211 protein-coding genes, 4 tRNA genes, 1 rRNA gene, 4 pseudogenes and 1 riboswitch (1 of these 221 cut by a window edge) are annotated in these 230,686 nt (G+C 41.6%); of the genes and pseudogenes, 135 read left to right on the forward strand and 85 right to left on the reverse strand.

Annotation, left to right across the window (positions count from 1 at the left end; genetic code table 11):
* The 5 genes from rrf to DYI81_RS01680 form a co-directional block, all read left to right on the forward strand.
* Positions 1-110: ribosomal RNA gene (gene rrf / locus DYI81_RS01660) — 5S ribosomal RNA — on the forward strand; the annotation flags it as partial.
* 390 nt (positions 111-500) lie between these two features.
* Complete coding sequence (locus DYI81_RS01665) at positions 501-1,865, forward strand: MFS transporter (protein ID WP_106984108.1); 1,365 nt, start codon at positions 501-503, stop codon at positions 1,863-1,865.
* 314 nt (positions 1,866-2,179) lie between these two features.
* Positions 2,180-3,520, forward strand: a complete 1,341-nt coding sequence (locus DYI81_RS01670) for an aromatic acid/H+ symport family MFS transporter (protein ID WP_117006525.1) — start codon at positions 2,180-2,182, stop codon at positions 3,518-3,520.
* Positions 3,521-3,615: 95 nt separating this feature from the next.
* The gene (locus DYI81_RS01675; protein ID WP_117006526.1) at positions 3,616-4,467 is read left to right on the forward strand and encodes an FRG domain-containing protein; all 852 of its coding nucleotides are present in this window, start codon (positions 3,616-3,618) and stop codon (positions 4,465-4,467) included.
* Positions 4,468-4,495: 28 nt separating this feature from the next.
* The gene (locus DYI81_RS01680; protein ID WP_117006527.1) at positions 4,496-4,807 is read left to right on the forward strand and encodes an ankyrin repeat domain-containing protein; all 312 of its coding nucleotides are present in this window, start codon (positions 4,496-4,498) and stop codon (positions 4,805-4,807) included.
* A 265-nt stretch (positions 4,808-5,072) separates the two neighbouring features.
* Here DYI81_RS01680 and DYI81_RS01685 read toward each other — a convergent pair whose 3' ends face one another.
* Entirely contained in the window at positions 5,073-6,113 is a 1,041-nt protein-coding gene (locus DYI81_RS01685) for a TauD/TfdA family dioxygenase (RefSeq protein ID WP_106984112.1), read from the reverse strand.
* 825 nt (positions 6,114-6,938) lie between these two features.
* On the opposite strand from DYI81_RS01685, the gene DYI81_RS01690 reads away from it, so the two are divergent.
* Entirely contained in the window at positions 6,939-7,334 is a 396-nt protein-coding gene (locus tag DYI81_RS01690; RefSeq protein WP_117006528.1) for a tautomerase family protein, read from the forward strand.
* 256 nt (positions 7,335-7,590) lie between these two features.
* Here the strand turns inward: DYI81_RS01690 and DYI81_RS01695 are convergent, their stop codons facing one another.
* From DYI81_RS01695 to ribF, 5 genes are all read right to left on the reverse strand, one after another.
* Positions 7,591-8,133 (reverse strand): NAD(P)H-dependent oxidoreductase, encoded by a 543-nt coding sequence (locus DYI81_RS01695; protein WP_117006529.1) that lies wholly within the window; start codon positions 8,131-8,133, stop codon positions 7,591-7,593.
* A 114-nt stretch (positions 8,134-8,247) separates the two neighbouring features.
* Positions 8,248-8,730 carry a peptidylprolyl isomerase gene (locus DYI81_RS01700; RefSeq protein ID WP_117006530.1) on the reverse strand — a complete coding sequence of 161 codons (483 nt, stop codon included), beginning with the start codon at positions 8,728-8,730 and terminating at the stop codon, positions 8,248-8,250.
* Positions 8,723-9,265, reverse strand: a complete 543-nt coding sequence (lspA, locus tag DYI81_RS01705) for a signal peptidase II (RefSeq protein ID WP_106984116.1) — start codon at positions 9,263-9,265, stop codon at positions 8,723-8,725. Before lspA ends, DYI81_RS01700 begins: the two co-directional genes overlap by 8 nt.
* The gene (ileS, locus tag DYI81_RS01710; RefSeq protein WP_117006531.1) at positions 9,258-12,104 is read right to left on the reverse strand and encodes an isoleucine--tRNA ligase; all 2,847 of its coding nucleotides are present in this window, start codon (positions 12,102-12,104) and stop codon (positions 9,258-9,260) included. The genes lspA and ileS overlap by 8 nt, the downstream gene beginning before the upstream one ends.
* Positions 12,105-12,169: 65 nt before the next feature.
* On the reverse strand, positions 12,170-13,171 hold the full coding sequence (gene ribF, locus DYI81_RS01715; RefSeq protein ID WP_106984118.1) for a riboflavin biosynthesis protein RibF: 1,002 nt from the start codon (positions 13,169-13,171) through the stop codon (positions 12,170-12,172).
* A gap of 206 nt (positions 13,172-13,377) precedes the next feature.
* Here ribF and DYI81_RS01720 point away from each other — a divergent pair, with 206 nt between their 5' ends.
* The 3 genes from DYI81_RS01720 (at position 13,378) to DYI81_RS01730 (ending at position 16,598) form a co-directional block, all read left to right on the forward strand.
* The gene (locus DYI81_RS01720) at positions 13,378-14,529 is read left to right on the forward strand and encodes a TDT family transporter (protein ID WP_106984119.1); all 1,152 of its coding nucleotides are present in this window, start codon (positions 13,378-13,380) and stop codon (positions 14,527-14,529) included.
* A gap of 307 nt (positions 14,530-14,836) precedes the next feature.
* A complete protein-coding gene (locus DYI81_RS01725) occupies positions 14,837-15,913 on the forward strand; it encodes an aromatic ring-hydroxylating dioxygenase subunit alpha (protein ID WP_117006532.1) in 1,077 nt (358 codons plus the stop codon).
* 115 nt (positions 15,914-16,028) lie between these two features.
* A complete protein-coding gene (locus DYI81_RS01730; RefSeq protein WP_106984121.1) occupies positions 16,029-16,598 on the forward strand; it encodes a 5'-nucleosidase in 570 nt (189 codons plus the stop codon).
* A 71-nt stretch (positions 16,599-16,669) separates the two neighbouring features.
* Here DYI81_RS01730 and DYI81_RS01735 read toward each other — a convergent pair whose 3' ends face one another.
* From DYI81_RS01735 to ubiG, 13 genes and pseudogenes are all read right to left on the reverse strand, one after another.
* Positions 16,670-17,284, reverse strand: a complete 615-nt coding sequence (locus tag DYI81_RS01735; RefSeq protein WP_106984293.1) for a TetR/AcrR family transcriptional regulator — start codon at positions 17,282-17,284, stop codon at positions 16,670-16,672.
* A gap of 345 nt (positions 17,285-17,629) precedes the next feature.
* On the reverse strand, positions 17,630-18,448 hold the full coding sequence (locus tag DYI81_RS01740; RefSeq protein ID WP_106984122.1) for an ABC transporter ATP-binding protein: 819 nt from the start codon (positions 18,446-18,448) through the stop codon (positions 17,630-17,632).
* A gap of 15 nt (positions 18,449-18,463) precedes the next feature.
* The gene (gene ssuC, locus DYI81_RS01745; protein WP_117006533.1) at positions 18,464-19,279 is read right to left on the reverse strand and encodes an aliphatic sulfonate ABC transporter permease SsuC; all 816 of its coding nucleotides are present in this window, start codon (positions 19,277-19,279) and stop codon (positions 18,464-18,466) included.
* A 1-nt stretch (position 19,280) separates the two neighbouring features.
* On the reverse strand, positions 19,281-20,450 hold the full coding sequence (gene ssuD / locus DYI81_RS01750) for an FMNH2-dependent alkanesulfonate monooxygenase (protein WP_117006534.1): 1,170 nt from the start codon (positions 20,448-20,450) through the stop codon (positions 19,281-19,283).
* Positions 20,451-20,554: 104 nt separating this feature from the next.
* A complete protein-coding gene (locus tag DYI81_RS01755) occupies positions 20,555-21,517 on the reverse strand; it encodes a sulfonate ABC transporter substrate-binding protein (protein ID WP_106984125.1) in 963 nt (320 codons plus the stop codon).
* Between the two features lie 331 nt (positions 21,518-21,848).
* Positions 21,849-23,195: an amino-acid N-acetyltransferase gene (gene argA / locus DYI81_RS01760; RefSeq protein WP_106984126.1), complete on the reverse strand. Its 1,347-nt coding sequence runs from the start codon at positions 23,193-23,195 to the stop codon at positions 21,849-21,851.
* A 146-nt stretch (positions 23,196-23,341) separates the two neighbouring features.
* Positions 23,342-23,739, reverse strand: a pseudogene (locus tag DYI81_RS01765) (RcnB family protein).
* 224 nt (positions 23,740-23,963) lie between these two features.
* The gene (locus DYI81_RS01770; protein WP_117006535.1) at positions 23,964-24,368 is read right to left on the reverse strand and encodes an RcnB family protein; all 405 of its coding nucleotides are present in this window, start codon (positions 24,366-24,368) and stop codon (positions 23,964-23,966) included.
* Between the two features lie 264 nt (positions 24,369-24,632).
* Positions 24,633-24,788 carry a hypothetical protein gene (locus DYI81_RS17900; protein WP_167514216.1) on the reverse strand — a complete coding sequence of 52 codons (156 nt, stop codon included), beginning with the start codon at positions 24,786-24,788 and terminating at the stop codon, positions 24,633-24,635.
* Between the two features lie 271 nt (positions 24,789-25,059).
* Complete coding sequence (locus tag DYI81_RS01775) at positions 25,060-25,479, reverse strand: hypothetical protein (RefSeq protein WP_106984129.1); 420 nt, start codon at positions 25,477-25,479, stop codon at positions 25,060-25,062.
* A 161-nt stretch (positions 25,480-25,640) separates the two neighbouring features.
* The gene (locus tag DYI81_RS01780) at positions 25,641-26,390 is read right to left on the reverse strand and encodes a YciK family oxidoreductase (RefSeq protein ID WP_117006536.1); all 750 of its coding nucleotides are present in this window, start codon (positions 26,388-26,390) and stop codon (positions 25,641-25,643) included.
* Positions 26,391-26,435: 45 nt separating this feature from the next.
* Positions 26,436-27,134 (reverse strand): HAD-IA family hydrolase, encoded by a 699-nt coding sequence (locus tag DYI81_RS01785; RefSeq protein ID WP_117006537.1) that lies wholly within the window; start codon positions 27,132-27,134, stop codon positions 26,436-26,438.
* Positions 27,131-27,847, reverse strand: coding sequence for a bifunctional 2-polyprenyl-6-hydroxyphenol methylase/3-demethylubiquinol 3-O-methyltransferase UbiG (gene ubiG / locus DYI81_RS01790; protein WP_117006538.1), 717 nt, complete (start codon positions 27,845-27,847; stop codon positions 27,131-27,133). Before ubiG ends, DYI81_RS01785 begins: the two co-directional genes overlap by 4 nt.
* A 181-nt stretch (positions 27,848-28,028) precedes the next feature.
* Between ubiG and DYI81_RS01795 the strand changes: the two genes are divergently transcribed.
* On the forward strand, positions 28,029-28,646 hold the full coding sequence (locus DYI81_RS01795; protein WP_117006539.1) for a thiol:disulfide interchange protein DsbA/DsbL: 618 nt from the start codon (positions 28,029-28,031) through the stop codon (positions 28,644-28,646).
* 59 nt (positions 28,647-28,705) lie between these two features.
* Here DYI81_RS01795 and DYI81_RS01800 read toward each other — a convergent pair whose 3' ends face one another.
* Positions 28,706-29,359: a TetR family transcriptional regulator gene (locus tag DYI81_RS01800; RefSeq protein WP_117006540.1), complete on the reverse strand. Its 654-nt coding sequence runs from the start codon at positions 29,357-29,359 to the stop codon at positions 28,706-28,708.
* 211 nt (positions 29,360-29,570) lie between these two features.
* Between DYI81_RS01800 and rph the strand changes: the two genes are divergently transcribed.
* The 3 genes from rph (at position 29,571) to DYI81_RS01810 (ending at position 32,782) form a co-directional block, all read left to right on the forward strand.
* Complete coding sequence (gene rph, locus DYI81_RS01805) at positions 29,571-30,287, forward strand: ribonuclease PH (RefSeq protein WP_106984135.1); 717 nt, start codon at positions 29,571-29,573, stop codon at positions 30,285-30,287.
* Positions 30,288-30,415: 128 nt separating this feature from the next.
* The gene (locus DYI81_RS18210) at positions 30,416-30,547 is read left to right on the forward strand and encodes a hypothetical protein (RefSeq protein ID WP_264766849.1); all 132 of its coding nucleotides are present in this window, start codon (positions 30,416-30,418) and stop codon (positions 30,545-30,547) included.
* 21 nt (positions 30,548-30,568) lie between these two features.
* Positions 30,569-32,782: a phospholipase C, phosphocholine-specific gene (locus DYI81_RS01810; RefSeq protein ID WP_117006541.1), complete on the forward strand. Its 2,214-nt coding sequence runs from the start codon at positions 30,569-30,571 to the stop codon at positions 32,780-32,782.
* A 58-nt stretch (positions 32,783-32,840) separates the two neighbouring features.
* Here the strand turns inward: DYI81_RS01810 and nadC are convergent, their stop codons facing one another.
* Positions 32,841-33,686, reverse strand: a complete 846-nt coding sequence (gene nadC / locus DYI81_RS01815; RefSeq protein WP_106984137.1) for a carboxylating nicotinate-nucleotide diphosphorylase — start codon at positions 33,684-33,686, stop codon at positions 32,841-32,843.
* Positions 33,687-33,871: 185 nt separating this feature from the next.
* Between nadC and ampD the strand changes: the two genes are divergently transcribed.
* Complete coding sequence (gene ampD / locus DYI81_RS01820) at positions 33,872-34,444, forward strand: 1,6-anhydro-N-acetylmuramyl-L-alanine amidase AmpD (RefSeq protein WP_106984138.1); 573 nt, start codon at positions 33,872-33,874, stop codon at positions 34,442-34,444.
* Positions 34,445-34,521: 77 nt separating this feature from the next.
* Positions 34,522-36,072: a murein biosynthesis integral membrane protein MurJ gene (gene murJ, locus DYI81_RS01825; RefSeq protein WP_171356294.1), complete on the forward strand. Its 1,551-nt coding sequence runs from the start codon at positions 34,522-34,524 to the stop codon at positions 36,070-36,072.
* Between the two features lie 108 nt (positions 36,073-36,180).
* Here murJ and DYI81_RS01830 read toward each other — a convergent pair whose 3' ends face one another.
* Positions 36,181-36,339: a DUF1328 domain-containing protein gene (locus DYI81_RS01830; RefSeq protein ID WP_005006601.1), complete on the reverse strand. Its 159-nt coding sequence runs from the start codon at positions 36,337-36,339 to the stop codon at positions 36,181-36,183.
* Positions 36,340-36,533: 194 nt separating this feature from the next.
* Here DYI81_RS01830 and DYI81_RS01835 point away from each other — a divergent pair, with 194 nt between their 5' ends.
* On the forward strand, positions 36,534-36,986 hold the full coding sequence (locus DYI81_RS01835; RefSeq protein WP_106984294.1) for a YcgN family cysteine cluster protein: 453 nt from the start codon (positions 36,534-36,536) through the stop codon (positions 36,984-36,986).
* On the opposite strand, the gene DYI81_RS01840 is transcribed toward DYI81_RS01835, so the two are convergent.
* Together DYI81_RS01840 and DYI81_RS01845 are read right to left on the reverse strand one after the other, a co-directional pair.
* Positions 36,983-37,447 (reverse strand): DUF523 domain-containing protein, encoded by a 465-nt coding sequence (locus DYI81_RS01840; protein ID WP_106984295.1) that lies wholly within the window; start codon positions 37,445-37,447, stop codon positions 36,983-36,985. The two genes, DYI81_RS01835 and DYI81_RS01840, sit on opposite strands and share 4 nt — an antisense overlap.
* Before the next feature lie 69 nt (positions 37,448-37,516).
* On the reverse strand, positions 37,517-39,649 hold the full coding sequence (locus DYI81_RS01845) for an EAL domain-containing protein (RefSeq protein WP_117006542.1): 2,133 nt from the start codon (positions 39,647-39,649) through the stop codon (positions 37,517-37,519).
* A gap of 274 nt (positions 39,650-39,923) precedes the next feature.
* Between DYI81_RS01845 and DYI81_RS01850 the strand changes: the two genes are divergently transcribed.
* Entirely contained in the window at positions 39,924-41,198 is a 1,275-nt protein-coding gene (locus DYI81_RS01850) for a replication-associated recombination protein A (RefSeq protein ID WP_117006543.1), read from the forward strand.
* A 416-nt stretch (positions 41,199-41,614) separates the two neighbouring features.
* Here DYI81_RS01850 and purC read toward each other — a convergent pair whose 3' ends face one another.
* The 3 genes from purC to dapA are packed head-to-tail and all read right to left on the reverse strand — an operon-like array spanning position 41,615 to position 43,891.
* Positions 41,615-42,334: a phosphoribosylaminoimidazolesuccinocarboxamide synthase gene (gene purC / locus DYI81_RS01855; protein ID WP_106984142.1), complete on the reverse strand. Its 720-nt coding sequence runs from the start codon at positions 42,332-42,334 to the stop codon at positions 41,615-41,617.
* A 37-nt stretch (positions 42,335-42,371) separates the two neighbouring features.
* Positions 42,372-42,977, reverse strand: coding sequence for a lipoprotein-34 precursor (NlpB) (locus DYI81_RS01860; RefSeq protein ID WP_106984143.1), 606 nt, complete (start codon positions 42,975-42,977; stop codon positions 42,372-42,374).
* Positions 42,978-42,991: 14 nt separating this feature from the next.
* Complete coding sequence (gene dapA / locus DYI81_RS01865) at positions 42,992-43,891, reverse strand: 4-hydroxy-tetrahydrodipicolinate synthase (RefSeq protein ID WP_106984144.1); 900 nt, start codon at positions 43,889-43,891, stop codon at positions 42,992-42,994.
* A gap of 728 nt (positions 43,892-44,619) precedes the next feature.
* Between dapA and mhpT the strand changes: the two genes are divergently transcribed.
* From mhpT to DYI81_RS01885, 4 genes are all read left to right on the forward strand, one after another.
* The gene (gene mhpT / locus DYI81_RS01870) at positions 44,620-45,825 is read left to right on the forward strand and encodes a 3-(3-hydroxy-phenyl)propionate transporter MhpT (protein ID WP_117006544.1); all 1,206 of its coding nucleotides are present in this window, start codon (positions 44,620-44,622) and stop codon (positions 45,823-45,825) included.
* Between the two features lie 151 nt (positions 45,826-45,976).
* On the forward strand, positions 45,977-46,387 hold the full coding sequence (locus DYI81_RS01875) for a hypothetical protein (protein WP_117006545.1): 411 nt from the start codon (positions 45,977-45,979) through the stop codon (positions 46,385-46,387).
* A 51-nt stretch (positions 46,388-46,438) separates the two neighbouring features.
* Positions 46,439-47,074, forward strand: coding sequence for a bifunctional nicotinamidase/pyrazinamidase (pncA, locus tag DYI81_RS01880; RefSeq protein WP_117006546.1), 636 nt, complete (start codon positions 46,439-46,441; stop codon positions 47,072-47,074).
* Positions 47,075-47,194: 120 nt separating this feature from the next.
* Positions 47,195-48,163 (forward strand): bile acid:sodium symporter family protein, encoded by a 969-nt coding sequence (locus tag DYI81_RS01885; RefSeq protein WP_117006547.1) that lies wholly within the window; start codon positions 47,195-47,197, stop codon positions 48,161-48,163.
* A gap of 67 nt (positions 48,164-48,230) precedes the next feature.
* Here the strand turns inward: DYI81_RS01885 and DYI81_RS01890 are convergent, their stop codons facing one another.
* Positions 48,231-49,481: a hypothetical protein gene (locus DYI81_RS01890; RefSeq protein ID WP_117006548.1), complete on the reverse strand. Its 1,251-nt coding sequence runs from the start codon at positions 49,479-49,481 to the stop codon at positions 48,231-48,233.
* Positions 49,482-49,558: 77 nt separating this feature from the next.
* On the opposite strand from DYI81_RS01890, the gene serB reads away from it, so the two are divergent.
* The 3 genes from serB (at position 49,559) to DYI81_RS01905 (ending at position 52,148) form a co-directional block, all read left to right on the forward strand.
* Positions 49,559-50,779: a phosphoserine phosphatase SerB gene (gene serB / locus DYI81_RS01895; protein WP_117006549.1), complete on the forward strand. Its 1,221-nt coding sequence runs from the start codon at positions 49,559-49,561 to the stop codon at positions 50,777-50,779.
* Between the two features lie 405 nt (positions 50,780-51,184).
* Complete coding sequence (aciT, locus tag DYI81_RS01900) at positions 51,185-51,517, forward strand: AciT family ciprofloxacin tolerance protein (RefSeq protein WP_106984151.1); 333 nt, start codon at positions 51,185-51,187, stop codon at positions 51,515-51,517.
* 151 nt (positions 51,518-51,668) lie between these two features.
* Positions 51,669-52,148, forward strand: a complete 480-nt coding sequence (locus tag DYI81_RS01905; RefSeq protein WP_117006550.1) for an SCP-2 sterol transfer family protein — start codon at positions 51,669-51,671, stop codon at positions 52,146-52,148.
* Between the two features lie 91 nt (positions 52,149-52,239).
* Here the strand turns inward: DYI81_RS01905 and dtd are convergent, their stop codons facing one another.
* Positions 52,240-52,680 (reverse strand): D-aminoacyl-tRNA deacylase, encoded by a 441-nt coding sequence (dtd, locus tag DYI81_RS01910; RefSeq protein ID WP_106984153.1) that lies wholly within the window; start codon positions 52,678-52,680, stop codon positions 52,240-52,242.
* Between the two features lie 230 nt (positions 52,681-52,910).
* Between dtd and DYI81_RS01915 the strand changes: the two genes are divergently transcribed.
* The 5 genes from DYI81_RS01915 (at position 52,911) to asd (ending at position 58,334) form a co-directional block, all read left to right on the forward strand.
* Positions 52,911-54,428, forward strand: coding sequence for a catalase (locus DYI81_RS01915; RefSeq protein ID WP_117006551.1), 1,518 nt, complete (start codon positions 52,911-52,913; stop codon positions 54,426-54,428).
* A gap of 210 nt (positions 54,429-54,638) precedes the next feature.
* Positions 54,639-55,169, forward strand: a complete 531-nt coding sequence (locus tag DYI81_RS01920) for an ankyrin repeat domain-containing protein (RefSeq protein WP_117006552.1) — start codon at positions 54,639-54,641, stop codon at positions 55,167-55,169.
* Positions 55,170-55,272: 103 nt separating this feature from the next.
* Positions 55,273-56,478: a nicotinate phosphoribosyltransferase gene (pncB, locus tag DYI81_RS01925; RefSeq protein ID WP_106984156.1), complete on the forward strand. Its 1,206-nt coding sequence runs from the start codon at positions 55,273-55,275 to the stop codon at positions 56,476-56,478.
* 165 nt (positions 56,479-56,643) lie between these two features.
* A complete protein-coding gene (locus tag DYI81_RS01930; protein ID WP_106984157.1) occupies positions 56,644-57,486 on the forward strand; it encodes a sulfurtransferase in 843 nt (280 codons plus the stop codon).
* Entirely contained in the window at positions 57,483-58,334 is an 852-nt protein-coding gene (asd, locus tag DYI81_RS01935) for an archaetidylserine decarboxylase (RefSeq protein WP_117006553.1), read from the forward strand. Before DYI81_RS01930 ends, asd begins: the two co-directional genes overlap by 4 nt.
* A gap of 132 nt (positions 58,335-58,466) precedes the next feature.
* On the opposite strand, the gene DYI81_RS01940 is transcribed toward asd, so the two are convergent.
* The 6 genes from DYI81_RS01940 to DYI81_RS01965 form a co-directional block, all read right to left on the reverse strand.
* Positions 58,467-59,066, reverse strand: a complete 600-nt coding sequence (locus DYI81_RS01940) for an SPOR domain-containing protein (RefSeq protein WP_117006554.1) — start codon at positions 59,064-59,066, stop codon at positions 58,467-58,469.
* 251 nt (positions 59,067-59,317) lie between these two features.
* Entirely contained in the window at positions 59,318-61,108 is a 1,791-nt protein-coding gene (gene argS / locus DYI81_RS01945; protein ID WP_117006643.1) for an arginine--tRNA ligase, read from the reverse strand.
* Between the two features lie 221 nt (positions 61,109-61,329).
* Complete coding sequence (locus tag DYI81_RS01950) at positions 61,330-61,854, reverse strand: hypothetical protein (protein WP_228198907.1); 525 nt, start codon at positions 61,852-61,854, stop codon at positions 61,330-61,332.
* Between the two features lie 234 nt (positions 61,855-62,088).
* Positions 62,089-63,393 carry a DUF445 domain-containing protein gene (locus DYI81_RS01955; RefSeq protein ID WP_117006556.1) on the reverse strand — a complete coding sequence of 435 codons (1,305 nt, stop codon included), beginning with the start codon at positions 63,391-63,393 and terminating at the stop codon, positions 62,089-62,091.
* A gap of 21 nt (positions 63,394-63,414) precedes the next feature.
* Entirely contained in the window at positions 63,415-63,978 is a 564-nt protein-coding gene (locus DYI81_RS01960; RefSeq protein WP_106984162.1) for a hypothetical protein, read from the reverse strand.
* A gap of 48 nt (positions 63,979-64,026) precedes the next feature.
* Entirely contained in the window at positions 64,027-64,566 is a 540-nt protein-coding gene (locus DYI81_RS01965; protein WP_117006557.1) for a DUF924 family protein, read from the reverse strand.
* Between the two features lie 211 nt (positions 64,567-64,777).
* Between DYI81_RS01965 and gshA the strand changes: the two genes are divergently transcribed.
* Both gshA and DYI81_RS01975 read left to right on the forward strand, forming a co-directional pair.
* Positions 64,778-66,355 (forward strand): glutamate--cysteine ligase, encoded by a 1,578-nt coding sequence (gene gshA, locus DYI81_RS01970; protein WP_117006558.1) that lies wholly within the window; start codon positions 64,778-64,780, stop codon positions 66,353-66,355.
* Between the two features lie 19 nt (positions 66,356-66,374).
* Complete coding sequence (locus DYI81_RS01975; RefSeq protein ID WP_117006559.1) at positions 66,375-66,872, forward strand: disulfide bond formation protein B; 498 nt, start codon at positions 66,375-66,377, stop codon at positions 66,870-66,872.
* Positions 66,873-66,964: 92 nt separating this feature from the next.
* Here DYI81_RS01975 and DYI81_RS01980 read toward each other — a convergent pair whose 3' ends face one another.
* Positions 66,965-68,296, reverse strand: a complete 1,332-nt coding sequence (locus DYI81_RS01980; protein ID WP_117006560.1) for an alpha/beta hydrolase — start codon at positions 68,294-68,296, stop codon at positions 66,965-66,967.
* 248 nt (positions 68,297-68,544) lie between these two features.
* Here DYI81_RS01980 and DYI81_RS01985 point away from each other — a divergent pair, with 248 nt between their 5' ends.
* The 8 genes from DYI81_RS01985 (at position 68,545) to DYI81_RS02020 (ending at position 77,783) form a co-directional block, all read left to right on the forward strand.
* Entirely contained in the window at positions 68,545-69,132 is a 588-nt protein-coding gene (locus DYI81_RS01985) for a YqiA/YcfP family alpha/beta fold hydrolase (protein WP_117006561.1), read from the forward strand.
* 14 nt (positions 69,133-69,146) lie between these two features.
* Positions 69,147-71,027 (forward strand): DNA topoisomerase IV subunit B, encoded by a 1,881-nt coding sequence (parE, locus tag DYI81_RS01990; RefSeq protein ID WP_106984168.1) that lies wholly within the window; start codon positions 69,147-69,149, stop codon positions 71,025-71,027.
* 397 nt (positions 71,028-71,424) lie between these two features.
* Positions 71,425-72,708 carry an urea ABC transporter substrate-binding protein gene (urtA, locus tag DYI81_RS01995; protein WP_171356297.1) on the forward strand — a complete coding sequence of 428 codons (1,284 nt, stop codon included), beginning with the start codon at positions 71,425-71,427 and terminating at the stop codon, positions 72,706-72,708.
* 103 nt (positions 72,709-72,811) lie between these two features.
* Positions 72,812-74,449, forward strand: coding sequence for an urea ABC transporter permease subunit UrtB (gene urtB, locus DYI81_RS02000; RefSeq protein WP_117006563.1), 1,638 nt, complete (start codon positions 72,812-72,814; stop codon positions 74,447-74,449).
* 4 nt (positions 74,450-74,453) lie between these two features.
* Entirely contained in the window at positions 74,454-75,527 is a 1,074-nt protein-coding gene (urtC, locus tag DYI81_RS02005) for an urea ABC transporter permease subunit UrtC (protein WP_106984171.1), read from the forward strand.
* Positions 75,524-76,342 carry an urea ABC transporter ATP-binding protein UrtD gene (urtD, locus tag DYI81_RS02010; RefSeq protein ID WP_106984172.1) on the forward strand — a complete coding sequence of 273 codons (819 nt, stop codon included), beginning with the start codon at positions 75,524-75,526 and terminating at the stop codon, positions 76,340-76,342. The genes urtC and urtD overlap by 4 nt, the downstream gene beginning before the upstream one ends.
* 10 nt (positions 76,343-76,352) lie before the next feature.
* Complete coding sequence (urtE, locus tag DYI81_RS02015; RefSeq protein ID WP_117006564.1) at positions 76,353-77,051, forward strand: urea ABC transporter ATP-binding subunit UrtE; 699 nt, start codon at positions 76,353-76,355, stop codon at positions 77,049-77,051.
* Between the two features lie 246 nt (positions 77,052-77,297).
* Positions 77,298-77,783: a DUF1877 family protein gene (locus tag DYI81_RS02020; protein ID WP_106984174.1), complete on the forward strand. Its 486-nt coding sequence runs from the start codon at positions 77,298-77,300 to the stop codon at positions 77,781-77,783.
* Positions 77,784-77,838: 55 nt separating this feature from the next.
* Here the strand turns inward: DYI81_RS02020 and DYI81_RS02025 are convergent, their stop codons facing one another.
* Together DYI81_RS02025 and DYI81_RS02030 are read right to left on the reverse strand one after the other, a co-directional pair.
* The gene (locus tag DYI81_RS02025; RefSeq protein ID WP_106984175.1) at positions 77,839-78,339 is read right to left on the reverse strand and encodes a GNAT family N-acetyltransferase; all 501 of its coding nucleotides are present in this window, start codon (positions 78,337-78,339) and stop codon (positions 77,839-77,841) included.
* Positions 78,340-78,445: 106 nt separating this feature from the next.
* Positions 78,446-79,192, reverse strand: coding sequence for an outer membrane protein OmpK (locus tag DYI81_RS02030; RefSeq protein ID WP_106984176.1), 747 nt, complete (start codon positions 79,190-79,192; stop codon positions 78,446-78,448).
* 503 nt (positions 79,193-79,695) lie between these two features.
* Here DYI81_RS02030 and DYI81_RS02035 point away from each other — a divergent pair.
* The 5 genes from DYI81_RS02035 (at position 79,696) to DYI81_RS02055 (ending at position 84,096) form a co-directional block, all read left to right on the forward strand.
* On the forward strand, positions 79,696-80,067 hold the full coding sequence (locus DYI81_RS02035; RefSeq protein ID WP_106984177.1) for an HPF/RaiA family ribosome-associated protein: 372 nt from the start codon (positions 79,696-79,698) through the stop codon (positions 80,065-80,067).
* A 162-nt stretch (positions 80,068-80,229) separates the two neighbouring features.
* Positions 80,230-80,772, forward strand: a complete 543-nt coding sequence (locus tag DYI81_RS02040) for an ankyrin repeat domain-containing protein (RefSeq protein WP_117006565.1) — start codon at positions 80,230-80,232, stop codon at positions 80,770-80,772.
* A gap of 91 nt (positions 80,773-80,863) precedes the next feature.
* Positions 80,864-81,574: a transporter gene (locus DYI81_RS02045; protein WP_240627332.1), complete on the forward strand. Its 711-nt coding sequence runs from the start codon at positions 80,864-80,866 to the stop codon at positions 81,572-81,574.
* A 48-nt stretch (positions 81,575-81,622) separates the two neighbouring features.
* Positions 81,623-83,440 (forward strand): protein-disulfide reductase DsbD, encoded by a 1,818-nt coding sequence (gene dsbD / locus DYI81_RS02050; RefSeq protein WP_117006567.1) that lies wholly within the window; start codon positions 81,623-81,625, stop codon positions 83,438-83,440.
* Between the two features lie 11 nt (positions 83,441-83,451).
* Positions 83,452-84,096: a glutathione S-transferase family protein gene (locus DYI81_RS02055; RefSeq protein ID WP_106984181.1), complete on the forward strand. Its 645-nt coding sequence runs from the start codon at positions 83,452-83,454 to the stop codon at positions 84,094-84,096.
* On the opposite strand, the gene DYI81_RS02060 is transcribed toward DYI81_RS02055, so the two are convergent.
* Entirely contained in the window at positions 84,093-85,295 is a 1,203-nt protein-coding gene (locus DYI81_RS02060) for a GGDEF domain-containing protein (protein ID WP_117006568.1), read from the reverse strand. The two genes, DYI81_RS02055 and DYI81_RS02060, sit on opposite strands and share 4 nt — an antisense overlap.
* A gap of 261 nt (positions 85,296-85,556) precedes the next feature.
* Between DYI81_RS02060 and DYI81_RS02065 the strand changes: the two genes are divergently transcribed.
* Positions 85,557-86,126: an NAD(P)H-dependent oxidoreductase gene (locus DYI81_RS02065; protein WP_106984183.1), complete on the forward strand. Its 570-nt coding sequence runs from the start codon at positions 85,557-85,559 to the stop codon at positions 86,124-86,126.
* A 176-nt stretch (positions 86,127-86,302) separates the two neighbouring features.
* On the opposite strand, the gene DYI81_RS02070 is transcribed toward DYI81_RS02065, so the two are convergent.
* A complete protein-coding gene (locus DYI81_RS02070) occupies positions 86,303-87,214 on the reverse strand; it encodes an alpha/beta hydrolase (protein ID WP_106984184.1) in 912 nt (303 codons plus the stop codon).
* A 157-nt stretch (positions 87,215-87,371) separates the two neighbouring features.
* Between DYI81_RS02070 and DYI81_RS02075 the strand changes: the two genes are divergently transcribed.
* Positions 87,372-87,809: a DUF2147 domain-containing protein gene (locus DYI81_RS02075; protein ID WP_106984185.1), complete on the forward strand. Its 438-nt coding sequence runs from the start codon at positions 87,372-87,374 to the stop codon at positions 87,807-87,809.
* 79 nt (positions 87,810-87,888) lie between these two features.
* On the opposite strand, the gene DYI81_RS02080 is transcribed toward DYI81_RS02075, so the two are convergent.
* Together DYI81_RS02080 and DYI81_RS02085 are read right to left on the reverse strand one after the other, a co-directional pair.
* A complete protein-coding gene (locus tag DYI81_RS02080) occupies positions 87,889-88,236 on the reverse strand; it encodes a Spx/MgsR family RNA polymerase-binding regulatory protein (RefSeq protein WP_106984186.1) in 348 nt (115 codons plus the stop codon).
* Between the two features lie 514 nt (positions 88,237-88,750).
* Positions 88,751-89,569 carry an exodeoxyribonuclease III gene (locus DYI81_RS02085; protein WP_106984187.1) on the reverse strand — a complete coding sequence of 273 codons (819 nt, stop codon included), beginning with the start codon at positions 89,567-89,569 and terminating at the stop codon, positions 88,751-88,753.
* A gap of 40 nt (positions 89,570-89,609) precedes the next feature.
* Here DYI81_RS02085 and pyrE point away from each other — a divergent pair, with 40 nt between their 5' ends.
* Together pyrE and DYI81_RS02095 are read left to right on the forward strand one after the other, a co-directional pair.
* Positions 89,610-90,260: an orotate phosphoribosyltransferase gene (pyrE, locus tag DYI81_RS02090; protein WP_106984188.1), complete on the forward strand. Its 651-nt coding sequence runs from the start codon at positions 89,610-89,612 to the stop codon at positions 90,258-90,260.
* A gap of 297 nt (positions 90,261-90,557) precedes the next feature.
* Complete coding sequence (locus tag DYI81_RS02095; protein ID WP_130125645.1) at positions 90,558-90,971, forward strand: hypothetical protein; 414 nt, start codon at positions 90,558-90,560, stop codon at positions 90,969-90,971.
* Between the two features lie 139 nt (positions 90,972-91,110).
* Here the strand turns inward: DYI81_RS02095 and DYI81_RS02100 are convergent, their stop codons facing one another.
* Entirely contained in the window at positions 91,111-91,320 is a 210-nt protein-coding gene (locus tag DYI81_RS02100) for a cold-shock protein (RefSeq protein WP_106984297.1), read from the reverse strand.
* Between the two features lie 633 nt (positions 91,321-91,953).
* Here DYI81_RS02100 and gshB point away from each other — a divergent pair.
* The 8 genes from gshB (at position 91,954) to lpxC (ending at position 101,353) form a co-directional block, all read left to right on the forward strand.
* Positions 91,954-92,904, forward strand: a complete 951-nt coding sequence (gene gshB, locus DYI81_RS02105; protein ID WP_106984298.1) for a glutathione synthase — start codon at positions 91,954-91,956, stop codon at positions 92,902-92,904.
* Between the two features lie 345 nt (positions 92,905-93,249).
* Positions 93,250-94,347: an undecaprenyldiphospho-muramoylpentapeptide beta-N-acetylglucosaminyltransferase gene (murG, locus tag DYI81_RS02110; protein WP_106984191.1), complete on the forward strand. Its 1,098-nt coding sequence runs from the start codon at positions 93,250-93,252 to the stop codon at positions 94,345-94,347.
* A 12-nt stretch (positions 94,348-94,359) separates the two neighbouring features.
* Positions 94,360-95,808, forward strand: a complete 1,449-nt coding sequence (gene murC, locus DYI81_RS02115) for a UDP-N-acetylmuramate--L-alanine ligase (protein ID WP_106984192.1) — start codon at positions 94,360-94,362, stop codon at positions 95,806-95,808.
* Between the two features lie 56 nt (positions 95,809-95,864).
* Entirely contained in the window at positions 95,865-96,794 is a 930-nt protein-coding gene (locus DYI81_RS02120) for a D-alanine--D-alanine ligase (protein ID WP_117006569.1), read from the forward strand.
* Between the two features lie 3 nt (positions 96,795-96,797).
* Positions 96,798-97,652, forward strand: coding sequence for a cell division protein FtsQ/DivIB (locus DYI81_RS02125; RefSeq protein ID WP_117006570.1), 855 nt, complete (start codon positions 96,798-96,800; stop codon positions 97,650-97,652).
* Positions 97,653-97,720: 68 nt separating this feature from the next.
* Positions 97,721-98,983 carry a cell division protein FtsA gene (gene ftsA / locus DYI81_RS02130; protein ID WP_106984195.1) on the forward strand — a complete coding sequence of 421 codons (1,263 nt, stop codon included), beginning with the start codon at positions 97,721-97,723 and terminating at the stop codon, positions 98,981-98,983.
* Positions 98,984-99,141: 158 nt separating this feature from the next.
* The gene (gene ftsZ, locus DYI81_RS02135) at positions 99,142-100,326 is read left to right on the forward strand and encodes a cell division protein FtsZ (protein WP_106984196.1); all 1,185 of its coding nucleotides are present in this window, start codon (positions 99,142-99,144) and stop codon (positions 100,324-100,326) included.
* A 124-nt stretch (positions 100,327-100,450) separates the two neighbouring features.
* Complete coding sequence (gene lpxC, locus DYI81_RS02140; RefSeq protein WP_117006571.1) at positions 100,451-101,353, forward strand: UDP-3-O-acyl-N-acetylglucosamine deacetylase; 903 nt, start codon at positions 100,451-100,453, stop codon at positions 101,351-101,353.
* A 97-nt stretch (positions 101,354-101,450) separates the two neighbouring features.
* Here lpxC and DYI81_RS02145 read toward each other — a convergent pair whose 3' ends face one another.
* Positions 101,451-101,891, reverse strand: coding sequence for a DciA family protein (locus tag DYI81_RS02145; protein WP_117006572.1), 441 nt, complete (start codon positions 101,889-101,891; stop codon positions 101,451-101,453).
* Between the two features lie 106 nt (positions 101,892-101,997).
* Here DYI81_RS02145 and DYI81_RS02150 point away from each other — a divergent pair, with 106 nt between their 5' ends.
* The 10 genes from DYI81_RS02150 to recJ all read left to right on the forward strand — a co-directional run bounded on the left by DYI81_RS02150 (position 101,998) and on the right by recJ (position 115,595).
* A complete protein-coding gene (locus DYI81_RS02150) occupies positions 101,998-102,693 on the forward strand; it encodes a M23 family metallopeptidase (RefSeq protein ID WP_117006573.1) in 696 nt (231 codons plus the stop codon).
* Positions 102,694-103,013: 320 nt separating this feature from the next.
* Entirely contained in the window at positions 103,014-105,713 is a 2,700-nt protein-coding gene (gene aceE / locus DYI81_RS02155; RefSeq protein WP_106984199.1) for a pyruvate dehydrogenase (acetyl-transferring), homodimeric type, read from the forward strand.
* A 2-nt stretch (positions 105,714-105,715) separates the two neighbouring features.
* Complete coding sequence (locus DYI81_RS02160) at positions 105,716-107,671, forward strand: 2-oxo acid dehydrogenase subunit E2 (RefSeq protein ID WP_106984200.1); 1,956 nt, start codon at positions 105,716-105,718, stop codon at positions 107,669-107,671.
* Between the two features lie 158 nt (positions 107,672-107,829).
* A riboswitch (yybP-ykoY riboswitch) is annotated at positions 107,830-107,969 on the forward strand.
* A gap of 75 nt (positions 107,970-108,044) precedes the next feature.
* The gene (locus tag DYI81_RS02165) at positions 108,045-108,623 is read left to right on the forward strand and encodes a TMEM165/GDT1 family protein (RefSeq protein ID WP_117006574.1); all 579 of its coding nucleotides are present in this window, start codon (positions 108,045-108,047) and stop codon (positions 108,621-108,623) included.
* Between the two features lie 193 nt (positions 108,624-108,816).
* The gene (locus tag DYI81_RS02170) at positions 108,817-109,614 is read left to right on the forward strand and encodes an MBL fold metallo-hydrolase (protein WP_106984202.1); all 798 of its coding nucleotides are present in this window, start codon (positions 108,817-108,819) and stop codon (positions 109,612-109,614) included.
* 99 nt (positions 109,615-109,713) lie between these two features.
* Positions 109,714-110,070 carry a YkgJ family cysteine cluster protein gene (locus tag DYI81_RS02175; protein ID WP_106984203.1) on the forward strand — a complete coding sequence of 119 codons (357 nt, stop codon included), beginning with the start codon at positions 109,714-109,716 and terminating at the stop codon, positions 110,068-110,070.
* A gap of 229 nt (positions 110,071-110,299) precedes the next feature.
* Positions 110,300-111,766 carry an IMP dehydrogenase gene (gene guaB / locus DYI81_RS02180; RefSeq protein WP_106984204.1) on the forward strand — a complete coding sequence of 489 codons (1,467 nt, stop codon included), beginning with the start codon at positions 110,300-110,302 and terminating at the stop codon, positions 111,764-111,766.
* A gap of 123 nt (positions 111,767-111,889) precedes the next feature.
* Positions 111,890-113,221, forward strand: coding sequence for a phosphoglucosamine mutase (gene glmM / locus DYI81_RS02185; RefSeq protein ID WP_106984205.1), 1,332 nt, complete (start codon positions 111,890-111,892; stop codon positions 113,219-113,221).
* A 14-nt stretch (positions 113,222-113,235) separates the two neighbouring features.
* A complete protein-coding gene (pdxH, locus tag DYI81_RS02190; RefSeq protein ID WP_117006575.1) occupies positions 113,236-113,892 on the forward strand; it encodes a pyridoxamine 5'-phosphate oxidase in 657 nt (218 codons plus the stop codon).
* Complete coding sequence (gene recJ / locus DYI81_RS02195) at positions 113,892-115,595, forward strand: single-stranded-DNA-specific exonuclease RecJ (RefSeq protein WP_117006576.1); 1,704 nt, start codon at positions 113,892-113,894, stop codon at positions 115,593-115,595. Before pdxH ends, recJ begins: the two co-directional genes overlap by 1 nt.
* Positions 115,596-115,683: 88 nt before the next feature.
* Here the strand turns inward: recJ and DYI81_RS02200 are convergent, their stop codons facing one another.
* Together DYI81_RS02200 and DYI81_RS02205 are read right to left on the reverse strand one after the other, a co-directional pair.
* Entirely contained in the window at positions 115,684-116,469 is a 786-nt protein-coding gene (locus DYI81_RS02200; protein ID WP_106984208.1) for a putative porin, read from the reverse strand.
* Positions 116,470-116,793: 324 nt separating this feature from the next.
* On the reverse strand, positions 116,794-117,594 hold the full coding sequence (locus DYI81_RS02205; protein WP_117006577.1) for a putative porin: 801 nt from the start codon (positions 117,592-117,594) through the stop codon (positions 116,794-116,796).
* A 183-nt stretch (positions 117,595-117,777) separates the two neighbouring features.
* Here DYI81_RS02205 and prfB point away from each other — a divergent pair.
* The 5 genes from prfB (at position 117,778) to DYI81_RS02230 (ending at position 122,778) form a co-directional block, all read left to right on the forward strand.
* Positions 117,778-118,873, forward strand: a protein-coding gene (gene prfB, locus DYI81_RS02210; RefSeq protein ID WP_106984210.1) for a peptide chain release factor 2 whose coding sequence is annotated in 2 segments (ribosomal slippage) — positions 117,778-117,849 and positions 117,851-118,873 — 1,095 coding nt in all. Because the reading frame shifts where the segments join, the coding sequence is not laid out codon by codon here.
* A gap of 155 nt (positions 118,874-119,028) precedes the next feature.
* Complete coding sequence (locus DYI81_RS02215) at positions 119,029-119,328, forward strand: helix-turn-helix transcriptional regulator (RefSeq protein WP_106984211.1); 300 nt, start codon at positions 119,029-119,031, stop codon at positions 119,326-119,328.
* 43 nt (positions 119,329-119,371) lie between these two features.
* The gene (locus DYI81_RS02220) at positions 119,372-120,460 is read left to right on the forward strand and encodes an alkene reductase (protein ID WP_117006578.1); all 1,089 of its coding nucleotides are present in this window, start codon (positions 119,372-119,374) and stop codon (positions 120,458-120,460) included.
* Positions 120,461-120,564: 104 nt separating this feature from the next.
* Positions 120,565-121,845 (forward strand): 3-deoxy-D-manno-octulosonic acid transferase, encoded by a 1,281-nt coding sequence (locus DYI81_RS02225; protein WP_117006579.1) that lies wholly within the window; start codon positions 120,565-120,567, stop codon positions 121,843-121,845.
* A gap of 222 nt (positions 121,846-122,067) precedes the next feature.
* On the forward strand, positions 122,068-122,778 hold the full coding sequence (locus DYI81_RS02230) for a 16S rRNA (uracil(1498)-N(3))-methyltransferase (RefSeq protein ID WP_117006580.1): 711 nt from the start codon (positions 122,068-122,070) through the stop codon (positions 122,776-122,778).
* On the opposite strand, the gene DYI81_RS02235 is transcribed toward DYI81_RS02230, so the two are convergent.
* Complete coding sequence (locus DYI81_RS02235) at positions 122,764-123,729, reverse strand: mechanosensitive ion channel family protein (protein WP_117006581.1); 966 nt, start codon at positions 123,727-123,729, stop codon at positions 122,764-122,766. The two genes, DYI81_RS02230 and DYI81_RS02235, sit on opposite strands and share 15 nt — an antisense overlap.
* A 109-nt stretch (positions 123,730-123,838) precedes the next feature.
* Entirely contained in the window at positions 123,839-124,420 is a 582-nt protein-coding gene (locus DYI81_RS02240; protein WP_117006582.1) for a DUF805 domain-containing protein, read from the reverse strand.
* Between the two features lie 324 nt (positions 124,421-124,744).
* On the opposite strand from DYI81_RS02240, the gene acs reads away from it, so the two are divergent.
* Both acs and DYI81_RS02250 read left to right on the forward strand, forming a co-directional pair.
* On the forward strand, positions 124,745-126,688 hold the full coding sequence (acs, locus tag DYI81_RS02245) for an acetate--CoA ligase (RefSeq protein WP_117006583.1): 1,944 nt from the start codon (positions 124,745-124,747) through the stop codon (positions 126,686-126,688).
* 199 nt (positions 126,689-126,887) lie between these two features.
* On the forward strand, positions 126,888-128,066 hold the full coding sequence (locus tag DYI81_RS02250; RefSeq protein ID WP_117006584.1) for an acyl-CoA dehydrogenase family protein: 1,179 nt from the start codon (positions 126,888-126,890) through the stop codon (positions 128,064-128,066).
* A gap of 76 nt (positions 128,067-128,142) precedes the next feature.
* On the opposite strand, the gene DYI81_RS02255 is transcribed toward DYI81_RS02250, so the two are convergent.
* Positions 128,143-128,757 carry a riboflavin synthase subunit alpha gene (locus DYI81_RS02255; RefSeq protein ID WP_117006585.1) on the reverse strand — a complete coding sequence of 205 codons (615 nt, stop codon included), beginning with the start codon at positions 128,755-128,757 and terminating at the stop codon, positions 128,143-128,145.
* A 157-nt stretch (positions 128,758-128,914) separates the two neighbouring features.
* On the opposite strand from DYI81_RS02255, the gene DYI81_RS02260 reads away from it, so the two are divergent.
* Positions 128,915-129,115 (forward strand): hypothetical protein, encoded by a 201-nt coding sequence (locus DYI81_RS02260; protein ID WP_106984220.1) that lies wholly within the window; start codon positions 128,915-128,917, stop codon positions 129,113-129,115.
* Positions 129,116-129,207: 92 nt separating this feature from the next.
* Here DYI81_RS02260 and sfnG read toward each other — a convergent pair whose 3' ends face one another.
* Together sfnG and msuE are read right to left on the reverse strand one after the other, a co-directional pair.
* Complete coding sequence (gene sfnG / locus DYI81_RS02265) at positions 129,208-130,317, reverse strand: dimethylsulfone monooxygenase SfnG (protein ID WP_117006586.1); 1,110 nt, start codon at positions 130,315-130,317, stop codon at positions 129,208-129,210.
* 27 nt (positions 130,318-130,344) lie between these two features.
* Positions 130,345-131,076: an FMN reductase gene (gene msuE, locus DYI81_RS02270; protein WP_106984222.1), complete on the reverse strand. Its 732-nt coding sequence runs from the start codon at positions 131,074-131,076 to the stop codon at positions 130,345-130,347.
* 375 nt (positions 131,077-131,451) lie between these two features.
* Here msuE and DYI81_RS02275 point away from each other — a divergent pair, with 375 nt between their 5' ends.
* On the forward strand, positions 131,452-132,102 hold the full coding sequence (locus DYI81_RS02275; RefSeq protein ID WP_106984223.1) for a response regulator transcription factor: 651 nt from the start codon (positions 131,452-131,454) through the stop codon (positions 132,100-132,102).
* A gap of 133 nt (positions 132,103-132,235) precedes the next feature.
* Here the strand turns inward: DYI81_RS02275 and DYI81_RS02280 are convergent, their stop codons facing one another.
* Positions 132,236-133,003, reverse strand: a complete 768-nt coding sequence (locus DYI81_RS02280; RefSeq protein ID WP_117006587.1) for a hypothetical protein — start codon at positions 133,001-133,003, stop codon at positions 132,236-132,238.
* A gap of 400 nt (positions 133,004-133,403) precedes the next feature.
* Positions 133,404-136,901, reverse strand: coding sequence for a PAS domain-containing hybrid sensor histidine kinase/response regulator (locus tag DYI81_RS02285; RefSeq protein ID WP_117006588.1), 3,498 nt, complete (start codon positions 136,899-136,901; stop codon positions 133,404-133,406).
* A gap of 183 nt (positions 136,902-137,084) precedes the next feature.
* On the opposite strand from DYI81_RS02285, the gene DYI81_RS02290 reads away from it, so the two are divergent.
* The 3 genes from DYI81_RS02290 to DYI81_RS02300 all read left to right on the forward strand — a co-directional run bounded on the left by DYI81_RS02290 (position 137,085) and on the right by DYI81_RS02300 (position 140,060).
* A complete protein-coding gene (locus DYI81_RS02290) occupies positions 137,085-137,417 on the forward strand; it encodes a DUF485 domain-containing protein (RefSeq protein WP_106984226.1) in 333 nt (110 codons plus the stop codon).
* A gap of 1 nt (position 137,418) precedes the next feature.
* On the forward strand, positions 137,419-139,134 hold the full coding sequence (locus tag DYI81_RS02295; protein WP_117006589.1) for a cation acetate symporter: 1,716 nt from the start codon (positions 137,419-137,421) through the stop codon (positions 139,132-139,134).
* A 218-nt stretch (positions 139,135-139,352) separates the two neighbouring features.
* On the forward strand, positions 139,353-140,060 hold the full coding sequence (locus DYI81_RS02300) for an ion channel (protein ID WP_117006590.1): 708 nt from the start codon (positions 139,353-139,355) through the stop codon (positions 140,058-140,060).
* Between the two features lie 48 nt (positions 140,061-140,108).
* On the opposite strand, the gene omp33-36 is transcribed toward DYI81_RS02300, so the two are convergent.
* Positions 140,109-140,987, reverse strand: a complete 879-nt coding sequence (gene omp33-36, locus DYI81_RS02305) for a porin Omp33-36 (protein ID WP_117006591.1) — start codon at positions 140,985-140,987, stop codon at positions 140,109-140,111.
* Between the two features lie 1,070 nt (positions 140,988-142,057).
* Between omp33-36 and DYI81_RS02310 the strand changes: the two genes are divergently transcribed.
* On the forward strand, positions 142,058-143,755 hold the full coding sequence (locus tag DYI81_RS02310) for a GGDEF domain-containing protein (protein WP_240627326.1): 1,698 nt from the start codon (positions 142,058-142,060) through the stop codon (positions 143,753-143,755).
* Between the two features lie 415 nt (positions 143,756-144,170).
* Here DYI81_RS02310 and DYI81_RS02315 read toward each other — a convergent pair whose 3' ends face one another.
* Positions 144,171-144,734, reverse strand: a complete 564-nt coding sequence (locus DYI81_RS02315) for a hypothetical protein (RefSeq protein WP_117006592.1) — start codon at positions 144,732-144,734, stop codon at positions 144,171-144,173.
* 87 nt (positions 144,735-144,821) lie between these two features.
* A complete protein-coding gene (gene uvrA / locus DYI81_RS02320; protein WP_117006593.1) occupies positions 144,822-147,653 on the reverse strand; it encodes an excinuclease ABC subunit UvrA in 2,832 nt (943 codons plus the stop codon).
* A gap of 212 nt (positions 147,654-147,865) precedes the next feature.
* On the opposite strand from uvrA, the gene DYI81_RS02325 reads away from it, so the two are divergent.
* Positions 147,866-148,222, forward strand: a complete 357-nt coding sequence (locus DYI81_RS02325) for a DUF1304 domain-containing protein (RefSeq protein ID WP_106984302.1) — start codon at positions 147,866-147,868, stop codon at positions 148,220-148,222.
* Positions 148,223-148,301: 79 nt separating this feature from the next.
* On the opposite strand, the gene DYI81_RS02330 is transcribed toward DYI81_RS02325, so the two are convergent.
* Positions 148,302-148,676, reverse strand: a complete 375-nt coding sequence (locus tag DYI81_RS02330) for a hypothetical protein (protein WP_106984232.1) — start codon at positions 148,674-148,676, stop codon at positions 148,302-148,304.
* Between the two features lie 195 nt (positions 148,677-148,871).
* Here DYI81_RS02330 and DYI81_RS02335 point away from each other — a divergent pair, with 195 nt between their 5' ends.
* Positions 148,872-149,219, forward strand: coding sequence for a GlpM family protein (locus DYI81_RS02335; protein ID WP_106984233.1), 348 nt, complete (start codon positions 148,872-148,874; stop codon positions 149,217-149,219).
* 66 nt (positions 149,220-149,285) lie between these two features.
* Here the strand turns inward: DYI81_RS02335 and tenA are convergent, their stop codons facing one another.
* On the reverse strand, positions 149,286-149,960 hold the full coding sequence (gene tenA / locus DYI81_RS02340) for a thiaminase II (protein WP_117006594.1): 675 nt from the start codon (positions 149,958-149,960) through the stop codon (positions 149,286-149,288).
* A 283-nt stretch (positions 149,961-150,243) separates the two neighbouring features.
* Between tenA and DYI81_RS02345 the strand changes: the two genes are divergently transcribed.
* From DYI81_RS02345 to ssb, 3 genes are all read left to right on the forward strand, one after another.
* On the forward strand, positions 150,244-151,329 hold the full coding sequence (locus DYI81_RS02345; protein WP_106984235.1) for a DUF475 domain-containing protein: 1,086 nt from the start codon (positions 150,244-150,246) through the stop codon (positions 151,327-151,329).
* A gap of 148 nt (positions 151,330-151,477) precedes the next feature.
* Positions 151,478-152,842 carry an MFS transporter gene (locus tag DYI81_RS02350; RefSeq protein WP_106984303.1) on the forward strand — a complete coding sequence of 455 codons (1,365 nt, stop codon included), beginning with the start codon at positions 151,478-151,480 and terminating at the stop codon, positions 152,840-152,842.
* Positions 152,843-152,893: 51 nt separating this feature from the next.
* Positions 152,894-153,493 (forward strand): single-stranded DNA-binding protein, encoded by a 600-nt coding sequence (ssb, locus tag DYI81_RS02355; protein WP_117006595.1) that lies wholly within the window; start codon positions 152,894-152,896, stop codon positions 153,491-153,493.
* Positions 153,494-153,558: 65 nt separating this feature from the next.
* Here ssb and DYI81_RS02360 read toward each other — a convergent pair whose 3' ends face one another.
* Positions 153,559-154,023, reverse strand: a complete 465-nt coding sequence (locus tag DYI81_RS02360) for a hotdog fold domain-containing protein (RefSeq protein ID WP_117006596.1) — start codon at positions 154,021-154,023, stop codon at positions 153,559-153,561.
* Positions 154,024-154,158: 135 nt separating this feature from the next.
* Between DYI81_RS02360 and DYI81_RS02365 the strand changes: the two genes are divergently transcribed.
* Together DYI81_RS02365 and ahpC are read left to right on the forward strand one after the other, a co-directional pair.
* Positions 154,159-154,782: a TetR/AcrR family transcriptional regulator gene (locus DYI81_RS02365; protein ID WP_117006645.1), complete on the forward strand. Its 624-nt coding sequence runs from the start codon at positions 154,159-154,161 to the stop codon at positions 154,780-154,782.
* Between the two features lie 159 nt (positions 154,783-154,941).
* Entirely contained in the window at positions 154,942-155,505 is a 564-nt protein-coding gene (gene ahpC, locus DYI81_RS02370; protein WP_106984238.1) for an alkyl hydroperoxide reductase subunit C, read from the forward strand.
* Positions 155,506-155,565: 60 nt separating this feature from the next.
* Here the strand turns inward: ahpC and DYI81_RS02375 are convergent, their stop codons facing one another.
* Positions 155,566-156,489, reverse strand: a complete 924-nt coding sequence (locus DYI81_RS02375) for a LysR substrate-binding domain-containing protein (protein ID WP_106984239.1) — start codon at positions 156,487-156,489, stop codon at positions 155,566-155,568.
* 142 nt (positions 156,490-156,631) lie between these two features.
* Entirely contained in the window at positions 156,632-157,255 is a 624-nt protein-coding gene (gene ycaC / locus DYI81_RS02380) for an isochorismate family cysteine hydrolase YcaC (RefSeq protein WP_117006597.1), read from the reverse strand.
* Positions 157,256-157,570: 315 nt separating this feature from the next.
* Here ycaC and DYI81_RS02385 point away from each other — a divergent pair, with 315 nt between their 5' ends.
* From DYI81_RS02385 to DYI81_RS02395, 3 genes are all read left to right on the forward strand, one after another.
* Positions 157,571-158,446 carry a pirin family protein gene (locus DYI81_RS02385; protein ID WP_117006598.1) on the forward strand — a complete coding sequence of 292 codons (876 nt, stop codon included), beginning with the start codon at positions 157,571-157,573 and terminating at the stop codon, positions 158,444-158,446.
* Between the two features lie 435 nt (positions 158,447-158,881).
* Complete coding sequence (locus DYI81_RS02390) at positions 158,882-160,180, forward strand: FAD-dependent oxidoreductase (protein WP_205669734.1); 1,299 nt, start codon at positions 158,882-158,884, stop codon at positions 160,178-160,180.
* 4 nt (positions 160,181-160,184) lie between these two features.
* A complete protein-coding gene (locus DYI81_RS02395) occupies positions 160,185-161,036 on the forward strand; it encodes a class I SAM-dependent methyltransferase (RefSeq protein WP_117006600.1) in 852 nt (283 codons plus the stop codon).
* Between the two features lie 130 nt (positions 161,037-161,166).
* Here the strand turns inward: DYI81_RS02395 and DYI81_RS02400 are convergent.
* Positions 161,167-161,242: transfer RNA gene (locus DYI81_RS02400), tRNA-Thr, on the reverse strand.
* A 133-nt stretch (positions 161,243-161,375) separates the two neighbouring features.
* Entirely contained in the window at positions 161,376-161,606 is a 231-nt protein-coding gene (locus DYI81_RS02405) for a hypothetical protein (protein WP_106984244.1), read from the reverse strand.
* Between the two features lie 537 nt (positions 161,607-162,143).
* Here DYI81_RS02405 and DYI81_RS02410 point away from each other — a divergent pair.
* Positions 162,144-162,641 (forward strand): annotated as a pseudogene (locus DYI81_RS02410) (site-specific integrase); the annotation flags it as partial.
* Here DYI81_RS02410 and DYI81_RS02415 read toward each other — a convergent pair.
* Entirely contained in the window at positions 162,635-163,558 is a 924-nt protein-coding gene (locus DYI81_RS02415) for a hypothetical protein (protein WP_117006601.1), read from the reverse strand. The pseudogene DYI81_RS02410 and the gene DYI81_RS02415 sit on opposite strands and share 7 nt — an antisense overlap.
* Positions 163,559-163,926: 368 nt before the next feature.
* On the opposite strand from DYI81_RS02415, the gene DYI81_RS02420 reads away from it, so the two are divergent.
* From DYI81_RS02420 to DYI81_RS02490, 14 genes are all read left to right on the forward strand, one after another.
* Positions 163,927-164,835, forward strand: a complete 909-nt coding sequence (locus tag DYI81_RS02420; protein ID WP_117006602.1) for an inovirus-type Gp2 protein — start codon at positions 163,927-163,929, stop codon at positions 164,833-164,835.
* A gap of 105 nt (positions 164,836-164,940) precedes the next feature.
* A complete protein-coding gene (locus tag DYI81_RS02425) occupies positions 164,941-165,219 on the forward strand; it encodes a hypothetical protein (RefSeq protein ID WP_117006646.1) in 279 nt (92 codons plus the stop codon).
* A gap of 22 nt (positions 165,220-165,241) precedes the next feature.
* Positions 165,242-166,273, forward strand: coding sequence for a DUF932 domain-containing protein (locus DYI81_RS02430; protein ID WP_117006603.1), 1,032 nt, complete (start codon positions 165,242-165,244; stop codon positions 166,271-166,273).
* Between the two features lie 174 nt (positions 166,274-166,447).
* Positions 166,448-167,506 (forward strand): lambda-exonuclease family protein, encoded by a 1,059-nt coding sequence (locus DYI81_RS02435; RefSeq protein ID WP_117006604.1) that lies wholly within the window; start codon positions 166,448-166,450, stop codon positions 167,504-167,506.
* A gap of 195 nt (positions 167,507-167,701) precedes the next feature.
* Complete coding sequence (locus DYI81_RS02445; RefSeq protein ID WP_117006606.1) at positions 167,702-168,586, forward strand: hydrolase or metal-binding protein; 885 nt, start codon at positions 167,702-167,704, stop codon at positions 168,584-168,586.
* A gap of 79 nt (positions 168,587-168,665) precedes the next feature.
* Positions 168,666-168,896, forward strand: coding sequence for an AlpA family phage regulatory protein (locus DYI81_RS02450; protein WP_117006607.1), 231 nt, complete (start codon positions 168,666-168,668; stop codon positions 168,894-168,896).
* 368 nt (positions 168,897-169,264) lie between these two features.
* Positions 169,265-170,773 carry a hypothetical protein gene (locus DYI81_RS02455; protein WP_227556774.1) on the forward strand — a complete coding sequence of 503 codons (1,509 nt, stop codon included), beginning with the start codon at positions 169,265-169,267 and terminating at the stop codon, positions 170,771-170,773.
* Positions 170,764-172,824, forward strand: coding sequence for a hypothetical protein (locus DYI81_RS02460; RefSeq protein ID WP_240627328.1), 2,061 nt, complete (start codon positions 170,764-170,766; stop codon positions 172,822-172,824). Before DYI81_RS02455 ends, DYI81_RS02460 begins: the two co-directional genes overlap by 10 nt.
* Before the next feature lie 12 nt (positions 172,825-172,836).
* On the forward strand, positions 172,837-173,529 hold the full coding sequence (locus DYI81_RS02465; RefSeq protein WP_117006609.1) for a hypothetical protein: 693 nt from the start codon (positions 172,837-172,839) through the stop codon (positions 173,527-173,529).
* A 437-nt stretch (positions 173,530-173,966) separates the two neighbouring features.
* The gene (locus DYI81_RS02470; protein ID WP_171356295.1) at positions 173,967-175,142 is read left to right on the forward strand and encodes a Fic family protein; all 1,176 of its coding nucleotides are present in this window, start codon (positions 173,967-173,969) and stop codon (positions 175,140-175,142) included.
* 151 nt (positions 175,143-175,293) lie between these two features.
* Positions 175,294-177,579, forward strand: coding sequence for a class I SAM-dependent DNA methyltransferase (locus tag DYI81_RS02475; protein WP_117006611.1), 2,286 nt, complete (start codon positions 175,294-175,296; stop codon positions 177,577-177,579).
* Positions 177,579-178,928: a restriction endonuclease subunit S gene (locus tag DYI81_RS02480; protein ID WP_117006612.1), complete on the forward strand. Its 1,350-nt coding sequence runs from the start codon at positions 177,579-177,581 to the stop codon at positions 178,926-178,928. The genes DYI81_RS02475 and DYI81_RS02480 overlap by 1 nt, the downstream gene beginning before the upstream one ends.
* Complete coding sequence (locus tag DYI81_RS02485; protein WP_117006613.1) at positions 178,925-182,191, forward strand: DEAD/DEAH box helicase family protein; 3,267 nt, start codon at positions 178,925-178,927, stop codon at positions 182,189-182,191. Before DYI81_RS02480 ends, DYI81_RS02485 begins: the two co-directional genes overlap by 4 nt.
* An 85-nt stretch (positions 182,192-182,276) precedes the next feature.
* Positions 182,277-183,617 carry a hypothetical protein gene (locus DYI81_RS02490; RefSeq protein ID WP_117006614.1) on the forward strand — a complete coding sequence of 447 codons (1,341 nt, stop codon included), beginning with the start codon at positions 182,277-182,279 and terminating at the stop codon, positions 183,615-183,617.
* Between the two features lie 223 nt (positions 183,618-183,840).
* On the opposite strand, the gene DYI81_RS02495 is transcribed toward DYI81_RS02490, so the two are convergent.
* Together DYI81_RS02495 and DYI81_RS02500 are read right to left on the reverse strand one after the other, a co-directional pair.
* On the reverse strand, positions 183,841-185,037 hold the full coding sequence (locus DYI81_RS02495; protein ID WP_117006648.1) for an integrase arm-type DNA-binding domain-containing protein: 1,197 nt from the start codon (positions 185,035-185,037) through the stop codon (positions 183,841-183,843).
* Between the two features lie 180 nt (positions 185,038-185,217).
* Positions 185,218-185,308: transfer RNA gene (locus DYI81_RS02500), tRNA-Ser, on the reverse strand.
* A 125-nt stretch (positions 185,309-185,433) separates the two neighbouring features.
* Between DYI81_RS02500 and DYI81_RS02505 the strand changes: the two genes are divergently transcribed.
* A complete protein-coding gene (locus tag DYI81_RS02505; protein WP_117006615.1) occupies positions 185,434-187,314 on the forward strand; it encodes a potassium transporter Kup in 1,881 nt (626 codons plus the stop codon).
* A gap of 61 nt (positions 187,315-187,375) precedes the next feature.
* Here the strand turns inward: DYI81_RS02505 and DYI81_RS02510 are convergent, their stop codons facing one another.
* A complete protein-coding gene (locus DYI81_RS02510) occupies positions 187,376-187,843 on the reverse strand; it encodes a hypothetical protein (protein ID WP_240627334.1) in 468 nt (155 codons plus the stop codon).
* Between the two features lie 261 nt (positions 187,844-188,104).
* Between DYI81_RS02510 and DYI81_RS02515 the strand changes: the two genes are divergently transcribed.
* Entirely contained in the window at positions 188,105-189,208 is a 1,104-nt protein-coding gene (locus DYI81_RS02515) for a DNA/RNA non-specific endonuclease (RefSeq protein WP_117006617.1), read from the forward strand.
* 83 nt (positions 189,209-189,291) lie between these two features.
* On the forward strand, positions 189,292-189,537 hold the full coding sequence (locus DYI81_RS02520) for a hypothetical protein (RefSeq protein ID WP_106984248.1): 246 nt from the start codon (positions 189,292-189,294) through the stop codon (positions 189,535-189,537).
* A gap of 75 nt (positions 189,538-189,612) precedes the next feature.
* Here the strand turns inward: DYI81_RS02520 and aqpZ are convergent.
* Together aqpZ and DYI81_RS02530 are read right to left on the reverse strand one after the other, a co-directional pair.
* Positions 189,613-190,309, reverse strand: a pseudogene (gene aqpZ / locus DYI81_RS02525) (aquaporin Z).
* A gap of 119 nt (positions 190,310-190,428) precedes the next feature.
* On the reverse strand, positions 190,429-191,427 hold the full coding sequence (locus tag DYI81_RS02530; protein ID WP_106984249.1) for an AraC family transcriptional regulator: 999 nt from the start codon (positions 191,425-191,427) through the stop codon (positions 190,429-190,431).
* Between the two features lie 107 nt (positions 191,428-191,534).
* Between DYI81_RS02530 and DYI81_RS02535 the strand changes: the two genes are divergently transcribed.
* Positions 191,535-192,152, forward strand: coding sequence for a sterol desaturase family protein (locus tag DYI81_RS02535; RefSeq protein WP_117006618.1), 618 nt, complete (start codon positions 191,535-191,537; stop codon positions 192,150-192,152).
* A gap of 215 nt (positions 192,153-192,367) precedes the next feature.
* Here the strand turns inward: DYI81_RS02535 and DYI81_RS18010 are convergent, their stop codons facing one another.
* Entirely contained in the window at positions 192,368-192,748 is a 381-nt protein-coding gene (locus DYI81_RS18010; protein ID WP_205669735.1) for a hypothetical protein, read from the reverse strand.
* A gap of 143 nt (positions 192,749-192,891) precedes the next feature.
* Entirely contained in the window at positions 192,892-193,653 is a 762-nt protein-coding gene (gene hisF / locus DYI81_RS02545; RefSeq protein ID WP_320158835.1) for an imidazole glycerol phosphate synthase subunit HisF, read from the reverse strand.
* Positions 193,654-193,763: 110 nt separating this feature from the next.
* Here hisF and DYI81_RS02550 point away from each other — a divergent pair, with 110 nt between their 5' ends.
* From DYI81_RS02550 to DYI81_RS02560, 3 genes are read left to right on the forward strand one after another with little or no spacing between them, the layout of a single operon-like run.
* Positions 193,764-194,714 (forward strand): homoserine kinase, encoded by a 951-nt coding sequence (locus tag DYI81_RS02550; protein WP_117006619.1) that lies wholly within the window; start codon positions 193,764-193,766, stop codon positions 194,712-194,714.
* A 22-nt stretch (positions 194,715-194,736) separates the two neighbouring features.
* The gene (locus tag DYI81_RS02555; protein WP_106984254.1) at positions 194,737-195,357 is read left to right on the forward strand and encodes a DUF1294 domain-containing protein; all 621 of its coding nucleotides are present in this window, start codon (positions 194,737-194,739) and stop codon (positions 195,355-195,357) included.
* A gap of 30 nt (positions 195,358-195,387) precedes the next feature.
* Complete coding sequence (locus DYI81_RS02560; protein ID WP_106984255.1) at positions 195,388-195,780, forward strand: hypothetical protein; 393 nt, start codon at positions 195,388-195,390, stop codon at positions 195,778-195,780.
* A gap of 361 nt (positions 195,781-196,141) precedes the next feature.
* Here DYI81_RS02560 and DYI81_RS02565 read toward each other — a convergent pair whose 3' ends face one another.
* Positions 196,142-196,501 (reverse strand): helix-turn-helix domain-containing protein, encoded by a 360-nt coding sequence (locus tag DYI81_RS02565; protein WP_106984256.1) that lies wholly within the window; start codon positions 196,499-196,501, stop codon positions 196,142-196,144.
* A gap of 98 nt (positions 196,502-196,599) precedes the next feature.
* Between DYI81_RS02565 and DYI81_RS02570 the strand changes: the two are divergent.
* Positions 196,600-197,931: pseudogene (locus DYI81_RS02570) on the forward strand (APC family permease).
* A gap of 56 nt (positions 197,932-197,987) precedes the next feature.
* Complete coding sequence (locus DYI81_RS02575) at positions 197,988-199,397, forward strand: FAD-dependent oxidoreductase (protein WP_117006620.1); 1,410 nt, start codon at positions 197,988-197,990, stop codon at positions 199,395-199,397.
* 67 nt (positions 199,398-199,464) lie between these two features.
* Here DYI81_RS02575 and DYI81_RS02580 read toward each other — a convergent pair whose 3' ends face one another.
* The 6 genes from DYI81_RS02580 to hisB all read right to left on the reverse strand — a co-directional run bounded on the left by DYI81_RS02580 (position 199,465) and on the right by hisB (position 204,762).
* On the reverse strand, positions 199,465-200,379 hold the full coding sequence (locus DYI81_RS02580) for a DMT family transporter (protein WP_117006621.1): 915 nt from the start codon (positions 200,377-200,379) through the stop codon (positions 199,465-199,467).
* A gap of 76 nt (positions 200,380-200,455) precedes the next feature.
* Entirely contained in the window at positions 200,456-201,178 is a 723-nt protein-coding gene (gene hisA / locus DYI81_RS02585) for a 1-(5-phosphoribosyl)-5-[(5-phosphoribosylamino)methylideneamino]imidazole-4-carboxamide isomerase (RefSeq protein WP_106984260.1), read from the reverse strand.
* A 69-nt stretch (positions 201,179-201,247) separates the two neighbouring features.
* Entirely contained in the window at positions 201,248-201,925 is a 678-nt protein-coding gene (locus DYI81_RS02590) for a 3'-5' exonuclease (RefSeq protein ID WP_117006622.1), read from the reverse strand.
* A 183-nt stretch (positions 201,926-202,108) separates the two neighbouring features.
* On the reverse strand, positions 202,109-203,107 hold the full coding sequence (locus DYI81_RS02595; protein ID WP_106984262.1) for a hypothetical protein: 999 nt from the start codon (positions 203,105-203,107) through the stop codon (positions 202,109-202,111).
* A gap of 444 nt (positions 203,108-203,551) precedes the next feature.
* On the reverse strand, positions 203,552-204,169 hold the full coding sequence (gene hisH / locus DYI81_RS02600) for an imidazole glycerol phosphate synthase subunit HisH (RefSeq protein WP_106984263.1): 618 nt from the start codon (positions 204,167-204,169) through the stop codon (positions 203,552-203,554).
* On the reverse strand, positions 204,169-204,762 hold the full coding sequence (gene hisB, locus DYI81_RS02605; RefSeq protein WP_106984264.1) for an imidazoleglycerol-phosphate dehydratase HisB: 594 nt from the start codon (positions 204,760-204,762) through the stop codon (positions 204,169-204,171). Before hisB ends, hisH begins: the two co-directional genes overlap by 1 nt.
* 91 nt (positions 204,763-204,853) lie before the next feature.
* Between hisB and DYI81_RS02610 the strand changes: the two genes are divergently transcribed.
* From DYI81_RS02610 to DYI81_RS02635, 6 genes are all read left to right on the forward strand, one after another.
* Complete coding sequence (locus tag DYI81_RS02610) at positions 204,854-205,231, forward strand: GNAT family N-acetyltransferase (RefSeq protein WP_106984265.1); 378 nt, start codon at positions 204,854-204,856, stop codon at positions 205,229-205,231.
* A gap of 283 nt (positions 205,232-205,514) precedes the next feature.
* Positions 205,515-205,590: transfer RNA gene (locus DYI81_RS02615), tRNA-Phe, on the forward strand.
* A gap of 134 nt (positions 205,591-205,724) precedes the next feature.
* A tRNA-Phe gene (locus tag DYI81_RS02620) sits at positions 205,725-205,800 on the forward strand.
* Positions 205,801-206,087: 287 nt separating this feature from the next.
* The gene (locus DYI81_RS02625; RefSeq protein ID WP_117006623.1) at positions 206,088-206,816 is read left to right on the forward strand and encodes a class I SAM-dependent methyltransferase; all 729 of its coding nucleotides are present in this window, start codon (positions 206,088-206,090) and stop codon (positions 206,814-206,816) included.
* Between the two features lie 274 nt (positions 206,817-207,090).
* Entirely contained in the window at positions 207,091-207,582 is a 492-nt protein-coding gene (locus tag DYI81_RS02630; RefSeq protein WP_171356296.1) for a hypothetical protein, read from the forward strand.
* A 425-nt stretch (positions 207,583-208,007) separates the two neighbouring features.
* Positions 208,008-208,757, forward strand: coding sequence for a hypothetical protein (locus tag DYI81_RS02635; protein ID WP_117006624.1), 750 nt, complete (start codon positions 208,008-208,010; stop codon positions 208,755-208,757).
* Positions 208,758-208,894: 137 nt separating this feature from the next.
* Here DYI81_RS02635 and DYI81_RS02640 read toward each other — a convergent pair whose 3' ends face one another.
* Entirely contained in the window at positions 208,895-209,464 is a 570-nt protein-coding gene (locus DYI81_RS02640) for a hypothetical protein (RefSeq protein WP_117006625.1), read from the reverse strand.
* 395 nt (positions 209,465-209,859) lie between these two features.
* On the opposite strand from DYI81_RS02640, the gene DYI81_RS02645 reads away from it, so the two are divergent.
* The 3 genes from DYI81_RS02645 (at position 209,860) to DYI81_RS02655 (ending at position 211,031) form a co-directional block, all read left to right on the forward strand.
* Complete coding sequence (locus DYI81_RS02645) at positions 209,860-210,060, forward strand: dodecin family protein (protein WP_106984307.1); 201 nt, start codon at positions 209,860-209,862, stop codon at positions 210,058-210,060.
* Between the two features lie 207 nt (positions 210,061-210,267).
* Positions 210,268-210,732 carry a hypothetical protein gene (locus DYI81_RS02650; protein ID WP_106984268.1) on the forward strand — a complete coding sequence of 155 codons (465 nt, stop codon included), beginning with the start codon at positions 210,268-210,270 and terminating at the stop codon, positions 210,730-210,732.
* Positions 210,723-211,031: a hypothetical protein gene (locus DYI81_RS02655; RefSeq protein WP_106984269.1), complete on the forward strand. Its 309-nt coding sequence runs from the start codon at positions 210,723-210,725 to the stop codon at positions 211,029-211,031. Before DYI81_RS02650 ends, DYI81_RS02655 begins: the two co-directional genes overlap by 10 nt.
* A gap of 41 nt (positions 211,032-211,072) precedes the next feature.
* Here the strand turns inward: DYI81_RS02655 and DYI81_RS02660 are convergent, their stop codons facing one another.
* From DYI81_RS02660 to fadB, 3 genes are all read right to left on the reverse strand, one after another.
* Positions 211,073-211,954 carry a viperin family antiviral radical SAM protein gene (locus DYI81_RS02660; protein WP_117006626.1) on the reverse strand — a complete coding sequence of 294 codons (882 nt, stop codon included), beginning with the start codon at positions 211,952-211,954 and terminating at the stop codon, positions 211,073-211,075.
* A gap of 139 nt (positions 211,955-212,093) precedes the next feature.
* Entirely contained in the window at positions 212,094-213,266 is a 1,173-nt protein-coding gene (gene fadA / locus DYI81_RS02665) for an acetyl-CoA C-acyltransferase FadA (RefSeq protein WP_106984271.1), read from the reverse strand.
* A gap of 12 nt (positions 213,267-213,278) precedes the next feature.
* Positions 213,279-215,432, reverse strand: coding sequence for a fatty acid oxidation complex subunit alpha FadB (gene fadB / locus DYI81_RS02670; RefSeq protein WP_117006627.1), 2,154 nt, complete (start codon positions 215,430-215,432; stop codon positions 213,279-213,281).
* Positions 215,433-215,915: 483 nt separating this feature from the next.
* Here fadB and DYI81_RS02675 point away from each other — a divergent pair, with 483 nt between their 5' ends.
* Positions 215,916-216,335, forward strand: a complete 420-nt coding sequence (locus tag DYI81_RS02675; RefSeq protein ID WP_106984273.1) for a PH domain-containing protein — start codon at positions 215,916-215,918, stop codon at positions 216,333-216,335.
* On the opposite strand, the gene DYI81_RS02680 is transcribed toward DYI81_RS02675, so the two are convergent.
* The gene (locus DYI81_RS02680) at positions 216,322-217,413 is read right to left on the reverse strand and encodes an AAA family ATPase (protein WP_117006628.1); all 1,092 of its coding nucleotides are present in this window, start codon (positions 217,411-217,413) and stop codon (positions 216,322-216,324) included. The genes DYI81_RS02675 and DYI81_RS02680 overlap by 14 nt on opposite strands.
* Positions 217,414-217,632: 219 nt before the next feature.
* On the opposite strand from DYI81_RS02680, the gene uvrC reads away from it, so the two are divergent.
* From uvrC to pgsA, 3 genes are all read left to right on the forward strand, one after another.
* Complete coding sequence (gene uvrC, locus DYI81_RS02685) at positions 217,633-219,438, forward strand: excinuclease ABC subunit UvrC (RefSeq protein WP_117006629.1); 1,806 nt, start codon at positions 217,633-217,635, stop codon at positions 219,436-219,438.
* A gap of 144 nt (positions 219,439-219,582) precedes the next feature.
* Positions 219,583-220,377, forward strand: a complete 795-nt coding sequence (locus DYI81_RS02690) for a thioesterase family protein (RefSeq protein WP_117006630.1) — start codon at positions 219,583-219,585, stop codon at positions 220,375-220,377.
* Positions 220,378-220,489: 112 nt separating this feature from the next.
* Positions 220,490-221,077, forward strand: a complete 588-nt coding sequence (pgsA, locus tag DYI81_RS02695; RefSeq protein WP_106984277.1) for a CDP-diacylglycerol--glycerol-3-phosphate 3-phosphatidyltransferase — start codon at positions 220,490-220,492, stop codon at positions 221,075-221,077.
* 636 nt (positions 221,078-221,713) lie between these two features.
* On the opposite strand, the gene DYI81_RS02700 is transcribed toward pgsA, so the two are convergent.
* Both DYI81_RS02700 and argH read right to left on the reverse strand, forming a co-directional pair.
* Complete coding sequence (locus tag DYI81_RS02700) at positions 221,714-221,983, reverse strand: oxidative damage protection protein (RefSeq protein ID WP_117006631.1); 270 nt, start codon at positions 221,981-221,983, stop codon at positions 221,714-221,716.
* 29 nt (positions 221,984-222,012) lie between these two features.
* Entirely contained in the window at positions 222,013-223,443 is a 1,431-nt protein-coding gene (argH, locus tag DYI81_RS02705) for an argininosuccinate lyase (protein ID WP_117006632.1), read from the reverse strand.
* Between argH and DYI81_RS02710 the strand changes: the two genes are divergently transcribed.
* From DYI81_RS02710 to gspN, 9 genes are all read left to right on the forward strand, one after another.
* Positions 223,434-224,585 carry a histidine kinase gene (locus DYI81_RS02710; RefSeq protein WP_117006633.1) on the forward strand — a complete coding sequence of 384 codons (1,152 nt, stop codon included), beginning with the start codon at positions 223,434-223,436 and terminating at the stop codon, positions 224,583-224,585. The genes argH and DYI81_RS02710 overlap by 10 nt on opposite strands.
* Positions 224,586-224,641: 56 nt before the next feature.
* Complete coding sequence (locus DYI81_RS02715; protein ID WP_117006634.1) at positions 224,642-225,382, forward strand: LytTR family DNA-binding domain-containing protein; 741 nt, start codon at positions 224,642-224,644, stop codon at positions 225,380-225,382.
* 94 nt (positions 225,383-225,476) lie between these two features.
* The gene (hemC, locus tag DYI81_RS02720; protein ID WP_117006635.1) at positions 225,477-226,394 is read left to right on the forward strand and encodes a hydroxymethylbilane synthase; all 918 of its coding nucleotides are present in this window, start codon (positions 225,477-225,479) and stop codon (positions 226,392-226,394) included.
* 21 nt (positions 226,395-226,415) lie between these two features.
* Entirely contained in the window at positions 226,416-227,195 is a 780-nt protein-coding gene (locus DYI81_RS02725) for a uroporphyrinogen-III synthase (protein ID WP_117006636.1), read from the forward strand.
* Entirely contained in the window at positions 227,192-228,025 is an 834-nt protein-coding gene (locus DYI81_RS02730; RefSeq protein ID WP_117006637.1) for a hypothetical protein, read from the forward strand. The genes DYI81_RS02725 and DYI81_RS02730 overlap by 4 nt, the downstream gene beginning before the upstream one ends.
* Positions 228,026-228,031: 6 nt before the next feature.
* Positions 228,032-229,225 carry a heme biosynthesis protein HemY gene (locus DYI81_RS02735; protein WP_117006638.1) on the forward strand — a complete coding sequence of 398 codons (1,194 nt, stop codon included), beginning with the start codon at positions 228,032-228,034 and terminating at the stop codon, positions 229,223-229,225.
* A gap of 13 nt (positions 229,226-229,238) precedes the next feature.
* On the forward strand, positions 229,239-229,667 hold the full coding sequence (locus DYI81_RS02740; RefSeq protein WP_117006639.1) for a thioesterase family protein: 429 nt from the start codon (positions 229,239-229,241) through the stop codon (positions 229,665-229,667).
* Between the two features lie 115 nt (positions 229,668-229,782).
* Complete coding sequence (locus tag DYI81_RS02745) at positions 229,783-230,127, forward strand: H-NS histone family protein (RefSeq protein WP_228198932.1); 345 nt, start codon at positions 229,783-229,785, stop codon at positions 230,125-230,127.
* A gap of 185 nt (positions 230,128-230,312) precedes the next feature.
* On the forward strand, positions 230,313-230,686 hold the 5' portion of the coding sequence (gene gspN / locus DYI81_RS02750; protein ID WP_106984287.1) for a type II secretion system protein N. The gene runs 370 nt beyond the window's last position; 374 of the gene's 744 nt are visible here — the first part of the coding sequence; it begins with the start codon at positions 230,313-230,315; its stop codon lies off the right edge, out of view.

The following is a 230,686-nucleotide window of genomic DNA, read 5'->3' on the forward strand; positions in this document are numbered from 1 at the left end:
CGACAATAGCAAGAGTGAACCACCTGATCCCTTCCCGAACTCAGAAGTGAAACCTCTTAGCGCTGATGGTAGTGTGGGGTTACCCATGTGAGAGTAAGTCATCGCCAGCTCATTATTCGAAACACCCCCAACTAAATCGTTGGGGGTGTTTTTTTATGCATAAAAAATATTTTAAATAAGGCTAAAGCTTATTTAGAAACAGGTTTGAATTCGTGACTTTCAATAAAAAAGAATAAATAGGATAAAAAATAAGCGTATTTAGCATAAATCATTAAAAAATATAAGATCAAAATTGCTCAAATTTTCCATTCTAAGCATAAATAACTGTACCTATAGGTGCAGTTATTTGTCTATTTTTTAGACTTTTGTCGTGTGTCTCGTCAAATATCGCTGTGCTCAAATAATGCTCTTGTATTGGGCTGAGCTAAATCTGTAAAACAATAAAAGCTTCCCGATGTGATCACTACAACAATGATATGTAATCTCACAGGAGGTGAGCTATGGCAACGAATGCAATAAATGTGAATCAAGTGATTGATCAGGCTAAATTTACACCTTTTCATTTTAAGGTGGTGTTTTGGTGTCTATTGATTATTTTATTTGATGGCTATGACTTAGCCATTAATGGTGTGGCACTTCCTCTACTGATGCAACAATGGTCATTAACGGCTGTGCAAGCAGGGATGTTGGCCAGTACTGCGTTAGCGGGCATGATGTTTGGTGCCATGCTGTTTGGTACCTTGGCCGACAAAATAGGCCGTAAAAAAGTCATTATGATTTGTGTGGTACTGTTTAGTGGCTTTACCTTTGCTGGCGGTTTTGCATCAAATCCGACCGAATTTGGTCTACTACGTTTTTTAGCGGGCTTAGGAATTGGTGGTGTATTGCCTAATTTAGTAGCCTTAACTTCGGAATATGCGCCACAACGTTTACGTGCGACCTTAGTAACAACCATGTTTAGTGGTTATGCTGTGGGTGGTGTGATGGCTGCTTTATTTGGCGCATGGTTTACCCCAAGCTACGGCTGGCAAATCATGTTCTTTATTGCTGGTGTACCGCTGTTGTTTTTACCTTTTGTTTGGAAGTTCTTGCCTGAATCATTAACCTTTTTGGTGAAAGCACAAAAAGATCAGCAAGCATGCCAAATTTTACAGCGTTTAGATGCTGAGGTTGATTTACCAAAACAGGTGAAACTCGTTCTGAGCGAAGCAAAAGTGTCAGAGCCTGCTTTTGTTAGCAGCTTGTTTAAACAAGGGCGTTCAAGCAATACTTTGCTGTTCTGGTTAGCTTTTTTTATGTGTTTATTAACACTGTATGCTTTAGGCAGTTGGTTACCAAAGCTGATGATGGCTGCGGGCTATTCGATGAGCAGTAGCTTAATGTTCTTATTAGCCATGAATATAGGCGCAGTCATTGGTACTGTTGGCGGTGGTATTTTGGCTGATAAGTTTCACATGAAACCCGTGATTATTAGCTTATGTTTGGCAGGCGCAGTTGCATTATCTTTATTAGGATTTAAGTCTCCACAGCCCGTTATTTATTTATTGGTGGCTGTTGCTGGTGCATCTGCAATTGGTTCACAAATCTTGCTGTATAGCTATGTAGCACAGTTTTATCCAGTGACTGTACGCTCAACAGGTATTGGCTGGGCTTCTGCTGTGGGCCGTACAGGTGCGATTGTGGGCCCAATTTTAATTGGTATGCTGTTGGGTATGGAATTGCCTCACCAAATCAACTTTATGGCAGTAGGTTTACCCGTCATTATTGTTGCGATTGCTGTGGCATTCATTAGCACTAAAACGTCGAAGGAAGAAGTGGATGCAGAAGTCAAATTGCAGAAACGTTTGAGCAGTGTGAAAGCCTAGTTGAATTTTGGCTTAAAGTATCTCTAAAAAAGCCTTCATCTTTGATGAAGGCTTTTTCTTTGGCGATGTAAAAATAATCAAATTTGAATTAAAAGTATTTAAATAGTTTAAAAATCACTCAAGAAAATGAATTTAAGTCACTGAAAATGTGATTGATTAGACTAATGTTGAATTTTTATGGTGGTATAAATTATGTGAATATTAGGCAAAACTACTTTAGTAAATGGCTTCAGCTTTGTTCTAAAAAACAAAATTTTAAACTGAAGGGCGCTAGTTAAAGTGCAATGCAAATAAAGATTTACAGGAGGTGAGTAATGTCAAAAGCAGTGAATGTGAATGATATTATTGATCACGCAAAATTTTCCAAATTCCATTTTAAAGTTTTAGCTTGGTGTTTGCTTATTATCTTATTTGATGGCTATGATCTAGCGATTAATGGTGTTGTTTTACCCTTGCTTATGGAAGAGTGGGGCTTAAGTGCAATGCAGGCAGGTATGCTTGCGAGTACAGCACTTGCAGGGATGATGTTTGGTGCCATGCTATTTGGTTCCTTGGCCGATAAAATTGGCCGTAAAAAAGTCATTATGATCTGTATTGTTTTATTCAGTGGTTTAACCTTTGCTGGTGGCTTTGCTTCAAACCCGACAGAATTTGCTATTTTGCGTTTCTTGGCGGGTTTAGGCATTGGTGGTGTAATGCCTAACCTTGTGGCTTTAACCTCTGAATACGCCCCACAGAAGATGCGTAGCACCTTGGTTACAGGTATGTTTAGTGGCTATGCGGTCGGTGGTGTTATGGCTGCTTTATTGGGTGCATGGTTTACCCCAAGTTTTGGCTGGGAAATCATGTTCTTTATTGCTGGCATTCCGCTGTTTTTACTGCCTGTGATTTGGAAATTTTTACCAGAATCTTTAACGTTTATTGTGCAAAAGAACCGTCAAGACGAAGCTCGTACTATTGTGCGTCAATTGGCTCCACAAGTATCTGTGCAAGAAACAACAACTTTTGAATTGCATCAAGTTGATACGCCTGAATCTGCAAGCGTGATGAGTTTGTTCCGTCGTGGCCGTGCAACAAATACAATTTTGTTCTGGATCGCGTTTTTCACTTGCTTACTCACCATGTATGCATTGAGCAGTTGGTTACCAAAATTGATGATGGCGGCAGGCTATTCGATGGATAACAGCCTCATGTTTATGATGGTTATGAACGTTGGTGCAGTTGTTGGAATCGTGGGCGGTGGTATTTTGGCGGACCGTTTCCATTTGAAACCAGTATTGATGTGCTTGGGTCTAATGGGTGCGATTGTGATGAGCTTAATGGGCTTCCAATCGAATATGGTTCTGCTTTACATCTTGGTATTCTTGGCTGGTGCGGCGTCTATTGGTTCGCAAATGTTGCTATACAGCTATGTAGCGCAGTTCTATCCATTGGCAGTACGTTCGACGGGTATTGGCTGGGCATCTGCGATTGGCCGTATGGGTGCGATTATTGGTCCTATCCTCATTGGTGGCTTATTAGGGATGAGCCTTCCTGCACACTTTAACTTTATTGCAGTGGGTTTACCTGTATTGATCTGTGCGATTGCAGTTGCATTGATTATGCAAGATACAGATTCTGACAAGATTGAAGTGGCGCAGCCAGCAAAAGCTTAAGCTGTGATTCTTTAAAAAGAAAAGCCTCCGTAAGGGGGCTTTTCTTTAATTTTTAGTTATATTTGTGAATATAAAATAAAATTGAAAGTAGAACAATGCTTGCAAAATTAGGTCTTCAAAATGTTGAAATTATAGAATCAAATACTCAATTTGATATTTTACATGTAAAGGATTCTCATAATTTAATTAAAGCTGCAGGATATTTAAAGTTTACTCATTCATCGACTGATAAAAGTGAGGGTATTTATTTCAGAGGTGAAAGAAAAATTTATGAGAGCCTTTCACCGACGTTATTCCGATCTCTTAAAAATCAGAATGCTAAACAAAGGAAAACATCACTTTTAAATAATGCCTTAAAAGAATTTAGTAATAAATGTCCAATATTTGCAAAATTTGGGCAATATGCGCATGAGCCATTATTACAGCATTATGGCATTTCTACATCGTGGGTAGATGTAGTTGATAACATTTGGATAGCACTTTGGTTTGCTTGCCATCAAGCTAAATCTGCAGGTGAAAATAGTGAATATTTACATTTTGAAAAAAGAACACCAAAACCTAATGAATATGCATATATTTTGTTAATCGGAGCTGATATAGATAAGAGACACAGTGAAAAACCAGGTTGGTTCCACGGAGAGAATACAGAATTAATCGATCTCAGAATGGCAACTCCTTCTGTTTTTCTAAGGCCTCATGCACAACATGGATTACTTTTTAGATGTAGAGGAATTAATCATCAAAGACCTCATGATTATAGACAGCAGGTCAGAGGGATTATCAGGGTTGATTTAAATGATGCCTTGGATTGGCTAGGACAAGGTAAGATAGTAGGAACACATGCTTTATTTCCTCCAGCTTATTATGATATTGGTTATAGAATTCTTTTAGAGTGTGGAGCTAAATATGATAATGATCTGTGTAGTATTGCTTTAATTGGTTCTTAAAATTCTCAAATTTTCATGGTAATTAGTTATGAAACTTAACTCATTCTCCCCAATCCCTGAAGACGATGACGAACTTCACCTACCAGAATTAGTGTATTGGGCATCTTTAGGTGATGTAGCAGAAGTCGAAAAACGTTTAGCCAATGGTGTAGATGTAAACCAAGCAGATGAAGAAGGCTACAGCGCACTACAAGCAGCCGCAGAAAACGGCTATTTAGATGTGGTTCAGCTCTTGGTCAGCAAAGGTGCGGATGTACAGCATAAAGCGCCTTATACGGCTTTAGAGCTTGCAGAAATGGCAGAGCAGAGTGAAATCGTAAACTACTTGAAAAGCCTATAAAAAAATCACGATCGCGCAGATACGAAAAAGCCCCATCTTCCTGATAGGGCTTTTCGATATTTCGTAAGTTTAGATATGACTCCTGTCGTATCTCACGTCCTGGTGTACAAACCTTTTATTCTTGTTGTTAAGTTTGGAAACTTCCTGTTTCCTGATAACTATAGATTATGATGAATGAGCACTATTGCCTAGAGGCAGAATTCTGCAAGCGATGTAAGCTGTAGCGTACACGAACGGATGAAGAATCATCACTGAGGCCATGTCACTAAGCTGCATAATGATCATCTGCATTAAACACATTGGCCTGAATCTGAATGAGCTTACGGTTACCTTGTTCGCCATTCATACGCCAGTGTGCAATTTTCACATTATCAACCAGTGCAACATCACCTTTATGCCATTCTAATAACAAAGCATCCTTATACATGGCATTGAAAAACTGTTGCTTTTCTTCATCCGTCCATTCAATTTTGTCGCCTTGTTGGTTGTAAATTTCCCATGTGAGTTGCATGCCATCTGCTGTGGAATCAATTTCAATCTCTCCACGGTTATCAAAGCAGTTTTGTGCGGCTTGATGTGCAAAAGGATTGGTATTGTTGGCAAATGCCCACGGTTGTAAGGCCAGTTTTTTGGTATCTGGATGGTGAATCACTAAAGGTGAGCGCTGTAGGGTCAGTTTGGCTTTTTTGTCCTTACGCATTTCAATGCTAAACGGACTTTTTTGTAATAACAGCCGATCCAATACACTCAGTTTGCGAGCAGAGACATAAGAAAAATGATTCCAAGCACCAAGGTATTTTTCTTGTAAGGTTTTTGGGAGTTTATTCCAAATCAGTTCTAAATTATTAAAGCCAGTTTCGGCCAAATAAGTCGAAGGCTCCTGACAAAAAAGAGCGATATAACGTGAACGCTCTGAACGTACACCACCTTCAACATGCGGGCCTTGTACTGAATTTTCGACAGGGCCAAGTTGTACCGTATTACGGTCGATATAGCGACGATAATCGCCAGCACCTAAAATGCTTTCACTGTATTTACGCATCCATGACGCTGCCCAACCTGGCATATTGGGATTAAATGCATTCCAAGGTTGAAGTTGAAAATATTGCTCAATCAGCATTTGAAACTGTTCAGGTTGCTCAATTTGATAGCCTCGAAAGACTAAAATGCCGTAATCATGCAGTTGTTGCATCAGTTCATTACGGTGTGAGCCAATATATTGTGCCAAGGCCATACTGGAGTTATTTTCAGTTGTTGCTGAAAATACTTTGGTGTATTCGTTTAAAAAGTGCTGCTGAGGCTGCATAGCTGATTCTCTCATTTCATTTTTTTTATAGTTGCTGCCTGATCCTTTGGCAGTTCTTATACGCGAGCAAATCATAGCGCAAGTTGCGTAAAGAATATGCAAATTATATGTAGAGTTTTACTGAAACGCTTTAACTTTTGTGAAGCAGTTTTATATTTACGACCAAATGCAAGGCGAGAGGATGGCGGTTAAAAATTTAGCTACCCGAAATGAAAAAAGCCTCAACATTGCTGTTGAGGCTTTTCTAATCTATTACTCGGGCTATTGCCTGATTCTTATTACTGTGTCTATTTTTTCTTTTATGTTATGCGCTTAAGCATATTTTTTTATGTTGAGCAGTCCTGCTGTATTGTTTTTGCTTTTATTTTTTCCAAACTTCCTGTTTGGTATGAACTTAATATAATTGTGTTTCCTTAGGTAAAGAAGACGCTAAATTCTGCATCTCGTGTAAGTCATAGCGTACAAAGCCACAAGCTCTTTAAACAAGTCAGCTAAATGGATACAGCATAAAATCAGAGCTAGGGCAAAATGCAAAATATGTATGCCTTGATGAGGAAGATAAAAAAAGCCCCAACATCCTGTCGGGGCTTTTTTTGATTCGTTGCAAAGGTATGTTTCCTTTCATACCATTCAGCATCCTGCTGTTGTGACATTTTTTTATTTTTCTTATCAGACATCCTGTCTGGCTATGAACTTAATATAGTTTGAAAGATGAAACTGAGATAGCTGTTAATTTCTGCAAATGGTGTAGGAAAATGCTTACAGCGATATCGCAAAGAAATATTCATAATGTTTGGCTGATAACAAGAGCAAAGAATAAGTTTTATGCCGATCATTCAAATTGATATTCGTACCCAGTATAACGACGTGCAAGAACAAGCATTATTAAATACGGTTTTGGATGCCGTACAGCAAAGTTTTCAGCTTCCTCAAACAGATCGTAATATTCGCTTGTGTGTACATGCGCCACATCGTTTTCAAGTGTTTGATGGCTTAGCACAGCCCGCGCTGTTTACACAGATTAGTATTGATTGTTTTGCTGGACGCTCTTTAACGGCAAAGCGCCGTTTGTATCAAAGTTTAGTACAGAATTTAATCACATTCGGTATTCCTGCTGACCATATTTTAATTTTGCTTCGAGAAAGCTCATTACAGAATTGGGGGATTCGTGGCGGTCAAGCAGCATGTGATATTGATTTGGGTTTTCAATTGGATGTGTAAAGTCGTTGAACGTAAAGTTGAATGACACTATATAGAACGAAAAAAGCCTCAACATCCTGTTGAGGCTTTTTCGGATTCATTCTAGCGATATAACTCCTGTCGTACCGTACGCTTCCTGCGTCTGTCCTGCTTATCATTATTGTTTTAGGCTTTGGAGACTTCCTGTCTCTCTATGAATCCTATATTAGTCGGCTTATGAATAAGTGAAAAGTGGTCAATTTCCGCAGTTATTGTAAGCAAAAGCTTACAAGGTGGTTTATGCGCTGACGTATTGCACCAATTTATCAAAAGCTGCTTTCAGTGCTTTGTCATCAAACTCATTGCCTTCAAATGTTTCTGCGCGGTTGCGAGCAAAAATATCACGGATTTCAACCACGGCATTGGTGTCTACCAGTCCAAGCTGCGTTGCTACCTGACGGATTTGATCAATTGAACGTGAACCGTTGCTCCCACCATAGCTGACGTAGGCAGCTGGTTTTGCATTCCATTCTTTGCCTAAATAATCTAAGGCATTTTTGAGTGCTGGGCTGTAGCCGTGGTTGTATTCGGGGCTAATGAAAATAAATGCATCGCCTTTGGCAATTTGTGCAGCCCATTCTTGTTGTTTGGGCTGATCATAAATACCCGTCATCGGCGGGTTGGCACCAGCAAAAAATGGCAGATCCCATGCTTTTAGATCAACAATTTCGGTTTGAACCGTGCTGAATTCATAGCTGTTGATTTGTGATTGGATCCATGCTGCAACTTTAATTGCTGTACGGCCTTCACGTACGCTACCCACAATAATTTGAATATTCATAAGTTTCTCAAGTGCTATTTTCTGTTTAAATTAATCTATGGTGATTGGGCTGTATAGTATTGATCTGTAAATAATAAAAAAGCACCCGAAGGTGCTTTTTATGACTTGCGTCACTTACATAATTTTAATGCCTTGCTGGCCAGCAGGCGTTACTTTAAAAATTTCTACTTCAAAAGTAATGTTTTTACCTGCCAATGGGTGGTTAAAGTCGACTTCTGTAATGTCTTCACCCACTGTTTTTACCACGCCGTATAGGCTTTGTTTGGCTTTGTCTTCAAACTCGATCATGTGACCTTCAGTTGGACGCTGTTCAAATTTTACAGTGTCAAACTTTTGTACATTTTCAGGGTTCCAAGGGCCAAACGCATCCTCTGGTGGCAAGCTTACAGTGCGGCGGTCGCCAGCACGTAAACCAAATAATGCTTTTTCAAAACCAGGTAATAAACTGCCATCACCCATCACTAAGCTCACAGGTTCAGCACGGCTACGGGTGTTATCAATTTCTACGCCATTTTCAATCGCGACAGAAAAGTGAAGATCGACTTTAGCGCCGTTTTCAATACGAATTTCTTCGTTAGGATGAATCAAATCAGTCATTTTTTTGCGCTTCCGCACGTTGAATACGCTGCTTCTCAAGGAAGAAGGTATCAATCAACAATAAGATGGTACCCAGCGTAATGGCACTATCTGCAAGATTAAATGCAGGGAAGTGGCTGTTGTTGTAATACACGTGAATAAAGTCGACCACATAACCTAAAGATACGCGGTCGATTAAATTACCAATTGCGCCACCTAAAATAAGGGCAATCGCAATGGGTAAAATTTTCACGGTTTTTGGCATACGCATCAGCCAAAATACAAAAATAACAGACACTAAACCTGCAAGTGAGGTAAAGAAGTAACGTTGCCATCCACCGGCATCGGACAAGAAACTAAAAGCAGCGCCATAGTTATGTAGTAATGTCCAATTTAAAAAGGGTAGGACTGGGACAGGGTCTGCATAATTCAGACTCGTGCTGGCAATCCATTTGGTCCATTGATCCAAAAGAATGGCAACAATGGATAAGCCTACCCACACTAAATTGTGTGGATAGAATTGAAATAAACCCTTTTTTTGTTGTGGATTAGGCATATTTTCTCTCTTCGCCTTGACCTGTAGGAAGGTTAATAATACAACGAGAACAAAGACCTGGATGTTCGTGATGTGTATTCACATCGGGTAGAACATGCCAGCAACGCGCGCATTTTTCACCGTCAGCTGCTGATACGTTTACACGTAAACCTTCAAGGTCAGATTCGTTGCCTTGCGCTGCATCAAATGCATTTACAACCACTTGAGATGTGATGAGGACAAAACGTAGCTCATCACCTAGACGGTCAAGTACAGTTTTGAGTTCTTCAGATGTCCAAAGCTCTACTTTGGCAGATAAGTTAGAACCTACTGCTTTTGCATTACGTGCTGCTTCAATGTGTTTATTTACTGCAGATTTTACAGCAATGAGCGTTTGCCATTCTGCTTCAGAAACAAGGTTAGCGGCTGATGCAGTTGGAATGTCATACCATTCAGCAGTGAAGACATATTTCTCAGATTGCTCTGGAATTAAAGGCCATGCTTCTTGCGCGGTAAAGCTTAAGATTGGTGACATCCAGCGAACAAATGCTTGTACCAAGTGATACAACGCAGTTTGTGCAGAATGACGTGCTGCAGAGTCTGCTTTAGTGGTGTATTGACGGTCTTTGATGATGTCTAAGTAGAAACCACCCAAGTCGTTAATACAGAAGTTGGTCAACGCATTCGTTACGATATGGAAGTTCATATCTTCGTATGCTTGTTGAATGGTTTTTTGAACATCGCTTGCACGTTGCAAGATGTATTGATCAAGCGCGATCAATTGATCTACAGGCAATGCATCCGTCGATGGTTTGAAACCATTCAAGTTGGCAAGCAAGAAACGTAAAGTGTTACGAATACGACGGTAACCATCAGATGCACGGCTAAAGATTTCTTTACCCGCAGTCATTTCATAACGGTAATCTGCAGATGCGATCCAGAAACGTAGACCATCAGCACCCATATCTTTAATGATGTCTTGTGGTGTGATCACGTTACCGATTGATTTTGACATCTTACGGCCTTTCTCATCGACCACGAAACCGTGCGTCAATAAGCCTTTGTAAGGTGCGCGTTCATTGATTGCAATCGATGTTAACAATGAAGATTGGAACCAACCGCGGTGTTGATCTGAGCCTTCAAGGTATAAGTCTGCTGGATCTTGCAGTTCTTCACGTTCACGAAGCACTGCAAAGTGTGTTGTTCCAGAGTCGAACCATACATCTAAAGTGTCACGTACAGCATTGTACTGCTCTGCATCTGCACCGATAAATTCTGCTGCGTCACGGTTATACCAACCATCAATCCCTTCTTGCTCGATCAGTTTTGCAACTTCTTCAATCAATTCAGGTGTGCGTGGGTGTAATTCGTTAGTATCTTTGTGTACGAAGAATGGAATTGGCACGCCCCATGTACGTTGACGTGAGATACACCAGTCTGGACGACCTTCGATCATCGCTTCAATACGGTTTTTACCCCAATCCGGTACAAAGCCAATGTCATTTTCAATCGCATTGAGTGCTTTGGCACGTAAACCTTGTGCATCCATGCTAATGAACCATTGTGGTGTCGCACGGAAGATAATTGGAGTTTTGTGGCGCCAGCAATGCGGGTAGCTATGCTTAATCACCACATGCGCCCAAAGCTTAGTCGCTTCAGTTAAAGCAGCAATAATTTTTGGATTGGCTTTATAGATGTGCTCACCAGCAAACAGTGGAGATGTTGGTAAATACACACCATTACCGCCAACTGGATTTTCAACTTTTAAGTTGTACTGTAAGCCAACTTTATAGTCGTCTACACCATGGCCGGGTGCTGTATGTACTGCACCTGTACCGCTACCGTCTGTGACGTGCTCGCCCAAGATGACTGGGACTTGGCGTTCAGCAATTAACGGATGTTGTAGTACTAAGTTTTCAAGTTTAGCGCCAACAAATTCAGCAATCACTTCAAATGCTGTAAAGCCATAACGCTGTGTTGCAGACTCAACCAATGATTTTGCAAGAATGAAGTTTTGTGGTGCTTTGTCTTCGCCAGTTGCTTTCACCAATTGGTATTCAAGCTCAGCATGCAGTGCAACCGCTTGGTTGGCAGGCATGGTCCAAGGCGTAGTGGTCCAAATCACGATGTCTGTACGATCCGCGATTTGTACGCCTAAACGTGCCGATAAATCTGCTAAATCAACAACAGTGAAACCAACGTCAATTGCGTCAGATTTTTTATCTTCATATTCAACTTCAGCTTCAGCCAAAGACGAACCACAGTCCAAACACCAGTTGACTGGTTTAAGACCCGGCTCAATATGACCCGCTTTGGCAATGGCGCCAAGTGAACGCACAATGTCGGCTTCTTGTTTGAAGTTCATGGTGAGGTAAGGGTTGTCCCAATCACCAAACACGCCCATACGCACAAAGTCTTTCTTTTGTAATTCGACTTGAGTGTAAGCATATTCACGGCAGGCTTTACGGAAAGTAGAGGCATCTACTTTCACGCCAACTTTACCCACTTTTTCTTCTACTTTGAGTTCAATTGGAAGGCCGTGGCAGTCCCACCCTGGTACGTATGGTGCATCAAAGCCATCCATCACACGGCTTTTGATGATGATGTCTTTTAAAACCTTGTTAACGGCATGACCCAAATGAATTTGACCATTTGCGTATGGAGGGCCGTCATGAAGCACATATTTTTTCTTGCCAATACGCGATGCACGAATCTGCTGATAAATGTCATCGGCATACCACTCTTCTAACCATTTCGCTTCACGTACTGCGAGATTTGCTTTCATTGCAAATTCAGTACCTGGGAGGTTTAGCGTGGCTTTGTAATCCACTGCATTTTCAGGAGTTTGCTTATCGCTCATGCAAGTTGTCATCCAATTTCATCCGTCTAGGACGGACACGTTTTATCAATAAAAATTAAGTCGAATTAGAATGGAAATGTTGGGGTATTTTGTCGAAACTCAAGGAGTTTTTCGACATCATCATCAATTCCAGCTTTTAGGGCTTCAAGCGACGGATAGTCCTTTTCACCATGTAAATAGTTGAGGAACGTTACCCGCATTAACAGGCCATACAGATTAGCAGAAACATTCGGAAAATGTACTTCTAAACGCCACTCTGGATGAACATGTTTAATGGCAGGACGTGTACCGACATGACCCGCACCGAATAGGGCAGTGGGTTCATAGCCCGCAATGCCAAGTTGCTCAGGGTTGTCCTGTTGCACTTTGGCACGTAGGGACTCAGTTTCACACAGAACTTCTACACCATAAATGCCATTTAGGCAGGGTTTATGACGGTTGAGCCTTACGTTAATGGTCGGAAAATTAATGGTACGACCAATTTGATCGCCGTATTGCACACGACCGGTGATGCTATAAGGACGACCGAGTAATTTTGCTGCATGGGCTAAGTCGCCAGCTTGCAGAGTTTGCCGAACGAGGGTTGAACTAACACGTTCACCATTGACTTCAACATTTTGTAAATCGGTCACATGAAAACCGCGTTGGCGTAAAAATTCACTATTGCCTTGACGGTTTTTACCGAAGTGATGATCTTCACCTAAGACTAAACTTTGCGTATTGAGTTTGTATTTTAAAATGTCGCAAAAAGCGTCAGCGCTGAGGTTGCGGAAGTCATTATCAAATTTTGCCACCACAATATAGTCTACGCCGAGCGCTGTTAAATATTCGACTTTTTCACGTAGCGAAGAAATGCGGGGTGGTGCTTCATAAGATTTAAAGAATTCAAGCGGTTGTGGCTCAAAAATCATCACTGCAGTTTTTAAATTTTGTTGTTCTGCAATCTCTTTAAGTTGGCTGAGCATCGCCTGATGCCCCAAATGTACCCCATCAAAATTGCCGATCGTTAAGGCCGTTTGAGGAAATTCTAAGTTGGGCGCTAAAGCATTCAGACGGAGCAGCTGCATGGGCGAATCAAATCGTTGAAAATGTTTGTGGGCTATATATTGCCATATTCTTCAGCATTCGTCTTGTTGTTGTGTTTTTACGCAAAAGAAATCCGCAGTTTAAGTTTATATATAAGAAAAATTGATTCATTTAATAAATATTAATCAATTTTTCTTATTTATGGAGTTGGTTAAGATAAGACCAGCTTCTAGATGAGGACAACAATATGCAAAACACGGTGCTTTTACAGACACGGCTTGAGACGATGATCCGTCAGTTCACTCCGAACTGGTTTACGGTGTGTATGGGGACGGGCGTGGTTGCACTGATTGTATCAGAGTTTCCTATCTTTCAAGCATTCACATGGTCATTCGGCGCGATGCTTTGGCATTTGAATATGCTGCTCTTTGTGTTGTTTAGTGCTTTATATGTGTTGCGTTGGCTGTATTACCCTGTCGAAGCCAAACAAATTTTTAAGCATCCCATGATGTGTTTGTTTTTGGGAGCTATCCCGATGGCGCTGGCGACCATTTTAAATGGCTTTTTAAAATATGGTCAGCCAATTTATGGCGAAAGCGCCTTGGTTTGGGCCGAGCTACTTTGGTATGTCGATGTGGTCTTGGCTGTAGCAATTGCTTGGCTGGTCCCTTTTGTGATGTACCAACGACAACAACACGAACTCAAAAGCATGACTGCAGTTTGGCTACTGCCGATTGTGGCCTGTGAGGTTGCAGCCACAAGTGGAGGCTTATTACTGGGTCATCTTGTTGTGACGGAGCATGCTGTTGGTATCTTGCTAGCCAGTTATGTGCTGTTGGGAATGTCTGTACTGCCAGCTTTTGCGATTTTAACTATCCTCATGCTCCGTTTGGCGCTACATCAGTTACCTGCCAAAGAATTAGCCATTAGTAATTGGTTGGCTTTGGGGCCAATTGGTACAGGTGCTTTTGCACTGTTGGTACTGGGTGCTCAGGCGCCTAGCGTATTGGCCAGTATTGGACTCGCACATGTAGGGCAGATCCTACATGGTGCAGGTATTGTGGGTAGTTTAATATTATTGGGCTTTGGCCTGTGGTGGTTGGGCTTGGCGATATTGACCACATTACATCACAGACGTGTGTTGCCATTTAATTTGGGTTGGTGGGCCTTAACTTTTCCGTTGGGGGTGTATAGCTTTGCGATCTTAAATCTAGCTGAGCAACTACAAATGGCATGGATTTATGGCTTTGCTTATGGTTTGAGTACGGCTTTGCTCGTGCTGTGGTTATGGGTGGCTGGCAAAACCGCACACGGTTTTTACCACGGGCATTTATTTTTTTCACCGTGTTTAAAAAGCTATTTGGAGGCAAAGCAACAGTGCGCTAAAAAAGCCGTGTAATGGGGTGAGGCTTGATTGAATGCGTATGCAGACCCGTGGTGAGCATGTTCATGGATGACAGCATACGCTGAGGATTGCTCGATAAACAAAGTGATTCACCATACTGCATATACGGGATACATCACATTGCACAGTTTGCCACTTGACCATACTGATACGATTTATCTGTACGATGCTATTTTGCAAAAAAATTAAACTGTTAGAATATGCCCCTGAGATGGGCATATTCTGTGTACTCAATCAATTAAAACAACACGCAATAAAAATTAAATAGATAAAAATTCTATATGGAAATCAGGATTTTAAAATGTGCGAAAAAACTCAATTTTGGGATCAAGCCAAGGGTTTATTGGAAGAGTGGTACGTTGCTTGTACTGCGAAAGAATTAAAAAAAGATCAACCTTTACAAACCACCATTTACGGTAAAAATTTTGTGGTGTTTCGTCAAAAGAATGGGCAGGCAGCTGTTCTACTCGATCAATGTGTGCATCGCGGTGTTCCTCTTTCCGCAGGCAAAATGACCAATGGTTGTGTAACGTGTCCTTATCATGGCTGGTCCTATCAAGGCGATGGTCAGGTGGCGCATATTCCCAGTGTGAATGGCAAATTTTTTCCAGAGAAACCTCATGCGTTTAAACAGCGGAGTTATGAGGTCTGTGAGCAAGATGGATTGATCTGGGTCTATTTAGGCGATAAAGCGCCTGAAGCACGCCCTGAAGTATTTAAACTGCCTTTTTATGATGCACCAGGTTGGCAAAGTTATTATATGGTGGGCAAATATGATGGTGAGATGGGCACTGTCGCACAAAACATTATGGATGTTACCCACACGATATTTGTGCATGAAGGCTGGTTTCGCTCTGAGTCGGGCAAAGCGGTAGATGCCACGATTGAGGTGAGTCCACGTAAGGTGGTGGTGGAATATCATGACCATGAGGCGGATGTAGGCATGATGCCATGGTTGACCAATCCACATGGTGCACAGCAGGTTCATCGCGATAGCTTTATTGCACCCAATATTACCTTGGTGGAATATCACTGGGGGGAGCCTTCAGGCATGGTCTTTAACAGCCTGATTACGCCTGTTGGACCTTATGAATCACGGGTATATACCTGTGTAAGCTATAAATTTCCAATTCCACGTGTGTTGGCAAAAGCGATTCAACCTGCGGTGAACGTGTACACGTGGGTGGTGAATAACCAAGACATTAAAATTTTGGCGGCATGCCGTAAAGGTTTGGAAAGTATGCCGATGACGCATTCACATAGTGTACGTGGTGATATGGCGCATATCGCATTGGAAAAGATTTTAGAATCCTTACGTCATGATCAGTCTTTAACCCCATCTATTTTGGGCAAGCGTCCTATGCAGTTTCAAATTTAAGATAGCAAAGGGGGAAGTGCATTGCTGACCCCAAGCAAGGTGTTTCACACGAAGGTCTTTATGGTTTTGTGCCAATCTATGTTATATCGGTAGCCATGAATATGAGGAATGGCACATGAAACAAGATTTAGCCCTAATGATGGCCTTAGCCAATGAGTCTAAAGGTTTGTTTGAGTCTGCGGGAATTGATGTTCACTATAGTGGCATTGGTAAAGTCAACGCAGCATTTAAAGCCTATGAAGTAATTCAAAAAACAGGTTGCAAAACCTTGCTGAACTTAGGGACGGCTGGGAGCTCCCATTTTGATGCACATGCATTGGTTGAGGTTACACAGTTTGTGCAACGTGATATGGATGTGTCGCCATTGGGCTTTGCAGTAGGGGTTACGCCACTAGATGATGAGTATCCTGCGGGGATTGAGCTGGTACCTTATTTTGATCATCTTGCACAAGGAATTTGCGGTACTGGCGACAGCTTTGAAACTGGGCTGCCGAAAGTACCGTGTAATTTAGTGGACATGGAAGGCTACGCAATCGCAAAAGTATGTAAAAAACTGGGCGTTCGCTTAATCTCGGTAAAATATATTACCGATGGTGCAAATGACACAGCACATCTGGATTGGGAAGAAAACTTATTGTTAGGCGCGCAAAAATTATTATCGTTATATCAAAGTTTAAAAGTATAAAAAATAAGGTTGGCGGCCATATCGAGTTATGGCCGAATGCCAATCATTGCCACGAAAGACAATAGAGAGAATTAATTACGAGGTAATACACCATAGAGCATCATGTGCACCGTGTGTTGGATCACACGTTGGTTCATGCTACGGTTACGCAAGGTTTTGCCTGTCACCATTTCAATTTGCGTAGCAAAGTCAGCATAGTTCTGTGTAACAGCCCAGATATTCAAAATCAAAATTTCAGGATCAATATCCTTTGAAATTTTGCCTTGTTCTTGCCAGTTACTAATCACTTTAGCTTTACGTTTTACCAGCTTCTTTAAAGGTCCTTTGAGGATATCAAGAATATGTGGCGCACCTTGAATCACTTCAAGCGCAAATAAACGAGACGCTTTAGGCTGCGTACGCGATACTTCAATTTTTTGCATCAAATAATTGGTAATCGCTTCAGCAGGTTCTAAATCTGCTTCTAAAGTTTGCAAAGGCGCTAACCATTTTTGTAACACTGTGGTTAACACTTCGACATAAAGCGCTTCTTTATTTTCATAGTAATAGAAAATATTCGATTTATGCATTTCTGCAATTTGCGCGATTTCATCCAGACTGGCCCCATTGAAACCATATAGGGAAAATACGTCCAGTGCAGCGCTAAGCAACTGGTTACGTTTTTGAGTACTCTTTTTTTGTTCCATTAGCATTTTAACAATGAAAAGGGGGATCGGGGATTGTACGGCAAATCAGCAGCCTTGTGCACAACCAAACTTTGTAATTTTATGAATAATGGCGATTTATTTTATAGATCGATGATTAAATTATCCTGACAGCCCCACTAAAATCAAATAAAAAATAGTATGCATAAATAAAAAAATGATTATTTTTATTCATTAATGTTATGGAAGTTGTTGATTTTAAGTTGGGGCACCTATTCATGCACCTTTTAGGTGCTTTATACCGCATATAAATCGACGATTTAATCGATATATATGCCCCACACTCATCACTTGCTACATGATGAGTATGAGACAAATTAAAAATATTTAAGTCGCGAGCACAGCATTGAGCACCTGTTGTTCAAGTGTGCTAAAAGCCAGATTTTTTTGTCGTGGACGGGGCAGATCGACCTGAAATTGTGAGGCAATATGGCCCTTATCGAGCAGAATAATACGATCTGCAAGTTGTACCGCTTCGCTCACATCATGGGTTACCAAGATGGCCGTAAAGCCTTGCTCGGTCCAGAGTTTTTCAATCAGATTTTGCATGTCTAAGCGGGTTAATGCATCTAAAGCGCCGAGTGGCTCATCTAACAGTAAGATTCGCGGTTGGTGAGATAATGCGCGTGCAAGCGCCGTTCTTTGACGCTGTCCACCTGAAAGTTGGGACGGCCATAATGAGGCTTTTTCTTTCAGGCCGACTTTTTCTAGCATGGCTGAGGCATTGGCATGTCGCTCTTTTTCTAAACCGAGCTGTACGTTTTGTTCAATGCTTCGCCAAGGCAAAAGTCGTGGATCTTGGAACATCACACGAATGTCATCGGAGGTAATACCTTCACGAATATGACGCGCAGATTTAAATTTGATTTCACCGTAGCTTGGTTTTTCTAAATCGGCAATTAAGCGAAGTAGGGTACTTTTACCACAGCCACTACGGCCCACAATGGCAAGGAATTCACCGGGCTGAATATGCAGGTCGAGGTCTTCGAGTACTTTTACACTGCCATAGAACTTATGCAGTTGCTCAATGTGAATTTCGGCACCAAGCACAGCATTGGGGTTAATGTCGTTGGTGTGCGTGTTTGAGCTTGATGTATTTGCATTTGAGGTATCTTGGGCATGGCGGCCAATACTTAAATCAGTCATGTCATGTGTCCTTTTTTATTTTTGATAGCCAGCGTGCCAGCGGAGGAGATAACGCTCTAAAGCCACGGCTAAAACGTCAGCTAATTTACCCAGTAGGGCATACAGTAAAATCCCTACCAACACGATATCGGTTTGTAAAAACTCACGTGCGTTCATGGTCATATAACCAATACCTGCTTGTGCAGAAATGGTTTCGGCTACAATTAACAGCACCCACACCAAACCTAAGGAAAAACGCAGTCCGACCAAAATTGAAGGCATTGCACCCGGCAAAATAATGTCTTTATAGAGCTGCCAGCGCGTGAGGCCATAGCTTTTGCCCATCTCAATGAGCTGGGGGTCGACAGAACGAATACCATGATAGGTATTAATATAAATAGGGAAAAATACCCCGATCGCCACTAAAAATAGCTTGGCACTTTCATCAATACCAAACCATAAAATCACCAATGGAATGAGTGCAAGCGCTGGAATGTTACGGATCATTTGAATGGTGGTGTCGAGCAAGTTTGAAGCGACTTTAGATGAGCCATTGAGCAGGCCTAGTAATAAGCCCAAACCACCACCGACCAATAAGCCTAAAAGTGCACGGCCCGCACTGACTTGCACGTGTTTCCATAGTTCACCACTTAAAAGCAAGCTCCAAAATGCACTAACAACGGCGCTTGGTGCAGGTAAAATACGGCTTTGTAATAGGCCTGTGACTGAGGCAACTTGCCACAGTAAAATTAAGGCAATTGGAAGGAGCCAAGGCAGCAAACGCTGCCCGAGCAGTGTTCCACGTGAAACCTTCTTTTCTGCGAAGGCTTCGACCGAAACAGATTTAGACATTTTAAGCTGGCTCCTGAATCGGCTTTTTATTTTCATCTGGGGTGTAATTGTTCGCGACAATTTCGCCAAATGGGCCAGTCAGATTGGGCTGTGTCAGTTTCTGTTGGGTTTCGAGTGGCAGTAATGGGAACACCAATTCTGCAAAACGAATCGATTCTTCTAAATGCGGGTAGCCCGAGAAAATAAAGGTATTAATACCGAGGTCTGCATATTCTTGAATACGTGCAGCTACTGTTTCAGGATCACCCACTAAAGCTGTACCCGCGCCGCCACGGACTAGACCTACACCAGCCCAAAGGTTAGGGGATACTTCGAGTTTAGTACGGTCACCGTTGTGCAGTTCGGCCATACGGCGTTGTCCGATTGAATCCATGCTTTTGAATTTGGCTTGCGCTGCTTGAATGGTTGCATCATCAACATATTGGATGAGCTCTTCAGCCGCTTGCCATGCTTCAGCATTGGTTTCACGAACAATCACGTGTAAACGAATACCGTAGTTCAGTTCACGACCTTTGGCCTCTGCGCGGGCTTTGACCACGGCAATTTTCTCTTTCACTGCAACAGGTGGTTCACCCCAAGTGAGATAGGTGTCGACTTGTGATGCCGCTAACTCAATTGCATCATCTGAAGAGCCACCAAACCAAAGCGGTGGATACGGTTGTTGTACAGGTGGATATAAAAGTTTGGCATCATCTACGCTTAAGCGTTCACCATGGAAGGTATAGCTTTCACCGGTATGTGAGCGGGTTAAAATTTCACGCCAAATGGTGGTGTATTCGTTTGCAGTTTTGTAGCGAGTCGCATGGTCTTCATATACACCATCACCTTTGAGTTCTTGCTCGTCACCACCTGTAACTAAGTTAAGCAATACACGGCCACCCGATAAACGGTCAAATGTTGCTGCCATACGTGCAGCTAAAGCAGGTGTGGTCACCCCAGGGCGAAGTGCAACAAGGAACTTTAATTTTTTGGTTGCATCAATCAAGCTGGCTGCTGTTAACCATGGATCTTCACATGAACGGCCTGTTGGAATCAGTACGCCTTCGTAGCCAAGGTTGTCTACAGCCACCGCAATTTGTTTCATATAAGCATGATCAACAACACGAGCACCTTTGCTGGTACCGAGGTAGCGACTGTCACCATGTGTCGGGATAAACCAAAAAATTTTCATATCTGTTCCTTAATTTTGAATGTGCTCGGTCATCCAACAGGCTGCATCTGGTTCTGATTTGGTCGATGTCAGTCCTGCGGGAAATAAAATGAAAGTGAAAAAACTTATTTAATAATGGCAGCGTCAATATTGAGTTTGTTTGGAATGAGCTTTTGCGCATAGAAGGCATCTGCAACACGTTGTTGCTCGCTAATTACCGCAGGGCTAATGGGTTGCACGCCAAAACCCATCCGTGAAATCGAACTTTTTAAAATGTTAAAATCGAGGCTAGTTGGCTTTTCGAGTAACTTGGCCGCTTCATCTTGATGGCTCGCTACCCACTGTGTAGACAGGTTCAATTCTTTCACCACGGCTTGAATCACTTTTGGATTGGCTTCAGCAAATTTACGGTCAGCCAAATAAAACTGATGGTTGCTCACGAGGTTTTCACCTGTGGCCAAAACGCGCGCGCCAATTTGTTGTTCAGCTGCAGCAAAGAACGGATCCCAAATCACCCAAGCATCGACTGCACCTTTTTCAAAGGCTGCACGTGCATCGGAAGGGGGTAAATAAATGACATTGATGTCATTCAGTGTTAAATGATTGGCTTCTAAAACTTTCAACAATAAATAATGAACATTTGAGCCTTTGTTTAAGGCAACGCGTTTGCCTTTTAAGTCAGCAATGCTGTTGATGGCAGAATCTTTAGGCACCAGTAAGGCTTCTGCTTTGGGTGCAGCAGGTTGGTTGGCCACATAGACTAAATTTGAGTTGGCTGCTTGTGCAAAAATTGGCGGGGCTTCACCTGCTTCGCCTAACACAACGCTACCGACATTTAAGCCTTCTAATAGCTGTGGCCCAGCCGGGAATTCCACCCATTTCACCTGAACGCCTTGCGCTTCTAGCGCTTTTTCTAAATTGCCGCGTTCTTTGACAATCGGCAAAATGCCATATTTTTGAAAGCCGATATTTAAAGTAATGGTCTCTTGGGCTTGATCTTTAGAGCAACCCGTCAGCATCATGACAGCAACAGTCGCAGCAGAAAGAGCGAGTGATTTTGTCCAAAATTGAGAAGGGATGATGCGCATGGCAGGTTGCTCCTGAACCTAAAATAAGAACGACATGGAATGCACATACGCTAATGAATTTTCTTTTTCGGAAAAAATAAAAAAACTTAAAGTTCTAATGAAGAAAAAAGATAAATAAAAAACAGCAAACCTTATGCAAATTTATGCTGAATAAAATAATGAGAGATATGCTGTTTAATGATTTTAATTTATTGAAATTTAATACTTATTTTTTAATATACGATCTATGCATAAGTTTATCTCTTTATGCGCATAAGTCCAAAGCATGGACTGCGCAAATTTAGAGATAAACTTAGTCAAAATTGAGCTAAGCAGGGCGCTCTAAACCTACTTAAAGGGTTTTGATACAGACCAAGGAGTTACGCTGGTAGTTGTATAAAGCCTGACGTGCATTCGGGAGATCATCGACACTGGCAGATGCAAAGCCTTGCTCGATAAACCAGTGTGCCGTACGTGTGGTTAAAATAAACAATTGCTCGATTCCCAAAGCTTTGGCTTTTTCTTCTAAATAATGCAGGATTTGACTGCCACGATTCGATTTACGGTAGCTCGGATGTACAGCAACACAGGCAATTTCAGCCGAACGCAATTCGCCTTCAGCGGTAGGAATTGGGTAAAGCGCTGCACAGGCTAAAATCGTACCATCGCGTTCAATTACGGCAAATTGTTCGATTTCATTTTCTAAACGTTCACGCGAGCGATAGACCAAAATCCCTTCTTCTTCTAACGGACGAAGTAGATTAATTAAACCACCGACATCTTGAATATTCGCCGTGCGGACTTCTTCATAATGTGCATCAGTAATCATGGTGCCAGAACCATCACGCGTGAAGAGTTCTTCTAGCATGGCACCATCGGTTGCATACGAAATTAAATGCACCCGATGTACGCCTTGTAGCGAGGCTGTTTTTGCACCATGCAAATGTAAGAAAATGTCGGGATTGGCATCTTGGTATTGTAAAAGGTGTTCTTCTAGTTGGTGTGGTAAGACTTCTCGAATTAATTGGCCATGTTCATCCATGAGGCCTGCTGATTGGCCAAGGAAAATCAATTTATCTGCTTTTAAGCTAATTGCAGTTTTGGTTGCCACTTCTTCCGCCAACAAATTAAATACTTCACCTGTAGTGGAATAGCCCGTTGGCCCAAGCAAGATAATATTTTGACTGAGTAAATGGCGCTGAATGGCATCAGTGTCGATACTACGCACTTCACCAGACAACTGAAAATCAACACCATCCCGAATACCATAAGGCTTTGCAGTAACTAAATTGCCCGATACCACATCAATACGTGCGCCGTACATCGGTGAGTTGGCCAATCCCATCGAGAGCAACGCTTCAATTTGTAAACGAATAGAACCTGATGCATTCATCACTGCGCTTAAAGACTCACGTGTGGTCACGCGACGATGATGATGAAATGGCGTTGTGAGTCCGCTGGCTTTGAGGTTCTGATTAATTTGCGGGCGTGCGCCGTAAACCAAAATTAAACGAATACCTAAAGAATGCAACAGGGCAATGTCATGAATAATGTGTTGAAAATTCGCATGTAAGACGGCTTCACCATCAAACATGATGACAAAGGTTTTGCCACGGTGGGCATTAATATAGGGTGCAGAATGCCGAAACCAATGCACGTATTGTAAAGTTGTGCTTTGAGAAACGTCCATTGAAGTCATGTGCAGGCCTATGCCGAGATTACGGTTTATTGATTCTAATCAAAAAAACCATGGAGAGAAAAGGGAAAGCCTCTGTGCAGACAAAAAAACACCCGTATAAGTTGAATTATACAGGTGCGAAAGGGATATTCACCGAGGCTTAGGAATTAGCCAATGATTCGGATGATTCGGTCGTTACGTTCGTTGATGAGTACATATGTTAGAACCCATTCACTTTGTACCATTGTTGGTAGCGCCCAGTGTTGGGTAATTTACGTGCTTCACGGTCACTCACTTTATAGCGTGTTGACTGAAACGCGCGTGGTAAGGTTTGACCACTACGCCATTCACGGCTTGGGTTTACACGTTGTTGATTCCACTGATTGTTGTTATTCCATTGTTGTGGATGTTTGTTGTCCCAACGTGAATCATGGGGTTGAACATGGCTTGGCGGTGGTGGTGGATTACCACGACGGTCATCAAAACGATGATCAGGCGCTGCCATTGCCGATGTTGCGATTAAACCTGAAAGTGCAAGGGTCGCAAAAGAGATCAGTTTTTTCATTTCATTCACCTAAATTGCTGTAATGCTGTTCTGTTTCGATAACTTTAAATTACCGACAAAGTTCAGAGAAAGCGTGAGGGATATAGAGTGGAATTGTGAAATGTATGAAGAAAAATAGCAGATTGCGTGCAGGTGAATGCTCTATCAATTGCTTAAGCTACTGGCAGGCAAAAGTGCTGGCATAAAAAAAGCCCAAACAATGTTGGGCTATGCAGTGTAAGGGGCTAAAGACCTAAAATACGCATAATGCTGTTGGTCTCTGAGTTGACTAAAATGTAGTCATTGTTAATTTTGTACCATTGTTGATTACGATCTGGTCTTGGTAAGTTTTGGTCTCGATAATCGACTTTATAACCATTACCACGATAATGTTGTGGAAGCACATAACCTGCTTGCCATTTATGTTGTTGTAAGCGTTTTACACCACGTTCTTCACGCATACGACGCATCTCCATGCGTTCACCATCATTATCTTCACGGAATTCGCGATTTTTTTTCGCTTGCCCGCGGTTGAAGTCACGTGGCTGATCATAACCATCGCGTTGGTTAAAATGAGGACCAGCAATCGAAATGCTGCTTGCTGTCAAAGCACTGAAAGATATTGCTAATGCAGTCAAAATCTTTTTCATGTTAAGTCCTCATCTAAATGATTCATAATGTATGGGATTACTCTACGCAAAAAATGCAGAGAAACTGTGAAGATAGTGCGATAATTCTTTAAATAAAGCAGAGATAATAAGGATATTATGCGTTAAAAATGCAGATCTATAAATGATCAAATCTGTTTATGGTGACGAAAGTAAATTGTGGATTGAATATAGTGGGATGTTTTTATTCAATCCTATTTTGGCAACTGAGTAAATGAAATCGTATGAGCACATGAAGATTTGTCTTTAGTTCCACTGCTCACTTAGGCCAGACAATGAATATACCGCTTCAGCGACCGCTTCTGCTGAACTTGCATGATCCAGTGCCATAATTAGAGTTGTAGACAATTGTAGTTGTTCAATTGAACGAATAATTTCAGTTTTACGTTGTTGATCGGCCATGATCTATCTCCAGAGTGTTGAGACTACAAAATCAATGCAGTCAGCATAGAGAAGATCTGTTTATTTTAAAAACCGAATAAAATTATAAAAATAATTTAAAAATACGATTGATGGCATAAAGTCATCAATTGAGGATTTGTACAGAATGAATATTAAACTGCCCCGTTAGCGTAAATCACACAAGGCACACGGGGTTGCCTTGTGATCGTGCGATCTATGGGTGTAAACCTATGGCCTAGGGCCTAAGCAAAGCCTAATCCGAAATATAGGCTTAGTAAGCAAATTGAAGGTCAGTGTAGTCGGTCAGCGATTTTTGTAAATGTGCTTGTATAAATTCACGTACATCTTGCTCAGTCATTGGAGCACCTTGCTTGGTAATCACGTGTTCAACAGGCGGTTGGCCTTCTGCAGTAATACGATAAACAAAACTTTTTGCAGTCTCATAGCGGTCATTTTGTTTCACAATACATAGCACGTACTGATAACGATGTTCGAAGTTTAAGTCAGTATGTGAAAATACAAACTGCTCAAATAGCTTCACATTTTGGCCATTTTCTAAGGCTTTGAGATCATCCAAAATACTTGGATCGAACTTCATACCATATTTTTCAGAAATCGCTTTGCCATCAATCAATAGATTGAGCATGCCATCTTCGGTTGGCGTTACAGTAATATTGCTAAAGTCAGACATGTCGGACACTCATTGCTTAAAACGTTTGGCATAAGTATCCGTATATTGTCTGGAATTACAAGCCAATGTGGCATGAATGTACTCAGCATAAAAAAATGTATGTGCCGTAAAAAAGGAGGCCAAAGCCTCCTTTTATTTAATGCATTGATACCGTTATGCGTTTAGGCATCTTGTGCATCTATACTGGCACCATTGAGGGATAAGCTATCATCGCCCATCAAATATAAATAGGCCGGCATAATTTGCTCGGGTGTCGGTAAGATTTTTGGATCTTCATCTGGATAGGCTTTTGCGCGCATCGCAGTACGTGTTGCACCGGGATTGATACAGTTGAAGCGAATATTAGGGTGCTGATTTTCTTTGGCAAACAAAGTGCTTACAGCCTCAATGGCAATTTTAGACACAGAATATGCACCCCAGTTTTCACGCGCTTCACGGCCTACACCTGAACTGGCAAACACCACAGAGGCATGTTCTGATTTTTGCAATAGAGGTAATAATTCTTGCGTGAGTACGAAAGGCGCACGTAAGTTTACGGCCATCACATCATCCCACACATCGGCAGGATAATGTGCTAAGGGTATACGCTCGCCCAAAATGCCTGCATTATGCAAAATACCATCTAAACGGCCAAATTGGCGCTCAAGTGTATCAACCAATAACTCATAATCACGCGGAGAAGCACTCGACAATTGAAGCGGTAAAATTGCAGGTTGTGGTGCGCCCAATCCTTCAATTTCATCGTAAATTACTTCAAGTTTGTTCAGTGTACGGCCATGCAAAACCACTGTTGCGCCATGAAGGGCATAAGTGATTGCAGCTGCACGACCGATACCATCGCCCGCACCTGTAATTAGGATAATGCGATCTTTGAGTAGATCGGGGCGAGGTTGATATTCTGAATATTTCATTGTCTATCTCCTCGTTTTATTGTGTTTTTTCAGTCTTTATTTTGGCTAGGTTTGAGCAGGGTAGATGCTATTTGTACCTATGACGTGCTGACGAATGACATCGTGTAATTCTACAACAGTATTCACTATACAATCTGCATGCCAGGCTGTTAAGTCATCTTTATATTGAAGGGGTAAATAGCCATAGGCTGCTAAAATGGTGTGCATACCTGCACTGCGCCCAGCATCAATATCACGTGGATGGTCGCCCACATAAATACAGTCTTTGGCGTCAATTTGGATCTGATCAGCAGCCAAATACATTGGCTCTGGATCTGGTTTGGTTTTACTCACATCTTCAGGGCAGACCAGCACAGAACAGCGCGCTGTCAAATTCAGTGCTTGCAATAAAGACTCGCTCAGCCAGCGGGGTTTATTGGTCACAATACCCCAAGGAATCTGATGCTGTTCAAGTTCGGCTAACAGCGCTTGCATGCCTGTAAATAAGTCGGTATCGACCGCAATATCGGCGCCGTATCGGTCCAAAAAGTCTTGGCGATGCGCCAAAAAGATCGGATCGTCTACATCGAGTTCAGGATAAACCAATTTAACCATCGCACGTGCGCCTTCCGACACTTGCGTACGGATCAGGTCTGCATCGACGACAGGACAGCCTTTTTCGCGACACATGTCTTGCAAAATACGAATAAAGTCGGCTGCAGTGTCGATCAGTGTCCCATCTAAATCAAACAGTACCGCTTTCATTGTGCGCCTTCATTCACGGTATGAACCATGTAGTTGACGTCTACATTGGGTGCGAGCCAGTAGCGTTTGGTCAGCGGGTTGTAATGTAGCCCGGTCATATTTTTGAGCTTTAAATGAGCGCCACGAATGTCATGTGCTAATTCTGAAGGCTTAATAAATTTGTGATAATCGTGAGTCCCTTTGGCCAGCATACGTAGCACATATTCGGCACCAATAATGGCAAATAAATATGATTTAGGGTTACGGTTAATGGTCGAGAAAAACACATGACCACCTGGCTTAACTAACTTTTTACAGGCTGCAATAATGGAAGCTGGATCTGGCACATGTTCGAGCATTTCCATACATGTCACCACATCATATTGGCCAGCGTGTTCTTCGGCCAATTGCTCTACGGGTACTTGACGGTACTCGATATTGTCGACGCCTTCTTGTTCTGCATGTAGGCGTGCAACATTGAGCGGTGCAAGGCCCATATCAATACCCAAGACTTGAGCGCCACGACGTGCCATGCTTTCTGCCAAAATGCCACCGCCACAGCCGACATCAAGGACTTTTTTACCTGTGATGCCACCCGAATGCTCATCAATCCAATTTAAACGGAGTGGATTAATCATGTGTAATGGACGGAATTCAGAGTTCTGGTCCCACCAGATGGCAGCGAATGCTTCAAACTTAGCAATTTCTTGTGGATCAACATTCAACTGCGACATGGGTTCACCTCAGGCAAGGGTTATATTTTAAAATAAAGTCAGAGGCTTATTAGTGTAGCGCTTATTCTAAAAAAAGCGATAAAAGCGCTAAAAAAGTTCACAGAATGGAAACGAAATTTGCATAAATGATTTATAGTGATCGCATAAGCTAATCATAATGAGTTAGAGGACTATAATCTCAATGAAAAAATTCCTTTTCGGCAGTTTGGTCGCTGCTGTTTTTGCCGTTTCTGGTAGCGCGATGGCCGCTGACTTTGTTGCAGGAAAAGACTATACAGTGCTCGCAAACCCTGTACAAGTTGAGGTTCCGGGGAAAATTGAAGTTCGTGAATTCTTTTGGTATGGCTGCCTACACTGTTTTAAACTTGAACCGTACATGCAAACGTGGTTAAAAAACATGCCTAAAGATGTACGTTTTGTACGTACGCCGGCAGCCATGAATCCAGTATGGGAACAAGGTGCGCGCGCATATTATGTTTCGGAAGCACTTGGGGTACGCCAAAAAACACATTTAATGTTGTTCCATGCGATTCATGAAGGCCAAAAACCAATTTTAGAAAAAGCTGCTTTTGCCAAATACTTTACGCAGTTTGGTATTCCAGAAGCTAAATTTAATAGCACTTACGATTCTTTCCCAATCGCATCTAAAATTGCGCAAGCTCAAGATCTTGCAAAACGTTATCAATTGACAGGTGTACCTGCGGTAACGGTGAATGGTAAATACGTCATTCAAGGTGAAGATGGAAAAGTCACTCAAGTGTTAAATTACTTAATTGAAAAAGAACGTTCAGGCAAATAAGCCGACCTTAAATAAAAACCCGCAAGTTGCGGGTTTTTTTTATGCTTAAAGATCGCGTGTTAGACCGATGGCTGATTGCGATCCCAATGCAAAATACCGCGGAAGAGCAGTTGAACTTGAGTAATTGCACTGAGCTTGAGGTGTTCTTGTTGTGCGCCAAGTTCTGCAGCGGCCACAGAGCGTTGTAAGTCCATCCAGTTCATGGCCCAATTAAAGGCTAAGCTCATCAAAATTTGTGACAAGACCTGTAAATCATGCTGTAGATGAATATGATTCAGCGTTTGGGTACGCCCCAAATCTGCGCTTAAATCGGCAGTTAAATATTGAATCTCACGTTGGATGGCATAACGCAAACGTGCAGAACCGCCCCAGCGTTCTGCAATAAAAAAGATCCAAGGCTCAGGGTGCTGTTGAATATGTTGAAACAGTAAATGGATACAGTTTTGAATGCGTGTGTCGGGCTGATGTTGAAAGACTTGCCCCATTTGATATTGCATCTGTTTGAGCTGTAAGGCGGTTTGATCCACCAGTTCTAAACCCAGCTCATCCATATCACTAAAGTGCCGATAAAACGCGGTCGGCACTAAGTTGGCGGCTTTGGCAATTTCACGTAGGCTCATACTGCTAAAGGCACGTCCTTGGCCACTTAATGCTAAGGCTGCATCTAAAAGTGCTTGTCGACTTTGTTGTTTACGTTCATCGCGTATCGACATGTTGTGTTCCGAAAATCCTTTGTTTGCAGTCTAGCAAAAATTGTATGCAGCACCTAGAGATGATCTGGCATGGAAAATAGCGCATGGAGAAAGTACGCAAATACGGCTTGAATTCATGCATTTTGTAAAAGGCTGAGTGTGGTGGTCAAACTCGAAGCGGGCTTCTGCTATACTGAAGCGCATTGTAATTTAGTAAAATGAAGGACCCTTTATGCGTATCGACCAGCGAGCATTAGATCAATTACGTGATGTCAAAATTACCCGTAACTACACACGTTATGCCGAAGGTTCGGTATTGGTTGAATTTGGTCATACAAAAGTCTTGTGTACTGCCAGTATTGATCATTCAGTGCCACGTTTCTTAAAAGGTCAAGGTCAAGGTTGGGTAACAGCAGAATATGGTATGTTGCCACGTTCGACACATACACGTTCTGATCGTGAAGCAGCACGTGGTAAACAAAGTGGTCGTACGCAAGAAATTCAACGCTTAATTGGCCGTAGCTTACGTGCCATGGTGGATTTGAAAAAACTGGGTGAAAACACCATTACGATCGACTGTGATGTGATTCAAGCTGATGGTGGTACGCGTACTGCATCAATTACAGGTGCTGCGGTTGCATTGATTGATGCCATGAATGTATTGCTTGAAAAGAAAAAAATTAAGCATGATCCGCTAAAAGGTTTAGTGGCTGCGATTTCAGTGGGTATGTATCAAGACGAAGCTTTGCTTGATCTTTGCTATGAAGAAGACTCAAACTGCCAAACAGATTTAAACGTGGTGATGACGCAAGCAGGCGAATTCATTGAAATTCAAGGCACAGCAGAAGACAAACCATTTACACGTGCGCAGTGTAACGAAATGCTTGAATTGGCTGAAAAAGGCATTCAAGAATTGATTAAAAAGCAACAAGAGGCATTGGGTTGGTAAGACCTGATTGGCCAGACTAAACGCACCTTAGGGGTGCGTTTTTTTTCATCTGCTTGACATCAAAGCATCATGTTTTGGTCATGCCCATGCGTTATTCCTATGAGGGTATTTACAGATAGGAAATGCAAATGCGTGTTTTTTTTGTCGGGCTCATGATGAGTTCAGTCTTGCTTTTAAGTGCATGTAAAGACGATCAGGCGCAAGGTGATGCGCAAGCACCAACCCCTGAACCCAATTGTAAAATGCATTGTGCACCTTAAGAATAACAACAGGAAATAGGTATGAACCGTCGTGATTTTTTAGTTCAGTCGTCTAAAACACTTTTGGGGGCGACTGCTTTAGCGAGCTTGCCACTGAGTATTCAAAAAGCCTTGGCCATAGATGCCAAAGTTGAAACGGGCACGATTCAAGATATTAAGCATGTGATTATTTTGACGCAGGAAAATCGCTCCTTCGATAATTATTTCGGCATGCTCAAAGGCGTACGTGGATTTGGTGATCGATTTGCGATTCCTTTAAGCGAAGGGCGAAAAGTTTGGGCACAGTACGATAAAAATAAAACAGTCTATTTCCCTTATCATTTAGACAGCAGACTAGGCAATGCGCAGCGGGTGAGTGGCACGCCACATTCATGGAAAGATGGTCAAGCGGCTTGGGACTGTGGCCGTATGGGCAATTGGGTGGAGCATAAAAAGCCACAATCGATGGGCTATTTTAAAAAGGCAGAAGTTGAATTTCAGTATGCATTGGCAGATGCGTTTACACTTTGCGATGCTTATCACTGTGCGATGCATGCCGGGACCAACCCCAACCGTCAGTTTATTTGGACAGGAAGCAATGGACCAACAGGGGCTGGAGTCGCCAGCGTAGTCAATGAGTTTGATGAAATTGGTAGCTCGGCAGTTGGCTATGATTGGATGACCTATCCAGAGCGTTTACAGCAAGCAGGGGTGAGCTGGAAAATTTATCAAAATATGCCCGATAATTTTACCGATAATCCCTTGGCAGGCTTTAAGCAATACCGAGCAGCCAATGAACGTTCAGGGCAACCTGTGAGCCATGCATTAGCGGTTTGCCCTGCTTATGATGAAGCTATTGATGCAAAAGAGCCTTTATATAAAGGCATTGCCAACACGATGCCCAATGACGGTGGCTTATTGGGGCAATTTAAGCAGGATTTGTTGCAAAATAAATTACCGCAAGTGAGCTGGATTGTTGCACCCGCCACCTATAGTGAGCATCCTGGTCCATCGAGTCCAGTGCAAGGTGCTTGGTATATTCAGGAGCTTCTGAATGCACTGACCGATCATCCAGAGCTTTGGAGCCAAACTGCACTTTTGGTCAATTTTGATGAAAATGATGGCTTCTTCGATCATGTGCCATCACCTTCAGCACCTTCGCGTGAGATTAATGCACAAGGCGATATTTTAAAAGTACACGGTAAAACGACTTTATCGGATCAAGCACTTTCCTATGAATATTTTAATCATCCTGCGGTGGCAGGTTCGGTCAGCCAACCACGCCCTGAATTTGTAAATGGGCAAAATAGCAATTTTTGGCATGGGGTGTATGGTCCAGGCGTTCGTGTACCAATGTATGTGATTTCACCTTGGAGTCGTGGCGGATGGGTCAATTCACAAGTATTTGATCATACTTCGATTATTCAATTTTTAGAGCAACGCTTTGGTGTACACGAGCCCAATATTAGCCCTTATCGACGTGCCGTCTGTGGCGATTTAAGTTCAGCTTTTGATTTTAAAACGCCAAATACGCAAGTATTGCCCACTTTAGACGGCAGTCGAACCAAGGCACAGGCCGATATGATTCGTAGCAATCAAGAAAAACTCAGCCAAGTTCAGGTGCCAAGCCAGCAAGCAAAACCGATGCAGGACACGGGGGTACGCCCATCGCGTGCTTTGCCTTATATTTTGCATTGCAGTGCCAAGTTAAATGAGGCGAGCAATCAAGTGAAGTTACTGTTTTCCAATACGGGCGCACAGGCGGGTGTTTTCCATGTGTATAACCAGCTCGATTTAAATGCTGTACCACGTCGTTATATGGTTGAAGCGGGTAAGCAATTGGATGATGACTGGATACTACAAGATGGAAAATATGATCTGTGGGTGCTCGGCCCTAATGGTTTTCATCGTAGTTTTAAGGGCGATATTCGAGATAAAAACCAACAGGCAGTTTTGCCTGAAATTCGGGTGTGCATGGAAGAATGTGCAGCGCGCATATTTTTGAAAGTCCGCCAAGATGGCACACAAAGTGCAGAGCTCACGGTAAAAGCCAATGCGTATTTAGATGGCAAAACATGGACTATAAAAACCACTTCAGGCAGTGAAACTGAATTGGTGCTAGACATGAGTAGCGTGCATGGTTGGTATGACTTTAGTGTCAGCTTGGGTGCCTCATCAAGTTTTGAACGTCGTTTTGCAGGACGTGTTGAAACAGGTGAACATGGCTATTCAGACCCATTTATGGGTGCTGTTTAAGTACAAGATTTCCCATAAAAAAGCGCAGTCGATGCTGCGCTTTTTTATACCGTGTTGCCTAGGCATTAAAACGCATAGATAAATCTACAGCGGTGACATCCTTAGTGAGAACGCCCATAGAGATATAATCGACACCTGTGGTTGCAACTTCACGTAAATTTGCAATGGTAATATTACCTGATGCTTCTAATTTGCAACGTCCTGCCACATGCTTCACAGCATCAATCATTTGTTGTTGGCTAAAGTTATCCAACATCACAATGTCTGCTTTGGCTTCAAGGGCTTGGTTAAGCTCATCCCAAGTTTCAACTTCAACTTCTACAGCTTTGCCTGGTGCAATACTATGTGCTTTGGCAATGGCTTGTGCAATACCACCCGCTGCCATAATGTGGTTTTCTTTAATTAAAAAGGCATCAAATAACCCTAAACGATGGTTTTGACCGCCACCCACTGCTACGGCATATTTTTGTGCAATACGTAGGCCGGGTAAGGTTTTACGCGTATCCAAAAGTTTGGTGTGTAAGCCTTCAAGTTGTTGCACGTACTGAGCAGTTTTGGTGGCAACAGCAGACAAGGTCTGTACAAAGTTTAAGGCAGGGCGTTCTACGGTTAACAAGCTCCGTGCAGAACCGGCTAATTTTAAAAAGGCTTCATTGGCTTCGACACGATCACCGTCATTTTTGAGCCATGTGATTTGTACATTCGGATCATAAGCTTGAATAAGTGCATTGACCCAAGGCTGGCCTGCAAGAATCATGCTTTCACGGCTAATGATGGTTGCGGTTGCTTGTTCTTCCTCAGGGGTGAGTAGCGCGGTAATGTCACCTTCGCCAATATCTTCATGCAGCGCCTGCTGAATATTGATTTGAATAGTTTGTTCAAGCAAGGTTTGAGATATGCTCATAGAAGTTCCGTCTCTTTTTACCCGAGGAAATTTTGCGCGTTATATTAGCATTGTTCATTAAAAAATGAGCGATATTTCCGAAGGGGGATCATCACCTTGAATTGAGATTTTAGATTGAAAGTTTTAGCATGGCTTCAGGTAGTGTGTTGCATACTGCATGACATCAGATGAATTAGGATTGATTTATGCCAAGAGAGGCAAATTTTCGGGTCTGTGAGGGCCAATTGTTGGGGGCACGCCAAGTGCCATCACCTAATTATAATCAGCGCCCTGAACAGACCGAGATTCAGTTGCTCGTGGTCCATAACATTAGCTTGCCTCCGTCGCAATTTGGCGGTGGCTATATCGAGCAGTTTTTTCAAAATCAATTGGATTGGTCAGTACATCCGTATTTTCAAACTATTGAAGGGATGCAGGTTTCGGCGCATCTTTTGATTTTACGCAGTGGTGAAGTACTGCAATTTGTCAATTTTAATGATCGGGCATGGCATGCAGGTCGTTCGAGTTATTTGGGCAAAAAAGAATGTAACGATTATTCCATAGGCATTGAGCTTGAAGGCAGTGATGATTTGGCGTTTACAGCTGATCAGTATCAAGCACTGACCGAAGTCACCGCGTGTTTACAAGAGGCTTATCCTAAGCTTCAACAGCACTTGGCAGGGCATTCAGATATTGCACCGGGACGTAAAACCGATCCAGGGCCGTTTTTTGACTGGGCATTGTTTAGAAAACAATTACATCATTTTAAAAACAAATAAATAACCAAACTAGCGCTAATTTAACCAATGAAATGTTGGCCTAAGTTTCATTACAATAGCGCCAATTTAAAAATTAGGTGAAGACGATGGCACTTTGGCGGTCAACCGTTATAGTCAGCGCAATGACCATGTTGTCACGGGTATTGGGTTTAGTCCGAGATATTGTGCTACTCAATGTATTTGGTGCAGGGAAGGACTTTGACACCTTTGTAGTGGCATTTCGTATTCCGAACTTTTTTCGGCGTTTATTTGCCGAAGGGGCATTTTCCCAAGCCTTTATTCCTGTACTGACCGAATATAAAACCAGTCGTACACATGCCGAAGTACAAATTCTGATTAGTCGGGTATTTGGCTGTTTGGCAACTTTTATGAGTGCGCTGACGTTTGTCGCAATGATTGCCGCACCTGCAATTTTATATATTTATGCACCAGGCTTTCATAATGATCCTGAAAAGTTTGCCTTGGCTACGGAGATGTTTCGCTTAACGATTCCGTATTTACTGTTTATGTCCTTAACGGCTTTTGCCAGCAGTATTTTAAACAGTTATGGCTCATTTTTTTCACCCGCATTTTCGCCTGTATTGCTTAACTTAGCGATGATTGCTGGGGCATGGTGGCTTACGCCGTATATGGCAGAGCCGATTATGGCCTTGGGTTGGGCGGTATTTATTGCAGGTATTTTACAGTTAGTGATTCAGATTCCAGAGCTGTGGAAGAAAAAATTACTCATTCCACCTAAAGTTGATTTTAAACACGAAGGTGTAGATCGCATCATGAAATTGATGTTACCTGCACTCTTTGGTGTATCGGTCACACAAATTAACCTCTTGCTCAATACCATTTGGGCATCGTTCATGCAAGATGGCTCAGTATCATGGTTATATAGTGCAGAACGTATGACCGAGTTACCTTTGGGCTTAATTGGGGTGGCGATTGGTACAGTCATTTTACCGTCGTTGTCAGCACGTCATGCTGAGCAAGATCAAGCCAAATTCCGTGGCATGATTGATTGGGCGGCCAAAGTGATTATTTTGGTGGGTATCCCTGCCAGTATTGCTTTGTTCATGCTGTCTACGCCAATTATTCAAGCCTTATTCCAACGTGGTGCATTTAGTTTAGAAGACACACAAATGACCGCTTTGGCACTGCAATGTATGAGTGCTGGGGTAATTTCATTTATGCTGATTAAGGTTTTTGCACCAGGTTTTTATGCACAACAAGACACCAAAACACCTGTACGTGTTGGCTTGATGGCGGTTGCAGCCAATGCGATTTTAAACGTGGTATTTATTGGCTTCTTTAAACTGATTGACTGGCATGCAGAGCACATGGCTTTGGCTTTAGCATCTTCTGGTTCGGCATTGGTCAATGCAGGGATGTTGTATTTCTATCTGCATAAACGCAATATTTTCCGTTTTGGTGCGCATTGGAAAAAGCTTGCAGTGCAATTTGCAGTGGCCAATATCGTGATGATTGGTGCCCTATGGTATGCCTTAACCTGGTACAACGGCGAAGTATCACAATGGATACGTGTTGCAGAAGTCATTGGTCTATGCGTTGTTGGGGTTGTTGCTTACCTGATTGCTTTAATCGCGATGGGTTTTAGACCGCGTCATTTAAAACCCTAATGCAGTATAGGTGTGGATATAACCTAGATATTGGATCTAAAAAAACAGCACATGAGGTGCTGTTTTTTTTGTGCTATAGACATGACATTTGAGAATTTAACGTAGCTTTTAGACTTTGCCTCGAGAGAGAAAGCCTACAATGGCTAGAATCACTGCGATTACCAATAAAATCACAGCAAAGTCTTTAGAAAGACCAGCAACACCACCAAATCCTAATAAACTGGCAATGAGTGCAATCACAGCAAATATAATCGCCCAACGGAACATTGTTATTCTCCAAGTGTTTTTCTTTTCATATTCAGTATAGTGTGATGCAGTTCAAGCTAATGTTGATCTTTCGTTGGCAATATGTTGATTAAGTTTTAATCTATTTGTGCGGGTGTATGACCCAATGGGATCCGCAAAGTTTGTGGATGTACTGGTATACTGATTCAGCTTTTTTAGACTGATATGACACGATGATGACGGAAACCTTACGCCCTCAATTTTGGAAGAACTACACGCTTGCAGAGTTAAATTCTGCTGAGTGGGAAGCCTTATGTGATGGTTGTGGTTTATGTTGTCTGATCAAGCTCGAAGATGATGAAACTCAGGAAGTGGCTTATACCAACGTTGCTTGCCAGTTATTGGACTGTAAAACTGGTCAATGCTCGGATTATGTCCATCGAAAAGACTCGGTGCCTGATTGTATTCAACTCACACCCGCACAAGTTGATACCATTCGCTGGTTGCCTTCAAGCTGCGCATATAAGCGAGTGCAAGAAGGTAAAAAATTGCCTTCATGGCATTATTTAATTTCGGGTAGTCGCCAAACGGTGATGACCGTAAAGAAAACAGCCGCGGGTCGTTGCATTAGTGAATTAGATGTCGACCCAGAAGAGATTGAAGAATACATCGTGCGCTGGGTGCGTTAAGCTTCTGGCCACGCGCTGATAAAATCATGTTCTGAGCATACCTGAATACCTTCTTGCTGGAGTAAGGTCGCAGTGAGACCCATACCCGTGATGAGTTGCCCAGTAAACTGTCCATCATAAATCCAATGTCGCCCGCAGGATGGGCTTTTCTCTTTAAGAATTGCCACGCTAACATGGTGTTTCTGAGCCAATCTGAGTGTCTGATAAGCACCGTTTAAAAATGCTTGTGTGACATCTAAACCAGTATTGTCGAGAATGTGCGCACGCGATTGGAGCACATCGAGTGCTGTACCACCATGAATTTCTGCGGGTGCACGCGGACATGCCAAACCACCTAACATTTCAGGGCAGGCTATGATAGCTTGGCCTGAGTCTACAAGTTGCTGCAGTATAGGATAGGTATAGCTTTTTGCATCGTAGCGAACAGTCTGCCCAACGAGGCAAGCACTAATCAAATACATTGCTGAATGGAGCTCATGATGTTGTAAAAATAAAGCATGACTAAAATCAAAGCACAAACAAGAAGGGTATTAGCGTACCTCTAACAGTGCGCTAATATGTTCAAAGCTCATTGGGCGATAAAAATAAAAGCCTTGGCCTTTTTGGCATTCACAATCTTTGAGTACATTGAGTTGCTCTGTATTTTCAATTCCTTCAACCAAAATATCCATAGAAATACTCGAGCCTAGCTGTGTAATGGCTTTGACGATTGCAAGTGCCGAGGAGTCTTTGGTCATACGTTCTACAAAGTTACGATCAATTTTAATACAGTCAATTGGGTAGTCGCTGAGGCGTGTCAGTGATGAATGTCCTGTACCAAAATCGTCTAAAGAAATACTCAAGCCTTCTTTTTTCAGCAGATGCAAAGCACGAATCACATAATGAGAACCTCGTTCAGACAAACTTTGCTCGGTAATTTCAACTTCTACTTTATCATGCGGAATTTTGTACTTTTGTAGGCGCTGAAGCATTTTCTCTGCATAGTCGTCTCGTAAAAATTCGACGGGTGCTGCATTAATTGAAATCGGTAAGAGTTCTAAGCCTTGATCCTGCCATTCATTCATATCTTGGAAGATTTTATTTTGCATGGTTTCGCTAATGCGCGAAGCCAAGTCATAATCTTGGAAAGCAGCATAAATATGTGAAGGCAGTTGTAGTACACCGTGTTGATCTTTCCAACGGAGTAGGGCCTCAAAGCCAATCACACGACTATCTTGGAGCTGAACTTTGGGTTGGTAGAAAGGCTCAATTTGATCATTTTTAATGATACTACGTGCCAAAGTGAGCTGGCGTGTAGTGGCTTCAAGTGCTTTAAACATGTCTAGATTAAACATGCGTATGCCACCGCGTCCGCTAATTTTTAAATCATTCAGCGCAATATCGGCACATTTCATTAAGTTTGATGAACTCTGCGCATCACGGGGATAGATCGAACAACCGATACTCATACCACCATTAATAAATTGCCCTGTGTAGCTAATGGGCATATCCAGTTGTAACCAAGCTTGGTGAGCCACATCCATCAGCTGTTGCTCATCGACAAGCTCGGGTACCAAGATTGCAAACTCATCACCACCAAGGCGTGAAACAATAATATCTTCAGAAAAACAGCTTTTAAAACGTTGGCCAAGGGTGTGTAATAAATGATCGCCTGCAACATGACCGAGCGTATCGTTAACGTGCTTAAAATAGTCGAGGTCAATCAGCATTAGGCCAATTTGATGATCATAATTGAGCGCATATTGCAGGTGCTTTTTAAAAATTCGAGTAAAGGCACGACGGTTAAATAAGCTAGTCAGCTCATCATGTTCTATGATTTGTTGTAAGCGACTTTCGGCTGCTTTTTGTTGGGTCACATCACTTGACACACATAAAATACTTTCAGTTACCCCATTTTCGTCCACAATGGGCGTCAAAATATTGTCCCAAAACTGGTGCGTTTGTCCGTCAAGGGTACTCTTGCTTGCAAATCGGGTATTTTTGCCTTGGCAGGCTTGAGCTAAGGCTGCTGAACCTGCTTTGCGAATGTCTTCAGGTAATAAATTTAACCAAGGCATCCCAAATTTTTTTTCAGTAACCGATACGCCTAAAGCCAAACATCCTGAACGATTCATGTGTGTTAAGTTGCCATCGGGTGCCAAAATTTTAATGCAATCGATACTGGCATTGAGCATTTTATTTTGTGCTGATACTTGATGGCTTAGCGCTTGTTGTTTTTCATAACTGTCATGAATGTCGATAAAACTGACTGAACATTCAAATAATGAGTTGGGTGCTTGTGGAAATTCGATGTGAACGGCACACATGCGATAGCCAAGTTGATGATGTTTAAGGCGACATTCTTTTTTAAAATTTTGTTTGGTTTGTTGTGCTTTTTGCCATAGAACAATGAAATGTTCGAAGTCTTCTGGATGAATATAGTTTAACCATTTTTCTGGTAGATGTTGGTTCAGGTCGACATCGATAAACTGGCAAAGTTTACTGTTGCTAAAAGCAGGACCTTGAGCAGTTTGTAGCCAAAGTGGCAACGGTATATTATTGGCAAATTGTTGTAACATGACATCATCGGCAACACTGCGCTGTGCTTTATTTAAAGTTGTTCTAAGCTCAGTATCATACTGAGCGTGTGGCACGGCTGGTTTGTTCTTCGATGATGATTTCATGGGGTCACCAATGTGGCTATGGCGGCAGAAGCAATCCTTGTTTCTGTACGTGTTATCCTTCCAAGCATAGCTTGAAGCATTGCTTTCAGGAAGTGTTTTACAAACAACTAATCATATTTATTTTAAACTTTCCACAAAATTCAGACCATCCAACAATTAGCCGATGAATACCCAAAAAACTTCTATAAACGGCACAGAATATTCCTGCTTAAATTAAAAAAGCTAGTGTTAGAATAGAGCCCGATGTATTTTTAAGCAGCCGTGAATTTAGACAATGTCAGACAGCAATATTCCGCTTCCAGAACGAATTAGACCCCGCGACCTTTCTGAGATTACTGGGCAGGATCACCTGCTGGGAGAGGAAGCGCCATTGCGTCAGATGATTGATCAAGGGCATTTACCCTCTATTATATTTTGGGGGCCACCTGGTGTTGGTAAAACCACAATTGCCTTGCTATTGGCTCAAGCTGTTGATCGGCCTTTTGTGAGTTTATCGGCTTTAAATACGGGTGTTAAAGAGCTACGTGAAGTGATTGCAGACAGCGGTGATTTACTCACGCCTGTGGTGTTTATTGATGAGATTCATCGTTTTAATAAGTCTCAGCAAGATGCATTATTAAATGCAGTTGAAAAAGGCAAAATCACTTTAATTGGTGCGACCACGGAGAATCCATCTTTTGAAGTGAATAGCGCACTACTATCCCGCTGTCAGGTCTATACCTTAAATGCTTTAGATGAAGCTTCTATACAAAAATTATTAAAGCATGCAATTGAGCAAGATCAATTTTTAAAAGACCGTTATATTCAAATAGAAGAATATGAAGCTTTGATCCAATTTGCTGCTGGAGATGCTCGAAAGGCACTCAATTTGTTGGATTTAGTGGCCAGCACGTTTGAAGCAGATTTAGAAAATATTATTACGAATGCAGTCGTAGTGAAAGTTGCACAGCAAAATATTGCCCGTTATGACAAATCTGGTGAGCAACATTATGACTTAGTGTCTGCCATGATTAAATCGATTCGTGGCAGTGACCCAGATGCAGCTTTGTACTGGCTGGCACGTATGCTCAAAGGCGGTGAAGATCCTGTATTTTTAGCACGCCGTATGCTGATTGCAGCATCCGAAGATATTGGTAATTCGAATCCGAATGCCTTATTGCTGGCGGGTGAATGCTTCCGTTCGGTACAAGCGATTGGCATGCCTGAAGCACGCATTATATTGGGCCAATGCGTTGTATATTTAGCCACCAGTGCAAAAAGCAACAGTACCTATTTAGCGATTAACAAAGCCATGGATTTGGCCGAGAAAACTGCGAATTTGCCTGTGCCTTTACATTTACGTAATGCACCTACCAAATTGATGAAAGAACAAGGCTACGGTGCCGACTATTTATACCCACACAATTATCCAGAGCATTTTGTTCGTCAAGATTACCTTCCACCTGAATTAAAAGGCACGAAGTTGTATGAGTCGGCACGTAATAAGCGTGAGGTTGAGGGGGAGCGTTTGCAACAACGCCGTTGGCAGGAACAACAACAGCAACAATAAAGTACAAAGCGAGCATGTCTGGACAAAAAAAAGCCCAGTATCTTGGGGGAGAACTGGGCCGAAAAAGAAAGCTTTTGTGTCAGACATCTATGCAGACAATAACAAATTTGGTCGACAGCACAGATATGATTGGTTTGAGATCACTCTGGCTGTCTAATCTGTTTTGTATGATAAGAGGCTTTGCCTTGTTTGTAAAAACGGGCATTTTTATAAGTTTGATTTGTTTTTTTAGATTAAGTTAAAAGTATTTGAATTTATTATTAAAAATATAACTAAAAATTTTACGACTGGTAAAATATTATTTATGACTCTGTTATTTCTCTTCAAGAAACTGTCTGCGCCATAGTGAAGTACTCAGGCGATAAAAACAAAAAACCGAGCAAGGCTCGGTTTTTTGTGTGAAGTTTCAGAATCAATTAGATGTCTGAAAGGTCGATGCCAATACGTGCAGCAACTTCTTCGTATGCTTCAACAACACCGCCTAGGCCTTGACGGAAACGGTCTTTGTCGAGTTTTTTCTTGGTGTCTTTGTCCCATAGACGGCAACCATCTGGAGAGAATTCATCACCCAGTACGATACGGTCATGGAAAACACCAAATTCAAGTTTGAAATCAACAAGAAGCATGTTACCTGTAGCAAAAAGTTCTTTCAGTACGTCATTTACTTTGTATGTAAGGTCTTTCATTTGAGCCAATTGCTCAGCAGTCGCCCAACCCAAAGAAATAGCTTGCGATTCATTTACCATTGGATCGCCAAGTGCATCGTCTTTAAAGAAAAGTTCGAATGTTGGTGGAACCAATTCTTTACCTTCTTCAACACCTAAACGACGGCATAAAGAACCAGCTGCATAGTTACGTACTACACATTCCACAGGAATCATGTGTAATTTTTTTACTAAAACTTCAGTTGGAGAAAGAAGTTTCTCAAAGTGAGTTTCAATACCAGCGGCTGCCAATTTTTCCATGATAAAGGCGTTAAAACGGTTGTTCACCTTACCTTTACGATCTAGTTGTTCGATTTTCTCGCCATTGAATGCAGAGGCATCGTCACGGAAGACTAGGATGAGGTGATCTGCACTGTCTGTTTCATAAACAGATTTCGCTTTACCAGTATAGAGCAAGGTTTGTTTTAACATGGAGGGAACCTTTTTCAAAAAAAATGCCTAGAAATGTCTAGGCTGGCCAATTTTGGTAAATCTGAGCTAACAATTCTGCAGCGACTTCTTTATCTGCAAAAGTGTTATCGGCATTGAATACAGCTAGGTTATTGCTAGTACCCACAGAAGAAAGTCTTAACACATACGTTTTTTGGTCGACTTTAACAGTTACTTCATAACGGTTTTTACTTTGACCAACGATGGTGTGATTGAGGCTACTGAGGGTGGCAAGTGTGTACTGCCAAATTGTAGCAGAATTTCCATCAATTTTGAGTAAAGGATTTTGATTTCCATCACTTAAAAGCTGAGGATGTCCTAGCATAGCTGTGCTATTTGAGTCGTCTGCAGAGGATTGTTCCTGAGCTGCATCTGGGCGTGGTAAAGCAAAACGGTTGCCACGTTTGTTTTCAAGTTTTGGTGCATGCTCAATTGCAAGCGCGTCAACCGTTGGAGCAGGGTACAATGGCGCCACAGGTCGCACCATTGAACCTTCAGGATATTTTAACGGTTCTAAAGTTGTGGTTTCTTTATAATCTAAGGTGCCATTTTTAAAGGCCAAAGAACTACAACCTGCTAAACTGAATACTGAAAGTGCAAGGGTGAGACCTAAACGTAATTGCATAATTTTACTGCTCTTTATTTGATTACGCCCGCTTGATTAAGTGCTTCGTGTAGCGGTGCGCGGTATTGTTCTGCAAGCGGTGTCAACGGCAGGCGGATACCTGTGCTGATTAAGCCCATATCATGAAGTGCCCATTTCACAGGAATTGGGTTAGATTCACAAAATAAAATATTGTGTAGATTTGCAACTGTTGCATTAATTTCAGTAGCTTTAGCATGATCACCGGCAAGAGCTGCTGCACATACGTTGCTCATTGCTTTTGGTGCAACATTGGCAGTAACAGAGATATTGCCTTTTGCGCCATGTTCCATCAGTTGATATGCCGTAGCATCGTCACCTGAATAAACAGTCATGCTTTTGCCTTCAAGGCCTTTGATTAATTCAATACCACGTGGCACATCACCTGTTGCATCTTTAATGCCCACAATTTGTGGAATGTCAGCTAAACGAATAACCGTGTCATTGAGCATATCGACACCAGTACGACCTGGTACGTTATACAAAATCATGGGTAAATCAGCAGCTTCAGCAATGGCTTTGTAGTGTTGGAACAGGCCTTCTTGAGTTGGCTTATTATAATAAGGCGTTACGAGTAGCGCGGCGTCTGCACCAAGTTCTTTTGCTTCTTTGGTCAGTTCAATCGCTTCGTGGGTTGAGTTTGCACCCGTACCAGCAATAATTGGAATACGTTTGTTGGCAACACGAATGATTTCTTTGATCACTTGTGTGTGTTCTGCCATGCTTAAAGTCGATGCTTCGCCTGTCGTACCTACAGCAACAATACTGTTTGTGCCTTCTTGGATATGCCACTCAACGAGCTTTTCGAGTCCCTTCCAATCTACGCTGCCATCTTCGAACATTGGGGTGACGATTGCGACAATTGAGCCTTGGATCGGCTGTGCTTGCTGAGTCATTTTTAAAACAATCCTATTTTTCTATCCAAACGACTAAATTGAGTATGAATTTGGACAGGTTCGTATTTTTGATAGACAGCAAATCAATCCGTTTGCATGGAATTGGGTAATGCTTATGCAAATTATGACTGATCATGCGTCTAAGAACAATATGCTTTAGTCAAAGCGGTAAAAAACTTTATACAAAGCTTAATTAAAACAATCAAGCACTTGCTTTTAACAAATGAGATTGGTTTTTACGGTTATGGCTATACTGTATAGATAAACAACAAAATATAGGCTAAAAAGCGCCAAAATCTATGGTTAAAATAGAATGAGATTAGCTTAAGAGCGTGTCTAGTGTGCTATTCCGTCTATTTTGATCAGAATTTAAGATAAAAAAAAGATGAACATAGACTTGAAAGTTATAGAAAATTGCGATGTATTTGTTGCAAATGATCTTTAAAAATTATGTTAATAATCTGTTTTAAATATAATGATTTTTTTTGTTACATACCAAACCGTAAAGAATAGTAGTTGATCTATCTGTTGAAATGTCACATTTAATGAATCAGAGTGAAATCTATTTATCGCTTTTAAGACTTTATATCTACCTGCTTAACTAAAAGAAAAATCAACAAATATAAGCCCTATTCGCCTTTGGACTAACACTTATTGTCAGTATGTTCATTTAAGTTGCTCATAGATGATGCATTTTTTTGAACACTGATGGACACAAGGATTCTCCAATGGAAAAGTCAGATAATAAACATGCTATTGTCACGGTAGCGATCTGTTTTCTAATTGCCGTAATCGAAGGCTTAGATATTCAGGCAGCTGGTATTGCAGCTGCTGGTATTCGTGAAAGTTTCGGTCTAGATAGTTCGCAACTGGGGGTGTTTTTTAGTGCAGGGATTTTAGGCTTACTGCCTGGTGCACTAGTTGGTGGTCGAATTGCGGATCGGATTGGTCGTAAAACGGTATTAATTTGGTCGGTTGCCATTTTTGCAGTTTTCACATTATGTACAGTATGGGTGAATAGTTTTAATTCATTACTTGCAGTACGTTTCTTGGCTGGTGCAGGACTTGGTGCTGCTATGCCAATCTTAATTACATTGGCTTCTGAAGCGGTAACACCTGCAAACCGTGGTCGTGCTGTAGGTCTAATGTACTGCGGTATGCCTGTTGGTGCTGCAATTTTATCGTTGGTGGCAAGTACTGAGTTTGGTTCAAACTGGAAAAACATTTTCTATTTAGGTGGCTTGTTACCGATCATCGTGATTCCAATCATGATGCTATTGCTTCCTGAGTCTAAAGAATATTTAAAAGCAAAAGAGCAAACTGCGACTGCAAGCACTGAAGCTGCACCACAAGGTTCATTCAAAGACCTATTTAATTCTGAAAACTTATTGCGTACGGTCTTCCTTTGGACGAGCTATTTCTTCACATTGATGGTGGTTTACATCATGTTAAGTTGGTTACCGTCGTTGTTCCAAGAATTAGGCTTTACACGTAAAGAAGGCGCAACAGCACAGTTCTACTTCATGGTGAGTGCAACTGTAGGTACGGTGGTGTTGGGTGTATTGACGGATCGTTGGAAAAAAACCTTCGTAATCTTGTTGATGTATGGCGGTATTTTAGCAGGCCTATTGGCATTGAATGCAGCAGGTTCATTAACGCAAATGTATTTAGCTTCTGCATTGGTTGGTGCATTTGTGATTGGTTGCCAAGGTGTACTTTATGCATTTGGTGGGATTGTTTACCCAACAACTGTACGTGGTACAGGTATTGGTGTTGCATCGGCAGTGGGTCGTGTAGGAGCAATGCTTGGGCCCGCAATTGCTGGTGCATTGTTAACTGCTGGCTTTGGTGCTGCAGGTGTAATTTCAGCAGCCATTCCATGTATTATTATTTCTGCGATCGTGATGTTATTACTAACACGTCGTCTGGCTTAATCGCCAATAAAAGTAAAAAAGCCCGTCATCGACGGGCTTTTTTATTGTGGGATATAAATGTTTTGATGTTTAAATATTTGCTGAAATTTTAAGTTAGACTGCTGATTTATATGTGATAATAAAATGAAATAAAAAAGAATACGGGGGCCAAATGAGTCAAAATCATTGGATGGCACAATTTAAAGTTGATGGTCAGCTTTTTACACTTTCATTTAAGCAAAATGAATTTAATCTTACGCTCAAGCGTGATGTTAAAAAGATGAATTTCGCTCGAAGCAGAGGTATGAATGCTTGGCTGGCTTTTGCTGATGACCCTGTACAAGATGATGTTAATATGGGGATTAATGCCTTTGAAGTCATGCGTTTGGCGCGTGAGCATATTGTAAATTTTGTCTATAAATATCAACCTTTGTATTTTTGTTTTCATGCCTCCACTGAACGTAAATCCAAAATTTATCCACGTTTTGCGCGGTCTTTACAACAGGATTTGCCGAGATATAACTTGAATTCGCTAGGCGGGTCATTTTATTTTTATCGTCAAGACGAAATACTACAACCGTGAACCGAATGCGCCCAAGCGCAGATTGAATTGAATGAAAATGGATTGAGTGATATGCAAAAGAATTGTGCCTTAATTGTGGTCGATGTTCAGAATGGATTTACACCAGGTGGCAACCTTGCTGTGGCAAATGCAGATCAGATTATTCCTGCAATTAATCAATTGGCGCAATATTTTGAAAATGTAGTATTAACGCAAGATTGGCATCCGGCGAATCATATTTCATTTGCGGCCAATCATGAGGGTGCGAAGCCCTATGACATCATTAAATTGGCCTATGGCCCACAAGTGCTTTGGCCTACACATTGCGTCCAAGGCACACATGATGCTGCTTTACATCCAGACTTGTCTATTCCACATGCCCAATTGGTGATTCGTAAAGGAATGCATAGCAACATTGATAGTTATTCTGCATTTATGGAAGCTGATCATCAAACCTCAACAGGACTTGCTGGTTATTTAAAAGAACGTGGGATTGATAGCGTTTTTATTGTGGGTATTGCTACAGATTTTTGTGTGGCGTGGACAGCAATGGATGCAAGTCGTTTAGGTTTTCGTACCTTTGTGGTGGCAGATGCATGCAAGGGGATTGATCTACAAGGGTCATTGCAGCAGGCATGGCAGGACATGCTATCTAATGGTGTGAAACGGATTTATATGAAAGACATAAAAGCAATAACAGAGGCATAAAGCAGAAATAGAAATATTATGAATATGTAGGCATTTTATACTTTTTAGTCCAAAGGTGAATTGTGACGTGCTAGCGACTTATGGCAGGGTATAAGCATGTACATTGAGATGGGCAGAGTTATGTCAGGATTCTTGCGCTTTACACAATTGATTCAAAAAACGTTCGCATTATGGGTAATATTCTTTGCAGGGATTGCGCTTTTAGCACCTGAAATGTTTGTGTGGCTCAAAGCCTATATTCCATGGTTGCTGGGTATTGTTATGCTGGGTATGGGCATGACAATGACCTTAGATGATTTTAAAGGGGTATTGCAAAGTCCTAAAGCGGTCTTCATAGGAGTCGTTGCACAGTTTTTTGTGATGCCGGGATTGGCATTTGTATTATGTAAATTGATGAATTTGCCTTCTGAGATTGCCATTGGTGTGATCCTGGTTGGGTGTTGTCCAGGTGGGACAGCTTCAAATGTCATCACTTATATGGCCAAAGGCAATACTGCGCTTTCAGTTGCATGTACTTCGGTATCTACTTTACTCGCTCCGTTATTAACACCCGCTATTTTCTATTTATTGGCTAGCCAGTGGATTGAAATTAATGCAGGCTCAATGTTCATCTCTATTTTACAAGTTGTGTTATTCCCAATAGTTTTGGGCTTAATTATTCGTACATTGTTAAAGTCTAAGGCTGAATCATATATTCAGGTGATGCCCTTGGTTTCTGTCGTGGCCATTGTGGCTATTGTGGCAGCCATTATGGCGGGCAGTAAAATACAAATTTTAGAATCTGGCTTGCTCATTCTAGGTGTAGTTGCCCTACATAATGGTTTGGGGTATTTACTTGGTTTTTGGGTGAGTCGCTTCTTTAAGCTACCTTATGCAGATGCCAAGGCTGTAGCAATTGAAGTGGGCATGCAAAACTCAGGTTTGGGTGTAGCCTTAGCAGCAACGCATTTTGCAGCATCGCCTTTAACAGCATTACCAAGCGCAATTTTTAGTTTATGGCACAATATTTCAGGTCCTGCACTGGCAACCTATTGGGCGTCAAAAGCACAGTCTGAAGCTATTCCAAAGACAAGCCATGAACCCAATTGATGAGAACAAATGCATATAAAAAAGCCTGAATGTGTTCAGGCTTTTTTTATAGTAAACAGGGCAGTGTTTAAGAGGCTTTAGACTGCTTTGATTTTAAGATTTCAGTACGGAAAGACTGCGCCAATTCAGCGGCATCAGCATCCATTCCATTAATCATAAAGGCATGTCGAGTCAGTACATTGGTTGGGTTTGGCAAACTTACCAATTGGAAATGATCCGAAATTTCTTTAAGTAAGTGGTTAGGTACCTGCACGGCACTTTCTTTGGCAGAGAGTTGCTGTACCAGACGCTCTGCAGCTTGGACTGAGCTGAGTTGCATCGCCTCTACAGCACTTGAAATCGCGCTACGCGTTTGTAAAACAAAACGACGTTCTTCACGGTAGCGTTTATAGAGCACATCTGAAAGCAATTGGAATACTGCGCTAATCATGGTTAAACACTGTAAGCCATTTGGCGTGTCTGCTGAGATGCTAATAATTGCACCCTGATCATCAAATTTATGCACAGTACAAATGTCTGAGCTATTTAATTTATAGTGCTGTACGCAGAGTTCAGTAGCTTTATTTAAAAACAACTGACATAAATTAAAATACGGCCCAGACACTGTTTTATTGACAGTATCGAGCAATTGTTTTGGGTCATAGTATTGAATATTGAGCGCTAGGCTACTGCTGTCAATAACGACGGGTTTATGTTCTTTTTTCGCTTTGTTTTGCGCATTTTGCTGTGCTTGTGCTATTGCAACCGCGGCAGCATGTTTCTCTTGCTCTAGTGCTTGGGTCAAGCTTTGAATTTCGTGTTTTAAGCGTGATTCATTATTAATGCGTGCCAAATATTCGGTACGACTTGGGCGAGCAATACCACGGTAAGCTAACCACAATAAGCCATGAATAATGAGTGAAACCAAAATTGCCAGCCACTGGGTGCGTAAGATTTCACCTATGCTCGGCTGAATTAGTGTAATTTCAACTGTACCGACTTTTTTCTCATTTAGTAGTGCATCACGTACAAAGACTTCGCCTTCACGGGTTTTGGTTTGACCACCCGTTGCAAGGACTTGCTTTGCCGAATTTAAAATTCGAATAGACGCCACGCTAGGATTGGTCGCGTAACGATCGGCAAGTAATGCCAATGATACGGTATTGGCGGGTTCCATTTCCGAAATACTGTCGGTGACCAATTGGCTGGTCATCAGTTGACCTTGGCTGGCACGGTTTTCGTTCAGCTGATGTGTGGTCGCCAATACCAGTAAAAAGGTATGAAAAGCGAAACTTACTATTAGTAGGCTAGCAAATAGCCCTTGTCTAGGCGCATTCAACGTAAACTTCCAAGGCAAAACTGTTTATTTTCGATTATGATTCTAACAATAGTTGTAGCTCAGACCCGAGTCAATTCATGCGAGAAATCATCCTTATTTCATTTCTGGGGCCAGACCAGCCTAATCAATTTACACGATTAATGCAGGCCCTGTCCGTTCATTCCTTACAAATCTTAGATGTAGGTCAAGCCGTCATACATAACCAACTGACTTTAGGTATTGTTGTTTCGTCAGATGACCAAACTGCTACAGCATTAGCCATGAAGGAAATTCTGATTTTAGCACATGAAATTGGCTTAACAGTTCGTTTTAAACCAATCTCTGCTGCAGATTATGATCAATGGGTAAGTGAAGGTGGCCGTACACGTTATATCGTGACTGCTTTAGCGCCAGAGTTGACGCCATCGCATTTACAGGCTGTAACAAAAATTGTGTCGAGCCAAGGCTTCAATATTGAAACTGTGACGCGTTTATCTGGTCGTCCGCAGCTTGATGGAGGCAGTATTGGGCCTAAACGTGCCTGCGTACAATTTGGTTTAAGTGGCCAAATGTTAGATGCACAAGCCATGCGTGCAGCCTGCTTGAGCTTATCTGCAGAGCTGAGCGTAGACGTTGCAGTACAAGAAGACAATGCGTACCGTCGTAACCGCCGTTTGGTGTGTTTTGATATGGATTCGACGCTGATTGAGCAAGAAGTCATTGACGAGCTGGCAAAAGAAGCAGGTGTTGGTCAGCAAGTTGCAGAGATTACTGAACGTGCGATGCAAGGTGAATTGGACTTCCAAGAAAGCTTCCGTGCCCGTGTTGCTTTGCTCAAAGGTATGGATGCATCCGTGCTGGCGAGTATTGCTGAGCGCTTAACGGTCACTGAAGGTGCAGAACGCCTAATTTCAACATTGAAATCATTGGGCTACCGCACCGCGATTTTATCGGGTGGCTTCCAGTACTTTGCAGAATATTTACAGGCGAAACTCGGTATTGATGAAGTTCATGCCAATATTTTAGATGTACAAGATGGCGTAGTAACGGGTGAAGTCAAAGGTCATATTGTTGACGGCGCACGTAAAGCATTCTTGTTGACGCAAATTGCTGAAGAAATGGGCATTTCCTTAGAACAAGCGATTGCCGTGGGCGATGGTGCAAATGACTTACCAATGCTCTCGATTGCAGGTCTAGGTGTCGCATTCCGTGCTAAACCATTGGTACGTCAAAATGCCAATCAAGCGATTTCAAGTGTAGGACTTGACGGCGTGTTATATCTTTTAGGTGTACATGATAAAGATTTAAATCGTGCCTAATATGTGACCGTTGTATGAAAAACGCAGTCAAATGACTGCGTTTTTTTATGGATTTCAGTCTAGAGGCGACCAACGGTAAATATAAAATTGTTGATAAAAACAACGATTAACATGATCTGAAAAATAAATTTTTCACTGCAAAAAAGCAGGTTTTTTTTTGTAATGACACGCCAAGCGAGGCATGGTCTTTGTTCTAAGAAAACTCAAAAATAAAAAAATGTAATGACAAAATAATGTTGCGACAATGTGTGTCGTTTAGGCCGAAGACAAGACTTTTTTTATCAAAAAAACTGCGCATAATGCATGCATAGAGTTTGAAGTTGATACATTCCATTGATTGATTACACGGTAATTTTAAATGAAACCTAGCCATAGCAATGGTTTCATTAAATGACGGAGGTTTATATGGTAACAGCGAATTTTGCCACCATTCTAGGCATGAGCTTAGTCGCGGCTGCTGTCATTGCTGTTTTCTTCTCGCCGTATCGTCGCTGGTTAAACTATATGCTGGCTGGGATGCTGGTATGGGGCATGGTTGAAGTCATTCGTTTTGGCACACAAGCTGTATTTGAGCTCACCATGATTTCCAGCTACTTTGTGGCATTAATGACGACGATGACGGTATTTATTCTGATGCTATTGCTTGAAGACCGCCGTGCGGAGCGTGCGTCAGCAAAACGTCAATATATCGAACATACACCTGTCTATGAGGATGATCAGCAGTATTCAAGTCGCTGATAGTCAATTTTTAAGGTGAAAAAAGGCATGTTTCATACATGCCTTTTTTATGTCGAGCACAAATTTAAACTGTAAAGGCATGCTTTTAAAAAACGAAGTTATGTTAGGATGAGGCAGTCAATTTTCCAACAATTACAATAGGCTTAAAGTCATGAAATTATCATCAATTCCTGTCGTAAAATTACCACTGGTTGATGTCAGCACGGATCCGCTGGATTTACTGGTTGCTGGTTTAGCATTGCGCATGAAGCAACTTGCACGCACCAGCCCTAAATTTATTGAGTTGGTTCATGAGCGTCAATTTCGTATCCAAATTGGTACAGACTTAGGTGTAGCACGTCAAATTATTGTAAATAATGGCCACATTGATACTGTTGCGGGTGATGCTGAAAAAGCAGATTTTATTTTGCAATTTGCAGACAGCGAACAAGGTGTAAAAACCTTGATGAAAGGTGACCCGACTGCATTTATGACGGGCATGCAAAATGGCAGTATTAAAATGGAAGGTGACTTTGGGCTTTTGGTTTGGTTTAACCAAGTCGCGAAGTTAATTCCACCGAAATTGCCAAAACCGGTGAAAGAAAAAATCAAAATTGCCCGTGCATTTATTAAAGAAAAAACAGGTAAGTAAGATGTACTCCTTTTTCCCCTCCTTTTTTAAAGGAGGGGCTAGGGGAGGATTTAAAAAGCCCTCTTTGGAGGGCTTTTTTATCGTTCAGGATTTATTCGATTTCTAAATTGAACGTCACTGGGCCGTCATTGACCAAATGCACTTTCATGTCGGCGCCAAAAATCCCTGTTTGCACATTTTCAAACTGTGACTTTGCATAGTTTACAAGTTCTTCGTACAGCGCTTTGGCTTCGCTTGGTGGCATGGCTGGGCCAAAGTCTGGGCGTAAGCCTTTTTGCGTTTGAGCCATTAAGGTGAATTGCGAGACCAAGAGTAAGCCACCACCTGCTTGGCTGATATTCCAGCCCATTTTGCCTTGTTCATCATCAAAAAAACGATATTTCAAGATCTTATCAATCAGTTTTTTGCCTTTGACCAAATCATCCTCTTTGCCAATGCCTAAAAAAACTAAAATGCCGTGCTGAATTTCACCTGTAGTTTCGCCATCCACGACTACTTTAGCTTCTAGAACACGTTGTAATAAGGCGCGCATTTGGGACTATTTTCCATCAAATCAAATCAGAACAAATTGTAGCAAAAATGCATTTAAAATGGAGTTTTTGATTAAATTTAAAGCATTAAGTTGTTGAAAAATATTAGATAAAAAAATAATCAATCTAACAAAGCGATTAAAATTATAAAAATAATCTGTTTTAACAATTTAAAGAAAATAGGTATCTTCTCTCGTGCAGGAAAGGTATTAATTTTAGTGAGATGAAGACGATGTTTAAGCGTTCTTTACTGGTTGCTATGTTAGCAACTGCAACAGCGGCGACTCAAGCAGCGCCATTAACAAAAGACAATGGTGCACCAGTAGGCGATAACCAAAACTCGATTACTGCGGGTCCAAATGGTTCAGTTCTACTTCAAGACGTACAATTGGTTCAAAAATTACAACGTTTTGGTCGTGAGCGTATTCCTGAGCGTGTAGTGCATGCACGTGGTACAGGTGCTTATGGTGAGTTTGTTGCAACTAAAGATTTATCTGATCTAACAATTGCTTCATTATTCAAAGCGGGTACTAAAACTCCAGTATTCTTACGCTTCTCTACTGTAATTCACGGTAAACATTCTCCAGAAACTTTACGTGAACCGCACGGTTTCGCGATCAAGTTCTACACGCAAGAAGGTAACTGGGATTTAGTGGGTAACCAATCTCCAGTATTCTTCATCCGTGATGCAATCAAATTCCCTGACTTCATTCACGCAATGAAGCCAAGCCCAATTGACAACATGCAAGACGCAAACCGCGTATTTGACTTCTTGTCTAGCCAGCCTTGGGCAACCAACATGATCACTCATGTATATGGTAAAGAAGGTGTTCCGACGAGCTACCGCGAACAAGACGGTTTTGGCGTACATGCATTCAAACTTTATAACGATAAAGGCGAATACAAATACGTGAAATTCAACTTCCGTTCTAAACAAGGCGTGAAGGGTCTTAACGTTAAAGAAGCGAGTGAGTTACAAGGTAAAGACTTCAACCACTTAACGAACGATCTTTACAAGAACATCAACGCAGGTAACTTCCCTAAATGGGATCTTTACATCCAAGTTATGGATCCTAAAGACCTAAACAGCTTCGAGTTCGATCCACTAGATCCAACTAAAATCTGGCCGACGAACCTCGTTCCAGAAACTAAAGTCGGTACGTTAACGCTGAACCGTATGCCGAAGAACTTCTTCCAAGAAACAGAACAAGTTGCATTGGCTCCAGGTAACCTCGTACCAGGTATCGAGCCATCTGAAGACCGTCTATTACAAGGTCGTATCTTCTCTTACTCAGATACTCAAATGTACCGTTTAGGTGCGAACCACCAGCAAATTCCTGTAAACCGTCCAGTTGTGAATGTAAACAACAACAACCAAGATGGCTACATGAACGTTGGCGGTACTTCATCTAACGTGAACTATGAACCAAGCCGTATTGAACCAAAACCAGCAACTGCGAAAGCACGTGCAGTTCAAACGCCTTTAACTGGTACTGTTCAACAAGTGGGTACCAAAGAGCAAAACTTCAAGCAAGCGGGTGAGCTTTACCGTTCATACACTGCGAAAGAAAAAGACGATTTAATCATGAACTTGGCTGCGGATCTTGGCAACGTGAAAGATTCAGAAACTAAGCACATCATGTTGTCTTACTTCTACAAAGCAGATGCGGACTACGGTACACGTATGACTAAAGCGGTTAATGGCAACATTGCAACTGTTAAAGCAAAAGCTGCGCAGTTAAAAGACTAAGCAATCGCTTATAGATGAAAGACGTATTTCGATGCGTCAATCAGATCGGTGACTAGGGTAAAGACGAAAGTCACCACCGAAAAGTCCTGTAAAACTCAAACCCTTTCCTGCAACCCTAGGGGAGTTTTACAGGCACTCTTTTTTTGCTTCACATTTCATTTTCAACGTTTTTAGAAACGTGAACACATTCGATTTTTGTTGGAGTTCATCATGGGCATTATGCAACGTACACTTTTAGCCAGTCTTCTCGCGTTTGGTGCCGCATTCGCAAACGTGGCAATCGCGGAAGAAATCTCCCCCGCTAAAACTGCTGCCAATGTTCAGATGAACTCACAACAAGAATTGATCGATCTGTTTTTTGCCGCGGCCAAAACGGGTAATCAAGAGGTGATCAACGAGTTTTTAAAACATGGATTTCCAGTAGACGTGCGTAATGCCTCAGGCTTTACCCCGTTGATGATGGCGACTTATTATGGTCATCAAGACATCGTAACGACAATGCTAAACCATGGTGCTGACCGCTGTGCGCGTGACAATAAAGGCAATACAGCATTAATGGGTGCTTTGTTTAAAATGGAATTTTCCATTGCAAAACAATTGCGTCAGGTCGATTGTGATGCAAATGCCAAGCAGACAGGTCAAAAAACCACAGCTGAATTTGCCAAAGTTATTGGGCAAGAAAAACAGTTGCAAAAAATCATTCAAGCACAAGAAAAATCAGCAGTCCTTGCTCAGAAATAAGCAGGTCTGTAACTGAGCTATTTCATTGGCTGTGTATAAAACTAGCAATATCGCATTTGAAAGTGTGCTTTAATGCAAGAAGTACAGCGAATTTAAATCCGATATGGCTCCAATCATACAATCCTTGCTTGATACAGATTTATATAAATTCACCATGTTACAGGTGGTGTTACATAAATTTCCTCAGACGCACAGCGTTTATCATTTCCGTTGCCGTAATTTGCAAGACACGGTTTATCCGCTCGTAGACATTTTAGATGACCTCAATGAACAGCTGGACCATCTGTGTACGCTTCAGTTTAAAGAAGATGAGTTGCTGTATTTACGCAGCCTACGTTTTCTAAAAAGTGACTTTGTAGATTATCTCGAGTTATTTCAGCTTAAACGCCGTTTTATTAAGGCTGGGATTGATAGCGAAGGCCGTTTGGACATTTGGGTAGAAGGCCCTATGGTTCAGGCTATGATGTTTGAGATTTTTGTACTCGCATTGGTCAATGAATTGTATTTCCGTCGCATTCGTTCTGACGAAGTATTACTCGAAGGGCAGCGCCGTTTAGACGCAAAAGTTGAGCTTCTGAAGCATTATACTGAAGTACAAGGTTCAGATGAGCCACCATTCTTGGTGTCTGATTTTGGTACGCGTCGCCGTTATAGCTTTGCATGGCAAAAGCATGTCATTCAAGCGTTTAATCAAGCGGCTCCTGAAATTTTCCGTGGTACAAGTAATGTGCTGATTGCCAAAGAATTGGGGCTCACTCCGATTGGCACCATGGCACATGAGTTTTTACAAGCTTTCCAAGCTTTAGATGTTCGTCTGCGTAATTTCCAAAAGTCTGCACTTGAAACTTGGGTACAAGAATACCGAGGTGATTTGGGCATTGCTTTGACCGATGTGGTGGGTATGGACGCATTTCTAAAAGACTTCGATCTATACTTTGCCAAATTGTTTGATGGTTTACGCCATGACAGTGGTGACCCCTATGAATGGGGTGATAAAGCCTATGCACACTATAAAAAGTTGAAAATTGACAGCAAAACTAAAATGCTGACATTTAGTGATGGCTTAGATTTAGAAAAAGCGTGGAGCTTACACAATTACTTTAAAGACCGCTTTCAAGTGAGCTTTGGGATTGGCACCAATTTAACCAATGATATGGGGCAAACGCCGTTAAATATTGTGTTGAAATTGGTGGAGTGTAATGGTCAATCAGTCGCAAAAATTTCAGACAGTCCGGGTAAAACCATGACGGATAACGACACCTTCTTGGCATATTTACGTCAGGTGTTTGAAATCCCTGAAAGTGCTTAAGCACAATGTAAAAACCGTCTTGCAACCCAAGACGGTTTTTTTTGGATGTGAATTTTTACCAAGGGTTTATCTAAAATTTTGCTAAGGGTCTTTTAAAAACAGCATATTTTTGAAAATAAGCTGTGCTAAGATCAGTTAAATTTGACCCATAATAGCTACGAAAAAATGAGCACTTTGGATTTTGGCCTGCTGATAGAAGCAGAAGATTTGGTCCCACATTTGGGCAATGACAAACTCAGAATTGTCGATTTGAGCCGAACATCGGTGTATGAGCAACTGCATATTCCTCATGCCATTCACCTGAAACCGAAACTTTTAGTGCGCCAAGAAGAACAAGCCATGGGGCTATTGCCTGAAGCAGAAGGTTTGCAAGCGCTGATTGAGTTCTTAAATATTTCCCCAGAGCATCATGTTGTGGCATACGATGATGAAGGTGGCGCATGGGCAGGACGGTTGATTTGGAACTTACACTGTATTGGGTTTGAAAATACCAGCCTTTTGAACGGTGGCATCCATGCATGGTTGGGTGCAGGCTTACCAACGAGCGCAGAAGTACCACAATTTGAGCCCGTTGAGCAATTTGTGACGATTCAGTCAAATGCCCAAAAAGATGTACAAATTGATTATGCAGAATTAAAACAAAGCGTTGAAAATCAATCAATTCAAGTTTGGGACTGCCGTACAGAAGATGAATATACCGGACTGCGCTTAGCGGCTAGACGTGGCGGGCATATTCCAAGCGCACGCCATTTCGAGTGGAGTACTGCCCTTAACCGTGAAAATCATTTAAAATTGCATCCTTTATCGCGCACCCAGCAGCGTTTAGAACAACTCGGTTTTCAATTAAATGAACCAGTGGTGGTGTATTGCCAGTCACATCATCGCTCAGGATTGGCCTATATTTTAGGGCGGTTATTGGGTTGGAATATTCGAGCGTATGACGGGGCGTGGAGTGAGTGGGGCAACCGCCTCGATAGTCCAATCGCTACAGGGGAGTTGCCATCTTGAGCATTACATCGCGTTTAAAACAACAAATTTTCATTCAAGCTCAGCGTGTGGTGCCACAACATCGTTTGTCACGTGTGGTGGGTAAAGTTGCAGCCAGCGAAAATCCAATCATTAAAAATGCGGTGATTATAGCGTTCAAGGCACAATATGGCATTGATATGTCGATTGCAGAGCAAAGCAATGCTTTGAAATTTAAATCATTTAATGAATTTTTTACCCGTTCTTTAAAAGATGGTGTACGTGAAATTGATCAGGATGCAAGCAGCATTGTTTCACCTGCGGATGGTGCGATTTCACAATTGGGTAAAATTGAAAATGGTGATATTTTTCAAGCCAAAGGCCAAAAATTTACCGTTGAAAATTTGATTGCCGATCCACAATTGGCAGAGCCATTTAAAAATGGTCAATTTGCTACAGTCTACCTGTCACCGAAAGATTATCACCGTGTGCACATGCCATTTGCCGGTACATTAACTGAAACATTGTATGTGCCAGGTGAATTATTTTCTGTGAACCAAACCACAGCAGAGAATATTCCTGGTTTGTTTGCACGTAATGAACGTATGGTGTGTTTGTTTGATACGGAATTAGGCCGTATGGCAGTGGTGCTGGTAGGTGCGATGATTGTGGCGGGGATCGAAACCGTTGCGACTGGTAAAGTAAAACCAACGGGCCGTATTGAATTAAACCAGCACGATTTAAAACTTGAAAAAGGAGCTGAGCTCGGGCGTTTCTATTTGGGCTCAACTGCGGTGGTTTTATTTGAACAAGATAAAATGGCATGGGATGCTGCATTTTCCGCAAATTCAGCAGTGGTCATGGGTGAAGCTTTAGGGCATACCATTTAAGGAATTCTCTCCTTTTAGGAAAAGCTTTTGAGCTAAGCTGATTTATTCAAAAAAAGAATCTCTTCTAACTTCCCTTTATTAAAGGGAGGAATAAAAAAAGCACCTTAAGGTGCTTTTTTTATTGGATTCAAATTAGCGTTTTACAACAATTGAATCGATGCCACTGTGTTGTAAGGTTTGCTGTGCAATGACGGCTGCATCTTGTGAGTCATAAGGTCCAGAGACTACGCGGTACCAAACTTTCCCATTTTCTGTAGTCTGTACAACATCGGCAGATAAACCATTCAGAATAATTTCTGCACGACGTGCATCGGCTTGATCTGGGTCATCATAACTACGCACTTGTAGAATGTAATTTGGTGCCGCTGCTGCTGGACTTTCTACAAGGCCAGGTTCTGGGTTGGCTTGTTCCGCTTTTTGCTCAGGTGCTTCTACAATCACCACAGTGCCTTGATTCTTGCTTTCAGGAATCGCTTGCTCAGGAATAGGAGTAACTTGTTGCTGAGGTAATAGGTCGTAAAAACGATAGTCTTTGTTGGTTTCTTCTTGGGTTTGTTCTGCAGTGGCTTGCGCACGTGGTTTAACCGGTTGCCAAGGTTTCCAAAGCATCAATGCAACCACAAAGCTTAACACGATCAAAATCGCCACTAAGGTTCCCAGCCATGCTGGAATCAGTGGTTTTTTAGGTTTATTCGGTCGCTCTGATACACCACGTTGCGTTTTTCCAAACACGAGGAAACCTCATTCATTTTAATTGTGACGAAGCACTTTGGGAGAGTCCCAAAATATTGTTCTTGATTATTATATATTACATTACTGTCATCTGTATTTTGTTTAATTTTCACAAATTAAGCAAATGACAAATTTAAAAATATAAGGCTTATGGTAAAAAAGCCAGACGCATGATGCATCTGGCTTTTTAGGTTTGGTCAGCTCAGAAAATGTAAGACTGATCTGCCAATGGTAAATTACCCGAGTTTTGCTTACATGCTTTCTGGTGCCGATACACCGAGTAACTCAAGACCATTGCGAAGGACTTGACGTACATTCACAGACAGTAATAAACGTGCTTGGGTCAATTCAGCATCATCACCAAGGACTTTATTTTCGTTGTACCAACCGTGGAATAAAGCAGCCAATTCTTTTAAGTAGTTACCAATTTGATGTGGTTCGTATGCATTGGCAGCACGAACTAAAATCTCTGGGTAAGCTGCAAGTTTTGCAAGAATTTCAGTTTCAGTTTCTAATTCAAGTTTGCTTGCTAAACCACGTGCAACGCTTGCATCGAAGTTCACTTGCATAGATTGAGCTTTTTCTAACATACGGCAGATACGCGCGTGTGCATATTGAATGTAATACACAGCATTGTCTTTGCTTTGTGAAACCGCTAAATCTAAGTCGAAGTCAATGTGTTGCTCAGACTTGCGCATTACGTAGTAGAAACGTGCAGCGTCATTACCAACTTCCTTACGAAGGTCACGTAACGTCACGAATTGGCCTGAACGAGATGACATTTGTACCATCTCGCCACCACGCCATAAGCTGACGAACTGAACAAGAAGCACGGTTAACTTTTTAGAGTCATAGCCCATTGCATCAATGGCCGCTTTCACACGTGCGATATAACCGTGGTGATCTGAACCCCAAATATCGATGATGTCTGTATAGCCACGTTGTAATTTGTTTAAGTGATAGGCGATATCTGATGCGAAGTAGGTAGTTTGACCATTGCGACGTTTCACTACGCGGTCTTTTTCATCACCAAATGCGGTTGATTTGAACCAAATGTTACCTTCTTTTTCGTAAAGGAAACCACGTTGGTCCAGCACTTGAAGTGCTTCTGTAATTTTATCTGTCAGTGTTTCTTCGCTAAACCATTGGTTAAAGTGAACACCAAACTCGCCAAGGTCATCTTTAATATCGTCAAGAATCGCGTTTAAGGCCGCTTGAAGGAATACACGGTAGCCTTCGCCAAGCAAAGTTTGCGAATTAAAAATTAAGCCATCAATGTGTTTTTCTTTGTCGCCTGAAAGTACAGCTTTATTGCCATCAGCATCAAGTTCGGCAGCGAATTGAACATCTTCAGGCACGTCTTTGTAGACATCTGCGACTGGGCGTACATAAGCTTCGCCGTCTTGATCAATAATGCTTTGAGCGATTTCTTTAACGTAATCACCTTGATATGCATTTTTAGGGAATACCAAAGTTTGACCTGTAAGCTCTAAGTAGCGCAGGTAAGTAGAGGTTGCCAGGATGTCCATTTGACGGCCGGCATCATTCACATAGTATTCACGGTCAACGGTTGCGCCTGTTGCTTCAAGAAGATTTGCAACGGTCATACCATAAGCTGCACCACGACCATGACCCACGTGTAGGCTAGATGTCGGGTTAGCAGAAACAAATTCTACTTGAATTTTTTTTGCTGCATTGGCTTGGGTACGGCCAAATTCATTTTGTTGTGCTTGAATTTGATCCAGTACGGCAAAACGCTGGTCTGCATTTAAGAAGAAGTTAATAAAACCAGGGCCTGCGATTTCTGCTTTGCTGATATCTGCAACTTCAGGCAGGGCAGCAAGAATTTTTTCGGCTAAATCACGTGGCTTCATACCAGCAGCTTTAGAAGCAATCATTGCGATGTTCGAAGCGAAGTCACCATGGCTTCGGTCTTTAGTACGCGTGAGGTTGCCATTGTTATTAAAGTCAGTTGGGAGTACGCCTTCAGCTTGAAGGGCGTGTACTGCATGTTCGAGAGCTGCTTGGATTGCCGTATTCATATTCAGTCGAAAATTAAATGTCGCAGAAAAACAATAAATATAGCAAATTTCGCTGTCTTTAGGTGAACCCATTTGTAGTGAATAAATAATATTCGATGAAATAAGCTCAGGGTCATCGGCATGTGAAATGGTTGCACCTGCCTGAGGGAGCCGTGATATTTGCCAGTGATCAGCGTGTTTGAAAAGGCTGAGCTTGTGCTGTGCTCAGCCATGCTCGGGGCTTAAGATGTTTTACAATTCACTGGTTTTTCCAGTAATTCGGCATGTGTATTTTGGAAACTATATAGCTTTGAAGCATTAAAAATCTTAATCACTTTGGCTTGTTTGAGTGCTGTTTTAAAGCTCTCGAGCTGCTTGCTTTGATAGGTTTGGAAAGGGTTGCCGAAGTTTTTATTGTCGAGCAAAAATTGAATTTGCCCAGCACTGTCATCATAGGCTTTAAGAATGATTTGACCATTGGCATTGCTCAGGCTAAAGCTTGGGCGTTGAGTCTCAATTTTACAGTTGAGCGCCAAGGATAAGACGTGGTTATTTGTGGCTTTGTTTTGCAGTTCTGCCGTGCCCAATTGCGGGTTTTCTAAATATACCCATTCATTTTTAGGCATATTGGCCAGTAGGTGTTCGAGTTTTTCTTGCGATGCTTTGGCCAAGTCTAAAATGCTTTGTGCATCGAGTTCTGGACTTTTTTCTTGACCGAACATGCCCATGACGCTGTCGGTGACTTTAGTACTGGTTTTGGAAATCATTTGACAACCCGAAAGGGCAACAAGGCTCAAGCCAAAAATAAGGCAGATTGATTGTGTTTTTTTTATCATTTTTGATTATGGTGTTACGGTTTAAAATTGTTCGCTTAGCTTAGCGTGCTCCATTACTTTGTCAATCTATGCGCCGTCGGTTTTATGTGATGGATCGTACAGGTGGCGTTGCATCCCTGATACATGGGGCCATCATGCGCAGACATCATGATGGCCATTGTATGCTTAGAGTAGGTATTCAACCACTGCGCGGATAATCCCTAAAATCAAGCCAATAAATGCACCCACCACCACACCATTGACACGAATCATGTGCAGGTCGCCACCGACTTCATTTTCAATTTTGTCGATCATTTCACGTGAATCCCACTCATGAATGCGGGCGCTAATAAACAGAATCACTTTTTCGCTGTATTGGTCGGAAAGGTCGACTGCAATGTCACTCATTTTGTCATTTAACAATTGGCGCACGGCAATATTAGAGATCATATTTTCTCCGACTTGCTGAATTGCCACACGTAAATTTTGTGCAATACCTGAATCTGTTTTTTGCAAATCAGCTTTAATTGCATCGCATAAAATCACCACAGCACCGCTCAAGAAGTTCAGCACTTGTGGACTGTCTAAAAGTGCATCTTTGGTTTGGTTGAGGCGTAGGCTCGCACTGCTTTGATTATTGGCTAAGGCCAGCATGAGGCTTTGGGCACTGTCTTCTATTTTTTGTCGCCATGGATGTTCTGGATCTGCCAGCATAGATTCGACTTTTTCGAGTAAGGAATCAATGGTACGTTGTTGCACATCAATACCAATCCAGCTGGCACCTTTGGCCAGTTTCCAAACGCCTAACTCTTTAAATAACTGACGACTTAAATCTCGTGCTTGTTCAGGGTGCTGTAGCATCCATTCATGGGCTAAATCTAAGCCTCGTTGTAATACATCTTGGTGAAAATCATTGTCTAAGACCGCGCGAAGCATTTCACTGGCTAAGTGGTTAATTTGGGTGTTTTTAACCCATTGCACACTGTTGTTTTGAATAAAACGGCCAATTTGATCTTGCCCAACAAAGTCAAAAAATTTAGGTACGGTTTGTTGAATGAGCTCGGTGACTTTTTGATTATTTTCAGGATTGGCCAACCATTTGCCCATGGCTAAGGATAAATCTGTATTGGCGAGGCTACGTTGCACAATTTGCGGGGAGAGAAAATTTTCTTGTACAAAGCGTCCCATAGATTCTGCAATACGGGCTTTATTGCGTGGAATAATTTCAGTGTGGTCGCGTAAAAATTTAGGAATTGGCATTTTGCCAAAAGGATTACGAAACAACACTGTAATAGCATACCAGTCTGCCAGACCACCCACCACGCCTGCTTCTGCCGAAAGCATTAAAATATGAATGAGCCAAACATAATCGGGCAGTAATTTGGCGCTAATCATTAAAGCCAACCAAATTAGCACGGCAACAACTAAGGCAATGCCCGCGAATCGTTTACTGCGTTGCAAATTGGGTGAGGCTTGAGTCGCTTCAGACATAGGGCGGTCTAGGCTCCGTAATTATTTTGGCTGGGGTGGTGTGGCTGCCGGTGGCACTAAAGGTTCACCTGTCGCACTTAAACCATATTTTGCACCCAACGATTGTAAGATTAAGCTGGCATCAAAGGCATCGTGTGGTGCCGCTTTATTATTTTTAAAGCATTCAATGGTGTAGCTCACTTGTACTGGGTCTAAGCTAACCACTTGAGGCATATCATAAAATGGGTCGGGCCAAAAAGCAGGATGGCGGCGGTAAAAACCCGATGGAGGGTACATTGGACTCGCGTACACCACTGCTTTTCGAGGAGGCTGTTGACTGCGGTTACTTGGGTCATCACTGACTTTAAATAATTGAAAGCCATTTTGTAAGGTGGCTTGAGCGGCTTTCACCAAGGTAATTTCTTCAGCTGTGCCATAGCTCATATTGGGTGTTGCTTGAAAGCTAATACGATAGGTCTGAGCATTCAGTGGCGTGGCACTAAACTGTCCCAATTCTGCAAAGCTTAAGGGTTTTGATGGGGTGGTTGCACAGCCTGATAGACTCAAGGCTGTGGCCAGTGCAAGTGATAAATACCATGTTTTCATGTTGGGGAGCCTAAATGAAAAATAAAAAATGGCCTTCGAGGAGGACGGTTAAAAACTTGAATGAGGTTGGCTTAAAAACTCAATTTCGGTTGCCGTTGAAGGACGATTCAATACGCTATTCCGGTGTGGATAACGTCCAAAACGATCAATAATCACTTTATGCTGTTGGGCAAAATCTAAATTGATGGGATTGGCCAAGTGCTCAAATAAGGCAAGGGATTGTGCTTGAATCAATTTAGATTCGCTGTGCATATACGGTAAATACAAAAATGCGCGTTGTTCAGTGGGTAACTGTTGGTCTAAGCCCTGTTGCACGGCTTCTTGTGCCAAACTCAAGGCCATTGCATCGTGAGCAAAAGCTTGTGCAGACTGACGATATAAATTACGAGAAAATTGATCTAAGACGATAATTTCAGCCAAACGGCCAGAGGCATGCTGGCGCCATGTCCAAAGTTCGGACTGCGTGGCTTGAAGATGAACATTTTTAAAGTTTTTTTCAATAATGACATCAAACTCATCGCTTTTTGCAAACCAATGCGGTTGGGTCTCTGCACTAAACCAAAAATCTAAAATATCTTGATAATTCATCAGTTTTAATCAGCTTTCGTATTTGTTTGTTAATAAAATCACAAATCTCAAATGTCTTATAGTGCAACTTTGTGATAAAAAAACAATCAAAAATAAAGTCTAGCTTTGCCTCAAAAGCCAGCAGACTGTAACGTGCCACCTAAAAATCAAGTTATACTGCGCTAAATAAATGATTTTCTTTTAGTCGTTCTTCCCTTTAAGCGAGATTGCAATGAGTCAGCCCGAATCGACCTCTCAAAATATTTTACCAAATTGGGTGGACTCTACGCATATACACGGCATGTTACGTGGCATTGAACGTGAAAGTTTACGTATGCAGAGCAATGGTTTTTTATCTCAAGCAGATCATCCCAAAGCACTGGGTTCGGCATTAACACATCCGCATATTACGACCGATTACTCCGAAGCATTGATGGAGTTTATTACACCACCCTTAAGTAGCATTGGTGAAACACTCAATTATTTAAAAGATATTCATGCCGTTGTGCATCAACAATTAGAACATGATGAAAAACTATGGCCTTTATCGATGCCGTGTATGCTTGATGATGCGGAAGAAAGTATTCGTCTTGCACAGTATGGCACCTCAAATGTGGGCCGTTTTAAAACCTTATATCGTTATGGTTTAGGCGTGCGTTACGGTCGCCGTATGCAGACCATTTCAGGGGTTCATTATAATTTATCTTTCCCTGATCATTTGTTTGAAGCCTTACAGGCAAATGAAACAGACGACGCTCTAAAAGCATTGAGCTTGCAAGATTATCGTAGTCATCGTTACTTTGGTTTGATTCGTAACTTTATCCGTTTAACACCTTTGGTGATGTTTTTGGTCGGTGCCAGCCCATCTGTATGCCAATGCTTTATGACAGGGCGAGAGCATCACTTATTGCCATTGTTAAAAGGTACGCTATTTTTACCGTATGCCACGGCTTTACGTATGGGGCGTTTCGGCTATCAAAATTCAGCACAAAAACAATTGGGCATTCACTATAACAATTTGACAGGCTATTTGGATGGTCTGCAAAAAGCAGTCAAAACGCCGTATGCACCATTTACCCGTTTGGGCTTAGATGATGAAGCGGGCACGCCAATTCAAATTAATGACCACGTGCTACAAATTGAAAATGAATACTACAGCTTAGTGCGCCCAAAACAGGTGCCAAAAGCAGGTGAAACACCATCGGAAGCATTACTCAACCGTGGTGTAGGCTATGTGGAATTACGCGCAGTGGACGTTAACCCCTATAGCCCAATTGGCATTGATGAAAATACAGCGGGCTTCTTGGAAATCTTGGCATTACATTGCTTATTAAGCGACAGCCCAGATTTGCTTGATGCAGAGCAAGAAGTAATAGAACAAAACCAAGCAGAAGTGGTTAACCGCGGCCGTGCACCCAATGCAACGATTTTGGAGCAAGGGCAGGCTTATCCAATTGAAGATTGGTGTCGTCGTTATTTAAACAAAATGCAATCCATCGCTGCTTTAATGGACCAAAGTTACAGTACACCACTGTATAGCCAAGCTTTGAACGTTATGCTGTCACGGGTAGACGAAGTCGATGAAACTTTGTCTGCAAAAATGATTGAAGATACAATTGAGCAAGGTGGTACATGGGGCTTTGGTAGCTTTATGGCACAACAGCATGCGAGTATGTATGAGCAACATCAGTTGAGTCCTGAGCGTAAGGCTTATTTTGCAGAAGTGGCAACACAGTCCTTACAAACACTCGCAGTATTAGAGCAAGAAACAGCACCTAATTTCGAACAGTATCTTGCGAATTTTAGATAAATAAAATAGAGGGAACCCCATGCAGTGGAGTTATCGCCTGATCAGTGGCTTATTATTTGTAGCCAGTGTGATTGGCATGAGTTTTGCGCTGTATCTGGAACATGTGCAAGGGCTTGAACCTTGTCCATTATGTGTATTTCAACGGATTGGCCTAATTGGTCTTGGGCTGATTTCGTTGTTGGCATGTTTACATAATCCTGCCTCAAATGTTATGAAACGCATCTATGCCTTCTTGGCTAGCGTATCTATTTTGTGGTCTGTGGGTGTGGCAGCACGGCATGTCTGGCTACAAAATTTACCGCCAGATAAAGTGCCAAGTTGTGGGCCTGGATTGGATTATTGGGTTGAAACACTGCCTTTAAAATCTGTGTTTCAGCAGGTATTAACGGGTTCTGGCGAATGTGCCAAAGTGGATTGGACCTTCTTAGGACAGTCTTTACCTGTTTGGTCTGGGATATTTTTTGCAGTGCTGGCCGTGGTGAGCCTTTGGCAATTATGTCGTAGGTATCCTGCTTAACATAACCAAATTTGCATGACGCCGAGCATGCACATCGACATGAAAAAGCCAGCATCAAGCTGGCTTTTTTGTGGCAAAAATATCTTATTTATTTAAGTGAGCGCGATGCCTTCCATGCTCGCCAAGTCCATCATATATTCATGAATTTGATCATAAGCTTGATCTTCTACACTTGGGTAGAACCAGCGAGCGACTTGTTCTGCAACATGCGAGTGATATTGAATTTCAAAGTGATTTAGACCATAGAAAATGGCTTTATGTGCATCTGGTACTTTTAGTTGATAGCGACTATTGGGGTGTTCGCCCAAGGCACTTTTTACACTGACCAAATAATCACCAATGACTTTTAAAGTCCGATTTTTACGGTGCTCAAACTCAATGGTTCCGGCCACAAGATAGGTATTAATATGTGAAGGAATCGGTGCAGGTTTACGATTGTCGTCCATCATCCCAATACGTACATCATTGTGTTCCCAATCATCATCACGGACGCTTCCATAGCGTAAATCTAGAATTCCATTACTCCGAATATTCACCACATGGCCGACAATTTTTCCAAGAGGTAAATGCCCAAGCTTATCTTGCATTGCAAAGCCAAAACGTTCTAATACTGCACCGTGGTGTGGAGAGCCCAGACAGACCAAGTTTTCAACGCGGTGAATCCAGTGGTGCATATTTTGTTTGCCATAAAAGAGGGCACTACGAGACACCAATCCGCCCATACTGTGGCCAATCAAATCAATGCTGGTAATATTGGGATTATGTTGTAACAGATCTTCTAAGGTATTGGATAGACTGCGCCCATTGGCAGAAATGCGACGGCCTGTATTGTAGTTCAGGTACAACATGGTGTTGTGATCACGTTGCGCCAAGAGTTTTTCGCCGATGCCACCAAATTTATGATTTGACCAAGACAAATGGTGCATACATAGGCCATGTACAAATAAGGTCACACGGCCACTGAGTTCGCCTTTTTGTAAGCTACCATAATGGTCATACACAGCCATAGGCAGTGCCATAGGGTTTTGATATTTGAGTAAATAATCACCCAGTACGCCATTTAACGCACCGACCAAAATATGCAGACTCGGGGTTAATGGTTTGTCATGTAGTTTAGGGAAACGCTCAATCACGCCACGTAAAATAGGTGCCAATAAATAGTTTCCGTAGTTAAAAAAGCTTTCATAGGTCAATTGATACAGCTTTTTGACATAGGGAATTTTATGGATGCTTTTCGACTTTTGCTCGCTCATCCCAAAAATACTAATTAAAAGCTCTCGTTGAATATTTTGGATGAGGTCATGCACGACATCACTAAAACGCATCGTTACCAGCTGTGCCAAGCCTTCGAGGACATCGGCTTGGCTGGGTGGTGTGCGGTCCCATTTACAATAGGTTTCGTGTAGTGGTGTTAAACTCGGCATCTGCGTCATATCCTGTGTCGTTTTATGCGCCGTATATTCGGGCTTTCTTTTATCTAAGCTTCACGGTATAAGTCTTATTGTTTAAGGCTAGTGCCTTATTATGAATAATATTTAAAATACCGATGATCGTGTTTCGGCAGCGGATTTATTGTCTAACAAAATGCAGAAACTCACTTTTTAAAATGAGACCTGCATCTCATTTATAAACTTTATTTTGATTAATTTGTATATAATTTTGTGAACAAGCGATGAACATCATTTATTTACACGGCTTTCAAAGCAGTTCAAATTCAATTAAAGGTCAACAATTAAAGCAGTACTGCGCACAATATCGCCCGAACGATGTAGTGCATTTGCCTGATTTAAATATGCATCCGCAGCATGCTTTAGATCTACTGTCTACACAGATTAGGAATTTGCCAGATGTGGTCTTGGTCGGAAGTAGTCTGGGGGGCTTTTATGCGACGCAATTGGTCGCGAAGCATGGTATTCCTGCTGTACTGATTAATCCAGCAATGCGACCATGGCATTTGTTTAGAACTTTATTTGCAACAACTACATTACCCTATGCCGTTACGGCAGATTGGTCCTTGGATGAAGCACAGCTTGATCACTTAGAACACATTTCTGTACCATTTGTGCAAGATGCGAGCAAAATTTTAGTGCTATTACAGCAAGGCGATGAAGTTTTGGATTATCGTGAAGCACAGCGTTATTATAGTGAAGCCTCGCAAGGTGCAATGCTGATGATCGATTGTCATGGCAGTCATGCTATGGACGATTTCGCAGACAAAATACCGGCAGTGCTACAGTTTTTATCGGACAGCATAAAATAAGGAAACCTTACAACGTGTCTCAATATACGGCCCAATCTCTTGAAGTTTTATCTGGTTTAGATCCGGTGCGCCGTCGCCCGGGCATGTATACCGACACAAGTCGTCCAAACCATTTGGCGCAAGAAGTGATTGATAATGCTGTCGATGAAGCACTTGCAGGTCATGCCAATAAAATTACCGTGATTGTTTATAAAGATGGCTCTTTGTCTGTAGAGGACAATGGCCGCGGTATGCCAGTTGATATTCATCCAGAATATGGCCAATCTGGTATTGAGATTATTTTAACCAAACTCCATGCCGGCGGTAAGTTCAGCACAGACAACTATCAATTTTCTGGTGGTTTGCATGGGGTAGGTATTTCGGTGGTGAATGCGCTTTCAACCCGTGTTGAAGTGGAAGTACAGCGCCAAGGCAACCTCTATAAAATGGCCTTTGAGCAAGGCGAAGCGGTTGCACCTTTAGAAGTTTTGGAAGGTAAATGTGCCAAACGTGCAACAGGCACACGGGTACATTTCTGGCCTGAAGCTAAGTATTTTGATTCACCAAAATTTGCTTTAAAAGCCCTAAAACATAATTTAAAAGCCAAAGCGGTGTTAGCTGCGGGCTTAGAAATTAATTATGTTGACCAAATTAACGATGAAAAAATCACTTGGCAGTTTGAAAATGGTCTTGTTGACTATTTGATGGATGAACTGCAAGACCGTGAGATTATTCCAGCGCCAGCTTTTGTCGCAACAGGTGATGCCGAACGTGCCAGTGCCGAATTTGCCATTTGTTGGAATGTTGAAGGTGGCGAGTCGATTCAAGAATCGTATGTGAACTTGATTCCAACGGCGCAGGGCGGTACGCATGTGAACGGTTTGCGTTCAGGTGTAGCAGATGCAATGCGCGAGTTCTGTGAACTACGCAATTTATTGCCTCGTAATCTGAAATTATCTGCGGAAGATGTTTGGGATGGCGTGAACTATATTTTGTCGCTGAAATTCCAGGAACCGCAGTTTTCTGGACAAACCAAAGAACGTTTGTCGAGTCGTGAAGCATCTGGCATTGTGCAGAATATTGCCAAAGATGCATTTGCATTGTGGCTGAATCAAAATTCAGAGATTGCAATGCAGTTGGCTGAAATGGCGATTTCGAAAGCAGGCCGTCGTTTAAAAGCTGCCAAAAAAGTTGAGCGTAAAAAGATTGTGGCTGGCCCAACCTTGCCGGGTAAATTGTCTGACTGTGTCGGGCATACACTAGAAGAATCTGAACTGTTTATTGTGGAAGGTGACTCTGCGGGTGGTTCTGCTAAGCAAGCGCGGGATAAAAATTTCCAAGCGATCATGCCAATTCGCGGAAAAATTTTAAATACGTGGGAAGTTTCTTCAGATGAAGTGCTAGCTTCTCAAGAAGTGCATAATATTGCAATTGCGATTGGTGTAGACCCAGGCTCAGATGACTTGTCTGAACTGCGCTATGGCAAAATTTGCATTTTGGCCGATGCCGATTCCGACGGCTTACACATTGCGACCCTACTGTGTGCTTTATTCGTGAAGCATTTTCCAACCTTGGTGGAAGAAGGGCATTTATTTGTTGCTATGCCACCGTTGTATCGTATTGATGATAACAAAGACGTGCATTATGCCTTGGATGATGCAGAGCTAGATGGCATTTTGAAAAAATGCAAAACTAAAAATCCGCAAATCACTCGCTTTAAAGGCTTAGGTGAAATGAACGCGAGTCAATTACGTGAAACGACACTTGATCCAAATACCCGTCGTTTGGTGCAATTAGATTTAGATGATAGCCAGTTTACGGCAGGTCTTTTGGATAAGCTTCTTGCGAAAAAACGTGCCTCTGATCGTAAAGATTGGTTAGAGCAAAAAGGCAACTTAGCTGAGTTGACCGTATAATTTAATTTTGTATTTGGCTCAAGTACTGACTGAGTGCGACTTGAGCCAACTATGTAAAAAAGCCCGCAGATGCGGGCTTTTTTATGTCTAAGCAGTACATAAAATGCGCTGTAGTTGTGCAGCTTTAAAAATGTGATTGTGCACTTTGAGCCATCTTGGAATTTTTTAGTTGTCATGTTGGATACAAGTTTGTATGCAAAAAAATGAGATATTGAGGAAGATGAAACTATCAAAACATAAATTGAATGAGTTTTAATAAATTGAAAAATAATAATAAATTGAATATTGGCTTTAATGTTTTATACATGATTTTGTTGGTTGGCATAGAACTTGAATAACAGCACTTAGCAATAACACATGCGCAGAGCGCGAAAATTATTTGGAGAGTGCGTAGATGTTGGAACAAAAATTATTTTCAAAATCATTATTGGCACTTGCCATGTTGGGCACATTAACTTTAACAGGTTGCTCAAAACCAGCAGAAGAAAAAACACAAGTTGCCAACTCAGAACCGAAAGCAGCAGCAAGTAGTGGCGATACCATTAAGGTCGGAATTTTACATTCACTGTCTGGCACGATGGCGATTTCAGAAACGTCGTTAAAAGACACTGCGCTGATGGCCATTAATGAAATTAATGCCAATGGCGGTGTGATGGGCAAAAAACTTGAGCCTGTGGTGGTTGACCCTGCCTCGAACTGGCCTTTATTTGCAGAAAAAGCTCGCCAGTTAATTACGCAAGATAAAGTTGCAGTAATTTTTGGCTGTTGGACATCCGTTTCGCGTAAATCTGTGTTGCCTGTGGTGGAAGAGCTGAATGGCTTATTGTTTTATCCGGTCCAATATGAAGGCCAAGAGCAATCAAAAAATATTTTCTATACAGGTGCTGCACCTAACCAACAAGCCATTCCTGCTGTGGAATACTTGATGAGCGAAGAGGGCGGTAAAGCGGAGCGTTTTGTTTTACTTGGAACAGACTATGTTTACCCGCGCACCACCAATAAAATTTTGCGTGCATTTTTAAAGTCTAAAGGTGTGGCCGATGCAGACATTATGGAAGAGTACACGCCATTTGGTCATAGCAACTACCAAACTATTGTAGGCAACGTGAAGAAGTTTGCAGCCGGCAAAAAAACGGCTGTGATTTCGACCATTAATGGCGACTCTAATGTGCCGTTTTACCGTGAGCTAGGTAACCAAGGTATTAAAGCTTCGGATATTCCAGTCATGGCATTCTCTGTGGGAGAAGAAGAATTACGTGGCATAGACACTAAGCCTTTGGTTGGGCATTTAGCCGCGTGGAACTATTTCATGTCAGTAAAAAATCCGAAGAACTCGGAATTCATTGGCAAGATGAAGCAGTATGCGGTGGAATATAAACTGCCAAATGCTGACAAAATGGTCACCAACGATCCAATGGAAGCGACTTATGTCGGCATCAATATGTGGAAGCAAGCCGTAGAAAAAGCGGGCACGACCGATGTAGATAAAGTCCGTGAGGCAATGGCGGGTCAAAGCTTTGATGCACCATCGGGCTATAAGCTCGAAATGGATGCCAAAAATCATCACTTACATAAGCCTGTCATGATTGGCCAAATCCGTGCAGACGGACAATTTGATGTGGTCTACAAAACAGCAAAAACAATTCCTGCGGAGCCATGGAGCCCGTACATTCCAAAATAAAAGCACAACTTGCCTGCCATGCCAGTGGCGGGCTTTTCTAAAATTCTAAAGTTCACATCATGCATTTGACCTGCATGCGATCTATAAAAAAGGGGGGACGTTGATGTTCACTCGCCTACATTTTTTCGCTCTGTTTTTAATCATGAGCCAGTGCTTGTGGCTCAATCTAGCCCATGCCGAATCTTCCGCATCAACCACACTTGCTTCGGCGCAGACCCTTGCTCAGGGTGATGCCATTCAACAATTTGTCAGTGCTGACTTTGCCACACGACGTGCATTGTTAAATCGCTGGCCTGCCAGTATTGAATTGCTAGATCAATTGGCAACCTATGTTGAAAATGATCAGCTATATCGAGATGGCGCAGGACAGACCTATATTTTAGAAGGGCAAGATCAACTGCGCCGTTATGCAGATCAAACGCTTGTGAGCACATGGCCCGCAGATATCTCACAAGTCACTTTGGTCAATACTTTAAGAAAAGCATTAAGTTTTGCGCAAGCACAAAAAAAATTAAGCTCTACCGATGCTACTCAGCGTTTAGAAGCGATTGATATTTTAGAAAATAACTTATCTGAATTAGATGTAAAGCAAATTAATCAGCTGTATTTGGCCGAAAAAAATAACAGTGTGAAAGCACGCCTTGCACAGTTAAAGGCGCGTTTGGATTATCAAAGTCCAGATGTGTTGACGAAAATCCAAGCCGCTAAAGTATTACAAGATTCAAATCGTCCAGATGTATTGGCAATGGTGACAACCGAGCTTGAACAACCCGATTTACATGCAGAATTAAAAGCAACGTTAACGAGCGCCCAAAGCAAGATTAAAACCCGAATTCAGGCCAGTGAATGGACGGGGCATGTGTTTTCAGGATTGAGTACTGCCAGCATTTTATTATTGGCAGCTTTAGGTCTCGCCATTACTTACGGTTTATTGGGTGTCATTAATATGGCCCATGGTGAGCTGATTATGATTGGCGCGTATACCACTTATGTGGTGCAAAGCCTGTTTAAAACCTATTTAGGAAGCTGGATTGATTGGTACTTAATTGCGGCCATTCCAGCGGCCTTTATGGTGAGTGCACTGATAGGCATGCTCATTGAGCGTACGGTGATTCGTCCGCTTTACGGTCGTCAGTTAGAAACCTTATTGGCGACTTTTGGGGTCAGTCTGATTTTAATGCAACTGGTGCGTATGATTTTTGGCGCACAAAACGTCGAAGTCTCCAATATTTCATGGCTGTCTGGTGGCATTGCGATGACGCCAAGCTTGATCTTGCCCTATAACCGTATTGCCATTATTGCCTTCACGATCGTTATTCTTTTAGTGCTGGTTTATGTGCTGAATAAAACCCGTTTTGGTCTCTTTGTTCGTGCCGTGACGCAAAACCGTCAAATGGCACGTGCAGTGGGTATTCGTTCAAGCCGTATCGACATGATGGCCTTTGGCTTAGGTTCTGGTTTAGCAGGGCTTGCAGGCTGTGCCTTGGCCCAAGTCGGCAATGTCGGGCCTGACCTCGGGCAAAACTACATTATCGATGCCTTCTTGGTGGTGGTTGTTGGCGGGGTGGGTCAAGTGTGGGGTGCAGTATTGGCCGCGCTTGGTTTAGGAGTGAGTGGCACTGTGCTGGAAATTGGCATGGGTGCAGTACTCGCAAAAATTTTACTGTTGGTGCTTGTGATTTTGTTTATTCAAAAACGTCCACAAGGTTTATTTGCCATCAAAGGACGATTTGTGGAGTAAGCCGATGAAAATCACATCTTTAGTTTCAGATAAACCCACCAGTGCAATCGCGATTAGTGTGTGCTTTGCCATATTACTGATCTTGCCATGGTTACATCTGCTTCCTGCAGATTCAGCGCTGTATTTATCCTCTTATTGGGTCACGTTGATTGGCAAAATTATGTGCTTAGCACTGGTGGCTTTGGCATTGGATTTGGTCTGGGGCTATGCGGGTATTTTAAGTCTGGGTCATGGTCTGTACTTTGCGCTTGGTGGATATGCCTTTGGTATGTACCTGATGCGGGAATCCGCAGGCGATGGCTTACCCGACTTTATGCGCTTTTTAAGCTGGACCGAGTTGCCATGGTATTGGATAGGTACCCAGCATTTATGGTGGGCTTTACTTTTGGTGGTACTGGTTCCTGGACTGGTGGCTTTTATTTTTGGATTCTTTGCTTTCCGTTCAAAAATTAAAGGCGTGTACTTCTCAATTATTACTCAAGCCATGACCTTTGCGGCAGCGCTGTTGTTTTTCCGTAATGAAACAGGCTTTGGGGGCAATAATGGTTTTACGGGCTTTAAAACTCTTTTAGGGATGGACATTAGCTCGGCAGCTATGCGGGCCAGTCTCTGCTTTATCACAGCCTTGGTGTTGTTGCTGTGTTTTGTTGGTTTACGTCATTTAATGAATCAACCCTACGGACGTGTCTTGGGTGCAATCCGTGACAGCGAAAACCGCTTGCAATATTTAGGCTATCGCACCCTTTGGTACAAGCTTTCCGCATGGGTGCTTTCTGCAGTTATCGCTGGGATTGCGGGTGCTTTGTATGTGCCACAGGCTGGCATTATTAACCCCAGTGAAATGAACCCTGTGAACTCGATTGAAATGGCCGTATGGGTGGCAGCCGGTGGTCGGGGTACGCTGATTGGTCCGATTTTAGGCGCGGGCTTAATCAATGGTCTCAAGACCTATTTTACCGTGGCCTATCCAGAAGCATGGCTCTTGGTGCTCGGTGCATTATTTATTGTGGTCACGATATTTCTACCCAAAGGGGTCATTGGGCTGTTTGATCGTTTTAAAAAGGAGCGTGGTGAATGAGTGATGTAATGCAACCACATGGGGGGCACGCCTCGGAGGGTTATGGTCGCCCCAAAGCCGAAGGTGCAGATTTCAGTCATGGTATTGCGCTGTACTTAGAAAATGTCAGTGTTTGGTTTGATGCCTTCCGCGCTTTAAATGATTTGTCTTTGTATATTCAAGAAGGCGAACTCCGTTGCATTATTGGGCCAAATGGTGCAGGTAAAACGACACTGATGGATGTGATCACAGGCAAAACGCGTCCAACCGAAGGCACAGCGCACTTTGGGCAAACCTATGATTTAGCCAAAATGAGTACAGAAGAAATTGCAGAAGCAGGGATTGGGCGTAAGTTTCAAAAGCCAACCGTATTTGAAAATTTCACCGTCATGGAAAACTTACTGTTGGCTGCCCCCAAAGATAAACGTGTGAAAAAGAGTTTCTTTAGCAAACTTGCGCCTGATGCACAGCTGGCTTTGGAGGAATCTTTGGCACAAATTCGCTTACAAGAATTTGTAAACAAACCTGCAGGTTTGTTGTCACATGGTCAAAAGCAATGGCTGGAGATTGGCATGTTATTGATGCAACGCCCCAAACTGATTTTGCTGGATGAACCTGTAGCAGGCATGACCGATGCGGAAACAGAGCGTACAGCTGAACTGTGCTTAGAACTGAAAAAGAACCATACCCTGATCGTGGTTGAACATGACATGAGCTTTATTGACACCATTAGTGAAAAAGTCACCGTGTTGGCACAGGGCGCTATTTTGGCAGAAGGTACATTGGCAGAGGTTCAAGCCAATGAAGATGTAATAGAAAAATATTTAGGACGTTAAGGAGACCGAGATGCTAGAAGTCAAAGACGTCAATCAATTTTATGGTGGCAGTCATATATTACGTGATGTGTCCTTTACAGCGCCTATCGGTGAATGCTCTGTGGTGCTTGGGCGTAATGGTGTGGGTAAAACTACACTACTCAAATGTTTAATGGGGATTCTTCCAATTAAGTCAGGTCAGATCTTATTGGATGGCAAAGACATTTCCAAATTAAGCCCCGAACAGCGGGTGAGAGTAGGCTTGGCCTATGTCCCGCAAGGGCGAGACATTTTCTCGACGCTCACAGTCGAAGAAAACATCTTGATTGGCATGGCCAAGTTTAAGGGGGCAAAAACCCGTAAAGTTCCTGAGCATTTGTATGAAATATTTCCCATCTTAGACGAAATGAAGCACCGTCGAGGTGGTGATTTATCAGGTGGACAGCAACAACAATTGGCGATTGCGCGTGCTTTGGCATCAGAACCAAGAGTACTGATTTTAGATGAACCTACTGAAGGCATTCAGCCCTCGATTATTAAAGATATTGGCCGTGTGATTCGTAAACTGGCCGATGGCGGAGAGATGTCCATTGTTTTAGTTGAGCAATTTTATGACTTTGCTGAAGAGCTTGCCGATGGTTATACCGTTATGGCACGTGGGCAGGTGGTGGCACAAGGCGTGGGGAGTGAAATGTCTGAAAAAGGCATTCGTGATTTGGTGGCAATTTAATGTTTTAAAGAGCCTTCTCCTTTGGGGGGAGGCGATGAGTTTGAGCTCTATTTTTAAAGACTTGGTTGTTCGTTACTCAAAAGCTAAGCAAATCATTCTTGATATTTTAGAAACTCACTATTCACTAGAAAAATACTTTTAATCAATGATTTTAAAAAAAATAAATTGGCTTAGATACAAAAAGTGTGAACATTTTTTATCCAGAAAAGTTAAGCTCAGAGAAATACATAAAAAGAAGATAACGAGATGCAAGCAATTTTACTTTTGGTCCATCCGAATGATTTAGAGCGCTTAATACTACAAGCGACTACGCCCCAAGATGTTTTAGATTCTGATTTAATCAAGCAATATGTTTGGTTGGGGAGTGCGTGGGATAGCTTAAACAAAATCTTGAATGCTGAAAATGCACCAAATCAATCATTAGCGTATGTGATTGAGGCGGAGCATCCTTTGTCGGAACGTAATATTGGTCGCGCAGTCCATTACAACACGGTGGTACGCGTTGCAGAAATTCATCAGGTATTGCAAACGATTCATGTCGATGCTGTAAAAACACATTATCAGTATCTGGTGACGCAAACCACGCAACAAGCCATTGATCAAGAATTAAACTTAGCTGAATTAAAATTGATTTATTTACAACTGCAAGATTTTTACCGTGAAGCAACACGACAAAATTTGGCCATAATGAGTGTGATTGTTGATGCGATTCATCCACAAAAGCTCATTTAGTCGCGTTCAGCACGCAACTTTTGTTCAGTGGCATTCTAAACTTTGAGTCGTGGCGTTAAATGTTAAGTTGCATTAAAACTAAGTCGCGCCATTGGCCAAACTTTTGTCCGACCTGAGGCATGTAGCCAGTTTGTACAAAGCCCAGCTGTTGGTGTAAAGCAATGGACGCTAGATTGTCATGATCAATACCTGCAACCATGACATGGACTTGATGTGCTTTTGCATGTGCAATTAAGTGTTGCATGAGACGTTTACCCAAGCCTTGGCGGGCATACTGCGGATGAATATAAACGGAGTGTTCTACAGTGTGTCGGTAACCAGCAAAATTACGGAACATCGCATAATCAGCATAGCCTGCGATCTGTTGAGTTTCACTATGTTCAATCACAACAAAGGGATCTTGTTTTTCTTCAAAAGTGAGTAGCTTTTTTTTGAAATCTTCAACGCTATAGATTTGATCATTCCACGTGGCACAGCCAGTTGTCACTTCATGATTATAAATAGCCACGATTTCAGCTAAGTCAGTCTCTTGAACTGCACGTATAATAAAAGCCATAATCTATACAGATGATAAAGATAACGATATTGAATGCTTCAAACATAAAAAAAGCAAGGCATATTGCCTTGCTTTTCAATCGTGTCAATCGTGCATTTCAACTACATTAGAAGTGGTATTTTACCAAAGCACTCACGTTATTTTCGTTGTTGTCTTTCACAGCGTATTTGTTATTCCATACAGAGTGCTCGATACCAAGGTATAAGCGTGTATCTGGAGAAATGTGTTTACCAGCATTCCATTTCCACTGTGTAGTCCAGTTTAATTCGCTTGCATGGCCATTTTTCTCAGCAGTTGACCAATCTAGGAAACCATCAACAAGGAAATCTTCAGAGCCTAATTTGAACGGTACGCCGTAAACAAGCGTTAATTGGTAGTCATCAGGTGTGTTGCCATCGTTGTTTGCACGATACAAGTTCACTTGAGCATATTGGAAATAAGGAATCGCTAAATCGACACCTACACCATATAAGTAGTTGTTAAAATCGCTACCAGGGTAGTTTGCGCTGTTACCTTCCCAAGTACCTGCAAGTAAAACATCTTTAACTGGACCAAGTTCCAATTTTTGACCTGTTACAGCACCAAGGCTTAAACGTGGAGATGCTTCGAAGTAAGTTGCATTACCTGAGTCATTGTGTGTGCGATCAGCAAAAGCAAAAAAGTCACCGTACTTTAACTTTGCAGTATATTCAAAGGTAGCAGTAGATTGCTTGTTGTTGTCACCTGCACCTGGAAATGCATAGTCTTCACCGTATAAGCCAGTGATGCTGAAGTCTTGCCAGATTGGTGCAGCCTGCGCGAAAGCAGCAGCTGAAGCCAAAGTACATGCAGTAACGATTTGTGTAAGTTTCATTTAAAAGTCTCCCCCAAGAAGCAATGAAAGCATACAGATTCTTAAGCAAAAATAAAGCCAAAAATGATCAGACGATCGAATTTAAATTCTATTTGTGGTGTTATTTCACACAATGTTGATATTTATCAAATAATAAAAAAAATCATAGTTCAGATAAAAAAATATGTCAGCTGAAGGCCGAGTTGGCGATTATGGCGTTCAATACAGTGCGGAATAGACAGGAATGAAGCAATTTGTAGTAAAAAGTCTTACATTATGTAAGGAATTTTAAAAAATATAAAAATAGCACTTGCAAAAAATCAATTTAGGCACGATATTCGAAGTATAAGAGCACAGTTCTGCAGACATTCAAAGTGTTCATTATTCAATGTGGAGGAATACGTTCCAAACGAAGTTGAAAAATGAATTTGCTGTTTTAAAACAGCATGTTAAAGCGTGCCGAAATAAATAAGTTTTGCACAATTTTAGAATACTGAAAGACCGAGAAAGTCGAGGATGATATTATGAATATTGAAATCCGTACTGATAAAAACATTCAAAATAGCGATCGTTTAATTACATATATACGTGCAGAACTCAATCAAGAATTTCAACGTCATAGTGAACGAATTACGCATTTTTCGGTGCATTTAAGTGATGAAAATGGGGATAAAGGTGGCGACGACGACATCAAGTGTATGATCGAAGCGCGCCCAGCAGGTTTGAAACCTGTCGTCGTACATCATCGAGCGCATAATGTAGATACTGCAGTTCATGGCGCCATTGATCGACTAAAACGCAGTTTAGAACATCTGTTTGAGAAAAAAGAAAATCCGCGTAGTACACAGCCAGAATTGGCGGATGCAGATGAAGCTGGTGAAGAAGCATTTGATTAAAATGACTTTATGATTAAAAAAGCCCTTCGGGGCTTTTTTTGTGCATATCAAGTTATGCAAATTAACGACAGTGAATAATTTAAATTTGTTTTACATTTAGCTCAAACAAGAGAGCGTTTATTCGGCATAATAGACAAAAATGAATTGAAGTGAGCTTTCTAAATGTTAAATGCCCAACAGCAAGTTTTTGTACAAGCTTTAGAGGAATTAGATCTTGAGCAAGTAAAGCGACTTTTAGCGGAAGGTCTCAATCCAAACTTTATTGACCTTGAAAAAGGCCCTGCAATTTCAGTGTGGTCAGATGGCCTATTTAAATGGTGGGAAACTGTATCTGAAGCGTATGAAGCAGGTCAGCCTTTAGCAGAAGAAGAAAAACAGCAGTTGTTGGTAGTTCATCTTGATATTTTGGAAGCGTTGATTCAAGCGAAGGCAAATGTACACCTTTGGGATGCAGAAGAAATTTATGGCCCGTTATGGGATGCTGCAAGTGCAGCCTGCACACCTGCGGTGCAACGTTTATTGGATGAAAAAGTTAATCCAAATACTAAAGACAGTGACGATTTAACAATTCTGTCTTCAATTAGTGAATTATTTTTTGATTGTGATTTCGATGAAATCAATTGGGATGAAGCATTGGCAGAAGAAAAGCAAACTTTAGAATTATTGCGTAAGCATGGCGCAAAAATGACGAAGGAATTGGCTTAATCTATACCTAATCGGGATAAAGAGACTAGATATGAAAATAATCAAAACATTATCGTTTTTAGCCGTGGCTGTGGGCTGTGCTAGCCATGCAATGGCTGCTGATTTTTCCTTTGACCGCCCTGGTGCGGGCTTTGGTACGGGGATTACACCAGTTGGAAAACTCGCGTGGGAGCAAGGTTTACCTTCGGCAAGCTACAGTGAAGCGCGTGTTGATGGCCAAAAAGTGAAAACTACAACTTTAAATGCCGACATGTTGTTCCGTACTGGTTTAGCTGAAGACTTAGAATTACAGTTAGGTTGGCAGGGGCCAGCTTGGTCTCAAACCAAAGCTGCTGGTCGTCGTATTGAAGAACATGGCTTAGGTGATGTCAGCATTGGTTTGAAAAAAGCCATTGATCTGAATGATGACAAACTCAGTATGGCAGTTTTGGCTGAAGCGATTTTAGCTACAGGCAATGATGAGTTTTCGAATGGTGATGATATTTATAGCCTGAGCTCAGCTGTAGCTTATGATTATAACGATCTGATCAGCACTTCTTTAACCATGCGCTATGAAGTTCAAAATAGCGATTGGGCTGTTTCTGCTGTGCCAACAATTGAATATAAAATTGCAGGCAATTTATCGGGCTTTTCTGAATTTGTCTTCCGTAAAGCAGAAAGTGAAGAGAAAGAATATGCCTTGGGTACAGGTTTAATTTATGCAGTCAATGATCGCCTTCAACTCGATGCCAGTGTTGGTGTGGATTTGAATGGTGCTTACAAAGGTTATCAGTCTGGCTTAGGCGTTTCGTACTTATTTTAAGAGCGTTAACCTGATATCAAAATCTTATAATCAGCAGAGTCCAGTTGCATGAAAATTTTGGCTTATGGGTGCGTAGCCATCGCATTAAGTTTAACTTCAGTGACAGGATCAGCAGCGCCAGCGTTGCTGTCTGCTGAACAAGCTTTTCCGATACAAATCAGTTCTACACAAGACAACGAAGCCGAAATTCGTTGGACCATTCCAGAACATTATTATCTTTATCAGCACAAAATAGAGGTGAAACATGGCCAACAGGCTGTGCCTTTAACATTGCCTCCAGCTCAACAGTTGCATGATGATAACTATGGCAATGTGCAAGTCTATTTTGAGCAGTTACAACTGCATGTACCGACACAAGCTTCTACCGAATATCAAGTGACTTGGCAAGGCTGTGCCCAAGATCGAGTGTGCTATCCACCGCAAAGTATTGACTTTCGTACCGATGAATCAGGGTTGGTTAGTGTTCAAAATCAAAGTGTAGCGCCTAAGCGGATTTTAGATTTAGCTCCGAGTAATGCTTCTATAGCAGAACAGAATCTGGCCACAAACTCGACAGAAGGAGCGCTGGATTCATCATCTACATCCTCCGCTATGCAACTTTCAAACCGTGCTCAAGATCAGCAATGGTCTGATATCTTGGCACAAAGTTCGTGGGGCTATGGCTTAGTGCTGTTTTTTGGCCTCGGATGCCTGTTGGCTTTTACGCCTTGTTCATTGCCTATGCTCCCTATTTTGACCTCATTAATTGTTCGTGATAGCAAGGGTTTAAAGGCTTGGATGATTGCACTGACTTTTGTTTGCAGTATGGCGATGGTCTATGCGGGCTTAGGTTTGATCGCTTCATCAGCTGGATTAAGCTTTCAACGCTGGTTGCAACAGCCTTCGACCTTAATTGCCTTTAGTTTGTTGTTTGTACTGTTTGCGCTCAACCTTTTTGGTTTGTTTGAATTAAAGCTACCCCAAGGCTTAATGAACCGTTTGGATCGTGTGCAATCCATGCAACGTGGTGGTAGTTTGCTGGGCGCTGGTGTGATGGGAATGATTTCCGCGCTATTGGTTGGTCCATGTATGACTGCTCCATTGGCAGGGGCATTGCTGTTTATTTCTCAAACCCAAAGTCAGTGGCAGGGTGCATTGCTCCTGTTTGCGCTTGGTTTTGGGATGGGAACGCCTTTACTCCTTGCGAGTGTACTGGGTTCGCGTATTTTGCCTCAGGCGGGTTTATGGATGAACCAAGTCAAGGTGCTCTTTGCTTTTCTCATGTTGGGTCTGGCCTTGTATTTTGTGCGTCCATTAATGGGCGATGCATGGATGCAATGGCTTTCTTTGGCATTGGGGCTCAGCTTTGTGGCCTATGTGCTATGGCATATTTTTAAGCGCAACAGTCAATTGAAATGGCTCTATATTGTGGTGTTGTGTCTCGCAGTACCCTATTTATTGTATAGCCAATATCAACAAAGCCAGCGCTTTTTAGTGGCAAGCTCGAACCAAGACTTGCAATGGCATCGTGCCCAAACCAGTACTGAATTTGAGCAACTGTTAAAGCAGATTCCAGCAGGCCAAAAAGCAGTGATTGATGTTTATGCCGATTGGTGTGTGGCTTGTCAGCCAATTGAGCATCGGATTTTAAAATCAGAGACTGTTCAGCAGGCATTGGCGCCCTATTATCTGATTAAACTGGATTTGAGCCATTATGATGCAGGCCATCAGGCGCTGTTAAATGAATGGGATATTTTGGGCCCACCGACCTATTTATTTTTAGATCATACACATCAGGAAGTACGAGGCCTACGTTTGACAGGCGCATTTACTGAGGCTGAATTATTGCGTCAGCTCAAGGATTTTGAGGGTGTAGGCAAAAAATAGGGAGAGTCAGCATGCACTTATATATCGGCAATAAAAACCTATCGAGCTGGTCAATGCGGGTATGGTTGGTCTGTACTGCTTTTGATTTGCCTTTTGAAGAAGTACTGGTACGCTTTTCGACGCCAGATCAAGCGGAAAACACATTTGCGCAGACCATGCAAAGCCTCCATTCGAATGGAAAGGTGCCTGCTTTGGTGCATGATGATCATGTCATTTGGGATTCGCTGGCCATTTGTGAATATTTGGCAGAACTATTTCCAGCTAAACATCTTTGGCCTGAAGATCGTATGTTGAGAGCACGTGCGCGTTGCATCAGTGCAGAAATGCACAGCGGTTTTACATCCTTACGCAACCATTGTCCCATGAATATCACTGCAAATTTGGCTCAACAAGGCCAAGTTTTATGGTCATCCTATTCTGATTTACGTCAAGATGTAGCGCGCATTGAGCAGATATGGGCTGAACGTCCACAGCCAGAGGGCTTTTTATGTGGTCATTTTTCAATTGCTGATGCCTTTTATGCACCTGTGGTGAGTCGTTTAATCAGCTATCAATTCGCTGTTCATCCGAGCTCACAGCAGTATATGCATACAATGCTGGCTCATCCTGCAGTGCGCTTATGGATACAGGGGGCTAGGGCGGAAATTGTCGCTTAAAGTGGTGCTGTGGCGGTGTCGGGTTGTGCTTTGAGCGTAAACGTTTTTACTCGGTTACGACCACTGGCTTTGGCTTCATACAGTGCCTTATCGGCTTGACTCAATAACTGTTGTGGGCGCAGTTCTGCATGTGAAATTGCAATGCCAAAGCTGGCGGTCACATGAATCTTTTCACCATCATCGCTGTAAATCTCAAGTGCTTGTATTGCGCTACGACAACGTTCGGCGGCTTGCGTGGCTTGTTCGAGATTAGATTTATGTAAAATTAAAATGAATTCTTCTCCACCAAAACGTCCGACCACATCACTATCACGTAAATGCATATTGAGCACTTCAGCGACACGAACTAAGGTTTCATCACCTTTGTGATGGCCATAATCATCATTAATAAACTTAAAGTGATCGAGGTCTAAAAGTACCAAAGCATAGTTTTGTTCATGCTCTTGCACAATTTGATCGAGACACTGATTGATTTGGCGTCGATTAAATAGATTGGTGAGTGGATCGATTTGGCTCAGCTTTTTAATCAGACGTTCGCGGTAGCGCCACTGACTCAATAAAATCTCAAATAAAACCAAGCATGTAATAAGAATGGGGGCAATGAAAAAGGCCATCGAAATGAGCCAAAAGTCATTGTTAAAATAATAACTTGTGATGTGAAAAACCGGCGAGTAGGGGATATAGCCCCATTGGCTTAAGAACATACATCCCGTTAAATACGCCGTTGCAGGAAGAAACGCACTATATACAATGGCGCGTGGAAACAGAACTAAACCAACAGTCACCAAGCTCACATAGGCTGTCATCGTTGCAGGGCTGAGTACACCTACTACATAGCCATCACGGCATAATGAAACCACAAACAGACCGACTGAAATATAAGGCAGAACGACTTGGGCCCATCGCCGATCTTTCCATGCATAACAGGGATAGATGAGTAACAACATTAGAACTAAAAAAACAACATTAAGGCCCAGTTGAAATTTTAATAAAGGTAAGTCGACCCATTGCCAAAGATTGGGCATGAGTAGGACAGAGACTTTCCAAATGATCCAAGTCACATGAACAGCAGCACCTAAAATCAGCATTAAAATACATTTTTTTAATATATTCCAATTCATGATTGCTTCATTTTCAATCAAGAATTTGGTGATTCTATGCTTGTCTAATACCTCTTGCGGAGGCGAATTTTTATTCATTATTTACAACAGGCCTGTATTCGGTCTATTAAAATTTTTCTTTGAGTTTATGTAGATAGATATACATATTATTAACATAACACATAACTCGTCGAACATCTAATAACCAATTTTTAACCTTTAGTCGAAAGTGAGTGTAAAATTTAGCCGAAATATTTGTTCTATTTTTAAGACATAGTGTCTTAAATTAAAGGATTATTCTATAAACGTTTATGAATTAAACTTGTTTTAATTTAGAACATAATCGTTATAGGTAGCCACGTGAAAGTTTTACATATCGATTCAAGTATTATGGGTGATGCTTCAGTTTCTCGTCAGTTAAGCCAAGCGATCGTAGCGCAGTTAACTCAGAAATATCCGACTGCTCAAGTACAACATTTAGATTTGGCTACGACACCAATTCCACATTTAAGTGCTGATATTTTAATGGGGCAAAATGAAGAACAAAGCGCATTAGGTGAACAACTCGTACAACAATATTTGGATGCAGATATCGTGGTGGTTGGTGCGGCAATGTATAACTTTGGCGTATCGTCGACGTTAAAAGCATGGATTGACCGTATTAGTGTTGCAGGCCGAACATTTAAATACACAGAAAATGGTCCTGTTGGTTTGGCAGGGGATAAAAAAGTGTATATCGCGAGTAGTCGTGGTGGCATCTATGGTGAAAACAGCCCAGTGGACTTCCAAGAAAGTTTGCTTAAAACGGTCTTCACTTTTACAGGTGTTTCTGATGTTGAAGTGATTCGTGCAGAAGGTGTTAATATGGGTGCAGAGCCGAAAGAACAGGCGATGACCAATGCTTTTGAAGCGATTCGTAGCATTTCATAATGTATTGAGGCTGTAAGCTGAACAGATTTCTCTCCCTCGTATTTTATTCTGTTCAGTCTTTGTATTTAAGGTCAGCTGGTGCTGACCTTTTTTATTTTTTAATGCTGTCTGAAGACTATATGTCGCATGTTTTGACGGGGATGCGATCAATTAGACATTGCCGAATTATAGCGATTTTAGTCTTGATCTAAGCGGTGTGCAAAGTCAGATAAATCGCTGATGGCACGGCGTGCTTCGTCAAACCAGGCACTAAACATTTGAAAGTTATGCCACATGCCCGTGTAAATTTTAAATTCAACATCCACTTTGGCTTGCTCGGCTTTTTCTTTAAAGCGCTGTGCATCATCCAGCAAAATTTCTTTCGAACCCACTTGTATATGCACAGGGGGCAGGCCTTTTAAGTCAGCAAAGAAAGGGGAAATACTCGGATCAGAGCGGTCCATCCCTGTCGGAACGTAATATTCAATACCTGCTTCTAAGGCTTCAATAGACAACAGCGCATCATGCTTACGGTTATAACGTAAAGATTCACTGCTGAGCGTAAGATCTAAAAATGGTGACAGCAAAATGAGACCACTGGCTTGTGGTAGCTGCTCTTGGCGTATTCTCAGGGCCAATGCTAAGGCTAAATTGGCGCCACAAGAGTCACCAGACAAAATAATATCTTTGGCTAAAACGCCTTGATCAAGTAATTGACAATAAACATCAAATACGGCATCTAGCGCTTCTGGATGTGGGTGCTCAGGTGCCAGTGGGTAATCCACATGTAACACTTGCATTTGCGTACGTGCTGCAACCTGAGTTAAAAAGGCCCGATGCGTATTCATCGAGCCTAAAAAAAATGCACCACCGTGGATATGAAAAATTAATTGTGTGGAATGTGCTTGGGGTTTGAGTTCTTCAGCACGTAAGCCAGCCAAACGAATTGGACGAACCTTTACGCTTTTATTTTGTGGAATGAGTTTGGTTAATTGTTCTAATGAAAAACGTAAGCTTGAGGCAGGTAAATTGAAGCGACTCGGTGCGCGCAATACTGTTTTCAGAAAGCGCTCCGTGAAGATTTGTTTGGTGATGGGCGAGATTGTCATATTCTTCCTGTATTCTTATCATTTTCTTACTGATGAGGTTATTTACCTCTTTTATTTACAAGGTTACACTAAATAGCTGCAATCAATAGTTGAATATTTGTTGCGGCGCAAAATACTATGTGTAAGCGTCTAAAATCAAATCAGGGAAATCAAAAAAATGAAAAAAATTGCACTTGCATTAGGATTGCTAGGTTTAACCGCTTTGGCTAATGCGGCAGACCCTTTAAATGGTACAACTTGGAAAACCATTGATGACAAAACAAACCAACCTAAAGCGTTGGTGAAGTTTACAGAGCAAAAAAATGGAACATTAACTGCCAGTATCCAAGCGATTTTGACACCAGGTGAAGAAAACGCATGTACTAAATGCGAAGGTCCATATCATAACAAGTCACTTAAAGGCTTGCGTATTGTGAGTGGATTAAAAAATAATGGTGATAACAGCTATGAAAGTGGTTCAATTTTAGATCCGCAATCAGGCAAAACCTATAAATTAAAAGGCCAGTTAGCTGATGGTGGTAAAAAACTAGAGCTTCGTGGCTTTATTGGCGTAGCAGCCTTAGGTCGTAACCAAACGTGGATACGTGCACACTAAGTGTAATCACATATTTAAAGATAAAAAAGCCTGACAATTGTCGGGCTTTTTTAATCTCACAAACTATATACAACGTTGTTTATTTTAAAGCGCGATAGGTAGCTTCATCAAATCCCACAATTAAGCCTTGTTCTGTTTCGAGCACAGGGCGTTTAATCATACTGCTATGTGTGGTCAAAGTAGCAACTAAATTCTCTTGGCTAGCCAAAGCATGTTGCTGTTCTTCTTCAGTTAGCTTTTTCCAAGTTGTGCCTTTTTTATTTAAAATGATGTCGCTACCTTTGGCATCTAACCATGCACTTACATGTGTAGCATCAATGCCTTGCTTTTTATAATCATGAAACTCATAGGCAAGGCCTAATTCATTCAGTAGATCAAAGGCTTTTTTCATGGTGCTACAGTTTTTAATGCCGTAAATTTTAAGCATAGCAAAGGATCCTAAACGAGTTCAAAAATGAGATGGGTAGGGCTAGCTTAACCAATTCTATCTCAAAGAACTATGCTGTCATGAAACTGACTTGCAATCGTCACGTTGCTGACATCTCTAATGATTAAAGTAAGTAAAAAGACAGATAAAAAAAAGAGAGTACTAGAATAAAAAAGTAAAAATAATGTGTGAAATTACAGAATATAAATAGAGTGAAAATAAGAAGAAAAAACAAACGATTTAAAAAGAGAAAACCCGCATTTAATCATCCTGATCATGCGGGTCTCATTTCAACGTCCATTGTCACATCCTTGAAAATAAGTAAAATAAATTACTTATTTTATTTTCTTCCTACGGCGTCCTATCCTTTTGTGTCATCCTGACATGTCCCTGTGCCGTGCGGTAATAATGCGCTGATTCGAGATTGAGATAAATCTGAAAATACGACATGCATTGTGAGAAATTGACACTAATTGAGTGAACGGTTGTTCACTCAAACTTTGTTAATTTTAGCTTAAAGCTGGTAGTCAATAATGACTGGGGCATGGTCACTGAACCATGTTTCTTTATAGACCCATGCATTAATAGTGCGCTCTTTCCAGTCAGGAGAACATGCTTGGTAATCAATCCGCCAACCGACATTCTTGGCACGAGCTTGCCCTCGGTTTGACCACCATGAATACAGCTCGGCTTCTTTGCGGACTTCACGGAAGGTATCGACATAACCTAAGTCATCATAAATATGGTCTAGCCAAGCGCGTTCATGTGGCAAGCAACCAGAAGCTTTTTGGTTGCCCGACCAGTTTTTAATATCAATGCGCTTATGTACGATATTGTAGTCACCGCACACAATCACAGATTTATTTTCATCACGCCATTGTTTCAAGATTTGTTTATATTCATTTAAGAATAAATCTTTACGCGCTTGGGCTTCATCACCGGAAGAACCTGAAGGCAAGTATAAAGAACAGATGTGTGCCGATTGTGCTAAGCCTAAATCAAATTCAGCAGAAATAAAGCGACCTTGTGAATCTGCAAGTTCAAAGCCGAGTCCATTGGTCACGGATACAAATGGATAGCGACTATAAATCGCCGTACCTGCATAGCCTGGGCGCTCGGCTGGGAATAAGTGGGTAAACCAGCCTTCGGGTTTAAATTTATCTGTCCATTGTTCATGCGTAATTCGAGATTCTTGCATACAGATGACATCCGCATCGGATGTTGCCATCCAATCAAAAATCCCTTTTTTCTCTGCCGAACGTAAGCCGTTTACGTTAATTGAAACGACACGCAGAATTTTTTGATCACTTGGATAGCTACACTTTGGTATCATGCTCAGGTTTAACCTCAAACTTAAAAAAATGGAGCACCCTATGACAGCGCAAGCGGCATTTAATCCACAAGCTTTTATCGAACTCGCATTATCACGTGGTGTGCTTAAATTTGGTGAGTTTACTTTAAAATCGGGTCGTGTGAGTCCTTATTTTTTTAATGCAGGTTTGTTGAATGATGGTGAGGCTTTAACAGGCTTGGCTTCAGGCTATGCAGCTAAATTAACCGAATGCGAAAATGTTGAAGTGATTTTTGGCCCAGCATACAAAGGTATTCCATTTGTTGCAGCAACGGCTGTGGCATTGTCTCAAAACCATGGCGTGAGCGTACCTTGGGGTTTTAACCGTAAAGAAGCAAAAGACCATGGTGAAGGTGGTGTATTGGTAGGCGCTTCGGTTGCAGGTAAAAAAGTCTGGATCATTGATGATGTGATCACCGCAGGTACGGCCATTCGTGAAGTGGTAACCATCCTTAAAAATGCTGGCGCGCAAATTGCGGGCGTATTGGTTGCATTAGATCGTCAAGAAAAAGGCCAAGGTGAATTGTCTGCAATTCAAGAAGTCCAAAAAGAACTAGAAATCCCAGTGCATGCTTTAATTACCATGAAAGACTTAATGGATTATTTAGATGCGAAAGGTGAAACGGACGCTTTAGCGAAAATGGAAGATTACCGTGTGAAATACGGCATCTAATCCGACGGAATCAACACGATTAAAAGGAAGCTTTGGCTTCCTTTTTTTATGCTTGTGAAAAAGAGTCAGGGCTAAGATATGGTCTTTAATACGATTAAAAGTTGATCCATAAAAGATTTTAAAATTTATTAATTATAATTAAATATATGAAAATAAATTAAAAATATAAACTTTAGTATTAAATGGGTGATTGTTTTTAACGTTTGGCTTTAAGCTCGGGGCACTTTAAAAACATAAGGAAGTTTGGGGAAAATGAATGTGAAGAAGATGCTGGTCCTAACGTCAGCGATATGCACAATGACTTTAACAGGATGTCAGTCGATGCCTGAAAATGTACAAGCCTTTAACAACACCTTAAATCAAGGCATTAAAAGTTTAAATGAGGCTCTCGCAAGTACGCAACAAACGACGAGTACTACAGCAACGCAATCATCTAAACGTGCTAAATCAGGTTATTTAACTGGTGCGCAGTGCCAAAACTCTTTGGGGAAAACCAAGGCACAAATTGAAAGTATGAGTAATGAAACCTTAACCAACCAACGTGCTTATGCACTGAGTAGTATGGGGGCGACTTATAATTTTTATCTGAGTGATGTATCAAAGCGTAGCGTAGATTTGGCGGGTAAACCGAAGGACTATCCTTCAATTTGTTCTTTAACTTTGGAAAGTAACAAAGCGAGTGCGAAAGTTCTGCACTGGAATATTATTTAGCGTAAAACTGACGGTTGAGCGCGAGCTAGTGTGTAGCTAAGGGCAATTGAGCCTATGCGCAACGCAGGGTTTGACCAAGAGAGAAATAGATTGCCATAAAAAAAGCACCAATCGGTGCTTTTTTTAACGCAGTTCTAAATTAAAGAACAACGATGTTTGTAGCGTTTAAGCCTTTTTGGCCTTCAACAACAACAAAAGAAACTTTTTGACCTTCAGTCAAAGTTTTGAAGCCAGAACCTGTGATTTCACGGAAGTGAGCAAACACGTCAGGGCCACCGTCTTGTTGAATAAAACCAAAACCTTTAGTTTCATTGAACCATTTTACTGTGCCAGTCACTGCATTAGACATAAGAAAACCTATTACAAAATTTTTAATAATGTTAGCCATGAAGCATGGCTTGAAAAGGGGTAACTTGAATAATCACGCCTTTACATCATATTATACCCGATATTCTTTGTGTCTTGCATATAATTGGCAATACGCCAACGGCATACAAGTTAAAAAACCAGTTCAAATCAAAGGCGGTCATAAAAGGATTGGAAATAAAAATCTGAAAAATCGAAAGTTTATCAATTAAACTGGCGGCACTTTAAAGATGTTTACCTAAGCAACACTTTTTTCTCGTTACCAACATCCTACACTAATTCTATGACAGAGTTTGCTTGAGTTGACCAATTTGGCATAAATTTATTCGATTAGTTCAAAAAATAACTCAAATTTCCCAATTAAACTGCTCCCAAAAGATAAATTCAGATCTTTATCCGCGAATGTACTGTTTAAATATAAAGCCTGTAATGAAACTTTTTAAGTCTTAATGATTCGGCTGCGGTGTTTCACCAACGTCCACTGCATCATGAAAAATGATGAATACACAAAGTAAAAGAAAGCAAGAAGGTCTTGGGCTTTAGCGAAATTGAAACTAAAGAAACGATTATTCTCCGTTATACTCGTTGCCAGATTATTTTTAAAAGAGCAGACAGCATGCGCGTACTTGTGGTGATGGATCCCATCGAAAGTGTAAACCTGAAAAAAGATACTTCTATGGCCATGCTTTGGGCGGCGGCACGTCGTGGACATGAATTGGGTTATGCTTTACAGCAAGATTTATATATTGATCAAGGCAAAGCATTTGGTCTGATTGCCCCATTAAAAGTATTTGAAGATTATGAGCACTATTACGAATTAGGTGCACGACAAAAAGAATCTATTGCGGCTTATGACGTCGTTTTAATGCGTAAAGATCCGCCTTTTGATATGAACTTTGTTTATACCACGTATATTTTAGAACAGGCAGAACGTGAAGGTGCGTGGATTATTAACAAACCACAAAGCCTGCGTGACTGTAATGAAAAGTTATTTGCAACGCAGTTTCCTGAGTTACAAGTGCCAACGCTCGTGACATCGCAACAAAGTTTAATCCGTGAATTTATTGCACAGCATCAAGATGTGATTGTAAAACCACTAGATGGCATGGGTGGGATGGGGATTTTCCGTTTAACTGCTGATGGTGCAAATATTGGTTCAACTCTAGAAATGCTGACGCAAATGGGTCAACAACCGATTATGGCGCAGCGTTATATTCCAGAAATCGTGGATGGTGATAAACGTATTTTGATGGTCAATGGTGAGCCAGTACCGTATTGCTTAGCGCGTATTCCTCAAAATGGTGAAACCCGTGGTAATTTGGCCGCTGGTGGCCGTGGTGAAGCACGTCCATTAACTGAACATGACAAAGCGATTGCAGCTAAAGTTGGGCCTTTCTTACGTGAAAAAGGTTTGGTCTTTGTGGGGCTGGATGTGATTGGTGAATACGTGACGGAAATTAACGTGACAAGTCCAACATGCGTACGTGAAATTGATGCGCAGTTTGGTACGTCTATTGCGGATGATCTATTTGATGTGCTTGAAGCAGGTTTAAAACAAAAAGTTTAAGGCATGGGCTCAAAGAATGGCGCTGTAATGACAGCGCCTTTGGGGTTAGAGTGTGATTTAAAGTAGAACAAAGGTTAAAATTAGTGTGATGAATTTATTTAAATCGTTTAAGCAGGGGAGGGGTAGGTTGTAAATATGCGCTTCTATTTGCATAAAAAATGTAAAAGTTTGCCAAAAACGCATGATTAATAATAAAACTAGTTTAAACTCGAATTTCTGTAGAAAAAAACAATGAGTGGCGGCCGTGAAAAAAACTAAATCATCTTTCACCGCAATGCGTTTGTGATTACAATTGTCAACCTATAAACACCTTTTAATCTCTATTATTTAAATTGAAGAATTAACGTGACCGACGCACCGCAAAAACAGCTTAAACATGTCATGATGATGGCCGCAGGTACTGGTGGGCACGTTTTTCCTGCCTTGGCTGTTGCCAAAGAATTACAACAAAAAGGCATACAAGTGTCATGGTTAGCCACCCCGACAGGTATGGAAAACCGTCTGTTAAAAAATCATAATATTCCAATTTATCAAATTGACATTCAGGGTGTACGTGGTAATGGCCTCGTGCGTAAAGTTTTAGCACCGTTTAAAATTTTAAAAGCCACGTTGAGTGCCATGAAATACATGAAGCAATTAAAGGTCGATGCTGTTGCAGGCTTTGGTGGCTATGTTGCGGGGCCTGGTGGCTTAGCAGCACGTATTTTGGGTATTCCTGTCATTATTCATGAGCAAAATGCGATTGCGGGTTTTACCAATACGCAATTGTCGCGTGTGGCCGCAACTGTGTGTCAGGCATTTCCAAATACCTTTCCAGAAAGCACCAAAATTGTGACGACAGGTAATCCTGTACGTAAAGAAATTACCGAAATATTGAATCCATCGTGGCGCTACCAAGAGCGTGAAAAAGCGGGTCAAGCGTTACGGATCTTAATTGTGGGTGGTTCATTGGGTGCAAAAGCACTCAATGAATGTGTGCCTTTGGCTTTACAGAAGTTGAATGTGCCTTTACAGGTCTTTCATCAATGTGGGCAAAATCATGCGGAAGCAACACAAGCGTTGTATGCCAACGCACCTGAAACGCTTCAAGTGGAAGTGTCACCTTTTATTGAAGATATGGCTAAAGCCTATTCTGAAGCCGATTTAATTATTTGCCGTGCGGGTGCTTTAACAGTCACTGAAATTGCCACCGCCGGTTTAGCAGCGGTATTTGTTCCACTTCCTTCGGCCGTGGATGATCACCAGACTGCAAATGCCAAATTCCTAGCGAACATTAATGCTGCGAAAATATGCCCGCAAGCAGACATGACGCCAGAAAGTTTAGCGACACTGCTCCAACCGCTGATGAACCGCCAATTATTGAAAGAAATGGCAGTGAAAGCACGTCAGCAGGCACAGCCAGATGCAGCACAGCATGTGGTTCGTTTAATTCAAGAATTGTAATACGAGTAAAATATGTCTCCATCTACTCCTGCTGAGCAAGCGAAAAAGTTAATTAAAGTTCCTGAGATGCGCCGTATCAAACACATTCATTTTGTGGGTATTGGTGGTGCAGGGATGTGTGGTATTGCAGAAGTATTAAAGAACCAAGGTTACAAAGTATCTGGTTCTGATATTAAGGCATCAAAAACCACTGCGCAGTTAGAAGAAAATGGCATTCAAGTGTATATCGGCCATACTGCTGACAATATTCAAGGTGCCAACGTTATTGTGGTATCCACAGCGATTGATCAAGAAAACCCTGAAATTAAAGCTGCGATAGAAACCCGTACACCTGTTGTACGCCGTGCAGAAATGTTGGGTGAGTTGATGCGTTATCGTCATGGTATTGCGGTTGCGGGTACACATGGTAAAACCACAACAACAAGCCTTGTAACATGTATGTTGGCAGAAGAAAATCTTGATCCAACCTATGTGATTGGTGGTTTGCTCAACCGTACAGGTGTGAACGCAGCTTTAGGTGCAAGTCGTTATATCGTGGCAGAAGCTGACGAATCAGACGCATCATTTTTGCATTTACAACCAATGGCAACAATTGTCACGAATATTGATGCCGATCATATGGATACCTATGGCGGTAGCTTTGATGTACTGAAAGATACTTTCGTACAATTTTTACAAAAGCTCCCGTTCTATGGTTTAGCGGTGGTGTGTGGTGATGATGCCAATATCCGTGAAATCATGCCACGTATTGGTCGCCCATTGGTGACTTATGGTTTTAATGAAGACAATGACATTCGCGCTGTAGATGTTGTGCAAGAAGGCATGCAATCTCACTTTACTGTATTACGTAAAGACCGTGAGCCACTACGTTTAACTATTAATTTACCTGGCTTACACAATATCTTAAATGCCTTGGCAGCCATTGGCATTGCAACAGACGAAGGTGTGTCTGATGCTGCAATTGCACGTGCTTTAGAAAGCTTTAGTGGTGTTGGTCGTCGTTTCCAAGTTCAAGGTCAATTTGAGCTAGAAAATGGTGATGTGAAATTGGTTGATGACTATGGTCACCATCCAAAAGAAGTAGAAGCAACCATTAAGGCGGCTCGTGCAAGTCATCCAGACCGTCGTTTGGTGATGATGTTCCAGCCACACCGTTTTAGTCGTACCCGTGATTGCTTTGATGATTTTGTTGATGTGTTGTCTCAAGTGGATCAACTCTTGCTACTAGAGGTTTATCCAGCGGGCGAAAAACCAATTGTGGGTGCAGACAGTCGCGCATTAGCACGCAGTATTCGTCTACGTGGTGAAGTCGAGCCAATTTTACTGGATCCAGTAGAAGGCAATATCCAAAGTGTGATGAAAAAAGTCCTACAAGCAAATGACTTGTTATTAACACAAGGTGCGGGTAATGTTGGAGCTATCTCAATCGATTTGGCTCAAAATAATTTGTATTTAAAATAATCACTTTGTAGTGATTAGATTTGATCGGCCAGTTATAAAAGTTTAAGGATATAAACGTGTCAAATGCTTCAAAGTTCGGCAAAGTTGCCGTGTTGCTTGGTGGAAAGTCTGCTGAGCGTGAGGTTTCTCTAGATAGCGGTACAGCGGTACTTGAGGCATTATGCCGTTCAGGCGTAAATGCTGAAGCATTTGACCCGCAACAACGTAGTATTACTGAGCTCAAAGGCTTTGATCGTGCATTTATTGTTTTGCATGGTCGTGGTGGTGAGGACGGTCAAATCCAAGGTGCGTTGGAGTGGTTGAATATCCCTTATACAGGTACGGGTGTTCAGGGTTCTGCAATTGGTATGGACAAAGTAAAAACCAAACAGGTTTGGCAAGGTTCAGAACTACCAACAGCGCCGTACCGTATTGTGAGCAAAGATTCGGATTTAAATGAGATTGTAGACAGCATTGGTCTGCCGTTTATTATTAAGCCAGTACATGAAGGCTCAAGTATTGGTATGAGCAAAGTCGAAAAAATCGAAGACTTTGCTGAAGCAATTGCAAAAGCAACCGTACATGATGCTGTGGTAATGGCTGAAAAATGGATTACAGGTCGTGAATTTACCATTGTGATTTTAAATGGTCAGGCTTTACCAATTATTCGTTTGCAGCCTCCTGAAGACGTTGCATTCTATGATTACGAAGCAAAATACAATCGTAATGATGTGCAATATGGTATTCCGTGTGGTTTGACTGCAGATGAAGAAAAAAGTTTACAGGCTTTATGCTTGCGTGCATTCCAAGCAGTGGGTGCAAGTGGCTGGGGTCGCATTGATGCTATGCAAGATGAAGCAGGTAATTTCTGGTTGCTCGAAGTCAATACAGTACCAGGCATGACCAGTCATTCATTGGTTCCTAAAGCAGCACAAGCGATCGGCATTGATTTTGATGCACTGTGTGTGGCAATTTTAGAGCAAACCTTAACTGGTACGGCTCACTAAATTATGGCTCAACTTCCTGCATCCATGCGCCGTAAAAAAGCGGCGGTGACCTCGATTCATGACAAGCCACCGACGCGCAAGGAAAAACTTGCCAATGCGGGTGGTTGGTTGTTGCTATGCGTGGCAATCGTGGTCTTGGCACTTGGGGTGTTGGGCTTATATCGTGTGATGACAGATGCAAAAGTAGCTGAACTGGATGTCGTTGGTACCCGTTCAGATGCTGAGCGTCAGCAGGTGATGCAATACGTATCACCCACAGTCACCGAAAATTATTTTACGTCGGATTTGGAAACAATCCGAGATCGCGCCTTAGAAGTTTCTTGGGTCGATCGTGTTGTAGTGTCACGTGCTTGGCCGAATGCGATTCGAGTACGTGTCATGCCACGACATGCAATTGCACGTTGGGGTACAGGTCGCTTATTGAGTGATAGCGGAGATGTGTTTGTAGAAGTTGCGCCAATTAAAAATCAAAATTTGCCACTACTACACGGACCTGTCAGTCATTCAAAAATGATGATGCGTCGCTACAACGAAATTAACCAATTATTCCTGCCAGTCGGCATTCGTTTAAAAGAACTATATTTAACGGAGCGCATGACTTGGTTTATGCAGTTTGATTCAGGTTTACGAATTATCGTCGATCAGGATCAAACCATGAGTAAGCTGCAACGCTTGAGTCATTTGGCTCATACTGACTTAAAGCCAGTTTGGTCGAATATCTCAGCAATTGACTTGCGCTATCGTAATGGACTTGCAATTCAATGGAAGAATGCAACTGCGCCTAAGATAGTAAATGGTCACTTTCTTGTAACCAGTAGTGACTTAAGCATTGCAGATGGAAGAATAGCAACGCCATAATGAGGCGCTTTGCAAATAGAGGCTTCGTGCCATAAATTAAACCAATACGTGAATGGTAGTAGTAAATAATGAGTGAAGCTGTTCCCTCGGTTGTTGCGATTGACATTGGGACACACAAAGTTTCAGTTTTGATTGGTAAGGTACATGCGCCAGACAATATCCAAGTGATCGGGATGGCGACCGCACGTAACCGAGGCATGAATAAGGGAAAAATTGTCAGTCTCGATAAAGTCATCACCGCAATTAAAAATGCTGTGCAGGAAGCAGAGGATATGGCGGAGTGCCGTGTGCATTCAGCCTGGATTTCTATTCCTAGTGCAGAGATGAAAAGTTTTTATGCTTCAGGTCGTACGCCTGTAGAAAATAGTGAACATACGATTACAACAAGTGAAGTGGTGCGTGCGTTAGAACTCGCCAAAGCCAGCCACCAAACTTCAGATCACTATTTGGTGAGTGCTGTACCTTTAGGATTTGAGCTAGACGACGAGTCAGAATGGGTGCTCAATCCTATTCGTATGTCTGCGCACAGTATGACTGGCCATTATCATTTAATGATGCTGCCGATTAGCACCATGCAGAATTTAGACCGCGCATTAAAAGGTGCCAATATTGGCGTCGAGAAGATGGTGGTCTCTGCTTTAGCAACGGCAGAAGCAAGCTTATTGAAAGATGAGCGTGAATATGGTGTGTGCCTACTCGACATTGGGGCAGGTACAACCAATATTGCGGTTTATCTTGATGGTCGTTTGGCCATGACGCATACCTTGCAACGCGGTGGTGAGCATGTCACGCGTGATATTGCTGCAGTATTACAAACCACGACAGAAGAAGCAGAGCGCATTAAATTGCTCTATGGCTGTGTGGATCTGAAAGTGGTGAAGCCAGAACACATGATTCAGTTCCAAGGGATTGATGGTCCACAAACCATTAGTCGTATTGAGTTAACTGAAATTATTATTGCGCGTTATGACGAAATTTTGGGTCAAGTGCGTCAAGTACTAGAAGGAAATGGTGCCTTACAAGGGTTGTATCATGGTGTTGTATTAACGGGTGATGCAAGTCAAATTGAGGGTATGATTAGTTTCTCTCGTAAAACTTTAGGTGTTTCGGCTCATTTGGGTAATCCGCCTACGCAAGTCAACGCGGATGAACAAAATCAAGCGGCATTGCGTCGTTCACAATATGCCACAGCATCAGGTTTGTTGATGTTTAGCCAAAGTGAAACGCAGGACACGATTGTAGAGCCAGATGATTCAGAAAAACTCACTGTGATGAAGCGTTTCAAACGTGCATGGTCTGGTTTCAATGAAACACTGAAATCAATTTTTTAGTTGAAAAATTTGGGAATATTGTTAAGAAGTTGTACGGATGATCGCTTGTACTTGACAAGCCGAGACAGGGACAGCATTCTTAAAAACAATTTTTATTAAGATCAAGGCAGTATACGGGCTGAAGTGACTGCCATTATAGATTAGGAATTTTATAGGTCATGGCCTCATTTGAATTTTTTGAAGATGATCAAAGCGATAGCAATGGTCAAGCCCGTTTCACTGTATTTGGTGTAGGCGGTGCTGGTGGTAATGCAGTGCAGCACATGCTTGAATCTGATATTCAAGGTGTGAAATTTGTTTGTGCAAATACAGACAAACAAGCATTAGATCGTATGAACGCTCAGTTTAAAATCCAATTGGGTGAGCAAGGTACGCGTGGTTTAGGTGCAGGTGCAAATCCTCAAGTGGGTCAGGCTGCAGCAGAAGAAAGCCGTGAGTTGATTCGTCAGCATTTAGAAGGCACCGATATGGTGTTTGTCACTGCGGGTATGGGTGGCGGTACAGGTACAGGCGCTGCGCCAGTAGTTGCAGAAATTGCCAAAGAAATGGGTATTTTGACTGTAGGTGTAGTAACTACGCCATTTAATTTTGAAGGCAAGCGCCGTCAGCAGTCTGCAGAAAAAGGCATTGAAGCTTTAGAAGCACATGTAGATTCATTAATTATCATTCCGAACCAACGTTTGTTAAAAGTATTCCGTGATATCTCAATGAAAGATGCTTATAAAAAAGCAGATGATGTATTGTTAAACGCGGTGCGCAGTATCTTTGATTTAGTGGTACGTCCGGGCCATATTAACCTTGACTTCGCCGATTTGAAAACTGCGATGAGCACACGTGGTTATGCGATGATGGGTGCAGGTTCTGGTCGTGGCGAAAACCGTGCACGCCAAGCTGCTGAGCAAGCAATTCGTAGTCCATTACTGGATAACGTGACGATCATGAACGCCAAAGGTATCTTGATTAACGTCACTGGTGGTGATGACGTTACTTTCGGTGAAATTGAAGAAATTACCGATGTCGTAAACCAAATTGTTGACCTTGATGAAGGTCAAGTATTCTACGGTACAGTATTTGATCCTGATGCACGTGACGAAATCAGCGTAACAGTGATTGCGACTGGTTTAACACGTAATTCAGCAGATTCTGCCGAACCAACGAAACGTCCAACGACTGTGCAAGCAACACGTCCTGCAACTGCGACTCAAGCTGCTGTAGATGAAGACGATGTTCCTGCAATTCAGCGCCAGCAAGCCGAAGTGGCAAGCCCTGCGCCAGCAGTCTCTAGTCCGCGTCCAACGCCAATGAGCATCCAAGATTATTTGAAAAATCAGCAACGTAAATAATTTATAGTGTTTTGATTTTTAACAAATAAACAAGAAAGGGCAACAGTAATGTTGCCTTTTTTATTTTTTATCAATGGCTAAATATGCTAACGTATAGCGGTTTTGTGTACTGATGAATAAGAGCATGTTGAAACAGCGAACCCTGCAGCGTGTAGTAAAGGCAAGTGGAATCGGTCTGCATAGCGGGCAAAAAGTGATGATTAATTTCGTGCCTCATCATGCAGATGGTGGCATCGTATTTCGTCGTATTGATTTAAATCCACCTGTTGATATTCCTGCAGATGCGATGCTGATTCAAGAAGCATTTATGTGCTCAAACTTAGTTCAAGGTGAGGCCAAAGTCGGCACAGTTGAACATATCATGAGTGCGATTGCGGGTTTAGGGATTGATAACTTGCTCATTGAAGTCTCTGCTTCCGAAGTCCCAATTATGGATGGTAGTGCAGGTCCTTTTATTTATTTATTAATGCAAGGTGGCCTTGCAGAATTAGACGCACCTAAAAAGTTCATCAAAATTCTTAAACCTGTAGAAGCCTTTATTGATGATAAAAAAGCAGTATTTACTCCACATGACGGCTTTCAGTTGAACTTTGAGATCGACTTTGATCACCCAGCCTTTAAAAAAGAGTTCCAAACAGCATCCATTGATTTTTCAACAGAAACATTTGTTTATGAGGTTAGTGAAGCCCGTACTTTTGGTTTTATGAAGGATTTGGATTATCTCAAAGCCAATAATTTGGCCTTGGGTGCAAGTTTAGAAAATGCAATTGGGGTGGACGAAACTGGCGTAGTTAACGAAGAAGGTTTACGTTTTTCGGATGAGTTTGTACGTCATAAAATTTTAGATGCAGTCGGTGATTTATATTTATTAGGTCATCAAATTATTGGTAAATATGATGCATTTAAATCGGGTCATGCGTTGAATAATCAGTTGTTGCGCAATGTTCAAAATGATCCAAGCAGCTATGAAATTGTAACATTTAATGACATAGAAGATTGCCCAATTCAATATGTGACTGTGACTTAAGTCATTGTCTTTAGGTTATTATGTTATAATATAACAACCAATAGTGTGATGTGTGTCGCATAATTAAAAATCTTTGAATGGTACGTGAGCATGGCGGTTACTTTTTATTGCTTGCCAAACGTATCATGGCTTGGCTAAGCTTAGGGTCGCTCACAAAGTCGGCAGCATGGCGAAGTAATTCCTGTGTTTCTGGGTTAAGGGATCTGGAAATTTTTTCAGGGACATGCGGTGTTTGAGAAGGAACTCTTAAACGAACTTGTATCTTGCTTAAATCTTTAAATTCCGCTATTTGTGAAAGCTGACTGATGTATTGGTGCTGAAGATAAGCCAATTGACTAATCAAGGCTTGGTTTTCACCAGTCACAGTAAGCACCCCATTTTGATAACAAACCACTTGCCATTGTTCTGGTTGGGGCAAGACAGGTTGGATGATTTTCGTAAGTTTCTGCCAAGCAGCAACTTGCGTTGAGAGAAACGATAAGTTTCCTGTTTTTATGTGTTTTCTTGTTTGTTGAAAGACGTTGACAGGTTCAGACATACATATTTCCTTCATGGTTATGTCTTAATCTTATGCGCTCCTTTCGGTAGATATCAAGGAAGAGATCACCAAGGAACTCAGTTAAGAACAGTTAAAGAGGTTTTTTATGCATTTGCGACGTATTTTATTGGCTTTTTCTCTGGCAACTTCTGCAGCTTCAGTAGCATTTGCAGATTTGGTTCAGTTAAACGATTCATCCACTGACAGTCTTGAGCAACTCACACGTACTTTGTCTCAAGGTGCATATTCTGACTCGAGTGATATTGACCTACCAGCAGAAACGAAATTAAACGTTCAATTGCGTGAAAAAAGCATCGAATTAAATAACGATACAATTGCAAAGAAATATGGCAATAGCAGTGTCAATAAATCTTCTTACAATTCTATGAGTGCTGGTGGTGCATATTCATGGTTGGTGTCGCATCCATTACCTGATATGAAGCGTGTAAGCTCAGATTTTGGCGGTCGTACTATGGGTGGTCGCGCTGAAAATCATTCTGGTTTAGATTTATCTGCACCAAGTGGTACGCCAATTTATGCTACAGGCCCAGGTATTGTGACCAAATCGGGCTGGGGCACAGGCTATGGTCAGTATGTTGAAATCAACCACGGCAATGGCTATTTAACCCGTTATGCGCATGCATCTCGTTTAGTTGCGCGTGTAGGTGATCGTGTACAAGCGGGTGAGTTAATCGCTAATGTGGGTTGTACAGGACGTTGTACTGGTCCTCACTTGCACTATGAAGTTGTTAAAGATGGTCAGCGTAAGAACCCATCTACATATTTAGCGATGTTGCCATAATTTAGGTCATACACCGTACCAAATAGAAAAACCTCTTTTACAGATACCACTGTTGTCATTTGAATAATATATTCAAAGTGTCACGGTGGTATTTGTTTTTATAGCTGATTAAAGATCACACTATCACTAAAAACAAATAGAAACTGTATGTAAAATGCGCGCAATTGGCTTTTTATTGTGCTTTTGTGTAATAAAACGTCAGTCATTATTTATTTTATAAATAGTGGTCGAAAAGCGTATTCAGCTGCGACCATAACTGCCACCGACCTAAATATGATACATATAAGAACATTACATTAGGCTTATAGAATAGGTGAATTATGGCGTTTTACGGCGATACTGATGCGCAAGAAACCCAGGAATGGCAAGAAGCATTTGACTCAGTTTTACAGCATATGGGCACAGAGCGCGCGGCATTTTTGCTCGAAAAACTGTATCAGCAAGCAATCGCTAAACACGTTCCTATTCAGCGCCTAAATACTCCTTATTTAAATACGATTTCTGTGAAAGAAGAGCCAGCGATGCCAGGCGATCAGGATATGGAGCGCCGTATCCGCGCTTTAATCCGCTGGAATGCATTGGCAATGGTACTTCGCGCGAATAAAACGGGCGATGATTTAGGTGGTCACTTGGCCAGCTTTGCATCTTCTGCAACCTTATATGATGTGGGTTTTAACCACTTCTTCCGTGCCAACAGCGATAGCTTTGGCGGCGACATGATTTATTACCAAGGTCACTGTGCACCAGGTATTTATGCGCGTTCTTTCCTTGAAGGTCGTTTGACTGAAGAACATTTGAATAATTTCCGTCGTGAAGTCGATGGCATTGGCTTACCGTCTTACCCGCATCCATACTTAATGCCTGACTATTGGCAGTTCCCTACCGTATCGATGGGCTTGGGCCCGATCATGTCGATTTATCAAGCGCACATTCAAAAGTACTTGATGAACCGTGGTTTGATTAAAGAAGAAAACCGTAAAGTTTGGGCTTACCTTGGTGATGGCGAGATGGATGAGCCTGAAAGCACGGGTGCTATTTCGCTTGCGGGTCGTGAAAAGCTAGACAACCTGATTTGGGTAGTGAACTGTAACTTACAGCGTCTAGATGGCCCTGTACGTGGTAACGGTAAAATCATTCAAGAGCTTGAGTCTCTATTCCGTGGTGCGGGCTGGCGTGTAATTAAAGTTGTATGGGGTCGTCATTGGGATCCACTGCTTGCAAAAGATGATAGCGGTGCTTTAAAAGCGGTAATGGAAGAAGCGGTTGATGGTGATTATCAACGCTACCAAGTGAAGGGTGGTGCTTATACTCGCGCACATTTCTTTGGTAAATATCCTGAAGCTGAAGAGCTGGTGAAGGGCTTGAGCGATGAAGACATCGATAACCTGAACCGTGGCGGTCATGATCCATACAAAGTATATGCAGCCTATGCAGAAGCAATGAAAGCCAATGGTCAGCCAACGGTTATTCTTGCGAAGACAGTAAAAGGCTACGGCTTGTCTGAAGAAATTGAGGCGGTGAATAAAACGCACCAAATCAAGAAAATGCAGTTGGAATCTTTAAAATACGTTCGTAACCGTTTTAACCTGCCATTTACCGATGAGCAGTTGGACGAAGTGCCGTTCTATCGCCCAAGTGAAAATTCACCTGAATTGAAATATATGAAAGCGCGCCGTGAAGCTTTAGGTGGTTACCTGCCAGCACGTCGTAAAGAAAGCGAACAGCTGGCGATTCCAGAGCTTTCTGTATTTGATGCAGTGTTAAAAGGCTCTGCAGGCAAAGAACAATCGACCACCATGCTGATGGTGCGTTTGATCTCATCGCTATTAAAAGAAAAAGCCATTAAAGACCGTGTCGTTCCGATTGTTCCAGACGAAGCACGTACTTTTGGTTTAGAAGGTATGTTCCGTCAGTTAGGTATTTATGCCGCGCACGGTCAAAAATATACCCCAGAAGACCAAGAACAGTTGATGCATTACCGTGAAGCAAAAGACGGTCACATGCTTCAGGAAGGGATTAACGAAGCAGGTGCAATGAGTGCATGGGCGGCCTTGGCAACCAGTTATTCAACCAATAACTTGCCAATGATTCCAATGTACATGTACTACTCGATGTTCGGCTTCCAGCGAATTGGCGATATTGCATGGGCTGCAGGCGATGCGCAGGCGCAAGGTTTCTTGTTGGGTGCAACAGCGGGCCGTACGACCTTGAATGGTGAAGGTTTACAGCACCAAGATGGTCACTCGCATATTTTAGCCAATACGATTCCAAACTGTATTTCATACGATCCATGTTTCGGTTATGAATTGGCTGTAATTGTGCATGACGGTTTAAAACGCATGTATGTGAATCAAGAGCGTGTGTTCTATTACTTAACGGTGATGAACGAAAACTACGAGCATCCTGCGATTCCTGCAAATGCGGAAGAAGGCATTAAACGCGGTTTGTATTTACTTGAAGATGATGAAAAAGCGACGGTTCAGTTGATGGGCTCTGGTGTGATTCTTCGTGAAGTGATTAAAGCTGCGCAAATTCTACGTGATGAATACCAAATTCATTCAAATGTATGGAGTGCAACGAGCTTTAACGAGCTTGCGCGTGACGGTATGGCGGTTGAAGAATACAACCGCTTGCACCCAATGGCAGAAGCGAAAGAATCTTGGGTGTCTCAACAATTGCGTGGCACCAAAGGTATTGTGGTGTCTGCAACAGATCACATGCGTGCTTACAGCGAACAGATTCGTGCTTACCTGCCGGACAACCGCCCATTTGTAGCGCTGGGTACAGACGGTTATGGCCGTTCGGACACACGTGCAAAATTACGTAGCTACTTTGGCGTAGATGCTGCCCACATTGTGGTTGCAACATTGAAGAAATTGGCTGATGAAGGCGAAGTGGATGCACGCTTGGTGAAAGATGCAATTTCGAGTTTTGAGTTGGATACAGACCGTCCAGTTGCATGGGCGCCGCAAGCGACTCCAGAACTTCATGCTGTTGCTGACTACAAAGAGGAGAACTAAGTATGAAAATTACCACTCCTGATATTGGTGTAGATAAAGCGACAGTTGCTGAAATCTTGGTAAAAGTTGGCGATACCATCAGTGTTGACGAAAGCATTGTGCTTTTGGAATCTGATAAAGCATCAGTTGAAGTGCCTAGCACTTCAGCGGGTGTTGTAAAAAGCATTTTAGTGAATCAAGGCGACCAAGTTGCTGAAGGTGCTGTGCTGATTGAATTAGAAGCTGAAGGTCAAACTGCAGCGCCAGCTGTAGAAGCGCCTCAGGCTGCAGCTGCACCCGCTGCTGAAGTAAAAGCTGAGTCTGTAGCTCCAGTTGCAGCGCCTGCTGCTGCATCACAAACTGTTGATGTACAGGTGCCAGACATTGGCGTTGAAAAAGCCATTGTGGGTGAAATATTGGTTGCTGTAGGCGACACGATTGAAGTTGATCAAAGCATTGTGGTGGTTGAATCAGACAAGGCGACGGTAGAAGTGCCAAGCACAGCTGCAGGCGTGGTTGAGTCAATCAGCATTCAAGTGGGCGACAGCGTGAAAGAAGGCGTGGTGATTCTGCAAGTGAAGTCTGCTTCATCTGTAGCGCCAGCGGCTCAAGCTGCACCGCAACCTGCTGCTACTCCTGCACCTGTTGCAGAGGTTTCAGAAGTTGTGTCTCAAACTGTATCAGCTCCAGCAGGTGACGTAGACGTTGCAGTGCCTGACTTGGGTGTAGATAAAGCGGCAGTTGCTGAAATCTTGGTTGCTGTTGGTGACAAAGTTGAAAAAGACCAAAGCATTATTGTGGTTGAATCGGATAAAGCGACTGTAGAAGTGCCAAGCACGACTGCAGGTGTGATTAAAGCAATTCATGTCGCGCTGGGCCAAAACGTTTCTGAAGGTGTTGCTTTAGTGACAATTGAGGCTGAAGGTCAGGCGGCGCCTGCACCTGTAGTCAAAGTATCTGCTGCTCCACCAGCGCCTGCTAAAACGGAAGCACCTAAAGCGGTTGCACCTGTGGCTCAAGCACCTGTCGCTCAAGGATCAGACAAGCTGACCAAAGAGCAAAATGCTGCCAATGCCAAAGTATATGCAGGCCCAGCTGTTCGTAAACTTGCGCGTGAATTGGGTGTGGTACTTGCAGAAGTCAAAGCATCGGGTCCACATGAACGTTTAATGAAAGAAGACTTGTTTGCTTATGTGAAAACACGTTTAACTGCGCCACAAGCTGCACCAGTGGCAGCAGTCGCTCAGGTATCGGGCTTGCCAAAACTGCCAAGTTTTGATGCCTTTGGTGGGGTGGAAGAGAAAGTATTGACACGGTTACAACAAGTGTCGATTCCACAGTTGTCGTTAAACAACTACATTCCACAAGTGACGCAGTTCGACTTGGCGGATATTACAGAGCTAGAAGCTTGGCGTAATGATCTTAAAGGCAACTTTAAGAAAGACGGCATCAGCCTGACCATTATGGCATTCATTATTAAAGCGGTTGCACACCTGCTCAAAGAAGAGCGTGAGTTTGCAGGCCACTTGGCGGATGACGGTAAATCAGTATTGTTGCGTAATGAAATTCACATGGGTATTGCAGTTGCAACACCGGATGGTTTAACTGTGCCAGTACTGCGTAACCCTGATCAAAAATCGATTAAGCAAATTGCGGTTGAATTGGGTGAGTTGGGTCAAAAAGCGCGTGATAAGAAACTTTCTCCGAAAGACCTTCAAGGTGCAAACTTCACAATTTCGAGCCTAGGCGCAATTGGTGGTACTGCGTTTACACCACTGGTGAACTGGCCTCAAGTGGCAATCTTGGGTATTTCACCTGCAACGATGCAGCCAGTTTGGAATGGTCAAGGTTTTGATCCGAAGTTAATGCTCCCGCTTTCATTGTCATACGACCACCGTGTGATTAATGGTGCAGATGCGGCACGCTTTACCAATAAACTCACCAAGTTGCTTAAAGACATTCGCACCTTGTTAATTTAAAGCATGAATTAAGTCCTTCTACATCGCACTTCTTCGTTGGAAGTAGGGACTGCGAGGGATTGAAAAAGATGAACACACCTTGCTACGGCAGGGTGTTTTTACATAGGTAAATTTAATCGGCAGAAGATTGAAAATTTTCTTTCTACAGCTTAAAATGGACACACTTCATTGGGGAGTAGCCGCTGTTCAGCTTGAACAGGTGATGGTCAACATATTTGCTCTAAAACGGGCATGGTCATCATAGCAAAGAACCAAATGAGCTCCTTGTGGCTTTTCTTTTGTTGGCAAGACCTTTGATTTATCACTCTGCACATTTGGCTAGCAGGAGGGATAGGTCATTGGTATATGTTATTGCTAGCCAGAGAAATGCATCATGTTATCAGCTTTCTTTATTTCCCTCGCTGTCGTTGCTCTGTCTGAGATGGGCGACAAAACACAGCTTCTTGCCTTATTGCTGGCTGCAAAATTCCGAAAACCTATTCCTATTCTGGCTGCCATTTTTTTAGCGACTGTGGTCAACCATGGTGTGTCTGCCATTTTAGGTCAATTGATTACCACCGTATTGAGCCCTACAGTCCTACTTTGGATTGTATCTTTAGGCTTTATTGCCATGGCTGCTTGGATGTTGATTCCAGATGAGTTGGATGATGAGTCTGAAAGCATTAACAAATGGCAAAAATATGGAGTCTTTGGTGCGACCTTTGTCTTGTTCTTCTTGGCAGAAATTGGCGACAAAACCCAAATTGCCACTGTAGCTTTAGCTGCACGTTTTGACAGTATTGGTTGGGTGACTTTGGGTACGACTCTGGGCATTATGTTGGTGAATGCACCTGCCGTATTTATAGGGAATAAACTGGCAGAAAAACTCCCAATCTCTTTAATTCATAAAATTGGTGCGTTGGTGTTCTTGGTGATTGGTGTGGCTGCTTTGGCACAACATTATTTATTTTAAACATAATATATAAAAATAATATTCAATTAAATCCTGAGTTAAAAGCTCAGGATTTTTTGCTTATAAATGTGAACCAATTCACTGATATTTCAGACAATATAGTCTATTTTGCTTGTTGTAACTTTAACTAAATCTCTATATCGTAGACACATATATAAATTCAATTTTTAAAAGAAAATTTTGGGGAATTGGTATGGCTTTTGAACGTACTACATCGCAGGTCTTATTTGATAATGGCATTCATAAATGCATCAGCTTTACCAGTTTGGTTAAAGGTGAAGGTGTACAGGCCAACCAATTCCTGATCATTGATAATGGCCGTGCTGCAGTACTTGATCCAGGGGGTGACTTGACCTATGTCCCCCTGACTATGGAATTAAATAAGTACACACGCTTGACCAATTTGGATTTGGTGATGGCATCGCATCAAGATCCAGACATTATTACCTCAATGCCACGTTGGTTGGTGTATACCGATGCCAAAATTGTGGCATCAAAGCTATGGGCACGTTTCTTACCACACTTAAACTCTTCTTTTATGAGCGATCGTATGAAGGGCAACTGGTTAGATCGTCTAATTGAATTACCAGACCATGGTCAGGTGATTAGCTTGGGCGAAAGTAAGATTATTGCGGTGCCTGCACATTTCCTACATTCGGTGGGTAATTTCCAGTTTTACGATCCAATTGCCAAAATTCTATTTTCTGGCGATATGGGTGCATCGATGGTGGATGATGCATCAAAACCATTAGAAAACTTTGCTGCGCATATTCCAAAAATGAAAGGCTTCCATCAACGCTATATGTGTTCAAACAAAGTGATTCGTTTGTGGGTGCAAATGGTGCGTACTATGGACGTAGAAATGATCGTGCCACAGCATGGCACTCCATTTGTAGGCAAAACACAAATCAATCAATTCTTGGATTGGATTGAAACGCTGGAATGCGGTATCGATTTAATGGATGAAACCGTCTTTACTTGCCCAGAATAATGAACGCGGTATTCAAAGAAAAATATTGAGTTGAAAATCAGCATTTTTTAAAATTTTTCGTCCAAAAATGAATGTTTTAGATGACGAGAATAGTAAAAAATGTTGTCTCAAGTTCCAACACAGGATGCGTGTTTAAGCTGTGGCGCCTGTTGCGCCTTTTTTAGGGTATCGTTTTATTGGGCAGAGGGTTTGAACTTACCTGAGCACTATACAGAGCCAGTGACGGCCGTATATTCATGTATGGTCGGAACCAATCAAAGTTCACCGCGTTGTATCGCTCTAGAAGGTGAAATTGGTCGGCAGGTCAGTTGTGGGGTGTATAACCAGCGTAGTGAATCTTGTAAGGATGTACAGGTTGCAGATGCGCAATGTAATAAAGCACGTCGGGCTTACAATTTAATTCCTTTGGTTGCCCTGGAACCAGCACTTACTGAGCATTTTGATCAAGTGAGTTAAATTAGTGACTACAAGAGTGAAGCAAGGGCTTCACTTTTGTAACATAAAAAATTGAGTGTTTAAAAAGCAAGTGCCTTGAAATAAAGCAAGATAAAATCAATGCTTGAGAGAATAATAAAAAAATTAATGGTCACTTTTGACAAAAAAAATCTGCATTGCTTGAAATAGGCATGAATAAAAAGCAAATTTTTGTTTATAATAGCGCACGGAAATTACCAGTGAGACTGTTATGTTGACCATCGTTCAAGACGCTTTGACTTTTGATGATGTCTTATTACTCCCTGCCTACTCGACTGTCCTCCCAAAAGATGTCTCATTAAAGACACGATTCACTCGCGGCATTAATTTAAACATTCCTCTTGTTTCAGCAGCTATGGATACTGTGACTGAGTCACGTATGGCAATTGCAATGGCGCAAAACGGTGGTATTGGTATTTTGCACAAAAACATGGATATTGCTGCCCAAGCTGCAGAAGTACGCCGTGTGAAAAAATTCGAAGCGGGTATGGTGAAGGATCCTATCACTGTAACGCCAGAAACATCTGTTCGTGACCTTATCTCAATTACACAAGCCAACAACATCAGCGGTGTACCTGTTGTAAAAGATGGCAAAGTTGTAGGTATTGTGACTGGTCGTGATACACGTTTTGTGACGAACTTAGAACAGCCTGTAAGCAACATCATGACCGGTCAAGACCGTTTAGTGACTGTGCGTGAAGGCGAATCTAAAGAAAATATTCAAGCATTGCTTCAAAAACACCGTATTGAAAAAGTATTGGTTGTTGGCGAATACAATGAGCTTAAAGGCCTAATTACGGTAACTGACTTCCGTAAAGCTGAAAGCTATCCAAATAGCTGTAAAGATGACCTCGGTCGTCTGCGTGTCGGCGCTGCAGTTGGTACTGGCGCTGAAACACCAAGCCGTGTTGAAGCATTGGTAGAAGCAGGTGTTGATGCCATTGTTGTTGATACAGCGCATGGTCATTCTGCAGGTGTAATCGAACGCGTACGTTGGGTGAAAACAAACTACCCACAAGTACAAGTCATTGGCGGTAACATTGCAACTGGCGATGCTGCATTGGCTTTACTTGATGCTGGTGCAGATGCGGTTAAAGTTGGTATTGGCCCTGGTTCAATTTGTACAACACGTATTGTGGCTGGTATTGGTATGCCACAAATTTCGGCAATCGACTCTGTTGCAAATGCACTAAAAGATCAAATTCCATTGATCGCGGATGGCGGTATTCGCTTCTCTGGCGACATGGCGAAAGCGATTGGCGCGGGCGCAAGCACGATTATGGTGGGTTCTTTACTTGCAGGTACTGAAGAAGCACCAGGTGAAGTTGAATTCTTCCAAGGTCGTTACTACAAAGCTTACCGTGGCATGGGTTCATTGGGCGCAATGGCAGGCTCTACAGGTTCTGCTGACCGTTACTTCCAAGACGCTAAAGCAGGCGCAGAGAAGTTAGTACCAGAAGGTATTGAAGGTCGCGTACCATACAAAGGCCCTATGGGTAATATTGTGCATCAAATGATGGGTGGTTTACGTTCATCTATGGGTTATACAGGCTCTGCGGTGATTGAAGATCTTCGTCAAAATGCGAAGTTTGTAAAAATTACTTCAGCAGGCATGTCTGAATCTCATGTGCATGATGTAACGATTACGAAAGAAGCGCCGAACTACCGTGTAGGCTAATATTTTAGTCTGAGCAGTAGCGTAAAAAAGCCGTCATTCAACTGACGGTTTTTTTTGTTTTGGTGTAAAGTATTTCGTAATGAAAAGGATGATGCAAATCACCCATTAAGAAGTGAGACATACATGAGCTATTTTGGTACCGATGGTATTCGTGGTAAATTTGGTGTGATGCCAATTACCCCTGAATTTGCATTAAAATTAGGTTTTGCCACTGGTAAAGTCATCAAACGCCATAGTAAAAAAGCCAAACCAGTTGTTGTAATGGGTAAAGACCCGCGACTTTCAGGCTATATTCTAGAGTCTGCTTTACAGTCAGGTTTAAATGCAGCAGGTGTATATGTCCATTTACTGGGTCCATTGCCTACACCTGCAATTGCACATTTGACTCGTGCATTGCATGCAAACTTAGGTATTGTGATTTCAGCTTCACATAACCCGTACTTTGATAATGGAATTAAATTTTTTTCTAGCGAAGGTAAAAAATTACCAGATGCATTACAGGAAGAAATTAATCAAGAATTAGAAAAAGAATTGATTATTGATGATATTGCAAACTTAGGTAAGAGTGTTCGTGTAGACGATGCTCAGGGTCGCTATATTGAATTTTGTAAGTCTTCCTTTCCTTACCATTATGATTTGAATGATCTTACAATCGTTGTGGACTGTGCCAATGGTGCGGCTTATAACGTTGGTCCTGCGGTGTATCGTGAATTGGGTGCCAAAGTCATTGCTATACATAATGAGCCGAATGGTTTAAATATTAATGAAGGCTGTGGCTCTACGCATCCTGAAAGCTTACAACAAGCAGTGGTTCAGTATAAAGCTGATGTAGGTATCGCTTTTGATGGCGATGCAGACCGTGTAATTATGGTAGATCAACATGGTCAGCAAATTACAGGCGATCATATTCTGTATATTCTTGCGACCAAAGCGAAGCATAAACCGGCAGGTATAGTCGGTACTTTAATGTCCAATATGGCGCTTGAACTGGCACTTGAAAAAGCGGGTGTAGAACTACTACGTGCTAAAGTAGGCGATCGCTATGTATTACAAGGTTTAGAAGAAAAAGGTTGGGCGATTGGTGGCGAGCCATCGGGCCATATTTTAACCTTAGACAAGAGCACCACAGGCGATGCCATTATTGCTTCACTGCAAGTTTTAACAGTCATGGTTGAGCAACAAAAAGCTTTAGATGAATTGGTTGCAGATTTTAAACTCCTGCCGAATGTGTTGGTCAATGTGCGTTTAGAGGCTATGTTTGATCCATACTCAGTCCCTGCTTTAGTCACTGAATTTGAAAAAGCAGAAGCGCAATTGAAAGGCCGTGGTCGTTTATTAATTCGTAAATCAGGTACAGAACCTGTGATCCGTGTGATGGTTGAAGGAGATGACTTGGCAGAAGTTACAGCTTTGGCCAATCATTTGGCGGATGCTGTTCGTGCCAATGCTGTCTAATTGGGAGTTGTACTGTGAGTGATGTGATTAAAGACTTAAGTGAGCTTCGTCTGAGTTATCAAAAGGCAGAGTTACATGAGGATCAGGTAAATGCAGATCCACATGAGCAGTTTTTGGCTTGGTTTAATCACGCATTAGAGGCTCAATTACCTGAGCCTTATGCAATGTCTTTGGCAACCTCTAATGCGCAAGGTCGTCCACATGTACGTACGGTCTTGCTACGTGGTGCAACCTTGTTGGGTTATGATTTTTATACCAACTATGACAGCCAAAAAGGCAATGATCTTGCTGAGAACCCGTATGCGGAATTGCTGTTTTATTGGCAAGAGCAAGAGCGTCAAATTCGTGTGAGCGGACGCGTAGTTAAAATTGATGAAACTGAATCAATAGACTACTACCACAAACGCCCACGTGACAGTCAAATTGCTGCGCATATTAGTACACCACAAAGTGGTGTGATTGAAAGTCGTGAAGAGCTTCAAGATCGTTTTCAGCGCTTACATGATCAGGTTGAAAGTCAAACGGTGCTCAATAAGCCAGAATTTTGGGGAGGCTACCGTTTACAGCCAGACCATTATGAGTTTTGGCAAGGGCGACCAAACCGTTTGCATGATCGCTTGAGCTATGAAAAAGTAGATGGTGTTTGGACACTGCAAAGACTGATGCCTTAATGCCTAAGATGTTAATTAAACATAGACCCTTATTGTCACGCCCTGAATCTTTTCAGGGCGTTGCGCCCTTTATTGCCGAAATTTTGGCACGTCGTGGTGTTAGGTCGGAACAAGAATTAGATTTAAAGCTTAAATTTTTACTCGCCCCTGAAATGAAAGGGCTCGAGCAAGCTATTCAGCGCATTGATCAGGCCATAGACCAGCAGCAGAAGATTGTGATTGTTGGGGATTATGATGCGGATGGTGCGACAAGTACGGCACTGATGGTCTTAGTACTTCGTCAAATGGGTGCACAGGTTGAGTATTTAGTCCCAGACCGTTTTAAATATGGTTATGGTCTAACGCCTGCGATTGCTGATTTGGCATTTTGTACTTATACCCCAGATTTACTCATTACGGTCGACAATGGTATTTCCAGTCATACTGGTGTAGCGCAAGCACAGGCGCATGGCATGCAGGTGATTATTACAGATCACCATTTAACCACTAAGCCAACGCCTCATGCAGAAGCAGTGGTCAATCCGAATCAGCTAGGTTGTCCATTTCCAAGTAAAGCCTTAGCAGGTGTTGGGGTGGCTTTTTATGTATTGGCTAATTTGGCGACCCACCGTAAAAAGCTCGGAAAATCCACTGCAGCTGTGGTGCAGTATTTGGATTTGGTCGCTTTAGGGACTTATGCTGATGTCGCAAGTCTTGATTATAACAATCGAATTTTAATTGATGCGGGCTTAAAGCGCATCCAGCAAGGGCAGTGTCGCCCAGGTATTACTGCGTTGTTAGATATTGCTGGGCGTGATCCAGCAAGTCTTAAAGCGCAGGATCTAGGTTTTGTGCTTGGACCACGGATTAATGCGGCTGGCCGTATGGAAACGATGGACATTGGTATTGAATGTCTATTGGCGCAAGATTTAAATCAGGCCTATGCTTTGGCGCAGCAACTGAATCAATTGAATGTTGAGCGCCGTCAAGTTGAAGGTAAAATTAAGCAAGAAGCTCTGGCTGAGCTAGAGACGATTCAACTCGATACACAAGACTTGCCTTCAGCGCTTATTATGTATGAACCCCATTGGCACCAAGGTGTGATTGGGATTGTCGCAGGACGTTTAAAAGAGCAGTTCCATCGACCGAGTATTGTCTTTGCTTCGGATGACGATGGCTTGCATATTAAGGGCTCAGCGCGTTCGATTGAAGGTATTCATATCCGAGATTGTATAGAGCAAATTGCCGAGCAATATCCGCATTTGATCAGTCATTTTGGTGGACATGCTGCTGCTGCAGGCTTAAGTATTTTAAAAGAGCATTTTGAAGAATTTAAGCAATTTTTTGAGGCCTTGATGGCCACACAAGATGAACAGCTATTTCAAGCAGTTTTGTGGACTGATGGTGAGCTTCCTGATTATGCTTTTCATCTTGAAACGGTCGATCTTTTACAAAACTTAAGCCCTTGGGGACAAAAATTTCCTGCACCCATTTTTGATGGGATGTTTAAGGTGGTTGACTATCGCTGGCTGAAAGACACCCATTTAAAACTACGTTTGGCGCTGGCTTCAGGGCAAGTGGTTGATGCGATTGCTTTTAATGCTACGGATAAATATCAGTTTGATCCTATGCAATCCGAGCTTCGTATAGTGTATGAGCTGGATAAAAACACTTTTAATGGCGTGACTAATTTACAGCTCAGAGTTCTGCATTTGGAGCAGTAATGGGGTAGGGCTAAATCACTGTACATTTAATTAAGTACAAAAAAAACCGCTCTTAAGAGCGGTTTTTTTGTGGAGAATCTAATTTGAATTAGAAGCGGTATTTTGCTGCTACGCCAAATGAGTTGTAATCATTTTTACCAGCTTCACCAAAACCAACGCGACCTTCTAGGCTAACTTGTTGATTGATGAATTTACGTGCATTAATGCCTACTTCGCTTTGATCAGTAAGATCATTGTTGTAGTAATCAGCACCTACACTGAATGTTTTGTCGATGAAGTAATCTGCTTTCACATTAAATTCATCTAGGTCACCAAATGACGCGCCAGCTTCTAAGTTGATGTCTTTACCATTGCTTAGTGTTGTTACGTATTTGGCACGAATTGTTGGATCAGCACCGCTGTCATTGTCGTTATCATAACCTTTCACACCCGCAGCAACTAAGAAACCAGGTGCTGGAAGGTAACCCACTTCAGCTGCATAATAAGTGGTGTCAAAGTCACGTTTGCCAAGTGGTGTTTTAACTTCTAAATTATTACGGCTGATGTCACCGCTTAAGTAAAAGTCAGAGTTTGGCACGAAGTATTCAATGCCAGCGCCGTAAGTGTTGTCGTCTACATCACCACGATCTGCAAATGTTGCATGTGCATTAACATTGCTTGCGCGGTCAAGGAACGCAGCTTCTGCAAGTGGTGCGTTACGTGTTTGAACAGGCTTAAAGTAATATTTACCATTTACACCGAATTCGCTACCTGAACTACCATTGTCTGGATCAATATAGGCTGCTGACGCGCCAACTTCTGCTTGGTATGCATGAGCAGTACCTGTAATTGCAACAACTGAAAGTAGTGCTGAAGCAAGTGCTAATTTTTTCATGGATCATACCCCTCTGAAATTTGCCTTAATAAATACATTTTTTGTTACAAGTTTCAGTCTAGAGAAATTTTCAGCCCCGTCAAATTTTAGAAAGTTACAGAAATGTTTCCACGGTAATTTTATGTAAAATATGTTCACTATCTTTTTGAATATTAATGTAAAAAATATAATGTTTAGTTTTATTAAAATTAAGGATTTTTTGTGAATTTCATTGTTTTTGTTTGTTTTTTAATCTTTATTGTTGGGGGTATTAGATGTGTTTAAGAAAAAAGACGCGTCTAAAAACGCGTCTTTTTTATACAATCTTATTGCAAATTTAGAAGATTAGAAGCGTAAAGTTGCATTGATATTGTAGGTGTTTAGATCATCACCAAAACCAATTGTGCCGCCCACAGCAAAGTTTGGATTGATGAAGTATTTGCTACGAATCAGGAAGGTATCTTCATCAGCAGTATTGTTGCCGTAGTCGATAGATTCATAACCCACACCTAGGCTTAGAGCAGGGTTAATGTAGTAATCAGCACCTAAACGAACTTCGTCAATATCCCCAAACTCAGCGCCAGCTTCTAGATTAATCGATTGGCCATTGCTTACTGGTGCTACATATTTTGCTTGGATGGCAAAACGAGTGTCATCAGAATTTGGAAGGTCGGTATTGTAGCCATCAATCCCTGCAGCGAAGAGCAAGTTTGAAATTGGCATATAACCAGCAAGCGCGCGGTAAGTGAAAATATCATAGTCTTTTTTCGGTGGCTTAACTGATTCTTGACCATAACCGAGTTCAGCATTGAGATAAAATTGATCGACAAAGTACTCAATACCAGCTTTGAAAAGGTTGGTTTCATCTTTAGGTGTTTGGCCTAATATTGTATTGAGTTTGGTGAAGTCGTAAGCATAGCCTAAATAAACATTGCTGTTATGGCCTAAGAACGCTGCTTCATTTAAAGGGCCTTTCGCGTTGACATTGTCGAAGTAGAAAGTGCCTTTTAGTTCAAATAAGCCAGAAGTATCTACAGCATTGCTATCATAATCACGGAATGTATAGCCCCCTTCAACTTGGCCATTATAAGCAAAGCTTGTACTTGCTAAACCCATTAAACCCAATGCGATGAATAATTTATTCATTATTTATTATCCTAGTTTTGTATGTAAAAAAAGTGCAGCAAATGCTTCAAAAGCGTGCGTATTGTTTATAAAGTGAGCGCCAAAGTCAATCGATGATTCGCATGACTGGGCTGAAATTGCATAAACGGTCTGTGCTATAATTGTGGGCTATTTAAGCCAAAATTTTGATTTGAGAGAATTCACGTGGAAATTAATCCTTATCTACTCCAGCTAAAAGACTTGAACGAACGTGGTCAAACGCTACGGGGGTATCTTTGACTACGATCTAAAGAAAGAGCGTTTAGAAGAAGTTCTCCGTGAATTAGAAGACCCAGCGATTTGGAATGACCAAAGTCGCGCACAAGCAATGGCCAAAGAAAAAGGCGAGCTTGAAAATGTCATTAATGTGCTTGAAGGTTTGTCTGAGCAATTAGATGACGCACAAGCCATGCTGGATTTGGCAGTTGAAGCTGAAGATGAAAGCTTATTGGTTGATGTACAAGCAGAATTAACCACTGCTGAAGAAGAGCTTGCGAAATTAGAATTCCGTCGTATGTTCAGTAATCCAATGGACCCGAACCCGTGTTATGTCGAAATTCAAGCAGGTTCTGGCGGTACGGAAGCACAAGACTGGGCGTCTATGTTACTGCGTATGTACTTACGTTGGATCGAACGTCACGGCTTTAAAGCAGAAGTGATGGAAGAATCAGACGGTGATGTGGCAGGGATTAAATCTGCAACGATCCGTGTAGAAGGTGAGTATGCATACGGTTGGTTACGTACTGAATCTGGTGTACACCGTCTCGTTCGTAAGTCACCATTTGACTCAGGCAACCGTCGTCATACTTCATTCTCTGCAGTTTTCGTTTCGCCTGAAGTGGATGACAATATCGAAATTGATATTAACCCTGCGGATGTTCGTACAGATACTTACCGTGCATCAGGCGCGGGCGGTCAGCACATTAACAAAACTGACTCTGCGGTACGTTTAACACATGCGCCAACAGGTATTGTGGTGGCCTGTCAGAACCAACGTTCACAGCACGCCAACCGTGACCATGCTTGGAAACAATTACGTGCAAAACTCTATGAATTAGAGATGAAAAAACGTAACGATGCCGCACAAGCTTTAGAAGATACCAAGTCTGATATTGGCTGGGGTAGCCAAATCCGTTCTTACGTTTTAGATGACTCGCGTATTAAAGATTTGCGTACCAGTGTAGAAAGCTCAAATACAGGTGCGGTATTGGATGGCGATTTAGATAAGTTTATTGAAGCTAGCTTGAAGCAAGGGCTTTAATTTAAATTTTATTTAAAAACAAAGCGTTTTCAGTTTATTTACAATATATCTAAAAAAATCGATATTAAAATCGAAAAAATACGATATATTGGTTGTAGAAGCTGAATAACGCTTTGCGCTGCTTTTATTATGAATTCATTCAACCGGTCTGAATCATGGATATCGATTTAATTTTTAAAGCGCTGGCAAACCCAACCCGAAGGCAGATTCTGGAATGGTTAAAATCTCCAGAGCAGTTTTTGTCTGAAGAACAATGTGGCGGTTTTAACCGCGGGGTGTGTGCAGGCAATATTGAAAAACTCGGTAATGTTTCGCAGTCGACTATGTCTAATCATTTGTCGGTACTGCAACAGGCTGGTTTAATCAAAGCAGAAAAATACGGGCAATGGTCGTATTTTTCACGCAATGAAGCGCTTATTCAGCAATATATTGATTACTTACAAAACTCACTTTGATCTCAAAAAAACGATTTCAATATCCGTGGGTGAAGAGGCGACAATGGCTGAATTTAACACTCCTTTAATTCTTGGCGATTTACATCTTAAAAACCGTGTGGTGATGGCGCCTTTGACCCGAAGTCGTGCAACGGCTGACCGTGTGCCAACCGATATGATGGCGCAGTACTATGCGCAACGTGCAAGTGCGGGTTTAATTATTTCCGAAGCGACAGTAATTTCAGAAGAAGCCAATGGTTATTTAAATACCCCAGGGCTATTTAATGATGCACAAGTACAAGGCTGGAAGAAAGTGACTCAGGCCGTGCATGACCAAGGTGGCTTAATCGTGGCCCAGCTTTGGCATGTGGGGCGTGTATCGCATCCTGACTTACTCAATGGCGAAACGCCTGTAGCGCCAAGTGCTGTACAGCAAGCAGGTCATGTCAGTCTACTGCGTCCAAAACGTGAATATGTATTACCACGTGCCTTAGAAATTGCCGAAATTCAAGCGATTGTTGAACAGTTTAAACAAGCGGCCATACGTGCAAAAGAGGCGGGTTTTGACGGTGTGGAACTACATGGTGCTAACGGTTATTTAATTGATCAGTTCTTGCAAACAAAAACCAATCTTCGTACTGATGAATATGGTGGTCCTGTCGAAAACCGTGCACGTTTGTTGCTAGAGATTGTTGATGTACTGATTGAAGTTTGGGGTTCAGGCCGTGTAGGTGTGCATCTAGCGCCGCGTGGTGACGAGCATGATATGGGTGATGATGATCCACGTGAAACCTTTGGTTATGCATTGGAACAGTTAGGTCGGCGCAAGATCGCGTTTTTCTTTACTCGTGAATATTTGGCAAATGACAGTATAAGTGAATATTTAAAACAGCGTTCAGGTGGTGTGCCATACATTGCGAATATGAAATTAAGTCGTGATGATGCGATTGATTTACTTGAAAAATCGAAAGCAGATGCGGTGTCTTTTGGTAAAGCCTATATTGCCAATCCTGATTTGTTTGAACGTTTAGTTCAAAATGCACCTTTAAATGAACTGGTTTTTGACAATATGATTGGTTCGCAAACAGCAGAAGGCTATATTGATTATCTAAGTTTGCAGGATAAATTTGGTGCAGGTCAGGCACACAACTAAATCCGTGAGTTGTTATCGAATCAAATAGATTTGAGTCGCATCGATTAACAAGTTGATGCGGCTCTGTTATATTCTGCGTGACTATCCGCATCAGAGCATTCTATTTGGCTACTCCTTTTTGGTATAACGCAGCGCTTTCCATCATTAAGCCTTTGTATCGTTCACGTATTAAAAAGCGTGCCGACAATGATGCGCAGTATCAGCAAGAATGCCTTGAGCGTTTTGGCCCATTTCAGCCAGTCAAAAATCTGCATGCGATTTGGTTTCATGTGGTGTCGGTAGGTGAAACCAACGCTGCACAACCTTTAATAGAACATTATCTTAAACAAGGACATCCTGTTTTAGTCACCAATACCACGAAAACAGGGCAGGCCCGTGCCAAATCTTTATTTTTAAAAGCGCCATACGAAGCGCTATTTCAAGCGGTTTATTTACCTGCTGACCAAAAGTATTTGGTTAAACATTTTATTGAAAAATATCAGCCTAAACTGTTGGCTTTGGTCGAAACTGAGTTGTGGCCGAATTTGATTGATCAAGCCAAACAGCTACACGTGCCATGCTTATTGATTAATGCACGTTTATCCGAAAAGTCGGCGAAGGGCTACGCTAAAGTACCGAGTTTAACCCGTCCTATGCTACAGGGGCTGGATCAGTTGTTAGCGCAGGATCATGCGGCGCTAGAACGCTTTATAGCCTTGGGTGCAAAAGCTGAAAGCAGTCAGGTGGTGGGAAGCATTAAATTTGATATTCATGCACCACAGCATGCTGTTGAGCAGGCAACACAGTTAAAAGCCGATTGGTCTTTGGTGGGCCGAAAAATTGTGACCATTGCCAGCACACATGCGCCTGAGGAACAGACCCTTTTAACCGCATTAAAACCGTATTTGCAGCGTCATCCCGAACTGCTTTGTATTGTGGTGCCACGTCATCCCGAACGCTTTGATGAGGGTTTTGCAGTCGCACAGACTTTAGAATTGCGCACGCAGCGCCGAAGTCTAGGGCAGGCTATTCTGTCTGACACGCAAGTGTATTTGGCCGATAGTATGGGCGAGCTTTGGCAATGGTTGGCTTTAAGTCAAGCCTGCTTTGTGGGTGGGTCGCTGAATGAACCTGGGGGTGGGCATAATATTTTAGAGCCGATTGCGCTGCAGGTACCGACGGTTTTGGGTAAAAACTATTTTAATTTTCAAACCATTGTAGATGAGTTTGTTGCGGTGAATGCTGTATTGGTTGCGCAGGATGCTGATCAAGCTATTCAACAGTTAACTGAACTGCTTGAAAATGAACAACAGGCGCAGGCTTTAAATACAGCAGCACAGCGGATTATGCAGAAGAATACAGGGTCTTTAGCAAAGCATATTGCGGTAATTGATCAGTATCTTTAAGTATCTGTAGCAGAATCACTGCCAGATTTGATGGTGATTTTGGAACATGCGATTCGTAGGTGTGTTCTACTTTTAAAGGATTAAAAGGAGCAAAAATCCTGTGTATGCCGAAGATACATCCTGTATCTTGGCACACCGGCGACATCCATGTCGCCGTCCTCGATGGCAAATATTTACATTGCCTTTTTTTGTTTTGAACATGCTTTTTTATCTTAGGCTTATATGAATCTCGTCCTTCTCGATCCACGTCAAACCGCATCTGAAATTTGGAGTATTAGCGCCAAACGTCAGTTAGAACACTTACGCACGCATGTAGATGTGCAGGTGGGCGATACCTTAAAAGTAGGGGTTCGTGAAGGTAAGCGCTATTTAACCCAAATAGTGAATGTGTCTGAACAGCAGATTCAGCTTAAAGCCTTACACGAAGAAGCTGTACCTGCCAAATTGCCTGTGACTTTGATTGTGGCATTGCCACGACCTAAAGTACTGCGTCGCTTAATTATGGACAGTGTTACGCTGGGGGTAGAAAAAATTATTTTGCTACACAGTTACCGTGTAGATAAAAGCTATTGGCAAACGCCATTTTTACAGCAGTTAAGTCATTATGTTGATTTAGGCTTGGAGCAAGCTGGCGATACGATTGCCCCGCAAATTGAGCTGCACAAGCGCTTTAAGCCTTTTGTGGAAGATGTACTTCCTACGCTGATTACAGCAGATCGGCCTGCATTTGTTGCTCATCCGTATGTCACAGAAGCGATGCCTGTGGCGATTGATCATCCTTGTACAGTTATTATTGGGCCAGAGGGGGGATTTATCCCTTATGAGGTTGATTTGCTCATAAAAAACGGTTGCCAAGCAGTGAGCTTAGGCAACCGTATTATTCGTACAGAAACGGTTATTCCCTATGTGTTCGGGCGTTTATTTAGTCTCTGATACCGCTTCAGTTTCGCCACGGAAAACTTTCACTTCCTGTACAGGGTAAGGAATTGAAATGCCGTGTTGTGTGAAGGCTTCAATCACTTGTTCTTGAACTTCACTGACAGATGCAGCCGTTGTGGTTTCAGTTGTATCTACCCACCAACGCACATTCAAATTTACCGAAAAGTCAGCCAATGCATTTACATTCACCGCAAAACCAGGTTGGCTTAAAATTGCGGTGTTTTTGTCTAGAATACCTAAAATGACTTTTTTGGCTTTTTGAATATCGTCTTCATAGCCAATGCCCACCACAAACTCACAACGACGACGTTGATAAGCTGTGTTAACGGTTACTGCACTGGTATATACCGTCGCGTTTGGAATCACAATACGACGACCATCTGGTGAGCGTAGGAAGGTTGCACGAATTTGAATATCTTCAACCGTCCCTTCCATGCCAGACACAATAATGTCATCGCCAATTTTGAACGGTTCGCCCAGTAAAATTAAAATACCAGACAGTAAGTTTTGGAAAATATCTTTGAATGCAAAACCGATGGCTACAGAACCAATACCCAGAGCACTCATCAGCTGACCTGGTGTAAAGCCTGGAATGGCAATGACCATGGCAATTAAAAAGCCAATAAAGATAATGGCCGAAGTGCCCACACGGTTTAGTACCAAAACCAAGTTTTGTTTTGTATAAGAACGTTCAGAGAGGGCTTTACGGACAAATAACTTGAACAGTTTTGAGAGTAAATAAAAGATTGTAAATACAAACAATGCAATACAAATATATGGGACACGTTCCCAGAAACCATCGACAAACTTATCGATGGTGCTATAGGCATCATTGTATTTTGCAGTGTGTTGCAACACGGTTTGCGCCGTCTTTTCTGTTGCTTCTTGTAGAAGCTGTGTTGTGTCTTGAGCAACATTACCCAAGCCATTTGTTTGTTCGGCCACGAATATTCCGATTGATAAAAGTTTTCTGTATTTTGCCTTAAATTGAGCAAGAACTTAACTGAAAAATGCAAGGTATTCTGTGTTGTTTTGCTCAAGGTTTGTAGTTGACTTAAAAATATGCAGTGCCTTTTTGAATCACTTCTTGTGGTGTTTCAATTTGACCAGAGCCCATCATAAATGACACCAGACTGCCCGTTGCCAAGATACTTAGCACCGTCAAAATAATCATCAGCCATGCCAGAATTTTTTCCCAGACTGCACTTGGACGCGGCCAGCCATATTGGTTCGGGTGGGTATTACCTGCAGCAAATAAAAGATAAAGAATAAAAAGAACATTTAGCACAGGTATAAAGAACAAGAGCATCCACCAACCTGATTTATTTAGATCATGTAAGCGGCGACTAATCAGCACCATACTAAAATACAGGTAGACCAACAGTAGCAGGGTATAACTCAGCCCTGTAGCACTGGCGAATGTTTGAAGCAGTTGGCTGTCTACATTCAAGCTGGTCAGGTTAATTACACCGGTAAATAAGGTGAGGCCAAAACCAATGAAGAACATCACAATATGAAAGAAGGTATACCAACCAATAAAACTCAGACGTCCAAAGCGACCATTAAACGACAATGGATTGTCTGGTGTAGGCTGAGGATTACGTGAGAAAAATGGTGAAGATTCTTGTGGATTCATGGGCTGTGCCAGTCGTTAGCAATATAAATGAAATTCAGAATTAAGACATGAATATACTGTGAAGATACGAACTCATTCACTAAAAAAAACATGCAATTTCAGCCGTATTATAAAAGTAATTTGACTGCTGAGATATGAAAATCAGATCGAAAATTGTTGAATTTAGCAGCCTGCTTATGGTTTAAATGAAAGTATCAGGCTGCGACCAAAGCATGATTGATCAGTACAAAAAATAAGCGCAATACTGCATAAAGAACCATGAATAACAGCAAAAAAATGGCAGCACATCTCGTGATGAGATGCATAAGAGCAAGGAAGTAAAATATGAAAGAAAGATATCCTGTACCTGAAAGTTTTAAAAAAACCGCTCGTGTCACCGAGGCTGAGTACTTTAAGCGCTATCAACAATCTATTGAGCAACCTGAGGTTTTTTGGGCAGAACAAGCGCAGCGTTTAGACTGGATAAAACCCTTTAGCCAAGTAAAAAATACCAGCTTTGCGCAAGATGATTTTAAAATCGAATGGTTTGCCGATGGTCAATTAAATGTTAGTGCTAATTGCTTGGATCGGCATTTAAAAGAGCATCCGCATAAGCCTGCAATTATTTGGGAAGGCGATCATCCTTCACGGCATAAAATTATTTCTTTTGAAGAATTACATGATGAAACTTGCCGTTTTGCAAATGTGCTAAAAAAACATGGCGTGGGTAAAGGCGATCGCGTGGTGTTATATATGCCAATGGTGCCAGAAGCAGCCATTGCGATGCTGGCATGTACCCGTATCGGTGCAGTGCACTGTGTGGTATTTGGTGGCTTTTCTCCAGATTCGTTGGCCAGCCGTATTGAAGACAGTCAAGCCAAAATGGTCATTACTGCTGACTGTGGTATGCGTGGCGGGAAACCCATTCCTTTAAAAGAAAATGTGGATGAGGCTTTGCGCATTGATGGGACGTCCTCGGTTGAACACGTAATGGTGGTGCACCGTACAGGTAATCCGATTGACATGAAGCCCGAGCGTGATTTGTGGTATCACATGGAAATTATGTCGGTGAATGACATTTGCCCACCAGAGCCAATGAATGCCGAAGATCCGCTCTTTATTTTATATACCTCGGGCTCTACAGGAAAACCCAAAGGGGTGTTGCATACCACAGGTGGCTATTTAACTTATGTAAACACCACTTTCCGTGAAGTCTTTGACCTTAAACAAGACGATGTATTTTGGTGTACGGCTGATGTGGGCTGGATCACAGGGCATTCCTATGTGTTGTATGGTCCATTATCGAATGGTACAACCACAGTCATGTTTGAGGGTGTACCTCAGTACCCAACATGGGCGCGTACAGGGCATTTAATTGATAAGCACAATGTCACGATTTTATATACAGCGCCTACGGCCATTCGTGCCATGATGCGTGAAGGCGATGCCTTTGTACGCGAAAGTGACCGCAGTAGTTTACGTTTACTGGGTTCAGTGGGTGAGCCAATTAACCCTGAAGCTTGGAATTGGTACTACACGGTAGTGGGTGAAAGCCGATGTCCAATTGTGGACACATGGTGGCAGACTGAAACAGGTGGTTTCATGATTACACCTTTGCCGGGTGCAACCGACTTGAAACCCGGTTCAGCAACACGGCCATTCTTTGGTGTACAACCTGCTATTGTGGATGCGGAAGGCAAAGAGCTAGAAGGTGCAGTTGAAGGCAATTTAGTGATTAAGGATTCATGGCCAGGGCAAATGCGTACCATTTGGGGTGATCCTGCACGCTTTATTGAGGCGTATTTTTCAACTTATCCGGGCACCTATTTTACTGGTGATGGTGCACGCCGAGATGAAGATGGATATTACTGGATTACAGGGCGGGTGGATGATGTACTCAATGTCTCAGGGCATCGATTGGGTACAGCAGAAATAGAAAGTGCTTTGGTGGCACATGAATTGGTTGCGGAATCAGCTGTAGTGGGCATGCCTCATGACATTAAAGGGCAAGGGATTTGTGCCTTTGTGACTTTACAGGCGGATGCGACTGAGTCAGAGGAGCTACATAAAGAATTGGTGGCTTGGGTGCGTAAAATATTGGGCCCAATCGCGACACCTGATGCTTTATATTGGGCACCAGCTTTGCCTAAAACCCGTTCGGGAAAAATTATGCGCCGTATCCTTAGAAAAATTGCAGCCAATGAATTAGATAGCTTAGGCGATACTTCGACGCTGGCAGATCCTGCCGTGGTGGATCAGCTAATTGCTGAGGTTCAATCTAAAGGCTAGGCGATAACAGCGAATTTTTGCTTTTGAACTTTAATTCAGAGTTAGTCATGGCAACAAAGGCTGAATGTGGGCGATAAGGAAAATGCTGCCATTATGGTGGCATTTTTAATTTTAGAATAAGTACAGCAGGCATTGATATAAATCAGGCCTAAGTGCTCTGTTAAGCTTGAATAGAACGAGAACATTAGATTTGAATAATATGAATGCTTCAACGCCTTTGTCAGTAGATCCCCTAGAGATTGCACAACAACTTGCTGATGAGTTTGCAAAAACAGCGGCGGCACGTGATAAGCAGGGCGGAAACCCAAAGCATGAGCGTGATTTAATCCGTCAAAGTGGTTTGTTATCGTTGTCTATTCCACGTGAATATGGTGGCCAAGATGCTGGCTGGCACCAGATTTTTAAAACCATACAAACCATTGCTCGTGTTGATAGTTCTTTGGCGCATGTGTATGGCTTTCATCACTTATTGATTGCCACGGTGCAGCTCTTTGCCCAGCCTGAGCAATATGGCGCATGGTTTAAACAAACGGCAGAGCAACATTTGTTTTGGGGCAATACTTTAAACCCTTTAGACCGTCGTACAACCGCGGTAAAAACTGCGCCAGAAGAATACGTCTTTCAGGGCGATAAAAGCTTTTGTTCAGGCTCTATCGATTCCGACATTTTACTCTGCTCGGGTTATAACGATGCAGGAAAATTGTTGATTGGAGTAATTCCAACAGCACGTGAAGGCGTGAGCTTTTTAGGTGATTGGAACAATATGGGCCAGCGCCAAACAGATAGTGGCACAAGCCATTTTGAACAAGTGAAAATTCATGAAAGTGAGTTGTTGTTAAATCCAGGGCCACTCAGTACGCCGTATTCCAGCCTACGTCCACTGATTGCACAGCTGATCTTTGTGCATTTATTTTTGGGTGTAGCAGAAGGTGCATATCAAACGGCAATAGAGACCGTGCAAACGCAAAAGGCATGGTCAAAATCTTTAGCTGAAAATGCGGTGAATGATCCGTATACCCAAAAACACTTTGCTGATTTTTATGTACAGCTCGAAAGTGTACGTTTGTTGGCGTACAAAGCGATTGATCAATTGCAAGCGGCTTGGGATGTAGGTGAAAACTTAACAGCAGCACAGCGTGGTGAAGTGTCTGTTGCCATCGCCACGGCAAAAATTGCAGCCACCAATGCATCGTTAAATATTACCCAGAATATTTTCCAAGTGATGGGCGCACGTGCCACCACAGCCAAGCTGAATTTAGACCGTTTTTGGCGTAATGTACGTACACAAACCTTGCATGATCCCATTGATTATAAATATCAGGAAATTGGTGAGTGGGTACTGACAGGCAAAGTACCCGATCCAAGTTTTTATTCTTAAACGTTGCTATGCAAAAAAGGGCTTCATTGAAGCCCTTTTTTAATTTTGCATTGTAAAAATGAAGTGATACCTAGGTTTATCGACGGTGGATGTTTTCTAAGGTATCGACTAATGTACGCGTGGTTTGATCAATTTCGTAGTTCACAGCATCGCCAGCTTGGACATTTTTCCATGTGGTGAGGCGTAGCGTTTCAGGAATCAAATCAATGGATATTTCTGAGGCTTCACGGTCTACGCGGTTGACGGTGAGGCTACAACCATTGAGGCCAATAAAGCCTTTTAAGAAAAAGTATTTGATATTGCCTTGTGGAATTTCAATATCAATATGCACGGTATCACCTGTACGACTCAGCTGCTTGACAGTAGCCATGCCTTCAATATGTCCATACAGATTATGGCCACCATTTTCAGCTCCCACTTTGGCAGAGCGTTCAATATTGACTTCATCGCCAGTTTTGAGACTTCCTAAAGTCGTTAAGCTAAGCGTTAAATTTGAAACATCAAAATGCACTTGATTGGCAGCTAAATCGATCTGCGTTGCAGTCAGGCATGTCCCATTCAGGGCAACACTGGCACCGATAAAAACATCATGGAAAAAATTGTGATCATTGGAAACGACCAATGTAATAAAGCCATCCCCCTGGCGGATGTCTAGAATTTTTTCTAAGCCTTGAACAATGCCTGTGTACATCTGCAGATTTCCTTTGAGCTGAATGTGTAGCGTTTTAAGTGTAAATGGATTTTGTGGCTTTGGTGTTGAAAATTGTGCGGAAATTTTACGGTTTTAAAATAGGCCAGCACAGTAGGGCGGTATACACTTCGAAAGCCAACTATTTTGGGAGTTGAGGATGAACAAGCTATTTCAGATGTTGTTTTTGAGTTGTACTGCGATGCTCATTTATGGCTGTGCCAGTACTCAGCCTCAAGTGATGCAAGAAAGCCAAGCCTGTATGAACTACCGTGGTATGATGACTGCACCAATGGCACCAGATGCAATGCAAGGCTTAAAACAGGCCTGTGACGATTCAAAACACAGTGCAAATAAATAAAAGTGCGCAATAAAAAATCCTCCAAGCCGAGCCTTGGAGGAACAAATCACAATTGCCAAAATTATAGTCGTTATTAGGGTGTGTTGAGTTTGCTAAGCGACTGAGACCGCCTTTGCTGGAATTTGCTGCTGTGCTTCCAACTCGCGCACCAATGGCAATACTTTTTCACCGAAGTATTCAACTTCTTCAATAAAGTGTAAAAAGCCAGATAAGATTAAATCTACGCCTACACTTTTAATTTCCACAATACGTTCGGCAATTTGTTGTGGAGTACCGATTAAATTGGTACGGAAACCATCGTTGTACTGAACTAAATCTTCAAAAGTTGATTTTGCCCAGTTACCTTCGCCTTCTTGAGTGGCCGCACCTGCCTCACGGGTGGCATCACCAAAGGCATTTACTGCTTCTACATTGGCTTTATCAATGATTTCTTGCAAGACAGCTTTTGCTTCTTCTTCGGTATCGCGGGCAATAATAAAAGCGTTCACACCAATTTTGACTTGATGGTTGTTGGCTTTGGCTTTTTCACGGATATCATCAATTTGTTTTTTCAGCTCTTCAGGGGTGTTGCCATTGGTAAAGTACCAATCTGATACCCGTGAAGCCATATCGCGGGCTGCACGTGAACTACCACCTTGGAAAATTTCAATATGTGGTTTTTGTAGTGGTTTTGGGCTCAAGGTATAGTCTTTAAATTGATAGTACTTGCCATCAAAACTAAAGTTATTTTGTGTCCAAATGCCTTTTAAACTACGAATAAATTCTTCTGAGCGTGCATAGCGCTGATCGTGTTCAGGCCATTCTTCACCAATTGCATCAAACTCGCCACGGAACCAACCACTCACCACATTAATGGCAATACGGCCATTAGTGAGATGATCAATGGTTGCCAGCTGTTTCGCGGCCAGCGCGGGTTTCCATGGACCGGGTAAAATCGCGGCAATCACTTTAAGGCGCTCGGTTTTCGCCAATATGCCATGACTAAAACTCACAGACTCATGCTGATTTTCTGCATTGTAGCCAGCTGTAAAGCGAATTTGCGTTAAAGCATAATCGAAGCCACTTTTTTCAGCGGCTTGCGCTAAGCGCACGTTGTAGTCATAGCTCCAATCGGTGCGTTGTTCAATTTGGCTCACCACTAAGCCACCACTTACATTGGGAACCCAGTATGCAAATGTGATGTTCTGATTATTCTTTGACATGGCATATACCCTCGAATGAGCTCAAGATTAAGCGACGTGTGTCTTTGGTTTTTTATGATGTAAGCGCGCTTCAGCAGCATCTAAACTTGGAACAGCGGCTGAAGGCAGAACTTCGGCTTGTTCAATTTGTTTGTTAATACCTAAGTTCTGATTGGCTTGTTGAGATTTTTCTTTAACGGCTTCAGCACGAAGACCTTTGGCAGGTGCCCACTCAAGTACAGGTAAAGCACGTGCTACGGCTAAGGTAATACGCTCGCGCAGTAATTCGCTATGAATGGTGTATTCAGGTGTGAAGTCGCGATCTGTTGCATACACACCAATTGGCAGTGTCTGTGCTTGGAAGAAGCTAAACAATGGACGTAACTGGTGTTCGAGTACCAAAGCATGACGCTCTGAACCGCCAGATGCTGCCAGCAATACTGGTACATCGACCAATGCAGTTTGTTCTACAAAGTCAAAGAAGTGTTTGAATAATCCTGTAAATGAAGCGCGATAAACTGGTGTACCCACAATCAGCGCATCAGCAGCTTCTACGGCAGCCAAGTCATCTTGCACACGTTGGGGCAATTGATTACGGTAAATTGCGCCACCCAATAATTGGCCAATTTCACTAAATTTAATAAAGTGCACATTGATTGGTGTGGCATCTGCCAGTTCATCTAAAATCGCTTGAACCAAAGCTTCAGTTTTTGAAGGATTATTGAGACCACCTGATACAGCAACAATATTGAGTGGTTTTTGTAGATTTACATTTGACATTTTTTAACCTGAAAATGGGTTAGCTCGGAATAACAATCATTAAGGCCGATCAGGCTAATTTCTGTAAAATAAGGAAAAGACGAAAAGTTATCTGTTTTTGAGATATAAGTTTTTATGGTATTTATAGCCAGATAAATACCTATTAATTAGTTGAAATTTAAATTTATATTTTTAGCGACTAAGTATTTTCATGTGCTTGATAAAATTTATAAAAAAAAAAGATTAGAAATGCAGATTTAGAGAAATTGGAGAAAAGTAGATAAATTCAGGTGAAAAAAAGCATATTCTTTTAAAAATAGTGAGTTCCTGCATATCCTAAATAGAGCTTGTGTGGTTAGAATAGGGCTATTGTGCACAAGATCTCTCACGCTGCTTATGAATATTTTAATCGTTGATGATCACCCATTGTTTCGTCATGCTTTAATTCAGGCTGTTCGTTATAGTCTACCGCAGGCTCAAATTCATGAGACTGCTGCAGTCAATGAATTTTATGAACGTTTAGAAAGTGGCGCAGAGCCAGATCTTGTTTTACTGGATTTAAATTTACCCGGTGCTTCAGGTTTTTCTGCTTTGGTGCATGTCCGTGCACAGTATCCAGCAATTCCAATTATCGTGGTCTCTGCACATGAAGAATCTTCGATTATTCATCGTGCGATTGCACATGGTGCAATGGGTTATATTCCAAAATCAGCGCATCCAAGCCATATTGGTGAAGCAATTCGTCAAGTTTTGGAAGGTGATATTTGGTTACCACCAAACTTGCCAAGTAGTACTGCATTTGACCCGCGTGCGGCAGATGAAACGGCATTAGCGGAACGTATTCAATCCCTGACGCCTCAACAGTTCCGTGTACTGATGATGGTGGCAGAAGGTTTGCTCAATAAACAAATTGCCTATGAGCTCGATGTTTCAGAAGCGACCATTAAAGCGCATGTGACAGCCATTTTCCGTAAATTGGGGGTACAAAATCGTACTCAAGCGGTATTGGCTATTAATGCGTTAAATATTGAAGATAAAAAAATGTAAGGCTGTTTGATGGTGTGAAGCGTGCGCGTACTTTCGCACATGCAGCCAACAAGGCACTGATAAAAAAAGACCTCATCCGAGGTCTTTTTTTATCGCTTTAGTTTGCCATAGCGAGCTATAAATCAGGGCTCGCTTAAACCACATAATTTTGTTTTGGATTTAAGTCGGTACAAAACAGTGGATTTAAGGCACATTGCAGTTCTTCAATTTGTTCATCGGTCACATAGCCCTTACTTTTTAAGTAAGCCGCCACATGGTCATCGCGTAGGCTTAAAAAGGCTGCATCATATACACCCAAGTCTACAAAGAGCGCGGCCGTTTCGAGGCTATTAAAACGATCGAGATAAACATCTTGGCCTTGCATGAGGAAAATATGGTCTTGTTTGGAATTAATATCGACATCTAAATAGCCCGCCAACTCAAAAGGCGAAGTCTTAATAAACAGTAAGTCAGATAATTCATCAAACTGTGTGGTATCTATTTGGTTAAGGCCAGTTTTAACTTTGCCCAGCCATGCTTTAAACACCAATACGGCACCACCACGCAGTAACATACTCCAAATTTGATGATGTACTGCTGTAGGTAAATGTTTTGATTCGGCCTGTAAGCGTGCTAACAGCGCTTGTTCTTGCTCGGCCAAACGATCAAACAAACCTAAACCTTGTGGTTTATAGGCAGCCGGTGTAAATACATCAAAATTAAGTTCTTCAAATACTTGTAGTGCTAGGGGAACAGCACTTTGATACAGCACTTCAAGTGCTTGTACTTGTTCTGGTGCTAAGCTGCTGTGATCAAAAACTTCAGTCCAGCTAATTTCGGGGAGTAGTGCATTGGCACCGTATTGGCGATGAAATTGCTGTGTTTGGGCTAAACCTTGTGCTAGATCTTTGGACATGTCCATAGCGAAATTCCTCTGAATGGGATGAGCCTGATATTAAGCAGAACAGTGAGCAAAAAATGAGGCCGTTGTTTACTTGTGTTTTGAGCTTTTTATTGTTTAAAAAAAATACGACTAAAGTATTAAAAATAACAAAATGTACAAAAAATAATTGCTTAAACAATCACTTAAAAAATTGTAAGTAAGTGTACAACTGTTCACTTAAAATGAAGTTATATTTCGCCATAGGCAAATTGATTTTGATATTTTTGGTCAATTAATCTGTTTGTGTTTGCGTGTTTTTTGAGCTTTTATGCACATTTGTATAAAACTCCAGCCAATCGTCGAGATGATTACATCGTGATAATCAAAAAAGCCTATTTCAGAGGATTGAAATAGGCCTTGATGACGCGAAATTTTCAGCTTAATCAGCGCTGGAAATTTTTAAGCCAGACAGCCAAGAACGTAAAGATGCAGGTTTCAGCGGTTTTTTCAGCAATACAATATTGTGCTCTTTGAGGCGCTGCGGTAATTCTGGATCAGAGTCCGCCGTAATCAGCGCAGTCGGGACATTTTCTTGGCGGTTATTCAAGATAAAGTCGAGTCCGATCTTACCATTATTTAAATGCTGATCGACCAACCAAACTTGGATATTTTCTTGTTCAATCATGGCCAAAGCTTGCTCGGGTTCTGTGGCTTTAAAGACTTGATAACCCCATTTGGTCAGTAAGGTCGACATTCCTTCCAAAATGGTTTCATCGTTGTCTAAGCATAAAATTTTATAGGCTTTGGTACGTAGTGGTACTGCTTGTACAGGGGCAGCCACCACTTTAGGTGCTTCAACCAAAGGTACTTCAATCATAAAGCATGAGCCTTTGCCCAAATCTGAATACACATGCACAGGGTAGTCGAGTAAGCTGGTCATCCGTTGGACAATCGCCAAGCCCAGACCTAAGCCTTGCTCACCCCACGGTGAAGTATGTCCACAGCGCTCAAACTCTTGGAAGAGTTTGATGCGTTGTTCTTCTGCAATCCCAGGGCCAGTGTCCCACACCCCAATACGAATATGCTGTGGCTGAGTGCTCGAACGTAATACGCCGACCACCACGCGCCCACGCGCGGTATAGCGCAGTGCATTACTCACAAAGTTTTGAATAATCCGTCGAATCCATTGTGGGTCTGTGTCAATCCAGAACTGAACATCATGCACTTTAAACTGAATGCCACGCTGCGCTGCGATCGATTTAAACTGTAATTCTAAATCGCTGAGTAAGTCATGCAACGGGTAAGCTTGACGCTTCGGCTGAATCGTACCGCCTTCTAGGCGTGCAATATCAAGTAAAGCCGACAGCATGCTTTCTGCACCGTGTAGGGCGCGATCAAGCTGTTGTAGGGTGCGACGGTCTTCATCATTTTGCACACTTTGCTCTAAGGCCGTACTAAATAAGCGAGCTGCATGCATCGGTTGTAATAAGTCATGGCTGGCAGCTGCAATAAAGCGACTTTTTGACATATTGGCTTTATCGGCCACTTCACGTGCCAATTGTTGTTCAGACAGTGCATCCGCCAATTGTTGAGTACGATCTTGTACACGTGCTTCAAGTACAGCTTCGTTTTCACGGAATGCGGTAATATCAGCAAAAGTCGTCACAAAGCCACCACCTTCAATTGGATTACCGCGCATCTGAATGACACGGCCATCTTTACGAATCCGTTCGAATTCATGCGAACTGCCGACTTGCATCCAATGAATTCGCTTACGGACGTGTTCTTCAATCGAACCAGGACCACATTCTCCGCGCTCGGCGTTATAACGAATCAGGTCTGAAATTGGGCAACCAACATAGACAATATCTTTTGGATAATCAAAAAGCTTGAGATATTGGTTATTCCATGCCACCAAACACATATTTTCATCGACCACGCTCACACCTTGGGTCATGTGGTCAATCATGGTCATGATGAGGTTTTGGTTAAAGCGTTGCCACTGTGAAGCTTGGTCTAAAATATTGGCCACCTGACCTAAAGCTAGACCGTTATTGACCATTGCTGTGGTCAGCAAAGTACGTGCGGAGGCTGCACCAATCGTACCCGCAAGATATTGCTCGGTAAAACGCCACCACATGCCATTGGCACTACTGTTTTCATTGAGGGTGACATTGTTCTGCGTACAGAATTGTTGGAAGGCGCGTAGGGTAGGACCTTCACCGGTAATACGTTTTGCAAGCGTCAATAGATCACCGACTTTTAAGCGTGCAACGTCGTGGTGTAAATAACTAATATCACTTGAAGCATTATGTGACGGCAGTGGCTTGGTTTCGTAATAGAAAAAGCTTTCGGCCTGAATTTGCTCGGCAATGCTTGGACGGAAAATACGAGATACCCAAATATACAACAGGATGTTCAGACCTAAGGCCCAGACCACACCATGCGTAAGTGGGTCAAAAGACTCAAAACCAAGTAATGCTTCAGGACGTAGCCAACTGATACCAAAAGGACCTTCTTGAATAATTTGTTGGCTTAATGCTTCAAAAGGTGCTGGCAAGCTACGTAAAACAGTTGGAAATAATAAGGTATAGGCCCACATGGCAAAGCCAGTGAGAAGCCCTGCATACACACCTTGTTTACTGCCACCACGCCAATATAAGCCACCAATTAGGGCTGGTGCGAACTGCGCAACTGCACTAAAGGCCAACAGACCAAATACAGATAGTTGATCAATATCATTGAAGAAATGGAAGAACAAAAAGCCCAACAGCATCACGGCTAAAATACATACGCGACGGGTAAATTTTAGTACCAGTGGCAAGCGTTTATCGTGACGAGCCAAAATGTTGGTGCGCCAAAGTGCAGGCATAATCAAGTCATTGCTGAGCATGATTGACAAAGCAACAGAGGACACCAACAGCATGCCTGTTGAGGCAGAAAAGCCCCCTAAGAAGGCCAGTAGCGTTAACCAATCTTGACTATAGCTCAGTGGTAAAGACAGTACAGCAACATCTGGAATTGCTAAATACGCAGGAGCTGCATGTAAGGCCCAGCTGGCAATTGGAATAATGGCAATAGTGGTTAAAATCAGATACACGGCAAACCAACGGCGTGCCCCACGAATATGCTTTTCATCACGGAGTTCGACCACGGCCACATGAAACTGACGTGGTAAACAAATAATGGCCAAGGCTGCCAATAAAGTTTGTACCCAAAAACTTTCAGGTACGCCAAACATTTGCACTTCTTTAAACGTAATGCTGATGTCTTGACTAATTTGATGCAAATTTTCGGGCGCTTCAAACATAAAGAAGGCTGCTACAGCCAATAGCGCAAAAAGCTTCACAAATGACTCAAAGGCCACAGCCAGCATGAGGCCACCATGTTGCTCGGTGTTGGCAATTTGTCGTGTGCCAAAGATCATGGCTAAAATGGCCAAAATTCCTGTGAGGAACAGTACCCCATTGGTGGTTGAGGCAATGCCACCTGCAGTCGGTTCTAAAATGACAGCTGCACTGAGAGCAATTGCACGAAGTTGCAATGCCAAATAAGGAATAATCGCAATGACGGCTAAGATGGTGACTAAGGACGCTAAGGGCCCACTTTTACCATAACGCGCTGCTACAAAGTCGGCAATCGATGAAATGGCATGGTGTTGGCGTACACGTCCTAAACGGCGCCAAATGTCATAACCTACCGCAACAAACAGCAGTGGCCCTAAATAAATAGGCAAGAAAATAATGCCTTCACGCACCGCCGCACCCGTTGCACCATAAAAAGTCCATGACGAGCAATACACGCCCAAGGTTAAGCTAAACAGCAACATACGCCCGCGTGTGCTGAGGCGACTGGCATGCTTTTCACCAAAAAAGGCGCAAATAAAAAGTAATGCGATATAAAGGGCGAGCACCCCAATAATGAGCCAACTGTTCATATTGTCTGCAGCAGATAAATCATGGCTTTATCATACCGCATCTGCCCAGCCCCCACCGAAAATGGTCAAAATTTAACGACCAAAGTCTAAATTACAGCAGCCCTAGAAGCTTGTTACTTTGTGCTGGTAATAATTCGAATTAAAAAAAGTTAACACCCAAGGTCGGGTGTCAGGAGTGTAATTATGGATGAAGTTCAGGTTGAACGCATTCTGCAAAATCCAAAATTTAAAGAGATGGTGCGCAGGAAAAGTAATCTTAGTTGGACACTAACGATCATCATGTTAGTGGTTTATGTCGGTTTCATGTTGTTGGTTGGCTACAACAAAGAATTTCTAATGACATCTGTGAGTGGTGGTGTCACCACGATTGGTATGCCATTAGGACTGAGCATTATTGTGTTGTCTTTTGTTTTGTGTGGCGTGTATTCGTACATTGCCAACAACAAACTAGACCAATTAAACGAAGAAGCAATGCGAGAAGTTGAGGCGATTGCGAAGGAAAAAGGACCGCACTAAGATGAAATGGAATTCATTGAAAGCGCAGGCGTTGGCTGTTCCAGCCCTGCTCATGTCGAGTGTTGCTATGGCTGGCCCAGATTTGGGTGAGGCACAGCAACAAGCAACCAACTGGCATGCAATCATCATGTTTGCAATTTTTGTTGGTTTAACGCTCTTCATTACCAAATGGGCAGCCAAGCAAACCACCAATACTGCAGATTTCTATACAGCAGGTGGCGGGATCTCAGGTTTCCAAAATGGTTTAGCGATTGCGGGTGACTATATGTCAGCTGCGTCATTCTTGGGTATTTCGGCAATGGTGTTCAGCTCAGGCTTTGATGGCTTGCTGTACTCATTGGGCTTTATGGTGGGCTGGCCAATTGTATTGTTCTTGGTGGCTGAACGTTTACGTAACTTGGGTAAATTCAACTTATCAGACGTTGTGTCATTTCGCTTAGCTGAAAAACCAGTACGTACCTTGGCAGCAGTGAGTTCACTTGTTGTTGTTGCATTTTATTTAATTGCGCAAATGGTTGGTGCAGGTCAGTTAATCAAACTACTTTTTGGTTTGAACTACAACATTGCGGTGGTGATCGTTGGTCTTCTGATGATGGCTTATGTCATCTTCGGTGGTATGTTGGCAACAACATGGGTTCAAATTATTAAAGCCGTGATGTTATTGTCTGGTGCTACGTTCATGGCATTTATGGTTATGAAAGGCGTGGGCTTTAGCTTCTCTGAAATGTTCACTCAGTCGATCCAAGTATTTTCAAAAGTACATGAGGTTACGCTAGCTGAAGCGTCAAATATTATGGGCCCTGGTAAGTTAGCAGCCAATCCAATTGATGCGATTTCATTAGGCTTAGCACTCATGTTTGGTACAGCTGGTTTACCGCACATTCTTATGCGTTTCTTCACGGTAAAAGACGCGAAAGAAGCACGTAAATCTGTGGTTGTCGCAACAGGCTTTATTGGTTACTTCTACCTATTAACCTTCATCATTGGTTTTGGTGCGATTCTTTATGTATCAAACAACCCACAATTCATTGATGTTGCAAAAATGGCAGTTACTGGCAAGTTAGAACTTGTGGGTGGTAACAACATGGCAGCCGTACACCTTGCAGATGCAGTGGGTGGTGACTTGTTCATGGGCTTTATTTCAGCAGTTGCATTTGCCACAATTCTTGCAGTTGTTGCGGGCTTAACACTGTCAGGTGCGTCAGCAATTTCTCATGACTTGTATGCGAACGTATTCAAAAAAGGTCAAACAACACCTGAATCTGAACTACGCATGTCTAAAATTGCCACTTTAGGTCTAGCAATCTTTGCCATGATTTTGGGTATTTTGTTCGAAAAACAAAACGTTGCATTCATGGTGGGTTTAGCATTCTCTGTAGCTGCCTGTGCAAACTTCCCAGTGCTTGTACTTTCTATGTTCTGGAGAGGCTTAACAACGCGTGGCGCAGTGATTGGCGGCTTGGTGGGTCTAATTACAGCCGTTGTATTGATTATCCTGTCTAAAGCAGTTTGGGTAGATACTTTGGCTATTTCAGAAACTGCGGTGAATCCATTCAATGGTCCAGCAATTTTTGCAATGCCTTTGGCGTTTATCTGCTGCTGGTTGTTCTCTGTAACGGATAACTCAGCACAAGCGCAAGCAGAACGTAAAGCATTTGATGCTCAGTATGTACGTTCACAAACAGGTATGGGTATCTCTGGCGCATCGGATCACTGATTACGCTCAGAGCAACTTAAAAAGCACCGTCAGGTGCTTTTTTTGTGGGTATTGCACAGGTATAAACTTCTAAAAATAACTGTATTGCTCACCTATGACGAGAGTAAGTAGGATTGTTATGCTGAAGATGTTGACAGTATTGTGTCGCAAAATATGCTATGACTAGAAAAAATAAATACGCTAGCCACAATTAAAAACACCGCAGAAGGATTATTCAGATGAAGGCATTTATTGATTTTTGGAAAGGCTTTCGCTTGTTGCCTTCGGCTTGGTTGTTACTCACACAATTTGTGATTTTAATACTCACAGCTTTTGCCCGTGAAAGTTCATCATTTCGCGCTTTATTGTGGGTCATGGGCGTATTGGTGTTATTGATTATTGCCAAAGTCATTCGACAAACTCCAATGTTTACAATTTTAGGGCTGAGTTTTGTCGGATGTGCGGTGCTATTTTCAACCCTAATTATATTTGGGGTAAATGATCCAAATATTCAGATCATTGCTCATGCATTTGAAGCTTGTGCTTACTTGAGTGCGGCTTATGGTGTAGTACGTTATATGTTTTCGGACCGTTACTTAACCAAAGATGAACTCTTTGCAGCGGGTACTGTTTTTACTTTAATTGCATGGGCTTTTGCTTTCTTATATAGCATTTGTCAGTTAATTTATCCCGATAGTTTTATGAACCCAACTAAGCCAGGCTTACAGTCTTGGCTTGATCTCTTATTCTTGAGTTTTAGCTTACAGTCAGCGACAGGTTTGTCTGATTTAATGCCGATGAGCGCGCCAGCACGTGTATTGGCGATGCTACAAATGTTTTGTGGAGTGATGTACTTGACTTTGGTGGTGTCACGCTTAATTGCTTTACATTACATTGCCTATTTACCCAATCAGAAAACAAATAAAAACGATGATGATGCAACATAAAAAAGGACGCTGAAAAGCGTCCTTTTTTGATTCAGATTCTAAAATGAATTAGAAACGGAATTTTGCATTTACGCCAACAGTTTGAGTATCTGTTTTCGCGTTGTTTGTAGCATTAACGTTTACATAGTCAACACCAACAGCAACAGCTGGAGTGATGAAGTAGTTTACGTTCGCGCCCCAAGCTTCTTTATTGTTCACAGCGCCGTTAGCTTGTGCATAAGAAGCACCAACGCTTAGAGCTGGGTTGATGTATAAATCAGTTTTTAGACCATAAGCATTTTTTTCAGCAAATAAAGCGTTAGTTTCGAAACCGATCGCCATGTTAGTGCCGTCAATCGCGCCAACGTATTTAGTACGTGCAGTGATTGCGTCTTGGTCTTTACCAATAGTTTGTTGTTCTTGAGCTGCTTGAGCTACGCCATTCGCAAGAATACCGAATGCATCGTAAGCAACTTGGTTAGGAGCACTTGTATAACCTAAAGCAACTAAGAAGTTAGGCGCAACTACAGCACCAAGTTCTACAGAGAAACGGTCGCCGTGGTCGTCAGCTTTGTGATCTTTGTTGTCAATAATTGTGTTGCTGTAAGATGCGCTAGCATATACAGGAACATATTTAGTTGGAACGTAAGCTTCAGCTTTAGCACCAATTGTGTGAGTGTTTTGGTCAGCAATACCATTTACATCGTATTCGCCGTAGTTATACGCCAAAGATGCATTTGAAGCTTGGTTTAAGAATGCTGCTTCAGCCAATGGACCTTTAGAAGAGTCAACATTTTTGAAATAGTAAGTACCTTGTACAGCACCTGTGAAGTTTTTGCTATTTACAGTGTTGTCGATGTATTCTGATTGACCTTGTACTTCTACTTGGTACGCTTGTGCACCGGTCATGGCTAATAATAAAGCAGAGGCTAAACCGAGTTTTTTCATGAGAATTACCAGTTATGTTACTAATGGATTAAACATTGAGCATTGTATTGTAACAATTTATTAAGTCAATGATCTTAAAAGCAATTAAATTCATGAAAAGTATTTTGTTTGTTTTTTGATCAAAAAGAAGTTTTTCTATAAAATAATGTCAACCAATTAAAAAAATGATTCATAACAATGCACTCAGTGCGCTCTACAGCACATTGATAGAAAAAAAATGCCCAGAAATAAGTCATTTATTAATTGTAAAAAGCGATTAAAATCAAAATAAACTAAGTAAATTTCAATTGTTCAAAAAATAAACCAAATGAAAATAGTGCGTATAAATGAGTAAATAATGTGACTTGGTGTTGTTTAAAATAGTCAAAAAAAACGGAATGGTATAAAAAATAGACACTAGTTGGTAAATAATGTGATGTAATATGCATAATTGTTGCAATTTAGTGTTGTATTTCAATCCTTACTGAATTAATATACTTTACAAGTTCTACAATTATTATCATAATTGAAAGATCGAATACGACATTGTTTATTAAAATGTTGTGATTAGATTCTCCATAAATGATTTATTTTATATGCCCAGCTTTCCCCAAGGTTGGGCTTTTTTTTGTCTTATTTTTCAATTTTAGCTTACGACTCTGCTGTGTGAATACATGATAAAAATGTTTGAAGCAGGCAAGGGGAAAATTATTTTCTGCTTTATATGTGCATCAATATGGTGCATTTTTATGTATTAAAAACCAACTAAACTTTTTAAATGGCAAAAAAAATCCCAGTTTTGAAACAAAACTGGGATTTTTACGCCAAAATTTGCGGGAAAACTAAAAAATCTGCTGAGGAATTAATTAGATTGCCCTAATGCGGTGCATTATGCACTAATTTGTAGCGTGTGTAAATATTTTCTATGCAATGTACATAAAAAACTCTATCTGAATTAAAAAAATCAGGAGTTTATTGCTCAATTGTGGCTTAATTTTTTGGAAACTATGTATTCGATTGCTATAATTGAGTAAAAATACAGCTGTATTTTTCGACACAGCCAGAGCGAAAGTAAATTTAAGGTATGGGTTATGCACGAATTGCGTTCTGAGCATTTAAGCAAACGTTTAAATTTAGCGATGCTCATTATCGTGGTTTCAGTGCTCATGTTGGCATTGCCACTCATTATCCAAAGTTATCAGCGCTATCAAAAAAATGCAGTCGCGCTTTCTGAAATGCAAAGTTTAAAAGCGGTGGCAGAACTCGCCAATTTGATTTCATCTGAGCGTGGCCCAGCCAACAGTGCAATGTCGAGTACAAAAGCAGAATTGCAGACACATCTTTTGGCTTTAAAGACACGACGTGCAGAAGTCGATCTGGCTCTGCAACGGATGTTAGTGACCTTGAAGCAGTCGCAGAATAAGGTCGGAACACACAAAATAGTGTCGCAATTGGTACCAGCATTGAAGAATGGTCGCGATGCTGTGGATGCATATATTGATTTACCTATAGAGCAACGCTCCTCGGTTCAATTGAACCATGCCATTCGTACCATGTTTAGTGTATGGGATGAAAGCTATGATGTTTTGCAGTCACTGGTAGATCATTCCCACGGACAAGAAACAGCCAGTTCACATTATTATCCACTGATTTTATTGCTCGCCGATTTGCGCGATCAGGCAGGTCGATCGGCTTCAAATATTATTGCAGCTGTGGCATTTAATGAAAGTATTCCTGAAGATGATTTGGCCAGTTCATTGCAGACGCAACGCCAAAGTCGGTATTTGTGGAAGTTGATTGATGTGATTCATCCCAATGACACCCAGAACGCTGAATTTACGCGTTTGCATCGGCAAGTCAAAACTCGGTTTTTAGACCAAGGCCTACCTTTGGTCGATGGCCTATTATTTAATAGCTTGCATCATGAGCCTTATACGCTAAGTAGTATTGAACTAACACAGAAAATTGTGGGCCACTTTCGTTCTGTGGTGGAATTACAAAACTACATTTTAGACAGCAGTGTATTACAGGCAGAAGCTGAGTTAAATGCAGCGAGAACTAAATTGTTATACACCTTAGTGTCGGTCTTTTTATGTTTGGCTGCGGTCATTGTTACCATGATTTATGCCAAAAAATGGGTCTTTGCGCCTTTGATACATGCTCGACAGCAACTTTTTGATTTGGCACAAGATCAAGCAGAGCGTGGTAGCGCTTCGGCATCACATTCCGTCAGTTTATTTGATGCCATTTTTCATTTAAAACAGAAATTACAAGAACGTGATGCTTTGGAGTTTCAACTTAAGCACCACGCGTATACAGACTCGTTAACGGGTGTATCAAACCGTTTTGCTTTAATGAAATATGTGGCTTTGATTGAACAAAGTCATCAGAACTTTTCAAATCATTGCATGATTTTGTTTGATGTTGATAAGTTTAAAGCGGTGAATGATCAACATGGCCATGTTGTGGGGGATCGGGTGATTGAAGCAGTCGCTTTGACGATGAAAGATCATATCCGTGCAACAGATATGTTGGTGCGTTACGGTGGTGATGAGTTTTTAATTTTATTGGAACATGTGGATTTGGCTCAGGCTTTGCAGATTGCTGAAAAAGTTCGTTTGGCTGTTTTGGACATTATGCTTCAAGTTGGAAATTCAGCTCAGCCACTGACGGTGTCGGTGAGTGCAGGTGTGGCTACAGGTGAGCAGACATGGGTAGATTTATTAGAAAAAGCGGATGAGGCTTTGTTTCGTGCCAAGGTGAAAGGTCGAAATGTTGTTTCGGATTAAATGTTGTGTTGCTCGGTTTTACTTTTGATTGAGTGTGTTGGTGTTGCGCTAATTAAATTTTAGTGAAGATTCGTTTCAAGTATTAGTTCTAAGCATTCTCGATTTGCATTGGGGATTGAGTTTCCAATGCGTAGGATATTCCTACTCTTGAAAGCACAAAAGTAGACAAAATGCTTGTGTTTGATTGAGAGTGCATCCGTGCTGTCCAAATTGAGTTTTATAAAAAAATAGAATGTCTGCACATCCTTGTTTTACAATGTGATTGCTTTTCCATTTCGTAGAAAGTTCCTACTTTTGAAAGCACAAAAGTAGGCAAAATGCTTTTGTTTGACTGAGGGCACATCCGTGCTGCCCCAGTCAAACGGGCGACATCCATGTCGCTGTCATGTGATTGAATATTGTTACGAGTAAGTGTTTATGTAGAAATGGCTTTGTTTAAGCTGGTATAGAGTAATTTTCTTGTCTCTAAAATGTCAGCTCTAAATTGTGCTGTTGTTTCAATATTGACAGTACCATTTCTAAATAATGTATATGAATTAAACTTTCCAATGAGTTCGCCATAAACCCTTAATTTTTCTTGTTGTTCAATGTATCCATGTAAAAGTAGTAAACCTTCACTTTTACTCAGTAAATTGAAATCTTTAAAAAGTGTATTTCTAAGTGGATCAAGACGCTCAAATATTTTTTCTTGATCTATTTGAATTTTTTTAGCCTCATATTCAAAAATAGCCCACATTTTCAAAACAGTATGAGTGATTTCTTCAATATCAACAGAAATATTGGTCAATAATGTTCTATTAAATTGTAAATTTTCTTTAGTACTTGAAGCCGAGATATTTGCTTTTTGAATAAAGTAAGCGATGGCTCCTGTAATAAGTGCACCTAACCCAATTTTTACTGCTGTATCTAGTATTTCTAATAAAGTCATAAGAAGAAAAAACGGCGAATGAATCACCGTTTTATCATGGAATCTAAACATTTAAAATCCTCCCTTACGGAGCAATACTCCTAACCTTTCTCAAAGGAGAGAATCCCCCTCTTTTTAAAAGAGGGGCTAGGGGAGATTTTATTTAAGCATCGGCTTTAAGAATCTCGCTGTATGTGAAACCTTATTCTTCGCCACTTCTTCAGGCGTGCCTTCAGCCACAATCATACCGCCGCCTGAACCGCCCTCAGGGCCTAAGTCCACAATCCAGTCCGCGGTTTTAATCACATCCAAATTATGCTCAATCACCACAATGGTATTACCTTTATTGCGCAGTTCATGAAGAATGTCTAAGAGCTTGGCAATGTCATGGAAATGCAAACCAGTCGTTGGCTCATCTAGCACGTATAGGGTTTTACCCGTATCACGTTTTGCCAATTCACGCGCCAGTTTTACACGTTGTGCTTCACCGCCTGACAGCGTGGTTGCAGACTGACCCAAACGGATGTAGCCCAAGCCAACCTGATGCAAGGTTTCTAAACGACGGTGAATGACTGGAATTGCATCGAAGAAATGCATTGCATCTTCAACCGTCATATCCAGCACGTCTGAAATGTTTTTACCTTTATAGCCGACTTCCAAAGTTTCACGGTTATAGCGTTTGCCGTGGCAGGCATCGCAAGGCACATACATATCAGGCAAGAAATGCATGGCAACTTTAATCATGCCGTCGCCTTCACAGGCTTCACAGCGACCACCTTTTACGTTAAACGAGAAACGACCTGCCGCATAACCACGTGCTTTGGCTTCTTGGGTTTGTGCGAACAATTCACGAATCGGCGTAAACAAACCTGTATAAGTTGCAGGGTTCGAACGTGGGGTACGGCCAATTGGGCTTTGGTCAATATCCACGACTTTATCTAGGAATTGTAAACCATCAATCGAATCGAATTTTTCAGCAGTTAAAGTCGTTGCACCATTCAACTGTGTTGCCGCCAGCGGTAAAAGGGTACGGTTAATCAGTGTTGATTTACCTGAACCCGATACACCAGTTACACAAGTCATAATGCCTAAAGGAATAGTCAGATCGACATTTTTTAGATTATGACCCGCAGCGCCCATCAGCTTGATTTGCTCTTCAGGTTTTGGTGGTTGTATCCGTGTTTTAGGCACTTCAATTTTGAGTTTGCCTGAAAGGTAATTGCCTGTCAGGGAGTTTTCATTTTTTAGGATTTCATCGTATGTGCCTTCGGCAATCACATGACCGCCATGAATCCCTGCGCCTGGGCCAATATCAATAATATGATCGGCTGCACGAATCGCATCTTCATCATGTTCAACCACTAAAACCGTGTTGCCTAAGTCACGCAGGCGCACCAAAGTTTCTAGCAAACGGTCGTTATCGCGTTGATGTAAACCAATAGAAGGTTCATCCAGCACGTACATCACACCCATCAGGCCCGCACCAATTTGCGAAGCCAAACGAATACGCTGTGCCTCACCGCCAGAAAGGGTTTCTGCCGAGCGAGATAGGCTTAAATAATTCAAACCCACAGAAACGAGGAAGTGCAAACGCTCACGGATTTCTTTAAAAATCTTATCGGCAATTTCACCTTTTGCACCTTCCAAATTTAGGTCTTGATAATAGTTTTCAGCATCGCCAATCGACATTTTAGTGATTTCAGCAATGGTTTTGTCTTTCACGCGTACATGGCGGGAAATTTCATTTAGACGTGAACCACCACAAGCATCACAAGCGGCATTAGACAGATATTGTGCTAAATCTTCACGGACATAGTTACTTTCAGTTTCGCGGTAACGACGTTCCAGATGTGGCAAAATCCCTTCAAACGCTTGAACACGACTGTGCTTACGGCCACGTTCATCGATATAGCTCAGATCAACTTTTTCTTTGCCTGTGCCATACAAAAATTTCTTTTTGGTTTCCGCATCCAGTTCATTCCAAGGCGTATCCAGTGAGAAGCCAAAATGGGCAGCCACTTTTTCAATCATGCTGTAATAGTAAGGACGTTGACGATCCCAACCACGGATTGCCCCTTGGCTGATACTCACTTCATTATTGGGAATCAGTTTGTCAGCACTAAAATGACTACGAGTCCCTAAACCGTCACAAGTCGGGCATGCGCCAAATGGGTTGTTAAATGAAAACAGGCGTGGCTCTAACTCGGCAACAGCACGGTCACATTCAGGGCAAGAGTGTTTGGCTGAAAATACACGATCGTCTTGTTCGCCTTTCATCCAAGACAAAATGGCAATATCACCGCCTAGACGCAGCGCGGTTTCAAAACTTTCGGCAATACGGTTGCCTAAGTCATCACGGACTTTAAAGCGGTCAACCACCACTTCAATGGTGTGTTTTTTCTTTTTATCCAGTTCAGGAATTGGGTCGAGGTCAACAATTTCGCCATCGACACGGGCACGGACAAAACCTTGGCTTTGTAGTTGTTCAAATAAATTCGAATATTCACCTTTACGCTCACGCACCACAGGAGCAAGTAGCATTAACGCTGTGCCTTCTTCTAAGCCTTTAACGGCATCGACCATTTCTGAGACGGTTTGCGCCACCATGGGTAGGTCATGTTCAGGACAGTAGGGCGTGCCGACACGGGCATACAGTAAACGCAAATAGTCGTAAATTTCTGTAATTGTGCCCACTGTTGAGCGTGGGTTGTGGCTGGTCGATTTCTGTTCAATGGCAATCGCAGGGCTTAAGCCTTCAATTGAGTCGACTTCAGGTTTTTCCATTTGCGAAAGGAATTGACGCGCATAAGCCGAAAGAGATTCCACATAACGGCGTTGACCTTCGGCATACAGGGTGTCAAAGGCAAGGGAAGATTTACCAGAACCCGAAAGCCCCGTAATCACCACGAATTTGTCGCGGGGAATATCAAGGTTCACATTTTTTAAATTATGGGTGCGTGCGCCTCGAATTCGGATATGGCTTTGGCTCATGAAATGATCCTAAAAAATTATTTTCAATACAGCTCTATATGATAGCGCATGAAAAATGTTCAAGTGTTATTCAGATGATTTTAAGGGTCAATTTATGTCGTCTTGCATGCAATTTTTCATATTTGGCCCAACTGTTGTATTATAAAACGGCATAGGTGCTATGTAATGCTTCTATTGAATAAAAATAACGTGAATCAAGGAGTGTAAAGATGATACTCGGCCAATTGTGTATCGCATTAGTAGCAATCTTACATATTGGGTTTTTAGTGCTCGAAATGTTCTTATGGGATAAACCCTTGGGCATGAAAGTTTTCGGCAATACGCCACAAAAAGCACAACTGACCAAAGTACTTGCGCAAAATCAGGGTCTGTATAATGGTTTCTTGGCTGCAGGCTTGATTTGGTCAATTTGTGCAACAGACGCTTTTGCCATTTCATTGGCCAATTTCTTTTTGGGCTGTGTCATTGTGGCAGGCGTTTATGGGGCAATAACTGTCAGTAAAAAGATTTTATATGTTCAAGCCTTACCTGCGCTCATTGCATTGTTGGTGGTGAATGTTATGGCTTAAAACTTTCTACGCACCGAAACCTAAAAGGATGCTCATGTCCTATTTAGGCTTCAAATGATTTTAACAATCAGCGCGTAGATTAACAGGCACGTGAGTACGGGCGTTCAAAGATCGATTCGATTTCTTCAAAGGCTTGAGTTCTCGGAAGTTCGTGATGTGTACGTGCATAAAAATTAATTTCGTTTTCTAAGGTATTTAAAAATTGATTGTAGTCGGTTGCAAAATGATGCAAGTCGAGTAAATCCATCCGTTGTGACAAATGACATTGATATTGCTGAATAAACTGCAACATCAGTTTTTGAATATGAACATTAGTAAAATAAATTAAATAGGTGGCGGCAGAACCACAATGGGTACAGCCTTTTTCTAAATACACTTCTTCACTGTTGAGCCAGCAACATTGCAATGTAAAAAATGCGCGGATGGCTTCTGTGCCTAAATTATTTTGGTGCATTTCTTTTGCCTCGCAAGGATAAATGAAAAAATAAATTATTGAATGATAATTATTATCATTTATTTTGCATGATTTGTGACATAAAGTCTAATGCTGATGCATTATTTTTTATGCTAGCTCAAATCAGGCAATATGTTTAAAACTGGGTAACAAGCGTAGACTACGCTTTTTTAATCTTGAACGATGGGATGGGCGATGCTGTCTTTATTTTTGAAATGTGTCATGGGGGCGGGCGTTGTGCTCCTGATTTCTATTCTTTCAAAAAGTAAGGCATTTTATATTGCAGGCTTAGTCCCTCTTTTTCCTACTTTTGCCTTAATTGCACATGTGATTGTCGCGCAAGAGCGGGGCAGTGAGGCTTTAGCTCAAACCGCTTTATTTGGTTTGTGGGCATTGATTCCTTATTTTGTGTATCTGCTGGTGGTGTATGTGTTGGCAACGCGAATGTCCGTACTCTCATGTTTGAGTCTGGCGACGTTATGTTGGATCGTCGTGGCGGCGGGCCTGATTTATGGCTGGAATACTTATATGGCGAATGTGTAGCGGATTGCAAAGTTCGATTATATTGAAGGCAAATGTGAAGCCCACGTTGTGAGCTTCGTATAAGTATTATTCTGCGGTTAAGCCTGGCCATTTGGCTTGTTGGTAGGCACTGTCCCAAAACAGCCATTCTAACTCGGCACCGCGGGTATAGGCCTGATGCATTTTTTCTAAAGTATCGGCATCACAACGACTGGCTACACGGTCAATGGTTGCTAATACATTATTGACGGCTTGGTTAAATTCCTCGCCTGCATAGGTGTCGATCCATGCTTGATAAGGGTTATTCGGCACAGAATGATGCACAATGTTTTTGCCTACTTCAGCATAAATCCAAAAACATGGCAGTAAGGATGCCAATACCACGGGATAGCTTTCAGACCATGCAGTTGCCGTTAAAAATGAGCAATAATGGTGGCAAGCAAGGCTCAGTGGCGTATTGGTAAATTCTTCGGCACTAATGTGAAAATTTTGAAAGAAGCTATTGTGCATATCACGTTCAAATACGATGGCCAATTTGGCAGCTTCGGAAAATTGAATAATATCTTCAGCATCAAAAGCTTTGGCAGCACAGACTGCTAAGGCACGTCCATAGTTCACTAAATAATGTGCATCTTGAATAATATAATGGCAAAAGGCCCCTTGCTCGAGGCGACCCTGTGCAAGTTCTTGGTTAAATGGGTGTGCCAATATTTTTTCATACAGATTGAGATTGCGTTGCCAAAGGGCTTCAGAAAAACGCATGAACATGTCCTATTTAAGCATCGTGTGCCAAGAGTAATCGATAAAGCGCAAAACACGGTTGTTGTTTTGAAAAATAAGCAGGGTGGTCAGTGGTTTTTAAACATAAAAAGGCCATAATAAGCACATTTTATGGTGTTCTTGATTAAAAGCTCACGCAATAGTCAGGTCAAATAAAAGTGAAACACAGCAAAGAACTTAGCGATAAGCAGTAAATAACGAAACCTAAGTTTTTGTTATGACTAACTTTTATATATTCAAATACTTGTTTTAGGTCGATTGAATTATGTGGAAACATTTTGGTTTCTCTATTGTATTTACAATCGTGTGTTTAGCGATTTCTGCATATTGGGGGTTCAACCACGGACCCAATGCAGGCGTACAAGCCATGATTACTGCACTGACCATTACTGCGATTTTGGCAGTGATGGAAGTGTCTTTATCTTTTGATAATGCTGTCGTCAATGCATCCGTCCTACGAGGTTGGGATCATTTTTGGAAAATGATTTTCTTGACGGTGGGTATTGTGATTGCCGTATTTGGTATGCGTTTGGTGTTCCCAATTGTAATTGTGGCAGTGACCGCAGATATGGGCATGCTTGAAGTGGTGAATATGGCGTTAAATGATCCAACGCACTATTCTGAAAAGTTGATGGCACATCATGCTGAAATTGCAGCCTTTGGTGGCGCATTCTTGCTGTTGGTATTTTTAAACTTCTTTTTGGATGAAGGCAAAGATACCCACTGGTTTAAGTGGATTGAACGTCGTTTAGCAAACTTGGCCAATGTTCCTGCAATGTCTGTGTTTATTGCATTGATTGCACTATTGATCATGGCAGCCAATGTGGATGAAAGCAAACGCTTAGTTGTGACGATGGCCGGTATTTGGGGCATCGTGATTTATATTGGCGTGCAAGTTTTAAGTCACTTATTGGGTGGCGAGCCAGAAGTAGATGAAAATGGCAATGCTATTGGTCATGACGCAAATGGTGCACCAACAGGTCTGATTAAAGCCGGCATTGGTGGCTTTATTTACCTTGAAGTTTTAGATGCATCATTTAGCTTTGACGGTGTGATTGGTGCATTTGCGATTACCTCAGATGTAGTCATCATTATGCTTGGTCTTGCCATTGGTGCGATGTTTGTACGTTCAATGACGATTTACTTGGTCGATAAAGGCACCTTGGATGCGTATATTTTCCTTGAACATGGTGCGCATTATGCGATTGGCGCTTTAGCATTCATTATGCTTGCCAGTGGTACAGGTGTACACATTCCAGAAGTGGTTACAGGCTTGATTGGTGTAGCCTTTATTGTTTGGGCGGTGATTGCGTCAATTCAGTACAAAAAGCGTCAGGAACAACTCGGTTAAGTTTGATTTAAGAAAAACCAATACAATGAAAAGGGTGCAGTCATGCGCCCTTTTTTATTGCCTATGAGTCATCAATACATCTGCATTGGTGGCAGGAATGATGTACGATAGTTGCACCAGTTTTCCTTTTAAATTTTCGCTTATTGATATGATGAATGCCTTAGAACGTCGCTCAACCTTTGCCCTAAGCAGTATTTTTGCATTGCGCATGTTGGGTTTGTTCATGATTATCCCCGTATTTTCAGTTGCGGGACAGTCTTATCAATATGCAACGCCTGCGCTGATTGGTTTAGCGGTCGGGGTGTATGGTTTAACCCAAGCGATTTTACAAATTCCATTTAGCTTAATTGCAGACCGCTATAGCCGTAAGCCTTTGGTGGTGATTGGTCTATTGCTTTTTGCTTTAGGTGGTGCTGTAGCGGCCATGTCTGAAACCATTTACGGTGTCATTATTGGTCGTGCGATTGCTGGCGGTGGTGCTGTATCAGCAGTGGTGATGGCGCTTTTGGCGGATGTCACTCGAGAGGAACAACGCACCAAAGCAATGGCGGTCATGGGGATGAGCATTGGCTTATCCTTTGTGGTGGCATTTAGCCTAGGGCCGTGGCTCACCAGCTTGGTGGGAATTTCAGGTCTATTCTGGGTCACAACTGTGATGGGCTTGGCTGCCATTTCTATGCTTTTGCTGGTGCCGAAAGTAACGCGTCATCATCGAAATTTTCAGCAAGGTTATCTCACACAGCTCAAAGAAGTACTCAAAATGCCAGACCTCAACCGTCTGCATGTATCGGTATTTTCCTTGCATTTATTGCTCACTGCGATGTTTATTTATGTGCCATCTCAGCTGATTGATTTTGCAAAAATCCCGTTATCGAGTCATGGTTTGGTGTACTTGCCATTATTGGTTATTAGCCTGTTTTTTGCATTCCCAAGTATTATTTTGGCGGAAAAATATCGCAAAATGCGCGGTATTTTTCTTACCGCCATTGGTGGGATTATTTTAGGCTTATTGGTGCTGATCTTTGGTTTTGAATCCAAATACATCTTGCTTACAGGCTTAGGTTTATTCTTTATCGCCTTTAATGTCATGGAAGCATTGTTACCGTCTTGGCTATCTAAAGCTGCGCCTATTCAGTCTAAAGCCACAGCAATGGGCGTGAATGCCAGCAGTCAGTTTTTGGGTGCTTTCTTTGGAGGCATGCTGGGTGGGCAGTTACTTCAAATGCAAAATACTGCGATGGGTTGGGGCATTTTGTCTGGGATCGCTATTCTTTGGCTATTGATTAGCTTTGGTTTGGCACAGCCACGCTATTTATCTTCAATGGTTTTTCGTTTGCCTGAGGGCAAAGAAACAGATGAATGGACTTCTCAGCTTTTAGCAATTCGTGGTATTGAAGAGGTCGTGGTAATGGCCGACCAGCAAGTAGCGTATGTGAAAGTCGATAAGCAGCTCATAGATGAGTCAGCGCGACAACACTTAACGCAGTTGTTCGGGAAAGAGCTAGCCATTTAAGCATAACTCTTATAAAGTAAATAATAGAAACAAATAGGAAGAATACGTCTGATGCGTGGTGTAAATAAGGTCATTTTAGTTGGTACTTTAGGTCGTGATCCTGAAACCAAAACTTTTCCAAATGGCGGCTCTTTGACTCAGTTCTCAATTGCAACAAGCGACTCGTGGACTGATAAAAATACAGGTGAACGTAAAGAACAAACAGAATGGCACCGTATTGTATTGCACAATCGTTTAGGCGAAATTGCACAGCAATACCTACGCAAAGGTTCAAAAGTTTATATCGAAGGTTCACTACGTACGCGTCAGTGGACAGACCAAAATGGTCAAGAGCGCTACACGACTGAAATTCGTGGCGAACAAATGCAAATGCTAGACAATAACCGTCAGCAAGGCGAACAAGGCCAAGGTTTTGAACAGCCACGTTTTAACAACAATAATGGCGGTCAGCAAGGTGGTTACGGCCAGCAGGGCGGTTATGGTAATGCTAACCAAGGCGGTCAAGGTGGCTATGGTGGTGCTCAGCAAGGTGGTTTTAACAATAACCAATCAAATGGTTATGGTAACAACAACCCAGCTGCATTTGCGCCAAAACCACAAGTGGCGCCTGCAGCTGCACCAGCAGATTTAGATGACGACCTTCCGTTTTAAGTCTGAAAAATCCTTATAAAAAACCGCCTGTAGTAGGCGGTTTTTTTATGTCATTGTACTCGACATTATTTTTTGGCAGAGACCTGCATGGTAATGACAGCACGGAATACAGGCTGTTGTGCTTCATCGGTAATTTCGACATTGACCAAATATTCACTGCTATTTGTCCAGACAAAATTTGCTTGTACTGGGGTCGCAGTGGCAGTTAAATCGGTTTTGGCTTTTTTCAGATATTCGACCGTCATGCCTTTTGGAATCCAGCGGTGTGTGCTGGGTACTGTCGCATCGGTCATGGTCCCACCAGCGAGTTCTGCCATATTGCACATGGCGATGGCATGGACTGTACCCAAATGATTGAGTACGGCACGATGCTTCTTCATTCGGATGATGCAAAGGCTGGGCTGAAGCTGTTCAAACAGCGGTGAAATACTGCTGAAATAAGGTGCTTTCAAACACAGCATTTTAGAAAAAGTCCATTTCCCTGCGGGTTTATTTTCCAGTGCTTTCCATATTTTCAGTGCTTGGCTCATTTGGCTTGTCCTTCATTTGTATTCCTTTACTTTAAAAACAGAATAATATTCTGTAAATGACTTGGATGACGCGCAAGCACTTTCAAATTGCCATAAACCGATTATGATGAGCTTGGGCTATAGATGGGTGCAACGATGTACGAACAAGACTTGCTGGAACGGGTTTACTCAGGAAAAAGAGCGTTACTTAAACGTCAAATTTTGGTGCAAGCATTAGATTGTTTTTTAGAACAAGGCATTGAAACCACTACAATTGAACAGATTTGCGAACGCTCTGGTGCCAGTGTGGGGGCGGTTTATCATCATTTTAAAAACAAAGAAGGGATTGTCCGTGCGCTTTATCTTGCGGCTCTGCAAGATCAAAGTCAGCAACGTATGCATGCTTTACATGATGCGCAAGGGATACAACAAGGTATTGCGGTTTTAATACACAGCTATATTGCTTGGACTGTGCAGCATCCACAGTTCGCACGGTTTTTATATACAGCGCGTAGTAGTTTTAACACAGTGACCCAAACCGATATTGAGCAACAGAATCAGCAACGCAATCAGTATTTATTGCTTTGGATTGACCAGCAATTGGACCGTGTCGTGTTGGAGCATATTCCTTATGAATTGCTATTTTCTTTGGTGATTGGTGCAACGGAGAGCTACTGCCGCGCATGGCTTTCAGGTCGTGTGCAAAGCTCACCGCTACAGTATCAAGAGCAATTGGCGCGTTCGGCATGGGATTCGATCAGACAGTCTGATTTAGGCTGATATCGGAAAATGAGATAATCTTGAAGGTCGTTAGAGAAATAATAAATCGAAATATTCGATTGTTTTTATAAAAAAGAACAGTTTTACCTATTTAGATGTTTTTCGTATTCTAGCTTCAACAGATAAGCACTCCCTGAAATGATTGAAGAGGAATACACAATGAGTTTGATTAATACAGAAGTAAAACCATTTAACGCAACAGCTTACCAAAATGGCCAATTTGTTGAAGTATCTGAGCAAGATATGAAAGGCAAATGGTCTGTGGTTTTCTTCTATCCTGCTGACTTTACATTTGTATGTCCAACAGAATTAGGCGATCTTGCGGATCACTATGCTGAATTCCAAAGCATGGGTGTAGAAATCTACTCAGTATCAACAGATACACATTTCACGCACAAAGCTTGGCATGATTCATCTGAAGAAATCAAAAAAATTCAATATCCAATGGTTGGCGATCCAACATGGACTTTGTCTAAAAACTTCGATGTACTGATTGAAGCTGATGGTCTTGCAGACCGTGGTACGTTTGTCATCGATCCAGACGGCAAAATCCAAATTGTAGAAATTAATGCGGGTGGTATTGGCCGTGATGCATCTGAATTACTTCGTAAAGTAAAAGCTGCTCAATATGTTCACGCTCACCCAGGTGAAGTTTGCCCAGCAAAATGGAAAGAAGGTGAAGCAACACTTGCTCCTTCAATTGACTTAGTAGGTAAAATCTAAGTTTAAAATATAAAAAAGCCGGCATTATTGCCGGTTTTTTTAGTTCTGATAAACACCATTTTAGTTGAGATAGCCTTGGCTTTGAGTGGCTTGACCACGCAAGCCGTCGACCAAGTGTTGAATCAGTTTTTCCATGACTAAACGTTGTCCTTTACGTGATGCATAGACCAGCTGTACCGTCCCGACATTTGAGCACCACTCTGGCAAAATATGGACCAAGCGTCCTTCAGCAATATCTTTTTCAACGGTCAGGTAGGGTAAGTCTGCAATGCCTAAACCATCCAAAACAGAATAATACACACCTGCCAAATCATTGCTTTTGACCCGTGGTTCTAATGGAATAACTAACTCTTCATCGTGTTGCTGATGGTGGAGTGTCCATTGGTAATGGTTTTTTTGTGTGCCCAATACAATACTTGGAAATTCACTGATTTCGGTCGCGAATTGCAAAGTACGTCCTTGTAATAAGGCTGGACTTGCCACAAGGCAGTGCGTGGTTTTAACAACGTCGCGGACCACAATGCTGGAATCTTCATTGGCTTGAAAATTGGTTCTGATGGCCAGATCAATATCATCATGTAAAACATCGACACGGCGACTGGTGAGTTCCATTTCGACTTGTACCATTGGGTATTGCAATAAAAAACTGTTCAGTAGGCTACGGATTTGATAGCGCATCATCACCGACGGACAGCTAATTTTGACTAAGCCCTGAGGTTCACTTTTTTGTTTCAGCAAGACATTGTTGGCGCAGTCGACCTGTTGGATTAGTTTAATGCATTCCTCATACAGTTCTTGGCCTAAAGGTGTGACTTTAAAATGACGGGTAGAACGCTGGATGAGGGTGACATTGTACTGGGCTTCTAAGTCTAAAATCCGACGGCTCAATTTGGATTTGGTAATGTTAGACGCTTCGCTGGCTGCACTGAATCCGCCGTGTTTGACGACAAGATAAAAATAATAGTAATCATCAAATGAATGCATCGTGGCTCCATGGGCAAATGAAATGCAAAATGCATCATGAAAATGAACACGCTTGAATCAAGCGCATGGATAAAATCATAGTATAAGTATTATAGATATAAAAAAAGCGGTCAAAAGACCGCTTTTTTGTCCGCAAAATAAATTATTTTGTGGTGTTTTTCACGTAGCTTTGGATCAAGTTTTTGTAGTCTGGAATGTGCGCCGCAAATAGTGCTCCTAAACCTTCTACGTCATTACGCCAGTCACGGTGTAATTCGCAAGCTGTACCAAACCACGTCATGAGCTGTGCGCCAGCTTGAGACATACGATCCCATGCAGAATCACGTGTCAAATGGTTGAATGTGCCAGAAGCATCGGTCACAACAAATACGTCAAAGTCTTCAGCAAGTGCAGAAAGTGTCGGGAAAGCAACACATACTTCTGTGACTACGCCAGCGATAATCAATTGTTTTTTGCCAGTTGCTTTTACTGCTTTAACGAAATCTTCGTTGTCCCATGCATTAATTTGGCCTGGGCGGGCAATATAAGGCGCATCTGGGAACATTTCTACTAGTTCAGGAACCAGCGGGCCGTTTGGACCGTCTTCAAAACTTGTTGTTAAAATTGTTGGCAGGTTGAAATATTTAGCAGCTGCTGCTAAAGCAAGAACGTTATTTTTGAATTTGTCTGGATCGATATCACGTACTAGAGAAAGTAGACGTGTTTGATGGTCAACTAAAAGAACCGCAGCGTTGTCTTTATCTAAACGAACGTAAGGTTTAGCCATTTTCTATGTCCTTTTTGGTGTTTTGCACAGTGTTGAGGGAATTCAAAGACGTGTGTGGGGATGTATATTTCGGTTTTTATATTAGTTCTATTATTATGACAATGTAAGGGCGGTAGATAGGAAAAATAATCATATAAATAGGATTATTTGTAAAATATGGTAAAAATTCACTAAATAATTCTAGGTAATAAGATAAAGCTTATTAAATTATCTCATTTTTAAGATTATGAATATTGCTATGCATCTATAAAGCGGAGCAGCAAAAGAATAAGATAGCTCCCATGTTCATCCTATCGCATATATAGGAGTTAAAAGATGAAAAAAGTTGTAGGCGTTTATCGCAATCAAAACATGCATTGGGTGGGTGATGGTTTCCCAGTGAAAAACCTGTTTTCTTATGACCGTTTGGGACAGGCAATTAGTCCATTTTTACTGTTGGATTATGCTGCGCCGTATCGTTTTGATCCGACTACTGCTCAACATGGTGTAGGTTCGCATCCGCACCGTGGCTTTGAAACGGTCACTTTAGCCTATCAAGGTGAAGTAACACATAAAGATTCCAGCGGTGGTGGTGGCACAATTCAAGCGGGTGATGTGCAATGGATGACTGCAGCATCGGGTGTGGTGCATGAGGAGTTTCATTCTCCTGCATTTGCTGAGGCGGGTGGTTTATTTGAAATGGTACAACTTTGGATTAATTTACCGGCCAAAGACAAAATGACCGCGCCACGCTATCAAGGTTTAACCGCGGGCGAGATTCCGCGTATTGAGATGGATGAGAGTGCAGGTCATATTCGGGTCATTGCGGGTGAATTTGGTGGTCATCATGGTCCTGCATTAACTTATAGTCCCGTCAATGTATGGGATGGTGAGCTCAAAGCAGAATATGAAACTTTTTTAACTGTTCCTGCTAGCCATAACACGATTTTGGTGGTGTTGAATGGTGAAGTATTGGTCAATGGTACACAAAAAGTGATTGATAGCTCGATTGTGATGTTTGCTAAAGATGGTGAAACAGCGATTCAGTTACAGGCCTATCAAGATACTAAATTTTTGCTTTTAACAGGTGAACCTTTAAATGAGCCTATCCAAGGTTATGGTCCATTTGTGATGAACAGCAAAGAAGAAATCGTGCAGGCATTTGACGATTTCAACCAAGGAAAATTTGGTGAAATTCCGGTTCAGGCCTAAGTTCTGATGACGCGATTACACATAATACTCAAGCATAAAAAAAGCCCCTGAATGAATTCAGGGGCTTTATCGTTTGCGCTGTATTTTCTTTTTTTGTCGTCATCACACGTACTGTTAGAATGATAATATGTGACACAGTTATCGTTTTTGTGTGCTTCGAATGATAGCGAGAACAGGTAGCGAAGTAAAACGAAATTTTAAGAAATGGTTAAACTATATTGTTTTTTTATAAGGTTTTTTATTTTAAATTGCATAAAATTAAGTGAATTCATGAACTTATTTGCTTGATTTTCTAATGTTAAGAAATGTTAACGCGATGTTTGTTTACTTTGATCTGGCATCTGCTGAAAACAACAGAATTTGGCAGTTTTTAATAACTTGTTTTCTGCTGGCATGGGTCATAATTTTATAAAATTTCAAATATGGAATAGAAGATTGGATATCGCAGTCATCGGCAGCGGCATGGCTGGTCTTGCTGCCGCAAGAATTCTGAAAGATGCAGGACATAACATTACAATTTTTGAAGCGCTTCCTGGGCGTGGTATGGATAGTCACAGTACTGAATTTGAAGGTGGCATTATTGATGCACCTTTAAGAGTTATGAATCCGCATCTATGGAAAAATACGCTCAGTCTGGCTGCTCATTTGGGTATTCCTACTTTTCCAGTGCGTACCTATATGGCATGCAGTTGGTTATTTGAAGACAAAACTGAAACATGGTTGACGACTTCGCGCACGCGTATTGGCAATATTCCAATCATTAATAACCGTAAAGGTATTCAGCAGTACGGTTGGCGTTTGGTCAAAGGTATGTTGCAACTGAAAACTGCGCTGAGCAAATTCTTTAAATCGAAGGATCAAGACATTACCTTGGCGGAATTTATTAACCGCAATGATATTGAAGAAGTGTTTTGGCATGGTGCGGTGATGCCTGTGCTGTATACCATTTGTACCTGCAATCCGAAGACCATTGGGGATTGGCCAGCCAAACCTTTATTGATTTTTTTACGCCAATTGACGGATGGTGATGCCTTACTGCGTATTCAGGGGGGCACTTCAGCTTTGGTAACTAAGCTAATCGAAAATATTGAAGTAGTGAGTGGTTCAGCTATTACCAAGGTACAAGAGCAGGGTGAAAAAGTTCTGGTCGAAAATACGCAAGCTCAGCAGATGTTGTTTGATCGTGTGGTGGTGGCAACGCCAACAACTAAAATTGAAGAGTTTTTAGAGCCAACTCAGTTTGCTGAAGATATTGCGTTGTTAAAACAATTTAAGTTTGAGCAAGGTGAATTGGTTATTCATACTGACAGTAGTGTGATGCCACCAAAGCGTAAAGATTGGTCTGTACTCAGTTATATGATGGACCGTAAATTTACCCGTCAGCAGTTTACGGTATGGTTGAATTCGATTGAACCGAGTTTGGTTGGTAAAACGCCAGTGTTCCAAACTTGGCGTCCAGTCACGGATATTGATCCTAAAAAAGTGATTTCAACAGTGACGCTGACACGTGCGGTTGTTGATTCAAAAACAGTCGCATTAAATAAGCAATTGCAACAACGTCACATGACAGCAGCCCGTAAAGTATTTTTCTGTGGCTCATGGTCTTGTGATGGATTGCCAATTTTAGAATCTGCAGTAACCTCAGCTATGCATATTGCAGAAATTTTGGGTGCACCATTGCCGTTTGTAGGCTTAAAACCTAAAGTAGAGGTTGCACCGCAACTCGGCTATTAAATCTATGAAGTGGCTTCACAGCATTAAACAGTATATTCCACGCCATAAATATGCCATTGATGCAAAATTTTTGGGTGATGATGCACTGTTGGCTTGGAGCAATTTAGGCTATTGGCAGGCCGTGGATGATTCTTATCCGCAGGCTTGCCAAGCTCTCGCAGATCGTTTAGCACAGTGCTTAAAACTACAAGCCAATGATCAAGTCTTAGATTTGGGTTGTGGTCAGGGTGCGAGTATTTGGCATTGGCATACGCAGTATCAGGTTGCATCCATCAAAGCGGTTGAGCTACAAGTAGCTTGTGTTCAACGCATTCAAAACCTTTTAAATTCAAAACACATACCCACCTCAAATATTGAAATATTTGCTGATTCCTTTTTGAATTTAAATTCAATCTTTCCAAAAAAATGTTTCGATGTTGTGATGTGCATTGATGCTGCGTATCACAGCAATTTAAATTCATTCTTGTTATCCACGACTTCCGTTTTAAATTCAAAAGGCCGTTTGGGCTTCCATTATTTAATTGTGGATGAGAAATTTTTGAATTTAAATGCGATGCAACAACTACGTTATCGTGCTTTGTTAAAGGCGGCTGATGTTGATATAAGAAAATTACCAACAGCAAATAGCTTGCAAGAAAATTTGAAGCAATTTGAATTTAAAAATGTTCAGATCGAAAATATCAGCATGCAGGTTTTTTCGGGCTTTGCACAGTATGCACATCACGTTTTAAATTCAAATATGACAGCACAAGGTTTAGCGCAGTTTAAAATTCAAATGACAGCAAAATTATGCCGTACTTTATTTGAAGAAGGCTTGGTTCACTATGTACAGGTTAGTGCGAGTAAAGACGTCTAAAAGACGCATAGTGCACATGTTGAAGATGCTTGAAAGTTAGGTTTGCAGTATGTTTTGCGTGGGCAAGAAAGGTGTAAAAATACAAAGCCCAGAAACATCAAAGCCTCACTAAAAAGCGAGGCTAAGATAATGGTGCCGGCACACGGATTCGAACTGTGGACCTACTGATTACAAGTCAGTTGCTCTACCAACTGAGCTATGCCGGCATTATGGGTTGCATTCTACAGATTTTTTTTGAAGCTGCAAGCCAAAAAATAGCCAATCGAATTTTAATTTTAAATATTATGGCCATAACCCAATCAGATCGGGTTATGGCAAGGCATGAAGAGGGATTACGGGCTATTTTTGTCTTAGGATTTTATCGAGGTCTTGGGCACATTCTTCCAGCGTAAAGGCCATATCTAACTGCATTTGAGGCTTAAGTTCGTTGGCCAGTTGTCTCCATTGTTCGATCAGTCTGAGGGCTTTTTGAATTTTATGTTTATTCACATCCTTGGCGATGGTCGGCACATAGCCTCCACGTTTGGCATTTTTCATTTGTTTGGCGTAGTTATTTGCACTGTTATTCATGCTCACTCCAAAAAATAGCAGGGTTTTGGGTACTTGCTTTATGCTGCAGTGTCTTTGTTTCAGCCTAGATAAAATGTTATGGGTTAATTAGCGCCTTGTTTTTTAGTGATGTTTTAAACATAACATAGCTTTTATTGCATGTGTATGAAGCTAAATATGTGCCAAGTTGAGTAATGAGCATTAAAACAGTATTGATAAGCTTGGGCTGGATGATTTGGATGATTTGGATGGTTGAGTGTATTGATTTTACTGGGGATAGCTTTGATTTTTATTGTTCGCTTATTATCAGGCATAAAAAAATCCCTAAATGAAACCATTTAGGGATTTTAAATTCTGGCGAAAGAGGGAGTCATATTTTTGTATTAAGAATATGATAATTAATTAAAATAAAAAATTATATTTTTATTTTACCCCCATTTTTACCCCCAATTAGATCGAGGTGGCGGTGTTCTTTTAAGTTCATGGAACCATAGAACAATTATAAGGTTATTTCACATACATTTTTCAAAATGACATGTTAATAGTAGTCCACTAAATGATTCTCAGATGTACTGTGTCGTTATACTGATAGGTGTTTGTGTTAGTGAGTTACTACAAGCACACTGGGAAGAATTTGATCTGGAATGGCGTAAGTAGGATATTCCTGAGGAGCGTATGAAGAACCGATTGCCACATCGTGTGCCATTGACGGACATGATGATTGAGGAGCTGCAGGCTTTAAGACTTACTTACAATCAGGAACTGCTTTTTCCACATCGTTTGGATAACAAAGAACCTATGCGTAGTGAGTCTATTTTGGCGGTGATCAAGCGTTCAGGCAATGCAGGAAGAATGACCACACATGGTTTTAGATCTCTATTCAGTACAGTCGTAAACGAATCAAATTTATTTAATCCCGATGCCATTGAAAGGCAGCTTGCTCATGTGCCTCAAAATAGAATTCGCTCGGCATATAACCGAGCGCAATATTAGGATGAGCGGGTGAGATTGATGCAGTGGTATGGGGAGCAGGTGAAAAGGTGGATTACTCAGTAATTAGCCTTTCCTTTTTCATTACACATTTCCTTTTTATACGCCTCATTAATTAGTTTCTCTAGAACTTCGGTTTCAGAAATGTTTTTGAAATGTGCTAATTTTTCTAAAAACTTTTTCGATTCTTTCTTTAATGGTAAATGATAACTTTTTTTAGGGTTATCTTTATTTTTCCTTCTAAAAACATTTTGCTGCCAAGCTTTTTTAAGTTTATTTAAATCATTAATATATTTTTCTTCATTATAAATATATAAATCATCAAAATATGCATAAATATATTCTTGATGTAATTCATGGGTATCAATATGAATTTTAGGAAAAACTGAATATCTAAAATTTTTATCAATATAATTTACAGACCATTCAGTAAAATCTTTATTATTAATATATTTTTCTAAATTCTTTCTTTCATTCTTAATCTCTCTATAGTCGGCTATATATTTATTTAATACTAAGTCTATCTCGTCTACTCCCCCTAGTTTTTCTTTATATATAAAAATAATTACTAAGAAAAAAATATATGGATTGTGAATTTGTTTATATGTCCTTGAACCGGTGATTAAGGATATTCTGTGTTCGCTTGAAAATCTGTTAACTAGAAACCAGCATAATCTATGGCTAGTTTTTAATGAGTTAAGATTAGTTTTTAATAAGTACTTCTCCTTTTTATTATTATATTTATCTATAATTAAATTAAGGCTCTCTTCTTTAAATGTTAATAGAGTATTTTTTATATATTCATATAGAAGTTCAAAAGAAGAATATTTGTTGAAAAAATCTAATAAGTAACGCTGCGGGTGATTATCCTCATTATCTAAATTCCAAGCAATCCATACATAATCACACTTATTAAAACCTCTTAAAAAATTATTAATTAAAAAATCTTTCTCATTATGGGAATTTATAGATCTTAGAGCCATTTTTTAAAAGATATCCGTAGTATTTCTTGTAGTATTTATACTAGTATTTAAGCAAGTGTTTTTCAATACTAAAGTTATGGCAGATTCCTATAAATCATAGCCTATACGCATTTTTTACTAGTTATTATTAGAGTTAAGCTTAACTCTAGCTTTTTTGAGACTAGAGCCTGTATGAATTTAAGCGTAGAGCAGGGAGGAAATGTTTTTCATGTGGGGAAGGGATGCTGTACTACAGGAGGAATTTGGACTCCCTAGAGCTTTGGTTATTAATCTAATCGTTTATTAGCTAACACCTGATTGAGAAGTAAAAATTATATATATACTGAATTCCCTATACCTATGTAACTATCACACACATAGGTTTAAAAATGAGAAATTTAATTAATCAGGCACAACTTACACTTGATATTGAGAACTTCTTAAAATGTCTAAAAAAAATAAGTAGGGAATGGGATGGATTCTATTCACAGCTTACTAATCTGTTATTAGGCTTTAATGATATTTATGATCCTGATGATGAATACACAGGTTATCTTAAATTCTTTGTAATTCTGAGATATGACTTGCAGAGAATAGACTCCGATTATTTTGATCTTATGGATGAGCTAAAGATAATTGGGTATAGAGAGATGAGATCATGGTTTTTAGATTTATCTAAGGATTTTGAAAAAGATTATAAGATAATCGAAAAACAGAAAGATGAAAATAAAATTGAAGTGCAGGAATATTGTAATTCAATACTTAATAAATGCAGTCGAGTATTAGTTGCTCGTGTAGACTTGGGTTATTTGCAAGAATATTCTAGTCGAATTAGAGTTGAAGATATTTATAAGGACTTAGATATACTGCTTAATCGTATCCAGAATAAGGATGGCATATTTAAACATGTAGTCGGGTATATATGGGGAGTGGAACAAGGCGGTAAAAGTAAAGGTTTTCACTGTCACTTAGCAATCATCTATGATAATGCCTACCGTGCTGGAAGCGCAGCATATTGGGGGAATGAAATTATTGAGTTATGGAAGGATATTACTAGAGATTTTGGTCAAGGCTATAATTGTTGGAACCGTGAACGTGTAGCGGAACTTCGAAGTAAAGATGAGCTAGGGATCGGTGTGATTCATCGTCGCGATTCAACTCAAGTGGCAAATTTTATTAGAGCAATGCAATACATTGCTGATCATCACAAACGTACTCTTCAATACTTACGTGTTAAGCCAGAAGGACGAAGAGTATTTGGTAAAGGTCAGTTAAGAGCGCAGTATGATAGACGCTAAATGAAAATAATCTCAGATATACATTATCTAGATGAAAACGAGGTTTTAAATACTTTGCAAGGCTTGCCAATCGGTGAGCCTTTGTCATTTCTAGAGGTATATATTATGAGTTTAAATTGTCCTTATTGTTTTTCCGATCAGGTTATTCAAGTGGTTAATCAGCAGGTGAATGGTTCTGATTCTACAGGTCTAGCAGCATCAGCTTCGTTCGCAACGATTGGTGCGTCCATTTCAAAGGGTTTACCTTTGCCTGTATCACCACTGCTTGGCGGGCTTGCAGGTGCAGTCATTGGTGGCCTATTCAGTAGTGTGTTTGATGAGCCTAAAAAGCCGATCACGCTGACCTATTATCACTGCAATCACTGTCAGCAGAATTTTCGTTGAATTAGCATAGGAGATAAGAACGATGGCACATCAAATCGAACAAATCGCCTATGTTGGCGAAACCCCTTGGCATGGTCTCGGTAATCAGCTGAGTCCGAATCAACCACTCGAAGTATGGGCACAGCAAGCAGGGATGGATTGGCGCATCGAATCATCTGATGTCAGTTACATGGCTCAGAATGAACGTGGTCAAAGCATTATCATGCCATTTGAGGAACAGCGTGTACTGTATCGCTCGGATACTCATGCACCGTTATCTGTGGTCAGTCAGCGTTATCAGGAAGTACAACCCAAAGAGATTTTGGAGTTCTATCGTGATCTGACTGAACAATCAGGCTTTGAGTTGGAAACCGCAGGGGTTTTGAAAGGTGGGAAGAAGTTCTGGGCTTTGGCACGTACCGGGCAAAGCACTGCATTAAAGTCTAAGGATGTCAGTAATGGTTATATCTTGCTGGCTACTGCGTGTGACGGCACGTTGGCAACGACGGTACAATTCACAAGTATTAGGGTGGTCTGTAACAACACTTTAGCCATTGCTCTACGTGGACAGAGCAGTAGTGCAGGTGTAGTGAAGGTTCCACATAGTACCAAGTTTGATGCAGAGAAAGTGAAGCAGCAATTGGGTATTTCAGTTCGTGCCTGGGATGAGCACATGTATGAAATGAAACAACTCACACAGCGTAAGGTGAGTCAGCAGGAAGCCAAAGCTTACTTTGATGCCGTGTTTAATAATAGCACCATGTCAATTTCCGATCCTGAAGAAAACATCATTCAATTTTATCGTAATGTCGCGCAGCAAGTTCAGGAGAAAAAGCCTGAACCCAATGGTCGTGCCATGAATAAAGCTTTAGAGATGTTTAATGGACAAGGACGCGGTGCTGACCTGTCATCAGCGAAAGATACAGCTTATGGATTACTTTGTTCGATCACGGAATTTGTGGATCATGAACGACGTGCCATGAGTACCGACCATCGACTGGATTCAGCCTGGTTCGGTGCAGGTGCTGGTCTTAAACAAAGAGGATTGGAGCAAGCACTTGCTTTGATCGCCTGAAATTAACTGACTCACTTATGTCGAATCAAGTCACCCCCAAACAAATGCTAGTCATAGCACTCATGTAACCCCCTCAATTAAAACAGCAAACAAATCGCCATGCCCGACCTCGTGTCGGGTATGGCTTTTTTATGCATTTCTTTTACAGAGATCAGAATTTATAAGGATAATTCCATGAATCAAATTGTATCTATTTCCCATCAGCCTACGACGGTAGGATCAAAGATTGTAGTCAATCCAAGCATCACCACCAAACGCTCAACAGCAGCCAAGCGATTGGTTAATACCAAAGGGATGGAATATCAGGACTGGCTTGAAGTTCGTAGGCAAGGCATTGGCAGCAGTGATGCCGCGACTGCCTGTGGTCTCAATCCCTATATGTCGATGCTGGAACTCTGGTTAATCAAAACCGGACGACAGGCTCAATCCATAGAAGATGAAAGCTCAGGTGTAGCACCGTTGTATTGGGGCAAGCAGCTAGAACCTTTGGTGGCAGAGTTCTATAGCATGCACACCCATAACAAGGTACGACGGATCAATGCAGTACTTCAGCATCCTGATCCCGATAAACACTTTATGTTAGCCAATCTGGATTACAGCGTGGTCGGCAGTGATGAAGTCCAAATTTTGGAATGCAAAACAGCAGGTGAGCATGGAGCAAAATTGTGGCGTGATGGTGTGCCTTTATATGTGCTTTGTCAGGTACAACATCAACTGGCGGTGACTGGTAAACAGGCAGCGCATGTTTGTGTCTTGATCTGTGGGCATGAAACCAAGATCTTCAAAGTGACACGATCAGAATCGGTGATTGAACATATTGTTCAAGCAGAACGATATTTCTGGGAATGCGTGGAAAAGGATACACCACCATCCGTGGATGCAAGTGAATCCGCAGCTAAAGCGATTCAACAACTTTATCCAGCGCATGTACCTTTAACCGTAGAGGATCTCTCGCAAAATGAAAATGCCAATTTGATGTTCGACCAGCTCATCAAAATGAAGGAAGAGATTCAGCATAAGCAGGAACGCTTTGACCAGCTTAAACATGAAATTCAAATGATGATGCAAGACAAGGAAAGGGCGGTCTTTGCTCATGGCTCAGTAGTCTGGAAGAAAGCCAAGGACTCTATCAGCCTCAATACCAAAGCATTGCTTCAGCACCAGCCTGAACTCATCGAGCTTTATCCACTTCAAAAGCAAGGCAGTCGTCGATTTAACATCTATACCGACTAAGCCCTATCTACAGCACCAAATCAAAAATTCACAAAAATCGCTCCCCGCTCTCTACCCTTCGGTAGAGAGCAAATCGGTCGCGATCTCTGTAGCACTTTATCTGGCTCTACATTCTTTGGGTAACTTATTTGGTCCTTGTTCCGACCTACATACATAGACTCAAATTTGTAAGGTAATACATTAAGGAATATCAATATGATTAAAGGTTTAGCAATTACTCCACCAATCCTGGGACGGATCAGTATCGGTCGTATGATCGAAAAGAATGGCAAGCGATTGCCTGAAAAAGATGACCAGTTCACCATTACTTCCCAGATTCAAAGCAAAGAAGGCTGGGTGAAGCATCCACTGGATGATCAGCTTCGAGCGAATACTCCCAATCAAAAGCTACGCTCAATCCCCGTCAGAATGATCTTTAATGATCCTGACTTAAACCTACGTGCTGAATACACTTTGTTTGATCGCCAGACTGGAAGACCTGTTTGCATGGGCAATGGTGAAACCTGTCAACGCTTAACCAATCAAGGCGTGGAGCAACTTCCCTGTCCATCCCCTGATTTATGTCCATTGGCTCAAGGAGGGAACTGCAAGCCTTATGGACGCTTGCATGTGAATTTAGATGACTCGGATGAGTTTGGCACCTTCATCTTTAGAACCACAGGATTTAACAGTATTCGGACTTTGGCTGCACGGCTGAGTTATTACCATGCGGCATCGAATGGTTTGTTATCTTGCCTCCCATTGCAGTTGATATTGCGTGGTAAGAGTACGACACAGAGTTATCGCCAGCCGGTCTATTACGTGGATCTGACTTTAAGAGAAGGGATTAGCTTGAATGAGGCCATTATTCAGGCGAAGCAAATTGATGAACATAGCAAGCAGGCAGGGTTTTATCAGGAAGCTTTGGACTTTACCGCAAGGAAGGGTTTTGCGAATGGAAGGATGGAGGTCGATATGGAGGAAGACTTTGATGTGGTTGAGGAATTTTATCAGCCTGTCGGAGGCCAGCAGATTGAAGAGACTCAGACTGCATTTGATATTCAACAGGGATTGAAAGGATCTGTGACGGCTTTAAATTAAATCAGACAAGGTAAAACCTTACGAGATTGCCGTATCTCATGAGCGAGTTGCTCGAAATCATGAGATAGGAGTAAACATCATGAATGCATTTGTAGGTCAAACTTTCCCGATGAATCAAATCGTTAATATTAAAGAGGTGGTTCAATTTACAAGTATTAGTCGAGCTAAAATCTATGAAATGATCAATGAGAAATCAAAATACTACGATCCTACTTTTCCAAAGCCTGTGCGACTAAGTGAATCTCGTATTGGCTGGTCAGCTTGGGAAGTGCACCAATGGATTGAAGATAAGTTAGAGAGTCGTGAATAAAAAGCGTGGAATTCTGCTAAAAGTTGGATTTGTTATTAAACTTGATATTGAGAGGAGTAGCTATTCTGAATGTAGTTACTCCTTTTTTCTTATTAAATAGTTTGTTAGGTCGAGCCCACGAAAATATGATTTGATCAGTGTAAGCCATTTTGCATTGTATCTAGCTTAAACGTTAGGTCATTAATATGTTCTATTAGATTTCTTATGAATAATTTTTTTGTGAAAAATCAATAAAAAAGTAAAATTGTGTGATGGAGTTAATGTTAAATTTTGTTTATTATTTGTATGTTTTATGTGTGAATAAAAGATCACTGTAAAATCTAATAAAGAAATTATAGATGTAACTAGAAACTTTAATGAAGAGGGAAATGATGAAAAAGGCTTTATTGACACTATTGTGTTTGGGCGTTGTTCAAATGAGTAATGCTGAAATCATTAAAGTGAATGGGGAAGGGGTTGCACCTGTTATTAAAAAAGATTTAAACAGTACACGAAATCAAGCATTTAATAATGCAAAAAAAGATGCTGTGATTACTCTGATTAAACGTATTAATGGCCCTCAAGCCATGAACGAAGCGAATCAATATTTAGATGATATTGTAAAACAAATCGATAGCAGCTACGTGTTAAACCGAGGCAGCAATACCAATAGTAACAATGAGTTAGTTACCCAAGTTAGTCTAGAAATGGATGATCAAGAATTTCGTTCAATTCTCAATGATTTAGGGCTGGCGAAGAAAAGTAGCCGAACGAGTCCAATTATGATTGTAATGGATGAATATTTTGGGGTACCAAAAGATAACTCAAAACCTGTTAAAGAGTTCACATCATATTTTTCTGATCGTAGTTATAGCTATGATGAAGATGCGAGTTACAAAGCTAGCGAAAGTGCCAAAGCCAGTGCTTCAGATTCTTATTCTTCAAAAGGACGTTCAGCTGCTGCATCTGGTTATGCTTATGATAATTACTATGGGGCGGGTGTTGGTGTTTCCGCTCGTTCAGCAAGCCATAATAATTCAGGTAAATCAGCTTCTTCAAGTAGCTACAACGCTAGTGAATCAGCTAAATACAGTCAATCCGAACGACAAAATGATATCCAAAGCTTTGTGAAATATGTGGAATATCAGACTCCAAGTACTAAAGCTGAGCGTGATAATCAAACCTTAAATTCAATTGCGAGTTCTGCTTCACGTTATGATTTGCGGTTGCTCGATTCTGACCGTTTTAGAAGTCAGTATTTGAATGGTCGGAGTATGTCGATTCAGCAACTTATGAGTGATACAGAGCTGAATAAACTGGTAATCGCTGCACGAAAAGAAAAAGCCGATTGGTTTATGGCGGGTAGCTCTTATATTTATGATCGTGGTCGTTCGAGTGCTACTGGGCAATTTGTCTGTGATGGTGCCGTTAGTTTCAAAATTTATTCAGTCGATGATTCAACTTTGATGGGTGGTGAAACTCGTACAGAATCTTCGACAGGTGCGACTACAGATTCTTGTCGTACGAATGTTGCTAAGAAACTTGGCGAATTGGCCGTTAGCCAAGTAGGGCCACAGATTCTGGGTTATGCAAAAAATCGCACTATGTATGGTAAAGAAATTACCATTTTTGTGAAAAGTGTTTCTGGCAATGTTTCTTCTCGTTTAGGGGATGATTTATACATTGCCTTAGATGAAATGGATGGTGCAGAAAATATCGATATTCGCACTCAGGATGGAAAATTGGTCGAAATGACCATGACTTATAAGAGTGAGAAACCTGTTAGTGCAGAATTGGCTAAAGCACTACGTAAAGTAAATCCAACTCTATCAAGTGCTGAGCGTTTACAAGCTGGCAATACGATTACGCTTTGTATTGGTGGTACACAATGCAAATAAAGTTAAAAGCTTTATGTTTAGCTATGCCGATGCTTGTTTCGGCATGGGCAAACGCAAATATTCAAATCTACCCATCGAAAGGAATTTTTGGGCTAGAGCAACCTTGTCGTAATGATCCTAGCAAATACGAAGCGAATGGGTCTTCGATTGTATGTGACTTCAGTCAAGCGATTGACAATGAAAGCATTCGTAAACAAGTTGAGCAACTTTTTGTACAAAGTTTAAAGCAAGGTTTTAATGAACAGATAGTCGATACTATTTCACAAAAAACGAAAAATCGTACTTATATTGCATCACTAGAAGTTTTACGCGCAAGTGAATACATTGTGAGGAAGGATTCTACCGCCGAGATTTTTCTGCCAGTGACCTTAAGTCTCAAACTCACCAATGTGTTATCTGGAGAGGTTATATATAGTGACAGTAAGACCTTGTCACAACCAATTCAGGTACTTGCTACAGAGATTGATTCCAGCGTAACCAAAACAGCAATTAAGCAGAAATTTCAAAGTACTTTGTTGATGCTAACGCAACAAGTGACTCAAGAATTAAAATCAAAACTTAAAGTTTCTGAAACAGAAACTCAAGTGATTGATCAGTGGAAATCTTATCTCGTTTTAGATAAAGGCTTTAAGCAAGGGATTGCTGCACAAGATGAGCTCAGTTCAGCAGATGGTGATTTGATTCGTGTAGTGCATGCTGACAGTGATTATGCTGTGGCTGTACCAGTGTTGATGCAGAGCAGTAGTAAGCACTTTAGTAAAGTTTCAAACAATACACGACAGGCTATGAATAAGCCCAAAGCTTTGGTGGTCGATGTGCTGACTTATCAAGGCGAATCGAAAGATTTAATCGAACAAATTTTTTCTGATGCAGTGGGTGAGCAAGCCTCATTTACTTTAACACCAGTCAATCGGCGTTATAGTGCGATGGCACAAAGTATTAGCGAGCAAACTGGATTAGCGCAAAGTGAAGACATTAACCAACGTGAATTACCTGAATTTTTCATTCGAATAAATGTCATCCCTGTAATTGCTTATCAGCAACAAATTGGAAAAATAACTCAGCAACAGGTTTTTCATAGTGAAGTCTTTGCTGAAATGATTGATCGTTCTGGCCGGGTAATTTACTCCGCGCATGCGACCGATGATATCAAAGATGTGATTTCAGATGGAATGGGATTTTCTCTCGAGGCTCGTAAAGAAGTTGTATTGAAAAATGCACTTTTGAAATTAGGACAACAATTTCAAAAAGGGATTCAATTTACTCGTTCTGATTTAAAAGTCTCTGGTTCAAGTGGTCAGAACATAGTTATTGATGATGCTGGAGAGCGCTTAAGTACAGGAATGAAAGTCCATGTTTATCATTCAGATAAAGCAGCAGGGCGTAATATTTTAATTCCTACATGGGAAGCGACTGTTTTAGAGCGCCAAGGCACGAAAGTTAATGCGCAATTAGATTTTCCAGTGAACAGCATTGATCGTTTACCTGTGCGTTCAGGGGACAGCGTTTTGCTTGATAGCTCTGCCCCAGTGGGAGATTCAAAACAATCTCGTGTCTTATGTTTAGGACTGCATACTGAGCAAGTTGGTGAAATTCCATTTTATGGTTTTGGTCCATTGATTTATCACGCTTTTACCAGTCAATCAAAACGACCATTCTATGCGACAGGTTCAGGCTTTAAAGGACAGACTTTACTAAAAGACTCAGTGATCGCCATGACTGAAAATGCAGGGTTTAAAAAAGATATGAAAGTTAACTTTCATATTCCAACAGATGAATGCTTACAGCCAGTGCTTAAGCTCGAAGTGAAACAAGACAGTATTCGATGTAATGCAGACAAAAGTAATTGTGATGCCACATTAGTTATGGCTAGTGGGGCGCGCAGATTTAACCAAAAAGCTGAAAAAATAGGGGTTTATGGTTTGCAACAAGAAATTGGATTGAAGGGTATTGATTATCAGCATCGTCATGAAATGTATAACATTCAGATGTTTGAGGCTTTACCAAAAATTTTAAATCAAATCGTGCAAAAAGCCGATTCTTCACAATAGGGGTAACAGGGTATGAAAAAAATTGCGATTGTTTTAGCAGTAGCTGCTTCAATAAGTGGATCAGGTGTCTATGCAGGTTTTGGATCGTTGAGTAATCTTTCGTCATCATTATCTGAATCTGTAACTGGCGTATCTTCTTCAAACATGGACCTCAACGGTTTTTTCACGCAGGCTAAAGCAACCAATGCAATGTTTATTCAGAGCCGTACGGCTTTAGCTTCATTGCTTGCAAGTAAGCAGGATTCAGATGAATTAAAAGCAAAACAGAAAAGCTTGAAAACGACCTCTGACTTGAAAGAAAAAGAAGCAATTCAAAAACAGATTGTTGCATTATCAGACAGTGTTTTAGAAGCTTCACAAAAAGATGAGGAAGCAACTGTAGCTAAACTTTCGGCACTGAATGCTGAGCAGAAAAAACATTTATTGAATTCTGCAACTAATTTTGCCATAGCAAGCCTAACTGCTCGCGAATTAGCTGTAGGAGCTAAAAAGGTGAGCACCAGTTTAATTGCAAATCCAAGCAGCCTAACTAATACAGGAATGTCTTTAGTTGATGCTAAAGGTATGGTTGGTGATATCACAGGTATTGCTAAAAACTCAAGTATGGCTTTGGTGGAATACCCGAAACTGTTTAAAAAAGCGGGTATCGAATTTAAAGTCCCAACAAGTTCGTCAGAAAAACCAAAAACTCTTAGTGATATTTAAAAAAGATTGTTTTGGATTAATCGTTAAATTAATTAAAGAGCCTATTGAGTAGGCTCTTTTTTATTTTTATACCCTTGTGAGCTTTCGATTATTAAGCAACAGTTAGCCCTTGCTAAGAGGTTATTAATAAAGCTATTGAACAGTTAAACAAGCATATCCAAGAAGTAAACCAGACAATTGATGACCGCGTTGATCTAAATCGTAATTTATTCTGCTCTTAGTGGGGAATTGTAAAAGAGTAAATAAAGAGCAGCAGTCCATTGATATCCTTTTATTTGTTATATAGAGCTCATCTCAATTATTTTTTATAGCTGCAAAAATAACGGCAAATATTTTTGTTAAAATTATTTATATTTTTGATATATATGAGTTTATATTTTTTTTATTTCGGCATAAGTAACCTATACTAATGCTAGTTGTTTGTGGAGGTCGTTAAAGTGGATATTACCCCTATAGCGCGTGTGTACTCACCTGAGCTTGAAGAGAAATTATTAGAAATAGCTCGTTTAGATGCGCAGTTGGATGCTACTGTGCCTGTCACTATTCGTGAGTCGGTAGAAGGCTTACTTCGAGTAGTGAACTCATATTACAGTAATAAAATCGAAGGTAACCCGACTAAGCCAAGTGAATTGATTGCATTGGTAGACGATTCAACCGAGCATAAATCGAAAGGGCTTTTGGAAATTAAGCGCCATATTGAAGTTCAAGTTAAACTTAATTTTGAGAATAACCCTCGCGAAGATGTTACGACGCAAGATTTTATAAAAGCAATTCATAAAGCTTTCTATGCTGAATGTACACCTGATGAGCTTTTAGTTTCATCCAGCGATAACGCTAAGTTTTATGAAATTGAGCCAGGCGAATATAGGGCTACGGATGTTGTTGTAGGACAGCACAGACCCCCAAAACCAGATTTAGTGCCTACCTACATGAGTTGGTTTGCGAGTGCTTATAAAATTGAATATTTGCATGGCTTAAGTAAGTACTACGCTATGGCCGCATCGCATCATCGCCTTGCTTGGATTCATCCATTTTTAGATGGGAATGGACGAGTAACCCGTTTATTTACTGATTGCTTTATGCGAGCCATTGGTTTGAAAAGTTATGGTTTATGGTCAATGTCTCGGGGTTTTGCTCGATCGAGTGAGCAGTACTATCGTTACCTATCGATTGCTGATAGACCACGACAAGGTGGAGAAGATGGTCGTGGAATCCTATCTGATGCGGGTTTAGTAAGTTTTACTGAATATTTTGTGGATGTCGCAATTGATCAAATGACTTACTTCACCAGTCTTTTAGAGCCTTATAAGCTGGAAGAAAGAATCAATGTTTATTTCCAATTGCGCTTTAATGGTGGCTTGTTTGACAGTAAAGGCAAGCCATTAAAAAAACTGCCATTGGAAGCGAAAGATATTTATAAAACGCTTTTATACAATGGCCCACATACGCGTAAAGAGTTACAAGATAAGTTGCAAGTGAGTGAACGGAAACTAAGGGATATCATCACGGAAATGGCGAAAGATCACCTGATCTTTGCTCCACCTAAACGACCTTTGCAAGTTCGTTTATCACCACATGCTGTTGAGGTTTTATTTCCTTATTTATTTCAATAACTCTAAAGGGCATAATGAATAAACGATCAATAACGTCAGCACGACATGTACTGACGTTATTTTTTTTATCTCTAGAAAATCTATGCTTATTTCAGGCACAATCAAACTAATTTAAAAATGCTATAGCTTTCACGCTTTGGAAATTGCTGGTATGTCGAATAATAATTTTTCTCAAGTTGCAGCCTTCATCTGGTCGGTTGCCGACCTGCTGCGTGGTGACTTCAAACAATCGCAATATGGTCGCATCATTCTGCCATTTACCTTGTTGCGTCGTCTGGAATGTGTACTGGAAGAAAGCAAGGCTGCGGTACTGGCAGAACATGAAAAAGTCTCCAAGCTGAATCTGCCAGAAGAAGCTCAAGAAAAGTTATTGCTGCGTGCCACCAACGGTCTAGCCTTCTTTAACACCTCCCCAATGGATCTCAGCAAAATGGGACAGAGTGACATCAAGGCCAACTTGAGCACCTATGTGCAAAGTTTCTCTAAAGATGCCCGTGAGATTTTTGAATACTTTAACTTCATCGAATTTGTGGGCCTCCTCGATGATGCCAACCTTTTGTATAAAGTCGTGCAAAAGTTTGCCACCACGGATCTGAGTCCAAAGAACGTATCCAACCATGACATGGGTTTGGTGTTTGAAGAACTGATCCGTCGTTTTGCCGAAGGTTCTAATGAAACCGCAGGGGAGCACTTTACCCCGCGTGACATCGTGCGTCTGACCACGGCACTGGTCTTTATGGAAGATGATGACGTCCTGACTAAAGACGGCATTATCCGCACCATTTACGACCCGACTGCGGGGACAGGCGGTTTCCTGTCTTCTGGTATGGAATATCTGCATGAGCTGAACCCGAATGCGGTGATGCGTGCTTTTGGTCAGGAACTCAATCCGGAATCCTACGCCATTTGTAAAGCCGACATGCTGATCAAAGGCCAAGACGTGAGCCGGATTAAACTCGGCAACACGCTGTCGAATGACCAGCTTGCTGTGGATCAGTTTGACTACATGCTGTCGAATCCACCCTTTGGCGTGGACTGGAAAAAGATCGAACAAGACATTAAAGATGAGCATGAACAAAAAGGCTTTGATGGCCGTTTCGGTGCAGGCTTGCCACGTGTGTCCGATGGTTCACTATTATTCCTGATGCACCTAATCAGCAAGATGCGTGATGCCAGTAGTACCGAGAGCGGTAGCCGTATCGGGATTATCCTGAATGGTTCACCGTTGTTTACCGGCAGTGCAGGCAGTGGCGAAAGCGAGATCCGTCGCTATATTTTAGAAGCCGATTTGCTGGAAGCCATTATTGCCTTACCGAACGATATGTTCTACAACACCGGGATTGCCACCTATATCTGGGTACTCAGCAATAAAAAAGCCGCTGAACGTAAAGGCAAGGTACAGCTGATCAATGCCTCAAACCTTAGTACCAAAATGCGTAAGTCGCTGGGTTCAAAACGTAACTATTTGACTGAAACTGAAATTGCCACCATTACCCAAAATTACGGTGACTTTGTGGCGGTAGACACCTTGGCGCAGGATGGCGAAACCGAACAGCAAAAACCATTCGCCAGCAAGATTTTTGACAGCCATGAATTCGGCTACCGTCGCGTAACGATTGAACGTCCATTACGTTTATCGGCACAGATCACGGATAGCGCGATTGCTGCATTACGTTTTGCGCCAAAACCGTTTAATGCCGTGATGCAAAGTATCGATGCGCAATTGGGCACAGCCTTTGGTACAGCGTGGACAGCAGAAACTTATGGTCAGTTGCAGGACGTAGCGCTTGAGGTGCGTGCCCTGATTAAAGCGGAATTCCCTGAGCTAAAAGAAAAAGACATTAAAGAGGTACTGGACAGCAAAATCTGGCTATTCCAGAAAGCCTTGATGGAAAAAGCCCAAGCCTTACAGAATGTGATTGGCACTGAGCAGTTTGATGATTTCAACCAGTTTGATGAAGTGCTGAAAAAAGCCCTCAAGCAAACCGACATCAAGCTGGATGCTAAAGAGAAGAAACAACTGTTAGATGCCATTACCTGGAAGAATCCGGAAGCAGAACCAGTGATAAACAAGGTCGTGAAACAGGCGGAAAACCCACTGTATGGCCAGTTCAGCTATCAAGGCAAAGTGGTGGAGTTTGTACAGGATGGAGATTTGCGTGATGCCGAGAATATCGCACTGAATCCAAAGGTCAGTACCACAGAGCTGATTGAAGAGTATTTTAAACGTGAAGTGCAGCCACATGTGGCCGATGCCTGGATCAATGCCGACAAGCGCGATGAAAAGGATGGCGAGATTGGCATCGTGGGTTATGAAATTCCGTTTAACCGTCATTTTTACGTGTATGAACCGCCACGCGATTTAGCCGAGATTGATGCGGATCTGGATGCGGTCAGTGCCGAGATTATGCAGCTGCTGCAAGAGGTGCATTCATAATGGTGAAGTATCAGAAATACGCGGAGTATAAGGATTCAGGGGTTGAGTGGTTGGAAAATGTTCCAAGAGAATGGGACATTATAAAAATTAAACACTTAAGTACTGTCAAGCGGGGAGCAAGTCCACGACCAATCGATGACCCAAAGTATTTCGATGATAATGGTGAATATGCATGGGTTAGGATTGCAGATGTATCAGCATCGGATATGTATCTTCTAAATACTACACAGACAATGTCCGACCTTGGTAGTTCCTTAAGTGTTAAATTAGAACCTAACCAATTATTCCTCAGTATCGCAGGTACTGTTGGGAAACCATGTATTAATAAAATCAAAGCTTGTATCCACGATGGATTTGTATATTTTCCTGAGTTAAAAATTCCCAATAAATATTTGTTCTATGTCTTTGCAGGCGAACAAGCCTATAAAGGATTAGGTAAAATGGGAACACAATTAAATTTGAATACCGATACGGTAGGTGACATTAAAGTAGCTTTGCCTAAATCCCAAAGTGATATTTATAAAATTATTGAATTCCTCGACCACGAAACTACCAAAATCGATCACCTAATTGAAAAACAACAACAACTGATTGAACTGCTGAAAGAAAAACGCCAAGCGGTAATTAGCCATGCTGTGACCAAAGGGCTTGATCCGAATGTCCCGATGAAAGATTCGGGTGTGGAATGGTTAGGGAAAGTGCCGGAGCATTGGGTAGTAAAAAGTTATCGGCTAGCCTCACGTATATATCGTGGAAAATTTGGTCATCGTCCAAGAAATGATCCAGCCTTTTACGATGGGGATTATCCATTTATTCAGACTGGTGATGTTGCTCGTGCAGGAAAATACATTACTTCTTATTCGCAAACGTTAAATGAAAAGGGTAAAGAAGTTAGTCAGTTATTTCCAAAAGGTACATTGATGATGGCTATCGCTGCAAACATTGGAGATATTGCAATCTTGGGGTTTGAAGCATATGCACCAGATAGTGTAGTGGGCTTTAAACCAAACAATGATATTGATCTTGAGTTTTTACGTTATAGCTTTATAGCGGCTTTGCCAGCATTAGAGCAAACCTCTACTCAAAGTACACAAGCTAATTTAAATGTTGAGCGTATTGGAGCTGTAAAAGGTACTTTCCCTTCACTTCAAGAACAACGTGAAATAGTTGGTTATCTAGATAACTTATTAGAACAGTACCGAAATTTAGTCAAAATTGCAGAAAATGCAATTTCCTTAATGCAAGAACGCCGAACCGCCCTGATCTCAGCCGCAGTCACTGGCAAAATCGACGTTCGCAATTGGCAAGCACCTACTGTTGCTGAGGCAGACACGGAGTTCAGCGCATGAGTCTAGACGCCACCCGTGAAAGTATTTTCCAGAACGACATCATTCAGCAGATGCTGGCTCAGGGCTGGCAACTGGGTACACCACAAGGCTATAACCGTGAAACTGCCTTGTATGAGCAGGACGTACTGGATTTTGTGCAACAAACCCAAGCACAAGACTGGCTGAAGTTTCAGCGCATCTTTCCGCAAGATACCGAACGGCATTTTCTAGAAGCCGTGGTTGCCCAGCTGAAGAAAGCCGACATCAATGCCACCGATGAACAGTCACGTAGCTATGGCACTTTAGGTGTGCTGCGTCACGGAGTGAAAACCCGCAGCGCACGTTTTTTCCTCTGTCAGTTTAAACCAGAACATGCGCTGAATCCCGATACCTTAGCCAATTACAAAAAGAACATCTGCCGCATTGTGCCAGAGTTGGTCTATAGCCCGTATGCTACGGCTGCCGAGTTACAGGACATGGGCAAACAGGCCAAGAAATGGCGTATTGACTTGGTATTGTTCATTAACGGCTTTCCTGTTGCTACTCTGGAACTCAAGTCCGAGTTTAAACAGGCGGTGCAGAATGCCATGTTGCAGTACAAACGCACCCGCTTGCCCAAAGATCCAGAAACCAACAAGCCTGAACCCTTGCTGATGTTTAAGCGTGGCGCATTGGTACACTTTGCCGTGAGTCAATACGAAGTCTATATGGCGACCCAATTGGCTGGAGAAGATACTTTCTTCCTGCCGTTCAACAAGGGTACAGCGGAAGGTGGCGCAGGCAATGATGTGCCAGAAGACCAGAATCAGTACGCTACGGCCTATCTGTGGAAAGAAGTCCTCACGCCGGACAATTTGCTGAATATCATTGGACGTTTTGTCCATCTGCAAATTGAAGAAAAAGAAGACTGGGAAGGCCGTAAGTACAAAAAAGAACTGCTGATCTTCCCACGTTACCACCAGTGGAATGTGGTCACCAAACTGATCAATGTCGCCTTAGAGGAGGGCACTGGACAGAAATATCTGATTCAGCACAGTGCAGGTTCAGGTAAGTCCAACTCGATTGCCTGGACAGCACATCAGCTGTCGACCCTGTACGATCAACACAATCAGAAACTGTTTGATTCGGTGATTGTGGTCACTGACCGTACTATTCTGGATGCCCAGTTACAGGACACCATCTACCAGTTTGAACATGCCGATGGCGTGGTCGGACGCATCAATAATAAAGAAGGCGATGGCTCCAAATCGGAAAAACTGGCCAAGGCACTGGAAACCTCACAGCCGATTATCATTGTGACCATCCAGACTTTCCCCTTTGTGTTGCGTGCGATTGAAAACAGTACCAATCTGAAACAGCGACGTTATGCGGTGATTGCCGATGAAGCGCATTCTTCACAAAGCGGCTCTACGGCACGACAACTCAAAGAAGTGTTGATGCTGGAAGAGCGCGAAGAGGATGCTGAATTGTCTTCGGAAGATATTCTGGATGCCGTGGTGGCTGCACGTAAGGGCAGTAATAACCTCAGTTACTATGCCTTTACCGCGACACCGAAAGACAAAACCCTGCAACTGTTTGGCCGTGTACCCAATCCTGAGCTCCCGCCATCCAAGCAGAACAAGCCAGAAGCTTTCCATGTCTACTCCATGCGTCAAGCCATTGAAGAAGGCTTTATTCTGGATGTGCTGAAAAACTATACCAACTATAAAGTGGTGTATAAGCTCAAACAGAAAATTGAACAAGCCGACAAACAGGTCGATGCCAAAAAAGCCAAGATCAGACTGAATCAGTGGGTGCGCCTGCATGACCACAACATTTCCCAGAAAGTGAAAGTCATTGTCGAGCATTTCAAAAATAACGTGATGGGCTTATTGGGTGGGCAGGCTAAAGCCATGGTGGTGACCAGTTCACGTAAAGAAGCCGTGCGTTACAAGCTGGCCTTTGACAAATACGTGACGGATCAGGGTTACAAGTCTATTCAGGCTATGGTCGCTTTCTCGGGTGAGGTTGAGTTTAATGACAAGGATACCGACAGCAGTGGTTTAGTCGGGCAAACATTTAATGAACGCAACATGAACCCGGGACTAAAAGGACGGGAAATGCGCAAGGCCTTTGATAGCGATGACTATCAGGTGATGCTGGTGGCCAACAAGTTCCAGACTGGCTTTGACCAACCGAAACTGTGTGCCATGTACGTGGACAAGAAACTTGGCGGTGTGGAATGCGTACAGACCTTATCACGCCTGAACCGCACCTATCCGGGCAAAGCGGAATCTGGCACCTTTGTCTTGGATTTCTTTAACGATCCTGAAGACATTCTTGGGGCCTTCCAGCCTTACTACCAAACCGCAGAATTAGCCGATGTCTCCAATCCAGATCAGATCTTTGACCTGTTTGAAAAGCTCAAAGCCACCAAGATCTTCCTCTGGACGGAAGTCGAGCAGTTTGTAGAAGCCTTCTTTACCAAGAACAAATCCAATGCTGCGATCAGTAATATCTGCAAACCGGCGGTTGAACGCTGGCAGAAACGTTATAGTCAGGCCATCGAAGCCTATAACACCACCCGAGATATGCTGGAACGCTGCAAGAAAACCAATGATGCGGTGCTGATTGCCAATGCCGACAATGCCTTTAAAGAGGCCAAGCTTGAAAAAGATAAGCTGGAAATCTTTAAAAAAGACTTGGGAAGTTTTACCCGTTTCTACGAGTTTATGTCACAGATCGTGGACTACGATGACAAAGAACTGGAGAAGCTCAGTCTATATGCGCGTAACCTGCGTCCATTGCTGCGTGAAACCGCAACGAAAGATGATGAGGTGGACTTAAGTAATGTCAGCATGAGCCATTACCGCTTGTCCAAGATCCGTCAGCAAGACATCAAGCTGAAAGGAGATGCCGAAGATGACAAGCTGGAACCGGGCAATGACCTCGGTGCAGCCAAGCCACGTGATAAGAAAGAAGAGTTCCTGTCACAGATCATTGAGCGTCTGAATGATGTCTTTATCACCGATAACCTGACTGATAAAGATATGCTCAACTATGCCTATACGGTACGTGACAAACTGGCGGAAAATGAGATTGTGATGAAGCAGATCGCCAACAATACCCGTGAACAAGCCATGCTGGGTGATTTCCCGAAAGCGATGGATGATGCCATTCTTGGCAGTAGTGCGGCACATCAGGAACAGATGATGCAGTTGCTGTCTGATCCGGCGAAGGCCAGCATATTTGCACGGGTGATCTTTGATATGTTGGCGAATCGTGGGCAGATGACAGTACGTTAAATGTATGAATTGTAAGAGTGTAATTGAAATTCTTATGCTATTTTAAAAATATATTGAATTAATAAAAACGTAATACGGGGGGTATATGGATAACAATCTTCAACCAGTAGTAGCAAATAATGAACTTGCTAACATAGAGTTTAAGGTGGGATCTGAATTAGGGGTAGAAAATCGAAAACCAGTAGATTCAAAAAATTTACCGTTGTTCAATCAATTTTTGCAATTTGTTCCAGATACAATGGCTTTACATGAAGTTAATACAACAAAATATATGCAGGTTGTAGCTAACGGTACTTTAATTAAAGCTAGAGACGGAAATGGTCATTTAGGAATGGTCATGGGTAATGATGGTATAAAATCCCATGCGAGACTATTTGATCCTGACCAGCTAAAAAAAATACTGACCACCAGTGTGGCAATGAGAGCTGTAACTATGGCGGTAGGGCAAGCTCATTTAGCAGAAATTTCTGCGCAGTTAAAGGAAATCAATGCAAAGGTTGCTGAAATTAAGCAATTTTTAGATGATGAACGTTCTAGTAAAGTCGAAGCTATAAATTATTATTTTGATGAGTACTTTTTAACAGCTAATAATGGGTTTGCATTGGACTCTATAAGACGTAGTCAAATAGAGCAAGATGGCAGAGAAATAGAAGCGGTATTGTTGCACTTAACTAAGGAAATTCAACATGCAATTTCTAAAGTGGAAAACTATAAAGATGAATCACTTTTTGGAAGTGATAGTGCTTTTGAAGCATTAAGTAATATGTTGAATAGCAATTTAACAATTTTAGGTAAGTGGTTTGATATCGCACGTGTTAAGGCAAAAGGTATTCAATCTTTGCTATTAAGTAATGAATATGAACTTTTTCATCAGCGAAAATTAAGCTTCTTGGATCAATTAGAAAAATTTAATAGCACAGAGATTTCATCTTTTCGTACGGTTTGGTTGGATCGCATTGCTAAGCTAGATGCTAAATTAAGTAGTGATAAGGAGTTGGCATTTAAAAGAAATCAACTTCGAACAAAATTGAATAGTTATCTTGATTTGATCAGTAATGTGATGACACAAATGAACTTTACTATTCAGAAACTAGATGAAGATGCTAATCAAGTAGATGTACTGTTAGAAGTAACTGATGGAAAAGTCGTTAATGCCTATTTACCCGAACCTGATACTGAAATCATAACTGGATTAAAGAATAATTTTTTAAAAAATTTGGGTAAAGAAGATGAAAGCTTTGAACTTGTTCCTGTATCTTTCAGTGATGATATTCTCTCTGAACAAAAGCTAATGGATGATTTTAAAAAAGAACAACAGGCTGAGGCATTGAAGATGTCAGCCTCTGAAACTGTAGAATCAACTAAAGAGCTGGTGAGTGAAGTGGGTGGAAAAATTGGTAGTATGTTTAAAAAAATTAAGTGGTAATTCCATTAGCTCAAAATAAGTTATAGAGCTTTTTATTAAAAAATAAAAATGAAATAACAAACAGGGGGATAATCCCCTCTGTTTGTTATGCTCTAATCTGTAGGTGAGAAGTGTGCTCATTACTATCAGTAAACGGGAGGTATGGCTACGAAGGCTATATGTACCTATACTGCTAGTTTAATATTTAAATGTAACAAAATATTTCATAGCTGCATGCAAGCATTCACCCAATTTTTAATTTAGGAAAAGGCACAATTTTATCTCTCAAACCATCAATAAAATCTGACCATTCCTGCATCATCTTAGTTCTATATTCTAAATGTTGTGCATGGTTGTAGGCTTGAGAGACGGCATTTCCGACAGTATGTGCTAACTGTATTTCAATTGCATCATGCATATAGCCTTGCTCATGTAGTGTAGTAGATGCAAGTCCACGGAAACCATGACCAGTCATTCTTCCCGTATATCCCATGGTGCGAATCGCACTTAACAGAGCATTGTTGCTCAAAGGCTTAGCTGTACTGTGGTTATAAAAAACAAATTGCTTATTACCAGTAATGGGCTGTAACCCTTCGAGTAATTCAATAGCCTGCCTAGATAAAGGAACAATATGTGGTAACGCCATTTTCATCTTATAAGCTGGAATTCTCCATAAACGATTATCAAAATCAATCTCATTCCATTCCATGTTAATGAGCTCGGCAGTTCTTACAAATGTTAGAGTCATAAACTGTAAAGCTGTCTTAACCAAGATATTGCCGTGATAACGATCCATCCGTTCTAAGAAAGGCGGAAACTCAGAAATATCTAGGCGAGCCATATGTTTTACTTTACGTGGCTTGAGAGCTTCGTGAAGGTGGGGTGTAGGGTCATTCTCAATGAGTCCTTTACGGATCGCATAACGAAAAATACGCCCAGCTAAAGGAATAGAGCGTTTAGCCATCTCCTGAGCACCACGTGCTTCAATTTGCTTAGCACAAGCAAGGACATCTTTTCCTTTAATTTGATCAATAGGTATATTACCTAAAGCAGGGAACAGGTCTTTTTCAAATACAGATAGATCACGTAAATATGTACCTTCTTTAATAACAGTTTTACGATCCTCCATCCACTCCATAGCAAGCGCTTTGAAAAGAATGCTTTCATCGGCTTGTTGTTTCTTTTGCTTTTTCTCTTTATTGGGATTAATCCCATCTTTAAGCTTTAATCGTGCTTCATCTCTAGCACGGCGAGCCTGTGCAAGCGTAGTTTCAGGGTATGTACCAATACTGAAGATATTCTCTTTTCCATTCAAACGAAACTTCATTCGCCAATGCATTCCTCCAGAAGGAGTGACCTCTAGATACATGCCTTTTTCATCAGAGTATTTAGTTTTCTTTTCTGAAGGTTTTATTTTTCTGACTTGAGCATCTGTAAGCATGGCAATAATTCCGCAGAATTGGGGGTATAATTTTAGGGGTAAAATATTATACCCCTAGTTATACCCCCAACTGCATCAAGCTTGCAATAGATCAAGTAGATTGTATGAGACGTAAAAAAAGCTTAAACCCTTTAAATTTAAGCTTTTTTAGACCTTATGGGACTTCATAAGAGTTAAATTTGGCGGTGAAAGAGGGATTCGAACCCTCGAAACGCTATAAACGTTTACACACTTTCCAGGCGTGCTCCTTCAGCCACTCGGACACTTCACCTTATTGCGCGGAGGATAATAGCGAAAAATAATGGGACTGCCAAGCTGAAACAATTGATTTAGAGAAAAACTTTTTCTATGGTGATATGATGCGCGAAAATACTGTCTAAACTGAAGACACATAATATGCAAAGTACTGCACAAAAAGCCGCATTGCCCGCTATTACCCTAGCAGCACTCGGCGTGGTGTTTGGTGATATTGGGACCAGTCCGTTGTATGCACTGCGTCAGTGTTTCCTTACTGCACATTTAGCTATTTCAGAAGCATCCGTGTTAGGTATTCTATCGCTGATTTTCTGGTGCATGATGCTCACCATCAGCTTTAAATACGTCATGATTATTATGCGCGCAGACAATAACGGCGAGGGGGGCATTATGTCTCTTTTGGCCTTAAATCTACGTACCACACTAATCAATGACAATAAAAAGATTTATCTCATTGCTCTAGGTTTTATTGGTGCTTCGCTATTTTTTGGCGACGGGATCATTACACCTGCAATTTCTGTGCTCTCTGCGATTGAAGGCCTCAGCATTGCAACGCCAATGTTCAATCAATGGTTAGTGCCATTGTCCATTGGTATTTTGACAGGGCTGTTTCTGGTTCAAAGACATGGCACAGGAACAATGGGGAAATTCTTTGGACCAATTACCTTGGCATGGTTTCTATCTATTGGGGTGTTTGGACTGTGGAGCGTGATTCAAACGCCACATGTGTTGTTAATGGCCAATCCTTATTGGGCACTTAGCTTTATTTTCCAACAACCTTATGTGGCATTTTTGACCATGGGGGCTGTGATTTTAACTATCACAGGTGGAGAGGCTTTATATGCAGATATGGGGCATTTTGGGCGCTTACCGATCCGCTTAGCGTGGTTTATTGTGGTGTTGCCGTGCTTGCTGTTCAACTATGCAGGCCAAGGTGCATTACTGCTACGTGATGCTGAAGCATTGGCCAATCCATTTTATATGCTGATCCCTGCATGGGCGCTATATCCAATGATTGGGTTGGCGACGGCAGCTGCGGTCATTGCTTCGCAGGCTGTGATCACGGGTGTATTTTCAATGGTGAACCAAGCCATTCAATTACGCTATTTGCCCCGATTAACAGTACGTCATACCTCAGATGTGGAACGTGGCCAAATTTACTTGCCATTTATTAACTGGGCATTGTTTATTTCGGTTCTGATCCTGATTTTACTGTTTGAAAATAGTGCCAATTTAGCCAGCGCTTATGGTGTGGCCGTCACTATGACGATGCTCTGTGGCACGATTCTGATTTCAGTTTTGGCTTATGGTCTATGGCGTTGGCCTGTGTGGAAAGTGGCGCTATTTGCGGTGCCATTTTTGCTGATTGATTTGCTATTTGTCGCGTCAACATCATTAAAAATTCTGTCAGGCGGTTGGGTGCCAATCATGATTGGTGCAGTGCTGTTTACTATTTTGATGACATGGAAAGATGGTCGCGAGTTAGTGTTAAACCGCTTAGCCAAAGATGCCTTGCCAATCGACTTATTTATTAAGAGTATTGGTTTTAGTGACGAAACCAAGTTTGTCCCTGGTGATGCTGTGTTTTTAACAGGAACGCCAAATATTGTGCCTCATGCAATGTTGCACAATATTAAGCATAACAAGGTTCTACATGAGCGTAATGTGATGGTGACTGTGGTCACTCGAGACATTCCTTATGTGACTGAAGCGGAGCGTTTTAAGGTAGAAAAACTGGATGATCGTTTCTATCGTATTTTTATGTACTATGGTTTTAAAGATCAACCTGATATTCCACAGGCCTTAGCACATGCATATACGCAATTAGGTTTTGATTTTGATCTGATGCAAATCAGCTTCTTCATTTCACGCGATCGTATTATTCATACTTTGGGGGAGGGAATGGCGCCGTGGCGAGAAAAACTGTTTATTTCGATGCAACGGAATACCAGTCCAGTCAGTGACTTCTACCAGATTCCAACCAATCGTGTGGTGGAGTTGGGCAGTCAAATTGAAATTTGATATGTAATCAGCAATAAAAAAACCAGAGCAAAGCTCTGGTTTTTTTATTGCCACCTTTATTTTATTGAGCAAAGGCATCTTCATTAATCTGAGGTTGCTCAGGTGATGCTTGCAGGGCTTCGTCTGTTGCTTGAGCATTTGGGGTGGCTTGTACAGGCGTTTCTAGGTTAACTGGTGCATCAGCAGAGGATGAAAGTGTAGCCTGTGCTTCAGCGTTTGGGTCAGGAAGTTCCGCCTGAGCATTGGCTGGATTTAATGGTGCCTCTGCAGTGGGTTCGGCTTGGGTTACGGGTGTGTTTTCAGTCACTGTACTGTCAGCACCTTGCGCAGGTGCTGTCGTAATCGGTTGGATTTTGCCACTTGCAATTAATTCATTTAAGGAGCCAGGTTGGCCATTTACTGTGGTGGTAATTTTGGCTTTAGATAAGCTTTCCAAAGTTTCACCTGGCTGTACAGCAGGTTCGGCAAATACAGATGCACTAGCAAGACCAGCAATCAGGCCAAGGCCTAGAAGTTTAGAATACATAATGACTCCAATAATCGATTCTTCGAATTTTAAGTAGGCTTACCATGTCATAACCAAAGTTCTTTATTCAATGAAACATACTTAATCACGTCAAGACTTGTATGAAACTGATATAGAAGCGCGACAAACTGTTACATCATCTGGTGAATTGTTAGACAATGTTTGCATAAAACTTCATCAATGCTATTGCGATTACATATACAGGCGGACTTACCCTTGTTAAGCTCCAGAAAAATAATCTGTTTTTAAGTAATCGTTGTAGCAATGGCAAAAAAGAAAAGTAGTTCTGGTGGTGTTCTTTCCCAATTATTCAACCAAAATGGGGTGAAAGCGATTTTGGGTGTGGTTGCTGCAGGGAGTTTTGCCATTGCATTTGGACAAGAAAAAATTCAGCAGTTTGTGTCTAATACAGGCTCAGGTTCAAATAGCGCATGCCTAGATCAGTTTTACCGTGATGTGCCCCCTTATTTAATGAAAGACAGCTTGAATAAGCACAGTTATCCATTATGTTTTAATGGTTTTAACGTCATGTATTCAGGGGTGTCTAAAACGCCGTTGTGGGTAGCGGAAGCTTTAACACCTTCTCGTTTAAGTCAAAAAATTCCGCGTGAAGATAGCTTTCATGAAGAAGAGCGCGTAGATCGTGCACACCGCGCGACTTTATCGGATTACAAAGCATCGGGTTATGATCGTGGTCACATGGCACCCAATGCCGATATGCCAAACACAGAATCGCAGTTTGACAGTTTCTCTTTAGCCAACATGGTGCCTCAAGCGCCAAAGAATAACCAAAAGGTTTGGCGTGAATTAGAAGAAGCGACCCGCGCTATTGTGACAAAGCAAAAGCAAGATGTGTATGTCGTTACTGGGCCAGTATTTGCTGCGAAGAAACTAAAAACCATTGGTAATGGGGTGATTGTTCCAACGGCAACCTATAAGGCAATCTACTTACCTAAAACGGGTACGATCGGTGCTTACTATGCACCGAATGACAATTCGCTACAGGTGAAAGTTGTGAGTGTTTGCTATTTAGAAGAACAACTCGGCATTAATTTATTTCCGCAGTTGACTGAAGAGCAAAAGCGCAATACTTACAAACTGCCTTTGACCGCTGCTGGAGTAAAAGCCAACACCCAATTTGCTTATTCACATTGGGATGCAGAAAGCCAATGTGCAGAAGATGTTGCAACTGACAAGCTAAATGCGATGCAAAACCAGTTTAAGTCTGCTGGTGGTTCAAATGTATCTAATACAAATAGTAGTACGGACGCGAACAGCGGTACAGGGCAAAACAGCAGTACACAAGATGCGATCATTAGTCAGCTGATCGAAACATTATTGCAGTATATTTTGCAGTTGTTGAAATAATGTGCTTGCTTTAGGATAAATCAGGGCCATGTCGAAGGCATGGCAATATAACAACGATATGATCAATAAAAAGCGAGATAATCATGTTTAAGCCTTATGAAAATGGCACAGAATCACACGCAATTCATGATCTGACTTTAGAAAATGACCTTGATTGCGTCAATCTTTATGGCAACTTACAATTGACCAAAGATCAAGCAGGGTTAGCTGCGGCTAAAGCTTTGCAAGCAGTGTTAAACGATGTTGTAAAAGCCTTAGAAGCTGAGGTGAATTTACCCGAAAAAATTCAACGTGCAGAGGCGGGTGAAGTCGAAAATCCTTTTTTATAAACGCTGCTAAATTTACACAAAAATGCCCACACTATGACGGGCATTTTTATGGGTATAGTGGGCATTTAGTGTTGCTTAAGGTTCATCTTGTGCGATGCCTCGATAAATGACCGCACCAATGACAGCACCAACAATAGGCGCAATCCAGAACAGCCAAAGTTGGCTGAGTGCGACGGTTTCTGCAAACAGTGCTACACCTGTACTTCGTGCTGGGTTTACCGATGTGTTGGTCACAGGAATACTAATGAGGTGAATAAGGGTGAGCGCTAAACCGATAGCAATGGGTGCAAAACCTGCAGGTGCGCGTTTGTCAGTTGCACCCATAATAATGATTAAGAACATTGCAGTGAGAACAACCTCAATGATCAGTGCAGACATCATCGAATATTTGTTGGGTGAAAGGTCGCCAAAACCATTACTAGCAAATCCACCTGTTCCTGCGAAGTTCGCTTGACCACTGAAAATGGCGTAAAGCACCCATGCAGCCAAGACTGCACCAATCACTTGTACAATGATATAAGGCACTAAGTCCTTGGTATTGAAGCGACCACCTGCCCATAAGCCAATACTCACGGCAGGGTTAAAATGTCCTCCAGAGATATGACCTAGTGCATAAGCCCCGGTTAAAACCGTTAAACCAAAAGCCAGAGAAACGCCTGCAAATCCAATACCGAGTTCAGGGTAGGTAGCGGCAAAAATTGCGCTCCCACAACCACCAAACACCAAACACCAGCCAAAATGTACCGATTAATTCCGCAATATATTTATTCATGTTGTGCTCCAAAGATCCTTTTTTTGTTGTATGACGGCGTGGAGTTTTGCCTGAATTATATTTATCAAAATGTGATTCACTTCACAATAATCAAAAGATAAACGGAGCTTATGTTGTGATTATTGCACCTGTTGACGCCATTGTAGTGGGGTCACATGACGCCACTGTTTAAAGGCACGTTGGAAGGCACTTTGTTCGGAATAACCGAGTAATAGTGCAATTTCATGTAAGCCCAAATGTGGATCTCTTAAGTATTCTTCGGCCAACATACAGCGTACTTGTTGCATACGCTGTTGATAGGTGCTGCCTTGTTGTTGTAAATGGCGTTGTAGTTGGCGCACAGAAATATGCAATTGCTGGGCGATATCTTCAATCTGAAATTGATTTTTTTGTAAGCCTGTTAATATGGCTTGCTGTAAATATTTATCCGTTTGGGTGATATTGGGGAGCTTTTCCAGTAAGGCTTGCGCTTGTTGAATTAAGAGCTGTTGCAGGGTGTCATCACTGTGTGAAAACGGGCGAGACAACTCTTCGATGGGTAAAAGTACTTGTGAACTCGGTTGAGAAAAGCGGACCTTGCAACGGAAAAACTGTTCATATAAGGCCACATGCTTAGGTGCAGGTTGCCTAAAATGTACTTCATGAATGTGCAGATCTTCAAAATTAATAAAATGCTTTAAAAAACCAACCATTAATGCAATCGCGACTTCATCGGTGAGTTGGTTGGACATATTCGGTGGCAACTCTGACCAACAAATGGATAAATACGCGCCTAAGCCTTCGACTTTTAAGGGAGAGCCATCATAAACCAGACGGTGAAAATCATGATAACGATACAGCGCCTCGCCTAAATTGGCACAGGACATGGCGATATAGGCAATAATGCCCAAATGTTTGGGCTGTACGGCATTGGCAATTTCTAGCCCGAGTGCAGGGCGTTGTAATTGTTCATTGAGTAAGTTGAGTAAATCGCGCCAAACCGAATAGTCGAAACGTTCTAGGTTTTGAACTTGAGTCAAGGCGGAAGGAATCTCTAGCTGTTGTTGCTCATAAAACGTATAGAGCAAATGCCCGAGACCACCATACACAGTGCCAGTATAATCTTTAAGGTGCTGCATTTTTTATTCTTGGTTTTGTCGTAATTTGTCAATGATATTTAAAAACATGGTCAATATCTAGCCTTTTTGATTGCTTATAGTGAGATAAAAGATCGGAGGTTGCATATATGTTAAAAGGTTTTCTTGTGGGCCTCGTGGTTGCTAATGGTTTTGAGTGGGTTGCACATAAGTATCTTTTGCATGGCACTCACCGCACAGGCAAGCCACGCTGGAGCCCATCACCAAGCAATATGAAATCGCATTGGGAGCATCATCGTGAAGTACGAAAAACTGCTTTTGAAGATTATGGCTATGTCGAAGGTTTAAAAAATTGGCGTACAAAAAATGAAGTCATGTCTTTGGCAGTTGCTGTAGGTGTATTTGCACCTTTGTTTTATCCTGTATCTAAAGGAATGAGCCTTGCCGTGTTGTATGCTGCAGGTAATTATTACTATATCCATCGCCGTGCACACTTAGAGCCAGATTGGGCGATGAAAAAAATTCCGTGGCACTATGACCACCACATGAACTCAAATCAGGATGCCAATTGGTGTGTGACCAAACCTTGGTTTGATTATCTGTTGGGTACCAGAGTGATCTCATCACCAGATTTACAAGAGAAGAATCCTTTAGGTATTCCCTTGCCAGCGTTACTTTCAAAAGCTTTAAATCAAGCGGTCACACGTTTCTTTCCTGTTCAGCTCGCAGATAAAAAGGCGATCGCTGTTGAAGAGCTACGCTCTTAGGCCGAAAAGACGACGAATGGTGTCTAAAAATATCGTTTTGTCGTGATTGGTCAATAAATTGCTTAAATATTGTCAATATTTCTAAGTTGAGTGTTTTTATAATCCTATTATCGAAAATGTACTGCATTTTAGATTGACGTATATTGAAATTCACTAACCAAGTGCTGTAGTTTTTTCTTGGTTTATAGGAGCCGACAAGGCTCCTTTTTTTATGTTTAATTTAGGGAAGGGTGTAATTCTGTGAGTATGAAGCGTCCATTCCAATCATGAATGTCCTTAGCATAACGAAAACAATAAGAATGACCTGATTGTAAATATTGCAACTGCGGAATGTGTTGGAAGGCGATGGGATCGCCATTAAATTCTAAGAATTCAGAATGTGCGGTTTTGAATTGAAATGCTGTTTCAGATTGCTGTTTACGACTAATATTAAATTGAATTTGTCGAACGAATACGGCGCATGTACTTATTTGTTGTGGTGCATCTAAGGCTTTTTGATAATTTGACTCACGGTACAGGTCTAAGCCAAATAAATACATGTACATAAAACCACAGATCATCACTAGGATGATGATAGATTGTGTGTTTTGGCTCATTTTAAGCCCATAAGCAACGAGGCCAAATAAGATCAAGCTACCGAAGCTTGTAATAAATAATGCGGTGTCTAAGTACATTATGGACAAAAAAAAGAGCATCTATATAGATGCTCTTTTAATCATATTTGTTGCCATGCAGTCAATTAAAGACGCATTTCAATACCTTGTTCTGCAAGATATTTTTTCGCTTCAGGAATGGTATGCTGACCAAAGTGGAAAATAGAGGCTGCCAATACCGCATCTGCACCACCTTGAATAATGCCATCTGCTAAATGTTGTAAATTACCAACACCACCTGATGCAATGGTTGGAATCGTCACGCGGTCGTTGATTTGACGCATGAGGGCAAGGTCATAACCAGCTTTAGTGCCGTCGGCATCCATTGAAGTCACGAGTAATTCACCCGCGCCAAATTCCGCCATTTTAACCGCCCATTCAATGGCATCAATGCCTGTTTCTTTACGGCCACCGTGAGTAAAAATTTCCCATTTATTATCGCCAGTTTTTTTGGCATCAATGGCAACCACAATGCACTGTGCGCCAAAACGCTGCGATGCTTCTTGGACAAATTCTGGGTTATAGATGGCTGCAGAGTTAATTGAAACTTTGTCAGCACCTGCATTGAGTAATAAGCGGATATCTTCCACTTTACGTACACCGCCACCTACAGTCAGTGGTACAAATACAGACTCAGCCATGCGCTCTACGGTACGGTAAGTCGTGTCACGGCCATTTGAGGTGGCAGTAATGTCTAAAAAAGTAATTTCATCTGCGCCTTGTTCGTTATAACGGCGCGCTACTTCTACTGGATCGCCTGCATCACGAATATCAAGGAATTGAACACCCTTTACTACGCGACCATTGTCGACATCGAGGCAAGGAATAATACGTTTAGCAAGCATAATTTTTTCCAAAAATAACAGCCGATTATGAAACTTCGCGACTTAGATGCTACACCTTAATAGTCGGAGCGGTTATTCTATCAAACTTATGTAAGATTTTTTGCAGGTTTTGTATGTCGGTTTATACCACTTTGACTTTAAAGGAAGCTCAGGACTTCGCCACACCTTATGGTTTAAATGTTGTGGACCTGATTCCCATTCAAGGCGGAATTCAAAATACCAACTATTTTATTGTCTGTGAAAATGATCAGCAGTTTGTTTTAACCATTTTTGAAGAAATGGATGAGCAAGGTGCAGGGGAACTTGTACCTGTATTAGAGCATTTGGGACAAGCAGGCTTAGCTGTACCCGTGCCCCTGTCTTATGCGGGGAAAGCCATCCATACGCTAAAAGATAAGCCTGCGCAAATTGCACCGCGTATGCGTGGGGAACATCCCATGCCATCTAAACTTGAGCAAGTGAAACAGATTGCCGTGGCGCAAGCAAAAATGCATGTGGCTTTACAAGGTTTTCCATTAGAGCGCGCATTTTACCGTGACCATGCCTATTGGTTAGGGGTTTCACGTGAGCTTCGTCCAAGCTTAAACGATGCCGATACCATGCTACTCAATAACCTTTTAGGCTTATATGAAGTATTAACTGCAATGTATCCAGAGCGTCCAAAGGGCTTTATTCATTCCGATTTGTTCCGTGATAACACTTTATTTGAAGGCAATGAACTCAAAGGCATTTTGGACTTTTATGAGTTAAATCAAGACGAATTATTGTTTGATATTGCGATTACGCTCAATGACTTTTGTACAGAATACCCAAGTGTTGCGTTGAATGAAGAAAAGGCCATTGCATTTTTAAATGCTTATGAAACGGTGCGCCCTTTAACCTCGGATGAAAAATCTTGTTTGGAGCTGTACTTGGCCATGGCTGCAGGTCGTTTCTGGATGATGCGTTTGCAAGTGGCACAAAAAAATGCCGCTGAAGGCCGTACAGGGGATGATATTTTGCAGAAAAACCCAGCTGAAATGCGCAATATGTTAATTGAGCGTTTAAAGTTTGTAACGACCTAAAGATAGGCTGAAGGGAGTGGTCATGCGTGATCAAGGGCGTTTAGTAGAATGGTTGGATGAGCAAGGCTATGGCTTTATTCAACCCAGTGACAGCAGTAAAGAGCGGGTGTTTTTACATATAAAGGACTTTGCTCGCCCTGGCCCTCGACCTATTGTCGGCTGTGCTTTGGAGTATTTGGTTGTTTTGGATGAGCATGGGCGCTTTCGTGCCCAGCAAGTGACTTACCTTAAAGCCAGTCAAGTACAACAGTCCAAGCCAGCAGTCAAAGACAATGTGATACACATGCCCAAGAATATCTCTGCCATGCAAATACTGTGTGTGCTCTATATTTTGGCCATTGCAGCCTTAAGTATTGCAGGATTACTTAGTGGTATAGCGCTCTTGGCTTTAAGTTTGGTAAATGTAGCAACGTATTGGTTTTATGCGCAGGACAAAGAAGCAGCGCGTTTGGGCAACCGACGTGTGCCTGAACAAAGTTTACATCTATTGGCTTTTTTAGGAGGGTGGCCTGCTGCGTGGTTGGCACAGCAAAAACTGAGACATAAAACACAAAAACAACCCTTTCGCCGTATTTATTTTTGTACTATAGCTTTTAACATTCTTTTGATTTTATGGCTGATTTCACCATTTAATCCATTTTAAAACGAAGTATAAAGACAGAAGAGGGCGTGTATGGAATATTCAGTAGATCAAGATTCGAACCGTACTTTAACCATTGCCTTATATGTGTTGTATATCGTCGCAATTTTTACGGCGGGTATATTGGCATTGGTGGCATTGGTGATTAATTATATCAAGCGTGACAGTGTGCAAGGCTCGATTTTTGAAAGTCACTTTACTTGGCAAATCCGTACTTTTTGGTGGTACCTCATTTGGAACGTGATTGCTTTTGTACCTTTCTTGTTCCTATTTTTCACAGGAAATAATCCCGACTTATTTGCTGGAACCGCTTTAGGCGCTTCAGCATTTTGTATATTTGTGGTTGGGGCATCTTGGGTGTGGATTGTTTATCGTGCTGTGCGTGGCATTATTACAGTGAATGACAATAAGCCGATGTATCAATAAGTCGGGTGAACAATCACAGCGTGTATACAAGGTCTCATTGATATCGTGAGGCCTCTAAAAAGGCAGCTCAGGCTGTCTTTTTTGTACTTATCATTTCAATCTGCGCTACTTTGAAGCCCGTGCCTGCTTCATTATGGTGAAGCTTACCGAATTGAATGTACCTTTTAATATTTTATACTATACATTTTTAATAAAATTAAATTACATTTTTAATAAATTAAACTTACATTTTTTATTAATATTATTTACTTTTTTAATATAAATAATTTACATTTTAATAAATTTAACTTTACATTTATGTACATTTAATTGGATTAATTTAAACCTTAAAAATAGTTTAAATTTTCAGTTCAAAAATGACTTAGGCATAGTAGCGTCCACGGCGTCTGCGCATGCCCAAAAGATGAATCGCCCGCACCAAAACTGCATAAGAAACTGAATAGCCAAAGCGTTGCTCAAAAAGCGGTATTAAATCACTGATGTTTTGAAATTTTACTTCTTTTACAAATACTTGAAATTCATTCCAGTCCTTAATATGGCTTGGTGCCCCACGTTTTTTTCCTATTTTTGGGCGCAGTTCGCCTGTTTCTTCTTCCAGTTTTATCCATGCATCTAGGGTCACTCGAGAGATGTTGAATTCTTTGCAAACCGCCACTTTATAGTCGGTTTTTTTGTACATCTGAATGGCGAGATTTCGCGTTTCAATGGAATACTTTGGCATTTACTGGCTCATTTTTTAAATATTTATAATTATATTATATGGCATAGTTGTTGCAAAAAAATAATTAACTTTAATAAAACGAATAATCAGGTGACATTATGGAAAAAGCGCAAGTTTCTTTCAAAAAAATGTCTTTATGGCAAGTGGTGATCATTGGTGTCGCATATATGACGCCAATGGTTGTATTTGACACTTTTGGCATTGTGTCTGGTATTACCGATGGTCGTGTACCACTGGCTTATATTTTGGCTTTATTTGCCATGCTCCTTACTGCATTTAGTTATGCGCGCTTTAGTAAACATTCGGATAAATCGGGTTCTGCTTATACCTACACGGCAGAATCCTGTGGGCCTTAAACTGGCTTTTTTGTTGGTTGGTGTTCTTTGCTGGATTACATCATGTTGCCTTTGGTTAATGCGCTGTTGGCAGGTATTTATTTAGAAGCGGTCATTCCAAGCGTACCGTATTGGGCGTGGGTGATTTTATTTACCAGCTTGGTCACTTTAATCAACTGCTTTCGTATCAATCTATTGGCCAACTTAAGCATGATCTTTGTCTGTGCACCTGTATTGCTTATGGGCTTCTTTATTTATTTGGTCATTCAAGGGGTAGGGAGTGAGCAAGGTTATGCGCATGTCTTGACGTTCGCACCGCTATTTAATGGTGATACATCAATTTTGCCACTCATCGCAGGGGCTTCAATCCTGTGCTTTAGCTTTTTAGGTTTTGATGCGGTGACCACCATGTCACATGAAACCAAAGATCCGAAACGTACTATTCCGCGTGCGGTTATCCTCACCACGCTTACGGGCGGTGTGATTTTTATTACGGCATCCTGGTTTGTGCAATTGTATTTTCCAACCAATGTCCGTTTTAACAACCCAGATGAAGCGCTGCCTGAGATCGTCCTGTACGTGGGCGGGGCGCTATTCCAATCGGTATTTTTATGCGCCCAAATTATGAATACATTTGCCTCAGGGCTTGCCACGCATGCCAGTGCATCACGCCTGATTCATATTATGGGACGAGACGGCATTTTTCATAAAGGCACATTTGGTCAAGTCCATAGCAAGTTGGGCACGCCACTATATGCAGTCTTGTTGATTGGTTTGATTTCCTTGGCAGCCATTCGTTTAGATTTAGCCACTGTGGTCAGCATGATTAGCTTTGGTGCCCTTATTGCCTTTACAGCCGTGAACTTCTCCGTGTTTATGAAATTTTATGTACGAGATGGTCAACGTCATGGTCTTAAAAATATCTTTCTCAACCTGATTTTACCGCTGCTTTCAGTGGCTACGCTGATGTGCCTTTGGGTGAATTTAGAACACAACGCCTTGGTTTGCGGTGGCATTTGGTTGGCAGTAGGCGTTGTATTGTTCGCTTATAAAAAGTTAAGAAAACAAAATATTGTGATTGGTAGTGCGTATTAAGTGGCCGAAGCCTCTATAGCGATTAAACAGAATTGATAAATAGGAATGTAAATAAAATGAATACAAAGCCAAAATTTGTAGACGATGTTGAATATAAAAACAGTGTCAATGTACAAAGCGGTAAGGAGTGGAATTGGCTCAATCCTGCACGCGGCAGTTTTGATTTTCCAGCCAATTATTATGAAAGCTCATTAGACGCATGGCAGGCTTTTGATGCACTTAATGCAGATATTGAGTGTGATGTGGTGGTGATTGGTGGTGGCTTATTGGGTGCGTCCACGGCACTGCATTTGGCAGAGCAAGGTGTAGATACAGTATTGGTCGAAAAAAACCGTATTGGTAGTGCTGCATCGGGGCGTAACGGCGGGCAATTAACCCCTGGGCTGGCGCGTTGGGAAGCAGGGGAAATGATTGAGCACTTTAGTTATGAAGAGGCTAAACGCTTATGGCACTTCACTTCGACGGAGGCGATGTCTTTAATTGACCAAATTGCGCAGAACTATGATTTAGAGCTACAGCGCAAACATCAGCACATTACCGCAGCTGTACACCCAGGGCATTTGGTGGGTTTAACTGAAGGTGCAGATGCGCGTAAATATTTGGGTGAAGACCATACTCAGATTATGGGCAAGCATGAGCTGTTTGAGCATGTGAAATCGGAAAATTATTATGGCGGTTTACTTGATACCCTCGGCGGGCATATTCATCCTCTGGCTTTAAACCGTGGCCTTGCTTATGGTTTTAGTCAACAAGGTGGCAAAATTTATGAGCAAACCGAAGTGTTATCGGTGGATGAGCGTGAAGATGGGATTTATGTGACGACCACTGGCGGTGTGATTAAAGCACGTAAGAGCGCCGTAATTGGGGTGCATCATGCTTCATTTAAGCTGCTGCAAAGCCATAATCAAACCACCATTCCATTTTATACCTACGTCTGTACTACCGCGCCTTTAGAGCTGGACTTGAGTGAAATCCTGCCGAGTGATGCGCCTGTGTACGATACACAGTTCCAAATTGATTATTATCGCGGGGTATCTAAAAACCGTTTGCTGTTTGGCGGTGAAGGGACGGGTTCTTGCTGGACGCCTGAAAAAACCCATGATTATTTATTGGGCCGAATCAAGCATGTGTTCCCGCAATTGACACAGGTTGAGCTGGATTTTGTTTGGAGTGGCACCACAGATTTAACTATGAATGGCGCAGCCGATAGCCGTAAGTCCGATGGGAAATATCCGATTTATGCCGTGCAAGGCTGGAGCGGTCATGGTGTGGCGCAAACCGTGCGTATAGGCAAAGCCATTGCCGATGATTTTTGTGGCAATGCCGATGACTTTAAAATGCTCACCAGTATTCAGCATCAGGATATTTTGTTTGGTCGCGCACTTGCACCGATGGTGATTCCAATGGCGAAAACCGCTTATGGGCTGGGGGCAATGGTCAATCCGGGTAAGATGGTGTCCTTCTAAATTTAAGTCTTTTTTATGAAGGATATCGCTTAAAAGCACCCTCATTATTGAGGGCGGTTTTTGAGGATTAAGACATCTCATCAGTAATTTTGTCTTTATTTTTCTTTAAAAATTTAGGGCGCCATTCACTCACAATGACGCCAATGACCACCAGCATGCCACCGATTAAAGCCAAGGGTGCTAAGCGCTCGCCTGCAATACGGCCAATCAGTGCAGCCCATACAGGTTCGCCTGCATAAATAATGGCGGCTTGAGATGGCTCAACCATACGCTGTGCCCAGTTCATCACCAATTGAATAACGGCGCTGGCTAAACCGAGTCCACACAGCACAGCGAGCAGGGGCCACTCAAACTGAGGAAGGCTGGTTTCACCATTCAGAGGCGCAATCATAAAACACAATAAAGAGGCAAAAGCCAGTTGTAATACCGTGACGCGCCGTAAATTCACAGTGTTGGCAAAATAGCTGATCAGAATAATTTCAAATGCGATAGCTATGGAGCCTAAAAGCGTGATGATTTGCCCGACATTGAGTCGAATCGCACCAAAGCCATTACCTGTTAAAAGCACCAAGCCAACAAATGCGCAGAGTACGCCTAACCATGTCATAAGGTGTGGACGGTGCTTAAAGCAAAGCCACATAAAAATGGGCACCAGTGGCACATACAGTGCAGTCAAAAAAGCAGATTCACTGCTACTAATACTTTGTAAGCCAATGGTTTGTGTGCCATAGCCGATTGCAATCACCGCGCCAATACAAAAGCCCGCAAATACTTCATGGCGATTTAAGCCTTTGAGGTATTTCCATGACAAGATGCTGACTGCAAGTGTTGCCGCTGCAAAGCGTAGACCGACAAAAATGAGTGGGCTACTAAAATTAAGACCATATTGTACGGTGAGAAAACTCCCGCCCCAAATGATGGTAATGAGGATTAGGGAAATTTGAGGAAGTTTGTTGGCAAAAGCCGAGGGGACTGAGAGCATGACACTTCATTAGCTGGAATCGGAAAAAACAAAAAGAGGTCCGTAGACCTCTTTTAAAACAAAATCAGAGACTTAATTAAGCATCTAAAACTGCTTGAGCTTCACGAAGGTTGAGAGTGCCTTCATAAATTGCACGACCAGTAATCGCACCTAAAATGCCCGGTTGGCCTTTTAAGCCGTGTACATCATCAATATTGGTAACACCACCAGATGCAATCACCGGTAAACCAGAATAGCTTGCGAGATTAACGGTTTGCTCGATGTTTACACCTTGCATCATGCCATCACGTGCAATGTCGGTATACACAATGCTAGATACACCAGCATCCGCAAAGCGTTTCGCAAGTTCAGTCGCCTTAACGTCAGTCACATTTGCCCAACCATCTGTTGCCACCATGCCATTCATTGCATCAATACCCACAATGATGTGGCCTGCAAATTTTTGACATGCTTCTTCAACAAATTCAGGGTTTTGAACAGCTTTAGTCCCAATGATCACATACGATACGCCTGCATCAAGGTAGTGCTCAATGGTTTCGAGTGAGCGAATACCGCCACCAATTTGAATAGGTAAATTCGGTTGAGCTTTTGCAATCGCTTCAACCACAGGCTTATGAATTGGGGTACCTGCGAAAGCACCATTTAAGTCAACCAAATGCAAGCGACGCGCGCCTTCATTTACCCAATGCTGTGCAGTTGCCACTGGATCATCAGAAAATACGGTATCGTCTTCCATACGACCTTGTTTTAAACGGACACATTTGCCATCTTTCAGGTCAATTGCAGGGATGATCAGCATGCTTTCGCTCCTCGCCCAATCTTAAATTGAATACAATGTGCGCCATCTTAACAAAGTATTGGCAAAACGCTAAGCGTCTGATGCTGGATTTATTTTATTCGGTCGAATACGCAGTTTGAGCGAGGTATTGGGGATTTCCTTGGGTAATAGACCTAAACGCAGGAGCTCCTCAAAAACCAGAACAGGCGCGTAGGCATCAGCAGCAGCATAAGCGATTTGCTGGGGAAGTAATTGCTTTCTTGACCAGTTGGACGTACTGATGCTTTTACTTTTAGGGAAATTTACGCGGAACAGGAGCGCCATGGCATTTTTAAGTCCGACAGGATTTTCTAAACCAAAGGCCTTAAAACACTTTGATAACTCAATCACGCTATTGAGTTCTATCCCTTTTTTACGAAATAAATGAGCGTCATTTTTTAGACCAAAACCGACTTTGATTTGATCTCTGTTGGCAAAGATAGGGTTTAAAAACGCTAAAATTTCGGCATTTACCTGAAACAAATATGCGCGTTCCTGCGTGGCCAATTGAATCAAATGTGGGCCAGTTGCCACTTCACCTTTTTGAAAGGTGGGTTTCGATTCTGAGTCAAAGCCCAATAGCGCGGCCTGTGTGAGTTCAGTCTCAATGGCCTGACATTGTTCTTTATTTTGAATCACAACAATGTGTTCGGTTGCTAAGTTTTGAAACAGTGGAAAACCTTGAATTTCTTCTTTATTGGGTAGGGGCGGGTATTTTGATTGATCCATGGTGTGGACACGCAAGTAAGCAAGTATTTGAGCTTAATATTTTTTCAAAGATTAGGCAAAGTGCAGTCATTAGGAGTTGGATTGAATCCGTTCATCATGGAGATGAAATACCAAAAAACCTGCCGATAGAGCAGGTTTTTTTTGTGATTTTAAGTCAGAGACTTAAAGTCGTGGGGGAGAGATTTAGACAAAAGAAGGCAATTGGAATTGATCCAGTAAAGATGGAGCAGTTGTTAAAATCGTACCAGCATCATATAGGCCAGCGGTTACGCCTCCTGCAACAGCACCTACAGCATCTACAGCCAAATTCACCACTGGAATTGGATTGGTTAAATCGGTGATTGGTGCAATGTCATCAAGCAGACTATCGACTGTACCTGAAACCTGTTGAACCAATTCACCAGTAGTGGCAATTGGATTGGTCAGTAAACTGCCAATAAATTGGCCAGCATCTATGCCGCCAATATATTGCCCAGTTTCACCTAATAAGCCTGTTAAGTTAGTACCTGTTTCGCTGACTGCACCGACCACATCACCCAATACTGGAATTTGTGAAGCAAGATCTACCAGTGGATTTAGATCGGCAACTAAATTTGCACCAGAGCCAGCAAGGTCTTGTACAACACCACCCAATGTTCCTGTTGGATTAGATGCAAGATCATTCAGAAGGTCGGTTGGGTTGATATCTGCCACATATTGGCCTGTTTCAGCCACAAAGCCCAAGAGGTTATCTACCGTACCACCAACAGCAGAAACAGCACCTCCTAATACTGGCACTTGACCAAGTACTTCTGTGAGTGGATCGGTTAAGCCAACCACATGGTCAGCTAAGCCTGCAACATCTGTAACTGCATTGCCTGCAATACTGGTCACACCATCAAGCAGGTCAATGACACCGCCTTCAAGGTTACCTGTTTTTAGCGTATGTGCAGTTTGGTGTAATTCATGGGTAACTGAATCTAAAATGTTGGTGGTTGTGTCTAAGACTTTATTGACCGTTGTACCTAATATTGGTACATGGCTTAAAGCGCTCGTGAGTGGAGAGAGAACTACGCCAACTGTATCAATGAGCGCGTCGGCTGTATGTACCACAGCATCTAAAATATAGCCCACAGCTTTGGTGAGACCCTGTAATCCCAGTGTTAAAACGCCACTGATTTTGCCCGAAAATAATTTAAACATTTTGGAATTCTCCGTTTTGCATTTCTTGTATTCGAAAGTATGTGAAGAGGTCTTACTATTTATGTTTAACAGACAAACATAGTGTGAACAAAATATAAAAAATGTAGATAATAGTGATATATGTCACTGTTTATGGTTTTTGTGTTAAAAAACAACCAAATATTGTGACAAAAAAGAATTGTGAGAAAATGTAATTATTTTTGATAAAAAACAGAGTCTTAATCGTATCTACTTGATAAGTGTTGGCTATTTACTGTGTAATTTAAAATGAATAATTAATTAATATATTAAGTGAATATTTGATTTTTTGTTTATCGCTCATGTGGATTTTTTTAATTATAAATATTTGAATTTATATGTTTAAAATAATATTGTCTTAAAACAAAGAACAAAAAAATATAAAAAAAGCCAACGTTTTGTTGGCTTTTTTATTGATAAATGGATTTAGATATTCCATTCCACAAAGTTCTTTAATAATTGTAAACCAGCAGTATGGCTCTTTTCTGGATGGAACTGCGTCGCAAACAAGTTTTCTTGATGGATTGCTGTACAGAATTCTAGGCCATAATCACAAGTTGCAGCTACGAGCGCCGTATCTTTAGGTTCAACATAGAAGCTATGTACGAAGTAGAAACGCGCATCTTGTTCAATGTTATTCCACATTGGATGGCTTGGATCTGCTTGATGAACTTGGTTCCAACCCATGTGCGGTACTTTTAAACCGTCTACATCTGGAAAGCGTTTCACTACACCTTCAAAAATACCCAGTGCATCAGCACCGCCATTTTCTTCAGAGTGCTGCATTAAGGCTTGCATACCCACACAAATTGCCAATACAGGCTTGTTGAAGACGGCATTGCGTACCACTTCATCAATGCCAGCTTCGTGCATGCCTTGCATGCAATCGCGCATGGCACCGACACCAGGGAATACAATTTTATCTGCCTGAGCAATCAGCTTAGGGTCATTGGTCACATCAACTGTTGCGCCTACATGCTCTAGTGCTTTGGCTGCAGAGTGAAGATTTCCCATGCCATAGTCAAGAAGGGCAATACGGGTCATTACAAAGTACCTTTGGTTGAAGCAACAGTATTGGCAGCACGTGGATCAATTTCACATGCCATACGAAGTGCACGTGCAAAAGCTTTAAATGTACTTTCAATTTGGTGATGGCTGTTTTTGCCTTTCAGGTTATCAAGGTGAACAGTCATTAGTGAATGGTTCACAAAACCTTGGAAAAATTCAGAGAATAAATCCACATCAAAGCGACCAATCATGGCACGTGTAAATGGAATATCCATAAATAAACCTGGACGGCCAGACAAATCCACTACTGCACGGCTGAGTGATTCATCAAGTGGTGCATAAAAATGACCATAGCGTTTAAGGCCTTTTTTATCACCCAAAGCTTGTGCGAAAGCTTGACCTAAAGTAATACCGCAATCTTCTACAGTATGATGGTCATCAATTTCAAGGTCGCCATCACAATGAATATCAATGTCAAATAAGCCATGTCGCTTGATTTGATCGATCATATGATCTAAAAATGGAATACCAGTGTTGAGTGTGCCTTGACCTGTACCATCGAGGTTCAAACGAACTCGGATTTTAGTTTCGTTAGTGTTTCTTACCACTTCGCTGATACGATCTGTCATAGACACGTTCCTCAAAAACGTCAAAAATGATGTAAAATTTTCGCCTTAATGACGAAGTCAACGATATTAGATTGCTCAGGAGGGTTTATCAATGCCTATTACCGTACATGCCTATACTTCTTTGGAAAATGATGAAGTACGCAGCCAGCTTGAGCGACTGTATGACACCAGCCCAGAATTTAGTGACGGCGCGGATGCCATTGAGCAATTAGAACAGAGTTTAACCCAGTATACCTTAATCTATACGGCGGAATTCAACACCAAACTGATTGGTGCGATCTGGTGTACGGGACAAGGGGAAAGTAAAACCCTTGAAAATATTGTAGTTCATCCAGCCAACCGGGGTCGCGGTGTGGCAGAAAGGCTGGTGAGTGAAGCATGCCGTATGGAAGAAGAAAAAGGTGTCAAAGTATTTGAACCTGGTTGTGGTGCAATTCATCGTTGCTTGGCGCATTTAGACAAGCTGTAAAGGCTTGAATCAATCATAGTCACATCTTAAGCAGTCTTCGGACTGCTTTTTTATGCCCTATAGATGTTGAGCCCTCTTTAAAAATAAGACCAATGGAGCATAAGCACTTTTGCAGAGTGCTAAGTGCTTATGCTCCATTGCAAAGAAAGAGGGCTAAAAAACTGAGTTTTAAACAAAAAATAATCAATTGATGTAAAATATTGCTGTAAAAGTAAACAAACACACAAAAAAGGCATAGCGGTGCTTGACGGCATGCTGCTTAAATTGTTTAATACGCGACATCGGCGTGATAGCTCAGTAGGTAGAGCAACGGATTGAAAATCCGTGTGTCCCCAGTTCGATCCTGGGTCTCGCCACCATATTCAAAACTTATTTAAAGTTTCAATCCTTGATCCCATCAAGGATTTTTTTTGCCTAAAATTTATTCACTCAGAAAAAATAATCATAATTTTGATTGACTAATATGATCAGATACGGCTTAATACACCGCATCGGCGTGATAGCTCAGTAGGTAGAGCAACGGATTGAAAATCCGTGTGTCCCCAGTTCGATCCTGGGTCTCGCCACCATATTCAAAAAAGCCTCAAACATTGTTTGGGGCTTTTTTTTTGTCTATCATTTTGATTTCTTCTGCCATCCGACCTTCAAAGACGATATTTCATGTTGTTGATACGCGACGAAGACATTCGTGTTTGATGTATATTTTAAAATTTACGTTGTTAGGCTTTTCGCTATTCTGGAATATGTCACCATACTTTAGGCTGTCTAAAGATTGTGCATGATCAGTCACAGGTTAGGGCACCATCGGGCTAAATTTAAGCTATGCATCATCGAGGGATAAGTTGAGAGATAAAAGATGAAGGATTTATTTTCCGAGAATAGTCAGCTGTATCGGCAGGCACGTCCTAGCTATTCTGCTGAAATTATTGAGCATATTATGCAGTATGTGCCTGAGCATGCTTTGGCATGGGATTGTGGTGCGGGTTCGGGGCAGTTTAGTCGTTACTTAGCGCCGTATTTTCAGCAGGTGTTAGCTACTGATTTGAGTGCAGCACAACTGGCACAGGCACCGCAATTGGCCAATGTGCGCTATTTGCAAGCCAGTGCCGAAGCATCTGGCCTCGCTGAGCAAAGCGTGGATTTAGTCACGGTTGCACAGGCGATTCACTGGTTTGATTTTGATACTTTTTATGCAGAAGTAAAACGCGTACTCAAACCGCATGGCTGTTTAGCGGTCATAGGCTATGCGTTGATAGAGGCCTCAAATGAGCGGCTCAACCATCTGATTCAACAGCTTTATAACCGTACCCTTCATGGCTATTGGGATGCAGAACGGCGTTATATAGATGAATGCTATCAAAGTATTCCATTTCCTTTTGCAGAGCAGCCTGCACCCACACTACAGCTCAATTACAATTGGACAGGCCAACAATTGTTGGACTATTTCCAAACTTGGTCGGGTCTAAAGCATTATGTACAGTCAACAGGACTAAATCCTTTGCTAGAGATGGCTGATTTTTTTCAGCAAGCACCTGCACAGCACTATGAGGTTACGTTTCCTGTACTGCTACGGATTGGAAAATAAGACGATGTGCTTTTGATGAGCCCTTTAATTTAGGTGGACATCAATCAAAGGCTGCAATCGCATTTTGTAGCTGTCTGGGGGTTCGCATAGAGACAACCCAATAGATAAAATAAAGTATTGAATTCAAGAATTTTCGCGTTTTGCTTAAGTCGGCTACATTGCTGTAACTGCAGCCGTTTATCTGAGTTTCATAGAAAATAAGATGATTTATTGTACAATTTTAAGATGGTTTGAAGAAATTAAATCTTTGAATTTAAAATTTGAGAATTGTCTTATGAATCTTCCAAAACACTATATTTTAATGACAGGTGCGGTACTAAGCTTATGTACGGCACATGCTTTTGCAGCACCACCAGTGAAAGATGAAGCCAGTGAAACTGTACGTTTGCCAGTATTAACAGTCATGGCTGACCGTGAGTTACGCAATGAAACCGTGGTTGAGCCTGCGCAAGAAGAACCTGCAAAACGTAAAGCACTGCAACAAGAGGTAATGAAGTTGGAGCGTAATATGCAAAACTATGCGGCGGATCCAACAGTGATTCAAAACCTTGATGTGAAGGCACCAGAGCCAGCGCCTAATTTTTCGGGTGTTTCCCTTGTGATGCAGCAACATATTTTAAATATTGCAGAAGGCTTGAAATCATCAGACCCACGCAATGGCCTTTATATTATGCTTCAGCCTTTTGGCATTGACCGTAATGCCACCAATGTACAAATGGGCCGTGAGCAACTCAATTTAGGCATATTAGAGCGGACATTACCTTAAGTTTGCTTGCCAAAAATCTGTAGGCATCAGTCATCAGCTACAAGTGGTGTGCATAAGGTCGCACATCACTTTACTTTAAATGCAAATGGATTGATGACTACATTAGGTGAAATTATTGGGCGAAATTTTAAAATGAATTCAGTGCGTCCATGCTTAAGATGAGTAAGATGCCAATCCAGCATCCTCAATATTAAGTGCCAATAAGGTTTGAATTTAAAACTAAGCAGAGGTCGTTATTTTTAAATGAATTTAAAAGTAAGGTTGTTGATAAAACTTTGAATTTAAAATTAAACTGAAGCAAAACAAAGCGTACATATTTTAAATTCAAAAGCAAAATAAGATAGAACCATCTGATTTATACACATTAAATTAAAGAATTTATTTTAAATTCAAAGTGGCTGAGTTCAGAGTATTCGGAGCTTTTTATGTCACGTATTCCGCTTATTTTAAGCTTTGCTACAGTGCTGATTTTTGGTGGATTGTTTTATCAATATTATGCGCAAAAACAAGATGAGCAAAATTTGCAAGCCTACCAAGCAGTGCTCTTAGATAAAACCGAACAGATTTTAACGGCAGCCCGACAGGTGGATATGCCTATTCAAGTTGATACTTCTGATGCACGCCTTTCGGGTGATTATCAAATTATGGCGAGTTTTGTGCTGAATCAAATGATTGAAACAGCAGAGGCGCGAAATCGTTATATACGCGAGTTAAAAGCCTTAAATTGGGATCATTTTTTAGATATCGACCGCCTGAGCCGAGATAAAAAACAGCAGTATGTAGAAACAGAAAAAATGCTACAACAAGTTTATGCCGTGGTTGATGCTTATGCTGAGCAAACCAAGGAGATGGAGCAACATCGTTTAGAGCAAGCCAAACAATTGGCCGTCAGCAGTCTTCATAGCCATCAACTGGCGCAAAGCTTAAGAGAAAGCCAAATAAATGATGATGCATCTGCGTTATTTTCACTGGAACAGCAAAGTTTAGCCAAAGCAGACCAAATTTTTGCAGTGCTCAAAAATAATCGTTGGGAAAAGAAAAATAAACTGTTTATGTTTTATGAAGATGCGCCGTTAAAGCAATTTAATGCACTGTATAAAGAGATGTTGGCCTTGAATCAGCAAATGAAACAAGTGAGTCATGCCAATCGTGTAGAACTTGAAAATAGTCTATAAGCGGTAGGATCTTGGTGTACTGTCATTCAAATATTACGATGAATAGGGTCAGTCATTTTTCAATGATTGAACTCAAAAAAAAGGATGCTATGAGAGGCATCCTTTTTTGCTCTAACTAAGCAATAAGCAACAATGACTTATTTTTTAAACCAAGAGAAGAAACCTTTTTTCTCTTCAGTTTGTGCTTTTGCTTTTTTCTCTGCGCATTTTTTTGCACATTCTTTTTTCGCTTCAGCTTTTGCTGTTTCTGCTGGTTTTTCTGCAGCATTTTTGATTTCTGTTGCTTTAGCAACAGTTGCTTCTTTAGTTGCAACAGCAGCATTCACTTTTGCATCTTTGTTTGCAACTGCTTGAGCTACCGCAGCTTCTTTTTGCGCTACTGCAGTTTCTTTTGTTGCTGTTGCTGTTGCTTTAGCTACGGCAGCTTCTTTTTTTACAACGGCATTATTAACAGTCGCTTCTTTAGTCGCTACAGCTTTAGCTACGGTTGCATCTTTGGCTGCTACAGTTGTTTTAACAGTTGCGTCTTTAGCTGCAACAACAGACTTAACAGTCGCATCTTTGGCTGCAACAGTATTGGTTTTTACAGCAGTCGCAGTTTTGATTGCATCTGCTTTAGCTGTAGCAAGAAAGCCTTGTTCAGCAGCCATAGCTGATGCAGATGTTGCGATAATTGCTGTAATAAGCGTAGTTTTAATAAAGTTCATGATCATTTCCCAACAAAAAAAGCCTTAAAGGAGCAAAGGCTGTGGAATCTTACGCTTTGTTGAAATGACTTGGGGTATAAGTTTTTATAAGTGTATGAAAAAGATACTAAAATTACAAACGAATAACATTTGAAAGACTGTATATTTATAGTGAGGTATTTTGGCGTGAATTATAAAATTGTTTTGGCTGATGTTGAATGTTATAGAGTAGAAAAATGATTGGTCATAGCGTGTTGAATATGGGCAACGCTTAATTTTGAAATTTGTATAGAAACTAAACATTAAAAAATGTGCATGATCCGTGGCATTCTGATGCAGAATGATTAAGCGGTATTCCGCTCCTTAAAATCAGCGCTTAGGATGAGTACTCCAATAATAAAACGAGTATGGATGACATGAGTATTGCAAAAGTTATAGAAGTGAACTCGAGTAGCACCAAAAGTTTTGAGGATGCGATTCAATCGGGAATTACCAAGGTCTCTGAAACGGTAAAAAATATTCAAGGTGCTTGGATTAATGAGCAAAAGGTTGTGGTGAAGGACAATAAAATTAGCGAGTATCGAGTCAATTTAAAGATTAGTTTTGTGGTGGATTAAAGACATAAAAGGCCCGCGTTAAGCGGGTTTTTTTGTACATGACTTAAAGTCAATGAAGATGAAAAGTAAGTTGATTAGTATTTTTGACCTTTATGAGTAGTCGATTTATTAATCTTTATTTGTGTTTTAAGTGTTATTTATCTTTTTGATTTGTAATGGTAAAGTATTTAAAATGGTTGACTATAATTTATATAAGAAACTGCTTCAATGAGTGAGATAGAAACAAACGGTTATTTAGTCTGTAGCAAATGCAATTCAACAAATAGGGTTGTTGAAATTGGTCGCCAAGGTATTTATAAGTGCGGAACTTGTGGGAATGACTTATTGGTTATTAATAAGGAAAAAAAGGGTTCGAAAATAATACCTCTTTTAGTCATTTCAATTTTTGTCGGAGTTGTAGGTGGGTTAGGTATTAATCAAATACATGAGAAACTCAAGCCTACTGAGATTATTTATTCAGAATTAAATACGAGTTGGTCAGATTGGCAAATTGAAGCTTTTGACAGAAATTGTAAAGCCAATTACTCACAATTAAAGCAAAACTGGTCTTCTGAAAAAATTGCTAAAATATGTACATGCCTTGTGACATATATTGTTGAAAGGACGGATTATCCTAAATCAGGAAGGTTACGTGACGCTATTGTGAATGAGAGCAATAAAGAATGTCGTTAAAAGAAAATCAACAGAATGAACATATATTAAGATTTTTAGATTTATTAGACATGTGCTATGACGGAAAATTAAAGATGTTTAGCGATGAATTTTCTAATGGTGATAATTCTTTTTATGAAAAATTAAAAAAAGAAGTGCAACGTGCAAAAGCTGGTGCAGTTTCATTAAACAAAGAGGATATCTTTAAAAAATATAACTTTTTTTTAGAGTATAAGCTTTGGGAAAAGAATAATACTAATAGGGAAATGAAAATTTTTGATTTAAAGGTAACTAAATTTATTAGGAATAGACATGAGTAAGTAAGAGATTTAAAAAAATCTCTTACTTTTATTACTTGGCTTTATTGAGAAATAGAAGGGATTAAATTGGATCTCTTAGCAAATTTATGAATATTGAATTTAATTTGCTTTATTGCAGCCTCTCCTCCTATTTGTAAAATATTGTGGCTGTAATCGTAACCATGAGATAGTTCATTATTTTGAAAAAAGCGCCCTAGAGGATCAATCATTAAGTAAGAGTGAGTCATTTCATTATTATTTTCTGAAAAAATAATTTTTTTAAACTTGCTGTGTCTATTTATAAACTCATAGAAGTCTTCATTGTTGATGGAGTTTTCTTTGGTTAATATTGGGAGCATTTTAAAAATTTTCCATTTAGTTGGGGAGGCGTTTTTGATAAATAAATTAAAGTCTTCTAGTTTATTTAATTCATTGATAACAGTGTTTATTTTAATTTCTATATTTGGGTTTATTACTCTTATTAGTTGGATGTTTTTTAGAATTTCATTAATATTCATTGGAGTATTTTTTACAACTCTACCTATTTCTTTATTGGTATTTGAATTGAGTGAGTCAATGCTAAATCCAATAGATGAAAATTCATTTCCAATCATTTCTATTAATTCACCATCTAATAAACTACCATTGGTAATAGCTGATAATTCAAAATGATATTTTTTTGCTTCTTTAATTATTTCTAGAATTTTTTTCTTATAAAGAAAAGTTTCTCCACCAACTAAGTTAAGACGTATTCCAGTAAAGTTGGTTCCTTTATTTTGATTTACAATCATTGGTAGTAGCGATATTTCTTTAACTAACTGTATGATTTTTTCATTATTATGAATAATTTCTCTATTCTCATTTTTTTGCCATTTTGCAAAACAATAAAAACATTTGTAGTTACAGGCTTCAGTAATGTGCCAATTAACAACTAAATTTGTCATTTTTCTCTCAGAATTAAGTGTGGTCAGGTGATTCCTTTAATTAATACTAATATTTAATCGGCGCATTTTTGGGGACAAACAAGGGACAAAAAACCCCGCACTAAGCGGGGTTTCTTTTATCTCAGTATTTAACTAAACATTAAACACGTTCGATAATTGTCGCGATACCTTGGCCAAGACCAATACACATCGTCGCAAGACCGATTTGTGTATCTTGTTGTTCCATAACGTTCAACAACGTTGTTGTGATACGCGCACCAGAACAACCCAATGGGTGACCCAATGCAATCGCGCCACCATTTAAGTTAATGATGTCTTGCTTTTCATATACACCCAAGCCTTTCATTACAGAAAGACCTTGAGCAGCAAACGCTTCATTCAACTCGATTGTTTGAATGTCCGCCATGCTTAAGCCAGCACGTTTCAGCGCTTTTTGCGTTGCAGGAACAGGGCCGTAACCCATGATTGCAGCATCACAACCTGCAACCGCCATAGAGCGAATTACAGCACGTGGCTTAAGACCTAAAGCTTGAGCACGTTCAGCAGACATCAATAACATTGCAGAAGCACCATCAGACAATGCTGAAGATGTTGCAGCAGTTACAGAACCGCCTTTCGGGTCAAATACAGGACGTAAAGCTTGGAACGCTTCAAGGTTGGCATCAGGACGAATCACTTCATCGATGTCGCAAAGCTGTTTGAAGCCATTTGCATCGTGACCTTCAACGCCCACGATTTCATTTTTGAAACGGCCTTCTTGTGTTGCAGCCCAAGCACGACGGTGTGATTCAACACCAAACGCATCTTGTTCTTCACGTGTAATGCCGTTCATACGACCTAACATTTCAGCCGTTAAGCCCATCATGTTAGATGCTTTTGCATAGTGCTTAGATGCTTCAGGGTTAATGTCGATACCGTGCATCATGCCCACGTGGCCCATGTGCTCAACACCACCAATGATGAATACATCACCTTGGCCAGTCATAATTTGAGCAGCAGCCGTGTGGATTGCTTGCATAGAAGAACCACAAAGACGGTTAACCGTTTGACCTGCAACAGTGCGTGGTAAATCAGCCAATAACGCAATGTTACGGCCAATGTTCATGCCTTGTTCAAGCGTCTGGTTAACACAGCCCCAGATCACGTCTTCAACTTCGTTAGTATCAAACTGGTTACGAGCAACTAAAGCACGTACAAGTTCAGCAGATAAGCTGTCTGCACGTACATTACGGAACATACCGTTTTTGGTTTTACCCATTGCTGAACGTACACCATCAACGATGACAACGTCACGCGGATTTAAAGTAGCCATTCACGTTGCTCCTTAACCGTAGAATTTTTTGTTGTTAGCAGCCATGTCACGCAACATTTGTGGCGCTTCATAAGCCTTACCAAGGTGAGCATACTTGTCGCAAAGCGCAACATATTCAGCAACACCAGTTTGGTCGATGTAACGTGCTGGGCCACCACGGAATGGAGGGAAACCTACACCCATGATCATCGCCATGTCAGCTTCAGCTGCAGTCGCAACGATGTTGTCTTCTAAGCAACGAACTGTTTCGTTACAGAAAGCAAGCATCATACGGTCAATGATTTCTTGAGCATCAAATTCACGTTTCTCAGCAGTTGCAACAGATGCAACAAGCTCATAAGCCGTTGGATCAACCACTTTGGCTTTTTTGCCTTTACGGTCAAGTTCGTACTTGTAGAAACCAACGTCGTTCTTTTGACCCAAACGTTTTGCTTCGTACATGGTTTGAATTGAACCTTTGAAGTCTGGCTTCATACGGTCAGGGAAGCCTTCAGCCATTACTTCTGCACCGTGAACGCCAGTGTCGATACCAACAACGTCCATCAAGTAAGCAGGGCCCATTGGCCAGCCGAATTTTTCCATCACTTTGTCGATTTGCTGGAAGTCAGCACCATCTTTAAGCAGAAGGTCGAACGCGCCGAAGTAAGGGAACAATACACGGTTTACAAGGAAGCCCGGGCAGTCGTTTACAACGATTGGAGTTTTACCCATTTTTTGAGCAAGAACCACAGTTGTCGCGATTGCCTCGCTTGATGTTTTCTCACCGCGGATCACTTCTACCAATGGCATCATGTGAACTGGGTTAAAGAAGTGCATGCCTACGAAGTTTTCAGGACGTTGTAGGTTTTCAGCCAAGCGAGTGATAGAAATCGTAGATGTGTTAGAAGCAATGATCGTGTTTTCACGAACATTTTTCTCAGTTTCAGCAAGTACGATACCCTTAACTTTCGGGTTTTCCGTTACTGCTTCAATCACGATGTCCACTTCTTTGAATTCGTCATAGCTTAATGTAGGACGAATGCGAGCAAGTGTTTCACCCATTTGCGCAGGTTTCATTTTCTTGCGTTCAACTTGTTTTGTTAACAAGCCATTCGCTTCTTTCATACCTAAAGCAAGTTGTGGGTTACCAATGTCTTTCATGATGATTGGTGTGCCTTTGCTTGCCGCTTGGTAAGCAATACCACCACCCATGATACCAGCGCCAAGTACAGCTGCTTGGTTTACAGGGTGCGCACCTTTTTCATATTTTTTCGATGTTTTCTTCACAACTTGGTCGTTGATGAATAAACCAATCAACGCGCCAGCTTGTGGAGTAACAGCGGCTTTAGCAAAGCCTTGCGCTTCAATTTTTAGCGCTTCATTACGTGGAAGGCTTGCACCTGCTTGTAATGAGTCTAAAAGTAGTTTTGGCGCAGGGTATTGAGCAGGATTGGCTTTTGCAAGTACAGCACCTTTTGCTGTATTGAATGCCATCATTTGCTCAAGCATGTTGAGTTTAACTGGATCAAGTTTTTCTTGACGTTTTGCTTTCCAGTCTACACGGCCAGCAAGTGCTTGCTTCACAAGATCAATTGCAGCGTCTTGTAGTTTGTCCGCAGCCACAACCGCATCTACAGCACCGTCTTTAAGCGCAGCAGCAGGTTTCTTAGGCGCAGCCATTGCCATCCATTCAACCGCGTTGTCGATACCGATTACACGGCTTAAACGAACAGTACCACCAAAACCAGGGTAGATACCAAGTTTGATTTCTGGAAGGCCAACTTGTGCAGCTTCAGACATGACACGGTAGTCACACACGAGGCACATTTCAAAACCGCCACCTAAAGCCATGCCATTAATAGCAGCAACTTTAGGAACGTCTAAATCTTCAAATGCATTGAAAATATCGTGAACAGGCAGTGCCCAGTCCACAATGGCTTGTTCGCCTTGAGCGAAGTTTGCACCAAACTCAGTGATGTCAGCACCAACAATAAATGTTGATTTGCCTGAAGTGACGATTAAACCTTTAACGTCTGCGTTTGCTTTAACAGCGTCAATCGCAGCTTTGAAATCTTCAATCGTTGCGCGGTTAAATTTGTTGACCGACTCACCTTGTAAGTCAAAGCGGAATTCTGCGATTCCGTCCGAAAGCATTTGGACGGTAATGGCATTGCCAGCGTGGATCATGCCTGATCTCCTTTATTTTGGAGGACTTCTAAGTTGATGTTGTGAAGCGTGAGCGCCATTCCTGCGCACATTTCTGCTTCGCCAATCTTACGATAACTATATCCAAAAAGAACATAACAAGTTGTATCAAGCCGTGACGCAAGGGTCATCAAATTTTTTAGTCTTTAAACTTGCATCCCGTGTGTTTAAGGCTTAATTCAGCAGGTCATGATGCGAAGAAACTTTTGTTTCGACTCATATTTTTAGTTTTATCACGCTTATGTATATGAGGAATTAGTCTAATTTTTCAAGAGAATAAACAGTGTCGGTCGAGTCAAAAAGGTCAATTGGCTCATTTTTTGTGATGCTGTCGACAGTGTGGCAAAGAGAATTACATCGCCAGCATAGGGTTTTAAGTTCAGGGCTACACTTAAGTTTCCCATCATTTTGATTTTTTCATTTTGTCTTTTGTATAGAATGCAATAAAGAAGGGGGAATTCAACGATGCAGACACAGACATTTCATTCAAAAGTCGATTGGTGGGTATGGGGCTTTGTTATTGCTATGAGTGGTTTGTTGCTACAGTTACTCCTCAATATGTTGGCCAAAGGCAGTCTGCAACAGAATTGGTTATTTGCTACAGTTTATGCGCTCACGATTGTGGTGTTGTGGTGGCCCTTGTGGAGTACACGTTATCAGCTCCAAGCCAAAGAATTGGTGGTGAAATGCATGTTTTTGACATGGCATATCCCTTTAGAAAGCATACAGCATGTCAAAGACACTGACTTTTCAACAGTTGCACCTGCATTGTCTTTTCAGCGCCTACGTATTGATTATGCTCAAGAGGGCAAGCAAAAATTTATTTTAATCTCGCCACGTAAAATCGCCTTATTTAAAGCCAGTTTGGGGGCTAAGCTTGAATAGATGTTTCTTCTGAGCTACTTGAAGTGTTTTGCTGTGTTGCTATACACAGCACGCCTTGGTGCATATCTAGGGTTAAGTCCATGTGCTCGGGGTGATTTAAAAAATACACTGCCAAAATAGGCTCAAGCTCTGTACGCATTTTACGTCCTAAATGGCGTGCACCATAACGAATGTCATGCCCTTGATAAAAATGCGCTTTGGCTGCATCTGTTAAGTTCACGCGACGTTTTTGATGTTGTAAGCGTAGATTTAATTTTTCCAGTTCAATATCGACCAGTTTGGGTAAAGCATCATCTTGTACAGGTAAATAGTGCAAGCTACGATCAATACGGTTTAAAAATTCTGGATCAAACTTACGTTGCATGACTTTTTCAATGATGGTTTGTGTCGGCACACGTTTGAGGCAAATGTCCTGCATTTTTTTAGGTAAAAAATTCAGCTTATCTAAATATTGCTGTGCGGCTTGAGCACCCACATTACTGGTCATAAAGATCATGCAGTTACGAAAATCAATGGTTTTTGTTCCAGCTGTTAGCGTTAAACGGCCTGTATCCAGTACGTTCATGAGCCCGCGGATCACTTCATTTGAGGCTTTTTCCAATTCATCAAACAGCATAATGCCTGGGCGGGTATGGCTGCCCGCAATGGCAGTTTCATCAAATAGGCTATGGCCTTCTTTAGAGCCGACATAACCCGGAGGCGCACCTGTCAGGGCGGCAGCGTAATGTTCTTGCGCTAAAGTGTTCATATCAATGCGGCAAAAGGCATCTGGGCGGCCGTAAATGGCTTCGGCAATGAGACGAACGGTTTCGGTTTTACCTACACCAGTCGGGCCGAGCATTAAGGTGACTGCTAAAGGACGGTCTGGGCTGGAGAAATCCGCTTTAACCACATGCAGCATTTTTTCAATTTCATTTAATGCGGCATCCTGCCCAATAATGCGTTCGCGCAACTTTTGCATGACCACTTGAGGCTCAAAATGAAAACGCGGTTTGCCAATCAAGCGGTTTTTTTCAGAAGAGCTGTGTGTAGATAGTGTGGGGTGCACAGCATGGAAAACATGATTGGCATTGCTCATTCGGAAGAATCCTTCGGTCAGTCATGCAAGGGAGCATAGCAAATTTCAGTTTTTGCACTGATAGTTTTTAGCAATCAGATAATCGTTAAAATGAAGCTGCTGGCGGTATTCTGCAGGAACGGCGCTAAAAGCAGATTCATTTTCTTCAGCAGGCATGTACTTGAAAAATCCCTCATCAGGCTACATCATCGAAGTATATTTCAAAGTCTAAAGCAGCCTGTGAACGAAAACGCGCGTGAAAATATCGAAACGATTTTAGCCAATATGACCACTTTGCCCGGCGTGTATCGTATGTTGGGTAAAGATGGCGAGTTGCTGTATGTCGGTAAGGCTAAAAATTTAAAAAACCGCGTATCGAGCTACTTTGTCAAAACTATTGAGCACCCGAAAACACAGGCTTTGGTCGCACGGATTTATGATATTGAAACGCTGGTGGTTCGTTCGGAAACCGAGGCGTTATTACTCGAGCAAAATCTGATAAAGCTGCATCGTCCGCCGTATAACATTATGCTGCGTGATGATAAATCCTATGTGTATATTTTTATTTCCAGTGATAAGCCTTACCCGCGTATTGCCTCAGGCCGTGGCAAAGGCAAACATCAAACAGGCAAGTTTTTTGGCCCTTATCCAAGTGCTTATAATGCCCGCGATACGCTGGTGGTATTGCAGAAACTATTTAATGTGCGCCAGTGTGAAAATAGCTATTTTTCACAACGTAAGCGACCTTGTTTGCAATACCAAATTAAACGCTGTTCTGCGCCATGTGTAGGCCTAATTTCCCCTGAAGACTATAAAGAAGACGTCAATAACTCGATTCGTTTCTTGCAAGGTGACACCAAAGAACTGAATCAGGAGCTGATTCAAAAAATGGAAACAGCTGCTGAAGCGCTAGAGTTTGAAAAGGCAGTGTTCTACCGTGACCGTATGGCCTTGCTACGAGATGTGCAGTCGCAGCAAGCGATTTATAAAGTGAAGGGCGAAGCGGATATATTGGCGATTGCCTACCATGCTGGTGTCACTTGCGTGCAGATCATGCATGTGCGCAACGGTAAAATGCTGGGCGGTAAGAGCTATTTCCCCGACATGTTGGGCGGTGATTTGGAGCAAATGCTGTCTGATTTTATGGCCAACTTTTATTTCCAAGTGGCAGATGAAGTGCCAACAGAGTTGATTGTGAGTGTTGAACCTGCCAACCGTAAAGAGTTGGAAGAGGCACTACAACAGCAATTTGAGCAAAAAATTCATATTAAGCACAATGTACGTGAAACCCGAGCTGAATGGCTCGAACTGGCGCAAATGAATGTACAGCATGCGATTAAAGGCAAGCTGGCCAATCATTTTGAGCTCAATGAGCGTTTCCATCAGTTAGAACAGGTGGTAGGGCGTCCGATCGATCGCATCGAATGTTTTGATATTTCTCATACCATGGGGGAGGAGACCGTGGCCTCCTGTGTGGTCTTTGATTCAGGTGGCGCACGTAAGCGCGATTATCGTCAGTTTTCTATAAACGATATTACTGAAGGCGATGACTATGCGGCCATGCGTCAGGCACTGACCCGACGCTATAAAAAAGCCATGTTACCCGATTTACTGTTGATTGATGGGGGTAAAGGGCAATTACACATGGCGATGGAAGTCATGCAGGAGCTTGAGCTCGATGCTTTTATGGTGGGTGTCTCTAAAGGCGAAGGTCGTAAGCCCGGCTTAGAAACCCTGCATTTTACCGATGGCACCAAAATTCAATTGCCCGAAGACCATAAAGCGCTACATTTAATTCAGCAGGTACGTGATGAGGCCCATCGTTTTGCGATTACCAAGCATCGCGCCAAACGCGATAAAAAACGGAGTTCATCGGTACTTGAGGCAATTCCTGGCTTAGGACCAAAACGTCGCCGTGACTTGCTCACGCATTTTGGAGGCATTCAAGGCGTGTTAAAAGCTTCTGAAAATGATCTAAAACTGGTGCCTGGTTTGGGGGATGTGATGGCGCGAACAATTTATAAAATATTGCATGAGGCACTTTAGATTCTGCTGTTTGAATGGCTGAGATAACAAATGAAATGACATAGTCTTGGCCAAAGTGCTCAATGACGCATGGGTCAATGATCATTCACATCAGTTCAAACTTGCATAACTATTACAGACTAAGTGCTTTAGAAAGGATGCCCCATGTCGTTAACGCAAATGTACGCACAAATTGATCAATCTGAATGGGTTGATATACCAGAAGGATGGTTACAGGGACGGACCATTTATGGTGGATTGGTTGCAAGTATACTGATGCATAAAGCCATTGCGACCATTGCAGATGAAAGCAAAGGCTTATTGAGTGCCAGTGTTACTTTTGTGGGGCCAGTGCAATTGGCCAAAGTAAAGTTAAGCGCAGAAATCTTGCGACAAGGCAAGTCGGTGACCACCATTGAAGTGCGTCTATGGCAAGATGACGCCGTACAAACAATTTTGCTTGCGAGTTTTGGCGTGCTACGTGATTCAAGCATAGTCGTTCATCATGAAGAACCTGCGCCAGAGTATCCTGCAGTTGAACAGCTTCAAATTGCACAGCATCATCCGCTGGCACCTGAATGCTTTAAACAAATGCAAATGATTTGGGCAGAAGGGCAATATCCATGTACTGCAAGCCCGAAGCCAGACTTTGGTGGCTGGTTCCGCTTTGATCCTACATTGCATGAAAATCGAGCATTACAAACGGCGGATTTGATGGCTGCGTTTGATATGTGGCCACCTGGTGTGTTGCCAATGTTTAAGACTATGGCGCCAGCCAGCTCACTTACATGGCAATTGACCTGTGTGCATCCATTGCAGTCAAATCTGCATGATTGGTTGAAATATAAAGTCTTTACAGACTATGCTGCACATGGTTATGCCACAGAACAGGCGCAGCTTTGGGACAGTGCTGGCCGTCTGATTGCAATCTCGCGACAGGTGGTGACGGTCTTTGCCTAGTGACACTGTTGGGCATTTCGTATAAAGTGAACGCTATTAATAATGATGGATAAATCCTCAGAAAATTGTGCATTTACATCGTGCATGACGGGGGTAAACACTGGCGGTGTCTATGGCAGCAGGTCGAATCCTGAATATTCCAAATATTTTAACTTTAGCGCGAATTGGGCTAATTCCAGTCTTTCTTGCGGTAGCGTATTGGCCACCAGCAATGGGCGTAGAAGGCCATGATGCAAGTATGTCGCGTCATATTTTGTTGACGGGTATTTTTGTTGTCGCTGCAGTAACCGATTGGTTTGATGGTTATTTGGCGCGTACTTTGAATCAGACATCGGCATTTGGTCGCTTTCTAGATCCTGTTGCAGATAAGTTGATGGTGGCCGCTGCGCTGATTGTTTTGGTGCAATGGCAACCTACGATTTCCATGGCTTTTGCTGCAATTGTGATTATCTCACGCGAAATTACCGTGTCGGCTTTACGTGAGTGGATGGCCGAGTTAGGTGCACGTACCAGTGTGGCTGTATCTACGGTAGGTAAGTATAAAACTGCTTTTCAAATGATTGCGATTACCGTGTTTTTATTAAACTGGCAACCGCTTGAAATGTTGGGTTATGGCTTGTTGTATATGGCTGTGATCTTAACTTTATGGTCGATGTTTATTTATTTGAAAGCTGCATGGCCGTATCTAAAGCAACCGTGATTGAACATAAGATTTAAAAATAAATAAAGCTCCTCAATGAGGGGCTTTTTTGTTTTAGGGCACTCTTGGAGGGATCTGTTTGGATCGTGCATAGTGTAGATTATGCAAATGGTAGATAAAAAAATTCCCAGACTTTGGGGGAAGACTGGGAATAAAAATCGGGGATATTTGTGGTTATAGAAAAAGAGTCTGTCTCTCTATCTTTAAGTGCCATTATAGGCACTCACCTGATAGGAATCATGTGGCTTCTTGTAGTGTAATGTTGAGTTTTATGTGGGTTGTGTATCTGCATGTTTACATTAAATTATTTTGATACAAAGCCGCGTGCTTGAAGTATTTCTGGTACATGAATAATTGTTGTTCATTTTGTTTTTATTTCAGGCTTTATTTTAAGCGTTGGTAGATGAAGTCTTTGATCACTGTGGTATTGGTCTGTGGTAGAGCAATTTAATAAATAAAAAAAAGGAGCCTTTGCGGACTCCTTTTTTGACATTTGAAACTACGCGCTTCGCTTGTCTTACGTAATTTTTAGAGCATTAAAAAAAGAATCCCCAAAATTGGAGATTCTTTTTGAATTAAAGCCTACGCGGACTTCGTCCTTGTCTTGCGTAAAAAAGAAAAGCAGTGCTTTCTTTTTTACTCAGGCTTTAGCCCTTCGGCTTTTTCAAGTGATTCATCATTGCTGAAGAATTTTTCGCGCTGTTCTTCAAGGAACTTTTTCGCATCTGGTTCAAACACATTTAAACGCTTTTCATTGATCAGTGTTGTTTGGTGTTTTAACCATTCGCCCCATGCCTGTTTAGACACGGTGTCAAAAAGTTCTTGGCCTTTTGCACCTGGGAAAGGTGCAAAGTCTAAGCCTTCCATTTCAGCCTGATATTTACGGCAAAAAATTTGTCGAGACATATCAATACTCCAAAGTTTATATAAGGCGATTAAGCGTAAAGTGCTTCTAAACGTGTGTAAGCACGTGCAATAGCAGCTTCAACTTGTGCAGGCGCTGTACCACCAATATGGTTGCGCGCATTCACAGAAGCTTCCAGTGTTAATGCTTTTTCAAATACGTCTGCTTGAATCAAATCTGAGAACTGTTGTAATTGCTCAAGTGTTAATTCAGACAAGTCTTTGCTTTCTTGCACGCCAAGCGCAACCGCTTTACCCACAATTTCATGTGCGTCACGGAATGCTACGCCGTTTTTCACGAGGTAGTCTGCAAGGTCAGTTGCTGTAGAGAAACCACGAAGGGCAGCTTCACGCATGATTTCAATGTTTGGAACCAATGCAGGAATCATGTCGGCAAATGCCATGAGTGAACCACGAACCGTATCGATAGCATCAAATAATGGTTCTTTGTCTTCTTGGTTGTCTTTGTTGTATGCCAAAGGTTGGCCTTTCATCAGCGTTAATAAGCTCATGAGGTCGCCATATACACGGCCAGTTTTACCACGAATGAGTTCAGGTACATCCGGGTTTTTCTTCTGCGGCATGATTGATGAACCTGTGCAGAAGCGGTCTGGAATATTCACAAATTTAAATTGTGCAGATGTCCAAAGGATCATTTCTTCTGACATACGAGATAAATGCATCATGATGAGTGAGGCAGCAGCATTAAATTCAATGCCAAAGTCACGGTCAGATACAGCATCGAGTGAGTTTTCAGCAACAGCTTCAAAGCCTAGAAGCTCAGCTGTATATGCACGGTCGATTGGGTAGGTTGTACCTGCAAGAGCCGCTGAGCCCAATGGCATACGGTTAGTACGTTTACGGCAGTCAATTAAGCGCTCAGAGTCACGTACTAACATTTCAAACCACGCCATTAAGTGGTGACCAAAAGTCACTGGCTGTGCAGTTTGTAAGTGTGTAAAGCCCGGCATAATCGTGTTGGTGTTTTTAGCGGCTAAGCCCAAAATACCTTTTTGCAATTTTTGCAATAATTCTAAAATCGCATCAATTTCATCACGCACATATAAGCGGATGTCTGTTGCCACTTGGTCGTTACGGCTACGACCCGTATGTAATTTTTTGCCTGTGATGCCAATACGCTGAGTCAAACGTGACTCAATGTTCATGTGCACATCTTCTAGATCAATGCGCCACTCGAAGTTGCCAGCTTCAATATCTGCTTTAATTGCAGTTAAGCCCGTGATGATGTCATCACGTTCTTGTTCTGTTAAAACGCCAACTTTTGCAAGCATAGTTGCATGGGCAATAGAGCCTGCAATATCTTGTTTATAAAAGCGTTGGTCAAATTGAACAGATGCTGTAAATTCAGCTACAAAAGCATCGGTTGCTTCAGCGAAACGGCCGCCCCACATACCCGAAGTTTGGGCTTGTGACGGATTAGAGGAATTAGAAGATGTGGTCATGTCGGCTCAATAAGATAAAAAGCGGTAGAACTAAAAAGAGTATAGCAAATTCAACGCCCATTGCCGAAGCTGACCTGCAAACTTTTCGTGAGCGGTCAACAACCACGACCTTAAGTTACTTCGCAACGCGTTTTGGTCGAGGGAAGTATTTACTGGAATTGTTGTGGGCGGGCAATATTTTGGCCTTGGTATTGGCCTTGGCACAGGCCAGAGCTTGGGAGAATTTGAGCTTTACCCATACCATGCAATATGTACTATTTATTAATTGGATTTTATTGGCTTTTGCTGCTTTAACAGAATATTTTGAGGCGAGGTTGTCGCCATTAAAACTACAATTTAAGTTGTTTTTGGGCTTTTTACTGCTACAAGTCTTGGTGTTGTTGACGACCTTGAGTATAAATAGCCTAATCTATTTTGGTGAAAACCTGAGTCTGGCTGGCTTGAGTGCAACGCATGTGTGGGATGGTGTGTTGATGCATTTAAGTTTTGGTGTGCTTTTAGGAACGATTTGTTTTCGTTATATTTATTTAAGAGAACTTTGGGCGCGTAAACAAAACAGTGAGTTGAATGCGCGAATTCAGGCGATGCAAGCGCGTATTCATCCACATTTTTTATTTAATAGTCTGAACAGCGTCATTAGCTTAATTGCGATTGATCCCGATAAAGCTGAACAAATGTTGTTGAATTTATCGCGCTTATTTCGGGCCAGTTTTCAGGAACTCAAATTGGTGAGCCTAAAAGACGAGGTAGAGTTGTGTCAGCGTTATTTGGCCATTGAACAAATTCGCTTAGGTGAGCGTTTGAGTGTGGAATGGAAACTGGTAAATCCAGAAATGTACGATCGCGTACAAATTCCACTGCTAACTTTACAACCTTTAGTGGAAAATAGTATTTTTCATGGAGTTGAAAAAATTCTAACAAAGAGTACGATAAGCATATTGATTGAAATTTCGCAAAATCAAGTCAATATCGTCATTACTAATCCTTTTGTTCAGGATAAAATAAAGTTACGCCAAGGACATGGTATTGCAGTTGAAAATGTACATCAGCGCTTAAAGGCCTATTATGGACCGCAAGTGACATTTCAAACGTATGCGGGAAAAGAAATGTTTACAACCGTTGTACAATATCAATATAAGTAAAAAACAGCACCGCGCACTTATAAAAATAAATAAAGTGAACTGTGTAAGGAGGAGAAATGGACATCCTGATATGTGATGATGAGTCTCTGGCAGTAGAGCGATTATCACGTTTGGTCACACAGATGGGACATCAAGTTGTGGCAACAGCATCGCATGGTCAACAGGCGATTGATTTGGCACAAAGCCTAGAACCTGATGTCATCTTATTAGATATTCAAATGCCTGAAATGGATGGTTTGGTTTGCGCACAACATTTACGTGAGCTGGATCCAATGCCAGCTATTGTATTTTGTACGGCCTATGATCACCATGCACTGGATGCATTTAAATCCAATGCCGAGGGATATTTGCTTAAACCCGTGATGCAACAGGAATTGCAACAAGTTTTAGATCATCTCGTTAAACTCACTCAAGCTCAAATGAGCGGTATAAAACAAAAAGAAAATATGGAAGAACTTAAAATCAGCCGTCATCAGATTGCGGCAAAGACTTATCGTGGTGTGGAATTGGTGCCTGTAGAAAATATTTACTATTTTTTGGCGGATCAAAAATATGTCACGGTAAGACATAAAAATGGCAGTGTTTTGATTGATGAAACATTGAAAGATTTAGAACTCGAATTTGGGGACCAATTCATTAGAATCCATCGTAATGCTTTGGTGTCAGTGAGTTATTTAGATGGCTTAGAAGTAGTAAGTTCGGGGCAATATCAAGTACGCTGTCGTGAACTGGAAGAGCGCTTGGCAGTGAGTCGCCGACATTTACCCAGTTTAAGAGAGCGCATACAAAAACTATAATCTTTAATCGCGTATTTGTGCCTTAAACATATTGCATTTCAATGTAAGACAGTTAAGTTTAGAATGTGTTCATATTGACTGTTATTTGAATGTTATGAAAACCCTGAAGATTGCAACACGACAAAGCCCGCTTGCACTTTGGCAAGCGGAGCACATTAAAGCTCGTCTCGAAGCCCTGCACCAAGGTTTGCAGGTGGAGTTGGTTACATTTGTAACTCAGGGTGACAAAATTTTAGACACACCCTTGGCTAAAATCGGTGGTAAAGGTTTATTTGTTAAAGAACTTGAAGCCGCTTTATTAGATGGTCGTGCAGACCTAGCCGTACATTCCATGAAGGATGTGCCAATGGCATTACCTGAGGGTTTAACGCTGGCAGTAATTTGTGAGCGTGAAGATCCGCTCGATGCTTTTGTTTCAAATACTTATGCAAGCTTTGCAGACTTGCCTCAGGGCGCTAAGGTGGGCACATCAAGCTTGCGCCGTAAATGTCAGATTTTAAAAAGCCGTCCAGACCTCGAAATTATTGATTTACGTGGCAATGTGGGCACACGTTTATCTAAACTTGATGCAGGGTTATATGATGCGATTATTTTGGCCAGCGCAGGTTTAAAACGCCTTGGTTTGGCTGATCGCATTCGTCATAGCTTAGCCGCTGAATTAAGTTTGCCTGCTGTGGGCCAAGGTGCATTGGGCCTAGAATGCCGTGAAGCAGACAGCACAGTATTGGATTATATCTTGCCTTTAATGCATGACGAAACCAATGCCTGCGTACGTGCGGAACGCGCTTTTAATGCCTATTTGGAAGGTGGTTGTCAGGTGCCAATCGCAGGTTATGCGACCTTGCAACAGGATGGATTGCACATTGAAGGGCGTGTCGGTAGTGTTGATGGCTTAACGCTCCTACAAGCAACCCAACAAGGTGCAACGACAGATGCAGAAGCACTAGGTGTGGCCTTAGCCAAAGATTTGCTGGAGCAAGGTGCTGGCGATTTATTGAAAGCCTTGTACTAAACACGTTTTATCCTTCACGCCATGTTGTTTATTAACACTCGACCCGCAGATCGCGCTCAGCAGCTGACGTCAGCATTACAAGCTGAGGGATTGACTGTATTAGAACTTCCTCTGCTAGCACTTGAGGCGATGCCGTGGTCTGAATCACTTGCGACTTTATTTGCCCAAATAAACGAAGTGCAGGTGATTGTTGTGGTGAGTCCAGCAGCGGTGGAATTTGGCATGCAGGCCTTGGCTCAAGCTGGTGGCAAGCCTGAAGATTTACACAATATTCAGTGGATTGCGGTCGGGCAAGCAACAGCACAAGCACTATTGCAATATGGCTTCGAAAGCCAAGTGCCCGAAGTTGAAACCTCGGAAGGCATGCTACGTTTACCTGTGCTACAACGACTTGGTCGAACGGCGCGGATTGCGTTTTGGCGTGGAGAAGGTGGCCGTCAATTTATGATGGATACTTTAGCTACACAAGGGATTCAAGTTCTCAATTTTGTGTTGTATCGACGCTATTGCCCAACCTCTACAGAGCAAAGCTTGCAAGAAAATTTGGTGTTCATTCGTGAGGCTTCGCTTTGTGTATTACTGGTGAGTAGTGAGGCCAGTTGGCGTAATTGGCTACGATTAGCACAGCACTATTCGCTTGGACAGATCTCAATATATTGTTTTGTTCTGGCTGAGCGAGTGACTCATCTGGTCGAGCAATCTTGTCATGAGCATCAATTGGGGTATCAGGTGATACAGCTCGAAGATTTAAAACAGGATACTATTTTAAAACAGCTTCATGCTGTGCAAGGGAATACATGAAGAAACTGTCTATCTTGTTGGTGGTTGTACTGGCATTATGGTTGCTGAAGTTAAGTTATGACGTTTACCTGTTGCAAGGGCAGCAGCAACAGGCGCAACAGCATCAAAGCCAATTAGAACAACGCAATGCCAGCTTAAATGATCAAATGGCGGCATTAAAACGACAAATAGGCGAGCCATTGACCACAAATGTTGCTCCAAGTGCACAAGTCGATCCGATTCCAGTTGAGCAGATGGCGCCAAGCAAGCTCATTGCAATGCAGTTGGATTACATTGAGTTTGCCTTACAGCAACAACAATATACTTTGGCTTTAGATAAGCTGATGAAATTGGATCAGAACTTAGAAAGCTATACTTTGGCACCTGCTTTGAAAATCAGTTTGCATCAGGTGATTGAAAAAGATCGGGGCAATATTGTGCAATTTGTACATGCACGGAATGCACAAAACCAAAAGACGGTGAATCTGCTCCAGCAATTGGATGCGGAATTGGCTAAAGAAATCCAAAAACAACATATTGGTTTGCCAGAACAACAAGATCAGTCATTTTTAAAGCGTTGGATTCAAATTGAATCTGTCGATCGACCAAGTGCGGTTTTAATGCAACGTTCATTGGTTTTAAAAGAAGCCCAATTGCGCTTATTAAATGCACAGCAACTTTTACAGAAAGGGCAATATCAAGCCTTTCAAATTGAGTTGACATCGATTGAAAAGAGTTTAAAACAACTTCCAGATATCAACACCCAGCATTTTATTCAGCGTATACATCAACTAAAACAATCCCCTGTATTTACTGCACCTGTATTAAATACACGAACTTTAATCGGATAAGCCAATATGAAGCAGATCATTTTAGCCTATCTCTTTGTCGGCTTATTATGTACCGCATTATTTAGTTTGTTGAGCTATGGTTATGGTGCTGGCTATGTTTATTTATATTGGCGTGAATGGCAAATACAAACCAATCTGTGGGTTTTAATTTTCTGTTTAATTTTATTAAGCTTTATTGTTCAAATGCTTTGGTTAACCGTAAAACGTTATTTAAGCCGTGAGCAACGTAAAATTGAAACTGTTTTTAGTTTTAATCAATTGCATCCCTATGAGCAATTGGCAGTGGTTTGGTTATTAAATGCAGGTCCTGATCAGCAAAACTTTATTCAACAAGTGTTCAGTCAATCAGGTTTATTAAAAGGGATTATTAGTGCGCGTTTATATTGGATGCGTCAACAATATAACGAAGCCTTAATTGCTTTAAATGAAGCAAATCCGATGGCATTTGAGCTAGCTGAACAACAGCGTATTGAGATTTTTTTGTCAAAGCATGATGGTGAGCAAGCACTCACACATCTGGAATTTTTAAATCAACATGAATTATCCCCTTGGTTAAATAACGTTAAAGAAGCATATGAGCAACGTTTAATTAGCTTGTGGGGGCAGTTTGCTGCGCAGTTTCCGTGGTTATATTTACATTCTACGCGCTACGGACATTTAGATGAAACTGCAAAGCAGGTCTGGTTAAAGCAGTTGTTAAAGGCATTTGATCAAGCCTCCGTTGCTGATTTACAACGTTTGCAACAGCGCTATCTAGATTTAAGCGAACAAATCGAGGTGCGCCCTTATGATATTAAAGTGCTTTGGTTGAAGATTTTAGCGCGTTTACCAGAATTAGGCATGCAGCATCAACAGCTCGCAGAGCACTTGCTTGGAGAGCAATTCAATCAAGAGGTGTTTTATTTGTGGTTTGAGCAACAACTATTGTGTCAAAACCCAGACTATCAGCGGGCTGAGCAGCAAATTTCGCTTTGGGAAAGTCGTTATCCTGCATTGCCTGTATTAAGTTTTGCAAAATGGCATGTGTATATGGCCACAGGGCGTATTCAAGATGCAGAAGCACTGTTGCAGTTATATCCAGATGATGTGTTGATGAGTTATTTAAGAATTAAGTCTTTTTTGCAAGGTCAAGAAGATTTAGTGCAACAGTTAAATCTTATTTTTGAAAATAATGCGAATTTTGTGAAAATTAAAATTTAAAGGAAAATTATAAATGGACTTAATCAAGCATTATCCAATTATTCTCAAGCAAGTTGTTGCATGGGGGGATATGGATGCTTTTGGTCATGTAAATAATACGGTTTATTATCGTTATATGGAAAGCGCGCGAATTCTATATTTTGATGCTTTAGATATATTTTCGACCGATGTATTTACAGTTGTGGCTTCGAGTCAGTGTCAATATTTAAAACCTGTATTTTATCCCGATACATTAAGTGTGGCCACACGTATTGAAGAGCTCCGAAATAGTGCATTAAGAATGAGTTATGTTTTATGGAGTGAAAAGCAACAAGCAGTTATTGCTCAAGGAGAGGCAGTCATTGTTTGTGTAGATAAAATCAATATGAAGAAAACAGCAATTCCAGAGCGCGTACGTTTAAAAATAAAAGAAATAGAATTAAGTGTTTCTAATATCATTTAAATTCGAGGTATATATATTTTGTGAAGATTAGTGAAAACATGTTTTTTATTTTTATTTTTATTGAATATTAATTGTAATATAAATATGATGAGCGTGTTTTACAAAACAAAATAAAATGAAACTCGGAGTTAATGTAATGCCAGACATCAGTAATTTATCTGTAGAAGAATTAAAACGACTACAGGTTGAAGCGGAAGCTTTAATTGCCTCTAAAAAAGATCAAGCAGTTGAAGATGCCTATAATCAAATCCTAGAAATCGCAGAAAATGTAGGTTTAACGATTGAACAAATTTTAGAATTTGGTGTAAGCAAACGTAAAAAAACTGTGCGTAAATCAGTAGAGCCACGTTACCGTAGCAAAGCAAATCCAGAAGACACTTGGACAGGTCGTGGTAAACAACCTCGTTGGTTGGTTGCAGAACTTGAAAAAGGTGCGAAGTTAGAAGATTTTATTATCTAAGTTGACGCAAACTTCGAGGCAATTGGTCATGGCATCGTCATGATTGGACGCTAAGATAAAAAACCAAGCATTTTTGCTTGGTTTTTTTATCCCTATGAATTGGCGTTGTGGAAAAAGTGTGCATAATGTGTCTATAAAGAATGCGAGTTTCATGGAAGAAAAATGATAATTTCAGTTGGGGCAGGATGAGCAAGAAACCAAAGCAAATCAGATGGTTGATCTTTGCTGTCATTAGTTTTTTTATTTTTATCCTGTTGCAAGTACCAGCAGCATGGATTTTTTCAAAATTTTATAAAAATAATCAGACCCTTCATAACGTCAGTGGCAATATTTGGCGTGGGCAGGCAGATTGGAAAAAAGATCAGTTAACAGGGTCAGTCAGTTGGAAAACTCGGCCTTGGGATTTAATTTTACTGCGCTTGGGTGCAAATGTTGAAATTCATAGTGGCAATACCAAGCTTGATGCAGTGCTAGGCTATGGCTTAGGTAAAACGCTACATGTTCAAGATATGAATGGGCAGATTGCGCCAGAAACACTCAAAAGTTTAGCCGATTGGCA

This window comes from Acinetobacter sp. SWAC5, from assembly GCF_003419885.1.
GTDB lineage: Bacteria > Pseudomonadota > Gammaproteobacteria > Pseudomonadales > Moraxellaceae > Acinetobacter > Acinetobacter cumulans.

What these genes read in the sequence shown, in the direction of transcription:
- DYI81_RS01665 (WP_106984108.1), top strand. Translation starts at nt 501, where the DNA reads ATGGCAACGAATGCAATAAATGTGAATCAAGTGATTGATCAGGCTAAA.
- DYI81_RS01670 (WP_117006525.1), top strand. Translation starts at nt 2,180, where the DNA reads ATGTCAAAAGCAGTGAATGTGAATGATATTATTGATCACGCAAAATTT.
- DYI81_RS01675 (WP_117006526.1), top strand. Translation starts at nt 3,616, where the DNA reads ATGCTTGCAAAATTAGGTCTTCAAAATGTTGAAATTATAGAATCAAAT.
- DYI81_RS01680 (WP_117006527.1), top strand. Translation starts at nt 4,496, where the DNA reads ATGAAACTTAACTCATTCTCCCCAATCCCTGAAGACGATGACGAACTT.
- DYI81_RS01685 (WP_106984112.1), bottom strand. Translation starts at nt 6,113, where the DNA reads ATGCAGCCTCAGCAGCACTTTTTAAACGAATACACCAAAGTATTTTCA.
- DYI81_RS01690 (WP_117006528.1), top strand. Translation starts at nt 6,939, where the DNA reads ATGCCGATCATTCAAATTGATATTCGTACCCAGTATAACGACGTGCAA.
- DYI81_RS01695 (WP_117006529.1), bottom strand. Translation starts at nt 8,133, where the DNA reads ATGAATATTCAAATTATTGTGGGTAGCGTACGTGAAGGCCGTACAGCA.
- DYI81_RS01700 (WP_117006530.1), bottom strand. Translation starts at nt 8,730, where the DNA reads ATGACTGATTTGATTCATCCTAACGAAGAAATTCGTATTGAAAACGGC.
- lspA (WP_106984116.1), bottom strand. Translation starts at nt 9,265, where the DNA reads ATGCCTAATCCACAACAAAAAAAGGGTTTATTTCAATTCTATCCACAC.
- ileS (WP_117006531.1), bottom strand. Translation starts at nt 12,104, where the DNA reads ATGAGCGATAAGCAAACTCCTGAAAATGCAGTGGATTACAAAGCCACG.
- ribF (WP_106984118.1), bottom strand. Translation starts at nt 13,171, where the DNA reads ATGCAGCTGCTCCGTCTGAATGCTTTAGCGCCCAACTTAGAATTTCCT.
- DYI81_RS01720 (WP_106984119.1), top strand. Translation starts at nt 13,378, where the DNA reads ATGCAAAACACGGTGCTTTTACAGACACGGCTTGAGACGATGATCCGT.
- DYI81_RS01725 (WP_117006532.1), top strand. Translation starts at nt 14,837, where the DNA reads ATGTGCGAAAAAACTCAATTTTGGGATCAAGCCAAGGGTTTATTGGAA.
- DYI81_RS01730 (WP_106984121.1), top strand. Translation starts at nt 16,029, where the DNA reads ATGAAACAAGATTTAGCCCTAATGATGGCCTTAGCCAATGAGTCTAAA.
- DYI81_RS01735 (WP_106984293.1), bottom strand. Translation starts at nt 17,284, where the DNA reads ATGGAACAAAAAAAGAGTACTCAAAAACGTAACCAGTTGCTTAGCGCT.
- DYI81_RS01740 (WP_106984122.1), bottom strand. Translation starts at nt 18,448, where the DNA reads ATGACTGATTTAAGTATTGGCCGCCATGCCCAAGATACCTCAAATGCA.
- ssuC (WP_117006533.1), bottom strand. Translation starts at nt 19,279, where the DNA reads ATGTCTAAATCTGTTTCGGTCGAAGCCTTCGCAGAAAAGAAGGTTTCA.
- ssuD (WP_117006534.1), bottom strand. Translation starts at nt 20,450, where the DNA reads ATGAAAATTTTTTGGTTTATCCCGACACATGGTGACAGTCGCTACCTC.
- DYI81_RS01755 (WP_106984125.1), bottom strand. Translation starts at nt 21,517, where the DNA reads ATGCGCATCATCCCTTCTCAATTTTGGACAAAATCACTCGCTCTTTCT.
- argA (WP_106984126.1), bottom strand. Translation starts at nt 23,195, where the DNA reads ATGACTTCAATGGACGTTTCTCAAAGCACAACTTTACAATACGTGCAT.
- DYI81_RS01770 (WP_117006535.1), bottom strand. Translation starts at nt 24,368, where the DNA reads ATGAAAAAGATTTTGACTGCATTAGCAATATCTTTCAGTGCTTTGACA.
- DYI81_RS17900 (WP_167514216.1), bottom strand. Translation starts at nt 24,788, where the DNA reads ATGGCCGATCAACAACGTAAAACTGAAATTATTCGTTCAATTGAACAA.
- DYI81_RS01775 (WP_106984129.1), bottom strand. Translation starts at nt 25,479, where the DNA reads ATGTCTGACTTTAGCAATATTACTGTAACGCCAACCGAAGATGGCATG.
- DYI81_RS01780 (WP_117006536.1), bottom strand. Translation starts at nt 26,390, where the DNA reads ATGAAATATTCAGAATATCAACCTCGCCCCGATCTACTCAAAGATCGC.
- DYI81_RS01785 (WP_117006537.1), bottom strand. Translation starts at nt 27,134, where the DNA reads ATGAAAGCGGTACTGTTTGATTTAGATGGGACACTGATCGACACTGCA.
- ubiG (WP_117006538.1), bottom strand. Translation starts at nt 27,847, where the DNA reads ATGTCGCAGTTGAATGTTGATCCACAAGAAATTGCTAAGTTTGAAGCA.
- DYI81_RS01795 (WP_117006539.1), top strand. Translation starts at nt 28,029, where the DNA reads ATGAAAAAATTCCTTTTCGGCAGTTTGGTCGCTGCTGTTTTTGCCGTT.
- DYI81_RS01800 (WP_117006540.1), bottom strand. Translation starts at nt 29,359, where the DNA reads ATGTCGATACGCGATGAACGTAAACAACAAAGTCGACAAGCACTTTTA.
- rph (WP_106984135.1), top strand. Translation starts at nt 29,571, where the DNA reads ATGCGTATCGACCAGCGAGCATTAGATCAATTACGTGATGTCAAAATT.
- DYI81_RS18210 (WP_264766849.1), top strand. Translation starts at nt 30,416, where the DNA reads ATGCGTGTTTTTTTTGTCGGGCTCATGATGAGTTCAGTCTTGCTTTTA.
- DYI81_RS01810 (WP_117006541.1), top strand. Translation starts at nt 30,569, where the DNA reads ATGAACCGTCGTGATTTTTTAGTTCAGTCGTCTAAAACACTTTTGGGG.
- nadC (WP_106984137.1), bottom strand. Translation starts at nt 33,686, where the DNA reads ATGAGCATATCTCAAACCTTGCTTGAACAAACTATTCAAATCAATATT.
- ampD (WP_106984138.1), top strand. Translation starts at nt 33,872, where the DNA reads ATGCCAAGAGAGGCAAATTTTCGGGTCTGTGAGGGCCAATTGTTGGGG.
- DYI81_RS01830 (WP_005006601.1), bottom strand. Translation starts at nt 36,339, where the DNA reads ATGTTCCGTTGGGCGATTATATTTGCTGTGATTGCACTCATTGCCAGT.
- DYI81_RS01835 (WP_106984294.1), top strand. Translation starts at nt 36,534, where the DNA reads ATGACGGAAACCTTACGCCCTCAATTTTGGAAGAACTACACGCTTGCA.
- DYI81_RS01840 (WP_106984295.1), bottom strand. Translation starts at nt 37,447, where the DNA reads ATGTATTTGATTAGTGCTTGCCTCGTTGGGCAGACTGTTCGCTACGAT.
- DYI81_RS01845 (WP_117006542.1), bottom strand. Translation starts at nt 39,649, where the DNA reads ATGAAATCATCATCGAAGAACAAACCAGCCGTGCCACACGCTCAGTAT.
- DYI81_RS01850 (WP_117006543.1), top strand. Translation starts at nt 39,924, where the DNA reads ATGTCAGACAGCAATATTCCGCTTCCAGAACGAATTAGACCCCGCGAC.
- purC (WP_106984142.1), bottom strand. Translation starts at nt 42,334, where the DNA reads ATGTTAAAACAAACCTTGCTCTATACTGGTAAAGCGAAATCTGTTTAT.
- DYI81_RS01860 (WP_106984143.1), bottom strand. Translation starts at nt 42,977, where the DNA reads ATGCAATTACGTTTAGGTCTCACCCTTGCACTTTCAGTATTCAGTTTA.
- dapA (WP_106984144.1), bottom strand. Translation starts at nt 43,891, where the DNA reads ATGACTCAGCAAGCACAGCCGATCCAAGGCTCAATTGTCGCAATCGTC.
- mhpT (WP_117006544.1), top strand. Translation starts at nt 44,620, where the DNA reads ATGGAAAAGTCAGATAATAAACATGCTATTGTCACGGTAGCGATCTGT.
- DYI81_RS01875 (WP_117006545.1), top strand. Translation starts at nt 45,977, where the DNA reads ATGAGTCAAAATCATTGGATGGCACAATTTAAAGTTGATGGTCAGCTT.
- pncA (WP_117006546.1), top strand. Translation starts at nt 46,439, where the DNA reads ATGCAAAAGAATTGTGCCTTAATTGTGGTCGATGTTCAGAATGGATTT.
- DYI81_RS01885 (WP_117006547.1), top strand. Translation starts at nt 47,195, where the DNA reads ATGTCAGGATTCTTGCGCTTTACACAATTGATTCAAAAAACGTTCGCA.
- serB (WP_117006549.1), top strand. Translation starts at nt 49,559, where the DNA reads ATGCGAGAAATCATCCTTATTTCATTTCTGGGGCCAGACCAGCCTAAT.
- aciT (WP_106984151.1), top strand. Translation starts at nt 51,185, where the DNA reads ATGGTAACAGCGAATTTTGCCACCATTCTAGGCATGAGCTTAGTCGCG.
- DYI81_RS01905 (WP_117006550.1), top strand. Translation starts at nt 51,669, where the DNA reads ATGAAATTATCATCAATTCCTGTCGTAAAATTACCACTGGTTGATGTC.
- dtd (WP_106984153.1), bottom strand. Translation starts at nt 52,680, where the DNA reads ATGCGCGCCTTATTACAACGTGTTCTAGAAGCTAAAGTAGTCGTGGAT.
- DYI81_RS01915 (WP_117006551.1), top strand. Translation starts at nt 52,911, where the DNA reads ATGTTTAAGCGTTCTTTACTGGTTGCTATGTTAGCAACTGCAACAGCG.
- DYI81_RS01920 (WP_117006552.1), top strand. Translation starts at nt 54,639, where the DNA reads ATGGGCATTATGCAACGTACACTTTTAGCCAGTCTTCTCGCGTTTGGT.
- pncB (WP_106984156.1), top strand. Translation starts at nt 55,273, where the DNA reads ATGGCTCCAATCATACAATCCTTGCTTGATACAGATTTATATAAATTC.
- DYI81_RS01930 (WP_106984157.1), top strand. Translation starts at nt 56,644, where the DNA reads ATGAGCACTTTGGATTTTGGCCTGCTGATAGAAGCAGAAGATTTGGTC.
- argS (WP_117006643.1), bottom strand. Translation starts at nt 61,108, where the DNA reads ATGAATACGGCAATCCAAGCAGCTCTCGAACATGCAGTACACGCCCTT.
- DYI81_RS01950 (WP_228198907.1), bottom strand. Translation starts at nt 61,854, where the DNA reads ATGATTTCCAAAACCAGTACTAAAGTCACCGACAGCGTCATGGGCATG.
- DYI81_RS01955 (WP_117006556.1), bottom strand. Translation starts at nt 63,393, where the DNA reads ATGTCTGAAGCGACTCAAGCCTCACCCAATTTGCAACGCAGTAAACGA.
- DYI81_RS01960 (WP_106984162.1), bottom strand. Translation starts at nt 63,978, where the DNA reads ATGAAAACATGGTATTTATCACTTGCACTGGCCACAGCCTTGAGTCTA.
- DYI81_RS01965 (WP_117006557.1), bottom strand. Translation starts at nt 64,566, where the DNA reads ATGAATTATCAAGATATTTTAGATTTTTGGTTTAGTGCAGAGACCCAA.
- gshA (WP_117006558.1), top strand. Translation starts at nt 64,778, where the DNA reads ATGAGTCAGCCCGAATCGACCTCTCAAAATATTTTACCAAATTGGGTG.
- DYI81_RS01975 (WP_117006559.1), top strand. Translation starts at nt 66,375, where the DNA reads ATGCAGTGGAGTTATCGCCTGATCAGTGGCTTATTATTTGTAGCCAGT.
- DYI81_RS01980 (WP_117006560.1), bottom strand. Translation starts at nt 68,296, where the DNA reads ATGCCGAGTTTAACACCACTACACGAAACCTATTGTAAATGGGACCGC.
- DYI81_RS01985 (WP_117006561.1), top strand. Translation starts at nt 68,545, where the DNA reads ATGAACATCATTTATTTACACGGCTTTCAAAGCAGTTCAAATTCAATT.
- urtB (WP_117006563.1), top strand. Translation starts at nt 72,812, where the DNA reads ATGTTCACTCGCCTACATTTTTTCGCTCTGTTTTTAATCATGAGCCAG.
- urtC (WP_106984171.1), top strand. Translation starts at nt 74,454, where the DNA reads ATGAAAATCACATCTTTAGTTTCAGATAAACCCACCAGTGCAATCGCG.
- urtD (WP_106984172.1), top strand. Translation starts at nt 75,524, where the DNA reads ATGAGTGATGTAATGCAACCACATGGGGGGCACGCCTCGGAGGGTTAT.
- urtE (WP_117006564.1), top strand. Translation starts at nt 76,353, where the DNA reads ATGCTAGAAGTCAAAGACGTCAATCAATTTTATGGTGGCAGTCATATA.
- DYI81_RS02020 (WP_106984174.1), top strand. Translation starts at nt 77,298, where the DNA reads ATGCAAGCAATTTTACTTTTGGTCCATCCGAATGATTTAGAGCGCTTA.
- DYI81_RS02025 (WP_106984175.1), bottom strand. Translation starts at nt 78,339, where the DNA reads ATGGCTTTTATTATACGTGCAGTTCAAGAGACTGACTTAGCTGAAATC.
- DYI81_RS02030 (WP_106984176.1), bottom strand. Translation starts at nt 79,192, where the DNA reads ATGAAACTTACACAAATCGTTACTGCATGTACTTTGGCTTCAGCTGCT.
- DYI81_RS02035 (WP_106984177.1), top strand. Translation starts at nt 79,696, where the DNA reads ATGAATATTGAAATCCGTACTGATAAAAACATTCAAAATAGCGATCGT.
- DYI81_RS02040 (WP_117006565.1), top strand. Translation starts at nt 80,230, where the DNA reads ATGTTAAATGCCCAACAGCAAGTTTTTGTACAAGCTTTAGAGGAATTA.
- DYI81_RS02045 (WP_240627332.1), top strand. Translation starts at nt 80,864, where the DNA reads ATGGCTGCTGATTTTTCCTTTGACCGCCCTGGTGCGGGCTTTGGTACG.
- dsbD (WP_117006567.1), top strand. Translation starts at nt 81,623, where the DNA reads ATGAAAATTTTGGCTTATGGGTGCGTAGCCATCGCATTAAGTTTAACT.
- DYI81_RS02055 (WP_106984181.1), top strand. Translation starts at nt 83,452, where the DNA reads ATGCACTTATATATCGGCAATAAAAACCTATCGAGCTGGTCAATGCGG.
- DYI81_RS02060 (WP_117006568.1), bottom strand. Translation starts at nt 85,295, where the DNA reads ATGAATAAAAATTCGCCTCCGCAAGAGGTATTAGACAAGCATAGAATC.
- DYI81_RS02070 (WP_106984184.1), bottom strand. Translation starts at nt 87,214, where the DNA reads ATGACAATCTCGCCCATCACCAAACAAATCTTCACGGAGCGCTTTCTG.
- DYI81_RS02075 (WP_106984185.1), top strand. Translation starts at nt 87,372, where the DNA reads ATGAAAAAAATTGCACTTGCATTAGGATTGCTAGGTTTAACCGCTTTG.
- DYI81_RS02080 (WP_106984186.1), bottom strand. Translation starts at nt 88,236, where the DNA reads ATGCTTAAAATTTACGGCATTAAAAACTGTAGCACCATGAAAAAAGCC.
- DYI81_RS02085 (WP_106984187.1), bottom strand. Translation starts at nt 89,569, where the DNA reads ATGATACCAAAGTGTAGCTATCCAAGTGATCAAAAAATTCTGCGTGTC.
- pyrE (WP_106984188.1), top strand. Translation starts at nt 89,610, where the DNA reads ATGACAGCGCAAGCGGCATTTAATCCACAAGCTTTTATCGAACTCGCA.
- DYI81_RS02095 (WP_130125645.1), top strand. Translation starts at nt 90,558, where the DNA reads ATGACTTTAACAGGATGTCAGTCGATGCCTGAAAATGTACAAGCCTTT.
- DYI81_RS02100 (WP_106984297.1), bottom strand. Translation starts at nt 91,320, where the DNA reads ATGTCTAATGCAGTGACTGGCACAGTAAAATGGTTCAATGAAACTAAA.
- gshB (WP_106984298.1), top strand. Translation starts at nt 91,954, where the DNA reads ATGCGCGTACTTGTGGTGATGGATCCCATCGAAAGTGTAAACCTGAAA.
- murC (WP_106984192.1), top strand. Translation starts at nt 94,360, where the DNA reads ATGTCTCCATCTACTCCTGCTGAGCAAGCGAAAAAGTTAATTAAAGTT.
- DYI81_RS02125 (WP_117006570.1), top strand. Translation starts at nt 96,798, where the DNA reads ATGGCTCAACTTCCTGCATCCATGCGCCGTAAAAAAGCGGCGGTGACC.
- ftsA (WP_106984195.1), top strand. Translation starts at nt 97,721, where the DNA reads ATGAGTGAAGCTGTTCCCTCGGTTGTTGCGATTGACATTGGGACACAC.
- ftsZ (WP_106984196.1), top strand. Translation starts at nt 99,142, where the DNA reads ATGGCCTCATTTGAATTTTTTGAAGATGATCAAAGCGATAGCAATGGT.
- lpxC (WP_117006571.1), top strand. Translation starts at nt 100,451, where the DNA reads ATGTTGAAACAGCGAACCCTGCAGCGTGTAGTAAAGGCAAGTGGAATC.
- DYI81_RS02145 (WP_117006572.1), bottom strand. Translation starts at nt 101,891, where the DNA reads ATGTCTGAACCTGTCAACGTCTTTCAACAAACAAGAAAACACATAAAA.
- DYI81_RS02150 (WP_117006573.1), top strand. Translation starts at nt 101,998, where the DNA reads ATGCATTTGCGACGTATTTTATTGGCTTTTTCTCTGGCAACTTCTGCA.
- aceE (WP_106984199.1), top strand. Translation starts at nt 103,014, where the DNA reads ATGGCGTTTTACGGCGATACTGATGCGCAAGAAACCCAGGAATGGCAA.
- DYI81_RS02160 (WP_106984200.1), top strand. Translation starts at nt 105,716, where the DNA reads ATGAAAATTACCACTCCTGATATTGGTGTAGATAAAGCGACAGTTGCT.
- DYI81_RS02165 (WP_117006574.1), top strand. Translation starts at nt 108,045, where the DNA reads ATGTTATCAGCTTTCTTTATTTCCCTCGCTGTCGTTGCTCTGTCTGAG.
- DYI81_RS02170 (WP_106984202.1), top strand. Translation starts at nt 108,817, where the DNA reads ATGGCTTTTGAACGTACTACATCGCAGGTCTTATTTGATAATGGCATT.
- DYI81_RS02175 (WP_106984203.1), top strand. Translation starts at nt 109,714, where the DNA reads ATGTTGTCTCAAGTTCCAACACAGGATGCGTGTTTAAGCTGTGGCGCC.
- guaB (WP_106984204.1), top strand. Translation starts at nt 110,300, where the DNA reads ATGTTGACCATCGTTCAAGACGCTTTGACTTTTGATGATGTCTTATTA.
- glmM (WP_106984205.1), top strand. Translation starts at nt 111,890, where the DNA reads ATGAGCTATTTTGGTACCGATGGTATTCGTGGTAAATTTGGTGTGATG.
- recJ (WP_117006576.1), top strand. Translation starts at nt 113,892, where the DNA reads ATGCCTAAGATGTTAATTAAACATAGACCCTTATTGTCACGCCCTGAA.
- DYI81_RS02200 (WP_106984208.1), bottom strand. Translation starts at nt 116,469, where the DNA reads ATGAAAAAATTAGCACTTGCTTCAGCACTACTTTCAGTTGTTGCAATT.
- DYI81_RS02205 (WP_117006577.1), bottom strand. Translation starts at nt 117,594, where the DNA reads ATGAATAAATTATTCATCGCATTGGGTTTAATGGGTTTAGCAAGTACA.
- DYI81_RS02215 (WP_106984211.1), top strand. Translation starts at nt 119,029, where the DNA reads ATGGATATCGATTTAATTTTTAAAGCGCTGGCAAACCCAACCCGAAGG.
- DYI81_RS02220 (WP_117006578.1), top strand. Translation starts at nt 119,372, where the DNA reads ATGGCTGAATTTAACACTCCTTTAATTCTTGGCGATTTACATCTTAAA.
- DYI81_RS02230 (WP_117006580.1), top strand. Translation starts at nt 122,068, where the DNA reads ATGAATCTCGTCCTTCTCGATCCACGTCAAACCGCATCTGAAATTTGG.
- DYI81_RS02240 (WP_117006582.1), bottom strand. Translation starts at nt 124,420, where the DNA reads ATGAATCCACAAGAATCTTCACCATTTTTCTCACGTAATCCTCAGCCT.
- acs (WP_117006583.1), top strand. Translation starts at nt 124,745, where the DNA reads ATGAAAGAAAGATATCCTGTACCTGAAAGTTTTAAAAAAACCGCTCGT.
- DYI81_RS02250 (WP_117006584.1), top strand. Translation starts at nt 126,888, where the DNA reads ATGAATGCTTCAACGCCTTTGTCAGTAGATCCCCTAGAGATTGCACAA.
- DYI81_RS02255 (WP_117006585.1), bottom strand. Translation starts at nt 128,757, where the DNA reads ATGTACACAGGCATTGTTCAAGGCTTAGAAAAAATTCTAGACATCCGC.
- DYI81_RS02260 (WP_106984220.1), top strand. Translation starts at nt 128,915, where the DNA reads ATGAACAAGCTATTTCAGATGTTGTTTTTGAGTTGTACTGCGATGCTC.
- sfnG (WP_117006586.1), bottom strand. Translation starts at nt 130,317, where the DNA reads ATGTCAAAGAATAATCAGAACATCACATTTGCATACTGGGTTCCCAAT.
- msuE (WP_106984222.1), bottom strand. Translation starts at nt 131,076, where the DNA reads ATGTCAAATGTAAATCTACAAAAACCACTCAATATTGTTGCTGTATCA.
- DYI81_RS02275 (WP_106984223.1), top strand. Translation starts at nt 131,452, where the DNA reads ATGAATATTTTAATCGTTGATGATCACCCATTGTTTCGTCATGCTTTA.
- DYI81_RS02280 (WP_117006587.1), bottom strand. Translation starts at nt 133,003, where the DNA reads ATGGACATGTCCAAAGATCTAGCACAAGGTTTAGCCCAAACACAGCAA.
- DYI81_RS02285 (WP_117006588.1), bottom strand. Translation starts at nt 136,901, where the DNA reads ATGAACAGTTGGCTCATTATTGGGGTGCTCGCCCTTTATATCGCATTA.
- DYI81_RS02290 (WP_106984226.1), top strand. Translation starts at nt 137,085, where the DNA reads ATGGATGAAGTTCAGGTTGAACGCATTCTGCAAAATCCAAAATTTAAA.
- DYI81_RS02295 (WP_117006589.1), top strand. Translation starts at nt 137,419, where the DNA reads ATGAAATGGAATTCATTGAAAGCGCAGGCGTTGGCTGTTCCAGCCCTG.
- DYI81_RS02300 (WP_117006590.1), top strand. Translation starts at nt 139,353, where the DNA reads ATGAAGGCATTTATTGATTTTTGGAAAGGCTTTCGCTTGTTGCCTTCG.
- omp33-36 (WP_117006591.1), bottom strand. Translation starts at nt 140,987, where the DNA reads ATGAAAAAACTCGGTTTAGCCTCTGCTTTATTATTAGCCATGACCGGT.
- DYI81_RS02310 (WP_240627326.1), top strand. Translation starts at nt 142,058, where the DNA reads ATGCACGAATTGCGTTCTGAGCATTTAAGCAAACGTTTAAATTTAGCG.
- DYI81_RS02315 (WP_117006592.1), bottom strand. Translation starts at nt 144,734, where the DNA reads ATGTTTAGATTCCATGATAAAACGGTGATTCATTCGCCGTTTTTTCTT.
- uvrA (WP_117006593.1), bottom strand. Translation starts at nt 147,653, where the DNA reads ATGAGCCAAAGCCATATCCGAATTCGAGGCGCACGCACCCATAATTTA.
- DYI81_RS02330 (WP_106984232.1), bottom strand. Translation starts at nt 148,676, where the DNA reads ATGCACCAAAATAATTTAGGCACAGAAGCCATCCGCGCATTTTTTACA.
- DYI81_RS02335 (WP_106984233.1), top strand. Translation starts at nt 148,872, where the DNA reads ATGCTGTCTTTATTTTTGAAATGTGTCATGGGGGCGGGCGTTGTGCTC.
- tenA (WP_117006594.1), bottom strand. Translation starts at nt 149,960, where the DNA reads ATGCGTTTTTCTGAAGCCCTTTGGCAACGCAATCTCAATCTGTATGAA.
- DYI81_RS02345 (WP_106984235.1), top strand. Translation starts at nt 150,244, where the DNA reads ATGTGGAAACATTTTGGTTTCTCTATTGTATTTACAATCGTGTGTTTA.
- DYI81_RS02350 (WP_106984303.1), top strand. Translation starts at nt 151,478, where the DNA reads ATGATGAATGCCTTAGAACGTCGCTCAACCTTTGCCCTAAGCAGTATT.
- ssb (WP_117006595.1), top strand. Translation starts at nt 152,894, where the DNA reads ATGCGTGGTGTAAATAAGGTCATTTTAGTTGGTACTTTAGGTCGTGAT.
- DYI81_RS02360 (WP_117006596.1), bottom strand. Translation starts at nt 154,023, where the DNA reads ATGAGCCAAGCACTGAAAATATGGAAAGCACTGGAAAATAAACCCGCA.
- DYI81_RS02365 (WP_117006645.1), top strand. Translation starts at nt 154,159, where the DNA reads ATGTACGAACAAGACTTGCTGGAACGGGTTTACTCAGGAAAAAGAGCG.
- ahpC (WP_106984238.1), top strand. Translation starts at nt 154,942, where the DNA reads ATGAGTTTGATTAATACAGAAGTAAAACCATTTAACGCAACAGCTTAC.
- DYI81_RS02375 (WP_106984239.1), bottom strand. Translation starts at nt 156,489, where the DNA reads ATGCATTCATTTGATGATTACTATTATTTTTATCTTGTCGTCAAACAC.
- ycaC (WP_117006597.1), bottom strand. Translation starts at nt 157,255, where the DNA reads ATGGCTAAACCTTACGTTCGTTTAGATAAAGACAACGCTGCGGTTCTT.
- DYI81_RS02385 (WP_117006598.1), top strand. Translation starts at nt 157,571, where the DNA reads ATGAAAAAAGTTGTAGGCGTTTATCGCAATCAAAACATGCATTGGGTG.
- DYI81_RS02395 (WP_117006600.1), top strand. Translation starts at nt 160,185, where the DNA reads ATGAAGTGGCTTCACAGCATTAAACAGTATATTCCACGCCATAAATAT.
- DYI81_RS02405 (WP_106984244.1), bottom strand. Translation starts at nt 161,606, where the DNA reads ATGAATAACAGTGCAAATAACTACGCCAAACAAATGAAAAATGCCAAA.
- DYI81_RS02415 (WP_117006601.1), bottom strand. Translation starts at nt 163,558, where the DNA reads ATGGCTCTAAGATCTATAAATTCCCATAATGAGAAAGATTTTTTAATT.
- DYI81_RS02420 (WP_117006602.1), top strand. Translation starts at nt 163,927, where the DNA reads ATGAGAAATTTAATTAATCAGGCACAACTTACACTTGATATTGAGAAC.
- DYI81_RS02425 (WP_117006646.1), top strand. Translation starts at nt 164,941, where the DNA reads ATGAGTTTAAATTGTCCTTATTGTTTTTCCGATCAGGTTATTCAAGTG.
- DYI81_RS02430 (WP_117006603.1), top strand. Translation starts at nt 165,242, where the DNA reads ATGGCACATCAAATCGAACAAATCGCCTATGTTGGCGAAACCCCTTGG.
- DYI81_RS02435 (WP_117006604.1), top strand. Translation starts at nt 166,448, where the DNA reads ATGAATCAAATTGTATCTATTTCCCATCAGCCTACGACGGTAGGATCA.
- DYI81_RS02445 (WP_117006606.1), top strand. Translation starts at nt 167,702, where the DNA reads ATGATTAAAGGTTTAGCAATTACTCCACCAATCCTGGGACGGATCAGT.
- DYI81_RS02450 (WP_117006607.1), top strand. Translation starts at nt 168,666, where the DNA reads ATGAATGCATTTGTAGGTCAAACTTTCCCGATGAATCAAATCGTTAAT.
- DYI81_RS02455 (WP_227556774.1), top strand. Translation starts at nt 169,265, where the DNA reads ATGATGAAAAAGGCTTTATTGACACTATTGTGTTTGGGCGTTGTTCAA.
- DYI81_RS02460 (WP_240627328.1), top strand. Translation starts at nt 170,764, where the DNA reads ATGCAAATAAAGTTAAAAGCTTTATGTTTAGCTATGCCGATGCTTGTT.
- DYI81_RS02465 (WP_117006609.1), top strand. Translation starts at nt 172,837, where the DNA reads ATGAAAAAAATTGCGATTGTTTTAGCAGTAGCTGCTTCAATAAGTGGA.
- DYI81_RS02475 (WP_117006611.1), top strand. Translation starts at nt 175,294, where the DNA reads ATGTCGAATAATAATTTTTCTCAAGTTGCAGCCTTCATCTGGTCGGTT.
- DYI81_RS02480 (WP_117006612.1), top strand. Translation starts at nt 177,579, where the DNA reads ATGGTGAAGTATCAGAAATACGCGGAGTATAAGGATTCAGGGGTTGAG.
- DYI81_RS02485 (WP_117006613.1), top strand. Translation starts at nt 178,925, where the DNA reads ATGAGTCTAGACGCCACCCGTGAAAGTATTTTCCAGAACGACATCATT.
- DYI81_RS02490 (WP_117006614.1), top strand. Translation starts at nt 182,277, where the DNA reads ATGGATAACAATCTTCAACCAGTAGTAGCAAATAATGAACTTGCTAAC.
- DYI81_RS02495 (WP_117006648.1), bottom strand. Translation starts at nt 185,037, where the DNA reads ATGCTTACAGATGCTCAAGTCAGAAAAATAAAACCTTCAGAAAAGAAA.
- DYI81_RS02505 (WP_117006615.1), top strand. Translation starts at nt 185,434, where the DNA reads ATGCAAAGTACTGCACAAAAAGCCGCATTGCCCGCTATTACCCTAGCA.
- DYI81_RS02515 (WP_117006617.1), top strand. Translation starts at nt 188,105, where the DNA reads ATGGCAAAAAAGAAAAGTAGTTCTGGTGGTGTTCTTTCCCAATTATTC.
- DYI81_RS02520 (WP_106984248.1), top strand. Translation starts at nt 189,292, where the DNA reads ATGTTTAAGCCTTATGAAAATGGCACAGAATCACACGCAATTCATGAT.
- DYI81_RS02530 (WP_106984249.1), bottom strand. Translation starts at nt 191,427, where the DNA reads ATGCAGCACCTTAAAGATTATACTGGCACTGTGTATGGTGGTCTCGGG.
- DYI81_RS02535 (WP_117006618.1), top strand. Translation starts at nt 191,535, where the DNA reads ATGTTAAAAGGTTTTCTTGTGGGCCTCGTGGTTGCTAATGGTTTTGAG.
- DYI81_RS18010 (WP_205669735.1), bottom strand. Translation starts at nt 192,748, where the DNA reads ATGAGCCAAAACACACAATCTATCATCATCCTAGTGATGATCTGTGGT.
- DYI81_RS02550 (WP_117006619.1), top strand. Translation starts at nt 193,764, where the DNA reads ATGTCGGTTTATACCACTTTGACTTTAAAGGAAGCTCAGGACTTCGCC.
- DYI81_RS02555 (WP_106984254.1), top strand. Translation starts at nt 194,737, where the DNA reads ATGCGTGATCAAGGGCGTTTAGTAGAATGGTTGGATGAGCAAGGCTAT.
- DYI81_RS02560 (WP_106984255.1), top strand. Translation starts at nt 195,388, where the DNA reads ATGGAATATTCAGTAGATCAAGATTCGAACCGTACTTTAACCATTGCC.
- DYI81_RS02565 (WP_106984256.1), bottom strand. Translation starts at nt 196,501, where the DNA reads ATGCCAAAGTATTCCATTGAAACGCGAAATCTCGCCATTCAGATGTAC.
- DYI81_RS02575 (WP_117006620.1), top strand. Translation starts at nt 197,988, where the DNA reads ATGAATACAAAGCCAAAATTTGTAGACGATGTTGAATATAAAAACAGT.
- DYI81_RS02580 (WP_117006621.1), bottom strand. Translation starts at nt 200,379, where the DNA reads ATGCTCTCAGTCCCCTCGGCTTTTGCCAACAAACTTCCTCAAATTTCC.
- hisA (WP_106984260.1), bottom strand. Translation starts at nt 201,178, where the DNA reads ATGCTGATCATCCCTGCAATTGACCTGAAAGATGGCAAATGTGTCCGT.
- DYI81_RS02590 (WP_117006622.1), bottom strand. Translation starts at nt 201,925, where the DNA reads ATGGATCAATCAAAATACCCGCCCCTACCCAATAAAGAAGAAATTCAA.
- DYI81_RS02595 (WP_106984262.1), bottom strand. Translation starts at nt 203,107, where the DNA reads ATGTTTAAATTATTTTCGGGCAAAATCAGTGGCGTTTTAACACTGGGA.
- hisH (WP_106984263.1), bottom strand. Translation starts at nt 204,169, where the DNA reads ATGACCCGTATTGCCCTTCTTGACTATGGCATGGGAAATCTTCACTCT.
- hisB (WP_106984264.1), bottom strand. Translation starts at nt 204,762, where the DNA reads ATGACAGATCGTATCAGCGAAGTGGTAAGAAACACTAACGAAACTAAA.
- DYI81_RS02610 (WP_106984265.1), top strand. Translation starts at nt 204,854, where the DNA reads ATGCCTATTACCGTACATGCCTATACTTCTTTGGAAAATGATGAAGTA.
- DYI81_RS02625 (WP_117006623.1), top strand. Translation starts at nt 206,088, where the DNA reads ATGAAGGATTTATTTTCCGAGAATAGTCAGCTGTATCGGCAGGCACGT.
- DYI81_RS02630 (WP_171356296.1), top strand. Translation starts at nt 207,091, where the DNA reads ATGAATCTTCCAAAACACTATATTTTAATGACAGGTGCGGTACTAAGC.
- DYI81_RS02635 (WP_117006624.1), top strand. Translation starts at nt 208,008, where the DNA reads ATGTCACGTATTCCGCTTATTTTAAGCTTTGCTACAGTGCTGATTTTT.
- DYI81_RS02640 (WP_117006625.1), bottom strand. Translation starts at nt 209,464, where the DNA reads ATGAACTTTATTAAAACTACGCTTATTACAGCAATTATCGCAACATCT.
- DYI81_RS02645 (WP_106984307.1), top strand. Translation starts at nt 209,860, where the DNA reads ATGAGTATTGCAAAAGTTATAGAAGTGAACTCGAGTAGCACCAAAAGT.
- DYI81_RS02650 (WP_106984268.1), top strand. Translation starts at nt 210,268, where the DNA reads ATGAGTGAGATAGAAACAAACGGTTATTTAGTCTGTAGCAAATGCAAT.
- DYI81_RS02655 (WP_106984269.1), top strand. Translation starts at nt 210,723, where the DNA reads ATGTCGTTAAAAGAAAATCAACAGAATGAACATATATTAAGATTTTTA.
- DYI81_RS02660 (WP_117006626.1), bottom strand. Translation starts at nt 211,954, where the DNA reads ATGACAAATTTAGTTGTTAATTGGCACATTACTGAAGCCTGTAACTAC.
- fadA (WP_106984271.1), bottom strand. Translation starts at nt 213,266, where the DNA reads ATGGCTACTTTAAATCCGCGTGACGTTGTCATCGTTGATGGTGTACGT.
- fadB (WP_117006627.1), bottom strand. Translation starts at nt 215,432, where the DNA reads ATGATCCACGCTGGCAATGCCATTACCGTCCAAATGCTTTCGGACGGA.
- DYI81_RS02675 (WP_106984273.1), top strand. Translation starts at nt 215,916, where the DNA reads ATGCAGACACAGACATTTCATTCAAAAGTCGATTGGTGGGTATGGGGC.
- DYI81_RS02680 (WP_117006628.1), bottom strand. Translation starts at nt 217,413, where the DNA reads ATGAGCAATGCCAATCATGTTTTCCATGCTGTGCACCCCACACTATCT.
- DYI81_RS02690 (WP_117006630.1), top strand. Translation starts at nt 219,583, where the DNA reads ATGTCGTTAACGCAAATGTACGCACAAATTGATCAATCTGAATGGGTT.
- pgsA (WP_106984277.1), top strand. Translation starts at nt 220,490, where the DNA reads ATGGCAGCAGGTCGAATCCTGAATATTCCAAATATTTTAACTTTAGCG.
- DYI81_RS02700 (WP_117006631.1), bottom strand. Translation starts at nt 221,983, where the DNA reads ATGTCTCGACAAATTTTTTGCCGTAAATATCAGGCTGAAATGGAAGGC.
- DYI81_RS02710 (WP_117006633.1), top strand. Translation starts at nt 223,434, where the DNA reads ATGTGGTCATGTCGGCTCAATAAGATAAAAAGCGGTAGAACTAAAAAG.
- argH (WP_117006632.1), bottom strand. Translation starts at nt 223,443, where the DNA reads ATGACCACATCTTCTAATTCCTCTAATCCGTCACAAGCCCAAACTTCG.
- DYI81_RS02715 (WP_117006634.1), top strand. Translation starts at nt 224,642, where the DNA reads ATGGACATCCTGATATGTGATGATGAGTCTCTGGCAGTAGAGCGATTA.
- hemC (WP_117006635.1), top strand. Translation starts at nt 225,477, where the DNA reads ATGAAAACCCTGAAGATTGCAACACGACAAAGCCCGCTTGCACTTTGG.
- DYI81_RS02725 (WP_117006636.1), top strand. Translation starts at nt 226,416, where the DNA reads ATGTTGTTTATTAACACTCGACCCGCAGATCGCGCTCAGCAGCTGACG.
- DYI81_RS02730 (WP_117006637.1), top strand. Translation starts at nt 227,192, where the DNA reads ATGAAGAAACTGTCTATCTTGTTGGTGGTTGTACTGGCATTATGGTTG.
- DYI81_RS02735 (WP_117006638.1), top strand. Translation starts at nt 228,032, where the DNA reads ATGAAGCAGATCATTTTAGCCTATCTCTTTGTCGGCTTATTATGTACC.
- DYI81_RS02740 (WP_117006639.1), top strand. Translation starts at nt 229,239, where the DNA reads ATGGACTTAATCAAGCATTATCCAATTATTCTCAAGCAAGTTGTTGCA.
- DYI81_RS02745 (WP_228198932.1), top strand. Translation starts at nt 229,783, where the DNA reads ATGAAACTCGGAGTTAATGTAATGCCAGACATCAGTAATTTATCTGTA.